At 68.2% G+C, this 229,701-nt stretch carries 218 protein-coding genes and 6 pseudogenes (1 of these 224 only partly in view); 79 read left to right on the plus strand and 145 right to left on the minus strand.

The annotated features are described in order from the left end of the window. The 4 genes from ACH47Z_RS28050 to ACH47Z_RS28065 all read left to right on the plus strand — a co-directional run. Positions 1–2,028, plus strand: a 2,028-nt coding sequence (locus ACH47Z_RS28050) for an ATP-binding protein (protein WP_399078398.1), incomplete at its 5' end; no start/stop codon positions are given. After that, positions 2,025–2,711, plus strand: a complete 687-nt coding sequence (locus ACH47Z_RS28055; RefSeq protein WP_399078400.1) for a response regulator — start codon at positions 2,025–2,027, stop codon at positions 2,709–2,711. The genes ACH47Z_RS28050 and ACH47Z_RS28055, both read left to right, overlap by 4 nt. Before the next feature lie 43 nt (positions 2,712–2,754). Continuing rightward, positions 2,755–3,153: an OB-fold nucleic acid binding domain-containing protein gene (locus ACH47Z_RS28060; RefSeq protein WP_399078402.1), complete on the plus strand. Its 399-nt coding sequence runs from the start codon at positions 2,755–2,757 to the stop codon at positions 3,151–3,153. A gap of 3 nt (positions 3,154–3,156) precedes the next feature. Continuing rightward, positions 3,157–3,906 carry a DUF3159 domain-containing protein gene (locus ACH47Z_RS28065; RefSeq protein WP_399078404.1) on the plus strand — a complete coding sequence of 250 codons (750 nt, stop codon included), beginning with the start codon at positions 3,157–3,159 and terminating at the stop codon, positions 3,904–3,906. A gap of 60 nt (positions 3,907–3,966) precedes the next feature. Here the strand turns inward: ACH47Z_RS28065 and ACH47Z_RS28070 are convergent, their stop codons facing one another. The 3 genes from ACH47Z_RS28070 to ACH47Z_RS28080 all read right to left on the minus strand — a co-directional run bounded on the left by ACH47Z_RS28070 (position 3,967) and on the right by ACH47Z_RS28080 (position 5,642). Continuing rightward, a complete protein-coding gene (locus tag ACH47Z_RS28070; RefSeq protein ID WP_399078406.1) occupies positions 3,967–4,638 on the minus strand; it encodes a potassium channel family protein in 672 nt (223 codons plus the stop codon). Further along, on the minus strand, positions 4,638–5,309 hold the full coding sequence (locus tag ACH47Z_RS28075) for a TrkA family potassium uptake protein (RefSeq protein ID WP_225102029.1): 672 nt from the start codon (positions 5,307–5,309) through the stop codon (positions 4,638–4,640). The genes ACH47Z_RS28070 and ACH47Z_RS28075 overlap by 1 nt, the downstream gene beginning before the upstream one ends. Before the next feature lie 204 nt (positions 5,310–5,513). After that, positions 5,514–5,642 carry a hypothetical protein gene (locus tag ACH47Z_RS28080; RefSeq protein WP_399078408.1) on the minus strand — a complete coding sequence of 43 codons (129 nt, stop codon included), beginning with the start codon at positions 5,640–5,642 and terminating at the stop codon, positions 5,514–5,516. A gap of 172 nt (positions 5,643–5,814) precedes the next feature. Between ACH47Z_RS28080 and ACH47Z_RS28085 the strand changes: the two genes are divergently transcribed. The 8 genes and pseudogenes from ACH47Z_RS28085 (at position 5,815) to ACH47Z_RS28120 (ending at position 17,144) form a co-directional block, all read left to right on the plus strand. Beyond that, complete coding sequence (locus ACH47Z_RS28085; RefSeq protein WP_399078411.1) at positions 5,815–7,884, plus strand: APC family permease; 2,070 nt, start codon at positions 5,815–5,817, stop codon at positions 7,882–7,884. 100 nt (positions 7,885–7,984) lie between these two features. Further along, positions 7,985–9,316 carry a class I SAM-dependent RNA methyltransferase gene (locus ACH47Z_RS28090; RefSeq protein ID WP_399078413.1) on the plus strand — a complete coding sequence of 444 codons (1,332 nt, stop codon included), beginning with the start codon at positions 7,985–7,987 and terminating at the stop codon, positions 9,314–9,316. A 460-nt stretch (positions 9,317–9,776) separates the two neighbouring features. Next, positions 9,777–9,963, plus strand: a pseudogene (locus tag ACH47Z_RS28095) (DUF933 domain-containing protein); the annotation flags it as partial. 92 nt (positions 9,964–10,055) lie between these two features. Continuing rightward, positions 10,056–10,586: pseudogene (locus ACH47Z_RS28100) on the plus strand (DUF5655 domain-containing protein); the annotation flags it as partial. Positions 10,587–11,068: 482 nt separating this feature from the next. Beyond that, a complete protein-coding gene (locus ACH47Z_RS28105) occupies positions 11,069–11,254 on the plus strand; it encodes a hypothetical protein (RefSeq protein ID WP_399078415.1) in 186 nt (61 codons plus the stop codon). Between the two features lie 366 nt (positions 11,255–11,620). Next, complete coding sequence (locus tag ACH47Z_RS28110; RefSeq protein ID WP_399078417.1) at positions 11,621–14,203, plus strand: ATP-binding protein; 2,583 nt, start codon at positions 11,621–11,623, stop codon at positions 14,201–14,203. Positions 14,204–14,790: 587 nt separating this feature from the next. Beyond that, complete coding sequence (locus ACH47Z_RS28115) at positions 14,791–16,233, plus strand: DNA phosphorothioation-associated putative methyltransferase (protein WP_399078419.1); 1,443 nt, start codon at positions 14,791–14,793, stop codon at positions 16,231–16,233. Positions 16,234–16,292: 59 nt separating this feature from the next. Further along, entirely contained in the window at positions 16,293–17,144 is an 852-nt protein-coding gene (locus ACH47Z_RS28120; RefSeq protein WP_399078421.1) for a hypothetical protein, read from the plus strand. A 111-nt stretch (positions 17,145–17,255) separates the two neighbouring features. On the opposite strand, the gene ACH47Z_RS28125 is transcribed toward ACH47Z_RS28120, so the two are convergent. The 5 genes from ACH47Z_RS28125 to ACH47Z_RS28145 form a co-directional block, all read right to left on the minus strand. After that, a complete protein-coding gene (locus ACH47Z_RS28125; RefSeq protein WP_399078819.1) occupies positions 17,256–18,056 on the minus strand; it encodes a phosphoadenosine phosphosulfate reductase in 801 nt (266 codons plus the stop codon). Between the two features lie 230 nt (positions 18,057–18,286). After that, positions 18,287–18,934, minus strand: a complete 648-nt coding sequence (locus tag ACH47Z_RS28130) for a hypothetical protein (protein WP_399078424.1) — start codon at positions 18,932–18,934, stop codon at positions 18,287–18,289. 163 nt (positions 18,935–19,097) lie between these two features. After that, on the minus strand, positions 19,098–20,009 hold the full coding sequence (locus ACH47Z_RS28135; protein ID WP_399078426.1) for a phospholipase D-like domain-containing protein: 912 nt from the start codon (positions 20,007–20,009) through the stop codon (positions 19,098–19,100). Further along, positions 20,006–21,865, minus strand: coding sequence for an ATP-binding protein (locus ACH47Z_RS28140; RefSeq protein WP_399078428.1), 1,860 nt, complete (start codon positions 21,863–21,865; stop codon positions 20,006–20,008). Before ACH47Z_RS28140 ends, ACH47Z_RS28135 begins: the two co-directional genes overlap by 4 nt. Continuing rightward, positions 21,862–23,481 (minus strand): DEAD/DEAH box helicase, encoded by a 1,620-nt coding sequence (locus ACH47Z_RS28145; RefSeq protein WP_399078431.1) that lies wholly within the window; start codon positions 23,479–23,481, stop codon positions 21,862–21,864. The genes ACH47Z_RS28140 and ACH47Z_RS28145 overlap by 4 nt, the downstream gene beginning before the upstream one ends. A 443-nt stretch (positions 23,482–23,924) precedes the next feature. Between ACH47Z_RS28145 and ACH47Z_RS28150 the strand changes: the two genes are divergently transcribed. The 9 genes from ACH47Z_RS28150 (at position 23,925) to ACH47Z_RS28190 (ending at position 37,316) form a co-directional block, all read left to right on the plus strand. Further along, on the plus strand, positions 23,925–25,082 hold the full coding sequence (locus ACH47Z_RS28150; protein WP_399078433.1) for a cysteine desulfurase family protein: 1,158 nt from the start codon (positions 23,925–23,927) through the stop codon (positions 25,080–25,082). Between the two features lie 64 nt (positions 25,083–25,146). Further along, positions 25,147–26,259 carry a DUF4007 family protein gene (locus tag ACH47Z_RS28155; protein WP_398962875.1) on the plus strand — a complete coding sequence of 371 codons (1,113 nt, stop codon included), beginning with the start codon at positions 25,147–25,149 and terminating at the stop codon, positions 26,257–26,259. Then, complete coding sequence (locus tag ACH47Z_RS28160; RefSeq protein ID WP_399078435.1) at positions 26,256–29,837, plus strand: ATP-binding protein; 3,582 nt, start codon at positions 26,256–26,258, stop codon at positions 29,835–29,837. Before ACH47Z_RS28155 ends, ACH47Z_RS28160 begins: the two co-directional genes overlap by 4 nt. Beyond that, positions 29,834–30,670, plus strand: coding sequence for a phosphoadenosine phosphosulfate reductase family protein (locus ACH47Z_RS28165; RefSeq protein ID WP_398962880.1), 837 nt, complete (start codon positions 29,834–29,836; stop codon positions 30,668–30,670). Before ACH47Z_RS28160 ends, ACH47Z_RS28165 begins: the two co-directional genes overlap by 4 nt. 237 nt (positions 30,671–30,907) lie before the next feature. Continuing rightward, complete coding sequence (locus ACH47Z_RS28170) at positions 30,908–31,420, plus strand: hypothetical protein (protein WP_399078437.1); 513 nt, start codon at positions 30,908–30,910, stop codon at positions 31,418–31,420. A 34-nt stretch (positions 31,421–31,454) separates the two neighbouring features. After that, positions 31,455–32,765, plus strand: a complete 1,311-nt coding sequence (locus tag ACH47Z_RS28175; RefSeq protein WP_399078439.1) for a DNA sulfur modification protein DndB — start codon at positions 31,455–31,457, stop codon at positions 32,763–32,765. Between the two features lie 173 nt (positions 32,766–32,938). Beyond that, positions 32,939–35,200 (plus strand): hypothetical protein, encoded by a 2,262-nt coding sequence (locus ACH47Z_RS28180; RefSeq protein WP_399078441.1) that lies wholly within the window; start codon positions 32,939–32,941, stop codon positions 35,198–35,200. 447 nt (positions 35,201–35,647) lie between these two features. Next, positions 35,648–36,532: an endonuclease NucS domain-containing protein gene (locus tag ACH47Z_RS28185; RefSeq protein ID WP_399078444.1), complete on the plus strand. Its 885-nt coding sequence runs from the start codon at positions 35,648–35,650 to the stop codon at positions 36,530–36,532. A gap of 262 nt (positions 36,533–36,794) precedes the next feature. Continuing rightward, positions 36,795–37,316 (plus strand): NUDIX domain-containing protein, encoded by a 522-nt coding sequence (locus ACH47Z_RS28190; protein WP_399078446.1) that lies wholly within the window; start codon positions 36,795–36,797, stop codon positions 37,314–37,316. On the opposite strand, the gene ACH47Z_RS28195 is transcribed toward ACH47Z_RS28190, so the two are convergent. From ACH47Z_RS28195 to ACH47Z_RS28215, 5 genes and pseudogenes are all read right to left on the minus strand, one after another. Next, positions 37,297–37,803: a hypothetical protein gene (locus tag ACH47Z_RS28195; protein ID WP_399078448.1), complete on the minus strand. Its 507-nt coding sequence runs from the start codon at positions 37,801–37,803 to the stop codon at positions 37,297–37,299. The genes ACH47Z_RS28190 and ACH47Z_RS28195 overlap by 20 nt on opposite strands. A gap of 131 nt (positions 37,804–37,934) precedes the next feature. Further along, entirely contained in the window at positions 37,935–39,299 is a 1,365-nt protein-coding gene (locus tag ACH47Z_RS28200; protein WP_399078450.1) for a DUF317 domain-containing protein, read from the minus strand. Positions 39,300–39,362: 63 nt separating this feature from the next. Beyond that, positions 39,363–40,487: a DnaB-like helicase N-terminal domain-containing protein gene (locus ACH47Z_RS28205; protein WP_399078452.1), complete on the minus strand. Its 1,125-nt coding sequence runs from the start codon at positions 40,485–40,487 to the stop codon at positions 39,363–39,365. Further along, a complete protein-coding gene (locus tag ACH47Z_RS28210) occupies positions 40,487–41,758 on the minus strand; it encodes a DNA cytosine methyltransferase (protein ID WP_399078822.1) in 1,272 nt (423 codons plus the stop codon). Before ACH47Z_RS28210 ends, ACH47Z_RS28205 begins: the two co-directional genes overlap by 1 nt. Continuing rightward, positions 41,755–42,102, minus strand: a pseudogene (locus tag ACH47Z_RS28215) (hypothetical protein); the annotation flags it as partial. The gene ACH47Z_RS28210 and the pseudogene ACH47Z_RS28215, both read right to left, overlap by 4 nt. Positions 42,103–42,214: 112 nt before the next feature. Here ACH47Z_RS28215 and ACH47Z_RS28220 point away from each other — a divergent pair. Continuing rightward, positions 42,215–42,742, plus strand: a complete 528-nt coding sequence (locus tag ACH47Z_RS28220) for a GNAT family N-acetyltransferase (protein ID WP_399078455.1) — start codon at positions 42,215–42,217, stop codon at positions 42,740–42,742. Between the two features lie 441 nt (positions 42,743–43,183). Here the strand turns inward: ACH47Z_RS28220 and ACH47Z_RS28225 are convergent, their stop codons facing one another. From ACH47Z_RS28225 to ACH47Z_RS28410, 38 genes are all read right to left on the minus strand, one after another. Further along, positions 43,184–44,059, minus strand: coding sequence for a hypothetical protein (locus ACH47Z_RS28225; protein WP_399078457.1), 876 nt, complete (start codon positions 44,057–44,059; stop codon positions 43,184–43,186). Positions 44,060–44,072: 13 nt separating this feature from the next. Beyond that, a complete protein-coding gene (locus tag ACH47Z_RS28230) occupies positions 44,073–44,738 on the minus strand; it encodes a hypothetical protein (RefSeq protein WP_399078459.1) in 666 nt (221 codons plus the stop codon). Beyond that, complete coding sequence (locus tag ACH47Z_RS28235; protein WP_399078461.1) at positions 44,735–45,421, minus strand: hypothetical protein; 687 nt, start codon at positions 45,419–45,421, stop codon at positions 44,735–44,737. Before ACH47Z_RS28235 ends, ACH47Z_RS28230 begins: the two co-directional genes overlap by 4 nt. Positions 45,422–46,279: 858 nt before the next feature. Beyond that, positions 46,280–46,774: an XF1762 family protein gene (locus ACH47Z_RS28240; RefSeq protein ID WP_399078463.1), complete on the minus strand. Its 495-nt coding sequence runs from the start codon at positions 46,772–46,774 to the stop codon at positions 46,280–46,282. Then, positions 46,771–48,561: a TraM recognition domain-containing protein gene (locus ACH47Z_RS28245; protein ID WP_399078465.1), complete on the minus strand. Its 1,791-nt coding sequence runs from the start codon at positions 48,559–48,561 to the stop codon at positions 46,771–46,773. The genes ACH47Z_RS28240 and ACH47Z_RS28245 overlap by 4 nt, the downstream gene beginning before the upstream one ends. 74 nt (positions 48,562–48,635) lie before the next feature. Next, on the minus strand, positions 48,636–49,397 hold the full coding sequence (locus ACH47Z_RS28250; RefSeq protein ID WP_399078468.1) for a DUF317 domain-containing protein: 762 nt from the start codon (positions 49,395–49,397) through the stop codon (positions 48,636–48,638). Between the two features lie 5 nt (positions 49,398–49,402). Continuing rightward, the gene (locus ACH47Z_RS28255) at positions 49,403–50,005 is read right to left on the minus strand and encodes a hypothetical protein (RefSeq protein ID WP_399078471.1); all 603 of its coding nucleotides are present in this window, start codon (positions 50,003–50,005) and stop codon (positions 49,403–49,405) included. 56 nt (positions 50,006–50,061) lie between these two features. Further along, positions 50,062–50,880, minus strand: a complete 819-nt coding sequence (locus ACH47Z_RS28260; RefSeq protein ID WP_399078473.1) for a DUF317 domain-containing protein — start codon at positions 50,878–50,880, stop codon at positions 50,062–50,064. Then, positions 50,877–51,230, minus strand: a complete 354-nt coding sequence (locus tag ACH47Z_RS28265; protein ID WP_399078475.1) for a hypothetical protein — start codon at positions 51,228–51,230, stop codon at positions 50,877–50,879. The genes ACH47Z_RS28260 and ACH47Z_RS28265 overlap by 4 nt, the downstream gene beginning before the upstream one ends. A gap of 52 nt (positions 51,231–51,282) precedes the next feature. Then, complete coding sequence (locus tag ACH47Z_RS28270) at positions 51,283–52,116, minus strand: DUF317 domain-containing protein (RefSeq protein WP_399078476.1); 834 nt, start codon at positions 52,114–52,116, stop codon at positions 51,283–51,285. Then, complete coding sequence (locus ACH47Z_RS28275; RefSeq protein WP_399078479.1) at positions 52,113–52,922, minus strand: DUF317 domain-containing protein; 810 nt, start codon at positions 52,920–52,922, stop codon at positions 52,113–52,115. Before ACH47Z_RS28275 ends, ACH47Z_RS28270 begins: the two co-directional genes overlap by 4 nt. Next, positions 52,919–53,308: a hypothetical protein gene (locus tag ACH47Z_RS28280; protein WP_399078481.1), complete on the minus strand. Its 390-nt coding sequence runs from the start codon at positions 53,306–53,308 to the stop codon at positions 52,919–52,921. Before ACH47Z_RS28280 ends, ACH47Z_RS28275 begins: the two co-directional genes overlap by 4 nt. 28 nt (positions 53,309–53,336) lie before the next feature. Next, complete coding sequence (locus ACH47Z_RS28285) at positions 53,337–53,975, minus strand: hypothetical protein (RefSeq protein WP_399078483.1); 639 nt, start codon at positions 53,973–53,975, stop codon at positions 53,337–53,339. Positions 53,976–54,000: 25 nt separating this feature from the next. Next, positions 54,001–54,414 (minus strand): hypothetical protein, encoded by a 414-nt coding sequence (locus tag ACH47Z_RS28290; RefSeq protein ID WP_399078485.1) that lies wholly within the window; start codon positions 54,412–54,414, stop codon positions 54,001–54,003. Between the two features lie 30 nt (positions 54,415–54,444). Continuing rightward, positions 54,445–55,113: a hypothetical protein gene (locus tag ACH47Z_RS28295; RefSeq protein WP_399078487.1), complete on the minus strand. Its 669-nt coding sequence runs from the start codon at positions 55,111–55,113 to the stop codon at positions 54,445–54,447. Then, on the minus strand, positions 55,110–55,868 hold the full coding sequence (locus tag ACH47Z_RS28300) for a hypothetical protein (RefSeq protein WP_399078489.1): 759 nt from the start codon (positions 55,866–55,868) through the stop codon (positions 55,110–55,112). Before ACH47Z_RS28300 ends, ACH47Z_RS28295 begins: the two co-directional genes overlap by 4 nt. A gap of 29 nt (positions 55,869–55,897) precedes the next feature. Further along, a complete protein-coding gene (locus ACH47Z_RS28305) occupies positions 55,898–56,611 on the minus strand; it encodes a hypothetical protein (protein WP_399078491.1) in 714 nt (237 codons plus the stop codon). A 22-nt stretch (positions 56,612–56,633) separates the two neighbouring features. Next, entirely contained in the window at positions 56,634–57,542 is a 909-nt protein-coding gene (locus ACH47Z_RS28310; RefSeq protein WP_399078494.1) for a hypothetical protein, read from the minus strand. Then, the gene (locus ACH47Z_RS28315; protein WP_399078496.1) at positions 57,539–57,823 is read right to left on the minus strand and encodes a hypothetical protein; all 285 of its coding nucleotides are present in this window, start codon (positions 57,821–57,823) and stop codon (positions 57,539–57,541) included. The genes ACH47Z_RS28310 and ACH47Z_RS28315 overlap by 4 nt, the downstream gene beginning before the upstream one ends. Beyond that, a complete protein-coding gene (locus tag ACH47Z_RS28320) occupies positions 57,824–58,315 on the minus strand; it encodes a hypothetical protein (protein WP_399078498.1) in 492 nt (163 codons plus the stop codon). It abuts the gene before it with no gap. Then, positions 58,312–58,728: a hypothetical protein gene (locus ACH47Z_RS28325; RefSeq protein ID WP_399078500.1), complete on the minus strand. Its 417-nt coding sequence runs from the start codon at positions 58,726–58,728 to the stop codon at positions 58,312–58,314. The genes ACH47Z_RS28320 and ACH47Z_RS28325 overlap by 4 nt, the downstream gene beginning before the upstream one ends. Positions 58,729–58,834: 106 nt before the next feature. Then, on the minus strand, positions 58,835–59,332 hold the full coding sequence (locus tag ACH47Z_RS28330) for a hypothetical protein (protein ID WP_399078502.1): 498 nt from the start codon (positions 59,330–59,332) through the stop codon (positions 58,835–58,837). A gap of 130 nt (positions 59,333–59,462) precedes the next feature. Next, positions 59,463–59,813 carry a hypothetical protein gene (locus ACH47Z_RS28335; protein WP_399078504.1) on the minus strand — a complete coding sequence of 117 codons (351 nt, stop codon included), beginning with the start codon at positions 59,811–59,813 and terminating at the stop codon, positions 59,463–59,465. Next, positions 59,810–60,211, minus strand: coding sequence for a hypothetical protein (locus tag ACH47Z_RS28340; RefSeq protein ID WP_399078505.1), 402 nt, complete (start codon positions 60,209–60,211; stop codon positions 59,810–59,812). The genes ACH47Z_RS28335 and ACH47Z_RS28340 overlap by 4 nt, the downstream gene beginning before the upstream one ends. Before the next feature lie 68 nt (positions 60,212–60,279). Then, positions 60,280–61,464: a hypothetical protein gene (locus ACH47Z_RS28345; RefSeq protein WP_399078507.1), complete on the minus strand. Its 1,185-nt coding sequence runs from the start codon at positions 61,462–61,464 to the stop codon at positions 60,280–60,282. 52 nt (positions 61,465–61,516) lie between these two features. Next, positions 61,517–62,326, minus strand: coding sequence for a DUF317 domain-containing protein (locus ACH47Z_RS28350; RefSeq protein ID WP_399078509.1), 810 nt, complete (start codon positions 62,324–62,326; stop codon positions 61,517–61,519). Positions 62,327–62,378: 52 nt separating this feature from the next. After that, entirely contained in the window at positions 62,379–63,116 is a 738-nt protein-coding gene (locus ACH47Z_RS28355) for a glycosyltransferase family 2 protein (protein ID WP_399078511.1), read from the minus strand. 80 nt (positions 63,117–63,196) lie between these two features. Further along, positions 63,197–64,222: a hypothetical protein gene (locus ACH47Z_RS28360; protein ID WP_399078513.1), complete on the minus strand. Its 1,026-nt coding sequence runs from the start codon at positions 64,220–64,222 to the stop codon at positions 63,197–63,199. 74 nt (positions 64,223–64,296) lie between these two features. Beyond that, the gene (locus ACH47Z_RS28365) at positions 64,297–64,809 is read right to left on the minus strand and encodes a hypothetical protein (protein ID WP_399078515.1); all 513 of its coding nucleotides are present in this window, start codon (positions 64,807–64,809) and stop codon (positions 64,297–64,299) included. Positions 64,810–64,861: 52 nt separating this feature from the next. Further along, positions 64,862–65,431, minus strand: coding sequence for a hypothetical protein (locus ACH47Z_RS28370; protein ID WP_399078517.1), 570 nt, complete (start codon positions 65,429–65,431; stop codon positions 64,862–64,864). A gap of 298 nt (positions 65,432–65,729) precedes the next feature. Then, positions 65,730–66,185, minus strand: a complete 456-nt coding sequence (locus ACH47Z_RS28375) for a hypothetical protein (protein WP_399078519.1) — start codon at positions 66,183–66,185, stop codon at positions 65,730–65,732. A 53-nt stretch (positions 66,186–66,238) separates the two neighbouring features. After that, complete coding sequence (locus tag ACH47Z_RS28380) at positions 66,239–67,753, minus strand: VirB4 family type IV secretion system protein (protein ID WP_399078521.1); 1,515 nt, start codon at positions 67,751–67,753, stop codon at positions 66,239–66,241. A 139-nt stretch (positions 67,754–67,892) separates the two neighbouring features. Next, positions 67,893–68,354 (minus strand): DUF6238 family protein, encoded by a 462-nt coding sequence (locus ACH47Z_RS28385; RefSeq protein ID WP_399078523.1) that lies wholly within the window; start codon positions 68,352–68,354, stop codon positions 67,893–67,895. 57 nt (positions 68,355–68,411) lie between these two features. Continuing rightward, a complete protein-coding gene (locus ACH47Z_RS28390; protein ID WP_399078525.1) occupies positions 68,412–69,884 on the minus strand; it encodes an SCO6880 family protein in 1,473 nt (490 codons plus the stop codon). An 87-nt stretch (positions 69,885–69,971) separates the two neighbouring features. Then, on the minus strand, positions 69,972–71,336 hold the full coding sequence (locus tag ACH47Z_RS28395) for an ATP-binding protein (protein WP_399078527.1): 1,365 nt from the start codon (positions 71,334–71,336) through the stop codon (positions 69,972–69,974). Positions 71,337–71,371: 35 nt separating this feature from the next. Then, positions 71,372–72,058 (minus strand): hypothetical protein, encoded by a 687-nt coding sequence (locus ACH47Z_RS28400; RefSeq protein WP_399078529.1) that lies wholly within the window; start codon positions 72,056–72,058, stop codon positions 71,372–71,374. Then, complete coding sequence (locus tag ACH47Z_RS28405; RefSeq protein WP_399078824.1) at positions 72,055–72,372, minus strand: DUF6112 family protein; 318 nt, start codon at positions 72,370–72,372, stop codon at positions 72,055–72,057. Before ACH47Z_RS28405 ends, ACH47Z_RS28400 begins: the two co-directional genes overlap by 4 nt. A gap of 134 nt (positions 72,373–72,506) precedes the next feature. After that, positions 72,507–73,640 carry a C40 family peptidase gene (locus tag ACH47Z_RS28410; RefSeq protein WP_399078531.1) on the minus strand — a complete coding sequence of 378 codons (1,134 nt, stop codon included), beginning with the start codon at positions 73,638–73,640 and terminating at the stop codon, positions 72,507–72,509. A gap of 527 nt (positions 73,641–74,167) precedes the next feature. On the opposite strand from ACH47Z_RS28410, the gene ACH47Z_RS28415 reads away from it, so the two are divergent. From ACH47Z_RS28415 to ACH47Z_RS28525, 23 genes are all read left to right on the plus strand, one after another. Then, a complete protein-coding gene (locus tag ACH47Z_RS28415; RefSeq protein ID WP_399078533.1) occupies positions 74,168–74,923 on the plus strand; it encodes a DNA-methyltransferase in 756 nt (251 codons plus the stop codon). A 172-nt stretch (positions 74,924–75,095) separates the two neighbouring features. After that, positions 75,096–75,755, plus strand: coding sequence for a DUF4913 domain-containing protein (locus tag ACH47Z_RS28420; protein WP_399078535.1), 660 nt, complete (start codon positions 75,096–75,098; stop codon positions 75,753–75,755). After that, positions 75,752–76,240, plus strand: a complete 489-nt coding sequence (locus tag ACH47Z_RS28425) for a hypothetical protein (RefSeq protein WP_399078537.1) — start codon at positions 75,752–75,754, stop codon at positions 76,238–76,240. The genes ACH47Z_RS28420 and ACH47Z_RS28425 overlap by 4 nt, the downstream gene beginning before the upstream one ends. Continuing rightward, a complete protein-coding gene (locus ACH47Z_RS28430; protein WP_399078539.1) occupies positions 76,237–76,986 on the plus strand; it encodes a DUF3631 domain-containing protein in 750 nt (249 codons plus the stop codon). The genes ACH47Z_RS28425 and ACH47Z_RS28430 overlap by 4 nt, the downstream gene beginning before the upstream one ends. A 29-nt stretch (positions 76,987–77,015) precedes the next feature. Further along, positions 77,016–77,489, plus strand: a complete 474-nt coding sequence (locus tag ACH47Z_RS28435; RefSeq protein ID WP_399078541.1) for a GNAT family N-acetyltransferase — start codon at positions 77,016–77,018, stop codon at positions 77,487–77,489. Next, positions 77,486–78,169 carry a hypothetical protein gene (locus tag ACH47Z_RS28440; protein WP_399078544.1) on the plus strand — a complete coding sequence of 228 codons (684 nt, stop codon included), beginning with the start codon at positions 77,486–77,488 and terminating at the stop codon, positions 78,167–78,169. Before ACH47Z_RS28435 ends, ACH47Z_RS28440 begins: the two co-directional genes overlap by 4 nt. A gap of 56 nt (positions 78,170–78,225) precedes the next feature. Further along, complete coding sequence (locus ACH47Z_RS28445; protein WP_399078546.1) at positions 78,226–78,948, plus strand: hypothetical protein; 723 nt, start codon at positions 78,226–78,228, stop codon at positions 78,946–78,948. 198 nt (positions 78,949–79,146) lie between these two features. Next, positions 79,147–79,494 (plus strand): SH3 domain-containing protein, encoded by a 348-nt coding sequence (locus ACH47Z_RS28450; protein ID WP_399078548.1) that lies wholly within the window; start codon positions 79,147–79,149, stop codon positions 79,492–79,494. Between the two features lie 109 nt (positions 79,495–79,603). Then, positions 79,604–80,059, plus strand: coding sequence for a hypothetical protein (locus ACH47Z_RS28455; protein ID WP_399078550.1), 456 nt, complete (start codon positions 79,604–79,606; stop codon positions 80,057–80,059). Next, positions 80,056–80,496, plus strand: coding sequence for a hypothetical protein (locus tag ACH47Z_RS28460; RefSeq protein WP_399078552.1), 441 nt, complete (start codon positions 80,056–80,058; stop codon positions 80,494–80,496). Before ACH47Z_RS28455 ends, ACH47Z_RS28460 begins: the two co-directional genes overlap by 4 nt. Positions 80,497–80,508: 12 nt before the next feature. After that, on the plus strand, positions 80,509–80,931 hold the full coding sequence (locus ACH47Z_RS28465; protein ID WP_399078554.1) for a hypothetical protein: 423 nt from the start codon (positions 80,509–80,511) through the stop codon (positions 80,929–80,931). A gap of 30 nt (positions 80,932–80,961) precedes the next feature. Continuing rightward, positions 80,962–81,852: a winged helix-turn-helix transcriptional regulator gene (locus tag ACH47Z_RS28470; protein WP_399078556.1), complete on the plus strand. Its 891-nt coding sequence runs from the start codon at positions 80,962–80,964 to the stop codon at positions 81,850–81,852. Then, positions 81,849–82,358 carry a hypothetical protein gene (locus ACH47Z_RS28475; protein ID WP_399078558.1) on the plus strand — a complete coding sequence of 170 codons (510 nt, stop codon included), beginning with the start codon at positions 81,849–81,851 and terminating at the stop codon, positions 82,356–82,358. Before ACH47Z_RS28470 ends, ACH47Z_RS28475 begins: the two co-directional genes overlap by 4 nt. Continuing rightward, complete coding sequence (locus ACH47Z_RS28480; protein WP_399078560.1) at positions 82,355–83,590, plus strand: MFS transporter; 1,236 nt, start codon at positions 82,355–82,357, stop codon at positions 83,588–83,590. The genes ACH47Z_RS28475 and ACH47Z_RS28480 overlap by 4 nt, the downstream gene beginning before the upstream one ends. A gap of 41 nt (positions 83,591–83,631) precedes the next feature. Further along, positions 83,632–83,970, plus strand: a complete 339-nt coding sequence (locus tag ACH47Z_RS28485; RefSeq protein ID WP_399078562.1) for a hypothetical protein — start codon at positions 83,632–83,634, stop codon at positions 83,968–83,970. A gap of 92 nt (positions 83,971–84,062) precedes the next feature. Then, complete coding sequence (locus tag ACH47Z_RS28490) at positions 84,063–85,289, plus strand: ATP-grasp domain-containing protein (RefSeq protein WP_399078826.1); 1,227 nt, start codon at positions 84,063–84,065, stop codon at positions 85,287–85,289. Beyond that, entirely contained in the window at positions 85,286–86,449 is a 1,164-nt protein-coding gene (locus ACH47Z_RS28495; RefSeq protein ID WP_399078564.1) for an MFS transporter, read from the plus strand. Before ACH47Z_RS28490 ends, ACH47Z_RS28495 begins: the two co-directional genes overlap by 4 nt. Then, positions 86,446–87,081 carry an HAD-IA family hydrolase gene (locus tag ACH47Z_RS28500; RefSeq protein ID WP_399078566.1) on the plus strand — a complete coding sequence of 212 codons (636 nt, stop codon included), beginning with the start codon at positions 86,446–86,448 and terminating at the stop codon, positions 87,079–87,081. The genes ACH47Z_RS28495 and ACH47Z_RS28500 overlap by 4 nt, the downstream gene beginning before the upstream one ends. 29 nt (positions 87,082–87,110) lie before the next feature. Next, complete coding sequence (locus tag ACH47Z_RS28505; RefSeq protein WP_399078568.1) at positions 87,111–87,968, plus strand: DUF317 domain-containing protein; 858 nt, start codon at positions 87,111–87,113, stop codon at positions 87,966–87,968. 17 nt (positions 87,969–87,985) lie between these two features. Beyond that, positions 87,986–88,477, plus strand: a complete 492-nt coding sequence (locus tag ACH47Z_RS28510) for a hypothetical protein (protein ID WP_399078570.1) — start codon at positions 87,986–87,988, stop codon at positions 88,475–88,477. A gap of 34 nt (positions 88,478–88,511) precedes the next feature. Beyond that, positions 88,512–89,318 carry a DUF317 domain-containing protein gene (locus ACH47Z_RS28515; RefSeq protein WP_399078572.1) on the plus strand — a complete coding sequence of 269 codons (807 nt, stop codon included), beginning with the start codon at positions 88,512–88,514 and terminating at the stop codon, positions 89,316–89,318. A 179-nt stretch (positions 89,319–89,497) separates the two neighbouring features. Next, positions 89,498–89,845, plus strand: a complete 348-nt coding sequence (locus ACH47Z_RS28520) for a hypothetical protein (RefSeq protein ID WP_399078574.1) — start codon at positions 89,498–89,500, stop codon at positions 89,843–89,845. A gap of 61 nt (positions 89,846–89,906) precedes the next feature. Next, entirely contained in the window at positions 89,907–90,917 is a 1,011-nt protein-coding gene (locus tag ACH47Z_RS28525) for a collagen binding domain-containing protein (protein WP_399078576.1), read from the plus strand. Between the two features lie 111 nt (positions 90,918–91,028). Here the strand turns inward: ACH47Z_RS28525 and ACH47Z_RS28530 are convergent, their stop codons facing one another. Continuing rightward, entirely contained in the window at positions 91,029–91,238 is a 210-nt protein-coding gene (locus ACH47Z_RS28530) for a hypothetical protein (protein WP_399078578.1), read from the minus strand. An 83-nt stretch (positions 91,239–91,321) separates the two neighbouring features. On the opposite strand from ACH47Z_RS28530, the gene ACH47Z_RS28535 reads away from it, so the two are divergent. Beyond that, entirely contained in the window at positions 91,322–91,756 is a 435-nt protein-coding gene (locus ACH47Z_RS28535; RefSeq protein WP_399078581.1) for a DUF6228 family protein, read from the plus strand. Between the two features lie 24 nt (positions 91,757–91,780). On the opposite strand, the gene ACH47Z_RS28540 is transcribed toward ACH47Z_RS28535, so the two are convergent. After that, positions 91,781–92,533 (minus strand): hypothetical protein, encoded by a 753-nt coding sequence (locus ACH47Z_RS28540; RefSeq protein ID WP_399078584.1) that lies wholly within the window; start codon positions 92,531–92,533, stop codon positions 91,781–91,783. 352 nt (positions 92,534–92,885) lie between these two features. Here ACH47Z_RS28540 and ACH47Z_RS28545 point away from each other — a divergent pair, with 352 nt between their 5' ends. The 3 genes from ACH47Z_RS28545 (at position 92,886) to ACH47Z_RS28555 (ending at position 95,173) form a co-directional block, all read left to right on the plus strand. Continuing rightward, positions 92,886–93,380, plus strand: coding sequence for a glycosyltransferase (locus ACH47Z_RS28545; protein ID WP_399078586.1), 495 nt, complete (start codon positions 92,886–92,888; stop codon positions 93,378–93,380). A 76-nt stretch (positions 93,381–93,456) separates the two neighbouring features. Continuing rightward, positions 93,457–94,500, plus strand: a complete 1,044-nt coding sequence (locus tag ACH47Z_RS28550; protein WP_399078589.1) for a serine hydrolase domain-containing protein — start codon at positions 93,457–93,459, stop codon at positions 94,498–94,500. 397 nt (positions 94,501–94,897) lie between these two features. Further along, entirely contained in the window at positions 94,898–95,173 is a 276-nt protein-coding gene (locus ACH47Z_RS28555; RefSeq protein WP_399078828.1) for an aldehyde-activating protein, read from the plus strand. 67 nt (positions 95,174–95,240) lie between these two features. Here ACH47Z_RS28555 and ACH47Z_RS28560 read toward each other — a convergent pair whose 3' ends face one another. From ACH47Z_RS28560 to ACH47Z_RS28570, 3 genes are read right to left on the minus strand one after another with little or no spacing between them, the layout of a single operon-like run. Continuing rightward, positions 95,241–98,393, minus strand: a complete 3,153-nt coding sequence (locus ACH47Z_RS28560; RefSeq protein WP_399078591.1) for an error-prone DNA polymerase — start codon at positions 98,391–98,393, stop codon at positions 95,241–95,243. Further along, the gene (locus ACH47Z_RS28565) at positions 98,386–99,882 is read right to left on the minus strand and encodes a DNA polymerase Y family protein (protein WP_399078593.1); all 1,497 of its coding nucleotides are present in this window, start codon (positions 99,880–99,882) and stop codon (positions 98,386–98,388) included. Before ACH47Z_RS28565 ends, ACH47Z_RS28560 begins: the two co-directional genes overlap by 8 nt. A gap of 31 nt (positions 99,883–99,913) precedes the next feature. After that, positions 99,914–100,573 carry a hypothetical protein gene (locus ACH47Z_RS28570; protein WP_399078595.1) on the minus strand — a complete coding sequence of 220 codons (660 nt, stop codon included), beginning with the start codon at positions 100,571–100,573 and terminating at the stop codon, positions 99,914–99,916. Between the two features lie 531 nt (positions 100,574–101,104). On the opposite strand from ACH47Z_RS28570, the gene ACH47Z_RS28575 reads away from it, so the two are divergent. After that, on the plus strand, positions 101,105–101,623 hold the full coding sequence (locus ACH47Z_RS28575) for a hypothetical protein (RefSeq protein WP_399078597.1): 519 nt from the start codon (positions 101,105–101,107) through the stop codon (positions 101,621–101,623). 9 nt (positions 101,624–101,632) lie between these two features. After that, entirely contained in the window at positions 101,633–102,364 is a 732-nt protein-coding gene (locus ACH47Z_RS28580; protein ID WP_399078599.1) for a hypothetical protein, read from the plus strand. A gap of 227 nt (positions 102,365–102,591) precedes the next feature. Here the strand turns inward: ACH47Z_RS28580 and ACH47Z_RS28585 are convergent, their stop codons facing one another. Then, positions 102,592–103,452, minus strand: a complete 861-nt coding sequence (locus ACH47Z_RS28585; protein WP_399078601.1) for an abortive infection family protein — start codon at positions 103,450–103,452, stop codon at positions 102,592–102,594. 287 nt (positions 103,453–103,739) lie between these two features. On the opposite strand from ACH47Z_RS28585, the gene ACH47Z_RS28590 reads away from it, so the two are divergent. The 4 genes from ACH47Z_RS28590 to ACH47Z_RS28605 all read left to right on the plus strand — a co-directional run bounded on the left by ACH47Z_RS28590 (position 103,740) and on the right by ACH47Z_RS28605 (position 106,465). After that, positions 103,740–104,111, plus strand: coding sequence for a DUF317 domain-containing protein (locus ACH47Z_RS28590; protein ID WP_399078603.1), 372 nt, complete (start codon positions 103,740–103,742; stop codon positions 104,109–104,111). 104 nt (positions 104,112–104,215) lie between these two features. Continuing rightward, entirely contained in the window at positions 104,216–104,497 is a 282-nt protein-coding gene (locus tag ACH47Z_RS28595) for a hypothetical protein (protein ID WP_399078830.1), read from the plus strand. A gap of 78 nt (positions 104,498–104,575) precedes the next feature. Beyond that, positions 104,576–105,262, plus strand: a complete 687-nt coding sequence (locus tag ACH47Z_RS28600) for a DUF317 domain-containing protein (RefSeq protein ID WP_399078605.1) — start codon at positions 104,576–104,578, stop codon at positions 105,260–105,262. Between the two features lie 129 nt (positions 105,263–105,391). Continuing rightward, positions 105,392–106,465 (plus strand): hypothetical protein, encoded by a 1,074-nt coding sequence (locus ACH47Z_RS28605; RefSeq protein ID WP_399078606.1) that lies wholly within the window; start codon positions 105,392–105,394, stop codon positions 106,463–106,465. A 79-nt stretch (positions 106,466–106,544) separates the two neighbouring features. Here the strand turns inward: ACH47Z_RS28605 and ACH47Z_RS28610 are convergent, their stop codons facing one another. The 10 genes from ACH47Z_RS28610 to ACH47Z_RS28655 form a co-directional block, all read right to left on the minus strand. Next, positions 106,545–107,243 carry a hypothetical protein gene (locus ACH47Z_RS28610; protein WP_399078609.1) on the minus strand — a complete coding sequence of 233 codons (699 nt, stop codon included), beginning with the start codon at positions 107,241–107,243 and terminating at the stop codon, positions 106,545–106,547. A gap of 97 nt (positions 107,244–107,340) precedes the next feature. Next, positions 107,341–107,784, minus strand: coding sequence for a hypothetical protein (locus ACH47Z_RS28615; RefSeq protein ID WP_399078611.1), 444 nt, complete (start codon positions 107,782–107,784; stop codon positions 107,341–107,343). Between the two features lie 82 nt (positions 107,785–107,866). Then, positions 107,867–109,591: a relaxase/mobilization nuclease domain-containing protein gene (locus tag ACH47Z_RS28620; protein WP_399078613.1), complete on the minus strand. Its 1,725-nt coding sequence runs from the start codon at positions 109,589–109,591 to the stop codon at positions 107,867–107,869. After that, positions 109,588–110,250, minus strand: a complete 663-nt coding sequence (locus ACH47Z_RS28625; protein WP_399078615.1) for a plasmid mobilization protein — start codon at positions 110,248–110,250, stop codon at positions 109,588–109,590. Before ACH47Z_RS28625 ends, ACH47Z_RS28620 begins: the two co-directional genes overlap by 4 nt. After that, complete coding sequence (locus tag ACH47Z_RS28630) at positions 110,247–110,414, minus strand: hypothetical protein (protein WP_399078617.1); 168 nt, start codon at positions 110,412–110,414, stop codon at positions 110,247–110,249. The genes ACH47Z_RS28625 and ACH47Z_RS28630 overlap by 4 nt, the downstream gene beginning before the upstream one ends. Positions 110,415–110,573: 159 nt before the next feature. Next, positions 110,574–110,765 carry a hypothetical protein gene (locus tag ACH47Z_RS28635; RefSeq protein ID WP_399078619.1) on the minus strand — a complete coding sequence of 64 codons (192 nt, stop codon included), beginning with the start codon at positions 110,763–110,765 and terminating at the stop codon, positions 110,574–110,576. After that, the gene (locus ACH47Z_RS28640; protein ID WP_399078621.1) at positions 110,762–112,489 is read right to left on the minus strand and encodes a hypothetical protein; all 1,728 of its coding nucleotides are present in this window, start codon (positions 112,487–112,489) and stop codon (positions 110,762–110,764) included. Before ACH47Z_RS28640 ends, ACH47Z_RS28635 begins: the two co-directional genes overlap by 4 nt. A 14-nt stretch (positions 112,490–112,503) precedes the next feature. Continuing rightward, the gene (locus ACH47Z_RS28645) at positions 112,504–113,130 is read right to left on the minus strand and encodes a WhiB family transcriptional regulator (protein WP_399078623.1); all 627 of its coding nucleotides are present in this window, start codon (positions 113,128–113,130) and stop codon (positions 112,504–112,506) included. Positions 113,131–113,276: 146 nt separating this feature from the next. Continuing rightward, entirely contained in the window at positions 113,277–113,966 is a 690-nt protein-coding gene (locus tag ACH47Z_RS28650) for a hypothetical protein (protein WP_399078625.1), read from the minus strand. Positions 113,967–113,971: 5 nt separating this feature from the next. Then, on the minus strand, positions 113,972–114,895 hold the full coding sequence (locus ACH47Z_RS28655) for a helix-turn-helix domain-containing protein (protein ID WP_399078627.1): 924 nt from the start codon (positions 114,893–114,895) through the stop codon (positions 113,972–113,974). Between the two features lie 1,121 nt (positions 114,896–116,016). On the opposite strand from ACH47Z_RS28655, the gene ACH47Z_RS28660 reads away from it, so the two are divergent. Together ACH47Z_RS28660 and ACH47Z_RS28665 are read left to right on the plus strand one after the other, a co-directional pair. Beyond that, positions 116,017–117,417 carry a helix-turn-helix transcriptional regulator gene (locus ACH47Z_RS28660; RefSeq protein ID WP_399078629.1) on the plus strand — a complete coding sequence of 467 codons (1,401 nt, stop codon included), beginning with the start codon at positions 116,017–116,019 and terminating at the stop codon, positions 117,415–117,417. A gap of 77 nt (positions 117,418–117,494) precedes the next feature. Continuing rightward, entirely contained in the window at positions 117,495–117,902 is a 408-nt protein-coding gene (locus ACH47Z_RS28665) for a thioesterase family protein (RefSeq protein ID WP_069782286.1), read from the plus strand. A gap of 66 nt (positions 117,903–117,968) precedes the next feature. Here the strand turns inward: ACH47Z_RS28665 and ACH47Z_RS28670 are convergent, their stop codons facing one another. The 4 genes from ACH47Z_RS28670 to ACH47Z_RS28685 all read right to left on the minus strand — a co-directional run bounded on the left by ACH47Z_RS28670 (position 117,969) and on the right by ACH47Z_RS28685 (position 122,622). Continuing rightward, a complete protein-coding gene (locus ACH47Z_RS28670) occupies positions 117,969–118,661 on the minus strand; it encodes a hypothetical protein (RefSeq protein ID WP_399078631.1) in 693 nt (230 codons plus the stop codon). A gap of 158 nt (positions 118,662–118,819) precedes the next feature. Then, positions 118,820–119,737 (minus strand): hypothetical protein, encoded by a 918-nt coding sequence (locus tag ACH47Z_RS28675; RefSeq protein ID WP_399078633.1) that lies wholly within the window; start codon positions 119,735–119,737, stop codon positions 118,820–118,822. A 161-nt stretch (positions 119,738–119,898) separates the two neighbouring features. After that, positions 119,899–121,920: a hypothetical protein gene (locus tag ACH47Z_RS28680; protein WP_399078635.1), complete on the minus strand. Its 2,022-nt coding sequence runs from the start codon at positions 121,918–121,920 to the stop codon at positions 119,899–119,901. 9 nt (positions 121,921–121,929) lie between these two features. Beyond that, the gene (locus ACH47Z_RS28685; RefSeq protein WP_399078637.1) at positions 121,930–122,622 is read right to left on the minus strand and encodes a hypothetical protein; all 693 of its coding nucleotides are present in this window, start codon (positions 122,620–122,622) and stop codon (positions 121,930–121,932) included. 151 nt (positions 122,623–122,773) lie between these two features. Between ACH47Z_RS28685 and ACH47Z_RS28690 the strand changes: the two genes are divergently transcribed. Further along, a complete protein-coding gene (locus ACH47Z_RS28690) occupies positions 122,774–123,355 on the plus strand; it encodes a hypothetical protein (RefSeq protein ID WP_399078639.1) in 582 nt (193 codons plus the stop codon). A gap of 336 nt (positions 123,356–123,691) precedes the next feature. On the opposite strand, the gene ACH47Z_RS28695 is transcribed toward ACH47Z_RS28690, so the two are convergent. The 17 genes from ACH47Z_RS28695 to ACH47Z_RS28775 all read right to left on the minus strand — a co-directional run bounded on the left by ACH47Z_RS28695 (position 123,692) and on the right by ACH47Z_RS28775 (position 141,435). Continuing rightward, positions 123,692–123,835: a hypothetical protein gene (locus ACH47Z_RS28695; protein ID WP_399078641.1), complete on the minus strand. Its 144-nt coding sequence runs from the start codon at positions 123,833–123,835 to the stop codon at positions 123,692–123,694. Between the two features lie 434 nt (positions 123,836–124,269). After that, positions 124,270–124,758 carry a hypothetical protein gene (locus tag ACH47Z_RS28700; protein WP_399078643.1) on the minus strand — a complete coding sequence of 163 codons (489 nt, stop codon included), beginning with the start codon at positions 124,756–124,758 and terminating at the stop codon, positions 124,270–124,272. Between the two features lie 7 nt (positions 124,759–124,765). Continuing rightward, the gene (locus ACH47Z_RS28705; protein WP_399078833.1) at positions 124,766–126,868 is read right to left on the minus strand and encodes a PrsW family intramembrane metalloprotease; all 2,103 of its coding nucleotides are present in this window, start codon (positions 126,866–126,868) and stop codon (positions 124,766–124,768) included. 634 nt (positions 126,869–127,502) lie between these two features. Continuing rightward, positions 127,503–128,027, minus strand: coding sequence for a hypothetical protein (locus ACH47Z_RS28710; protein WP_399078645.1), 525 nt, complete (start codon positions 128,025–128,027; stop codon positions 127,503–127,505). Positions 128,028–128,220: 193 nt separating this feature from the next. Further along, the gene (locus ACH47Z_RS28715) at positions 128,221–128,967 is read right to left on the minus strand and encodes a 7-carboxy-7-deazaguanine synthase QueE (RefSeq protein ID WP_399078647.1); all 747 of its coding nucleotides are present in this window, start codon (positions 128,965–128,967) and stop codon (positions 128,221–128,223) included. Continuing rightward, positions 128,964–129,788, minus strand: coding sequence for a tetratricopeptide repeat protein (locus ACH47Z_RS28720; protein WP_399078649.1), 825 nt, complete (start codon positions 129,786–129,788; stop codon positions 128,964–128,966). Before ACH47Z_RS28720 ends, ACH47Z_RS28715 begins: the two co-directional genes overlap by 4 nt. A gap of 103 nt (positions 129,789–129,891) precedes the next feature. After that, a complete protein-coding gene (locus tag ACH47Z_RS28725) occupies positions 129,892–130,869 on the minus strand; it encodes an endonuclease/exonuclease/phosphatase family protein (protein WP_399078651.1) in 978 nt (325 codons plus the stop codon). Positions 130,870–131,376: 507 nt separating this feature from the next. Beyond that, positions 131,377–132,297: a hypothetical protein gene (locus ACH47Z_RS28730; RefSeq protein ID WP_399078653.1), complete on the minus strand. Its 921-nt coding sequence runs from the start codon at positions 132,295–132,297 to the stop codon at positions 131,377–131,379. 18 nt (positions 132,298–132,315) lie between these two features. After that, a complete protein-coding gene (locus tag ACH47Z_RS28735) occupies positions 132,316–134,277 on the minus strand; it encodes an ABC transporter ATP-binding protein (RefSeq protein ID WP_399078655.1) in 1,962 nt (653 codons plus the stop codon). 177 nt (positions 134,278–134,454) lie between these two features. Beyond that, positions 134,455–135,507 carry a phosphotransferase enzyme family protein gene (locus ACH47Z_RS28740; RefSeq protein ID WP_399078657.1) on the minus strand — a complete coding sequence of 351 codons (1,053 nt, stop codon included), beginning with the start codon at positions 135,505–135,507 and terminating at the stop codon, positions 134,455–134,457. A 559-nt stretch (positions 135,508–136,066) separates the two neighbouring features. Further along, positions 136,067–137,311 carry a cytochrome P450 gene (locus tag ACH47Z_RS28745; RefSeq protein WP_399078659.1) on the minus strand — a complete coding sequence of 415 codons (1,245 nt, stop codon included), beginning with the start codon at positions 137,309–137,311 and terminating at the stop codon, positions 136,067–136,069. 11 nt (positions 137,312–137,322) lie between these two features. Beyond that, positions 137,323–138,492, minus strand: coding sequence for a cytochrome P450 (locus tag ACH47Z_RS28750; RefSeq protein ID WP_399078661.1), 1,170 nt, complete (start codon positions 138,490–138,492; stop codon positions 137,323–137,325). A gap of 62 nt (positions 138,493–138,554) precedes the next feature. Next, positions 138,555–139,157 (minus strand): GTP-binding protein, encoded by a 603-nt coding sequence (locus ACH47Z_RS28755; RefSeq protein ID WP_399078663.1) that lies wholly within the window; start codon positions 139,155–139,157, stop codon positions 138,555–138,557. Further along, positions 139,135–139,479, minus strand: a complete 345-nt coding sequence (locus ACH47Z_RS28760; protein ID WP_399078665.1) for a DUF742 domain-containing protein — start codon at positions 139,477–139,479, stop codon at positions 139,135–139,137. Before ACH47Z_RS28760 ends, ACH47Z_RS28755 begins: the two co-directional genes overlap by 23 nt. Then, positions 139,476–139,865, minus strand: coding sequence for a roadblock/LC7 domain-containing protein (locus ACH47Z_RS28765; protein ID WP_399078668.1), 390 nt, complete (start codon positions 139,863–139,865; stop codon positions 139,476–139,478). The genes ACH47Z_RS28760 and ACH47Z_RS28765 overlap by 4 nt, the downstream gene beginning before the upstream one ends. 41 nt (positions 139,866–139,906) lie before the next feature. Continuing rightward, positions 139,907–141,157 carry an ATP-binding protein gene (locus ACH47Z_RS28770; protein WP_399078670.1) on the minus strand — a complete coding sequence of 417 codons (1,251 nt, stop codon included), beginning with the start codon at positions 141,155–141,157 and terminating at the stop codon, positions 139,907–139,909. A gap of 83 nt (positions 141,158–141,240) precedes the next feature. Further along, on the minus strand, positions 141,241–141,435 hold the full coding sequence (locus ACH47Z_RS28775; protein WP_399078672.1) for a hypothetical protein: 195 nt from the start codon (positions 141,433–141,435) through the stop codon (positions 141,241–141,243). Positions 141,436–142,280: 845 nt separating this feature from the next. Here ACH47Z_RS28775 and ACH47Z_RS28780 point away from each other — a divergent pair. From ACH47Z_RS28780 to ACH47Z_RS28800, 5 genes are all read left to right on the plus strand, one after another. After that, positions 142,281–143,687 (plus strand): helix-turn-helix domain-containing protein, encoded by a 1,407-nt coding sequence (locus ACH47Z_RS28780; protein WP_399078835.1) that lies wholly within the window; start codon positions 142,281–142,283, stop codon positions 143,685–143,687. Positions 143,688–143,689: 2 nt separating this feature from the next. Next, the gene (locus ACH47Z_RS28785; RefSeq protein WP_399078674.1) at positions 143,690–144,409 is read left to right on the plus strand and encodes an HAD family hydrolase; all 720 of its coding nucleotides are present in this window, start codon (positions 143,690–143,692) and stop codon (positions 144,407–144,409) included. Positions 144,410–144,504: 95 nt separating this feature from the next. Further along, positions 144,505–145,977, plus strand: coding sequence for a helix-turn-helix domain-containing protein (locus ACH47Z_RS28790; RefSeq protein WP_399078676.1), 1,473 nt, complete (start codon positions 144,505–144,507; stop codon positions 145,975–145,977). Beyond that, a complete protein-coding gene (locus ACH47Z_RS28795; RefSeq protein WP_399078679.1) occupies positions 145,974–146,849 on the plus strand; it encodes a phosphotransferase family protein in 876 nt (291 codons plus the stop codon). The genes ACH47Z_RS28790 and ACH47Z_RS28795 overlap by 4 nt, the downstream gene beginning before the upstream one ends. A gap of 216 nt (positions 146,850–147,065) precedes the next feature. Next, positions 147,066–147,566, plus strand: a complete 501-nt coding sequence (locus ACH47Z_RS28800) for an NUDIX domain-containing protein (protein ID WP_399078682.1) — start codon at positions 147,066–147,068, stop codon at positions 147,564–147,566. Positions 147,567–147,621: 55 nt separating this feature from the next. Here the strand turns inward: ACH47Z_RS28800 and ACH47Z_RS28805 are convergent, their stop codons facing one another. The 15 genes from ACH47Z_RS28805 to ACH47Z_RS28875 all read right to left on the minus strand — a co-directional run bounded on the left by ACH47Z_RS28805 (position 147,622) and on the right by ACH47Z_RS28875 (position 163,753). Continuing rightward, positions 147,622–148,173, minus strand: coding sequence for a class IV adenylate cyclase (locus tag ACH47Z_RS28805; protein WP_399078684.1), 552 nt, complete (start codon positions 148,171–148,173; stop codon positions 147,622–147,624). Next, entirely contained in the window at positions 148,163–148,822 is a 660-nt protein-coding gene (locus tag ACH47Z_RS28810) for a class I SAM-dependent methyltransferase (protein ID WP_399078686.1), read from the minus strand. The genes ACH47Z_RS28805 and ACH47Z_RS28810 overlap by 11 nt, the downstream gene beginning before the upstream one ends. A gap of 1 nt (position 148,823) precedes the next feature. Next, positions 148,824–149,735 carry a radical SAM protein gene (locus ACH47Z_RS28815; RefSeq protein WP_399078688.1) on the minus strand — a complete coding sequence of 304 codons (912 nt, stop codon included), beginning with the start codon at positions 149,733–149,735 and terminating at the stop codon, positions 148,824–148,826. A 66-nt stretch (positions 149,736–149,801) separates the two neighbouring features. Then, positions 149,802–150,212 (minus strand): hypothetical protein, encoded by a 411-nt coding sequence (locus ACH47Z_RS28820; RefSeq protein WP_399078690.1) that lies wholly within the window; start codon positions 150,210–150,212, stop codon positions 149,802–149,804. Then, positions 150,202–151,527 carry a diaminopimelate decarboxylase family protein gene (locus ACH47Z_RS28825; protein ID WP_399078692.1) on the minus strand — a complete coding sequence of 442 codons (1,326 nt, stop codon included), beginning with the start codon at positions 151,525–151,527 and terminating at the stop codon, positions 150,202–150,204. The genes ACH47Z_RS28820 and ACH47Z_RS28825 overlap by 11 nt, the downstream gene beginning before the upstream one ends. After that, on the minus strand, positions 151,520–152,074 hold the full coding sequence (locus ACH47Z_RS28830) for a hypothetical protein (RefSeq protein ID WP_399078695.1): 555 nt from the start codon (positions 152,072–152,074) through the stop codon (positions 151,520–151,522). The genes ACH47Z_RS28825 and ACH47Z_RS28830 overlap by 8 nt, the downstream gene beginning before the upstream one ends. A gap of 943 nt (positions 152,075–153,017) precedes the next feature. Continuing rightward, on the minus strand, positions 153,018–154,004 hold the full coding sequence (locus ACH47Z_RS28835) for a phosphotransferase family protein (RefSeq protein ID WP_399078698.1): 987 nt from the start codon (positions 154,002–154,004) through the stop codon (positions 153,018–153,020). Positions 154,005–154,433: 429 nt separating this feature from the next. Beyond that, positions 154,434–157,010: an NAD(P)-dependent oxidoreductase gene (locus tag ACH47Z_RS28840; protein ID WP_399078700.1), complete on the minus strand. Its 2,577-nt coding sequence runs from the start codon at positions 157,008–157,010 to the stop codon at positions 154,434–154,436. Between the two features lie 190 nt (positions 157,011–157,200). Next, entirely contained in the window at positions 157,201–158,259 is a 1,059-nt protein-coding gene (locus ACH47Z_RS28845; protein WP_399078702.1) for a phosphotransferase enzyme family protein, read from the minus strand. A gap of 40 nt (positions 158,260–158,299) precedes the next feature. Further along, complete coding sequence (locus ACH47Z_RS28850) at positions 158,300–159,394, minus strand: glycosyltransferase (protein ID WP_399078704.1); 1,095 nt, start codon at positions 159,392–159,394, stop codon at positions 158,300–158,302. Further along, the gene (locus ACH47Z_RS28855) at positions 159,391–160,203 is read right to left on the minus strand and encodes an AP endonuclease (RefSeq protein WP_399078707.1); all 813 of its coding nucleotides are present in this window, start codon (positions 160,201–160,203) and stop codon (positions 159,391–159,393) included. The genes ACH47Z_RS28850 and ACH47Z_RS28855 overlap by 4 nt, the downstream gene beginning before the upstream one ends. Next, positions 160,200–161,090 carry a hypothetical protein gene (locus ACH47Z_RS28860; RefSeq protein WP_399078709.1) on the minus strand — a complete coding sequence of 297 codons (891 nt, stop codon included), beginning with the start codon at positions 161,088–161,090 and terminating at the stop codon, positions 160,200–160,202. The genes ACH47Z_RS28855 and ACH47Z_RS28860 overlap by 4 nt, the downstream gene beginning before the upstream one ends. Beyond that, entirely contained in the window at positions 161,083–161,781 is a 699-nt protein-coding gene (locus tag ACH47Z_RS28865) for an HAD family hydrolase (protein WP_399078711.1), read from the minus strand. Before ACH47Z_RS28865 ends, ACH47Z_RS28860 begins: the two co-directional genes overlap by 8 nt. Then, complete coding sequence (locus ACH47Z_RS28870) at positions 161,778–162,656, minus strand: hypothetical protein (RefSeq protein WP_399078713.1); 879 nt, start codon at positions 162,654–162,656, stop codon at positions 161,778–161,780. The genes ACH47Z_RS28865 and ACH47Z_RS28870 overlap by 4 nt, the downstream gene beginning before the upstream one ends. Then, complete coding sequence (locus tag ACH47Z_RS28875) at positions 162,653–163,753, minus strand: hypothetical protein (protein ID WP_399078715.1); 1,101 nt, start codon at positions 163,751–163,753, stop codon at positions 162,653–162,655. Before ACH47Z_RS28875 ends, ACH47Z_RS28870 begins: the two co-directional genes overlap by 4 nt. 501 nt (positions 163,754–164,254) lie before the next feature. On the opposite strand from ACH47Z_RS28875, the gene ACH47Z_RS28880 reads away from it, so the two are divergent. Continuing rightward, a complete protein-coding gene (locus tag ACH47Z_RS28880) occupies positions 164,255–165,427 on the plus strand; it encodes a serine hydrolase domain-containing protein (RefSeq protein ID WP_399078837.1) in 1,173 nt (390 codons plus the stop codon). Between the two features lie 144 nt (positions 165,428–165,571). Here ACH47Z_RS28880 and gltX read toward each other — a convergent pair whose 3' ends face one another. The 3 genes from gltX to ACH47Z_RS28895 all read right to left on the minus strand — a co-directional run bounded on the left by gltX (position 165,572) and on the right by ACH47Z_RS28895 (position 169,493). After that, positions 165,572–166,939, minus strand: a complete 1,368-nt coding sequence (gene gltX, locus ACH47Z_RS28885; protein WP_399078716.1) for a glutamate--tRNA ligase — start codon at positions 166,937–166,939, stop codon at positions 165,572–165,574. Positions 166,940–167,130: 191 nt separating this feature from the next. Next, the gene (locus tag ACH47Z_RS28890) at positions 167,131–167,355 is read right to left on the minus strand and encodes a helix-turn-helix domain-containing protein (RefSeq protein ID WP_399078717.1); all 225 of its coding nucleotides are present in this window, start codon (positions 167,353–167,355) and stop codon (positions 167,131–167,133) included. Positions 167,356–168,254: 899 nt separating this feature from the next. Beyond that, positions 168,255–169,493, minus strand: a complete 1,239-nt coding sequence (locus tag ACH47Z_RS28895; protein WP_399078719.1) for a helix-turn-helix domain-containing protein — start codon at positions 169,491–169,493, stop codon at positions 168,255–168,257. Positions 169,494–170,119: 626 nt separating this feature from the next. Here ACH47Z_RS28895 and ACH47Z_RS28900 point away from each other — a divergent pair. Beyond that, a complete protein-coding gene (locus ACH47Z_RS28900; protein ID WP_399078721.1) occupies positions 170,120–170,686 on the plus strand; it encodes a flavoprotein in 567 nt (188 codons plus the stop codon). Between the two features lie 60 nt (positions 170,687–170,746). Here ACH47Z_RS28900 and ACH47Z_RS28905 read toward each other — a convergent pair whose 3' ends face one another. The 4 genes from ACH47Z_RS28905 to aspS all read right to left on the minus strand — a co-directional run bounded on the left by ACH47Z_RS28905 (position 170,747) and on the right by aspS (position 175,236). After that, positions 170,747–171,325 carry an NUDIX pyrophosphatase gene (locus ACH47Z_RS28905; protein WP_399078723.1) on the minus strand — a complete coding sequence of 193 codons (579 nt, stop codon included), beginning with the start codon at positions 171,323–171,325 and terminating at the stop codon, positions 170,747–170,749. An 81-nt stretch (positions 171,326–171,406) separates the two neighbouring features. Beyond that, entirely contained in the window at positions 171,407–172,258 is an 852-nt protein-coding gene (locus ACH47Z_RS28910; protein WP_399078725.1) for a hypothetical protein, read from the minus strand. A gap of 486 nt (positions 172,259–172,744) precedes the next feature. Beyond that, positions 172,745–173,743, minus strand: coding sequence for an asparaginase (locus ACH47Z_RS28915; RefSeq protein WP_399078727.1), 999 nt, complete (start codon positions 173,741–173,743; stop codon positions 172,745–172,747). Between the two features lie 170 nt (positions 173,744–173,913). Continuing rightward, positions 173,914–175,236 carry an aspartate--tRNA(Asn) ligase gene (aspS, locus tag ACH47Z_RS28920; protein WP_399078729.1) on the minus strand — a complete coding sequence of 441 codons (1,323 nt, stop codon included), beginning with the start codon at positions 175,234–175,236 and terminating at the stop codon, positions 173,914–173,916. A 414-nt stretch (positions 175,237–175,650) separates the two neighbouring features. Between aspS and ACH47Z_RS28925 the strand changes: the two genes are divergently transcribed. Further along, entirely contained in the window at positions 175,651–176,634 is a 984-nt protein-coding gene (locus tag ACH47Z_RS28925) for a phosphotransferase (RefSeq protein WP_399078731.1), read from the plus strand. A 45-nt stretch (positions 176,635–176,679) separates the two neighbouring features. Here ACH47Z_RS28925 and serS read toward each other — a convergent pair whose 3' ends face one another. The 4 genes from serS to ACH47Z_RS28945 form a co-directional block, all read right to left on the minus strand. Continuing rightward, positions 176,680–177,966 (minus strand): serine--tRNA ligase, encoded by a 1,287-nt coding sequence (gene serS, locus ACH47Z_RS28930; RefSeq protein ID WP_399078733.1) that lies wholly within the window; start codon positions 177,964–177,966, stop codon positions 176,680–176,682. 509 nt (positions 177,967–178,475) lie between these two features. Continuing rightward, positions 178,476–178,916: a histone-like nucleoid-structuring protein Lsr2 gene (locus tag ACH47Z_RS28935; RefSeq protein ID WP_399078735.1), complete on the minus strand. Its 441-nt coding sequence runs from the start codon at positions 178,914–178,916 to the stop codon at positions 178,476–178,478. Between the two features lie 67 nt (positions 178,917–178,983). Further along, positions 178,984–179,142 (minus strand): hypothetical protein, encoded by a 159-nt coding sequence (locus ACH47Z_RS28940; protein ID WP_159033110.1) that lies wholly within the window; start codon positions 179,140–179,142, stop codon positions 178,984–178,986. A gap of 140 nt (positions 179,143–179,282) precedes the next feature. Then, the gene (locus ACH47Z_RS28945) at positions 179,283–179,717 is read right to left on the minus strand and encodes an NUDIX domain-containing protein (RefSeq protein ID WP_399078737.1); all 435 of its coding nucleotides are present in this window, start codon (positions 179,715–179,717) and stop codon (positions 179,283–179,285) included. An 804-nt stretch (positions 179,718–180,521) separates the two neighbouring features. Here ACH47Z_RS28945 and ACH47Z_RS28950 point away from each other — a divergent pair. Continuing rightward, positions 180,522–180,935: an NUDIX hydrolase gene (locus tag ACH47Z_RS28950; protein ID WP_399078839.1), complete on the plus strand. Its 414-nt coding sequence runs from the start codon at positions 180,522–180,524 to the stop codon at positions 180,933–180,935. 188 nt (positions 180,936–181,123) lie between these two features. On the opposite strand, the pseudogene ACH47Z_RS28955 reads toward ACH47Z_RS28950, so the two are convergent. Next, positions 181,124–181,560, minus strand: a pseudogene (locus tag ACH47Z_RS28955) (dipeptidase); the annotation flags it as partial. Between ACH47Z_RS28955 and ACH47Z_RS28960 the strand changes: the two are divergent. After that, complete coding sequence (locus ACH47Z_RS28960) at positions 181,462–181,713, plus strand: hypothetical protein (protein WP_399078845.1); 252 nt, start codon at positions 181,462–181,464, stop codon at positions 181,711–181,713. The pseudogene ACH47Z_RS28955 and the gene ACH47Z_RS28960 sit on opposite strands and share 99 nt — an antisense overlap. Here the strand turns inward: ACH47Z_RS28960 and ACH47Z_RS28965 are convergent. From ACH47Z_RS28965 to ACH47Z_RS29075, 23 genes are all read right to left on the minus strand, one after another. After that, positions 181,697–182,263 (minus strand): NUDIX hydrolase, encoded by a 567-nt coding sequence (locus ACH47Z_RS28965; protein WP_399078739.1) that lies wholly within the window; start codon positions 182,261–182,263, stop codon positions 181,697–181,699. The two genes, ACH47Z_RS28960 and ACH47Z_RS28965, sit on opposite strands and share 17 nt — an antisense overlap. A gap of 129 nt (positions 182,264–182,392) precedes the next feature. Next, on the minus strand, positions 182,393–183,220 hold the full coding sequence (locus ACH47Z_RS28970; protein ID WP_399078741.1) for an NUDIX domain-containing protein: 828 nt from the start codon (positions 183,218–183,220) through the stop codon (positions 182,393–182,395). A gap of 67 nt (positions 183,221–183,287) precedes the next feature. After that, complete coding sequence (locus ACH47Z_RS28975) at positions 183,288–183,458, minus strand: hypothetical protein (protein ID WP_399078743.1); 171 nt, start codon at positions 183,456–183,458, stop codon at positions 183,288–183,290. Next, a complete protein-coding gene (locus tag ACH47Z_RS28980; RefSeq protein WP_399078745.1) occupies positions 183,455–184,945 on the minus strand; it encodes an NUDIX domain-containing protein in 1,491 nt (496 codons plus the stop codon). Before ACH47Z_RS28980 ends, ACH47Z_RS28975 begins: the two co-directional genes overlap by 4 nt. A gap of 57 nt (positions 184,946–185,002) precedes the next feature. Continuing rightward, entirely contained in the window at positions 185,003–186,142 is a 1,140-nt protein-coding gene (locus tag ACH47Z_RS28985; protein ID WP_399078747.1) for an NUDIX hydrolase, read from the minus strand. After that, positions 186,139–186,510 carry a hypothetical protein gene (locus ACH47Z_RS28990; protein ID WP_399078749.1) on the minus strand — a complete coding sequence of 124 codons (372 nt, stop codon included), beginning with the start codon at positions 186,508–186,510 and terminating at the stop codon, positions 186,139–186,141. Before ACH47Z_RS28990 ends, ACH47Z_RS28985 begins: the two co-directional genes overlap by 4 nt. 68 nt (positions 186,511–186,578) lie before the next feature. Continuing rightward, positions 186,579–188,873, minus strand: a complete 2,295-nt coding sequence (gene fxlM, locus ACH47Z_RS28995) for a methyltransferase, FxLD system (protein ID WP_399078751.1) — start codon at positions 188,871–188,873, stop codon at positions 186,579–186,581. A 30-nt stretch (positions 188,874–188,903) separates the two neighbouring features. Next, positions 188,904–190,343, minus strand: a complete 1,440-nt coding sequence (locus tag ACH47Z_RS29000) for a phosphotransferase (RefSeq protein ID WP_399078753.1) — start codon at positions 190,341–190,343, stop codon at positions 188,904–188,906. Next, the gene (locus ACH47Z_RS29005) at positions 190,340–192,340 is read right to left on the minus strand and encodes an ABC transporter ATP-binding protein (RefSeq protein ID WP_399078755.1); all 2,001 of its coding nucleotides are present in this window, start codon (positions 192,338–192,340) and stop codon (positions 190,340–190,342) included. Before ACH47Z_RS29005 ends, ACH47Z_RS29000 begins: the two co-directional genes overlap by 4 nt. Then, complete coding sequence (locus ACH47Z_RS29010) at positions 192,337–193,611, minus strand: protein-L-isoaspartate O-methyltransferase (RefSeq protein ID WP_399078757.1); 1,275 nt, start codon at positions 193,609–193,611, stop codon at positions 192,337–192,339. Before ACH47Z_RS29010 ends, ACH47Z_RS29005 begins: the two co-directional genes overlap by 4 nt. A 49-nt stretch (positions 193,612–193,660) precedes the next feature. Further along, entirely contained in the window at positions 193,661–194,128 is a 468-nt protein-coding gene (locus ACH47Z_RS29015; protein ID WP_399078759.1) for an NUDIX domain-containing protein, read from the minus strand. 542 nt (positions 194,129–194,670) lie between these two features. Then, entirely contained in the window at positions 194,671–195,660 is a 990-nt protein-coding gene (locus ACH47Z_RS29020; protein ID WP_399078761.1) for a hypothetical protein, read from the minus strand. A 1-nt stretch (position 195,661) separates the two neighbouring features. Next, entirely contained in the window at positions 195,662–196,693 is a 1,032-nt protein-coding gene (locus ACH47Z_RS29025) for a helix-turn-helix transcriptional regulator (protein ID WP_399078764.1), read from the minus strand. Then, the gene (locus ACH47Z_RS29030; protein WP_399078766.1) at positions 196,693–197,436 is read right to left on the minus strand and encodes an SDR family NAD(P)-dependent oxidoreductase; all 744 of its coding nucleotides are present in this window, start codon (positions 197,434–197,436) and stop codon (positions 196,693–196,695) included. The genes ACH47Z_RS29025 and ACH47Z_RS29030 overlap by 1 nt, the downstream gene beginning before the upstream one ends. After that, complete coding sequence (locus ACH47Z_RS29035; protein ID WP_399078768.1) at positions 197,433–197,849, minus strand: hypothetical protein; 417 nt, start codon at positions 197,847–197,849, stop codon at positions 197,433–197,435. Before ACH47Z_RS29035 ends, ACH47Z_RS29030 begins: the two co-directional genes overlap by 4 nt. 21 nt (positions 197,850–197,870) lie before the next feature. Continuing rightward, positions 197,871–198,875: an amino acid--tRNA ligase-related protein gene (locus ACH47Z_RS29040; RefSeq protein ID WP_399078770.1), complete on the minus strand. Its 1,005-nt coding sequence runs from the start codon at positions 198,873–198,875 to the stop codon at positions 197,871–197,873. After that, positions 198,872–199,825 carry an LD-carboxypeptidase gene (locus ACH47Z_RS29045; protein ID WP_399078772.1) on the minus strand — a complete coding sequence of 318 codons (954 nt, stop codon included), beginning with the start codon at positions 199,823–199,825 and terminating at the stop codon, positions 198,872–198,874. The genes ACH47Z_RS29040 and ACH47Z_RS29045 overlap by 4 nt, the downstream gene beginning before the upstream one ends. Before the next feature lie 83 nt (positions 199,826–199,908). Next, positions 199,909–201,315 carry a B12-binding domain-containing radical SAM protein gene (locus tag ACH47Z_RS29050; RefSeq protein ID WP_399078774.1) on the minus strand — a complete coding sequence of 469 codons (1,407 nt, stop codon included), beginning with the start codon at positions 201,313–201,315 and terminating at the stop codon, positions 199,909–199,911. After that, positions 201,312–202,418 (minus strand): radical SAM protein, encoded by a 1,107-nt coding sequence (locus tag ACH47Z_RS29055; RefSeq protein WP_399078777.1) that lies wholly within the window; start codon positions 202,416–202,418, stop codon positions 201,312–201,314. The genes ACH47Z_RS29050 and ACH47Z_RS29055 overlap by 4 nt, the downstream gene beginning before the upstream one ends. Positions 202,419–202,752: 334 nt before the next feature. Continuing rightward, positions 202,753–203,262 carry a DUF6624 domain-containing protein gene (locus tag ACH47Z_RS29060; protein WP_399078779.1) on the minus strand — a complete coding sequence of 170 codons (510 nt, stop codon included), beginning with the start codon at positions 203,260–203,262 and terminating at the stop codon, positions 202,753–202,755. A gap of 182 nt (positions 203,263–203,444) precedes the next feature. After that, positions 203,445–204,056, minus strand: a complete 612-nt coding sequence (locus tag ACH47Z_RS29065; protein ID WP_399078781.1) for a class I SAM-dependent methyltransferase — start codon at positions 204,054–204,056, stop codon at positions 203,445–203,447. After that, a complete protein-coding gene (locus tag ACH47Z_RS29070; RefSeq protein WP_399078783.1) occupies positions 204,053–204,238 on the minus strand; it encodes a hypothetical protein in 186 nt (61 codons plus the stop codon). Before ACH47Z_RS29070 ends, ACH47Z_RS29065 begins: the two co-directional genes overlap by 4 nt. Positions 204,239–204,338: 100 nt before the next feature. Continuing rightward, positions 204,339–204,734 carry an ATP-binding protein gene (locus ACH47Z_RS29075; RefSeq protein ID WP_399078785.1) on the minus strand — a complete coding sequence of 132 codons (396 nt, stop codon included), beginning with the start codon at positions 204,732–204,734 and terminating at the stop codon, positions 204,339–204,341. Between the two features lie 242 nt (positions 204,735–204,976). Here ACH47Z_RS29075 and ACH47Z_RS29080 point away from each other — a divergent pair, with 242 nt between their 5' ends. The 3 genes and pseudogenes from ACH47Z_RS29080 to ACH47Z_RS29090 form a co-directional block, all read left to right on the plus strand. Then, positions 204,977–206,371 (plus strand): helix-turn-helix domain-containing protein, encoded by a 1,395-nt coding sequence (locus ACH47Z_RS29080; protein ID WP_399078787.1) that lies wholly within the window; start codon positions 204,977–204,979, stop codon positions 206,369–206,371. Beyond that, on the plus strand, positions 206,368–207,252 hold the full coding sequence (locus ACH47Z_RS29085; RefSeq protein ID WP_399078789.1) for an aminoglycoside phosphotransferase family protein: 885 nt from the start codon (positions 206,368–206,370) through the stop codon (positions 207,250–207,252). Before ACH47Z_RS29080 ends, ACH47Z_RS29085 begins: the two co-directional genes overlap by 4 nt. Before the next feature lie 271 nt (positions 207,253–207,523). Then, positions 207,524–208,095, plus strand: a pseudogene (locus tag ACH47Z_RS29090) (transcriptional regulator); the annotation flags it as partial. 74 nt (positions 208,096–208,169) lie between these two features. Here the strand turns inward: ACH47Z_RS29090 and cutA are convergent. Together cutA and ACH47Z_RS29100 are read right to left on the minus strand one after the other, a co-directional pair. Continuing rightward, positions 208,170–208,490 (minus strand): divalent-cation tolerance protein CutA, encoded by a 321-nt coding sequence (gene cutA / locus ACH47Z_RS29095; protein ID WP_399078791.1) that lies wholly within the window; start codon positions 208,488–208,490, stop codon positions 208,170–208,172. 251 nt (positions 208,491–208,741) lie between these two features. Then, entirely contained in the window at positions 208,742–209,425 is a 684-nt protein-coding gene (locus tag ACH47Z_RS29100; protein ID WP_399078793.1) for a pentapeptide repeat-containing protein, read from the minus strand. A 902-nt stretch (positions 209,426–210,327) separates the two neighbouring features. On the opposite strand from ACH47Z_RS29100, the gene ACH47Z_RS29105 reads away from it, so the two are divergent. Together ACH47Z_RS29105 and ACH47Z_RS29110 are read left to right on the plus strand one after the other, a co-directional pair. Beyond that, the gene (locus tag ACH47Z_RS29105; protein WP_399078841.1) at positions 210,328–210,540 is read left to right on the plus strand and encodes a helix-turn-helix domain-containing protein; all 213 of its coding nucleotides are present in this window, start codon (positions 210,328–210,330) and stop codon (positions 210,538–210,540) included. Between the two features lie 52 nt (positions 210,541–210,592). Further along, positions 210,593–211,750, plus strand: coding sequence for a tyrosine-type recombinase/integrase (locus tag ACH47Z_RS29110; RefSeq protein ID WP_399078795.1), 1,158 nt, complete (start codon positions 210,593–210,595; stop codon positions 211,748–211,750). Between the two features lie 879 nt (positions 211,751–212,629). Here the strand turns inward: ACH47Z_RS29110 and ACH47Z_RS29115 are convergent. The 5 genes and pseudogenes from ACH47Z_RS29115 to ACH47Z_RS29135 form a co-directional block, all read right to left on the minus strand. Beyond that, positions 212,630–214,600 carry a potassium transporter Kup gene (locus ACH47Z_RS29115; RefSeq protein ID WP_399078797.1) on the minus strand — a complete coding sequence of 657 codons (1,971 nt, stop codon included), beginning with the start codon at positions 214,598–214,600 and terminating at the stop codon, positions 212,630–212,632. A 381-nt stretch (positions 214,601–214,981) separates the two neighbouring features. Next, positions 214,982–215,500, minus strand: a complete 519-nt coding sequence (locus ACH47Z_RS29120) for a hypothetical protein (protein ID WP_399078798.1) — start codon at positions 215,498–215,500, stop codon at positions 214,982–214,984. Positions 215,501–215,614: 114 nt separating this feature from the next. Further along, positions 215,615–217,573, minus strand: coding sequence for an amino acid transporter (locus ACH47Z_RS29125; RefSeq protein ID WP_399078800.1), 1,959 nt, complete (start codon positions 217,571–217,573; stop codon positions 215,615–215,617). A 217-nt stretch (positions 217,574–217,790) separates the two neighbouring features. Further along, positions 217,791–217,949, minus strand: coding sequence for a hypothetical protein (locus ACH47Z_RS29130; protein ID WP_399078802.1), 159 nt, complete (start codon positions 217,947–217,949; stop codon positions 217,791–217,793). A gap of 819 nt (positions 217,950–218,768) precedes the next feature. Next, positions 218,769–219,692: pseudogene (locus ACH47Z_RS29135) on the minus strand (HAD-IC family P-type ATPase); the annotation flags it as partial. A 664-nt stretch (positions 219,693–220,356) separates the two neighbouring features. Here ACH47Z_RS29135 and ACH47Z_RS29140 point away from each other — a divergent pair. From ACH47Z_RS29140 to kdpA, 6 genes are all read left to right on the plus strand, one after another. Further along, on the plus strand, positions 220,357–221,727 hold the full coding sequence (locus ACH47Z_RS29140; RefSeq protein WP_399078804.1) for a hypothetical protein: 1,371 nt from the start codon (positions 220,357–220,359) through the stop codon (positions 221,725–221,727). 184 nt (positions 221,728–221,911) lie between these two features. Next, the gene (locus ACH47Z_RS29145) at positions 221,912–224,410 is read left to right on the plus strand and encodes an ATP-binding protein (protein ID WP_399078806.1); all 2,499 of its coding nucleotides are present in this window, start codon (positions 221,912–221,914) and stop codon (positions 224,408–224,410) included. 5 nt (positions 224,411–224,415) lie between these two features. Next, a complete protein-coding gene (locus ACH47Z_RS29150; RefSeq protein ID WP_399078843.1) occupies positions 224,416–225,213 on the plus strand; it encodes a DUF4118 domain-containing protein in 798 nt (265 codons plus the stop codon). 842 nt (positions 225,214–226,055) lie between these two features. Further along, entirely contained in the window at positions 226,056–227,897 is a 1,842-nt protein-coding gene (locus tag ACH47Z_RS29155) for an APC family permease (protein WP_399078808.1), read from the plus strand. Between the two features lie 258 nt (positions 227,898–228,155). Continuing rightward, positions 228,156–228,245 carry a K(+)-transporting ATPase subunit F gene (gene kdpF, locus ACH47Z_RS29160; RefSeq protein ID WP_067057375.1) on the plus strand — a complete coding sequence of 30 codons (90 nt, stop codon included), beginning with the start codon at positions 228,156–228,158 and terminating at the stop codon, positions 228,243–228,245. Between the two features lie 8 nt (positions 228,246–228,253). Next, positions 228,254–229,701, plus strand: partial view of a potassium-transporting ATPase subunit KdpA gene (gene kdpA, locus ACH47Z_RS29165; RefSeq protein WP_399078810.1) — the 5' portion only. Its footprint extends 217 nt past the window's final position; only the first 1,448 of its 1,665 coding nucleotides appear in the window; the start codon lies at positions 228,254–228,256; its stop codon lies beyond the right edge, outside the window.

Raw genomic sequence — 229,701 nt, forward strand, 5'->3', positions numbered from 1 at the left:
ATCTACCAGCCGGACAAGGTCGACGCGGCCCTGTCCAACTACTTCCGGCCCGGCAACCTCACCGCCCTGCGCGAGCTGGCGCTGCTGTGGGTGGCCGACCGGGTCGACGCGTACCTGAACGCCTACCGCAGCGAGCACCGGGTCTCCAGGATCTGGGGCTCCCGTGAGCGGATCGTGGTCGGGCTGACCGGCGGTCCCGAGGGGCGCACGCTGATCCGGCGCGCCGCCCGGCTCGCCGAGAAGGGTGCCGGCGGCGAGGTGCTCGCCGTGTACATAGCCCGCAGCGACGGGCTGACCGCGGCCTCCCCGAAGGAGCTGGCCCTCCAGCGCACCCTCGTGGAGGACCTCGGCGGCACCTTCCACCACGTGGTCGGCGACGACATACCGGCCGCCCTGCTGGACTTCGCGCGCGGCGTCAACGCCACCCAGATCGTGCTCGGCTCCTCGCGCCGCAAGGCCTGGCAGTACGTGTTCGGGCCCGGCGTCGGCGCCACCGTCGCCCGGGACTCCGGCCCCGACCTCGACGTTCACATCGTCACCCACGACGAGGTCGCCAAGGGCCGCGGTCTGCCCGTGGCCCGGGGCGCCCGGCTCGGGCGGGCCCGGATCATCTGGGGCTGGCTGGCCGGGCTCGGCGGTCCCGCCGTGCTCGCACTGGTGCTCAACGCCGTCGACGTCGGCCTCGCCAACGACATGCTGCTGTTCCTGGGCGTCACGGTCGCGGCGGCCCTGCTCGGCGGCCTGCTGCCCGCGCTGACCTCGGTGGCCTTCGGCTCGCTGCTGCTGAACTACTACTACACACCGCCGCTGCACAGGTGGACCATCGCCGACCCGAAGAACATCGTCGCCATAGTGATCTTCCTGTGCGTCGCGGTGTCGGTGGCCTCCGTCGTGGACCTCGCCGCCCGGCGCACCCACCAGGCGGCCCGGCTGCGCGCCGAGTCGGAGATCCTCTCCTTCCTCGCCGGGAACGTGCTGCGCGGCGAGACCAGCCTGGAGGAGCTGCTGGAGCGGGTCCGGGAGACCTTCGGGATGGAGTCGGCCGCGCTGCTGGAGCGGGCGAGCGACGTCGATCCGTGGACCTGCGCGGGGCGCGCCGGGTTCGGGCGCCCGCTGGAGCGGCCCGAGGACGCCGACGTCGACATGCCGGTCGGCGACCACATGGCGCTCGCGCTGACCGGCAGGGTGTTGCCCGCCGAGGACCGCCGGGTGCTCGCCGCCTTCGCCGCGCAGGCCGCCGTGGCCCTGGACCGCCGGCGCCTGCGGGAGGAGGCCGATCAGGCCCGCGCGCTCGCCGAGGGCAACCGCATCCGCACCGCCCTGCTGGCCGCCGTCAGCCACGATCTGCGCACCCCGCTGGCCGGCATCAAGGCCGCCGTGTCCTCGCTGCGCTCCGACGACGTGGCCTGGTCCGAGGAGGACCGGGCGGAGCTGCTGGAGGGCATCGAGGAGGGCGCCGACCGCCTCGACCACCTGGTCGGGAACCTGCTGGACATGTCCCGCCTGCAGACCGGCACGGTCACCCCGCTCATCCGGGAGATCGACGTGGACGAGGTCGTCCCGATGGCCCTCGGAGGCGTACCCGAGGACAGCGTCGAGCTGGACGTGCCCGAGACCCTGCCCATGGTCGGGGTCGACCCCGGGCTGCTGGAGCGGTCCGTGGCCAACCTGGTGGAGAACGCCGTCAAGTACAGCCCGCGCGGGCAGCGGGTGCTGGTCTCCGCGAGTGCCATAGCCGACCGGGTCGAGGTGCGCGTGGTGGACCGCGGGCCGGGCGTGCCGGACGAGGCGAAGGACCGGATATTCGAACCGTTCCAGCGCTACGGTGACGCCCCGCGCGGCGCCGGGGTCGGCCTCGGTCTCGCCGTCGCCCGGGGCTTCGCGGAGGCCATGGGCGGCACCCTCAACGCCGAGGACACGCCGGGCGGCGGACTCACCATGGTCCTCAGCCTCCGTGCGGCAGGATCGCGTCCCGAATCGCCCGACCTGGGCGGGGACCTCGCAGAACCAGAAAGGCAGACCCTATGACCCGGGTGCTCGTGGTCGACGACGAGCCGCAGATCGTGCGCGCCCTCGTGATCAACCTCAAGGCACGCAAGTACGAGGTCGACGCGGCCGCCGACGGCCGTACCGCCCTCGAACTCGCCGCCTCCCGCCACCCCGACGTCGTCGTGCTCGACCTGGGCCTGCCCGACATGGACGGCGTCGAGGTGATCAAGGGCCTGCGCGGCTGGACCCGCGTGCCGATCCTGGTGCTGTCCGCCCGGCACTCCTCCGACGAGAAGGTCGAGGCGCTGGACGCGGGCGCCGACGACTACGTCACCAAGCCCTTCGGCATGGACGAGCTGCTGGCCCGGCTGCGGGCTTCCGTGCGCCGGGCCGAGCCGGTCGGACCCGGCGACGACGACCTGACGACCGTGGAGACCGAGGGCTTCACCGTCGACCTCGCCGCCAAGAAGGTCAACCGCGCGGGCAAGGACGTACGGCTCACACCCACCGAGTGGCACCTGCTGGAGGTCCTGGTCCGCAACACCGGCCGCCTGGTCAGTCAGAAGCAGCTGCTCCAGGAGGTGTGGGGCCCGTCGTACGGCACCGAGACCAACTACCTGCGCGTGTACATGGCCCAGCTGCGCAGGAAGCTGGAGACGGATCCCTCGCACCCGAAGCACTTCATCACGGAGCCGGGAATGGGATACCGGTTCGAGAAGTGAGCTGGGCTACGGCGGTGTCGGTGTGCCCCGGTACGCTTCAGGTATGAGTGCTGTTCCCCGTTCCGAGAAGCCGGCCGGCCGGTTCCGCCGCATGCTCGACCGGCTTTCCTCGTCGCAGGAGGACCTGGAGTCCGCGGAGCTGCGGGAAGACGCCGAGAACACGGGCTGCACCAGGATCGGCGACTGCCAGGACCGGCAGATCGTCACCGTAACTGGTACCTTGCGCACGGTCACCCTGCGTCCGCGCGCCGGAGTCCCGGCCCTGGAGGCCGAGCTGTTCGACGGCTCCGCGGCGCTGGACGTGGTGTGGCTCGGCAGGCGTTCCATCGTGGGCATAGAACCGGGACGCAAGCTGATCGCATCGGGCCGGATCTCGATGAGCCGGGGCCGCCGGGTGCTGTTCAACCCCAAGTACGAACTGCGACCCCTCGGACGGGAGTAGCCGGTGACGTCCCTCGACAAGCCGACCGAAGAAGCCGGTCAGGCGCGGACCGACGACGCCCGGGCGGTGACCGAGGCCGTGCTGTTCGAGGCGTTCGGCGGGGTCCGCGGCATGGTCGAGACGGTCGTGCCGGGCCTGCTCTTCGTCGCGATCTTCACGGTCAACAAGGACCTGCACCTGTCGGCGATCGCCGCGCTGGCCGTCTCCCTGGTGCTGGTCGTGGTCCGGCTGGCCATGAAGGACACCGTCAAGCACGCTTTCAGCGGCGTCTTCGGGGTGGCCTTCGGTGTCGTCTTCGCGATGTTCACCGGCAACGCCAAGGACTTCTACCTCCCCGGCATGCTCTACACGCTGGGCCTGGCGCTGGCGTACATCGTCACGACCCTCGCGGGCGTGCCCCTGATCGGCCTGATCCTGGGCCCGGTCTTCAAGGAGAACCTCTCCTGGCGCGCCCGTAACCCCGGCCGCAAGAAGGCCTACGCGAAGGCGAGTTGGGCCTGGGGCCTGATCCTGCTCGCCAAGTGCGCGATCCTCTTCCCGCTCTACTGGTGGTCCGACACCACCAAGCTCGGCTGGGTCCTGGTCGCCCTGAAGATCCCGCCGTTCCTGCTGGCGGTCTGGCTCACCTGGGTCTTCCTCGCGAAGGCGCCCGCGCCGATCGACGTGTTCGCGGAGATGGAGGCGGAGGAGAAGGCGGCCGAAGAGGCGAAGGCCGCCGCGGAGTCGGCCGGCCGGCACCGCAGGGAGCCGTAGACAGGCGTCGTACGACGAGGAGGGGCGCCCTTGGCATCAAGGGCGCCCCTCCTCGCGGCCTCAGCCTTCTTCCCGCCGCACCGACAGCAGCTCCTCCAGCTGCTCCTCCCGGGCCTGGGCGGCCACGAAGAGGAGTTCGTCGCCCGGCTCCAGGGAGTCCTCCTTGGACGGGGTCAGCACGCGTGTGCCGCGGATGATCGTGACCAGGGAGGTGTCCTCGGGCCACTGGACGTCGCCGACCTGGGTGCCGGCCAGGGCCGACTCCTCGGGCAGGGTCAGCTCGACGAGGTTGGCGTCGCCGTGGCTGAAGCGGAGCAGCCGGACCAGGTCGCCGACGCTCACCGCCTCCTCGACCAGGGCGGACATCAGGCGCGGGGTGGAGACGGCGACGTCCACGCCCCAGGCCTCGTTGAACAGCCACTCGTTCTTGGGGTTGTTGACACGGGCGACGACGCGCGGGACGCCGTACTCCGTCTTGGCGAGCAGCGAGACCACCAGGTTGACCTTGTCGTCGCCGGTCGCGGCGATGACGACGTTGCAGCGCTGCAGCGCCGCCTCGTCCAGGGACGTGATCTCACAGGCGTCGGCCAGCAGCCACTCCGCCTGCGGCACCCGCTCCACCGAGATGGCGGTCGGGGCCTTGTCGACGAGCAGGACCTCGTGGCCGTTCTCCAGCAGCTCGCCCGCGATCGAGCGGCCGACCGCGCCGGCTCCGGCAATGGCGACCCTCATCAGTGACCGCCCTCCTCTTCCGGGCCCTGGGCGAACGACGCCTCGACCTTGTCCACGTCGTCCGTCCGCATCATCACGTGCACGAGGTCGCCCTCCTGCAGCACCGTCTGGGAGGTCGGCAGGATCGCCTCGCCCAGGCGGGTCAGGAACGCCACGCGGACGCCCGTCTCCTCCTGCAGCTTGCTGATCTTGTGGCCGACCCACTTCGGGGAGGCGTGCACCTCGGCGAGCTGCACCCCGCCGGTGGGGTCGCGCCAGAGCGGCTCGGCGCCCGACGGCAGCAGCCGGCGCAGCATCTGGTCGGCGGTCCAGCGGACCGTCGCCACGGTGGGGATGCCCAGGCGCTGGTAGACCTCGGCACGGCGGGGGTCGTAGATCCGGGCCGCCACGTTCTCCACGCCGAACATCTCACGGGCCACGCGGGCGGAGATGATGTTGGAGTTGTCACCGCTGGAGACGGCGGCGAAGGCGCCGGCCTCCTCGATGCCCGCCTCGCGCAGGGTGTCCTGGTCGAAGCCGACGCCGGTGACCCGGCGGCCACCGAAACCGGGGCCGAGCCGACGGAAGGCGGTGGGGTCCTGGTCGATCACGGCGACCGTGTGGCCCTGTTGCTCCAGGGTCTGGGCGAGAGCGGAACCCACTCTTCCGCAGCCCATGATGACGATGTGCACGACCGTCCTTCCGGTGTCCAAAGTTACTGCTCAGCATCAGGGTCTCAGACCGACGCCCAAAGCTACACAGCGGCGCCACGGCGTGGGCACCCCCGTGCGCAGGTCCGCCATGATCACCGTCCGCGATCACGCGGTGCGCAGACCGATGGTCCCGCGTGCGGGTCGGCGATGGCTCGTGCGGTGGTCGGCGATCACTCGTGCGCGTCAGTGTTCCGCGTCGGCGATCACCGGGCGCGGGCGCCGGCGCGTGATGCTGCGCACGCTGCACAGGGTCAGGATTCCGAGGCCGAGGAGGGCGACCATCGCCCCGATCAGCTCCGCGGTCGCGGGCATGGCACCTCCGAAGTGCGACGACAGTGCGATGACAGACGGGATGTGACATCTAGGCACGGGGAGCGCGCGGACCACGGAATCCGCACTCCCGTGCACCCGTGATTTCACTCGTGAGGCAGATCTCGCACGCCGGGTGGGCGGCTGCCTGTTCGAAGGCCTACGATCCTCTGTCGTGTCCAAACTGACCGACGTGCCCAAACGGATCCTGATCGGGCGCGCACTGCGCAGTGACCGGCTGGGCGAAACGCTCCTGCCGAAGCGCATCGCACTCCCCGTCTTCGCCTCCGACCCGCTCTCCTCCGTCGCCTACGCGCCGGGGGAGGTGTTGCTGGTCCTGTCCATCGCGGGCGTGTCGGCCTACCACTTCAGCCCCTGGATCGCCCTCGCGGTCATCGTGCTGATGTTCACCGTGGTCGCCTCCTACCGCCAGAACGTCCACGCGTACCCGAGCGGCGGCGGCGACTACGAGGTCGCCACCACCAACCTGGGTCCCAAGGCCGGCCTGACCGTCGCCAGCGCCCTGCTCGTCGACTACGTCCTGACCGTCGCCGTCTCCATCGCCTCCGGCATCGAGAACCTCGGCTCCGCGGTCCCGTTCGTGGTCCAGCACAAGGTGCTGTGCGCGATCGCCGTGATCGTGCTGCTGACGCTGATGAACCTGCGTGGCGTGAAGGAGTCGGGCAAGCTCTTCGCCATACCGACGTACGTCTTCGTCGGCGGCGTCTTCGTCATGATCGCGTGGGGTGCCTTCCGGGGTCTGGTCCTCGGCGACGCCATGCGCGCGCCGACGGCCGACTACCACATCAAGGCCGAGCATCAGGGCCTGGCGGGCTTCGCGCTCGTCTTCCTGCTCCTGCGCGCCTTCTCCTCCGGCTGTGCCGCGCTGACCGGCGTGGAGGCCATCTCCAACGGCGTCCCGGCCTTCCGCAAGCCGAAGTCGAAGAACGCGGCGACCACGCTCGCGATGATGGGCCTGCTGGCCGTCACGATGTTCTGCGGCATCATCGCCCTCGCCATGACGACCAAGGTCCACATGGCCGAGAACCCGGCGACCGACCTGCTCCACAACGGCGTCGGCCTCGGCTCCGGCTACGTCCAGAACCCGGTGATCTCCCAGGTCGCCGAGGCGGTCTTCGGCAAGGGCAGCTTCCTGTTCGTCGTCCTCGCGGCGGCCACGGCCCTGGTGCTCTTCCTGGCGGCGAACACGGCGTACAACGGCTTCCCGCTGCTCGGCTCGATCCTCGCCCAGGACCGCTACCTCCCGCGCCAGCTGCACACCCGCGGCGACCGCCTCGCCTTCTCCAACGGCATCGTGCTGCTCGCGGGCGCGGCGGCCCTGCTGACGATCATCTACGGCGCGGACTCCACGCGGCTGATCCAGCTGTACATCGTCGGCGTGTTCGTGTCCTTCACGCTCAGCCAGACCGGCATGGTCCGGCACTGGAACCGCCACCTTGCGGTCGAGAAGGACCAGGCCAAGCGCCGCCACATGATGCGCTCGCGCGCGATCAACGCGTTCGGCGCCTTCTTCACCGGCCTGGTGCTCGTCGTTGTCCTGGTCACCAAGTTCACGCACGGAGCCTGGGTCGCCCTGATGGGCATGTGCATGTTCTACGCGACGATGACCGCGATCCGGAAGCACTACGACCGCGTGGCCGAGGAGATCGCCGCCCCGGAGGGCCCGGCCGACGACAGTGTGCGCCCCTCCCGTGTCCACTCGGTGGTGCTGATCTCGAAGATCCACCGCCCGACGCTGCGCGCCCTGGCCTATGCCGAGCTGATGCGCTCGGACACCCTGGAGGCGCTCACGGTCAACGTCGACGCGGCGGAGACCAGGGCGCTGCGCGAGGAGTGGGAACGGCGCGGCATCGACGTACCGCTGAAGGTCCTGGACTCGCCGTACCGCGAGGTGACCCGTCCGGTGATCGAGTACGTGAAGAGCCTGCGCGCGGAGTCGCCGCGCGACGCGGTGTCGGTGATCATCCCCGAGTACGTGGTCGGCCACTGGTACGAGCATCTGCTGCACAACCAGAGCGCCCTGCGTCTGAAGGGCCGTCTGCTCTTCACGCCCGGCGTGATGGTCACCTCCGTCCCCTACCAGCTGGCGTCCTCCGAGGCGGCCAAGCTGCGCGCCCGCAAGCGGCAGGAGTGGCACGCGCCCGGCGCGGTGCGGCGGGGGCCTGCGGCGGAGCGGGCCAAGGAGCCGTCGGCGAGCAAGGAGCCTTCGGCGGCGAAGGACTGATCCCGGGGTTCGGCCTGTGGTGAGCGGCCGGGCAGCAGCCACGTAGACTGGTGGGCTGTTGTCCGGCCGTTTCCCGTTCTCGATCTGGAGTCACCCCACCATGCAGGCAGAACCGACGAAGTCTCTGGTGGGCGAGGAGTACGAGGTCGAGATCGGCCCCGTCGCCCACGGCGGCCACTGCATCGCCCGTACGGCAGAGGGCCAGGTGCTGTTCGTCCGGCACGCGCTGCCGGGCGAGCGGGTGGTGGCCAAGGTGACCGAGGGCGAGGAGGGAGCCCGCTTCCTGCGCGCGGACGCCGTACGGATCCTGGAGCCCTCCAAGGACCGCGTCGAGGCCCCCTGCCCCTTCGCCGGCCCCGGCCGCTGCGGCGGCTGCGACTGGCAGCACGCCAAGCCGGGTGCCCAGCGCCGGCTCAAGGGCGAGGTGATCGCCGAGCAGCTCAAGCGGCTCGCGGGCCTCACGCCCGAGGAGGCCGGCTGGGACGGCACGGTGATGCCGGCGGAGGGCGACAAGGTGCCGGCGGGCGAGGTCCCGCAGTGGCGCACACGCGTGCAGTACGCGGTGGACCCCTCGACCGGCAGGGCGGGCCTGCGCCGCCACCGCTCGCACGAGGTCGAGGAGATCGACCACTGCATGATCGCGGCGGCCGGGGTGTCCGAGCTGGGCATCGAACGGCGGGACTGGACCGGCATGGAGTCGGTGGAGGCGATCGCGGCGACGGGTTCCCAGGACCGCCAGGTCATCCTGACCCCGCGCCCGGGCGCCCGCCTTCCCCTGGTGGAACTGGACAAGCCGGTCTCGGTCCTCCGGGTGGACGAGAAGTCGGGCGGCGTGCACCGCGTCCACGGCCGCCCCTTCGTCCGTGAACGCGCGGACGGGCGCACCTACCGTGTCGGAAACGGCGGCTTCTGGCAGGTCCACCCGAAGGCGGCGGACACGCTGGTGACGGCGGTCATGCAGGGCCTGCTGCCCCGCAAGGGCGAGACGGCCCTCGACCTCTACTGCGGAGTGGGGTTGTTCGCGGGGGCGTTGGCCGACCGCCTCGGCGAGAACGGCGCGGTCCTCGGCATCGAGTCCGGCAAACGAGCCGTCGAGGACGCCCGCCACAACCTCGCCGACTTCCCCCGCGTCCGCATCGAACAGGGCAAGGTCGAATCGGTCCTCCCGCGCACGGGCATCACCGAGGTCGACCTCATCGTCCTCGACCCGCCCCGGGCCGGCGCGGGCCGCAACACGGTCGCCCACCTGGCATCCCTGGGCGCCCGCCGCATCGCGTACGTCGCCTGCGACCCCGCTGCGCTGGCTCGTGATCTGGCGTACTTCCGGGAGGGCGGGTACCGGGTGCGGACGCTTCGGGCGTTCGATCTCTTTCCGATGACGCATCACGTGGAGTGTGTCGCGATCCTTGAGCCTGCCGGAAAGGGCTCCTGACCTGCTGTTTTAGGTGGTGTGCGTTATGTGCGGTGTGGGCGTTACGGGCGATATCTTGACGCACGTTTGACGCATGCGGCGCATGTTCGACGCACGTTTGACGCACGTTCTGACGAGTGATCAGGTACGGAAAAGCCGCCTGCCGACCCATCCTCGGACGGGTTGGCAGGCGGCTCTCCTCCTTGATCTCGGTGGCGGATTAGTTGCCCGGTGTGCCTCTGTGTGTTGGTCGCGGACGTCGCCAAGGCTGGCGGTCTGCAGACCGTACGGGGTGCCTCTGGTTGGGCGGGTTCCTGCGGTTTCACGGCCGAGCCGTGAGCCCGAGGAGAGTTCGAGCAGAGACCTCCTTCTCGGAGGTGGTCGGCAGTTCTGCGGAGCAGTCGTGTGGCCCGCTCGTGCATCGGAACGGTGTGAAGCGGACCCTTTACGGGTGCAACTTGATCGTCTCCTGTGGCCACGGCCCGAGGTGGCCGGCGTGATCCGCACCGACGTCCAGAAGGGCTCCATTAAGGCCGAGGTCATCTCCTTCGCCAGCCTGGTCGAGGCCGGCTCAGTCGCCGAGGCCGAGCAAGGGGTGAGACCGTATGGAGGGCAAGGGCTACGTCATGCAGGACGCAGACGTAGCGGAGTTCCGCTTCGATGTGTAGCGGGCGAAGTACCACCACGTCGCTGATCTGGCAGATGCGCAGGTCAGAAGGGGCCGATTCTCCGGGGGTGGGCCTCTAGATTTTTGTCCCGGAGCGCGGCGCGACTGATCTGCGTGGCTGGCGACTTCACCCGCTACGACCTCCATGCCGTGCGCGAGCACCGGCGCAGCATCGACCTGGTCCGCTACCGCCTGTACGGTGAAGAACACCTCGGCCTGGAGACCGTGGCCTCTGTCACCGGGCAGCCCGTGGACACTCGGGCCGGAAGCCGCATGGCGGGATCTCCACATGCGCGCGAGGGCGCGGGCGCGATCGAGGAGCTGGCAGAGGCGCTCGACGAGGTCCTGCGTGGCCTGGGCGACGACGTGATCTCCGTGCAGCGCCGGCAGTACCGCGCCCTTCGGCGTCTGCGGAACTTCGCATGCGTGTGCACCCCGCAGCAGGCCAAGGTGCTGGTGTACCTCAAGGCGGATCCCACACAGGTGGAGCTGGTGCCGGGGTTCACCCGTGATGTCAAAGGGCTTGGACACCACGGTACGGGGGACCTGGAGGTCCAGCTGCGTACGGACCGGGATTTGGAGTGGGCCGTAGACCTGTTCCGCCTCGGCTACGCCGCGGCGTAGCCGACTGCAGCCAAGTGGACGGCACGGCGAGTTATTCGGTTGTAAGTGGTGGTCGTGCGCTGTCCTTCCGGAGGGGGTGGTTGAAAGAGGCGGTGGACCATCAATAGTGCGGCGGAGCCCCGGTTTCGCTAACCGGGACTCCACCGCTATATTGCGCGCCTTGACACACCGTGCGTTCGGCGGGCGATTTTGGGTATCGAAGAGGCGGTCCGACTGATGTGGGCAGTGGAGGGCGCTTAGCACGTGTGCGTCGTACCCGGCCACGGACCGCCTCTCGATGGGTCTGCCGAGCTGGAGATCCGGCTGTCGCGGGGCGGTACTGCGCCTCGATTTCGTGCTGCACCACGACCAGAAGGAATCCGCCCCATGACCGACATCGGCCAGCGCAGTGCATGGGCTAGCGTCCGCAACGGTTGAAGAGTTGGTTCTGATCCAACACGCCAAGCCAGGTTGGTATCCGTACTCGTGACGTCGACGGCGGAGTGGAAGCCGAGGATGCCACTGTCGAGGCGGCCCGCCATCGCAAGGTGTTCGAGGATCTCGGCGGCACGGTGGAGTGCGCTGAACTCGTCTGCCTGATCACCGGCGAGCTGGACAGCGCTATCGACATTGCCGTCAATACATGGACAATCCTCTCCTTTTGCAATGGATGGCTCTGTGTGGCGTGAGCGGCGATCTCTGCCGTGCGGTTGGCCTCGTTCTCCCCCGTGGCTACTGGGAGATCCATCGGTAGGCCGCCTCCAGGGCGAAGCGCATAAGTCCGGAGCAGATACCTCGGAGTACCGACTCTGTGTAGTGAGGCCGCCGGTCTCGTAGTTGGGGCGACACCGACTCCTCAGCGCTCAGTTCCTTCCCGACAGACTGTTCCTGCCGATTACGTCGGCTCTGACCGCGATGACCCACTTGGCTCTCCTAGGATCCCGGCGCCGGCTGCTTCGCCCGGCGTGCATGGAGCCATGTGTCCACCTTCCAGGAGGTTTCCAGCGAGCCCTCTCCCCTCCTGCGACAGGCAAGTACCCTGCTCAGGGCACCGGTTGGGTGTCTTCCAGTGGAGCCCAAGACTGGAAGAGATCGAGGAGGGCATGTTGAGCGGCGCTGTCGAGCGGTTCACTACTGAGCTAAAGATCCTGTATGGAGCGGCAGGCGAACCAACGCTGAGTCAACTCGTCCGACTGGGCATGCAGCAACGTCCTCCGATCAAGATTTCGGACTCCACCATCAATACCTGGCTCAACGCAGGGCATATCCCAAGCCCCGGTATCAAGGAGAATTACTTCCGTGTACTCGTCTCTTTTCTGCAAGGGCGAGCGGAAAAGAAAGGCCACCAGCGCCGCTCAGAGGCTGCCTGGCTACACCTGCTGCACTCAGCTCGCGAGGAGAAGTCCGCTCGGAGGGGAGGGCGACCATCGCAGAGCGCCGACGTACCGCAGCTCCAGCTAAAGAGCCCACGTACACCGAATAACCTGCCACCACGCGTAGTTGGCTTTGTCGGTCGCACAAACTACTTGACGCTGCTACTAGATCAGCTTGATCCCCGTAATTCAGAAGACTCCGAACGCGTGACTACGGTGCTCTCAGGTATGGGCGGGGCGGGAAAGACCTCACTTGCGATTGAAGCGGCCTATAAGGCACTAGCGCTTGAGTGGTTCTCCGGAGGGATTCTCTTCCTGGATATGCGCGGGTATAGCAGTAACGATAGCGACTTGACTCCAGAGAGTGCGGCTGCGCAGCTGCTGCGACTGGCTGGCGTACCGGAAGACGACATTCCTCACTCCGACGCATCAGTGCTCGATATGTGGCGATCTCTCACGGACTCGCGGAGTCGACAAGGGCTCCCACTTCTTGTGATCCTCGACAATGTCTACGCAACCAGCCAGATCGCTGCTCTCATCCCCTCTTCCGCGTCGCATCGAGTGCTGATTACCACTCGGCGCCTTCTCGCGTCCATAGCTGGTCGGCAATTGGAGCTGGACCAGCTTGCTGAACCCGAATCTATTGAGCTGATTAACCAGTCGCTGCGTATTGCTCGGCCGCACGATTCCCGAATCACTGATAGTCCACAGGAAACAGCCCAGATCGCCTCGCTCTGCGGAGGACTCCCTCTAGCCCTGCAAATCGTTTCCGCCCTCTTGAAGATTGAGCCCTTCCGCCCGCTGGTCAGTCTAATTGAAGAACTGAGCGAGGCTCGAAGCCTTCTTGATTCCCTGGAACACGATGAGGCTGACTCTCTAGGTAATCCCCTGGCAGTGCGAGCAGCTTTCGCGCTATCCTATCGTCGGCTCACGGAAGCGGAAGCCCGTGCCTTTCGGCTGCTCGCGCTGGCACCCGGACCTGACTTCTCGTTGGAGACGGCTTGCGTCTTGCTGGAATCAAAACGCCCCGAAGCCCGTCGATCGATCCGGAAACTATTGGCCGCGCACCTGCTGCTCAACCAGGACTCAGAGCGCTGGACGATGCACGACCTCATCAGGCTGTATGCTGCGGAGAAATCGGATGAAGCGGTCCATAATCCGGAGGCTTCGGCTGCAGTTCATCGGGTCCTGCTCCACTTTCTTGAAGTAATTGAGGAAGCTGACCAGCAAATTCGCTGGTCGGAAGAAGACCCGGCGACCGAGCGTTTTGCCTCAAGGGGCGAGGCTTGGCAGTGGCTAGATTCCGAGCACCTCGCCCTTGCAGCGGCTGTACCTTATGCCTATAGGGCAGAGGTGGATGCCGTATCTGTCGGAATAGCTGTAAAGTTGAGTACATATTTCGAGAAAAGGCCACACGCCGACTGGGGTGAGGTATTCGACTTTGCGCTCAAGGCCGCCCGTCGACTTGGTAACCCCGGGGTCACTGCAGAGGTTCTTTCCGCCCTCGGTGGGTTGCATAGCGCTGCACATCAGCCAGACAGTGCCTTCGCTTGTCATCGCGAGTCCCTGAGGATCATCGAGGAGGCTGGAGGGCACCCTAGTGAAGCTTCCATCCTCAACTCGGCCGGTACATCGCTGATGGAGTTGGGTAGAATTGACGAAGCCCTGCTGTACTTCAATAGGTCTCTAGTCGAATATCGGCATAACAAAGATCTTCGTGGCGAAGGTATAGTCATCCATAATCTCGCTAGTCTCCTTCGAGAGGTGGGAGATTATGAGTCGGCCCTGTGGTATCTGGAACGAGATCGGCAGATCTGCGTCAGCCTGGGCGACCGGGCCGGGGAAGGGCAAACCCTCAATACTCTCGGATGTACGTTTTTCGATCTCAGGAGATATGAAGAAGCTGCATCGAGTTTTCGACTTTCCTTGCAGATTTCCCGTGAGCTTTGTGATGTCATCCGAGAAGGGGAAACGCTAAAAAATCTTGCGAATGCGTATGCAGATCTGGGGGAGCGTGCAGAGGCGCTCAAGCTTTACCACGAAGCCTTGCATATTCAACGTGCTAGCGGTGACCGATACCGAGAAGGGGAGACGTTGATGAATCTCGGCACCTTTTATGAGGAAACAGGGGAGATTGGTCTCGTCATCAAATGCCTGGACGAGGCAGCTACCATTTTTCAGCAGATCGGCGAGAAGGACGGGTATCGGGCAGCGCGACGCTGGCTACAAGACGCTCGGACTCGCAGTCCTTTCCACCGGAACTGACCGTTCGATCCTTCCTCGGATAGTCCGGGCGCGGATGGCCTACTGCCCCGATCATGTGTGTGCCACTTGCCTACTCGTTGGCGTGGTCGTGTGGAGGCGCCAGCCGCGGGCGCCGCCCTGCTGGCAGACGGTCGCACGGGGGAGGCCCGGGTGACGGAGAGGACATCGTGGCCAGCGTGAGGGTGGCTTCCCACGGCGGTCGCTTGTCCCGAGCCGTAATGCCAGTCAGCCTTCCTCATGCGGAGCGGCTCCGAGTACGCGCCACACGTATTGAACTCCAGCGATCGCTTGCGGGGATGCCATCCGTGGTCGTAAACGGCCACGGTGATCTCGCCGCCGTTGAGCGGCCCACCCTCTAACCAAGGTCATGTCCACGCCGTGAGCAACGGGGGCGCCTGGATGGCCGTCAGGCTGCCGCGAAGCGTGATCCCAACAGGCGAGGATCCGCTGCCTCCAAGACGTTGATCCATGGCGCTCTGTCGTCCGTAGCCAACTGGGACCTGCGGTTGGCCGGGTTACCGGCGCGGTGGTCACGTAAGGTTCGGTGCTGTCGCATGCTGGCCTGTTCGTGGAATCAGGGGACGCCGATGACACAGCAGCTTTGGAGCAGCCAGAGGCATCGGACCGCCATTGGGCGTGTCGGCCTCTCGCTACCGGCCCGCCGTGCAGTCGGCGATCTCCAGGTGGAACCGAACACGATAGTGCTGGACTACGGGTGCGGACGTGGCGGCGATGTACGGGCACTGCAGCACCTCGGTATTGATGCCACAGGATGGGACCCGGTGCATTTCCCGGATGGGCGACGTGAGCCTGCCGAGGTGGTCCTTCTTACCTATGTCCTGAACGTCATTGAGAACCCCGCCGAACGACGAGAGACGCTCCTGCGTGCCTGGGAACTCACCAAGGCCGTGCTCGTGGTGTCCGCCCGGTTGAGGTGGGAGCGCAACCAGATCAAAGGCACGGAGTACGGCGACGGCATCCTCACTCAGCGCCGCACCTTCCAGCACCTCTACGCCGCCGGCGAGCTGCGCGACTACGTCGAGGAAGCAACCGGAGTCCGCTGCGTGTCGGCGGCGCCGGGCATCGTCTATGCCTTCAAGGACGATGCGGCCCGTCTCAGCTACCTCGCCCGTCAGGTCGCCCCTAACGGGGGATGGCTGGCCTCTGAGGACACCGCCTCGGCGATCACCTCGGTCGTCGCCCACCTCGAACAGCGCGGCCGGATGCCTCAGCTTGAGGAAATGCCACAGCCGATCATCAGCCTCCTCGGCCACCTGCGCCCCGCTGAACTGAAGCGCCTTGCCGAGCAGGAAGCCGACCCCGCGAAGGTGGAGCGGAGCGCCGAACACGGAGCCCTCGACACACTGTTGTTCCTCGCGCTGGAGCTGTTCCATGGCCGAGGCCCCGTGAGCAGTCTGCCACTGCCGGTTCAACTGGACATCCGTGCTTTCTTTCCCTCATACGCCGAGGCATGCCAGCGAGCCGATCGGCTGCTGTTCAAGCTGCGCGACGACGCTTACGTCCGTCGCGCGATGAACGGATCGATCGCCGGCAAATTCACCGCGACCGCCCTGTACGTGCACCGCCGGGCACTCCACCGGATCCCGGCCGTGCTACGCCTGTACGAGCAGTGCGCGAGCATCGCTGCCGGCCGCCCTGGCGAGTGGTCCGTCGTCAAGCTCCGCCACCAGGGCCGCGGTGTCAGCTGGCTCGACTACCCCGAGTTCGACACGGATCCCCACCCGCGTATCGCGGCCTCGTACGCCGTCGACCTGAAGACCCTCAAGTCCTCCTTCACCTCGTACGCGGACTCCACTAACCGTCCCCTGCTACACCGTAAGCACGAGTTCCTTGCCGAGGACGATCCCGACGCACCCAAGTACCGGAGGCTCACGGACGCCGAGGTGCGCGCCGGCCTCTACGAGAGTCCACACCGGATCGGCACGGAAGAGGGCTGGGAACGCGAACTCGTACGATGCGGGCGCGAGTTGCGAGGCCACCGGCTCGTACGGCGCACCACCAGCACCTGAGCGTCGCACCGGCTCTCGGCACCGGGGCGATTGTCAGTGCCGTGTGCCACGCTCCACTCATGACCACTACCCGGATGGAGGGCTCCTGCCTGCCCTCATACCGCACGCTGTCAACGCTCGCGCTGTCCGAGCCAGAGGACCACGTCCGTGAACTCGCCGACTGGGTGGAGCATGCCTCCACCGTCACCGGAGTCCCCGGGGCGCAGAACAGCTGGGACACGGCCTACAAGTGGCTGCGCCTTGCCCAGGGCCTGCGCACGGTGACGTTCGACATGTCGTACGACGACGGCGGCATGTGCTCGGCGGGCCTCGACTTCGACGCCGTGTGGACCGAAATGATGGAGGAGTGGCAGCAGCACCAGGTCCGTCTCGGCTACCTGCGCGCGGCACTCGAAGGATTCGTCCGGCTGCTGTACTCGGACACCGTAGAGCCTGGGCTGGCCGTCGAGGCCGCTGAGCAGCAGCTGCACCACCACGTCGGTGCATGGCCGGTGCATGCTCACGCGGTCGCCGACCATCTGCGGACGCATGCGCCGGTCGGTGTATCCGGCGCCGGCACGTCGGTGGCGGCAGCGGTGACTCAGGCGATTGCCCTGCACGAGATCGCCGTCCGGGGCCGTGCGCCTATCCCCGAGCCGGGCAGCGACGCGGACGGGAACGTCTTTCCCACGGGGCACGCCGAGGTCTGCGCGGTCAAGGAAGCCTCCACGGTAATGCTGCTGGGGATGCAGCTGCTGATGGCGGCAGCGGTGAAGGAGGACCGCGTCGCTGTCTTCGACGACAAGTACCTTCTCGACGGTATGTGGATTCCCGACGCCTCAGGCGGCAGCCGCTGGGTGGATGAAGAGATGCCCTACGGCGAGTACCTCGCCGTTCTCCACCTTCACCCCGGCGAACCGCCCGAGCTCTGATTCCGCCACCTGCAGTGCCCGCGGCGGCCACGCCGGCAGCCCAGGAGTGAACGACGGATGGGCCCGAAGCCATGGCTTTGAGCCCACCCGTCGTGGCCTGCTCGGCACGTATCAGGTCATGCACCAGCCGGAGTCGCATGCCCCCTCATCCTCATCGGCGTCACCTTCCCCCGGACTCTCATCGGGGATGGCTTGCGTGAGGGGGATCCCGTACCTCGTGAGATACACGGCATCCCGCCCGAGTGCGGTCCGCCGTCGGTTGATCGTCTCCTCCAGCCGGACCGACTGAGCGAACAACTCGGGTTCGTGCCGACGCTGGTGGCGCCAAGCGTCGACGGTGCGGAAGGGGCAGAAGAAGCAGGAGCTCTTGGGCGGTACCGGCAGGCCGGCCTCGGCGATGATGCGCTCGCAGTCGTCCCGGCGGAGCCCGAGGTCGAGGAGGGGGTATTCGATGACCTCGTGGGCTTCTCTCCGCCGGCGGTTGGCGCGATGGATTTCGTCGAGCGATATGCCGATACCCACCACAGCCGGGTGATCTGTGGTGGCTCCGTTCTCCCGAAGCCACCGTCCGATCACCTTGATCTTGAAGTCGGCCGTGCAGTTCCGTCGACCCGGAGCACCGTTAGCCATGCGCACCGGGATGGGGATCGAGCGGGTGTCCGGCCGGTTCAGACGCTGCATGAGCGTTTCAGTGGCTCCGTCGCGCCGACGCCGCTTGAGCTCGTGCACCTCAATTCCTGCGCGGACGGCGTACGGGACGGCGATCTTGCGTACGTAAGCGAGCGTTGCAGGGTGCTCGCTGTCGTCCCCCACATTGGCGAAGAGGAAGGTGCGAAAGTCGATCTCTCCCCGGGCGGCCAGCACGAGCAGCGCCGTTGACTGAACCCCGCCGCCGTAGGAGACGACCTTCATGGTGCGGCCGCTCGGCCGGTGTTCGGGATCGGAGGAAACGGCTTGAGGCGCGGAATGGGTTGGGTCGGCGTAGTGGGCTCCAGCGGCATGCGGCAAGATCGACATGTGAGAGATAATATGGATGAGGAGCTAGGTGATCAAGTGTTTCTCTCACGGCTGTCGGCGAACGCAGCAGGCAGCCAACTGGGCGCTGGTCCTGTAGGGCTGCGCTGAGTGGGTGGTGAAGTTAGCTAGGGCTGAGGCTTGATGACGACGGAATAGCCCTGAGCCAGAATCGATGTGAGGAACTCGCCGGCGGCAGTGTGGTCGGCGCTGGTGAATGTCCGTGCGGCAGGCACTGGTTCTCGCGTCGGGCGCGCGGCGGGGGCGCTGGTCCTGCGACCGCGAGGTTTCTGGGGAGCGCGCCGACCCTCGCGGAGCAACGTAATCTCGGAGGAGACCGTGGTCCGCTCCCGCTGCCGCGCATCCTCCAGGATGGTCTCCAGGAGCCACAACGGCGAGCCGGAGAGGACCAGGTCGGCCTCGGCGATCTGGTGGCGGTTGCGCCATCGGGAGATCGTCTGCCGGTCACAGGCGAGGATGCGGGCTACCTCCTGGATGCCGAGGATGGTAGGCAGGTGCTGCTTGTCCGTGACCGCGTGGCCATGGGGGATGTCGGCCTTATATGCGGCCAGCCGTTCCTGGGCGATTTGGCGGTCGCCTACTCCACCGAGTCGCAGCACTGTGGCCAACAGCCAGTAAGGATTCCCGGAGGCCAGCAGATCGGGCGTGGGCAACGTCCCATCGGTCCGCCACTTCTGCGATGTCTGCCGCTCGATGCCGAAGAGGGCGGCGATCTCCGCGTGACCGAGCAGATATGGCACGCTTCCCGCCGCCATGCCCTCTACCCTCTCTGTCGTCGCAGTGGCTGCCGAAGGTCTGCCGCATTGCGTCAGCCTGCCCCAAGATATCGCGAGCGTAGGCCCCGTATGTTGGAGCCGCCCTCGGCGCCCGTCAGGCACCGAGGGCGGCTCCCGTCGCCTACCGTGGCGTCTCAAGCCGTCAGATGATCTGCTTCCCCTGCCTGATCTCCCACGGTCCGGTCGGTACGAAGTGGACCTCGTCGAAGTACCGTAGCCACTCGGCGATGGTCTCGACGGTGCGCTGAGCCTGCTCTTCTGTGTAGGCGCCGCTCGTGACTAGCTCGTCCTTCGCGTCATCCAGGCTTAGACGGCCGGCCTCGTTCAGCTCGCGGAGTTCCGGCAGTTCGTGGAGGCGGGCACGGATGGCGACCGCGAACTCCTGCTCGGACAGGCCGGGCGAGATGTCGAGCTCGGCGAGATCACGGAGTACACCGGCGAGGACGTCCTTGCCGATGTTGCGGTGCCGCCCGCAATACACCCGGTACAGACGTTCCGGGCGTCGTGTCTCGGGCAGCCAGCGGGCAGCCCGGGTCTGCTGCCCGGGGATCACGATTCTGGGGGCGTCCTCGTCACCCTGGAGAAGCTCTGCCTGCTCACGTAGTTGCTGCGCTAGCTCGAGCGTTGCTGGCACCGCGCTCTGATCGATTGCGGCGAGCACTCGCCGCACTGCCGGGTGCGCGGTTTCAGTCTCCAGGAGCAGCTCGATGTTGGCCTCTGGGACGAGACCGGTCGCCTTCCCGGTGAGGTTGGCTGAGCCGACCAGGCAGCGGGTGTCGGCGGCGTATAGCTTGGCGTGCAGGTTGTGGCACAGCCGTATGCGGACCCGTCCGTCATCGACGGCAAGTTGCATGATCTCAGGGTCCGAGACGCCGGCGGCAATCTCCGTGACGGACCACCGGGTTACGCAGCTTATGTCGGTGACGCTGGCGGGGATGGCCTCGAGCGCTGCCTGAAACAGGTTCTTCTTGATGAAGGGGGCGACGATGACGACGCGCTGTCTCGCTTTTCGCAGAAGCTGCTCGATCTGCTGCCAGACGTGATCGTCCGTCACTCGTCATCCTCGTCATCAGGTGCGAGGAACTCACGGGCGATACGGCCCCAGTCCTGCCGCATCTGCTTGGCTCGAGCGCGGGGCCTGTCGGGCTGCTCGTCTTCGTAGCGGGCCCACGACAGCAGTAGGAGCTTGAACGCGTTGGCGGCAGCGACGAGCCGTTCGCCGAGCTCTTCCCGGCTGGCATCGTCGAGGTCCTGGTCGAGAACAGCGATGAGGTCGCTGTAGGCCGGGTGGTCCATATTGAGCGAGACCTGCAACACGCCCGGGATGAATTCGACGTTGAAGAACGCGGGCGAGTCGGGGTTTCGGCTGGTGAGGAGCTGGACGTGGCGGTTGTTAGCCTTGGTCTCCGCGATGATGCGCTCGGCGTCGGCTGGGGTGTATTTGTGGACGTTGACGAGGCTTTCCAGCTGCTGCTGTTGGCTCTCTTCCTCGGTCGTCTGCTCCGCAAGCTGGTCGGTGAAGCTCGGCTGGGTCTCCTCTCGCCGGCGCCGCAGGGCGTGCTCGGCCTTCGCCTCGACCTCCTCGTGCCGCTTTCTGTTGGACCTGGTCCCGCGGGTCTGATCGGTCAGGTGGGCGCGTAGGTTGCCGAGCAGCTTCTCGCGGATGTAGTAGACGATCTCGATCAAAGGCAGGCGGCGGTCGCCCTCTTCGCGGAGCTGGTCACGGAATTCTTCGAACGAAAGCCCTGCCGCCTCCTCCCTCCAGTTGAAGCTGGACAGGCTGGAGAAGATCGTGGCGGCCTGCTTGTTGTTCGTTACGCCGAACACCTCGTCGAGTTGAGGCGGGAAGTCGATTTCGACACCCCACCATCGCTCGACTGGGTCGTAGGAGTTGGTCCAGCTTGAGTCGAGGTCGAGCTCGCGATCCGCCCGGATGAGAGAGATTCCCAAGTTCTTGGCGGCGTGCTTACCCCATTCCGTCCTGCCAGGGTCGAGAGTGGGTGAGACCTCCTTGGGCCACTCCTCATTGGAGATGTCGGGGCGCCGAGCAGCGTCGACAGCAAGGGATGCTCGCACCAAGACGGGGTACTCCGCGCCGTCCATGCCCTTGACCATGAACCGCTCGACGCCGATCTCGCCAGCGTTGCCGCCTCCATGGGGGCGGAACATGGGCTTGATGTCGAACGGGGGCGGCGTGGAACTCGGCACCGTGAGATAGAGCGGATCGTTGGGACGTGCGTCGCGCTCCCCCTCGAGCGGGAACCATCCCCGCACGGGCACGAGTCGGATGCGCGTTCCTTTGGTGATCAGACGTCGATAGATCCGGCCGATGAGGCTCTCGGTGTTGGCGAGCGTCGCCTCAGCTCCGCGCCATTGCACGCGCTCGAGCTGCGTCCACTGCACCAGGGTGCCCGTGGGGCCGAGAGCATGCGACAGGCGTTGCCAGTCTTCCGGGACTGGTTCGGCCTTGGGCTCGGGCACCTCTTCGAGGCCGGCGCGCAGTTCCGCGAGATCGAGGTAGGTGTGGAGAGCGTTGTCGGGTCCGTTGATCCACGACCAGACGTCCACGCGATCACACTGGGAGATGCTGGAGTTGGGGAGGCCGACTCCGAAGCGCCCGATGCCTTTGCGGTGTTGTCGCGTCCCGGCGCCGAAGCGCAGGGATTGCCTGAGCGTCTCGGCGTCCATCCCATGGCCGTTGTCAACGACGGCTATCGTCTCCACGCGGTGCCGAGCACGCTCGGAGGGTCGGTCTGTCCCCTCGACGACGAAAAGCTCAACGAGGTTGGCGCCAGCCTCGATGCCGTTGTCGATCAGCTCAGCGATGGCGTGGGCGGTCGATTTGTAGCCGCTGTCCTGTAGAGCCTTGACCGTCAGGTCGGACGTGACGATCGAGTACTTGGATGTCATCGGGCCTTCCATACGTCTTCCCAGTTCGTGAACGCCTCCGCCACGTCTCCGAAACCAGGCAGCTCCGGGTCGACGACGGTGACTACTTCGCAGGTGGGGGTGCCGCCCGCCTTCGGCCCTCGGATGACGCGGCCCACCATCTGGCTGTAGAGCACCAGGGAACGGGTGGGGCGAGCGATGACTGTGGCACTTGCAGCAGGTGCATCGAAGCCGGTTGTGAGCACTCCGAAATTGGACAGGATCATGGGCCGCGTCCCTGGCCCTTTGAATCGGCTGATCACCCGGTCCCGGTGACGGGCAGACGATTCTGCCGTGACTTGGTCCGCGTCCATCCCGAGCATGGACAAAAGCGCTGTGATCAGCCGACTGTGCTCTACGGAAGCAGCGAACAGTAGGACGCGTCGGTGCTGCGCAGTCAAGTCGAGGGCAGTGCGGACGACTTGTAGGTTCCACTGCACGTTCTCGGCGAGCCGATCGATGAACAGGTCCGGTACGTCGAACGACGCTGAGAGATGCCTCCGGTCCTGAGCACTGAGCTTCATGCCAGACTCCGCCGCGACGGTGCGGAAGGTCGGGCGGGCCAGGTAGCCCTGCTCGATGAGCGCGGTGACGGGGTTGTCATACCCTTCAATCTCCAGCATGACCTTCTGACGGGCGAAGAGGTCCGCGAGCCTCTCGTCCTCAGTGATGTCGGCCCAAGTACGACCAGGCGTGGCGGTTAGGCCCAGCAGGCTGGAGTCGCTCCGCAGTGTCAGCGCGTCGAGGACCCTGCGGTAGGTGGGGGCGATCGCTTGATGCGTCTCGTCGAAGACGGTCAGGGTTGTCCGCACGGCCAGGCGGTCTAGGAAGGTTTGATCGGCCTTGGCTGCGGCGCCGGCCTTGTCGAGGCCCAGGATGACGATGCCGTCGGTGATGCCGTCCAGATCGGTCGGGGCGTCGCCCCACATCCGCACGACTGTGACTTCTCTGTTGCCGAGGGCTGCCCAAGCGCGCTCGAATTCCAGCGCTGCCTGCTCGAGCAGCTCTTGGCCTCGGGCCAGCCAGACGACCACCGTCGGTTCGTTATGCCGTAGGTGGTCGCAGACCAGGTCCATGCCAGTGCGGGTCTTGCCGCCTCCGGTGGGCAGGTGGAGCACGGTCCGCCGCTCCCCGGAGTACAGCAGACGGCGCACCTTGCTCGCCGCGGTCCGCTGATACGGGAAGAGGCCGTAGGCCGACTCCACACGCCGGAGCGAGGACACAGGAGCCTCGGGTGCGCGTTCGACCACCAGGCCGAGGAAACCGTGAAAGGTTCTGCGCTGCTCGGGGGACCAGGGTAGGCGCGCTAGAAACGTGGCCGCAGGGGTGCTGCCGGCGCGACCTAGCCGTCCTGCGAGTTCCTCCTGCTTTCCCGGCGGCAGCAGTCGCAGCAGTTGTGCGCGTTCGTCGGGATCAGCTACGAGCCGTTCGACGGAGACTGCGGAGGCGGCCACTGCACGAAGGGCATCGTCGTCCGCCTTGCTACCCTTCAACAGCTCCAGCAGCTCACATACGTGCTCGCCTACCAAGTGCCGCACGTAATCGATCGGGGCCAGGTCGAGGATGGCCCGGAACGCCATACCGGGCGAGTCGATCACGTCGCCCCCTCCCGCATGCCCGGCCGCGAGAGGCCCCCCTGAGCGAAGTGCAACCGTCCTACCCTCCCCTAGATGCCGCCGTGTTCGACTTCTCACCTGCATATGTGGTGCCAGTCGAGTTAACCCTAGACCTCCGTACCGACAACGTGGGCTGCTACGGCTGATTTTGCGTTCAGTCCCGGCCGTGCACGCACGCAACCTCCTGCCAGGCTGCGCAGGCGGCAGGGGTAGATCTAGGATCGAACATATGTTCGCATTTGTTGGGTGGCCCACACCCGTGGCGTGCCAAAGCTTGACTTTGGTCTCCTCCGCCTCCGGGGGCGGCTAGGATCTCAGTGCACTCCTGGCGGAAGAAGAAGCTCCGACGAGCGAGGGCGCCAGGAATGAGCTTAGGTCCGTTGCACGAGGGGGCAGATATGGCGGAGCAGCCCGAAGGGGTCGACATGATCTACCTCGACTACAACGCCACCGCGCCACTGCGCCCGGAGGCGCTCGACGCTACCTTCGCCGCACTCGGGAGTGTCGGCAACGCCTCAAGCATGCATCATGCCGGGCGCGATGCCGCCTCCCGGGTAGATTTGGCGCGCCGTCAACTCGCCGCGCTTCTCAACTGCTCTGCTGGGGAGATCATCTTCACCTCCGGTGCAACGGAGGCCAATAACCTCGCCCTTCGCGCGGCATACGCCCGCGGTGGCGTACTGGTGACCACTGCGGTAGAACACCCGGCCGTGCTCGAGGTGGCCCGAGCGATCACTGACGGAACCCCCGACGCCCTCGTGATCCTGCCGGTGGACGGAGACGGCGTTGTCGACCTGGCGCAGCTGGACGAGGCGCTGGAGGAGACTGGTGAGCGCGGAGCCGCCCTGGTCTCGGTGATGCTCGCGAACAACGAGACCGGAGTCCTCACCGACCTGCAGCCCGTCATCAAGGCCGCGCACGCCGCCGGGGCAGTGGTACACACCGACGCCACACAATACGTGGGCCGGCTGCCGGTCGACCTCGACGAGCTGGACGTCGACCTGCTCTCCTTGTCCGCCCACAAGTTCGGTGGACCGCAGGGCGTAGGTGCCCTGTTCGTTCGCCGCGGCATCTCGTTGCCGTACCACCCCCTCCTGATCGGCGGAGGGCAGGAACGCGGCTGGCGTGCGGGCACGCTCAACGTCGCAGGCATCGTCGGACTCGGGGCAGCCGCCGAAGCCGCCCGCCTTAAGATGCAGGACGAGGCCGCTCGGATCACCGCGCTCCGCGACGTGCTGGAAGCCGACCTGTTGGCCCGGGTGCCTGGCTGCCGGATCAATGGTTCCAACGCGCCTCGGCTTCCAGGTGTGATCAGCGTCACTTTTCCGGGGGTGCCTGCCGACGCCGTGCTGGCTGCAATGCCTGAGGTTGCGGCCTCGGATGGTAGCGCCTGCGCTTCGGGGGCGCCAAGCCCGAGTCATGTCCTGCTCGCCATGGGCCGTAGCCGTGAGGAGGCGGACTCCACCGTCCGGTTCTCACTCGGTTACGCCACCACGTACCGAGACATTGAGCGAGGCATGGAAGCCGTCGTGGATGCAGTTGCGAAGATCCGCTCGGTGATGGCTACCGACGCCGAACCGTAAGCAGCGCTCGGCGCTGACCCCCTGCTCCCCGTGAGCTCCACGAACCTGGAAAGGCCCCCTACACATGTCAGACAGTCGGCTTGCCGAGGCCGTCGACCTCTACTTCAATCGGCATGAGACGTTCGCCCCACGGTTCGGTTGGTTGCACAAGGCATACATGCAGGTCAAGGACGTACCCGGCGTCTTCTACCAAGAGGACGCGCCCGTTCTGCTCGGGGTCGGCAAGAACATGGTCAACGCCATGCGGTACTGGTCGCGGGCGTTCAAACTGACCAAGGAGTATGCACACAGCGATCCCTCGGCCCGCGCACTTCTGACCGCGCCGACGTGGCGGGCGCGCTGGCTGCTCGATGAAGACGGTGCTGACCCTTATCTGGAGGACACCGGGAGCCTGTGGCTGCTGCACTGGTGGCTGCTGTCATCCGAGCCTGAAGCCAAGTGCCAGGTGCCGAGCTGGTACATCATCTTCAACCTCGCCGCGCGTTCCCGCGCGACCGCGGAGGAGATGGAGAGCGTCATCACGCGCTACGTCAACGAGAACTTTGCGGCGAATAAGCGGCCTGCGGCGGAGTCCATCAAACGTGACGTGGACTGCATCATCAAGATGTACGCGCAGGACCTCGAGGCCAACCCTCTGTCTCCGGGTAGCTTCGAAGATCAGCTGATGTCGCCCTTCAAAGAGCTTGGCCTGCTCGAAGGCCGGGGCAAGGGCAAGGACCGCACTTGGCGTTTCACCAGCGGTACCCGTTCGAACCTGCCCGCGGCGGTTCTGATCTATGCCTGCCTGGATTACGCCTCGCGGCTCTCCACGAAGGCTGGCCAGATCTCCCTCGCCCGGCTCGCCAGTGAGCCGGGTTCCCCGGGACGGGCGTTCCGCATGAGGGAACCGGAGCTGACCAAGGCCATCGAAGCACTGGTCGGCAGTCATCCGGATCTTCAGATCGTTGAAGCGCTCGGTCAACGCAGCCTCGCCTATGCCAAGCCACCTCAGGAGTTGGCCTGGGATGTTCTGGACGAGTATTACGGCCGCGTGCGGGAACGCGACGGCTTCCCCACCCCGCAGGAGTGGCTTCGCAAGCACCCGGGGCTCGTCGGTACCGCGCCCAAGAACACACGCAAGACGGCTCCTCGCCAGGTCGAGGAGTTCGAACTGAGCGAGGAGAGCATCGGATCATGACCGAGAACCGAGCCCAGCTCCCGGCCGGCATCGCCTTGGTTGGATCCGAACTGCGGTCCACCAACCTCGAACGCGATGTGCGTGAACCCCACCTCAACGCTCCTTACGTCGGAGCACGCGCCCTTGACGTCCTCGAACGCCTCGCCAACGCAATCGAGAACCCCCGGCGTACTCGTGCGTGGTCGTTCACCGGCCCTTACGGTTCGGGCAAGTCCACCCTGTCGAACCTCATCGACGCCCTCCTCGGACACGACAAGACCCGCCGAGCTGAGGCGGACAAGGCGGTGGCCGCAAGCAACCCGCACACCGCGGCTCGCCTGGGTCAGGTGCGTAACCAGGTTGCGGAGCGCGGGTTCCTCGGCGCGGTCGCCACTGCTAGTCGCGAGCCGCTTGCCGCGACCATCCACCGTGCCCTGCGGACTGCCGCAGAACGCCGGTGGAAGACGCGGCTTCCCAAGGCCATCGACCAAGCATTCGCGGTGTGTGCTGAGAGCGCGGTGCCGACAGCCGAGAGCCTCATGGACGCGGTCGCCGTACTGTGCGATGCCGCCCCGGTGCTGCTGATCATCGACGAGTTCGGCAAGACGCTGGAGTACCTCGCTGCTGCGGGAGATACCGGTGACGCCGACAGCGACGTATTCCTGCTCCAGATGCTCGCGGAGAAGGGCGCCGGTCCTTCGGGCCTGCCGCTGTTCATGCTCACTCTGCAGCACCTGGCCTTTACCGACTACGCTGCTCGCTCTAGCAGCGTGCAAACTCAGGAGTGGGCCAAGGTCCAGGGCCGCTTCGAAGACATCACCTTTGGTCCAAACCTGGGCGACGCCGTCCACCTGATGCGACGACGCCTCGACCTCAGCCAGGTCCCTGAACGAGGCCGCACTCTCATCCAGTCCCAGGCAGAGGCTGCCGCGGAGGCCTGGATGCTGCGCGGACTCAACGCTGTCGTCGACATCTCCCCGCAGATGTTCGCCGACTTGTACCCGCTGCACCCTCTAACCGTCGTCGCCGCACCGCTCATTGCCTCGCAAATCGGACAGCACGACCGCAGTCTCACGGGCTTTCTCGCTAGCGACGAGCCCAACACGGTTCGGCGCTCCTTGGAGGCGCTCGCCTCCGACAAGCCAGAGCGTGCTTCCACCATCCGCCTGCCTCAGCTGTACGACTACTTCTTCGCCTCCGGCCGCACCACCATCCTGGCCTCTTCCAAGGCAAGCCGCGCGCTGGAGATCGACATGCGGCTCAGCGAGGCCCACGGGCTAGCTCCTGAGGACCAGGACGTTCTCAAAGCGATCGGCATCCTCAACCTCATCGACGCTGACGGCCTGCTGCGAGCCACACCCTCTTTGATCCACTTGGCGCTGCAGGACCCAACAGACGCTTCTGACTCCGAGCGTTACACCGCCCTGCAAGACCGTCTCGGCAAGCTCGTCGAGGATGGGTTCGTCGTCCACCGCGAGTACAGCAACGAGTACCGGGTCTGGCAGGGCACCGATGTCGACATCGACGCGCGGGTCAAAGAGAACGCCACCCGGGTCAAGCCGGCCGACGTCGTGGCCTACCTCAGCAAGCACCTCGGTGCCGTGCTTCCCGACGCGGTGGTGGCTGGCAAGCACAGCCAGCAGACTGGCATGCTCCGCTACTTCGTCACCGACGTCAGCCCCAGAGGCGAGAAGATCGACGGACCCGAGGTCGTCAAGGACGCGGCAGACGGTCTCATCGCCTTCCACCTAGGCCCACTCGACACGCTTCCGGCTGTCAACTCGCCCCTGCCCGTGCTGGTCGGCACCACCGAGCATCCGGAGCGGGTCCTGCAGGCCGGCATCGAGCTCGTGGCACTCGAGGAACTCCTCGACGACGACACGATCGACCATGTCGCCTCCCGAGAGATCACCGAACGCGCTGCCGAGATCTCCCAGAGCATCGGAACGATGCTCGACGAGGCGTTCAACCCGCGAAGCTCTCACTCCACCTGGCGCCTGTGGCACGTAGGCACCGAGGCCGGAAACGCTCCTGATGCAATCATCGAGGCCCGCAGCTACTCGAGCCTCGTCTCCCAGGCATGCGAGCGCGTCTACCCCTTCACCCCCCACATCCGCAACGAGATGGCCGGCCGCCATCAGCTCACCAGCAACGGCGCCCGGGCACGCCGCGAGCTGCTCACCGCGATGATCCAGCGCTCCGGCCTCCCCCTTCTCGGATTCGATGAGAAAGGCTACTCGGCAGAACGCGCCATGTACCACGGCGTTGTCGAGTACCTCGGCCTGCATCGCTTTGCTGGTGAAGCCAGCAGCGGAGGCGCGACGGACAGCATTCTCACCCACGGCATCGCGCGGCCGGACCCCGAGAAGAACTCCAGCGTCATGGCCGTCTGGGAGGCTCTCGATGACGCGCTGACCGGTGCCAAGCGGCCCACGCCCATCGTGGACATCTACCACCAGCTCATGGCGCCGCCCTACGGTGTCAAGGCTGGAGTCGTGCCCACCCTCGTGGTCGCCTCCCTGATCCTGCGCGGGGAAGACATCGCCCTGTTCGAGGAGGGGAACTACTGCCCGCGCTTGTCCCCGGAGATCGTTGAACGCCTCAACGTCCCCTACCCCGACCGCTTCACCGTCAAGGCAGTGCCGGTCGGCCGCGGACAGCGCCGGCTTGTGGTCAATGGTCTCGCCAAGGCTCTCAAGGTCGACGTTCCGCGCTCGCGTTCGGCACGCAACCCGCTCCTCCTCGCGGTCACACGCACCGTCCTGGAGCGTGTGATGGTCCTCGACCCTTACACCCGGCAGACGAGGAGACTCAGTGCGCAGGCCCTGGCGATCCGCGGCCTTCTGTCGCGTGCAACCGACCCGGATGACCTGATCTTCACCTCCCTTCCCAAGGCGCTCGGATACCCAGCGATCGGTGCAGACACGCCCAAGGACGAGCAGACCGCTCAGGCGTACGTGGCCGCACTTACCACGGCGCTTGACGACCTATCCGGCGCGGCCGGAGCCCTGCGCCAGGAAGTCGCTGCGACGCTCGGCAAGGAGTTCCGTCTGCCCTCCGATATCCGGGAGCTGAGGGTCGGTCTTACCGAGCGCCTGCGAGGCTTCGCCGAGGCCCCCCTGGAACTCAGCCTGCAAGGCTTCGTTTCCCGGGCCCTCAACGAGAATCTCCCGGACGAGGACTGGCTCGACCCAATCGTCATCCGCCTTGCGAACAAGGCCCTCGGAGACTGGACGGACGCCGATGCCGAGAGCTTCCCCCGCAAGGCCAAGGAGGTGGCCCGCGCCCTCGACCGCGTCGGACACCTCTACGACGTACGTCAGACCCCTGTTGCCGACCAGGAGGCGGCACCCCCGGCGCAGCAGATCGAGACTCGCCTTCTGACACTCACCACTCCGCAGGGCACCGAGGAACGCGCCCTCATCCACGTTCCCAAGCAGTCGCGCCACACAGCCGACGAGCTCGTTGTCAGTGTCATCAGGCAGGCTGAAGAGGCACTTGGTCCCGACGGAGCCCGCATCCTGCTCGCCGCCCTGGCTGAACGCCTTGCAGCGACAGACGGCGATTCCGCGCCCGCTAGGAAGGAAGGAATGCTGTGAGTTCTAGCGACAACTCCGACAGCAACAAGCGCCACGTGCTCGGCCTGTCCGGGGGCAAGGACTCCTCCGCCCTCGCGATCTACATGCGGGATCGCGTCCCGGACATGGAGTACTTCTTCTGTGACACAGGCGCCGAGCTACCCGAGACCTACGAGTACCTGAACCGACTTGAGGCCGCCGTCGGCAAGCCCATCGTGCGCCTCAACGCCAGCCGAGACTTCGATCACTGGCTCGAGGTTTACCAAGGCACCCTTCCCAGCCCCCAGATGCGCTGGTGCACAAAGAACCTCAAGATCAAGCCCTTGGAGGAGTGGGTCGGCGACGACGACGTGATTTCGTACGTCGCCATCCGCGCCGACGAGAACCGCCTCGGCTATGTCAGCACCAAGCCCAACATCACAGCGGTCTTCCCGTTCCGCGAGGATGGCATCGATCGTGCCGGCGTCGATCGCATCCTCGACGAAGCTGGCATCGGCCTGCCTGATTACTACGAGTGGCGCACCCGCTCCGGCTGCTACTTCTGCTTCTTCCAGCGCAAGCACGAATGGGTCGGCCTCCGCGACCGGCACCCCGACCTGTTCGAGAAGGCCATAGCGTACGAGGAGAAGGTCAACTACCGGCACACCGCTATGCAGGACCGGCAGTACACGTGGTCCCAAGGCGAGTCCCTCCACGAACTCATCGCCCGCCGCGAGGAGATTGAAGCCAAGCACCAAGCCGCCCTCGAACGCGCCGCCAAGCGAGTCAAGCCGAACCGCCCGCTGCTGGAGATCCTCGCTGACGCCCACGACGAGGACGACGACGAAGCAGGCTGCGCAGTCTGCCACCTGTAGTACGGGCGGTAAGAACCCAGAAGCCCTTGGTGTGTGACGGGATGTCACACATCAGGGGCTTATTTTCTGTCTGCAGGCGGCACATGTCAGAGGCGCGTGCAAGGATGCCTCTCATGATTCTCAAGCGCAGCGGGACCAGCTTGCGGCATGACGACGCCTGAGCCCCTCATACGCTCCGTCATCCGGCACAGCGTCGAGAGTAGCCCTGCCCTGGAGATCCAGTTAGGGATAGCTCCGATGCTGGATATCCCTGCGCACAAGGTGCTGCAGGACGACCTAAGAGCGGACGCATCGCCATGGGAAGCGCACGTTGCGGCTGAGAGCCTGACAGACGTCCTCCCCGAACAACCCGGCCTGTACATGTTTGTGTGGCGGCCTTCCATCCGGCTCGCCATGGCCGACGATTCCCAGAGCAGCTTCCACCAGGTGCTCTACATCGGGCAGGCCGGCGGATCCGGCCAGGGTGGCAACACGATCCGGAACCGGTTCAAGGATTACCGGAAGCACCTACGCGGCGACCCTGAGGCTCTGTGGACGCAGGAACCGCCCACGGCCAGGGCCGCGAGGTTGACTCACTACCTTGCTCTGCGCCCGCTGGAGTTCTGGTTCGCCACCGTCGAGGACCGCTCCAAGATCAAAAACTTGGAAAGCCGCTTGATCAACCTGTACAACCCCCCGCTCAACAGCCAGAACCGTCCACGGCTGCGCGCGCGGGTCAGCACCATCCCGCGCCCAGCCCTTCGGCCCTGACCCTTGTCCTGTCCAGCCCGATCGAGGTACTCCAATGCCGTCCAAGACCTTCGTCCCTGCCTTCGAAGCCAAGGTGGGCACCTGGACCTACTACTCCTGCCTGATGAGCTACGCCCAGGTGGCCCGAGAGATCAACTTTGCCCACGAACTTGGTGGCAACCGCGATCTCGGCACCATGATCCAGCGCGGGGTTGGCGACCGAACCGGGCAGATCACCGAATACCTGCTCACCAACGAGAACAGGTTCCTCGGAGCCATCATCGTCGCCGTCTGGGGCGGCAACGCCAACTACCTCCCTCTCGAGATGGACTCCGACGCCGAGAACCAGGCCGTGCTTGCCGGTATCGACCGTAACTTCGGCGTCCTCACCTTCGACGGCACGCAGCAGTTCTTCGCGCTCGACGGCCAGCACCGCCTCAAGGCCATCAAGGACGCGGTCAAGCGGAACCCCGAGCTCGGCGCCGAGGACATCAATGTGATCGTCGTGCCGCACTTCGACACGACCGAAGGCCGTCAGCGTACTCGGCGCCTATTCACCAACATCAACCGCAACGCCAAGAGCACAAGCGCACAGGAGAACATCGCCCTCGATGAGGACGACAGTTTTGCCATCCTCACCCGGCGTCTCTTGGACGACCACCCCTTCCTGAGCAAGGACAAGGTCGTCCTCGTCTTCAGCAAGGTCGGCGACGAGGGGAAGATGGTTCTCGCGCAGCGCTCGATCGGCCCGGGAAGCCCCGCCTGGAGCACCATCGGCGTGCTCTACGACATTGTCAAGGAGATCGGCTTCGATCTCCCCTGCACAGCCGACCAGTCGAAGCAGCGTGTGACCGATGAGCTTCTCGATCAGAGCTACATGATCTTGGCCAGCCGGCTCGACGATCTCCTTGATGCCTGCGGGAACCTGCGCCAGCGCTACTTCGCTGCCCAGGCTCCGAAGGACGTCCGCGCTCCGAAGGGGCGGGAGGGCTCAGGGCACCCGCTCATGCGTCCCGCTGTCCAGGCGACCGTCGCCAAGGCCGTCCGACACATCCTTGAGCAGGAGTTGCTCGGGTGGGACGACATCATGAAGCGGCTCGCGAGCCTGGACTGGCGCATGGTGGGGGCGCCGTTCTCCGCCATGTGGATCGATACCCCAGATGGCCGGGCCAACGGCAAGATGGCCAGTGGAAAGGACCACCTGCAGCTCCTGTACAACCTTCTCATTGCCCACCTGGCCCCGCGAACCAAGGTCCAAGTGTCCAGGGCACTTCGGATGTACGCGGACCTCAAGAAAGACAAGTACCCGGTTGCCATGGACGATCTGGTCGCCCTCATTCCCGGCGATGCCGACGTGGCTCAGTAACTGTCCTTCGCGGCCCGCGTGGAGCCCAGCCACCAAGCACATGGGTACGCGGGCATCTGAGGCGTTCGTCGGCAGGACCGCGCGCTGTGGCCTTGGCGTGCGGTCCCCAACTGGCCAAGCCAACTCCTCGTCGGCATAGGCTTTCTCAGCGCCACATCGCCAGGGGGTACTTGATGACCGGTTCGGAAGACCATGTCGCTGTTCCAGCGCAGGACGCGCCCGCTCTGTTCGGCCAGGTTCTGGCCGCCATGCTGCGGCACTACACGAGCGACGTGCCCACCGTCGTTACCGTGGGCAGCGATGAGTCGTTCGGGCCAGTTCTTCCGATTCCTGCCGACTGGCCCATCCAGCATGACAATGCGTGGGTTGCTCTCCCGGCCCGTATCAACGGCCTCCTGTCCGCAGGGCCGGTGCTCCTTCTCCCATCCATTGCGGACTTGTGCGACTCTGCCCGAGTCTCCCAGGGCTCGGCTGACGCTTCTGTCGCTGACCTGTTCGAAGCCGCTGTGGCTGGCATAGAGGCCCATCCCGACCAGGCTCGTTTGCTGATGCTGCTGCCGGCGAAGTACCTCACTTCCAAGACCAGGGGGTGGGCACGCTTCCGCCGCATGCTTGCCCGGCAATGGCAACCCGTTTTCATCCTGTACTCGACAGGAGCGCTACGAAGTGTCCACCGGTCGAGCGAGGTGGCGGCTGTCCTGCTGTGCCCGAACACCACGCAGACCGTGAAGAGCCGATTTTTTCGGGTGCCGAGAAGCGGCGACGAGGGAGCACTCAAGGAAGACCTTGAGACGCTCCTGCGGCTGCCCGAGGGGAGTACCGCATACGGCTATGTCTCACACAGCGCTGCGCCGGCGGATGAGGGATGGCCCTACGTCGGCGATGGCTCGCCATCGCAGTCTGCGGCAGTGCCGGGCACGACTGCACGCCCGCTTTCGCTCCGTGACCTTACGGTTTCCTCGGTCTTTAACATTGTCCGAGGGTTCTCTGGCCGGTCAGGCGACCTCTGCGAGGCCCATGCTCCGAGCGGCGCGCGTCTCTTGCGCGGGCGGGACATTAGGGGGGACGGAACGATTGCCGAGCCGGACCCGGATAGCGACCTGTGGTACTCCGATATCCCGGAGCGCTACCACCTGCGAGCCGGGGACGTGCTGATACGAGATGCCTTCCTGCCCGGCCGGGCCGGGGCAGCCTTGGTGAGAGAGCGGGATCTGCCCGCGGTGGCGGGCAACCACACCATTGCCTTGCGTCCGGTCACCTCCGTCAACCCCGAGCATATGCGCCTCATTCTGGCCTTCTTGCGCTCGTCGGCAGTCGAAAGAGCTTCGCCACGCGTCGTATCTGGCTTGGTGCATCTGCGCAGGCAGGACCTGGAGTCCCTTGCGCTACCGCAGCCGGATGAGGCACTGGCCACCGCTCTGGATGACCTGAACACGGCGGGTCGGCAGCTGAGCGACTGGAGCGCTGAGGCTACGGCCTTGGCCAGGTCCGTCTTCACCGATGCTCGGGATACTGGGCACGCCCGCCAACGGATCATTGAGGCGGGACAGATTCTGCGGCTGCGGGCCGAGACGGCCGTGCAGCTCGACGACTTTGGGCACATCGTCCGCACCCGATTCCCCTACCCCATCGCGTTGCGATGGCGCGAGACCGAAGCAAAGAAGAGTACCGGCGACTTCGGGCCCGCCTACGATGCTGTGCTCGATGCGACCGAGATCCTCTTGTGCTACAGCGCCCTCCTCACCGCGGCCTTCGCCCACGGTGCCGCCCTCGACCTCTCCTCCGTCACCGCCCTCCGTAACAAACTCGCCAACAACCACGGCGGCCCCGGACTCGGCGAATGGACTGAGGTGCTCCAGGAGATCTCCAGCAAGAAGAAGCGCCGCAGCCTGGGCGCGGAGCATCCACTCCACGAACTAGGCGCGGTGCTGGCCGACGAAGAGGTCAAGGCTGCCCGACAGCGGCATTCCGCTCGCCGGAACAATCAGGCACACCTGCGTCGCGCTGACTCGGTCGAACTGCCCAAAGCGCTGGAAGAGTCGTTCAATGATCTTTCCCTACTGCTCAGCCGAACGCGCTTCTTGGCGGACTGGCCACTGATCGAGATCACTTCCGTGACGTGGGACGCGTTCCGCGGCCAAGCCACTCTCGGCTTCAGACGGCTCATGGGCGATCACCCAGTCGTGCCCACGGAGTCGATGCGGCATCCGAGCAGCGCACTTGAGACTGGCAGCCTTTACGTGATTGACCGCAGTCACCAGCTGCACCTTCTCCGTCCCTACCTCACGGGACGGATCTGTCCTATTTGTCGCACGTGGTCGACCTTCCACGCCGACAAAGTGGACAACAAGCTTGTGCTGAAGAGCCTAGAACACGGCCACTGCGTGGCAGATTCCACAGTCACTGAACCGCTACGCCACGTTGGCTTGCTATAGACCGCCCTCTGCCGGGGATGCCGCCGAGCGTTGCTGCGCGTCGGCGTCGGCGAGCATAACCCTGGCCACCTGCGGGAGCTGACCGCCTCCTTGAGTAGCGCAGTGGACGAGGAGACGGTCAGTTCGCTGTTGCGGGGGTATGCCGTCAGGAGCTGCGCGCGCGGGCGCAGGTGACGGAGCGATCAGGCGCGCCGTGCGCAGTCGGTCGAGAGTATCGCGGAGCCCTTATCCGTAGGCGAGGCGATTTGCGGGTTCGGCTGGCGTGGTGCCGACCGGTCCTGGAACGGGGGTTATCGAGTGGCGGCGGGTACCGCTGCGCGTGGTGGTCCGGCCCGGGAGGGCAGCGGCGTGCGGGGCGTGCGCACAGCGGCGGAGGGCGGCTTCGGTCGCGGAAATATCCCCGGACTTTGCGACGTTCCCCTCTGACACCGTGATCGAGGAGGGGGAGTGGTGGGGCTGAAGCTGTTCAACACTGCGGGTGGCGTGAGCGAGGTCGTGCCGCGTCTGGCCGAGGTCGAGGCGGATGTGCAGGACCTCGTCGAGGCGCACATGGAGACGATGCTGGGCGTCAGGTTCCTGGCGAGCGAGTACGTCATCGACTGTGTCGACGGCGGACGGATCGATTCGCTGGGGCTCGACGAGAACGGGGCTCCGGTGATCGTCGAGTACAAGCGCGGCACCGATGCGGGCGTGATCAACCAGGGCCTCTACTACATGGCCTGGCTGACGAATCACAAGGACGCCTTCCGGAACCTGGTCCGCGACCGGCTCGGGGTCACGGCCGCATCCCAGATCCTGTGGAGCGCTCCCCGGTTGATCTGCGTCGCCGGCGACTTCACCCGCTACGACGCGCACGCCGTACGCGAGCACCGTCGCTCGATCGACCTGGTCCGCTACCGCTACTTCGGCAGCGACCTGATCGGCCTTGAGACGGTGGCCTCCGTCACGGGGCACTCGGTCACGACCAGGCGGCTGCGCCGGCGTGCGGCCGGGAAGTCGGTTGCCCGCAGCGGCGGGGCCCTGGTGGAGTTGGCCGAGGCGGTCGACGAGGTGCTGCTCGGTCTCGGGGACGGCGTCACTCGTGTCCAGCGCAAGCAGTACCGCGCCTACCAGCGGCTGTGGAACTTCGCATGCGTCTGCCCGCCGCAGCAGACCAAACTGCTCGTCTACCTCAAGGCCGACCCGAAGACGGTCGATCTGGTTTCCGGCTTCACCCGCGACGTGACGGGGCTCGGCCATCACGGTACAGGTGACCTGGAGCTGCAGCTGCGTACGGAGCGGGACCTGGAGCGCGCCCAGGACCTGTTCCGCCTCAGCTACGCCGCGGCGTAGCGGGCGTTCGACGCTCCTGGGATGGACGGCCCGAGGCGCGGATGAAGTTGTGCTCCTCGTCGTGGTGGTCGCCTTTCGACGTAGCGGTCAGGGGGTGGCGGTGGATCTCCAAGGATGCGGCTGGATCCCCGGTTTCGGAAACCGGGGATCCGCCGTTATATTGCCGCGCGCACATGTCCTGAACAGGCGCACCGCTCCTGGGCGCCGACGCCTTGCAGACGAAGGCGAGAGGGATCGCATGGGGTGGCAGCGGACACGGACGGTGATCTTGCACGAGGGGCCGTTTGTTTCTCTGTGCCGGGATGAGGTGATTCGTCCGGACGGCAGCCCCGGTATGTACGATCATGTGGTTGTCGATGACGGTGTGCGCGTCGTCGCGCTCGACCAGCAGCGGTGTCTGGCCTTGGTGGAGGACGATTTCCATCTGCAGCGGCGCCGCTTGCTGCACCTGCCCGGCGGGGGAACCGAAGGCCAGGATCCCCGTGCCGCTGCGCTGCGGGAGCTGGAAGAGGAGACGGGGGCGGTGGCCGGCGAGTTGCGGCTGCTGGGCGTGATCGACCCGCTGCCTGCGACGACAGCCGCGCGCACGCATCTGTTCCTCGCCACCGGTTTGACCTCGGGGACTGTGAACCGTGACGCCACCGAGGCCGGCATGTCGGTGCAGTGGCGGCCGATTCCTGAGGTGATCAGAGCTGTCCGGGAGGGAGTGATCACCGAGGCGGGCAGTGTGGCGGCCCTTCTGCTGGCCGAGCACGTACTTCAGGCTATGCCGCCGGGTGGGTAAGCGACGTGATGGCGTGTCCCGAGAGCCGGGCCAGCTCTGCCTGGAGGCGGGCGATGCTCTCGGCCGCCCGGCGATGCGCGCGCTCGGCCTCGGAGAACCGCGGCCAGGCACGCACGATCTCGCCGGAAACCCACTGACGGCACATCTCGCTCCGGGGATCGTGGTCGTCGGGAGCAAGGGCGAAGCTACCGTTGCAGTAGGCGGCCCATGACGGCCGTAGCGCCAGCAGGTCGGCCACGGCGGACAGGGCCGTGACGGTCGTCGCGGTCACGGGCAGGTTGGGGCTGATGCCCTTGGCCAGACGCATCAGCGTCGTGTGGACGGCGTCGCTGTCGTACACGGCTTCACCGACCAGCGAGTCCGGATCCTCCCGCGGCGACTGCGCGCCGGTGAGCGCGAAAGGCGCCCGTGCCGCAAGAGCTACCTGGGTAGCCCAGGCCAGTTCACGTTCCTGACGGGTGCTCTTGGACTTCAGCCAGCCGAGCATGGCGTTTCTCCTCATCGACGACACGTACGCCGTATCGCATGTCTACCATGCGTGTCCCCGGGGCCCGATCCCCTACGCGGGAACGGTGCCGGCGGCCTCTCCGCCAGCCTGGCCCCGCTCCGTTGGTCGATTCAGCGCAGGAGTGTTGCGGGAGGTGGCTGGGGCGGCCGGGGCGGGAGAGCTGCGGCGGTTTGCCTGATCCATGCTGGAGTGGGGGAGTTGGTTTGGCGGGTGCCGGTTCCGTGGGCGAGTTCTTCGGTGAGGTCGGCGAGGAGGCCGGCGGGGGTGTAGACGGAGGCGCGGATGGCCCAGGTGGGCTGGTTGATGCTGGGGCCGGACCAGATGGTCCAGGTGTCGGGGTGCTGGTGCGGTGCGTTGGCGGCGTAGGCGTCGAACTGCACGCCCGCGTCGCTGTGCTGGGTCTGCCAGGACATTCGGTATCCGTCCACGGTGGGTGTCCAGGCTGCGTCGGTGAGGGGGCGGGTGGCCTGGGCGACGGTCGTGTCGATCACGGGGGTTCCGAGTGCTGTCTCCCATACGTCTCCGTGGCTGAGGGACGTGAGCAGGGTTTGCAGGATGGGTTCGGGGGTGGCGGGTGTGATGGTCATGTGCCACATGCGCTCGCTGACTGGGCTCTCGTAGGCGGCGATGGTCCACTGCGCGTCGCGGGGGCCGGCACCATGCTCGAAGAGGATGCGCAGGGTCAGCGATTCGTGGGTGGCGACGCTGGTGCCGTCCTCCCACGTGTTGTAGCGCTGCCAGTCACCGTTGTCGGTGAGGAAGCCGTCGAGGGCGGCTTCGTGGTTGCCGGGATCGGCGGCGTAAGCCGGCACGGTCTCCGGCTCTGGGGCAGGTGGTTTGGGCTCGGCAGGCGGTGTGTCGAGTGAGGTGCGGGCTTGGGCGGCTTCGCGTTCGGTGTTGGTCAGCGGTGCGGGGCCGGGCCGCATGGTGTCGCCGTGGAGGCGTTCGAAGGCGGTGAGAGCGTGTGCGGGTGAGTCGAAGGTGTCGGCGATCTGCCGCAGGTGGTTCTCCCCGTGGAGGTAGACGCTCTTGCCGCTGTCGAGGTAGGTGCCGACCGCGACGATGGTGTGGGTGTCCTGGGCGTGGGCGTGGATGAGGAGCCTTCCGCGCCGGATGTCGTCATACAGCTTCTGGGCTTCGTTGGAAACCTCACGGATCTCCTCGCGGGTGCACCAGGTCATCGGGTAGTTGCCCCAGGTCCATTCCTCGTCGATCGCCTCGCGGAGCCGGGCGGTGATCTCCGCGGTGATCCCTTCGGCGGTCAGGGCCTGGGCGGCGTTCTCTGCCCAGTACGGTTCCTCGCGGTCAATGCGGGCCATGACCAGGGTGTGGTCGTCGAGGGCTTCGAAGCCTTGGGCGGTCAGCAGACCGCGGGCCAGGTCGCGCCGGGTGCCGGTGAGGGTGGCGGTCACGGCGCTGGGATGGCTGGGGTTGGTGTCGAAGCGGACGTGTGCGTCGATGGAGGGTGTCGTCACGAAGGGGGTGCTCACTTCTGCCGGCGGTCGGCCATTTCGGTCCGGCCACCGGCGGGTTCGGGGTCAGCGGGAGATACGCGCGGGCGTCGGGGCGGTGGTCTTCGGCGGGCCGGCACGGGGCGCAGCAGCGGCCTTGGCCCGTGCGGGCGTGGCTGCCGGGGCCGGTACGGGTGAGGTGGCGTGGTGCCAGCGGGTTCGTACGGCGGTGAGGTCGGCGAGGGCGCGGCGGCTGCCGACGACAAGCTGATACGGCGTGTTGGCCGGCTCGCCGGTGAACGCGTGGATGAGCAGGCCGGTGTGGTGGGCGGTGGCGAGGACGGAGCGGTTCAGGATGCGCTCACCCCAGTGCTCGGGGGAACCAGCCGCTTGGGAGAGGAAGCCGAGCAGTTCTCGGGGCTCGGGCCCGGCGTCCAGCAGGCCACACTGCCCGGCCTCCCACAGCACCGTGACGGGGTCGACCGGAGCACGGCGCCGGACCAGGCCGGTCACGCACTGCCACAGCCCGGCGTGCAGCGGAAGGGTGAAGTCGGTGCTGCTCAGCCACCGCATCTGTTCGACGTCGCCTGGGTGCGCGGTCGCGGTGGCGAGCAGCAGCCGCTCCTCGTCCGCGGCTTCGGCGTCGTCGAGGGTAGCGGCTGGTGGTAGGGCGGGGGCCCGGGGCAGGGACCCGGAGTGTGGCGGGAATGCGGCGGCGATCTCGTCCACGACTGAGGCCAGGGCGTCGGCTTCGCCGAGGGCGGTGGGTACAGGGTTGGGGAGTGAGGTGTCCCGGGCGGTGTGCGCGAGGTGTGCGGCGGCGGCGCGCAGGCGGCGGCGGGCGTGTTCGGCCTCGACGATCCGTGCGTACGCGGGCGCGTGCTGCGGGCGGGGGCAGACCTGGACGAGGTGGTGGAGGTAGGAGGCGGTCAGTCCGCGGGCCTGCGCGTGGGCGGCGGCGAGCACCTCGTTCAGCCAGGTCGTGTTCTTGGCATGTTCGGCCGGGTCGGGGGCCGGCCGGCAGCGGATCGCGGCGAAGAGGGCCGAGTGCACGGCGGTGGAGAACGCCTCCGGGGCGATCCCGGTCACGCCGGCCATGAGCTGGGGGTCGAGGAGGAGCGCGCCGAGCAGGGCCTGTTCGGCGTAGTACACAGGTGGGTGTGGCGGTCTCGTGTAGAGGTCGTCCTCGTCGGGGTCGGGGGTGCGGGGCATCAGGCTGCCAGGGTGAAGTCGTCGGGGTTGAGGGGGACTTGGAGGTGCGGGGCGAGGAGGCGGGCGGCGAGCAGTGGGGGGACGGCGTTGCCGATCTGGGAGAACTGCTGGCCCTTGTTCCCGGCCCAGGGGTAGTCGGGGGGAAAACTCTGGAGGATGCCGGCCTCGCGGGCGGTGATCCGGATCGGATCCGGCACCACTGAGGACGACGCACCCTGCGGCTCTGCGGTGACGGGTTCGGCGACCCAGGTGCATTCGTTCGCTCGGTGCCCGAAGAACAGCGTCCCGGCCGGCTCATCCGCACGGCGCACGGTGGCGTTGGCCTGGTTGTTGCTCCGCAGGGACCACGCCCAGCGGTGTGCATCGCCGGTGCACGCGGACGCTGCTCGGCTGGCACCCCGGTTCTGCGGGGTGCTATGCCCGGCTGTCTGACCAGGTCCTTCGCTGCGAGGCCGCAGGGCGAGTCGGTCTGGCCTGGGTGTCCAGGTGCCGCGGTCGCGGGCGTCGGACAGCGTCTTCCTTGAGCCGGACGGGAACGGCTCGGGGCCGCCGCCGGGTCCGCCGCCGGCACAGACGGTGGGCACGGGCCGGTCGGTGGCGCCCCAGCCCAGAGCCTGGGCCATGCTGACCCAGCGGGCGCGGCCCGGCCCGAACAGCGACTCCGGCTCGGCGACCTGCGTGTGCGTCGGCGCGGGCGGCTGGGCGGTGCGGACCCGGGAGGCGAGCAGGATCGCCCGCCGCCTCATCTGCGGTACGCCATAATCGGCGGCATTCAGGATGCCGCACCATACCGAGAATCCCCAGGCGCGCAGTACAGCGGCGTACTGTCGCCACAGTGGCAGGACGTCCGGTACTTCCTCCATGGCGATCCACTCGGGTTCGCCGACCGTGTTCAGGGCGTGGAGGTAGCGCATGGGTTCGGCGGCCAGCAGACTGCGCTCGTCCCGGCAGGCGGCCAGCAGCTTGGCGCGGGTGTCCCGCCCGGCTGCGAGGTCCGCCACCGCCTGGTGCACCAGCGGCTGGTCCACCAGGCCGAGCCGTTTGCCAGCCATCGACCACGCCTGACACGGAGGGGACGCGATCAACCCCTGGGTTTTCCCGACCCACGGCCACGTCGGATAACGCGCCACATCGGTCCGGATGGTCAACTGCCCAGCGGCAGCACGCGTCTTGCACGCCCACTCATCCCACTCCAGGCCAATATCCCGTGCCCCGAGCACGCTGAGCGAGTGGCTCCAACCACCCGGCCCCGCGAAGAGATCGAGTATCAACAAGCCAGCCCGAAGTCGTCCTGCCAGACGGTCGGTTCGCTGCCCTGGCAGGCCCAGGGGGAACAGCCGTCCAACACACCCTGCTCCATCTCCTGCGCATCAGGAGTGTCGGTCAACTCGCTCTGGCGGGCAGCCCATTCGGCGGCGGTGACATGGTCGATCGGGGCTTCGCTCAGCGGTACCCTGGATCGGTGCAGGAATGCCTGCCCGAGGAGCCGCTTGCCGCTCGCGTTCGCGCGGGCGTTGCCCTGCCGGATGGCGGCGTCGAATTCCACGACGTCCTGCCACTCGGCAGGACTCGTGTCACGGATATTCCGCCACTGCGCATTTCCGTGGAACGGGCAAGTTATTTGGAATCCGACGTCGTGTCGGGCCTGTGATCCCCCGCTCGGGTGCATCATCGGCGGCTCGGTAGGGTCTGGGCCATGACGATGGTGATGCACTGGGGCCTGACCCGTGGTTGAGCTGCGGGACTTCACGCTCGCTGATGGCCGACTGCTCGCAGCGTGGATCGACGGGCCGGTTGAGCTGATGACGTGGGCCGGGCCTACCTTCGACTGGCCGTTGAACGACAGACAGCTCGCTGAATATGCGGCGGAGTCGGCGACGCCGCGGCGCCACACCTGGATGGCGTGGGATCCGGGCAGTGGCGAGGCAGTGGGCCATGCCTCAGTGCGGGTCGACGCAGCGCTGGCTAGTGGCCGCCTCGGACGCGTCCTCGTGGCGCCGCAAGCCCGGGGCCGGGGGTACGGCGCGGCGATGCTGGAGAGGGTGCTGGCCAGCGCATTCGGAGAGCTCGACTTGGAGCGAATCGACCTGGGCGTGTTCACCCACAACACCAACGCGGTCCGGCTGTATGAGCGGCTGGGTTTCGTGTGCGATCGCGTACTTCCCGACGTAGAGCAGGTCGCGGGCAAGTCCTGGTCGGCGATGCAGATGAGCTTGCAGAGATCCGCTTGGAGTGCCGGCGCCGCCCCCGGGTAGCAGGTGGGTTGGCTCGGAGGCAGCTCGGATCCGGCGTCTTCGCGAGTGCGTGGGGCAAGGGGAGCAGATATCAAGAGGCGCCTCCGGTCTGGCGAGATCGGGTGGGGTTGAGGGTGCCGAGCAGGTTGGTCAGCGGGATGAAGGTGTCCGTCGTGCCGAGCTCGGCGGGGGTCGGCCCGGCAGGGGGCGGGGTGTCTGCGAGGCGGTTCGACGGCGTGAGGGGAGAGGAATCGGGGCCGCCTTGCCCGTCCGGTAGCGGAGCGCGCTGTTTGTGTGGGCGCCGTAGCGCAGTGCCGGTCGCGGGTTGGGGGACGGACGAGGAAATGAGAGGGCTCCGGGAAGGGGACGGCGGATTCCGGGTTCGGCGGGCAGAGGCCGGCGTCCTGGGGCGGACGGTGAGCAGAGCGCCGGAAACAGGCGGGTGGCGGTGCGCCGGAGCGGTTACCGGGTGGCCGATCGACCGGTCGAGGCGGATGGCCCTGCTGCCGGCTGGCTGGCCGCGGTCGGCACCGGACGGGCCGCTGGCGGAAACCTGAGGGTGGAGGGCGGTTCGATGAGTGCGCCGAGGGTGGCGATGCCGCGGGCGGTCAGGCGTACGCGGTCGCGCGGCAGGCCACCGCGGAAGGAGGGCGGTGCGGACGCGGGCTCGCGTGCGATGAGGCCCTTGGCATCCAGACGGCGCAGCTCTTCGACTCCCACGAACTTGTAGCGGAAGTAGACGTGCTGCCGGCCGAGGTCTCTGGCGACGCAGATGTGGCCGCAGGCGACTTCGAGCAGGACACCGCGCTGCTCAAGGTCAAGGTCGTCAACGGGAGCGGCGGCGGTAGTGGCAGGGGATCGCCGGCGCACCTCGCCGGCGACACGCGCGGCGCACTCGACGGCCTCCCGGGGTGCCAGGGCGGTGAGTTCACGGGCCAGCCGCGCGTACTGGCCCATCCCACGCCGGGGGTCGGGGCGCTCGTGTGCTGTGTCGGCCGGGGGCAGCGTCTGCTGGGCCGCGGTGAGGTAGCGGGTGGCGCCGCCGCTGAGGTAGGCGAGCTGCTTGAGCCGTACGACGGCGTCGGTCACCGTGTCGCTGGCGCGCAGGCGCTGGTCCTGGATCGCTTTGATGGCGGCGAGGGTCTCGCGCTCCAGCCGGCGGGCTGAAGCCGCGTAGTCGCTCGGGTCGGGATCTGCGGCTCGGCCGAAGAGCAGGAGATCGACCTTGTCGTTGTGCTGGGTGTAGAGGTCGGCGAGGGCCAGGAGCCGCCCCACGGGGGTCGGCGGCGCGGGCACGTCCACATCGAAGAGCAGGGCGTCGTCGGGCGGTGTTGTCATCAGCGGAGGGTCTTCAAAGGGAGTGAGCGAGGGCGAGCCAGCGGATGCGCTTGGCCCGCTGGCCGGGCGCCGGTGCAGGTGTGGTCCGTCCACTGGCGGCGCGGGGCGCGGTCAGGGTGGACTGGGCGGCCGACAGCGCGCGGGCGGCATCGTCAAGGTGCATGCGGAGGCGGCTGTGGGCGTCGAGCGCGTGGAATTGCCGCTGGATCGTGGCCTGTGTGCCGGGTTTGTTCAGGGTGACGACGGGGGCCAGGGCCTGGGTGTAGTGGGCGGTGGCGCGGCCTAGGTGGGCGGCTGTCTGGCTCAGGGTGTCGGCCAGGTTCTGGAAGGTGCCCTCGAAGTGGTGGAGCGAGAGGCACATCTCGGCTTCGCCGGCCGCGCGGGCGGTGAGGTGACACAGCAGGTCGATGTGCCGCATCACGGTGAACAGGCCAGTGGGGTCAGCGGTGATCGGATGGTCGTGCAGGTCGGCGCGGACAGCGTCGAGTGCCTCCTCCAGCGTCATGTCGTCGAAGTCGGGCGGCTCGTAGGTGCGCAATAGCGGGCTCCGGAGGGGAATCGGTCGGCAGACGGGGGTGATCAGCGGGACGCGGTGGGCCGGGCCACCGGGGCGGTGGCCGCTGGCGGGGCGGCGCTGACCACGGCCGAAGGCGCTGGCCAGGTCAGCGAGGCCGTTCACCGGCGTCGGGTACCCGTTGTCGCGGCAGTGGGCGCCTTGGCCGGTGCCGTCGTCGGCGCGCGGCCGGGTTGCTGGGTGGCCAGGGCCAGTCGTCCGGCGGTGGTGATCGTGACGTCCCGAACGAGCAGGGAGGTCCCCTGCACACGGATCAGCCTGTTCTCGGCGAGTACGTGGAAGGGCTTGGCATGGATGGTGCTGCCGTCACCGGCCTGCACGCTCTCCCGGCCGCCGCGCAGTGACCGGGAGAGGCTGGCGCCGCCCTGGGCGATCTTTTCCAGGGCCGTGTGCTGGGCGGGGGTCAGCTGCGGGAGCGGCGGTCGGTGCTCGGGGTGCTCCGTGAGGTCACGGATGATGCCGGAGGCGGTGTAGAGGCAGGACGTCGCGCACAGGTCGAGATCGTGGGCGGCGTCGGCCAGGGCTTCGGCCAGCCGGGGCGCGGCCTCGGCATGCCGGGCCTTGCGCACCGCAGCGTCGTCGAGCGGCGGACCGCCGGCGAAGTCGGCGCCTTCCAGTGGGTTGTCGGCCACCGCGTTCGCCAGGTCGGCGGCGGCGAGCGAGGCCGTGGCGACGGCGGAGCTGAGTGTTTCCAGGCAGGAGCGGCTGCCGGGTACGGCGGTGTACTGGCTGCCGTCGAGAGCAGCCAGCCGCTGAAGGGTGCGGCCAATCAGTTCGTGGATCTGCACGATCTTCGGGGCGAGTTGTGCAAGCAGTTCGCTGCCTGGCTCGGACTTCAGCTCGGTGACGCTGGTGTGCAGGGCGCCGAAGTCGGCGCCGAGTGTGCGGAGATGGTCGACCTGCGCGAGGAGGTCGACCTGACGGATGGCGATGGTGGGACTCCTTGCAGGCGCAGACCGGGTGAGGGGCCCACAGGGGGGAGGAAGGGAACAGAGGGATGAGGCAAGCGGGGTGCGCGAGAGCGCCGGGAGCCGACCTGTCCGAAGCCGTGCGTGGGCGCACGAGCGAGCGGTCAGCGCCGCGCGGGTGCGGGCGGCCTCGTCGCCGGCCCGGCGGGAGCGTCGCGGCCGATGCGGGTGCCGTACGCGCGGTGGCGATCTCTGGATGCTCTGTGCGCGCGGAGGCGATGAGCTGCTGGTCCTCGTTTCGTGCTGCGGCCGAGGCCAGTCGGCGGGACAGCGCTTGTGCCAGACCCCGGTACGTGGTGGCCGCCTGTCTCATTTCGTCTGCCGCACGGCGGAGTTGGTCACGGCTGGCGGCGGGGGTCGGGTCGGCGTCCTCGTACAGCAGGATCTCGGTGCGGTGGTGGATGGCCAGGTTGCACAGGGTGGCGGCAAGCGAGATCCGGTAGCAGGCACCGGCGAGATGAGCGAGGTTCTCCCGGCCACCCCTCATGAACGCGTACTGGCTGGCGGACAGTTCGTGGAACTGCTGGGTGCACTGCACGGCCAGCTGCTGCACCCGCAGGCTGATGGGCGCGATCTCCCTGACCGGCTTGGCGATGCCGCCTTCCCGGACCTGCTCCACATCCGCGCGCAGGCCCTCCAGCGCGGGTGCCACCTGGCTGAGGAGACGGGTGTGCTCCGTCAGGTCGATGGTTTGCACGCCACCTCCGAACGGGGGCAGGGTGCTTCCCACAGGAAGCGTGCGATGCGGTCGGTGCCGTGGTCGGCGCGGGGCCGGGAGGGGGTGTGCCATCCGGCGCGGGGCGGGCGGCTGGCGATGATGTGCCATCCCGCACCGCGCAGTGACGCACCGCTCTCACCCTCCTGCGTATAGGTGACCAGACGCCGGTATCCGAGAGCCTTCGCGGCCCGCCACGCTGCCCCGTACAACAGGGAGTTGGCGTTGCGGGCGCCGTCGCCGGCGGTACGGGTGACTTCGAGGGTGGTGCCGTCGTCGAGGTGGCGGGCGACCGGCCGGCCCACGATGGCCACGGCACGCAGGGTGCCGTCCTCGTCGGCGGCTCCGACGGCGAAGATCTGTCCGGCGGGCGGTGGGTGGTGGCGGTGCCAGGTGCGGACGAACTCCTTCGCCTCGCGGGAGCGGACCGGCACCAGGTGCAGCCTGTCCCCGCTCATGCGGCCTTCCGGAAGTCGGACTGCAGCGGGGTGTGCTTGGCGACGGCGCGCGCGGTGATGCCCTTGGACGCCCGGTCGGAGGCGGCGGCCAGTTCCCCGGCGCCGGGCTCCGCGTACCAGGGGCGCAGGTCGAGCATGGCGGCGCGCATGCCGGTCGCGAAGCACAGGGCGGTGCCCTTGGGCAGGGCGCGGATCTCGTCGGCGGGCAGGATCCTCTGCTGCCGCATGCTGACAGAGGTGGACCTTCCGGACTCGGAGGTGGAGGTGGACGTCGTCTCGACGTCGTGGTCGCCGATCAGCCGGGAGAGCTTGTCGGCGAAGTCGGGGTCGTCGATGCCGGAGCCGATGACCTTGACGGTGGAGGCTGACCACATGGCGTCCATGCCCGCGTCGCCCCAGACCTTTTGCCCCTGGCGGTAGGACTGCAGGATCGTGATCGGGATGATCCCGCGCGAGCCGAGGTGGGAGTACAGGTCCGGAAGGTCGCTGATCTTGCAGACGTTGGCGGCCTCGTCCAGGATCGCGAGCATCGGCGGGTCGAGTCGCCCTCCGGCGCGTTCGGCCTGGGCGGTCGCGGCCCGCATGACCGAGTCGGCGCACGCGGCGATCAGCGCGGAGGCTCCGCCTCCGCCGTCCTTCGACAGCAGGTACAGCGTGTCGGTGCTGGTGACGAACTGCGACGGGCGGAACTCCTCGATCCCCTCCTGTGGGGTCACCCAGGCGGCGATCTCACTGTTGAGCAGCGCGGCGGCGTACTGACGGGCTGTCTCGTAGATGCCGTCGCGGGTCTCCGGCGGGCCTTCCACGGTACCCTTGAGCTGCGCGGCGACGGCGGTGAAGCCGCGGTCGCGGAGTATGTCGAGCGGGGTCCGGTCGGCAGGGAAGGCCAGCCACTGCATCACGTCGGTGATCGGCCTCTCGGCGAGCGCAGCGGCCAGGAACAACTGGCTCAGGATGTTGGATCCGGCCTTGGACCAGAAGTCCCCCTGCTGGGAGGCGTCGACGCTGGCCGCGAGGAAGTGGCCGGCGAGGCGGCCGGCACCGTCGAGGGTCTTGGCGTCGGCCAGGGGGTTCCACCACATCGCCCGCTCCGCGTGGGCGATCTGCTGCGGGTCCATCGACCAGGTCCGGCCGACCGCCGCCCGCGCGTCGAGCGTCGCCGTGTACGCATCGCCCGCGGCCTTGTTGGACGTGAGCAGGATAGGGCCGGGCGCGTTGAGTATGGAGGGGATCGCCAGCGAGGTGGTCTTGCCGGAGCGCGGCGCCATGATCGCGACGGCCACATCCTCGTACCCCATGCGCACTTCGTGCTTCGTGCCCTGGAGGTTCCCGAGCAGGATGCCGGTGTCGGCCGCGTCGATGTGCTTGGCGTCTTTCAGACTCGGGCGCAGGGAGCGGGCCTTGGCGGTGATGGCCTTGGACATCAGCGGCTCGATGTCCTGCTGCTTGGCCATGCCAGCGACGCGCTTCTTGCGCCCGCTGCTGCCGTTCTGGTGCCGCTTGTAGAGCACGGCGGCGGCGATGCCGATCGCGACCAGCACGGCGCCGGGAAGGATGCGCGCGCCGAGCAGGAGGGACGTTTCGCCCAGGTCCGGCCACAGCTTGTCGGGATGCAGCAGGGCCTGAACGGGCTGGTAGGGGGCAGTGCCGGTGTCGGTGGCCCAGGCGGTGAGATTGCCGCAGAGCCAGGCGAGGTTGGACAGGGGGACGGCGACGGCGATGGCACCGAGAAGGATCTTGAAGGCTATGTCGTAGCCGTCGGTGGACTGGGAGGAAGGGTTCGGCAAGAGGGCGGTTCCTGGGGCGGGTGAGGGCGGTGCGCACGCTCAGGGGCCGGTGAGGGTGACGGCGGCTGCGCGGGTCAGGGCGTGCGTCCGGTACGCGGAACGGACGGAAGCTGCGGGGGCGGCGTACTCGGCTGCCGATGGCGGCCGGTTAGGTGCTTGACGCGGTTCTCCAGCGCGAAGGCGACGGCCTCCACGGGCACGTGCTGCCTGACTGCGCGCCGGTGGCGCACGCCAAGACCGGGCAGGCGGTTCGGATCACGGATGACGGGGGTGTCGTCGGTGAGCGCACGGGTCAGGGCGGCGACCAGATGGGGCGGGGTGGTGCCGTCCAGGCATGCTCCCCACAGCTCCTCGTCGGGGGTGTGGCCGTCGGCGACCGTGATGAACCAGTGGTCGAGGCCGTGCTCGGTGACGTACTCGACACGGACCACGCCATTGGGCGACACGAGGCCGCTCTGGTGGGGTTCGTCGCGCCAACCGGCCTGCCGCAGAGGAGCGGTGGGCGGTGTGGCGGCGTGCAGGGCGCTGGGATCGGTGAGGGCGTCGGTGAAGGCGGCGATGATCTCGACCGGCGTGTGGGCGTCGAAGGTGGCCTTCCACGCTGGCTGGTCGTCAGTGCGGGCGTGGCGGATGGTCCACCACGGCTCGTCCGGGTCGGGGTCGATCCGCAGCGTGGCCTGCTGGTTGGGGCTGGAGAGCAGGACGCGAGGCATCAGCGGATCATGGCCGTAGCTCCATCCGCCGGCTCGGTGGAGGGGGACGGTAACCCAGCCTGGGTCACCGCGGCCGGCGAGATAGACCGGGGAGACGAGCGTCAGCTCGACGGTGTCACTCACGCCCGTCACCGCCGGACCGCGGACGACGATGTGGCGGCGGTTTTGGGCACGGGCGTCGTCGTCACCAGTGTCGGCGCGGATGCCTCCGACTGCTTCTGTGCCAGCGCGTTGACGGCGAAGAGAGCCTGGCCGTGGATCGCCCACTGGTTGAGGTAGGACCAGGCTTCTGCGTAGCTCTCGGCGAGCGGCTCCTCATACGCCATCGTGCCGGGCTTGGCCGCCTCGGGCAGTGCGCGGCGTACGGCGAGCCAGTCGTCGTGGACGGCGTACAGCCGCTGCGTGGCCTCGTGCAGTTCTCGCACCTGCCAGGCGTAGCGCCGGGTCAGGCTGGAGACTGGCAGCTGGGCGAGCTGCTGCTCGGCGACGTGCACCAGCTCGTCGGCGTGGTAGTAGACCCGGCCGAAGGCTCTCAGGGTGTCGGAGTCGCGCTGCTGCTGGCGTCGGCCGTACGCGTCCTCGTCGTAGGGCTGGAACGTCTTGGGGTCGGAGTGCTTATCGGAGTAGGCGTCCCGGGCGGCGAGGATCAGCCTGCTGCGGCGCAGGTAGATGGCGAGTTGGCTCAGATAGAGCCGGTGCGCCGGGCTCGCGGGTTCAAGTGAAGTGGTCAAGAGGGGCCTTTGGGCGTCCGGTTCAGTGCTGATGGAGGTGCGCGGCTGGGCGTGGTTCAGCGGCTCCGTGCCGTCGCAGCAGCCGTCTCGGTGGCAGGCGCCGACGCGGGGCGGGTGCTCGGCGCGGCGCTGCGGCGCGCCTTGCGGACGGCGGCTTTGACGGCTTTGAGGCGCGCGTCGTGAGCGGCGGCCAGCTGCTCGCCGACGGCGCCGCGTTCCACCTGGGTGACCAGGTGGGAGTGCGGGACGTCGTAGTGGCCGCGCGGCACGGGCGCGGGATCGGTGAGGGCGGCGGCGAAGCCGGCGAGCAGGTGACGGGGGGTTCGGTCGTCGAAGTACGCGTGCCACAGCCGCTGGTGGCCGCCGAGACCGGTGGGGAGCGCGACCTCGGCGGTCCAGCTGAAGTAGTCGCAGGTCAGCGTCGCCCGCCGCTCCATGGTGGTGATGCCGTCCGGGTGGCGCGCACTTTCGTTGCCCCGCTCGTCGCGCTCGTGGATCCAGCCTGCGGCTTGCAGCGTCGGCCACACGTCCTGCTCCGCGACCGGTGCCGGCTGCAGGAGGGCGTCGGTGAATCCGGCGATGATCTCGGCGGGCGTGTTGCCGCCGAACGATGCGTGCCAGTGCTTCGACGAGATCCGCCACCAGGAGGTGTACGTGTCCGGGGCGGGCTCGAGTATGAGCGTGTGACGGAAGTCGGGGCTAGACAGAACGACGTGGGGGAAGTCCGGGTCGCCGTAGTTCTTCCACCCGCCGGCCCGCAGCGCCTGGGTGACATGGCGCGGGTCACCGGGCCCGGCGAGGTGACGGGGGGCGGTGTCGAACCAGATCCGGGACCAGGGGTCGTCCGCCTTGCTGGCGATGTAGGGGCGGGTCACGACGTGGTCGGCGAACCTGCGGGCTCGAATGAGTGGCCGTTCAGGCGCTGCATGTCCCAGTGCAGGACATGCCAGTCCGTGGCCTCCTGAGCGGCTTCCCTGAGCCCGGTGATGATCAGGCGGATCTCGTCGGTCTCGGAGCTTGCGGCCTGCTGGGCGACGATACGGGCGGCGCTTCGCAGGACGTCGCCGAGCAGGATGGGGACGCCGGTGTCCTCATCGAGGAGGCTGGCGAGCAGCGGCAGCACGTCGGATACGGGCGGGTCGGTGCGCAGGTAGTCCTTGACCTGGGCCAGGGTGGCGGTTGCCTGCGCGACCTGGTCGTCGTTGGGAACAGAGGGGTGGGGCATCAACGTCCTTGTGTGAAGCGGGAATGAGGGGGAGGTCGCCCTGGGCGGGCGGTCAGCGGCGTTTGCGGTGGCGTGGCGGCCCCTGGGGAGGGGGCGGTGTCGCCGGGGCCTGTTCGAGGGGGCCGTGGCGCTGAGCGTTTTTGAGTCGCTGGAGATGTCGCAGGCGGTGCTGTTCCGGTGTGACGAGGCTCCGGTGGGCGTCGAGGAAGCCGAAGGTGAGGCCCGGCGTCTGGCCCTCGTCGCGGAGCAGCGGCTCGGGATCGGTGAGCGCGGCGACGAATCCGGTCAGTGCGGCGGGCGGGGCGGCTTCGTCGATGGAGGCGTTCCAGATCCACCGATGCCGCCCGTCGGGGAGGGGTATGGAGACCTGGACGGTCCAGCGCCAGATGGGTGTTTCGACGAGTGAGGAGACGCGGGAGAGGTAGGCGGTCTCATCCGGGGATAGTGCGGCCCGCTCGCGGCTGGCCAGCTGCATGGCCCACCCCCGGCTGGCCGCGAGGCGCCACAGATCTGTCTCTTCTGGCCGTGGGGCTGTGCTGTTCAGGGCGTCGGTGAAGCCCGCGATGATCTCCACCGGGGTGTGGCCGCCGAACTGGGCGGACCATGCGCGGTCCTCGGCCGGGTGGATGCGCCACCAGGCGTCGTGCTCATCGAGCTGGGGTTCCAACGTGAGGTGCAGCTGCTGGTCGGGGCTCTCCAGCAGGACGTGCGGATATCCGGGCACCGAATGGTTGCTCCACCCGGAGGCGAGCAGGTACTCGGTTACGTGCCGGGGGTCGCCGCCGCCTGCCAGGTGCCGTGGTGTGACCTCGTCCAGCCATCGGACGTGGTCGAACTGGTGAAGGGTGGGGCCGTTGACGCGGGAGTAGAAGCGTTCGTGGCTCACCGCATCCGTCCCGACTTGGCGTACGGGCGGGCGCCTGGTCCGGGCGTGCGGGTCTTGTTGAAGGCGAAGGCGTTGCCCGCCCAGGTAGCGGCACGGGCCGCGGTGATCCGGGCCTGCTGCCACGCACTGAGCTGGGACGGCAGGACGGACACGGAGGTGGTGCGGATCCGTTGGGAGGGCGGGACGTGGCCGAGGGGGCGCATCACCGGCTGCGGGTCTGCGAGCGCCGTGCTGAACGCCTGCACCAAGTGCATCGGCGTGGTCGGCGTGAACGTCGCCTCCCACACCCGGCCGTGTTCGTTGCGGGCGCCGGCCCACCAGTGGGCTTGGCCGGGGCCGGACTGGTGGAAGCGGACGAAGGCGTCTCCGTCCGGGCTGTGGGCGGTGAAGTGCTGTCCTCGCTCGGTCTCCCAGCCCTGCTGCTGCAGGGGCTCCCACACGTTGGGGGCGTGCGCCTTGCGTTCCTTGAACAGGGCGTCGGTGACACCGGCGACGATTTCGACGGGCGTCTGCCGGCCGAAGGTGGCGTGCCACGCCTCCTGGTGTGCGGTCTGCTTCCCGCTGATCGTCCAGCCGCCGGGCTGGGTGAACGAGTCGTATCCGATGCGCACGGATTTGTCCGGGCTGTCGAAGACGACCGGGCCGCCGCTCTTGGACTTGTCCTTCCATCCGGAGGCGCGCAGGTACTCGGTGATGTGACGCAGGTCACCGCCGCCTGCGAGATGGCGGGGCTCGACGAGGTAGTGCTGCTGGGCCTGCTGACCGCCGGCGGCGCCCCAGCCGGACCACTGCTTGTTCTGTCTCACCGGTGCCGCCTGACGACCATCGCCGAGGCCGCGGGCCGCGCGGCCGGACTGGTGGACGGGGCGGAGGGCATGGTGAGCTGCTTGATCGCACCGGTGTGCCCGTGGAGGTCGACGCCCACGCTGCCCAGTTCGTTGGCGGCGCGGCCGAGGGCCAGCCACACCTCGGGCGGCAGGATGCCGTGCTCGGAGTGGGTCTTCGCGAAACGCGATCCCGTTTCGACGAGCCCGGTGACCTCGCCGAGGATGCCGGTGTCGTAGTCCAGCACGCTGCCGAGGATCTGGGCCGCCTCGTGCGGCGGCGCCAGGGCGAGGAGGCGGCGGAGCTGGCCGAGCTGGCGGGCGATGCTGTCGGCCAGTTGTACAGAGGTGGGGGTCGGGTCGGTCATGGGCCTCCTGAACAGGCCGGGTTGGTTGCTAGTCGTGGTGGTGGATGCGGTAGCTGTCGACGAGGAGGAACATGTCCCGGCTTCGGGCTTCGTCGAGGGCGGCCTCGGGGCGCCCGCCGGCCAGTGGGTTGGTCCGGGTGCGGCTGCCGGTGGTGATGGCGCGCAGGTAGCGGCGGAACAGGGCGGTGGCCAGACGGGGCTTGCGGTCTGCGGTGATGGGCGGCGGTCTGCGGTCGGTGTCGCGGGTGACGGGGACTCCAGGTGAGGGCGGGGCTGGCCCCGTTCGGGGGCCGGCGCGGTGGGTGGTCAGTGCGTACGGCGCGGGCGGGGCAGCCGCCACGGGCGCGGGTGTCGGCGCTCGAGTTTGTGACGCGGCGAGGGCGGCGCGGTAGGCGGTGCCGCCGAAGAGGCCCGCGTCGATGGAGACCTGATAGCCGTGACCGCTCAGCAGCGGCATCGCCCGATCGGCCATGTCCTTCATGGCGATCTCGTCCATCTGGGCGGGGACTTGATGCCAGATCTCGCCCCTGCCGCCGTGGCGCTCCAGGCCGAGGTCGTCGAGCAGGACGAGCAGTTGCTCCGGGGCGCTGGTGCGGGTGTCGATGTAGATGGTGCCGTCGCGGTGGTAGAGCTCGACGTCAACGTCGTACTCGTCCGCCAGGCTCACGAGCGGGCTTCCTTTCGATCGGGGCTCACCGCCCACGCGATTTCGTCGTACTGCCGCGGTCGCGGACAGCGGAGGCGGTCTGGGTGCTCGGCGCGGCTGCGGTGCTGGGCTGGCGGCGCACCGCCTGCGCGGCCTGCTGATAGGCGGCGGCGTCCCAGACGGCGTTGGTGATGTTGACCAGGTATCCGGCAACGAGTAGCGAGGGAACGGCGCTGGTGGCGAGCTGCTTCTTCTCGTTCTCGGTGAGGTGGGCGGGGACCTCGTGCCAGACATAGACGGGGCCGGCCGTCGTCAGGGTCTTGCGTTCGAAGCCGAGGCTGTCGAGCAGGGCCAGGAGCTGTTCGGGTGCACCGGTGGGAGTGTCAGCGTGGACCGTGTCGGTCAGCGGTCTGATGAAGATCTCGACGTCGGTGCCTTCGTCGTCGGCGCGGTTTCCCACGTACGGGGCGCTCCTGTTCAGGGTGTTGGGTCAGCGCCGTCCAACGGCGGGTGCGGGCAGCGGCGAGGGAGCTGTGGACACGGGACTGGGGTGGATCTGTGGCGCGGGGCCTGAGCGGTCGGCGTGGTTGCGGACCTGCTCGGTCTGCCAGGTGAGGACGGACAGGTTGTTGACGATGTCCCCCAGCCGGATCGCCATCTGAGGATCGCGGCCGGTGTCGTGAAGGCGCCGACTCCACGACGCCCAGGTCGCTATCAGCGACTGCGCGAGCCGGGGCAGCAGGCCGTCGTTGGGAGCCGCGATCTCGGTCAGCACCGCCGCCACCTGCCGGTCGTCGGCGGCGTCACCGCCGAGTTGGGTGAGCTGTTCGAGATGGCGGTGGGCGGCTTGCCGGTCGCTTCCCCGGGTGGTGAGGGTGTTGAGCGTGGGGTCGAGGTGGACGCTGTATCCGGCCAGCAGCAGAGCATGGGCTGCGGCGGTGGCACCCTGCCGCTGCTCCTCGACGGGCAGGGTGTGCGGCAGACGGTGGTAGTCGCCGCGTGGACCGGGGGCGGAATGGAAGCCGCCGACGGTCTGCAGGAGGCCGGCCGCGCGTTGGTCGCCCCCGATGGCGACGACCAGCGCGGACTTCGGGTCACGGGTGATGGTGACGTACTTCAGGACGAGGAAGGCCGGCTCGTCCTCGTATGGGCGGGTCACCGGTTCCGGTGCGGGGAGGTGACCGGCGGGCTCGGCGGTGCGACCGCGGTGGTGCCCAGCGCAGGCCGCGCCTTCCGGGTGGGCAGCACGACGCCAATGCCCAGCTCGGACAGGCGGTGGCTGGCGGCTTGCACGGACGCGGCCTGGCGTGCGGAGCTGTCGCCGGACAGGACGAAGGCATCGCTTTCCGCGTCGAAGGCGAAGCCGTAGTCGGTCAGAGCCTGGGCGACGTCGGGGCGGTCGGGCTTGTCGACCACGAGGGCGTCGCCGGACCAGGTCATCACCACGCGTTCCGGCTCGGCGGCCGGTGATGCCGCGAGCCGGGCGGCGTTGTTGCGGACGTGGGCGAGGGCCTTGTCGTAGCGGGGCAGCAGGTCGTAGTGGATGTCCTCGGCGGCGCTGAACGGATCGGCGGCCACTGCGATTCCGTCGGGCTCGCGGACACTACGGAATGCTTCGGCCGGTACGTCGGTGGGTGCCATGGCGGCGATCAGGTATCCCTCGCCGTGCCCCAGCGAGTCCGCGACGAAGAGGTGGGTGCCGTCGTCGCGGGTCAGCACGGCGCAGTGTTCCACGGTGCGCTTGGCCAGGGCGTCGGCGACCTCGTTCATGTCCCATACGCGGTCGGTGAGGGTGTGGTGGACGTTGTTGCCGCCACGGTCCGGGTGGTACGTGCTGGTCCAGGCACCGGGCAGTTCGCCGGCGAGGACAGCGGCGAACGAGCCGAGACCGGTGTCGGGGGTGGGGTCGTGCATGGTCTCCTCGGTGGGGAACGGAGTGGGGGTTAGCGCCGTCGGCTAGCCGGGGCCGCCGCGGCGGGTGCGGCGGCGGGGCTGGTGGTGGCCAGGCGCGGCGGGGACGGTGGACAGGCGCAGACTGCGGAGGCTTCGCGTTCGTCAGGGCTGACTTCGGCAGTGCACGCGCGGCGCAGGGGATGGTCCTGGTGCCGGTCGGCGAGGTCGTTGCGCATGAGGGAAAGGTCGGACCGGATGACGCCGAGCCGGTGTTCGGCGAGGTACTGCAGCCGCTGCGCGGTGTACGGGTCCGGGTCCTGTCCCAGGTCCTGATAGAAGGCGGCAGTCGCGGCGAGGACTTCGCCCAGGGCGATGAGGACTCCGTCGTGGGCGGCGGTCAGTTCGGTCAGTGCGTCGGCAACCTCGTCGCTCGTGGTGGCTTCACGGATTCGTTCGGCGAGGTGCGCGACTTGCGAGCCGAGCGGTAGGTAGTGCGCCTCGCGCGTCTCGGTGTCGAAGGCGCCGTCGGTGTCGACGCGGTAGCTGACGGCGCGCAGCCGGGCCACCGCACGGATGGCGAGACGTTTCTCCTCGGCGGCGTCGAGACCGGTGGGCAGGCGGTGGTAAGTCTCGTGGAGGCGGACGACGGGGACGAAGCCGGTGCGCTGAAGGATGCTGTGGGCTTCCGGATCGCCGCCGCGGGCGAGGACTTCTCCGGAGTGCGCGTCGCGCCCCAGGGTCAGGAAGCGAGCGGCAAGGGCCAAGGGGGGTTCTTTCTGGTGGGGGTCAGCGGGTCAGCCGGGCGCCGGGTGGGAAAGGCGCGGCGGTCGTCCGAGTCGGAAGGGGCGTGGGTCGTGGTGCGGCGGGCAGGGCGGCGGCGGTGGCGTCGAGGTCCTGCTGGATGCCGTGCAAGCGGCGGGCGATTAGCTCCAGTTGGTGTCCGGCGCCGGGGCCGTAGGCGTGAGGGAGCCGGTCGAGTCGGTGGGCCGCGTGCTCGACGAGGCCGCGCACGGTGGCCAGCGGTCCCGTGTTCTCGTCGGCGAGCTGCCGCAGCAGTCCGGCGAGTTGCGTGGTGGCGTCGGCAGCGCCTGATGATGCGCCTTTGGCCGACGAGGCGGAGCGCTGCGCGAACCGGGCACACTGCTCGGGATCCGGGCCGCCGCCCTGGGGAGAGCGCAGGTCCAGCTCGGCCTCGATGCGCCGGCTCTCGGCGGCCAGGAGCGCAGGCAGCCGGTGGTGCTGTGTGGTCCAGGTGTCGTCCGGCCGGATGAGGTTGGCGAGGAGATCGAGACGGCCGGGCTGCGCCTGCACGGCGATCCAGCGGCAGCCGTGGTCGTCCCCGGGGCGCTGGATGCCCGCGATGCGGGCGATGCGGTGGGCGATCTCGGCCCACTCGGGGCCGGTGAGCTCGCGGTCGTCGGGGTGCAGGCGCACGTCCGCGTGCCAGATGGCGCGGCGGTCGCCCTGCTCACTGGCCGCGAAGGGGTGCTGCCAGTTGGGGTCGTCCAGGTGCTCGGCCCACTCGGCGGATGTCCAGGTCTTCTGCTCGTCGTCGAGCGTGTAGTAGTCCAGCCCCGGCCAGTGGGCGACGACCGTGTGCTCGGTCAGCCCTTCGTGGTCGCTGACCGGGCGGCCGAGGGCTTCGGTGAGCGGCTCGTTGGGGCTGATGTCGCGTCGATGGATACGGATGATCATTGTGAGGTGGGCTTCCGGCGCCGATGCGGGAGTTGGGTCAGGTCGTACGCGGCGGTGATCAGGGCGTGCTCGCGCACCAGGTCGGCGTGGACGGCCAGTTCACCGGGCGGCAGGAGTTCCAGGGCGCGCTCGATGGCGGTGTGTGCCTGGTGGAATCGGCCCAGCGCGCGCAGCGCCGACGCCTTGCGGAACTGCGCGATCGGATCGTCCCCGCCGCCGTCCGGCAGCCGGTCCACGAGAGCGAGCAGCGCGTCCGCGCGGCTGGGAAGCAGACCGCCCATCTACACCCCGTGCAGCAGGACGTGCAGCGTCTTGGGGTGATCCGATGCCATGTCCAGGACCCGCTCCATCACGGCCAGACCGTCCGAGCGGGACTGGCCCAGGCGGGAGAAAGCGTACAAGGCCCAGCTGTACGGGTCCGCATTCAGCTCCGGCAGTAGCACCTGGTTCACGAGGGATTCGATGGAGCGGCAGCGGAAGTCGTAGCGCAGCGCGCTCAGGTAGAGGTGCCGGTACGTCCGCCAGATGACCGGGCCGCGTCCGGGGCCGGTGACGTCCTCGGGGGCGAGCAGTACCAGCACACTGTTTCCGGCGGCGCGGGCCCGCCAGGCGACATCGGCACACACCTCGGCCGACTCCTGCCACGTCGCGTCCAGGTCACGCAGGGCCTCGGCCAGGCGCGCCGGCCACTGGGTTCCGGAGATCGTCTCAATGGCGATCGACGCCACGCGGGACAGGTCCGCGTCGCGCTCCGGGCTGGCGGCGCGGGTCACCGCCCGCCTCGGGTGTCGGCGACGTGCACCACCTGATTGAGGTGGTTGACCGAGTACCAGCCACAGTCGACGTCCTCGTCGGCGTCGGCCAGGCGCGGCACGAGGTAAGTGCGCAGTGCCTGCAGGTAGATGAGGCAGTCCGGGCAGCGGCTGGAGAGATGGACGAGGTAGCGCGGGTGCGCGGTGAGGTACGTGCGCTCGCCGCCGGCCGGGTCGTACAGCCGCCAGCCGTCCTCGTCGGTCGGCGTGTGCCACGACGGCGTGACGACCTTGTAGGCGTCGCCCCACAGCTCGCTGCCGGAGGTGCCCTTGAGGATCACGACCTGGTCGCCGGGCCGGAAATGGGCGTGGGTGACGTCCCGTTCGGGGGTGACGATGTCACCAGGAGCATGCGGATGACGGGAAACGGGCACAGCAGGGGGTTCCTTCCACGGGGCGCAGGGAGGCGGTGGGAGGAATAAGGATCCGGACGATCCCCGGTTTCGGTAACCGGGGATCGTCCGGTATAAGCGCCTGACTCTACCGGAACGGATTCTCCGTACCGATGTCGTCGGACGAGGCAGCATCAAGGAGTTCGGGCAGGTCAGAGCCCTCTGCGTCACGCTGGTCGATCCACCACCCGGCGCGGGTGACGGTGCGGATCCTGTCCTCCAGGACGGCCCAGTCGGCCTCGTCCCAGCTGCCCTCGGTCACCAGCGCACTGTACGCGGCGGTCACCAGCTGGTGGCGGGAGCGCTCGCCCCAGGCCAGGGCCCGCTCGGCTCCTTCGAGCGGCGGCATGTCGAACTTCTCGGCCCACTCGGCGGCGGCCTGCTGCTCCTCGGCGCGCTTGGCGGTCAGCCACTCCGCCTTGCCGACGCCGTCCTGGCCGCGGGCAGCCCGCCAGCAGTCGGTGCAGTCGCGTCCTTCCAGCCAGCGGACGAATCCGGCGCGCCGGTCGGCGGGGCGGTTGGAAAGATCATGCGAGATTTCGTGTCCACAGCTGTGGACAATGCTCCACGTCGTTCGGACGGCCATATGCGGTGAATCTCCTTATTGTCAGGGATAGTTCGGTGTGGCAGGTGCTCGGCGCGACCTGCGGGTGGTGCTCCCACCTCGGGCGGTGGCCTTGGCGAGGCGAACCGGGGCGACGTGCGTGGGTGCCGGGTCACCGTCGCGGTCGCTGCGTGGTGCTGGCGGGCGAGGGCTGCGTGGTCATGGCGGTCTTTGTGCGGTGCTGCGCCAGCGGTGCGGACGAGGTCGGCGGGGTAGGGCGCAGGTCGGGATCGAGGTCGACGCTGTATCGGGCGGCGGTGAGCATGTCTGCAGCCCAGGTGGCGTGCTCGTTCTCCCAGGTGCGGCCCAGGTCGAACGGCAACCGGATCCACACGCCGCGCAGCGTGGGATAGGTGTCGAACCCGGCCCGCTTCAGGACGTTCGCGGCGAAGGCATCGACCGGGCCGTCGACTTCGACTTCGCCGCCTTGGCCGCGGGTGATGCGGATCGCCTCGTCGCTCATCGGCTGCGCCCCTTTCCGACGGTCTGCGCATGACCGCCCGCAGGCACGGCGGCGGGCTGCGGCAGAAACTCGGAGAGCTTGGATGCCGGGGCGGTGGGCCGCTGCGGGGAGCGGGTGGCCGCTGCCTGCGCGATGCGGTTGCGGCGTTCCATCAGGCCGTTTCGTACGACCGGTTGCGGCGGACCGGCGCTGCGGGCGGGGTCGAGGGGGAGGTCGGCCTGTACCTCGTAGCCCTGTCGGCGCAGGTCGTGAACGGCCTGGCGGGTGCGGCGGATGCCGTCCTGCTGGGGGTGGGTGAGCCGGTACAGGCCCGGGGTGTCGGGGACGGGCTCGAACTGCTCGCGGACCAGGAACCAGTCGGCGAGGTGCGCGGGGATGTTCGCGGTGGCGGCGGCCACAATGCCGTGGTCGGGATGGGCGCCGAAGCGGAAGTGATCAGACAGAGGCGAATGCTTTCTGTGAGCGGTCAGCGGTGTGCTGCCGCGGCGCGGGGCGAGGGCGGCGGCGCGTGGCGGGCGGTGAGCAGCCGCGGGCTGGGAGCGGACAGAGCCGCTGGCCCGCCCGGCACGGCGGCGCGGACCTGGCGCTCGAACGCTTCGCTGTCGGTGAGCCACGTCTCGATGGCCGGCAGCACGGCGAGGCCGAGCTGCCCGCGGACCTGGCTCCACTCGTGGGCCGGCAGCGTCCGGGGGATCGAGTACAGCTCGTTGCGCAGGTCGTTCCACTCGTTCCAGGCGTCCTGGCTGTTGGCGAGTGCCTCGCGCAGGCGGGTCAGTGCCGCGGAGTCCTGGGGCCAGTGGGTGGCAACGGGACGGCATCGGGTGAGCAGGATCGGCGCGCGTTCGAGAACGTCGTGGAAGGACAGCCAGGCGCGGTCGGTGAAGTCCCGCTCCATTCCGGTGATCAGGCGCGAGTTGCCGAGCGGTACACCGTCGCTATAGCGACCGGAGTCCTTGATCGCCTGGAGGGTCTGGTGTTCTTCCCGGATGCGTTCCAGGGCTCTCAGGACGGTGTTCAGGTCCTGGTTGTGCAGGGCGCGACGGTAGGCGGGCAGGAACGAGTGCGCAATCGCGTGTGCGGCCAGGCCAGGATCGGCGGGCAGCACAATGCTGCGCGGAGTAGTGGGGTCGTCGTGGGGGTCCTCTTGCTCCCGGTCGGTGAGAGCGCCGAGGAGATAGCCGCTGCGGTGGCCGGGGCGCTCGATCAACAGCAGCTCGGTGCCAGCGCCGTTCTTCAGCACGGACGCGAATGGGATGTGGTGGTCTTCGAGAGCGCGGTAGATCTCGCCGGCTTCCCACAGCATGGGCCAGAGATCTTCCTGCCACAGCGGATGGCTGTAGATCTCCAGCTCGGCGCTCCATGTGCCGGGCAGCCGGGCGGCGATCTCGGTGCCGATGTCGCCGAGGTAGGGCCGGGCGCTGGTGGTGATGGTGGCGCCGTATTCGTGGGCGCGGTGCACTAGGGCGCTGGCGGTGGTCCGGGTAGCCCGCGGATCGGTCAGTGGGGTGGTGAATGCGCCGTTGGGCAGGCGGCTGAATCCAGCTTCTTCCAGTGCTTGGTTGGCCTGTGGGTACTTCTCGCCGGATGCGATGGCGACAAGGCCCAGGGAGCGGCTGGTGGTGAGGGTGATCTCGGCGGAGGGGGTGGGCATCAAGGTCCTGGTGGGTCGAGCCTGCGGGCGAGTTCGTCGAGACGGCCGGGGCTCAGCGGGTCTTCGGGGTGCGCTTGGGCTCGGGGCTGCGCGGTGGTTGGGCGTGGGGAGGCTGAGCCGAGGGGCGAGGGGAGGGCGATTGGGCCCTTTGAATGCTCACCAAGGGTGCGACGACTGCGGGGAACGGAAAGGTCGTGGAGCGCAGAGTGGGCCGGGGGTCGAGGGCCTCGGCGACGACCGCGTGCATGAGGAAGGGCGGCGTCTTATCCGTGAACGAGACGTCCCACAGGCGACCGAGTTCTTCCGGGGCGGCCCCCAGATGCCAGGTGATGGACCCGTCTCCCCGGATGGGCGGCGCCGGCGAGTCCACGGGGCGGGCGACTACGGCAGCGTGCCCGTCATGCGAGATGAACCCGGAGAGTCCGAAGTCCTCGAAGTAGGCCCAGGAATCGACGTCGACGTATAGCTCCAGCAGGCTGGGCTCGGTGCCGATGCCGTAGACGACGTGATCCGGGTCGGTGGCCAGTTCGCCTGCCAGGGCGCCGAAGAGCGTGGCGACGAACTCGATCGGCATGTTGCCCGCGATGTCCGTCCGCCAGCGTTCAGGCGCTTCCTCGTCGGCGCGGGCTGAGATCACCAGATGGGGGCCTCGGCCCACGGCTGTCTGGTCATGGCGGATCGTGATGCGTCGGCACGGGCTGGTGACGATCAACGACGACTCGTCGGTGCGCGCGCTCCACGCGGACTCCTCGGCGAAGACGTCCAGGAGCTGATGGTGGTTGGTTGGCAGGCTGGCGGCCAGATAGCGGGGAGAGATGAGGACCTGCTCTCTTGGCCTTTCCTGTGCGGGGTCGTTGGGCATGAGCCTTCCGGTGGGATTGGGGGATCGGGGCGACGAAAGCGGCGTGTCCCCACTACGTGGTGCAGGAGGGGGTATCGCGTAGAGAGAGCAACGCGGCGTGCAGGCTGACGCCGAACCGGTGGGCGAAGACCCGTGCCTTCGCTTCCAGCTGGTCGTAGGAGTCCCGCGCGGTCATCTGCCTGTCGTGCTTGCGGTACCGGTAGACCGGGACGGGTAGCAGGATTCCGGGGGCGAGGCAGGTGACCGCCAGGGCGCAGTAGTCCTCGCCCTGTACGAGCCCGCCCATGGGGGCCGCGCGTACCAGGTCGGTACGGGCGAGGAGGGTGGTGGGGCCGAGCGGGATGGTGTCGGCCGGGTCCTTCCAGTACCTCCACACGTCCCCGGCCTCGTGCCGGCCCGGCGGCGTCGGGCACCGCCACAGGGTCGTGGTCCCGTCTTCGTGTAGGTCTTGGCTGTATCCGGCACACCAGCCCACCCCGGACTCCTCCAGAGTGTGCAGCCGCAGCGCCATGGCCCCATCGGTGAACTCATCGTCGTCGTCAGCCCAGTTGACGTACTTGGTGCGCACTTCGTTGAGCGCCAAGTTGCGGGCGCAGGCCGCGCCGACCGGGCGCGGCAGGGCGAGAACGCGGACGCGCGGGTCGGCGGCGAGCACGGCGGGAAGCCGGGCAGGGTCGGCGCCGTCGAGGGCGACGACGGCCTCCCACGGGACGCTCTGCCGGCACAGACTGGCATGCATGGACACGAGGAACGCCAGCCGCTCCGGGCGGAGTTGGGTGGCGATGACCACGGTGATCTTCGGGTGAGGGTGCGGGGACAGGAGGTTCTCCGGTCGGGCGTCGGTCGGGGACGGTGTGGGGCTGCCCGGGCCTATGCGCGGGTCGCTGGTCCGGAGGCGGCGGGCGGTCCGGAGGCGTCGGTGCGGGCGCAGGTGTAGCCGAGCAGGCGGGCGGGGGCGGCCTTCACGGGAACGGTGGCGGCGTCCGTACAGACGAACGTGTACCGGATGGACGAGCGCGGGATGTCGTGCAGCCAGGCCCGATCGTCTTTGCCGGGGTTGATCTGCAGTCCCGGATTGGCGACCGCATCGGTCTGGGTGTGCATGTGTGCGAAGAGGATCAAGGCGCCGCCGTCGGCGGTCTTGAGCGCGTAGGCGTCCGGGTAGTGGTTGGCCGTGCCGGCGAAGACGCTGGTGCCCTTGTCGCCGTACTGCCGGACCGTCTGGTCGTGGACCTGGATCTGCCGCTTGCTTGCCGTAGTGGGGGCGAAGACCTTGGTGCCGGTGGTGGTGCCTGCGGTGGCGAAGTTGTCGATGACCGCGGCACGCAGGACGTCGGCGCCGGCGGCGAGCTGGTTGGTGCCGTTGGCGGCGACGGCTGTGGCGTAGCCGTCCTGGTCGAGCGCCACGTTCGGCAGGGTCGTGCTGTCGAGGTCGACGACCGACTCCATCTCCCACCGTTTGTCCTTGGGGTGTTCGGCGAAGACGGCGATACGGGAGGGGGCCTTGCTCTTCTGGCTGGACAGCGCGGCGGCAAACCAGTGCTGCTGCCCTGCGGTGAAGCGCGGGATATAGAGCTTGGCGCTGGTGGTGTCGTACGCCCACGGCTTGTACGGCGTGCGCTCGGAGGCGGGCAGGCCCTCGGTCTCCTTGTATTCCGAGACCGACATGGCGTACAGGGCGCCGTCCTCGATGGTGCTGAGCAGGGCGCGGTCGCGGGTGGCGTTGGCCTCATTGTTGATCTCGGAGTAACGGGCGATCTGGGTGAGGGCCTCTTGCTTCGTCAGCGCCGGCCTCGAAGCCGGCATGGGATGCGCGGTGCGGGTGGCCGCGGCCGTGGTGCCGGCATGGGTGCTGCCGGAGGCGTCGCACGCGGACGCGGTGAGCACGACGGCCATGGCCGTGAGCAGGAGGGCGGTGCGGCGGGCGCACGGGTGAAGGGGGATGGGAAGACTCCAGGGAAGAGCGTGGGCTAGCGGGTCCGGGATGCGGTCGTGGTGACTGCCGGCAGAGGGGGCGCGGGTCCGGCGGCCGGGGCCGAGCGAGTGTTGGCGGTGTCACGCAGGTGCTTCGCGGCGCGGGCGAGGTGCCCGCGGCTCTCGCCGAGGCGGTCCACGAGCTGCTGGTGCGCAGCGGCGACAGCCCGGTTGCGGCGCGTGCCGGGGGACTGGTGATTGAGGTCAGCGATGACGCCGATGCAGTGGACGGCACTGCCAAGGGCGGCGAGCGCGGCCCCGGCCGGTTCGGCGGCACGGGCGAGCGCGAGCGTGATGCGCCGCTGGGTGGCTGCGACCTGGGCGGGGTAGCGGGCAGCGGCCCGGTGGCGGAACGCACTCTCCGCCACCAGGTAGCCCACCAGCCGGGCCAGATGACGGACTTCGTCGTCCAGGATCTCGCTCAGCGCCGGATCCGGGCGGATCTGGTCGGGGAGCGGGAGCTGGTCGGAGACGGTGTCGAGCCGGTCGGCCACATCGTGCAGCAGCATCCGTTCATCAGGATCGGACAGCGACAGACTTTGCACGGGAGATGTCCGGGTTCTATCGCCGTGTGGCGGACGGCGGTCCCGCGCAGGGCGGTGCGCCGAGCGTTGCCGCTGCCGGGCGGGTGGCCAGGGCAGCGGGCGCGGGCGGGGCTGCCCGGCGGACGTCGACACCGATGCCCTCAGCCATCAGGCGCTGGACGGCGAGTCGAACGAGGAGGGCACGCTCGGCAGGGCTGTAATAAGTGGAGAGCACGAACGCCGCCTGGTGCGGGTCGTACTGAAAGCGGCAGCCGAACAGCGTCGCACGTATATCCTTGGGCACTGATTCGGACGGTGCCCCTACCGCGCCGTCGGGGTACCAGACGAGCGTGAGGGTCCGGTCCGCCTTCGCTGCGGGTGGGCGGTGCGGTGGCTCGGGCTGGACGCGTGCGTTGTCCTCGACTGCCTCCAGGGCCCGCTGGACGCGGGGCAGAACACGGCGGGTGACCGTGGCGGCGGCACGTACGGGATCACGGGGTACGGAGATGCCGTTCGGCTCGTCCACCCCGCGGAAGTGATGCTCCCGGAACCCGGCAGGCTTGAGCGGCGCCACCAGGAACTGGTGCGGGTAGCGGTGCCGGGCCATGACGTACAGCTGTTGGTCACCGGGGCCGTGGAGGCGTGCAGCGTATTCGAGATCCCAGTCCAGCGGCGCCGACGCTGCCGGGCCGCAGTCCCAGATCTGGTCCGCGAGCGGGAACTGGTCTTCGAAGCTGGGAAAGCTCTCGCGCTCGCTGCGCCAGGTGCCGGGCAGGCGTTCAGCGAGTGCGGAGGCGAAGTCGGACAGGTCGGTTCGGCTGGGCAGCTTGATGCCTCCTTTGAGACGGGTGTGGCCATTGGGAAGTGGGTGGCTGCTGGGGGGGTGCCTGCCTGGGGAGAGGGGGTCAGACGCGGCGCAGGCTGTCGATCTCTCCGCCCCACTTCGGTCCGTCCCAGTTGATGACCAGCGCGGTTCCGTCCGGCCGAAGCATGAGGGTGCCCTGGGCGCGATCCGGGTCCGGTGTCGTGCAGTGCAGGGTCAGCACGGGATGGGCCGTGGTGGTTTGGGTGAGTGTGCCGGGACAGGCGAGGGCGCCGGTGGTGGTGACGGCGGTGTGGAAAATAGTCAGGGAGGTGATGGGGCTGTCGGAGTTGATTGGCTGCCACGTGCCGTCCAGCCCGCTGACCGCGTGCGTACCACTCGGCCGGGGTGTGGAAGTGCGCGGTGCCGTGGGGGCGGCAGCTGTGGTGTGGGTGCTGTCATCCGTGGTGCTGCATCCGGCGAGCAAGCCGGTGGCGGCCAGGAAAGAGACGGCGGGCAGTGCGGCCCGGTGGCGTCGGCGTGGGGCGGTGGTGGGCACGGGAAGGCTCCTGCCGATCGTGGGGTGGTGGAGCGAACTCACTGGGTGTGTTTTCAGTGCATGCGGGCGTCGGTGTCGAAGAGGGCCAGCTCGTGGGGGTGCAGGAGGTGCTGCACGATGAAGCTGCGACCCGCGACCTTCCACAGGCCCCGGCCGCGGTTGAGGTGGGAGATCGCGTCGGCCTCCACCGAGGTCAGGCCCAACAAGGTCGCTGCGGCGTGGAGTTGGTCGGTCTCCTGCCGGTAGATGATGCGGGTGGAGCAGTCGGCGAGCAGACCTTCGGCGAGGGCACGGCCGCGGGATCCGGCGTCGCCGGCAGTGAGCAGGTCGCTGAGCCTGTGGATCACCATGAGGTTGGCGATGCCCAGACCGCGGGAGAGTTTCCACTGGGACTGCATGCGTTGCAGCAGGCCGGGGTGGCGCATCAGCCGCCATGCCTCGTCGTAGACGATCCAGCGCCGGCCGCCGTTCGGGTCGGACAGCGCGGATTCCATCCACGCCGACGCGCAGGTCATGGCGAGGACGAGGGCGGTGTCGTCGCCGGATCCGCCCAGGCGCGAAAGGTCGATGGTCAGCATCGGTGAGTTGGGGTCGAAGGCCACCGTGCTCGGTGCGTCGAACATGCCAGCCAAGTCACCGTGCACCAGGCGACGCATGGCGTGCGCCAGGTCGCGGGAGGCGTCGCCGAGGCGGCCGGACATGATGCCGCCGACCCGGTCCAGTTCGTCGGGGTTGTTGAGGGTGGCAGCGATGTCGCCGAGCAGCGGGGTGCGTCTGGTGGCGGCGGCGCGGGTGACGACGGCGTCCAGGGCAACGTCGAGGCCGGTGTGCTCCATCGGCAGCAGGTCCCGCCCGAGCACGGTGCGGGCCAGCGAGCCGAGCAGCAGCAGCCGGCGCTTGCGAATTTCGCCTGCCCAGTCGGCCTCGGAGACGCTGTTGGGCCTGGGGGCTGCGTCCAGGGGGTTCAGTTTCCCGGGTAGACCAGGCCCGAGTGCGATGGAGGTGCCGCCCAATGCCTGGGCCACGGGCGTCCATTCGCCTTTGGGGTCACAGGGGACATAGACCCGGTAGCCGAAGGCGATTGAGCGCAGTGCGAAGCTCTTGGCGAGGGCGGACTTGCCCTGTCCGATCACCCCGGCCAGCAGGACGTTGGGGTTGGTGAAGCCCTCGATGCGACCGTACAGCGCGAACGGATCGAAACAGAACGAGGCTTCGGCATGGACGTCGCGGCCGATGTAGATGCCCTCGGCGCCCAGCCCGCCTTCGGCGAGGAAGGGGTACGCCCCGGAGGCGGTGGCGGTGGTCATGCGGTGGGCGGGCAGCTTGAGCTTGTTGTTGCGGGAGGACGCGGGGCCGGGGCGGCCGGCTGGCGGAAACAGGGGAGTAGGCATCTCCTGCTCTTCCGCGCCGGTGCTGCCGGTGTGGGCGGCTGCTTCGACACGGGCCTTGGCGGCGGCATCGGCGAGCTGCCGGCGGGCGGCTTTGCGGGAGGCGCGGTCGGTGCCGTGCGGGGTGAACAGGGGGCTGGCGCTGGCGCGGCGGGCTCGGCGTGCGGGCCGGTGGCTCATGGCAAGGCGGCTTTCACGTGTCGGAGGTCTGGACGCGGGCGGGGGTCAGACGACCGGTGTGATGGTGAGGGCGGCGAGGACGACGGCGGTGGAGGTGGAGCGCTTCAGGGCGCGCATTCAGGGCCTTTCGGTGGTGGGGTTACTGACTGCAGGTGGTGGTGTGGCCGGTCAGTGGGGTGTTGAGGTCGCTTGGGGTGGTCTTGCGTCGTACGACGTGGCCGGCGGCGAGGTGGCGCTGGCAGATGGTCAGGACGGGCGGCCTCTCGGGCAGCCGCTCGGGGTGGCATTCCGTGTCTGCGGAGGTGTCGTCTGCCATGGGCAGGAGGTGGAAGGCGTCGTGCACGGCGGCGGCGGACTGGAACAGCCGGGTGTGTGCGGTGGCGAGGTGTCGGCCGGCAGCGGGGTGCGGGGGCCGGGTGGTCTCGGCGAGGTGATCGAGAAGCTGGTGCAGCGCGGTCAGGTGGGCGTGCAGCACGTCGAGGTGGACACGGTCTGTGGGCGGGGCGGTGTGCTGGGCGAGGGTGCGCGTGTGGTGGCGGATACCGGCGCTGGCGGCCCGCAGGTACGGGTACGCGTCGCCGACGGGAATGGCAGAGGTCAAAGGTGAAGGGTTCCTTCCTGCCTCGGTGGCAGGACGTCGGCTGGTGCATGGATGGGGTCACAGGGCCGTGCGGGCGAGCGGGAGGGCGCTGAGCGTGAAGGCGTCGGGCTGCTGGAAGTTCAATCGCCGCAGGTCGACCTGGGCGGTGACGGCGGCGGCTTCGATCTGCGCGCACGCGGCGTCGAGCAACTCGTCGGATTCGGCGGACACGGTCAGCAGGCCGGTCAGCGCGACGTCGGCGTGCCCGGCGATCAGCTGGCGTTCGCGGATCTTGACGTCGGAGTACTCGACCGAGTCGGCCTCGGAGTCGACCTGTCCGCGGCGTGCGCGCTCGTTGGCGTCGGCGATGATCGCTGCCTTCTTGCGCTGCACGTCGCGCATCGCGGACTCGAGCCCTTGGGGCACGTATATGAGGGAGAGGGTGCGGCGGACCCCGGCGGTGAACATCAGGCCGTGCAAGAAGCCCGCCGAGGTTTCGGTGCGGGGCCAGTCCTCGACCCAGTAGGTGGCGTGCCGGGCGGAGTCGGTGGCGAGCCGGTCGTACTCCTCGACCTGGACCACGGGTCCGGCGGCTGCCGCGTCGGCCTCGGCTCGTCCGGACTCCGACCACTGCTGCAGGGCCGAGAGCGCCTTGGGGTCGTAGGCGGTGCGGATGACGGCGGCGATCTCGCGGGCACTGAGCCAGCCAGTCACCATCAGTCCGGCGCTGCGTGCAGCTTGGGCGATGGAGGACGTGGTCTGTTCCATCACGGTGAAAGCAGCAGGAAGTCCGCCGCCGGCCTGGCTGATGAGGCGTTTGGCGGCCTTGAGGTCGAGGGAGATCGCCAGGTATGCCTCGTGCGGGGCGGCGGCCGGGCCGGCGGAGGCGACCAGTTCGCTGTAGACCTGTCCGGCGACCGGAGTCTCGGCGTGGCCTTGCTGGGCCCAGTGGCGGGCGAGGGTGTCGCCGCTGTCGGGGACGGTGCGCTCCAGTACCTGCACGGTGGCGACGTGGCCGGTGCGGGCGATGCCCGCCAGGGCCCTGCCCCACCCGGCCACGTTGTGGTTCTGGGTCGCGGGGTCGAGGAGCGCGAAGGCCCGGCTGGAGACGCGGGCGACGGCGGTCAGGGTCTGGTGGTGCGGGTCGTGTACGGCGGCGGCCTGGTTGGCGGAGTCGCCGGGGGTGACGACGCGCAGCGAGGCGGTCGTGCCGGGCAGGTGCAGGATTCCGTCCTGGCGGGGGCGGGTGATGGGCCGGGCGAGCCACAGGGTCTGCCCGGTGCGGCGCCGCTGCGCGAAGCGCAGGACGATCGGTGCCCAGTCGATCAGTGATCGGCCGTGTCGGCGGACGGTGACCAGGGCGGCGACCGCGGCCCACAGCGGAGTCAGGGCGATGGCGCCGAGCAGCCCGGTGGATACCACCGTGACCAGCAGGAGTGCCAACGCGCAAGAGACCAGTATGAGTTGGGGCAACGAAAGGCCGAGCAGAATGCCGCGTCTCGACCGGTGGGGGAATTTGACGGTGAGCGGTGTGACGGTGAGTTCAGACAAGGGCCGTTCCGATGGTGCGCGGGGCGGTGCCGGGGCGGCACGCGGCGGGTAGTGCGCAGCACGTGCTGCCCCGGAGTCGGGCAGGGGCTACAGGCCAGTGGGCGGGGGCGGCGGTGCCCCGGTCCCGCTGGAGGTGCCGGCCGAGTTCGGTGCCGGCGGGCTGCCCTGCGGCGGGGGCGTGGAGGTGCCGGTGCCGGGCTGCGACATGAAGCCGCCACCACCGGAGGGCGATCCGGCACCGCTGCCCTGTCCGGGAGCGCCGCCGAGTTGGCCGCTGGTGTCGTCGCGCACATGCGTCGGCGGAGGCTGGACCGCGTTCTCCAGTCCTTGCTGGCGGGCGCCGCTGTCCGAGGAGCCCTGGGAGCCGTTGCTGTCTTTGCCGCCGCCGCCTCCGGTGGGGCCTGCGGCGATATCGCCGGGGAAACCACCGCCCGGTACTGTCTCGGGGCCCTGCGCGGCTGCGCCTGCTCCGGCCGCTGCGCCGCCGGTTCCGGCGGTGGCGCCCATGGCCGCGGCCTTCCGGGCAGCGCGCTCGGTGTGCTGCCGGGCGAGCTGGGCTCCGGCGCCACCGGCGCGGTGGAGGGATTCGCCGTCCGAGCCTTCAGCGGCCCAGTGCACGAACTTGAAGGTCGCGTACGGGCACAGCAGGACCAAGATCGTGATCACGATGCCGGACATAACGTCGGCGAGTGCGCCGATGCCGTCCTTGGCCGAGGTCTTGCCCATGGCGGCGATGCCGAGTACGAAGACCACGGTCATCAAGAGCTTGGAGACCACGAGGGTGGCGGTGGCCTCGATCCAGCCCTTGCGCCAGCGCCGGGCAACTTCCCAGCCACCACCGGCGCCGGCGAACACTGCCAGGGTGACCATGACGAGGATGCCGACCTTGCGGACCATCATGACGCACCAGTAGAGGAAGGCGCCGATGGCTGCGCCGATGCCGGTGAACACCGCGACGAGCCAGCCTAGTGCGGCCAGGCCGGGGATCTGGCTCACCTTGACGATGCGGCGGACGGCCGACTCGATGCTCAGGTGGGAGGCTTGGAATAGCCCGTCACTGAGGGCGTCGACCACTTCGATGGCGACGGTGGTCAGGGCGATGGCGCAGAACGCGAACAGGACGCCGGACATGGTGCCGGTGAATGCTTGGGTGAGGGCTTGTCCGTCACGGCGGACGGCGGCGCGGACGAGCTGCGCGCAGAACGTGCCGACCAGGATGATCAGGCCGATCGGCAGCAGCATTTCGTAGTTGTCGCGGAACCACGTCGCGTTCAGGTCGACCCTGGTCGTGGCGTCCACGGCCTTGGCGGCCAGGTCGGCGGCTGCGGCAGCCAGTTCGCCGGCGCTTTTGGCCATCCAGTCGCCGATGGCCTTGCCGGGATCGGATGCGAAGTCGACCGCGTCGCCGACGGCGCACAGCTTGTCCGCGATGGGGTAGTCGCAGAAACCCAAGGGAAGGGGTCCTCCTTACGTGTCGGCGGGGTGGGTCACTGCGTGACGTTGGGGGCGATGGCGGCCAAGGTGCAGTCGTGGCCGGGTCGGCACTGCACGGCCAGGGTCACGGCGCGGTCCTCGGCTCCGCCGCCGCCCTTCTTCCACGTGATGTGCTGCGTGCCGTTGACGGTGACGACGTAGATGTACGCCTGGGTGATCGCGGACGGGTCCTCGGCGAGCGCTTGCTTGAAGGCGCCCGGGTAGTGCCCTTCGGTGACCGTGGCGGTGGCGTGCTGGTCCTGGTCGGCCATCCGCGACCACAGCAGCGGATCCGGTACCTGGCCGGAGACCGAGGCCCAGTCGTCGTACTTCGTCTCCTTGGTCATCCACGCGCGCATGCCCGCGAGCTGCTGGACACGGCTGGTGTCGCGAGTGTCGTAGGACCAGAGCATCCGGGCTGCTGCCTTGGCGTAGGCGACGGGCTCGGCGATCTGCGGGGGCGCGGGCACCGATCCCGCCCCGGCCGACGGCTTCGGCGCGGCTTCGGAAGGCGAGGAGTTGCTGCTGGGCTGGGACGCTGCGGCGTGGTCCGGGCGCTGTTCGCCGCGTCCGGTGAAGTACGCGGCGGTGGCGGCGACGGCGAGCAGCGCGGTGATCACGAGCGCGACGATCGCGATGCGCTTGTTCACCGACCAGGTGACGCCGTACCCGGACAGGGAGGGGAATCGTTTCTGTGTCAATGGACCTGCGACCCCAGGGCCGAGAAGAAGGCGACGATCCCGTTGGCGGCACCGAGGCCGAGCGCAGCGCCGGCGGCCACGACGGCGCCCTTCTTGCCGTTGGCTTCAGCCTGGTGGCCGCCGGTGTGGTGGCCCCATGCCCACACGCCGAGGGAGACGGCCAGGGCGCCGACGACGGCGATGATGCCGAACATGTTGATGGAGGAGACGACGCTCTTCAGCACGCTCAGGCCGGGCAAGCCGCCGCCTTGGGGGCTGATGCCTGGGTCGTAGGCGAGGTAGGCGACAGAGCGGTCTGCGAGGGACAGGGGTATGGGAGGACTCCTTGCATGCGCAGGCCAGATGAGGGCCGGCGGAAGGGGAAAGATGAGAGGGGGGAGATGCGCTCGGGGCGTGAGAAGGCGGCCCGGCGGGGCCGCCCGGAGGCATGTCCGGGCGGGGCGCGGCGTCAGACGACGCGGCGGGCGGCGAGGATGTCCCAGTCCGTGACCGGGGTGATCCGGACCGGCTTGGACGTGCGGGGTGCCTCGATCACGAGGCCCTCGCCCATGTACATGCCGACGTGTTCGGGCCGCGCTGCGGTGCCCCGGCTGAAGATCAGGTCACCGGGTTCCAGGGCCTGCGGCGAGACCGCCTTGCCTTCGTTGACCTGCGTGTACGTGGTGCGGGTGAGGTTGATGCCGGCGTGCTTGTACGCCTGCTGCATCAGGCTGGAACAGTCGCAGCGGCCCATCGGATCGGGTCCTTGCGCGTCGGTGCAGGATCCGCCCCACTGGTACAGGGTGCCGAGCTGGTGCATCGCCCAGTCGATGGCCTCGCGTGCCTTGGGGTTGGCGTCCGCGGGGATCTTGTACCCCTTCGGCACGCTGCCCTCGGGGATGGGCCCCCACGACGTGCCGCCCTTGCCCGGCGTGCAGCCGTCGGTGCCGGTGGTGGCCTTGCTGCCCTTGGAGGTGCCCTTGGCGGGCTTGTCGGCGCCGGCGGTCGGGAACGTTTTGACGATGGCTTTCTGCAGTGCGGTGGCGAGGCCCTCCCACTGTGCGTACGCGTCCGGATAGCCGGATTGCTGGACGGCTTGGGCGGCCTGGGTGACCCGCATCTGCGGCCAGCCGGGGACCTTGAGCAGGTGCTTGTAGAACTGTTCGCTGGCGTAGACCGGGTCACGGATCTGCTGGGCGGTGCCCCACCCTTGCGACGGGCGCTGCTGGAAGAGCCCGAGGGAGTCTCGGTCGCCGGAGCTGAGGTTGCGCAGCCGTGACTCCTGCATCGCGGTCGCGATGGCGATGATCTGACCCTTCGCGGGTACGTCGAGCGACAGGCCGGTGGCGACGATGGTCTGGGCGTTGGGGATTTGCTCGGCGGGCAGGTCCAGGCCCTTGATGTGGACGTTCTTGGCGTCCGCGCCATCGAGGATGTCGGTGACCTGTTTGGTCAGCTTGTCCGTGTCGATGCCGGTCAGGCAGTCGCTGAACGAGGCGGTGGTGGTCGCGGCTTGGCTGGAGGCCGCCATCATCATGGCGGTGCCGGCGAGGAGGAGCGGGGAGAGGACGACGACGCCGATGCCGGCGGCTATGCCCTTCAATCCGGCTCGCCTCCCGGCAGGCGGTCACGGGCCGGCGGACGGGTTGCGGGCAGGGGAAGGTAGAGCGGTGTCAGGGCGGGGTCCTTGGTGAAGTCCCGGCTGCGCATGCGTCGTTGAGGAAAGGGCGCGACGGCCGGGGCGGTGGGTAGAACGGGCAGCCCGGGTGCACGTGCGCGAGTTGCCGCTCGCGCCGGCATAGGGCGTCAGGTCAGGTGTGCCAGGGCATGGGGATACCTCCACGAAGGCAGGGGCGGGGATGTGCCATCGGCGGTGTCCGCCGGGCAGTTCCAAAACAGTAAGGGCGGATCCCCGGTTGCCGAAATCGTTCGTGATCAAGGCTCTGTTTCAGGCTTTTTGGCGGCGATAGCGCTCAACCGGGGATCGTGCCCTACAGTTTTGGCTCCTCCCCTTGCCACCCCGCTTTGCGGACCGCGGAGTCCTCCTGTCCGCATGCGGTCCCGCGGGGGCATCCAGGCGAGCTGGAGCGTCTCCCCCTCATCTCACCCGACCCGAATTGGGGTATCTCTTTGCCTTTTTCCCTGCACCAGGGCGACGCGCTCAGCGTCCTCGCTGAGCTGCCGGACGGCTGCGTCGACTCCGTCATCACCGACCCGCCGTACAACTCCGGCGGACGGACGGCGAAGGAGCGCACCTCCCGGTCCGCGAAGCAGAAGTACACCTCCGCCGACGCCGGGCACGAGCTGCCGGACTTCACCGGCGAGAACATGGACCAGCGCAGCTACGGTTTCTGGCTGACCCAGATCATGACCGAGGCGCACCGGCTCACCAAGGTCGGCGGCACCGCGCTGCTGTTCACCGACTGGCGTCAGCTGCCGATCACCACGGACGCCATCCAGGCCGCCGGCTGGCTGTGGCGTGGCGTGCTCGCCTGGCATAAGCCGCAGGCCAGGCCGCAGAAGGGGCGTTTCACCCAGAACTGTGAGTTCATCGTCTGGGCCAGCAACGGACCGATCGACGCCGCCCGGAACCCGGTCTACCTGCCGGGCCTCTACAGCGCCTCGCAGCCCAGCGGTAAGGCGCGGCAGCACATCACGCAGAAGCCGGTCTCCGTCATGCGTGAGCTGGTGCAAATCGCCCCGCCGGGCGGCACCGTGCTCGACTTCACCTGCGGATCCGGCTCGACCGGGGTTGCGGCCCTGCTGGAGGGCCGCGACTTCATAGGCGTCGAGAAGACCAAGCATTACGCCGAGATCGCTAATGATCGTCTATTGCAGACGATGCAACAGACCCTTTCCCAGGAGGACTTGACCCTCACGGTCTGAGCCCCATACTGCTGCGCGGCGCGGCCTTGCGATGCTTTGTGTGTATGCCCCCGGCCGTGCCGCGCGCAGCGTTATAGCAGTGAAGTCCCGGTTACCGAAACCGGGGTTTCTCCGGATGGTTGTAGTCGCAATCCACTCCCACCGGCTGCGGCTTCAAGGAGGCCCCTTTCCTGTGCCTGAATCCATAAACCCCCCGGAGGACGGGGAGACGGAACCAGTCCGGCTGCCGGACTCCGATCTGCAGAGCATTGAGGCGAGCGTTCGTAAGCTGCTGGACCAATCCGCAGAGCAGGCCCGCCAGCTCGACAGCCTCGCCTCCGCACCCCAGCTTCCGGACTCACCGTTCGGTGCCTTCGGCATGCCCGGCTTCGCGGGCCTGCCCCCGCAGCCTGCCCCGCCCGAGCCCCGCCCGATTCTGGAACTGGAGGGCGAGGAGTACGAGGACGAACTCGACGCGCTCAGTGACTGGGTCGATGACTTCCTCGTCCGGGTCTACGGGGCCGAGGTCACGACCGCCGCGCCGTGGTGCGAGCAGTGGCAGGAACATGCCGACGTCGTCGCCTGGCTCCACGCCTTGTGGCTGGCCTACCAGCAGCACATGGACGCCGAAGCCGGTCTGAGCGGGCTGTTCGTGTGGCACCGGGACTTCCTCACCCACGCCATGGCCACCGTCAGGGCTCCCGGCGGGCCTCTGTCTGCGTGCATGACCGATCCGGCCCGGCCCGCCCACCGCCTGCTGCCCGGCCCGCCTCCCTCGCACCGGACCGCCACCGCTACTGAGGAGCACGAGGATCACGAGGAGAACGGCGAACCCGGCCAGGGCACAGGATGACCGGCCGCGAGGCACGGCCGGCCTTCGGCCTCTCCTTCGATCCCCGCGCCCTGACCGACCTTCTCCAAGCCCCTGGCGACATTCGCGACCTGGCACTCGCCCAGCTCCAGGACGTCGTCAACGCCCGCCTCTTCGGCGCCAAACTCACCCGTGACCTCACCGGGTTCCGCAAGGTTTATGTCGATCACCGCGCCGCGTGGCGCATCGTCTACGCCCAGCGGCCGGCCCCTGCGAACTCCGCGTACACCACCGAGATCCACGTCGTGGCCGTACGCCCGCGCGAGGCGCATGACGTGTACGACACCGCTCGAGCCCGCCTCGGCATCAGCCGGCGCCCTCTGGGTGAGCGCACCCACGCCGCCCGCACCCGCTCTCCGCAGCTGGGCACGCGCCAGGTTCCTCCCAAGCCGGGACCGCCGCCGTACGCGATGCCCGGCCTTCCCCGACCCTCACTGTCCCCGACCCTGAAGGGCCCCGTTCGTTGACGCATTTCCCCTCCCTGATCGACCAGGTCGCCGCCGCTGTACTGGCGCCGGCCCCGGTCTCCGAGAACCCGCACCACCGCGCCATCCTCGATGTGTTCGTCGAGGTCCAGGACCTCGACCGGCAGCTCGCCGACCTGGCCGGGGCTGACCGTCCCGACGGAGTCAGTGCCACCGAGCAGCTCGACAAGCTCACCGACCTGCTGATCGAACGCATGGCGGCCGGAGCCGAGTTGAGCGCCTGGCTGTCCACCTCCTGCTGCTGCGCCGCCGCGTACGAGCCCGAACCGCCGGGCGAGTATGAACCGGTGGAGGACGAGGTCCCCGACTTTGATCCCGACTTCGAGGGCTTCGATGACTTCGAGCCCCTGAAGGACCCGGACGACTTCGACGACTTCGAGCCCTTCGAGGCCCTGGACGACTTCGACGACCTCCACGAGGACGCGTGCGAGGAATTCCTGTCCTGCCCGAGCCGTCCGCAGACGATCGTCCACGCCTGCCTCGATGTCTTCGACGACCATGGCGCCCCGGAGTACGTCAGCACCGCGGATCTGGTCGCGCGCCTGCGCGAGCTGCCCGGCCAGGCCGATACACGATGGCGCTACGCCGACCTCACCCCGCTGCGGCTCTCCCTGCTCCTGCGCTCCTACGGAGTTCAGTCGCGTAAGCCGCGCGCCGCCGATGGCAGCCGCTACCGGGCTTACCGGCGCGCCGACCTGCTGGCCGCTCGCCCTGCCTGCTCCTGCTGACGCACCCCGCCCTCGCACGTACGCGCCTGGTGACGGCGGCGGACTGGGATCTGATCGCCGCCTTCCACGAGCAGTGTTCCGTGGAGAACCTGTTGCGCCGCTGGGGCCGAACCCGCCTCATGCCCCGTGACCTGACACGGCTGCTTGTCCAGTCGCAGTGCCGGATCGGGCTCGATGCAGACGAGCGGCCACTGGCCCTCGTCTGCGCCGGGCCCGTCAGCCGGGAGCCGGGCGTCATCGACCTCGGACTGCAGGTTGTGGACGACCGCCACCGTCAGGGCATCGGTACGGCTCTGGCCCGGCAGGTGGTCCGGCTCGCCCGTACGCGCGGATCGCACACCCTCTCCGTGTTCACGCAGGCGTCCAACACGCCCATGCTCCGGCTCCTCGACCGTCTGGGCCCGACCCGGCACACCCGTGACGGCCCGCACGTCGAGGTCCGCGTCGCCCTGGACGCGCTGGCCCCGGGCACTCTGCCGTGCCCAGAAACACCTCCGCCATGACCTCACCCCCTGCCCCCGCTCGTCAGACGCGCACCGCTCTCGACCACCGGATCGAGATTGCGGTGGGCCGCAGCATCGAGGAGCTGTGGCGCCACCGTGACGACGGATTCCTCGACGCACCGCACGCTGCCTTGGCGGACGCTCACCGCGACCTCGTTCGCGCTGAGCGGGACGTCACCTTCCACCGCGTCCGCCTCGCACGTCTCGCCTCCGGTGAACTGCCCGTGGATCAGCCGCTGTTCGCCCGGATCGACCGCACACTCGACCAACTGGCGGAAGCTGCCGACGTACGTGACGCCCAGCAGGCCAAAGCCGTCGCTGCGCTGGAGCCGATCGAGGCCGCCGCCCCTCGGCCGGTGCCACGGCAGGTGCCGACGAAGGACTTCGCGGCCCTGCTCGCCATTGCTCAGGGCGCCAAGCTGCACGAGAACCTCGTCACCCATCGCCTCGCCGTGGCGACCTTCTCGCGTACCCGCATCTCCTACGCCCAACTGCAGCGCCTGGAGGCGAGCGGCCTCGTGGACCGCGACACCTCTCACCCGGTGCACGCCGGGCAGCCCGTCACCCTCACAGACGCCGGCCGAGCCGTCCTGGCCGCCCCGCGTCGCGCTGGCCCGCCCGGCACCACGCCCTCGCCCGTGATGCCAGTGGCCCCCACTGGCTCCCGTCCCCGGCGCTGAATGAGCCGTCCGTGCCGCGGCCACGGCGCCGAAGGCGCCATCTACCGAAAGCACCGATGCCCACCTACGAACCCGATTTCCGTCTCGACGGATACGAAGCCGTCAACGGCCAGGTCGCCGATCAGTTCCGGCAGCACATCGGCATCGAGCAGGACATGATGACCGTGCTCGCCGAGTACCACAGCGAGGACGCCGAGCACAGCTTCTACGTGATGCACAACCGAGCCGTCACCTGGGGCATCCCCGGAGAGCCGCAAATCGTCGCCCTGCACCTCACACGCGACACGGCGGCGCGCAGCTTCCGCTTCACGCACAAGGCACTGCCTCTGCCGTCCATGGCCCAGTCCTGGCTGATCGCCCGCGGCTGCCCCGAGGAGGAGATCCTCCTGCCCGAGGGCATGGGCACCACTCCCGCGGACCAGGCCACCCGCGCCCTGGAGACGCGCCTGCGCAGCGACGGCGACCACTTCGCATTGCTCACCAGCTACACCCACGACAGCGAGCCGATCGAAACCACCGTGCTGCTGCGCGCCCTCGACGACAAGGCGGCACTGCCCTTCCGGGTCCTGCTCGAAGAGGTCGACACCGACGCGTGGACGCACACCTTGCGCGAAGGTGCCTTCGTCACCTTCGAGGCCGCCACCCAGTGGTGGGAAGCGCACTGGAACGGCGAGGGGGTCTCCCTGCCGACTGCCTCGCCGGCGGCCAGGCACGCCACCGCCCCCCGTATCCCCGCTCTGCCGGCTCGCCCCGCTCCACCACGCGGTCCGAGCCGATGAATTCCCGGTAATCCTCCCGCCTCTCCCTCAGAGGCCCCGGCGAAATGCCGTCTGATGCGGGCGAGGCGGCGCGGAACATAGCACGCAATCCCCGGTTACCGAAACCGGGGATTCTCTGGACTCTTGTTCTCGGCCCGCACGGCATCCGCCTGGGGCTGTCTCCGTATTCCCTCTCCATGCCATGGAGGTCAATTCCGCATGCGCACTGCCCGATTCACCGCCTCCGTCGCCGTTCTCGGCGCGCTGACGCTCCCGTTCATTTCCGCCCCGAGCGCGATGGCCGCATCTTCGAAGGTGTCGGCCTCGGCTTCGGCCAGCCGACCGTGCGACCGGCCCGGACCGTGGGTGATCGGCACGAAGGCCGTGACAATCCGCTCCAAGGCGACCACCAAGTCCACCGCCCGTGGAGTGCTCTACCAGGGCCACAAGTTCACCGTCGACAAGACCCAGGGCAACTGGCACTACATCACGGACAAGACCACCGGCGTAAAGGGCTGGGTGTCCGGCACGTACGTCTACCGCGAGGTCTACATGTGCCTGGACTAGCCGAGCGGCACCCAAATCCCCATTCCAGCAGCGGATTCCCCGTAACCGCCGCCCGTGGTGTGCCAACTCCCATGCAGCACTCCCGCCCCGAAATGAAGGGAGACCCTCTGTGTCCGACGCCAGCGAAGACATGATGGGTGTCATCACCGAGCGAATCGAGGACCGATTCCAGATGCCTCTCGCCGACCTGCGCCGGGCGGTGAAGGCGGCACCACAGGCCAACCCCGAGGCCACCACCATCGTGCATTGGTACGGCCTGCTCGCCGAAACCCAGGACGCACTCGAAGCCGCGGAAGACGCGCTCATCGAGGCCCTCGGCACCCAGCCCGGCGAACTCGACGATCCAGTGGTGGAGTTGGCCCATCAGGTCAACGCCGCTGTTGCCTCCCGCGACGGCCGCGCCATGGTCGTGAACTACCTCCTCGACCCCGACGCTCCCGGTAAGCGCGGTCCGGCCGTCTGGCGCGGCGCATCGCCCGCCGCCCGCCGCGCTCCGGCTCTGCCCACCTCCTCACCCGTGCTGCCCGGTACGCGGGACACCTCGGCGCGCGGGGCAGCACGGTGAGTGTCATCCAGAAGTCCACCAGCCGCGACCCGGCGCTGGAGAAAGCATTCGGCGCCGCCGTCGCCGAGCTGTACGCGCAGGCAGCACACTCCGAGGTCAGCGCCGCACTTCAGCGCGCACTGGAGCTGCGCAGTTTCCTCGCCATCGCCGAGGAACAGGTGGCCCACGTCCGCGATCGCGTCCATGGCGCCACTGCCGCCGACCGGGACATGGGCGACCTGTCCGCCGCCGAGCTGCGGTGGGACGCGGACTGGCTGGAGGCGGCGCTGGCCGGCCGCCAGGGCTACGCCGCCGCCCTCGACGAGCTGCTACGAGCCATGCCCCCGACGGTCCAACTGAGCGCACAGCGCGCCGAGTTGAGCCCAAAGGTCACCGCCACTGCACCGCCCGCCCCGGCAGCATCCCGCGCCGGGGCGGTGCGGACCCGTCGCCCCTGAAAGCCACACCGATTGCCCCAGCCTGACGCCGCCACCCACGCCGTTTCCCAGATCGTCGCCCAGCGCATCGAGGCGCTGTACGGACAGCCGCTCGCCGAACTCGAAGCCCTCGCCGGCAACAGCCCTGACGCCACCCTGCTCGGCGCGCTCACCGGCAGCCACAGCGACCTCGACCTCGCCGAACGCAACATCGCCTTCCAGCTGGAGAGGCTGCGCGAACTCACCGCCCTTGACAGGGAGATCGGCCGCTTTACCGCAGGTCACATCCTCGACTGCGCCCGCCGCATCGCCGAGTCCGTTGCCACCCGCGACGCCTACGCCAAGACCACCAGCGCGGTCCTGGGCGGACTGCGCCGCGCACCGGCCCCCGACACCCAACCGTCGGCTGTGCCCGTGCCCGCCGCCCCGGCAGCCGCCCCCGCCCGCACCCGCTGATCTGCCCGCCCCGCTTGAGGAGCCCCTTCCTTGGCCACCACCGGTCTGCCCCACACCACCCAAGACGACCTCTCAGGCGTCACCAAGACTCTGGATCTGCTCGCCCCGCGCTGGAACGTGTGGGTGCTGATGACCCTCTCCGTGAAGCCGCTGCGCTACGCCGAGATCAAGCCGAGGCTGCCGTGGCTGCACGACGGCCAACTCCATCCCCGGCTGCGCCAGCTGACCAACGCCGGCGTGGTCGAACGCACGGAGTACGCCCCGCGCCACGTCACCTACGGACTCACCAGCCACGGCGCCGACCTGCTGCCCGTCCTGGCCGTGATCGCGTCCTGGGGTGACACCTACCTGGAGAAGCAGCTCGTCACCAACAAGAAGACCGGCGAGAAGGAGCCCGAGCGGATCGCCCCGGCCCAGAACATTGACGACACCCTCGCTCTGATCGGCCCGCGGCACGCCACCCCCATCCTGTGGTCCCTGCAGAGCCGGGGCAGCGCGAGCGCCAAGACACTGACCGCCGAGGCCATGCCCGGCTACGGGCTGACGGCCATCTACAAGCCACTGGACCGCCTGGTCGCCGACGGCCTCGTCACGGCCACCGGCACCGGCGACTTCCAGCTGTCCGCCAGCGGCCAGGCCCTCGCCCCCGTCTTCCAGGCGATCTCCGCGTGGGCTGCCCCGCCCGCCAACCCTGGTGCGCGGCCGGTTCGGGGGCAGGGCCCCGCCCCGTCGCAGAACCGTTCCGGCCCTTGGGCGACCACCCCGACCCGCCTTCCGGCTGTTCCCGTACCCGCCGCACCGTCGGCCGGCCCGGCCCTGGCCACCACGCCCCCGGACGGCCCCGCGTGGAAGCCCGGCGACCTCTTCTCCCACCAGATACCCGCCCGCCCCATCACCCCGGCAGGAGGCCCGCGCCGATGACCGCCTCCCTGCCCACCAGCCTCCTGCAGGAACGCCGCGCGATCCGGACCCTGGCCCTGCCGGGCCTCATCCGCCTGATCACCGAGATCGACGACAACGGCCCCATCAGCCACCGGCGCGGCAGCCTGCAGGGCGCCTTCGGCGACCTCACCCCCGGACAACTGCGCCACGCCATCGACACCGCACGCGACCTCGGCCTGGTCCACGCCGACGAACAGGCCCCCGACCGCTACCAGCTCACCGCCAGCGGCGAGGACCTCGCCGAGGTGTACGACACCGCGGCCCGCTGGGCCCGCATCCATCAATTCCCCAGCTGTGCCAGTGACTTCGTCACCCGCGTCCAGTACACCTTCCAGCTGCAGAGCTCCGAGTCGACGACCCACACGAAGACCGAACCCTCGGCGCCGCAGGAGGCGCTGTCCGAGTGGCTCGAGGCGCACCCGCGCGTCCTGCACCAGGCCGGTGTCCGCTCCTCCCGCGCGGCGGAATCGGGGCTCGCTGCGTGAGATCCCGTGTCGGGCCCCGGCATGCCCGCCGGCCGGTCTCCACCCTGCTGCGCGGCATCTATCTGCCACGCAGCACTGACGCCGTAGCGTTCGCGACCGTCACCTACGGCATCCCGCTGCTGGTGCTGGCCACCACCAACTCCGGGGCCCTGACCGGACTTGCCTTCGCGCTCGAATGGGTCCCACGCCTGGGCGCGTTCGCCTTCGCCGGCGCGCTGGTCGACCGCCACGGCACCACCGCCGTCCTGCGCTACGCCTCCGCCGCGCGAGCCCTGGTCGTCCTGGCCGCCGCGTTCATCCTGCCGACGCAGGCGGCGGGCCTCCGCGCGACGGCCACTGTCATGCTGCTCGCCGCGTCCACCGGGATCCTCACCGAGTGCTCGTACATCGCGGCCGAGACCGCGGGCGGGGTCGCGGGCCGTGAGGCCGGCGACCCCGCCCATCGCGTGCAGTCGGTGCTCCTCGGCATCGACCAGGTCGCCACCCTGTCCGGGCCCGCACTCGCCGGCGTACTGCTGCAGTGGACCGGCGCCGCCGGCTTGCTGACGGTGATCGCCGTCTTCTCGCTGCTCACCAGCGTCCTGGCCCCGCGCCAGTACCAACGGGCCAAGCCCGCACGACAGCCGGTACTTAAGGGACTGCACACCGGCTGGTCGACGCTGCGCGCCCTGCCGGCCCTGGGCTGGCTGGTGACCGGACTGACCGTCTCCAACCTGGCCGTCGGCCTGCTGCAGGCCGCCGCCCCGGTCATCATCGTCAAACAGCTCGGTCACTCCACGGCCGACGTCGGGTTCATCTGGTCGATCGCCGCCGTCGCATCCCTCGCCGCGGTTGCCCTGTGCCGCCGGGCCATTGACCGTTTCGGTCTGTGGCCGGTCGGCGCGCTGTCCGCCACGATCGCCGCCACCGCGTGCCTGGCCGTCTCGTTCGCCGGAACCTACGGCACCTATCTCACTCTGATCGCCGTTCTCATGGCCGGCGAGGGCGGCATGACCGTCGTGCTGCGCACCTTGCGCTCCCGCCTCATCCCCGCGGACGTGTTCGGCGCCACCCTGTCGCTGACCATCTTGCTGCTCCTGCTGCCCTTCCCCCTCGCCGGTGTCCTCGTCGCCACCGTGCCGCCCGCCCAGCTCGGCCACGTCATGACCATCTGCGCCGTGCTACAGGCCCTGGGCCTGTTCACCTCTTTTGCCCAGCTGCGCACCACCGGCTTGCGCACCTCCTTCGCCTGACCGTCCCGGTCACCCTCCTGCTCACCCCGGAGTCCGCTGCCATGCCCACGTCCCATGCCCCTGCCGCCCCGTACGCCCTGCCCATATCCCGGCCTTCGTTGCGAGCGGGTTCGCGCCCGACGCTCACCGACCGGTTCCTGGCCTTCGACGCCGAGCACCCGTACGTCTACCGCATCCTGGAGCGCCTGACGGCCGACCGGCTTGCCGCCGGCGCCACCCGGGTCGGATTGAAGGCGTTGTTCGAGGACGTGCGCTGGCAGCTGCCCGGGGGCGTGCGGGGCCTGAACAACTCCTTCACCGCGCTGTACGCCCGAAAGCTGATCGAGGACCACCCCCACTGGGCGCCCGCCTTCGAGCTGCGTCGCCGCCGCACTCCCTGACCCGGCCGCGTACCTCCACCCTCCTTTCCTTCAACCCATTTGGAGCCTTGTTGTCCTCTCGCCCCGTTCTCCTGGTCGTTGCAGCCGCCGACATGGAGGCGCAGGCATATCGCGGCTACTGCCTGGAAAGCGTCGCCGCCCATTACGACGTCGCATTGATCTCCGGCGCCGAGCCGACCTGGGAAAGCGGGTTCCTCGTCGACTTCGAGGTCGCCGACCCCACCGACCAGGCGGCACTTTCGGCGGCCGGGCGTGCTCTGGCGGAGCGGCATCAGCTGGCGGGCGTCATGACGTGGACGGAGTGGTACCTCGTCCCCGTCGCACGCCTGGCCCGCCAGCTCGGTCTGCCCACCACCGCCCCGGAGGCACTCCAGGGATGCCGCAACAAGCACACCTCCCGCACCCTGTTCGCCCGCCACGGCGTGCCCTCCGCCGCGTCCGTGAGCGTGCGCACCGAGCACGAGGCACGCGACGCCGCCCAGCGCATCGGGTTCCCGGTCGTCCTCAAACCTGCCGCGCATGCCGCGAGTATGGGCGTCATCCGCGTCGATGCCGCCGACCAGTTGCCTTCCGCGTACGCCTTTGCTGCCCAGACCGCCGGCTGCGGCGTGGAGAGCACCCAGGTCCTGGTCGAGGAGTACCTCGACGGACCGGAGGTGAGCGTGGAGTGCGTCACCCACCAGGGGCAGACCACGGTGGTCGCCGTGACCCGCAAGACCGTCGGCATGCCTCCGTTCTTCGAGGAACTGGCCCACCTGGTCGACGCGAACGACCCGCTGCGCTCCACCGTGGCCCCGGCCGCCGCAGCAGCACTCGACGCCCTCGGCGTCACCGACGGTGTCAGCCATGTCGAGATGCGCCTGGTTGACGGACGCCCCCGCCTGGTCGAGGTCAACGCCCGGATTGCCGGCGACATGATCGGCCACCTCGTCCGCCTGGCCACCGGCATCGACCTGGCCCGTGCCGCCGCCGATACCGCTTGCGGCCAGGCTCCCGATCTCACCCCCACCCGCAGCCAGGCCGCGGCGATCCGCCTGATCTACCCCGCCTACTCCGGCACCCTCACCGCCCGCCGGATTGACGCCGACTTTGCCGCCGGTGCCGACTGGCTGGAGCGTGTCCGCTTCCAGCGCCAGGCCGGCGACCAGCTCGTTCTGCCGCCTGAAGGCGACATGTTCAGCGCACGCGTGGGCTTCCTGATCACCACCGGGCCGACCGCTGCCGTCGCCCAGGCGCGCGCCCAGGAGGCGTACCGCAACCTCGACGTCCAGGTTGCCCCCGTTCCCCAGGAAGCGGCCGGCACGGGAAGGACCACATGAGCGGCGCCGTCGCCACCGAGCTGATGCGCAGCCGCCGTCTGCTGACGGGCTACTTCGCCAGCCTCGGCATTGTCATGGCCGTGAGGGGCGCACGCATGCCAGCAGTCCAGAACACCGCCCGTCTCAGCACCGGCGGGCTCGCCCTGGTCCTGCTGGCCGCCGCCCTCGGCATGGTCGCCGGCCTTCAGACCGGAGGGCGCCTCGCCCACCCGGCCCGATTCCCGGTGCTCCTGACCGGCGGCGCCATCGCACTCGCCGTCTGTCTCGCCGCCCTCGCGACCTGCCGCAGCCTGGAATCCCTCCTCGCAATGGCGTTCGCCTTCGGCGCCGCGCACGGAGTCCTGGATGTGGCGGCCAATGCTTCAGCGGTGCGCTGCCAGAACGCACACGGCCGCCCGATTATGGCGGGGCTGCACGCTTCCTACAGCCTCGGTGCTCTGGCGGGCGCGGCGGTGGCCGCGCTCACCGCTCACATCCCCCATACCGTCCTGTTCGTCACCGTCGGCACGGTCGCAGTCGTGGCAGCATGCGCTTCGATACGAGCGACCCGTTGTCTCGCCGCATCCGGACTCGAGCCCGTTCGTACCCCCAGCACGTCGAGCCCGACCACACACGGAAGTGTGTCCCGGCCCCGGTTGTGGCTGCTGGGCGCGCTGGCCGCCGCGACCCTGCTGGGCGAGGGGGCCGCCGCCGACTGGGCCGCCGTCCATGCGCACAGTCTTGGTGCGACGGCCGCGGTCAGCGCGGCGGCGTTCGCCCTCTACAGCGCGGCCATGGCCGGCGGACGACTCGTAGGTGACCGGCTCACCACCCGATACGGTGCTCCCGCCCTCGTACGCGCCGGTGCTGCCCTGGCAGCTCTCGGCCTCGCCGCCGGCCTGGCTGGATCCACCATCGCCTCCGCCCTGGCCGGGTGGGCGGTCTTCGGCCTGGGGCTGTCCGTCACGATCCCCAGCCTGATCACCGCCGCCGGCACCGGAGGACCCCGCGCGGTCGCCGCCGTCTCGGTCACCGGCTACGCCGGCCTGCTCGCCGGCCCCGCTTTCATCGGTGCCCTCGCCACCGTCACCTCTCTGCCTCTCGCACTGCTGTTGCCCGCCCTCCTCGCCGGCGCCGTCGCCGCCCTGTCCCGCAAAGCCCTGGAGAACGCCGCCCCTTGACCCGCACCACCGCTTCCCCGACCCCAGTGGATGCCCTGATCACCGACTACAACGGCGTCCCGGGCAGACAGCCGACCACCGCCATGTGGACCCACCTCGCCAGCCTCGCCGAATGGCCCGACGGGCACCTCGATTCCTTCCAGACCGCCTTCTGGGCCCCACGGCAGGCGTACGACGCAGGAGAACTCAGCGACCTCGCGTACTGGGCGCAGGTCCTGGGCCACCACCCCGGCCCGCGGCTGCTGCGCACCCTGCGCGCCGCCGACACCGCGATGTGGATGCACACCGACGACCACATCCTCGACATCCTGCGCCGCGCCCGCGAGCGGGGGCTGCCCATGACACTGCTCTCCAACGCCCCGCACTGCCTGAGCGACGCGCTCGATGCCACCGACTGGCGGCGCGAGCTGATGACCGAGGCCCTGTACTCGGCCCGCCTCGGCGTGTGCAAGCCCCACCCGGCCGCCTACGAACAGGCCCTGAGGGCCACTGGCATTACCGACCCGGGGCGCATGCTGTTCGTCGACGACCGCGCGGACAACTGCGACGCCGCCTCCCGCCTGGGCCTGCGCACGCTGCACTACACCGGTCGCCCCGCCGACCTCGAAGCAGCACTCCTGCCCGCCGGCTGACCCACTCCGACCTCACCCCTCAGGAACCTGTGCCGCTCCACGACGACACCATCGACGGGGACGTCTACGTCTCCCCGCGCCATCTCGCCCTCACCACCGCGATCGGCGACCCCGGCCTCGACCCGCTGCGCAACCTCGGCTGGGAACTTCACCACGACGACCTAGGAAACGCCTATCTGAACGCGCCGGACGGCAAAATCCGCCTCGGCTACCTCCCCGAAGGCGACGACGACGGCCTGTGGCGTATCAACGCCTACAAGGACCCGTTCGGCCCGCCGATCTGGGGCACATGCTTCAACGACTCCTGTCCGACGGAGTTCGTGACCTCATTCACTACATCCCTCGCCGAGGCATACGAGCAGGGGCCGGACAGCTACCTCGCCAGGCCGGTCTCCGGCAGCAAGGACCACGACCCCTTCCTGGCGATTGCTCCGCTGATCAACCGTGGCTGGCTGATCGACCGCCCCCGCTGGGGCGTCTTCGCCGTCCAGTCACCCGACCAGCTAGCCCACCTGGAGTGGACCACCGGCTCCCTCGACCCGGAAGCCGAGCTGACTACCCGTGACGCCCGCTGGCATCTGTGGGCCGGCACCTCCGTCGAGCGCCCCTACTGGTACGCCACCGCCAGCACCGACACCCCCGTCGCCCTGCTCAGGGCTGTTACCGAGAGTCTTTCCGACCCCGCACCCCTGTTGCGCTGGCGTGATGACACCTACAGCTACGTCGAGCAAAGGGCCCAGCTCATCCCCGTCCTCCCGCCGCGACCGGCGACGCCGACCCCGCTGGACGTTCAGCGGACCGCCTCCCGCCGCCCGGCGCTCACCACCTCCAGCGTCCCGCGCTGGAGCACCACCAGCCGCCCCGCCCTGCCCGGATCGCGCCGCTGATCCCGCCGGAGACCTAAATGTCGCTGCACGCCCGTGAGTTCTTCGTGGAACTCAGGCTCCCTTTCACCGACAGTGCGGTCATCGGCGACGTCTACTACGCCATCCCTGTGCCCGGAGGGCCCCTGCGTCTGCGGATCGACTTCAGCCCCACCATCTACGCCGGCGAGTGCGACGGCCTGCGGATCGCAGCCATCCACCAGGATCGAGGCGAACTCGACGCGACGATCCTGCGGTTCACGGAGTACAAGACGTTCGACCACCGCGACTCGACGCAAGGCCGTAACCCGCACAACTCCGGATACGGCATCTTCAGGGAGTTCCGGGACAGACCCGACTGGGTGCCATGGAACGGCGCCCACACCAATGCACTGCGCGATGCGATCGAGCAGTACACCTGCGTCTGGTTCCCCGGCGCATGGAAGGCGTACTCCCCACGTCGTGCGGCCGGCCGCACGACGCAGAACGCGCCGGCCCGGCCATCCACCCGCGGTCCGAGCCGCACCCACTGATCACCACAGCACCAGCCCATCGCAGGAAGCAACGTTGCCCGACGCATTCGACAGCCTCGAACCCGACCAGACAGTGACGGTCTTACCCCGTCACCTCGCGGGTCGCGGCTCGGCCGACCTCCGTACCATCTGGCCCTTCCCCTTCGACGACGACTGGTCGCTCTACCAGCACGCGGAAGACGGATCGGCCGTCGCAAGCAGCCCCTGCCTGCGCCTACGCACCGGCTACGTGCCCGACCCCGACCGGCCCGGCCACATGCAGTGGATCACTGCCGCACACCACAGCCCATTCGGCCCGGCCACCTGGCAGATCACCTTCGACGCCACCACCCCGGTCGAACTGCTGCGGGACACCCACGCCGAACTCCTCGACCTCTACCTCGAAGGCCGCCACAGCACCCAAGATCCCCTGTTCGACGACCGGACGCCACCGCACGAGGCATACGCCCCGCTGCTTGCCCGCGGCTGGAGCCACATGGTCAAGACCGACGGCACCCAGCACTTCCTCGCCCCGGACATCTTCGGCGGAGTTCAGCACAAGTACGCCGAGCCACGCCTCAACACCCCCGCCGAACCCGCCTGGACAGCCTGGGCAGGCTACGCCGACGACCCCCACTGGCGCGTGCGGTTCTCCCGCGCGACCCCCACCACACTCGTCGCGGCCTTCACCGCCTCCCTGCTCTCCACCGAGCCGGTACAGCGCACGGTCAAGGACGTGCCGCTTCGCACCCGCGACCGTGTCTACGTCGCATCGGCGACCGCAACGCCCCAGCAGAAGACCCCTGCGGCGCCGGTCGCCTCGCCGGCCTCGAAGCCGACCGTCCCGCGCAGAACCCGCTGACCAGCCCCCTCCACGGAGCCGCCATGTCCCCGCCCCCCTGGCCCCTTTCGAGACGACGGCCGCCGTCGCACGCCCCAGCGGCAGATAGACCGCCAGATCCGCCCGCTCCGCCGGGGCCGAACGGCTTCTGGCTCACCGATCCGGCCTTCCGCGACCGGCTGCACAGCGCGACCCTGATCATGCTCGACCTCGTCGAAGACGCCATGAACGACGACATCCCGCTCACCGACACCCTCAACGGCGCCCGCCACCACGCCGAAGACATGCTCGGCGTTCCCAGCGCCTACGGCATCCTCGTCGAAGCCGAGGCCGCAGCGCAGATCGTTCAGGCCGCCGGCCTGGATGCTGGATCCCCCTTCGGCCTCGCCATCGCCCAGGGGCTGGCCGGCATCGAGCAACTTCCCGTCGAGCAGCAACAGAAGCTCGTACGCGCCGCTGCCCGCCGGTACGCGATCACCGCGCCCTCCCGTTCGACGGCCCTTCCAGCCTCAGCACCCCCGCGTCCTGCTGCGGGCCGCTCTCGCTGACGCACCGCCCCACTCACGCACCCTCATGTGTCCCGCCCGTTCCACCTTGGAGAGTCCCTTCTTGCGCATCCGTTCCATTCGCAGCCTTCCGGTCGCTGTCGCAGTCGCCGCCACAGTGACCGGCAGCCTGGCCTGGGCGCCGGCCGCCTCGGCCCAGAGCCCCGATCCCACCCCGTCCTCGTCCACTTCTCCGGCTCCTCGGAACGCGGCCGAGGCGGAGCCCGGAGGCGTGACCATCCTGAAGAAGGACCCCGGAGGCGACGTGCTCGCCGGGGCGTCCTTCACCCTGCTCGACTCCGCGGGCAAGGAGGCCGCCAGCGGCAAGACCAATGCCCAGGGGCAGCTCGCCTTCAAGGACCTCGCGCCGGGGGTCTACCGCCTCAAGGAGGTCTCCAGCGGCAGCACACTGCACGACACGGTCGACGACCAGGACGTGATCGTCACTCCCGGGACCGACACACCGCTGACGATCGTCGACCCCTTCAAGGCCGCCTCGGTCCTACTGAAGGCCAAGGACGACAAGACCGGCAAGCTGCTGGCCGGATCCACGGTCAACATCGGCAGCGGCGACAAGACCATCCTTACCCTGACCACCGGCTCCGACGGCACGGCCAGCGGCAAGCTGCCCATCAACTCCCGTACGGGCACCGACTTCTGGGTCAAGCAGGTGAAGGCACCCGCCGGCTACGAGATCTACAAGCCCTCGAAGGCGTTCAAGGCCAAGCCGGGCGATCCCGTGACCGTGACCGTCTCCAACGCCAAGACCGCCACCACCCCGCCGCCCACGGAAAGGCCGACCGACAAGCCGAGCGACAAGCCCACCCCGGACAAGCCCGGCAAGGACGAGGACGTCCCGACGCCGTCCGCCTCGGGTACTCCGACCTCCGACGAGACCGCATCGAGCAGCGCGGCGCCCGCTCCCGCTGGCTCGCTCGCGCACACCGGCGCTGATGCCACTCCGTGGCTGATCGGGGGTGCGGGAGTCCTGATTGCTGCCGGCGGAGGCGCCCTCTTCGCGGCCCGTCGCCGGCGTGCGGACCATTCCACCGATGACGGCTCCGCCGAGAGCTGATCCACCCGCCTCACGGCACGAAGCCCCCGGAATCATTCGCCATTCGACTCCGGGGGCTTCGTCGTGAGCGCGTGAACGGAGCCGAGCCCATGGTCGGCATTCGAACTCCAGTTATGGCACCCCGATTTGGGCTGATAATTGTCCGCTCCACCGTGCCCGGAAAATCACCCCGATGATCCGCTCCGCCCGCGCCCTGACCTGAGGATCAGGATGCGCCAGCGCCGCGGCGAACAGCACCGTCAGCAAGGCCGGCGGTATCAGCGGCGCGGCTATCTTCCACAGCCCATCGGGGACCAGGTCCCGCGCAAGATCCACAGCCATGGCGGACGATCATGCCTCAAGTGGCCACTGCGGTGCGGGGATAGCAGTTGGTCAGCGACTCTCACGACTTCTAACCTGCTCGAATGATCGAAGATGGCGCAGTGGTACGCGTGGGAGACCCCGGACCGCGACCGGTCCACCTGCTTTTCTCCGAGCCGACGAGACCGTTCGGGGGTGATCCCACACTCGACTTCCTTGTGAAAGCTCGCGGGCAATGGGTGAGCGTCGAGACCCTGGTGCGGACGTGGGACGGCGACGGCATCGACACATTCCTCGCGACGCTGGCCGAGGACTTCCGCGGTTGGAAAGGGGCGCGCACCTGGCGCTCCCTGGAACACGACCTGACAATCTCGGCGGAACACCGCCCCGGCGGCTACGTCCACCTCACGTGGGGCATCCACGACCGGCCTCCGTCCGAGGAGTGGCACTTCGAGACCACCACCGTGCACACGGCCGGCGAGGAGATGCGAAACCTCGCCGCCGAGATCCACACGTTCCTCACGAGCACGGTCGAGTAGCTGGAGCACCACGTGAGACAGCCTCTAAAGCTGGGGCGCATTCTTCCAGTTCTTCGACACCATGGTTCCCGCTGGCGTATTCCTTAGTAGCCCCTCCCAGTTCGCGGCGGCCATGTGGGTGGACCACCGAAACTGTCCCGCGACCGACAACCGGTCTGCCAAGCCGGTTGTCGTGAGGACAGCGAACTGGAGTAGCACGCTGAGGGCGTTCGTGGCGTGGTGTGAATGGATGGAGATCCTGCCAGTCGGAGTCAGCGTCACGATCCCCGCATAGGCGGGGGGCTTCTGAGCCTTGTCCTGGTGAGCGAAGCCGTGACGAACCTTGACCATGGCATCCAGGAACGAGGAGGCGTCGGGTCCCCGGTACGTCGTGGCTCCGACGCGCCAGTTGCTGCCCTTTCCGAGCTCGGCCGGGGCAACGTCCACGGCCCAGTCCCAGTCGGATGTCGGGTCGTATCGGAAGAAGGTCCAGTAGAGCTTGCGCAGGTTGTAGGGACTCGGGGTCTGCACCATCCCTTTCTTGCCGTCGATCTGGTACCAGGGGGCTGGTGGAGTGGCCTGCGGATCGAGTGGCTGAGCGGTCAACGCGAGATCTTCATTGAACGCTTCGAGCGCCCCGACGGCGGCCACCACGACAGCGCGGTTGAGGGAGGAGTGCTGCTTGCCGGGTTGCCCGCCACCAGGCTTCCCCTGCGCGCGGCGGTCCGCGGTCGTCTGCCGGAGCCGCTCTTGGATCACATCATGGATGCGCTGAGCGTCACTCAGGTAGTCGATCATGCGATCCAACGGACCCTGGAGGGGATGAAGCGCCATGTAGTACTTCCGCTCGGTATTGGGGCCCGCACGGTTCACCAAGTGGGCCGTACTGCGGGCTAGTTGATGGAGATGCCACCCCGAAATCTACTTGGCTAAGCACCCGGAGCGATGAAGGTCTATCTCTCCCCGGTGCACGGCACTTCGCGGCAGCTCCAGTCGGCCGTCACTGGTGGTAGTAGCTCGCAAACTCAGGACAGGTGACAACTATGGCGCTCAGGCGGTGACGACCACCGTGCTCAAGCGGACGACGAACCACAGGTCGCTGTAGGACTCCGGTGACAACTATCTCGACCAGTCACAAGACGAGCCTCGTGTGCGATGCGCCGTACGCCCCCTGCCGTGGCGTGATGCGGGCAGGCGCCCTCGGTTCGGAGGGGTTGGTAGGGGAAGATTACGGCGGCGGTCCCAGTTCCATGCCCTGGCCCCGCTGTTGAAACAGTCCGGTGTGACGGCGCGCTACCTCGGCTGGCTGCGGCGCCCGCAGTTGTGGAAGGCGTTCGCCGAGCACGACGTGCTCGTCATGCCGTCCACCACCCTGGAGGCCATGGGCCTGGTCGCCCTGGAAGCCCAAGCCTGCGGACTGCCCGTGCTCTACCAGCCCGTCCCCGGCCTCAGCGAGGCCCTGGCCGCCTCCGGGGTCGCCACCGACTTCACCCACACCGCCGCCCTCGCCCGCGAGATCGACCGCCTGCGGACCGCCCCCGGCCTGCTGCCCGCCCTCCGCCAGGCCGGACACGACAACGCCGCCCGCTACCCCCTCTCGGCGACCGCCCAGGCCCTGTACGACCTCGCCCGCCAGCTCACATGAGTCGCGCCACTGCACGATCCGGCCCACCCTGGTCACTACGCTGACCGGCGGGATGCCCACGGCGAACAGGGAGACCATGACGTACGCGATCGAACGCATCGAAGCCCTGCTGGACGAAGGCGTCCGCGACAAGGTCTACCCCGGCGCCGTGTGGGCCGTCGGCACCGCCTCCGGCATCCACGCCTCCGGCACCGCCGGCGTCCTCGACCCCGACCAGCCGGATGTACGGATGCGGCCGGACACCGTCTTCGACGCCGCCAGCCTCACCAAGATCCTCGCCGTGTGGTCGTCCATCGGCGCCCTGTGGCAGGACCGCGTCCTCGACCTCGACGCCCCGCTCGGCACCTTCTGGAATGAGGTCACCGGGCACCCGCTCGGCGCCGTGACCTCCCGGCAGCTGCTGACCCACACCGCCGGCGTCCCGCTGCGAGCCCAGCTGAAGAACCTGTACGGCACCGACCCGCAGGCCGTTCGCGACGGCGTCCTGCACGAGGTCCTGCACCGGCCGCCGGGCGAGGCCGTGGAGTACACCGACCGCGCCGCCCTCATCCTCGGCTACCTCGCCGAACATCTTTCCGGGACGCCCCTGGACCAGGTCGCGGCCGAGCGAACCTGGCGCCCGCTGGGCATGGACACCACCCGCTTCGGCCCGCTGCCCGCCGGCCTCGCCGCGAAGTGTGCTCCGACCGAGCTCGACCAGGACACCGACACCCATCTCAAGGGCGTCGCCCACGACTTCTCCGCCCGCCTCCTCGGCGGAGTCTGCGGCATCGCCGGCACCTTCACCGTCGCCGACGACCTCGCCGTCTTCCTGCGATACATGCTGGACCCCACGATCGCTTCTCCCAAAGCCGGCTTCGGCAGCGAGTGGACCGCCCACTCCCTGACGATCCAGACCGGCCACCTCCAGCCCGAACGCGGCCTGTTCTGGCACCCGGCCCCCGGCGCCACCACCGCGCAGGACGCCTGGGTCCACTACGGGTTCACCGGCACCGGCATGTGGATCTCCCCTCAGCAGGACCGCTGGGCGATCCTGCTGACCAACAAGATCTACTACACCCGGGACCGCCAGCCCCTGACGGACATCCGCAACAGCTTCCGGGGACTCGCCTTCGTATGACCCGGCGCCCCAGCCGAGTCAGGCGCCGACGCCCGTCTCGACCGTGGCGTGATTCCAATCATCCGCACCCTCAGACACCCCTGAGCAGCAGTTTCGTAGCCCGGCCCTGTGACACCCCTGCAAGCGGCGCACACGGCCGGGGCCACGCCAGAGCCGTCAACAGCGTCCCGGCGATCATCGCAGCGGTGGCACACTGATGGGCTCAACTTGCCCATCACGCTCGGGAGATCACCTGATGAACGCCACCTCAACCGCCGGCGCCCAGCGAACCGAACCAGCCGAGGATCGCACCGGCGGCTGCCTCTGCGGTCGCATCCGCTTCACTGCCCAGGGCCCCGCAGTCTTCCCTCACACCTGTGAATGTGGACATTGCCAAAAACTCGGCGGCACCCCCGTGATGTGGTGGGTGGGCTTCAAGACGATCACCTGGATCGGCGAGGGTGGCGAGCCGACCTGGTACGAGACCTTCCCCGGTGAGGCGAAGCGCGGGTTCTGCCCGACCTGCGGCAGCCGCGTCGCGGCGATCGACAGCGACATCCCGGAGATCGGCATCAACGTCACCGCCCTCGACGACACCAGCGGCGAAGACCTCGTGCCGATCCACGCCTCCTTCCACGACAACGTGCCCTGGATGTCCATCACGCTCGCGCCCGACCCGCAGAGCCGCGCGTGATGCCCGGCGGGCATCACCCTGGTCCCTCCGCGGGCACGAGTGGCGAACGTCGGCTTCCCTCTGATCGTCACCTGAATCGCCCCGGCTGATGGGCCCGAGCGGGGCCCGCCAGTGCGTGCGCGCGGTGCACGATCATGTTGACCGAGCCGTGGTCACGTTCGATGTGCCCCTCCAGCAGCACCGCGGGTGCGCCGAGGACTGCTTCTCGCGTACGTTCCCAGACCGGGGGAGAGAAGACCAGGTTGATCATGCCGGTCTCATCCTCCAGGGCGCCGAACGCCACCCCCTTCGCTGTTGGGGGCCTTTGGATGTACTTGGCCAGTCCGCCGACCCGCACCCGGGTTTGGTCTGCCAGGTCACGAGCCTCGCGTGCGGGCTGCGCCCCGTGCGAGGCCAGCAGGGTACGGAGATGCTGCGCTGGATGGGCGGTGGCGCTGGCGCCAGACGCGTCGAGGTCGGCGCTGGTGGCCTCGGCCGCGGTCATGACCGGCAACTCCGGCGCGGGCACCAGGTCGCCCAACCCCGGAAGGACGTCTTGGGATTCGCCGGTATAGGCGCCGGCCGACCACAGTGCGGTGCGCCGGTCCACGCCGAGTCCATCGAACGCCCCGGCGGTGGCCAGCTGTTCCATCAACCTCGCTGACAGTCGCGTGCGGCGGGCGACATCGGCCACCGAGCGGAAGGGCCTGGTGCCGCGCGCGGTCAGGATCCGATGGGCGATCTCCTCGCTGATCCCGGTTACGGAGGTCAGTCCGCGGCGGATCGCCGGCCGCTGCTCCGGCTGATCGGCGTGAGGCTCGAGCGTGGTGTGCGCGCCGGAGTGCTGAATGTCGACACTGCGGACCTCGATGCCATGGTGCTTGGCGTCCTGGATGAGAGTCTGAGAGTCGTAGAAACCCATCGGGAGATGCGCCATAATCCCCGCAAGCATTGCGTGCGGAAAGTGGTACTTGACCCATGCGCTGGCATAAATGATGCCCGCCATCGACTGGGCGTGAGACTGCGGGAATCCGTAATCCGAAAACGCTTCTATCATGCCCATGATGAGCTCGGAGGCGTCGCGGTCGATCCCCTTGGCGGCCATGCCGCCGAGCAGGCGTCCGCGCAGCTTCGCCACCTTTTGCGGGGAATGTTTGGCGGCCATCGCCTTGCGGAGGCGATCTGCCTCGCCCGGGGTGAAACCCGCACAGTCGATCGCCAGGGCCATGGCCTGCTCTTGCCACAAAGCGACCCCCAGCGTTTTGGAAAGCGCTGGTTCGGCTAGCGGATGCGGATAGGTGACTGGCTCCAGGCCGGCCCGCCGTCGCAAATAGGGATGTTTTGATCCGGCTTGAATCGGGCCCGGTCTGATGATTGAGGCGGCTACCGCGAGATCCTCGAAACAGCGGGGCTGAAGCTGCGGCAATGTTGAGACCTGCGCCCTTGACTCGGCCTGGAAAACGCCTATGGTCTGACCTGCGGCAATCATGGCGTACACGTCCGGGTCGTCCTGCGGAATCGAGGCCATGTCCACGCTGACTCCGTGGTGTTCGGCAATGAGGTCGCACGCTGTGTGCAAGGCGGCCAGCATGCCCAATCCCAGGATGTCAATTTTCAGAAGGTGGGCGGCGGCCACATCATCTTTATCTCCTTGCAGGACAGAGCGGCCCTCTCGGGTGGCCCATTCAACCGGCATGATTTCCCCGATGGGCTGGCGGGTCAGTACCATCCCCCCGACATGGATGCCCAAATGCCTTGGCAGGGTGTGGAGTTGACTTGCGAGGGAACGCACGTCGCCCGGGATATCGGCCTCGGGCCCCGGTGGCTCGTGGTGAATATGGCGGGTCATCTCATTGATACGTGCCATGGGATAGCCGAGTGCACGCGCTGAATCCCGGACGCTGAGGCGGGGTTGGTAGGTGATGAGGTTCGCCACCTGAGCGCAGTGCGACCTACCATATTTGGCATACAGGTACTGGATCACCTCTTCCCGGCGGTCGTTCTCGAAATCGATGTCGATGTCCGGGTCGGTCTTCTCGGCGTGCAGAAACCTTTCAAAGAGCAAGCCGTGTTTGAGTGCGTCGACGGAGGTGATGCCCAGCGCGTAGCAGACCACCGAGGAGGCGGCGCTGCCACGCCCCTGGCACCAGATCCCCTGCTGGGTCGCGTACCGCGTGATGTCCCAGCAGATCAGGAAGTAGCCCTGCATGCCCATGTCGGTGATCACGGACAGTTCGTAGTCGAGCTGTTTCCACGCCGCCCTGGTGGCCGGGTCGGTGCGCGGCCCGTACCGGCGGGCGCAGCCTTCCTCGGCGAGGTGGCGCAGATAGCTCTCGGGGGTGTGCCCGGTGGGCACCTCGAAGTCCGGCAGCTGCGGGCGCAGTTTGCTCAGGTCGATGATGCTGCTGCGGGCGAGGTCGACGGTGGATGCGACGGCCTGCGGGTAGCGGGCCATGAGGATGCGCATCTCCTCGGCAGTGCGCAGATGTGCCGTGGGGGCCGGCGGCAGCTCCCCGACCGCGGAGTCGAGGTTCTCGCGACGGTGCAGCGCCGTCAGTGCCGCCGCCAGCCGCGCGGACCGCGGGGCCGCGTAACGGACTGCGTTCGTGGCCACCACCGGCAGTCGCCATCGCTCGGCCGCCGTGTGCACGGCGGCGTTGCGCGGGCCGTCTTCGGGCAGCCGGTGATCGACGAGTTCGGCGTGCAGGTGGGTGCGGCCGAAGAGGTCGACCAGCCGGTCCATCCGTGTGTGGACGGCGTCGGTGTCGTACGCGGCCTCGCCGATGACGGGGCAGCCGGTGAGGATCGCCCAGTGGCCCTCGTGCGCGGCAGCCGACAGGGCGTCGAGGTCGTAGACCGGGGCGCCCTTGGCGCCGGCCAGTTGGCCGGCGCTGATCGCCGCGGACAGCCGAATGAAGCCCAGAAGGCTGCGGGCGATCACCACGATCGACCCGAGCCCCTGGTCCAGGGTGAGTTCGGCGCCGTAAACGGTGCCGATGCCGTACTCGCTCGCGGACTCCGCCAGACGTCTCGCGCCGTAGAGCCCGTTGGTGTCGGTGATCGCCAGGGCCTCGATACCGAGGCGGACGGCCTCGGCGACCAGCTCTTCGACGTGGTTGGCGCCGAAGAGGAACGAGCCGGCGGAGTGCACGTGCAACTCTGCCCAGCCGCCGCCGACGGGCCTCGGCGTGGCGCGCGTAGCGGGGAATTGCAGGACCTTCCCGCGACGGTCTTCAGCCATAGAGCGCCTCCACCGCCCACTGGCCGTCCTGGATGCGCAGCAGCCAGGCGCGGCCGTCCGCGCAGGCGACCTGCAGACGCGCCAGGCGTCGGGCCTGGGCGGGGATCCACCAGTCCTCCAGCACCGGCCAGGGTCCGGTCCACCCGGTCACCGCCACCGGCGCGGCACCGTCGATGGACAGCCCGGCCGGGGCCTGGGTGAGCAGGGTGCGTCCGCTCACCCCGACCGGGCCACCATCTGCCCCGATCACCTGGGCAGGGCGCGGGGTGGGGTAGACGACGGCCGGGTGCGGGGCCGGCAGCCGGCCCGGCCACGTCCCCTCCATCAACGGGCGCGAGCGCGCATCGCCGTACGGGATGTCCACGATCCGCTCGCCCGGCCCGCGGCCTCCGGCGAGTTCCTGACGCACCACCGCGCGGTGGCCGAGCATCGCCTGCAGCTGCCCCGCAGCGTGCTCCAGTTCCTCCGGCGCGATCCTTGGCCCGAACAACAACGACTGCCGGCCGGTCGCCGCCGACAGTCCCTCCGGGACCAGCCGCAGTGTGGTGATCCCCGCCGCGGCGGCATCGAGCTGCCCGGTCTCGGCCCAGGCGGCGATCTGCCAGCGCACCCGCTCGGCCACCGCCAGCGCGGAGAGCCGACCCTCGTGTCGCCACAGCCGCGACAGGCGCAGCCCGGACGCGAGTCCCACTTCGACCTGCAACCTGGCGCACACCGCACCGGCCCGCGCGAGACGGACGTGAAGCTGCTCGGCGAGCGCCTTGGCGATGAACGCGACCGGTTCAAGGTTGTCCTCGGGCGGCTCGAACGTCTCGGCCACGCTGTAGTCACGATCCGCCCCGGACACGTTGAGTGGCCGGGCCTCCAGGCCGCGGGCGGTGCGCTGGGCTGCGGCGCCGTCGTGTCCGAACCGGGCCAGCACTCGCTCACCCGGCAGCGCCGCGAACATTCCCAACGTGGTGATGCCCAGGCGGGGCAGCAGCTGAGACAGCCGTGGGCGGCCCAGCACCCCCACCGGATACGGGGCCAGAAAGCTGGCGGTCTGCCCGGCCGGCACCAAGTCCCCGACCTGCCCGGCCCGAACCGCCAGCGCAGCGGCGAACACAGTGTCCGCCGCCCCGGTACGTGATGCGACCCCGGCCTCGGTGAGCACCGTGGTGATGTGCTCCACGAGAGCCTGTTCGCCGCCGAAATAGCGGGCAGGTCCGCGAGCGGGCACCGCGACCAGGCCAGGCCGCAGGACTTCCATGTGCGGAGCGACACGCTTCTCCAGCAGACGCACCACCGGCTCGAACGCCCGCACCTCCGCCTCGGGGTCCCGGTCGAGCAGCCTGAGCTGGGGGCAGCGACCGGATGCCTGGCGCACCCGCATCCCACGCTTCACGCCCTGCCGGCGAGCCTCCTTCGAACAGGCCACCACACGCTCCCGCGCGATGATCGCCACGGGCTCGTCGTGATCCGCACCCGCCGCCACCACGGGCCAGTCCATCGTCCAGATCGCTAGTGCACGCACAGCCGGCTCACCCCGCGGTGACGGGCCGCAGCGGCACGACATCCGCGCCGACGGTGGCGGCGGGCCCAGTGATCAACTGCACCGAACCGTCCGGCCCCGGCAGCCACACGTCGGCATGCCGCGGCTGCGTCGCCGCACCCCGACCGGCAACCATCAGACGGACGCGGCGGCCGGCGAGCATACCGAAGCCGTTCCCGAGTCCGTCCCAGCGGGCCTCGGTCACCCGCAGCCGCAGCTGCGCCTCCGGCCAGTCCTGCCAGGTCAGCAGCGTCGTGCCGGATCGCCGCAGGCGGGCCGCGATACGGCGACTGGTACGCAAGGCCACCTGTCCCACGGGGCCGAGCAGGACCACCGGCGCCGCCTCGCACACCGTCGCCAGCACCTCGGGCCACCGCCGTCCCGGCTCGGGTACGGCCAGCCCGCACGCCAGGTCCAAACCAGCATCCGCCGCCGCGAGCCCGCCGAGCTGCGGCAGACCGACCGCTGCCCAGGCGCCGCCGTCGGTGGCGGCCTCCGCGGCCAGCGCGATCAGCAGCGGCAGGTCGCCCCCAGCGCTCACCACCGCGCCGCGGGGCAGCTTCCCGCCCGGGAGCAGGCTGGAGAGCATGCCGGACTCGACTCCGGTCGCCTCCGGAGTCCCTCGCTCACCAGGCGAAACGACGTGCATGAACACATGTTCGATTCCCTGTGCGAGAAATGCAAGCGGACGAATGCCACGCCACACGCACGAGCTGTCGTGACCGGCTGCGGTTGACGCTCCGGCGAAAGGAGCGGCAGTCGTGAACGGCCTCACCCGCAGCGCCGGACTGGCCCCGTCGGACACAGCTATCGCGAAGCGGCGGCGCCCTGGATGACCATCACGCTCGCGCCCGACCCGCAACGCCAAACGTGAGGGTCTGCGGCGAGCCTCCACGCATGACTCACGCGCGGATGGGATTGGCGGATCTGATGACCGACCCTCACGACTGTGACCACCACTCATGCCGACAGGCCGCCGTGATGTGGTTCGAGCCCTGCGCCGGTCCCGATGATGGCCGCCGCTTCTACGCGTGCGATGGTCACGCGGGGCTGTTCGCCCGGAGCGTGGCTATGGCGTCGACCGTAGGCGGAAGGGCCGTCTGAGAGAGACTCGCCGTGCTCCCCGCCTACTGTGGAGGGGCAACGATCTCTTCTGGGAGCACAACGAGTGACAGCGTCTATGGAGCGGCTCTGCGACTGGGTCGTCAATAAAGACAAGGTCTGGGTCCACGGGGACCGGATCACCGACGGCCACGTCGCTCTCGACATGCGCCTCACCCCAGGGCTCGATCCTGGCGAGGTAGCCCGGGATGGACAGTGGGTCCTCCGCAAAGCGCAGCCCTCACGCTGGGTGGCTGAGCAGCACCCAGACCTCTCAGGCGTCATTCCGGACCCGGCCGACGGCTCGGACTGGAGCGAGGTCGCTTGGTCGGCCTGGGTGACCCGTGGCCTGCGTATCGGTGCGCTCCGGGGCGCCGCGGTGGCAGTGGACCACGGATGGCTCTCTCGCCTCGAATCCGGCTACCGGATCGAGGGGGCTCCCGGACACGGGGTCCTGCGGATCGTGACCAAGAAGCCCGAGCCGTCGCTGCTGTCGGGCGGTGCCGCGTACCGAACGGTGGTCGGTGTCGTGATGCCCACCCCGATCGAGGGTTCGGGTGCGGTCCTTGAGGCCATCGTGCAGGACCTGAACGTCTAGGTTTACCGGGTGAGCAAGCGGCCTCAGCTTCCAGGTGATCCCTCCGACCTGTACCTGCGCATCTCCTACGACGACGAACTCTGGGACACCCCGCAGGCCGACACGCTGGAGCGATGGAGCGTGTCCGTCCTACATCGCCGGCGTGTGCACGACGGAGGCCAGGGCCCGGCAGTGTCGAGCAGCTGCGTCACCGCGGAGTGCCCCGCGTGCACGGTCGAGGACGCCACCGTGGGGTCGATGACGTTCTACCGGGTGCACCTCGACGGCGCCCGGAATGCGTTCCGGGCGATGGAAGAGGAATCCGAGGAGCTGTACGAGACCGCCCAGGTGCTCCTCGATCCCGAGACGGGCTTCTTCGCCAGCGAGGTCAGCGAGCTGCTGGAGTACGTCGGCTCCGGACTGCTCGTCATGGACCGGGTGACGCTGGATCCTCCGTGGCGTGGGCACGGACTGGCGGCCGTACTCGGCTGCGAGGTGATCCACCGGCTCATGGCCGGCTGCCGGGCCATCGCCTGCTCACCCGGCATCACCGACCTCAGTAGTCAGCGTCTGACGGACCAGGCCGAATGGGACCGCGTGAACGCCAAGATCGCCCAGGGGTGGCAGAGCCTCGGGTTCCGCCTCTACCGCGACAACGTCTATCTCCTCTCGCCCGCCTCGCAGGACCTGGAGGAGCAGCGCGGCGCACTTCGAGGGCGGCTTGCGGAACTCGGTGCGTCCTGGCGGACTGGGACATCATGACGGGCGTCGCCGCGGCGAGAGACGGGCACCCCCAAGGAAAGCTCCAGCCCCGACGGCGGGTCAAGTTGATGGCACAGCCGGTCCGTCTTACGGCCGGGGCATTTCCTCAGGGTGTAGTCGGCCCGCCGGGACCGGTGGGCGGGAGGTCCAAGTTGGCGAGCTGAAGTCACGCCTGCGGGGCGGCGCGATCTGCTCCACCCCGAAACCTGGCCCTCTTCTCGAAGTGATCAGACCTTGGCCTTGTGCCACGGCGCGGCGGGGTCCGAGAGCGTGTCGAGGATCAGCTCGCACCAGGTCACGGCAGCATTGACCGTCAGGCGGGCGTGACGCACTCCAAGCCCAGACGGTGCGCTCGCCTGACCGTGACCGCTGCCGAAGCCCTGGTTGCGCAGTTCGGCGACGCCGACTGCGATGTTCACCGACCCCGAAAGGATTCTCTTCACGGCCTTGCTGCCGTCGGGCCCATCAGGAGCCGAGCCAGCGTCGAGCTTCAGCGCCTTCTGGACCGTGCTGATCAGGGCTGGAAGCGCGGCGTTCCGGTCGACCTCGATGTTCAGCTCCCCAAGAGCGGTCTTCGCCGTTGCCTCGATGAGCTGCTTGGCCGCGCCGATGGCCCCATGGGGATCGGTGGTCAGGTCCCTCCGAATGCGCTCCAACTCGATCGTGATGCCGGAGGCGTCGCTCAGGGTGCTGAGGTCGCGGACCAGCACTGGGGGGTTGGACCAGGAGATCCTCCCCTCCTTATCGAGAGTGAAGCCGTCCCGCTCCAAGCGGACCCTGATGTCGTCAAGCCACTTCGGAGTTCCCTGATCGTCCGGGTTCCGGTACGCGCGGATGAAGTCCTCGAAGACCAGGAGTACTCGTCGAATCTGGTTCGGATCCGACCAGTCCACGCCCTCCGCATAGAGCATGAATTCAGTCCGCCGCTGGCCTGAGTCCTGGTACTTCAGCTCATCTGGCGGGATGGGCGCGAACCCGTGGTCCTCCCACAGCTCAGCCACAATCCGGACGGTCAGGTCCGTGGCCAGAGAGCGGAAGGCGTTGCGGGTCGCCGGGCTCACCAACTCCCGCCGTGCGGTGACGGTCATGGTCTGAAGATAGGAGCAGACCCTGACACCGTCACTGTCTTTTCCCAAGGTGACGTCTGATCCACGCCGCGCCCGTCTGACCAACCAGTCTCGGGTTGCGGCTGATCGGCCACTGGGTGGCCATTGGTCGTGAGATTCGGCCACGGAATCTGAGATCTCACATTGGGTGTCAAAGGACAGTTCGCCGGTGGCAGACAAGGAAGATCGCCCAAAGGACTGGTGGACGCTGCAACACCATGTCAACCTGAACGACCTTCGGGAAAACCACAGGTCAGAGAGGTGATGTCGTGGCTTTGGATGCGGCCCAACCCGGATTCGCCACCACGGTCGCGGCTCTGCGGCTCCGCTCCTGGAAGCTCGGTGCCGGCCAGGCGATGGAGGTGATCGACCAGTTCTCGGAGGCCGATTTCACTCACATCGTCGACGACCGTGCCGACGTGCACGTTGGCTCGCGCGACGGCCGGTTCTACCTCGGCCACTTCCCGAACGGCCGGCCCGGCGGCGCCGACAAGGACTGGGTGACGGGCGAGGGCTGGGTGATCGCAGTCACCGGCACCGCGAACGCCCCCGGTTACCGAATCGCCTTCGGCACGGACACGCCGGCGGAGATCGTCGCCGATGCTGTGGCCCGGATCCTGTCCACCTCCCGGCCCCTGTGACCGGCACGTCCCCCTCCCTACATACGCGCCGCGTACCCTGCCCCTGCTCGCGCGGCCTCGTCCGCTACCGCTAGGAGAACGCCTTGAACCCGCACTCGCCCGAGATGACCGTCGGCGACATCCTCGACCTGCTGTCCGCCTGCGACCGGGACACACCCGTCCGTCTGGCCATCAACCCCTTCTTCCCCATGGCCCACCGTCTGGGCGGCGTGGAGAAGACGGTGGACGAGCACGGCCAGCCGATGGTCTACATCGCCGAGTCCCCGGAGGCCGAGCAGTTCGGCCCCCTGCCGCCCGCCGTAGCCATCGCTCTGACCTGGCAGGGGCCGGTCGAGGCACCCGCGCGCCGCCGACGCGGCGCGGCCAGGCCGAACAACGGCCAGTGATTCACCCCTGAACTGACGGAGGCGCCTCTGCACCCGCACCACCCCATCGATCCCTCCCGTCCCGCCTCGCCGGACCCGATGTACTGGGTCACCCCTCGCCACCTGGCCGGTGACGACGGTGTCCTCGCCGAGCGGATCGGTGACACCCTGACCGACCTCGGCTGGCGTATGTGGCCGACCTCCCGCAACACCCTGCTCTATGTGAGCCCCGACGGCCTGCGCGGCGCCGAGTGGATCCTCGCCGCTTACCCGTTCGAGCTGGGCGGCCTCCCGGTGGCCTGGCAGCTGTCGGCCCGTCCGCACCATGCCTCGGCCCTGACCGAGTGGAACGCGTACTTCACCGCTGGCGTTCCGCACGAGGCGCTCACCGATTTCCTGCTTGCACTCGACGCCAGCGAGACCCCCGATGCCGGGCTCGAGAACGCCGAGTCGGTACTCACCGCGCTCAGCGCCCGAGGCTGGCTGCGCGACATGGACCGCCCGCGTACGACCGCCACCGACCCGGGCTTCTCCACGAACGTCTCGCTGGAGATGCTGCCGCCGCTCATCCACGACGCCGACCCCCGCGATGATCTACTGGGGTGGCAGGCGTGGGCGGAGCCCGTGCTCGGGGCACCGTACCTGTGGTGCGCGAGCTTCAGCGCGAGCGCCCCGCACGAACTGGTCGCGGCCTTCGCCTCCTCGCTCGCCGCACCCGGCCCGGTACCGCGCCGCACGCTGCCCGAGGGGGCGGAGGACCGTCTCACCGTCGTACGCCGCGGTTGACCGGCTGCTCATAGCCGGTGACCGTGGCGAGGGATCGATGGGGTGATGCCCCCCTTCTCCCAGGCCCGGCACCAGCTCACCTGACGCCACCCTGGAACCAAGATGAAGGCCGTGCCTAGGATCGCCGTCGTGGCAGGCAAAGTAATCGGCAAAGGACCCTTGCGCGGCTACCTCCTGGAGGAGGTGCTGGCCTGGTTGTTGCGGTCCAGCGGCTTCGAAGTCCTCACGGCCGACGACGACAAGGACAAAGAGCCGTGGAAGGTGCTGAAAGCGGACAAGAACGGACTGCTGGTCCGTGGACGCGGGGCATGGCACCAGGTCGATGCGCTCGGACAGTTCCGGTACGTTCCGCCGTTCTCCCTGCCGGTCCGCTTGTTCGTCGAGGCAAAGTACCTGACTACAGCTCCAGTTGGTCTGCCCACCGTACGCAACGGCCACGGTGTGATCCACGACGTGAACGAGGGCGAGACCACCACGCTCACCGCCCCGGGGACCGGCCGGCCACGGACGCGATACCGCTATAGCTACGCGATCTTCTCCACGTCCGGCTTCAGCCCGGAGGCACAGGACTACGCGCTGGCCCACCAGATATCCCTGATCGACCTCTCCGCACCGGACTTCGCCGTACTGCGGAATCTCGTCAAGACCACGGCCGATACCATTCACGCAGTTCTCGAAGACACTCCTGCGGCCGAGCGGCCGAAGGTGCACGAGATACGGACGTATCTTCGCGGGCCGCTGCTGGAAATGGACGCGGGCGACGTGGACCTGCCCGATGCGATTCGCGGCCCACTCGATTACTTGGCTCAGGCTCTGTACAGCCGGTCGCAACTGGGTCTTGTCCTGGCCTTTCCGGCAGCGCCGTTCGTCCTGGGACTGGCCTCGGATGATCTGTACGCCTTCGTGGATTACGCGAGAGGGCACCCCACGCACGCGGTGCGTCTGCGTCGCAGCAATCAGGCAGCGTCACATCCCGTTTGGGAACTGCGCTCCGCAGAGCACCCGGAGGCATACGCGTTGCGGTTCGGTCTGCCGGAGCGGGTGGAAGCCTGGATTGTCCAGCAGGACGAAGGAATGCCCTCGCGAACCCGGTACATCAAGCGCAGCATGCTGTCGACCATGACCCTGTACTGGATGCACGGGGAGCATGCGCAGACCTTCCAACTCCGCTACGAGCCAGGCGAACTCCGTCTCGACGGCTGATTGCCTGATACGACGAAACCCCGGTGTCCGGGCCTGTCGGGAGGACAGGCCCGGACACCGGGGCAGGTGGAGGAGTGGATCAGCGTGTGGTTCGCGCTTTGGCGAGCGCCTTGTCCAGGTGGGCATCCACGAGGCTCGGCGAGCCGGAGACGATCACCAGGATGTTGCCGGTGCGGATCGCCGTCTGCTTGACGACGCTGCGCTGCCCGCCGGCGGAGAAGGTGAGCAGCTGGCTCCACTGCTCGTCGCCGAGGTCCGGCGCGGCCGACTTCTCGGTGCCCATGTCGACGACGGTGGTGCCCGACGTCACCTGGTAGGAGGGGCAGGAGAGCATCGCGTCGAAGACCTTCCCGATGCCCTTGGACAGCTTCGTCGGGCTGTCGCTGTAAAGCTCTTCGCTGACCTCGGAGCTGCTGCTGCCGGTGTAGGTGAAGGACGCCTTCGCCTTGCGGGTGAAGTCAAGGCCAGCACCGGTGGCCGTGTCGCCGCCGAGCTTCTCCAGCGCCGGGCAGCCGATGACGGCGAGGTCGTCGTTGCGACGAGCGGGCTCGGCCTTGCGGGTGTAGCCCTCGCCCAGGTCGCTCTCGTTCAGCAGCCGCTGGTTCAGCTGGGCCGAGGACAGCGGCGCGGATGTCGAGGACGTGCTACCGCCCCGGTGCGCGGGTACGGAGGACGTGGCCGAGGCATCGGCGGGATCGGCGTGGCTGGAGCAGCCGGTCAGGGCGAGGACGGTGCAGACGGCGCCGAGGCCGAGGGCGGTCGTGGTGTAGCGGCGCATACGTGAAACCCCTTTGGTGATGCGAGACGGATGGTCTGACCGGGTCGGCCCTCCGGGTGCCGACGAACGCAGGGGTAGGGGAAGGGGTTTCGCGCTTTCAGTGGCCGAGGTGGCGCAGGCCGTCTTCGAGGGTGGGGTGGAAGTGGTCGACCGGACCGGAGTTGCGGTTGTACCAGGCGGTGTCCAGCCGGGTCTCCTCCGCCTCGTGGCCGGCCTCGCAGCGCAGCCACACCGAGTCGTCGCGCATGTTGAAGACGATCCAGTTCCGGTACGCACCGCAGTGGCACGCGTGGACCGCGCCGTCGATGACGAGCGGCAGGTCCCAGCGCATCATGAAGCCCGAGACGTCCTGTCGGCACGGTGCCCGGAACTCCGGCGGCAGGAAGTCGGGCACCACCGTGGCCGCCGGCGCGGCCGGGGCCGGCGCGGCGACCGGGCCGGGTGCGTCCGGCAGCGGCCATTCGGTGTGCATGGCCAGCACCGCCTGGCCGGCACGTTGGGCTTCACGGAACTCTCGGTCCGCTCGGTTGCGTCGGAACATGCTGTCTCCATCTCTGTCGTCTCGCCTGCACGAGGAGAGTGCCGCAAGTCCCTGACCTGCTGCAACTCTAAGAATGTTGAATTCAGCGGGACTTGGCGGAGCGCTCCTTGCGGTTTGTCGGACGCTGCGCAGCACCGTGGGTAGCGGTGGGTGCGGTGGCCGTGTGCTTGGGCATGGCGGACGCGTCGGCGGGTAGATCGGCCATGCGCCGCAGCCTCCACACGAGTACGTCGCTGATCGAGTCGGCGGTGTCCAGCTCCCGCCGCTCGGCGGCCTTTGCCAGGAGCGCGGCCGGGTCGTGCCCGGCGCTCTCGACGTCGGCGAGCGTGGCGGCCAGGGCGTACCAGCCCTGCTCGGTGAGGACCTGCTCGGCCAGCTCCGGCACCGCCTTGCGTAGGTAGGCGGTCTGCTTGCGCTGCAGGGGCTGGGACAGACGCCGACCGCGCTGGTGCATGATGCCCAGATACATCGGTGCGGCGGCCTGGTAGGCGGCGCGCAGGTGTTCGGCGGCTTGTTGGGCAGCAGCGGCCTGCTGGGCGTGCTCTTTCATTCTGTGCCAGTGGGCGGCGGCGGTGACGAGGAAGAACACCATGTCGATCAGCATGGTGGTGGTGGCGCCGTCCTCTCCACGGCCGAGTGCCGGCCCGCCGTGGACGAGGTCACGGGCGGCCTGCCGCAGACCGCGGGCGTGCCCTCGCCCGGCTCGGACGTGGGAGCGGGTGGCCCGCTCGAATGCGAAGGCGGCGTCTCGCAGTTCGCGCCGGGTGTGCGCGGCCGAGGTCTTGGCGAGCGCGTCGAGGACCTCGCCGGCCCCGGCGAGCTGCGCGGCGATCTGCCCGTCGTCGCCCTGGTCGACGACGAGCACGGCCTGCCAGACCGCCCACGTCGCCTGGCGCCGTGCGGTCGACGGGCTGACCCGGGCAGAGCCGGAGGCGCGGTCGGTGGTGGCGTCGCGGTCGGGTTCGGAGGCGCTGGTGGCCCACCGTTCGCGGATGCGGGGCAGGGAGAGATCGGGCGCGAGGGTGGAGCCCGAGTAGTAGATCGGCTCCTGGTCCTCGTTGCGGTCGTCGGTCAGCGCGACCTTGTAGCCGAGCAGATCGCCGGAGGGCGCGACGCGCTGGCTGACCAGGAGGCCGGCGGCGGCCAGGCGGTCGAAGAACTCCTGCTCGCTGGTGACGCCGGCGGCGGCGCGGCGTACCGTCTCTCGCAGTTCCTCGCGTGGCGTTCGTTCCTTGCCCTGGCGGTTCGCCTTGTGGCGTTCGGCGCTGGTGGGGCGTTTGGCGGCGGTTCCGTCGCCGGTGTTCAACCGCCTTAGTCCGTAGTCGATTTCGATCTTCCTGGCTTCTGCCTGGGAGCGGGCGCCATCCTGGCGGATGCGGGCCTGGCGGCCGTCATGGCGGACGACGGTGGCGATGATGTGGATGTGGTCGTCGGCGTGGCGGACGGCCGCCCAGCGGCAGGCGGCGTCGTCGCCTTCGGGGGCGATGCCGGTGGCGGCGACCATGCGGTGGGCGATGTCCGCCCACTGCTTGTCGGTGAGGATCGGGTCTTCGGGGGCGGCGCGTACGGACAGGTGCCATACGTGTTCGGCGGGCCTGGCGCCTTCGGGCAGGGCCATGACGGGCTGGTCGAGCAGCCGCTGCAGGTCGCGCTCTGTCGCCTTCGGGTCGCGGCCGGGGTCGGGGGCCAGACGGTCCCATGCCGCGACGAGGTGGGGGTCGATGTGCTCCTCGGCGTTGCCGGGGCCGTACAGGTATTTCAGCAGGCCGTAGGTGTCATCGCCCATGTCGTGGACTTTGGGGATCATGCTGCCGGACGCTCGCCGTTCAGGTAGCGCTGGACGAACGCGTCCACATCCAGTGAGATCCGGTCGACACGAGCGAGGACAGCCCTGGCCTGCGGCGCGGGCTCGTCCGAATTCAGGGCTGCCGCAATCTGGTTGAGATTGTTGCCGATCCGGTTCATCGCAGTGCGCAGGTCGAACAGCTCCTTCAGCATCTCGCGTTCGCCGGCGATCTCCGCGGCGGTGAGGTCGAGGTTGTGGGCGGCTTTGAGCGCAGCGCGGGCGAGGTAGTTGGCGATGCTCATGTTGCAGGCGGCGGCGGCACGGACGAGGAGCTGGTACTCGTCGTCGTTCATGCGGCAGCTCGGCTGGTGCATGCGCTTCTTCTCGTCGCGCAGGCGCTCACGCTGCTGGACGTGGGGCTTCGGCGCTATCGCGTGGGCGCAGTCGGTGCTGTGGCAGGAGTGGCTTTCCCCCTCTTCGGGATGCGAGCCGCCCTCGGTCGCATCCTGACGGATCGGCGCCCCCTGGTGCCGATCCGCTCCCGCCACCCCCGGGGCGGGAGACGCAAGAGCATTGCTCCCAACGGGAGCGATGCTCTTGCACCAACTTGCTCCCGGCGAGGTCGAGTTGGTTTCCGGCTCGCCGGGCGCGGGAGAGGGGTTTGTCGTCGGGTTCGTCATCGGGTGTCGTTCCTCGTGGTACGGATGTGGTGCTGGATCTCGGCGGCCAGATCGACCATGGCGGTCGGGCCGTCGAGGACGTGGACGGGGGACTCGGGGTGTAGCTGGACGAGCCACTGGCCGTTGGGGGCCAGTACGGCTGTGTGCAGGAGCTGGTGGTGCACGAGCACCTCCGCCCAGGCGTCGGCCTCGGCGGTCGTCGGCGCGTGCGTACGCGGGGGACGGGCAGGAATGGCGATTCCTCCATCGCGGGGACGGTGGCCCGACCGAGGCCGGGCCACCAGAATGCGGAGGCAGGCGCGTGACCTGCTTCTTTGCCGGTGTCAGCCGCATTCGGGGCAGCGGTCGAGGTGGCGGTTCAAGGCCCGCGCCATGTTCCGCTTCACCGAGAAGGCGTTCTTCGCGCTGGTTTTTGCCGGCGCGGATCCCTGGTGACGCTCGGCATGGCCGCGCAGGAAGCGGATGTCCTGCTCGAAGCCGGACTTGATGGTGGCGAACCGCTGGCAGGTCTTCATCGGGTCGTGCTCCTTGTCGTGGTGGTGCCTGCCTCGGCCCGCAGCAGTTGGAGGAGCCGTGTCAGGTTCTCGTTCCGGCCGCCCGGGAGGTTCAGGGCGCGGAGGATCTCCCGCAGCTGGGGACGGGTGATGGACGCGTTGCCGTCGCGCTCCAGCAGTGCGGGTACGTGGGGACGGACCAGCTCGGCCGTCTCCTCGACGCTCAGCGGCGGCTGGCGCCGAGGAGGCTTGGACTTCCCGGCGCCCGGCCGGCTCCGCTGCGCCTTCGTCTTTGCCTTCGGCTTCCGGCGTACGGGGACGGTGTGGGGACGGTCCCCGTGGGGCTCGGTCCCCGAGTCCGTGTCGGGGTGTTCGCGGTCCCCATTGCCGTTGGGGACGGTGTTGTGGGGACGGTCCCCATTGGGCTCGGTCCCCGTTTCGGAGTCGTGGTTCTCGCCGTCCCCGTTGTCGTTGGGGACGGTGTGGGGACGGTCCCCGTCGGCCTCCGTCCCCGATTCGGTGTCCGAGTGCTCCCCGACTTCGTCGCTGGCCGGGACGGCTGCCGGGGACGGGCTGGTGCCCCGCTGAGCAGCGGCTTCGTGGATGCTGCCGCTCGCACCGTCGTCGCTTTGGTCGGCCCTGGGGACGGTGACGTTGTCCTTGGCAGCGGCCTCTTCGCCCTGGCCGGACAAGCGCGAGTCGGGCTCCTCGACGTGGTCCCCTTCCCCATTGGGGACGGTGTGGGGACGGTCCCCAACGGGCTCGGTCCCCGTCCCCCGTGCGGGCGCGTCCCCGTCCCCGATCAGCGGGGTGGTTCGGGCACCGACTTCGGGGACCGTTCTCGGGGACGGGGACGGGGACGGGGACGGAGTGAGAGGGGACCGGTCCCCACGGTGCCCGTCGTACCCCGACGCGGGCTGAGTCCAAGGGGACGGCAGGACCATGGTGGCGAGGGCGGAGGCGTTCCGACGGGCTGCCAGCTGCTCCAGCAGGGCACGGCGCTGGTCCGGATCGGTGCCGACCCCGGAGCGGGTGAGAGCCTTCTCGAGCCGACGGGTGATCCGGCGCGCACGGAGTCCGGTGCGCGCTTCCTCGGACATCCTGGCCAGCCGGGAGGCGAGGTCCCCTGCCCGCTCCGTGGCGCGATCCTTGGTGATCTGGGCAGCATTGCGGTTCCGTGTAGCGACACCAAGGCGTGAGAGGAGGCGTTCCCGCGCTTCGCGTCCGAGCGTGGCCAGCAGCCCCTGAGAAGTGGCGTCCGGCTTGTGCATCCGCAGCTCGATGCCCATGGCACGGTGCCAGAGCAGGGCCGCCATGACCGGGCCGACGATGGCTCGCACGGTGCCGCCCACCGGCCCGGATTCGGCGTACGCCGGGATGATCTGCACCCCGGTCAGCACCCAGACGAGGGTGCCGGACACGCCGGGCGTGCCGTCGATACGCAGGCTCTGGCGTGCCAGCAGGGCGTTTGCGAACAGCGCCACCTCGGCGATGGAGAAGAAGGCGGCCCGTTGCACTGTGCTGGTCATGCCGAGGTAGTCAGCGGCGAAGAACCAGCTCGTCTCGGCGCTGTACGCCGTGCAGCCGAGCGCGGCGAGGGCCGCGACCCACACCGTGAGGGTCCCGGCGTGCGAGGCGCCTGCTCGGGTCCGGTTGCGCCGGATCGACCATCCGGCCAGTACCAGGGCAAGCACCCCGAGGGCTCCGACCACGTAGCCGGGCTCGACTCCGAAGGGGAGAGACATGGCGATGGGGTGAGTCATGCGGCCTTTCGGAGGGCGGCGATCAGGGAGTGGGTGTGCACCTGGCGGGGCACCTGCACCGGCGAGGCGACGTCTTCGTCCTCGGCGGTCTCGTCGTCGGCCGGCTCGGCCTCGGTCAACTGGTCCCAGTAGCGGTCGCGGTCGGCGACGGCGTGGGCGGCGTTGCGCATCAGATCGCGCGCCCAGTCGAGGTCGAGGCGCAGTGCGTATGCGAGGCGCTCGGGGCTCCAGCCGCGAACGTAGGCGTGCCGGGTGACGGCCTCACGCTCGGCGTCGCTGAGGTGGATGTCGCGCCCCTCGAAGGCGGCCTTCACCCGGGCGTAGTCCAGGCGCTTGTTGACCTTGGCGTGCCAGGGGCGGCGCTCGTCCTCGGTGAGCCCGCCCCACATGCCGTGGCGGATCTCGTTGTCGAGGGCGTAGTCGAAGCACGCCTTCTTCACCGGGCACCGGCCGCAGATCGACTTGGCCTCGTCGATGGCCGCGCGGTCGCGGGCCGCGTGGAAGAACAGCTCGTCGATGTCCTTGGCCGGCATGGTGTGGCACAGGCCGCGGGCCTGCCAGCTGTGGTCGGCGATGCCCCGGATGGTCGGGGTCGGGGTGTCGTTGGTGGTGATGTGGCGCAAGGCAGTCTCCGGAAGTCGCCTCGTGTGGCGCGGGTCGCTCGGCACCGGTGGTGGCTGGGGTGCGGCGGGGCCCTGCTAGGCGGGCTCGGGGTACGGCGGCGGGCCGTACGCAAGGCGGAACGTTTCTGTGGAGAAGCGGGCTGCGGTCAGGCGGCGGGCGCCTGGGCCTGCGCCGCCAGGGCGCGGTCGATGCGGCCGGGGTGTGAGGTGGCGCGCGGTGCGTTGCCCCGGGCCGTGCCGTCGAGGGTGATGCGCCGGCGGCGGCAGGGCTCGCCCTTGTCGGCGTGACACCACTCGCACGGCACGGCGAGGACGTCGGGGCCTCCGGCGGCGATGGCGGCTTCGCGGGCGGCGCGGGCCGGGCGGTAGGGGGCCAGCTCGGCGCGGACGGCGGGTGGGATGTACGAGCCGACGGCGGCCAGCTGGTCCTTCAGGCCCGGCCGGTGTCGCCCGGCGGTGATTCCGCGGTGCGCCGAGGGTGCGGTGTGCCCGGCCGCCACGGCGTCGCGCGCCGCCAGCAGTTCGGCCCGCCAGGCTTCCGGGTTGTCCGGGTCGGCCATCGGGGTCGGGTCGGTGTGCCGGGCCAGGCGCTCGCGGCGGTGCGCGTGCCATTCCCGGGCCACGTCGGCCGGCAGGATCGGGTACGGCGAACTCACGATGCGCTTTCGGGCGATCTCGCGGACGTCCCAGCCCTGACCGGTGGTCATGGGCACGTCGCCGAGCAGCTCGTGCCACATGGCGAGCTGGTCGCGGGCCTCGCCCGCGTCGGTGCGGATGGTACGCGGGTCCAGGCGGCCGACGTAGGTGAGCACGGCAGCAACTTCGCGGCGGTCCAAGGTAGTTACTCCGTTCCAGTCGGTTCGTCGACGGCGGCGAGCAGGGCGGCCATGTGCGCGTCGGCGCGGGTCATGCCGGCCTGCGGCGCGGGGCTGCCGCCGGGCAGGGCATAGAGGTTCGGGCGCTGGGGCGTGGGGGTGTGCTCGCGGGCGATCCAGGACTGCCAGTCGGCAGCCCAGGCCGCGGCGGGGCGAGGGCTCCAGGCGGCTCGGTAGTGGCGCCACTTCGTGTCGGCGGCCTGCAGGCCCTGCTCGCCGAGGCGTGCGAGGTGTCCCTGCTGCTGGGCCCAGGACAGGCTGGCGTCGTCGACCTGCCAGTCCGTGGCGGAGGTGAGGTCGGCAGCACTACTGCTGCTGTACCTACGGTTCACCTTCGGTTCACTACAGTTCTGGGGGTCAGTTTCTGACCCGGAGGGGGGTCGGTTTCTGACCCGGGGAGGGGTCAGAATCTGACGAGGGGGTGCAGATTTTGACCCGGCCAGATCCTGACGACGGGGGCCCGATTCTGACCCTGCCTTGCGCCAGATGCGGTGCTTGCGCAGCCGCTCCTCGTCCAGGTCCTCCAGGGCGGGAGCGGTGTCGGTGTCCGTCAGCGGTTCGACATCCTCCACACGCAGCTCGGGGTCGGCCTTCTGCGAAGCCGCGACCTTCGCGAGCCAGGCCGCAGGGCGCGGCATCCGGTAGACCGTGCTGTGCTGCGGGCCCTCGTAGTCGCTGAGGACTTCCAGCTCGCGGGCGTCCTCCAGTGAGGCCAGTGCGCTGCGCACGGCGTTACGGCTGGCGTTCGTCCGCTCCATCAGCTCGGTGACGGACGCGTAGGCGACGCACTGTGCGTCAGGGATCCGGTCGGCGATCGACAGCAGAACCAGGCGGGCCGTGCCACGACTGGCGCTGCTCTCCCACACCCACTTGCGTGCCTGCCCGCTCATCGGGACACCGCCGTCTTCAGGCGCGTGCCTGTCGAGGGCTGCGGTGCGACGGTGGCCGGCAGGTGGGTCGACGAGCGGTGGGTCGGGTGAGTGAGGGTGGCTGCCGCGCTGGCCGGGGAGACCGGCCTTTTGCGCAGGGCAGGCGGCATGTAAGACTCTCCTCCGTAGTGAAACCCGCAACCGGGATGCCCGTAGGAAAGGTCCGGTGCGGTGAAGGTGGGTTATCTCCGTGCCCTTGCCGGGGCAGGAGTGCCATCAGGCGGCCGGCGTCCGGGAGTTAGCGGCTCCACGGGCGCCGTCGCTATTTTCCGGGGCTATGTAGCCCTGCTGGATCGCGCGTTCTGCATATGGCTCCTCATGTCGTCTGTGGTCGGGCGGGGTGCCCGGCGGGGGACGACGAACATATGCAGGCACTGGCGCAAGATCCAGACCTTGCTAAAGGACTCTCTACAAGTCGCAATGGAGTGCGTCGGCAACTGCGCCTGCGGGTGGAGGCGGCGGGCCGTGACACGGGCAGCAGGCGGATCGCCCCGAGCCTCTCGAAGATGATCTCCACTGCGCCCCCCTTGTGTCGTACGCCATGACGGTTCTGTTGAACCGGCTGGCCAGAGCGATTTAAGTCAAGCCTCGCTGAGGGCGCAACAGTGATCGTTTGTCCGTTATAGGCGCATAGATCACTGCGGTGGAGCCGGGCTCGGTGTGCGCCTATGCCCCGCAAGTCGCCTGTATCGCAAGGGAAATGGGGATCACCGGCAGAGCTGATGTCGCATTAGTTTATCTGGTCTAGACCGGCTGGATCGCGGTGAGACGAAAAGCGGCAACGTTTTGCCGATTTCCCTGCCGGTCGCGCTTATGGATCAAGATTGATGTCCGATTCGGGTGTGAACGCTCCGTGTTGTCGGGTGCACCTTGTCCAATGTTGAACCATGTGCAGTTTGTTCGAAGTTGAACCACCTTCGGGATGCTTTCTGTCGAACTAACCCCCCCTCGAAGAAGATCATTTAAATGTTGCGTATGGTTTCTCCGGGGAGACCACGGGGGGATCCAGTGCATTCGGCGGGCCCCTTTTTGCGTGCCCGGAAGTGCGAGTCTCCTTAGAGGCACGTAAAGGCAGGTTTCTCGTGGTCACAAACGGACAAGACCTCAGTGGTAACGGCGCTGCGGATGAGGAGATCCCGGGGCAAGGCGGCAGCGGGCAGCAGTTGGCCGGCCAGTACATGGGGTTCGCAGCTCTGCTGCGCAGGTGGCGCAAGGCCGCAGGTGTGACCCAGGCAAGAGCGGCCCGAGCCCTGGGCATGGGTGAACGCACGTACCGCAAGATTGAGGGGGGTGCGACGCCGCCCCGCCTGTCTCGTGCGCAATGTGAGTCCCTGGCCACGCTCCTTCGACTGGACCGTGACGAGCGTCACGCGCTCGTGCTGTACAACATCGGCTCAAACCTCGTACCGCCAAGCGGCGCCGGGCAGCCGGAGCTGCAGCAGGCGCTGCGCCTGCTCATCGACCGGCAGATGCCCAGTCCCGCATACCTGTGCGACAAGCACTGGAACATCTTGGCTTTCAACACCGCCATGGCCGAGTGGTGGCCATGGGTAATGCAGCCGGGCGCGAACCTCATCCGCTGGGCACTGACCGCGCCCGAGGCGCGTAACCAGTACCAGGACTGGGACAAACACGCCTCGGCATACGCGAAGATCCTGAAGTTTGCCCAGGCCACCCGTCCGAACGACGCCGAGTTGCGTCGGCTCATCGAGGACGTCAAGCAGGACCCAGATGTGCGGCGCATCTGGGAGACAGAGCACGACATGGGCGAGACGCGCGACGGCCACGTCTTCCGGATGAACGTTCCGACGCTGGGCTGGGAGACCATCGAAGTCGTCAGTCACGTCCTCTACCCGGCCTCGATGCCCGACTGCCGCTTCGTCGTGATCACGTGGGTCGAGGGCAACGAGGACGACGAGCGCGACGCTCTCGGAGGCATCCGCAACGCCTGGGCAGCGGCGAGCGTCGACCAGGAGGGCGTGGCGATAGCGCAGCGGCACGCACACAACCGCGCGGCCGAGGACTCCGCCACCCGCTGGCGCCGGCAAGCGGCGACGCTCGCATCCCGCACGGTCGTTGCCACCGCAGAAGAAGCAGCAGCGCAGGCCGGGACGAACGGCGTACCGATGCCGTCCATCAGCAGAATCCTGGGCCCCAATGCCCAGCTGACGCTCTCGCCCGACAGACGCACCGTGGTGTGGGCAGTGGAAGAGACAGCCGGATGCTGGGCCGTCACCCACGTCTCCCCGGCCACAGTGATCGCCCGTGTACCCAGGGACACTCTGGAGGGCGCCTGCCTCGCCGAGATGTGCCAGCTGGTCCGCGCGGCCTTGCCAGCGGCCCCCTCGGCCGCAACGGCGCGCATTAGTCAGCTCCTCGACGAACGCAACATCGAGCAGCGTGTGCTCCGCGACGTCCTGCACGCGATCCAGCAAAGTGATATCGGAGCGCCAGAGACGCGGGCGGCGGCCCAAGAGTCCTAGACCACAGGCCCGCCGAGAGCCGACCCGTACGCCGGCGGGCCCACTGCACCTAGCCCTTAGCCTAGAAAGACCCTCCCGTGAAGAAGTACACCTATCCTCTCCCGCTGCGCTGGGCCGACGCCGACGCGTACGGGCACGTCAATAACGCGAAGTTCCTCCAGTACATGGAGGAGGCACGCACACGGATGTTCCAGGAGATGCTGCCCGAGGACGAGGCTGGCCGCCGCCAGCACGCATTCGTCGTCGGCCGGTCCATCGTCGACTACCGCGCTCCGCTGCCGTACCGCGAGGAGCCCGTGGACGTGAACGTCTGGGTCGTCGCATGCCGGGGGGCCAGGCTCGAACTCGGCTACGAGATCCGGGACGACGGCCAGCTGTACGCCGAGGCCACGACCACGATGGCCGCATACAACCTGGACACCGGTCGGCCGCGCCGCATTTCAGAAGCCGAGCTGGACTTTCTCGCCCGTTACACCGAGAACTGACAGGCGTTGCCGAGGTGCAGGCGCACCCAATGGCCTTGCCCCATGACGTGATTGACAGGCGTCTGGCTAGCTCATGCCGCATTGCTCGCGCCAGCCGTTCAGGCGAGGGGGGACTGTCGGCCACTTGGTGTGTTCCGGCTCGGACAGGTCGATCCGGAACGTGCGCCATGCCTCGGTGATGTCCAAGTGCATCGGCGGTGGGGGCAGCTCCTCGAGACTGTGCTCACGGTCGGATAGGGCTGCGGCGTTGGCTGTCCACCAGCGGGACCACCCCAGCAGCGCCGACGCGTAGAGCGGCACGGGCTGCGAGTCTTTTGTGGTCGCGGTCATCGTGACAGCGAAACCAGCGGCATCACACGGCTTCTTCGCACCCGGTTCCACGTAGCGGGAGAAGCGGGTACGCAACCCTACGAGGCAGCTGGCCAGGCCCTCGCGCCTTTCGGTTTGGACACTGATCACGGACGCGAACGGGTACTGGCGCATCTTCTCGTCCAGCACCAGCAGCGGCGGTCGGTCATGCGCGAGGGTGACGATCGCGTCGGCGCGCCGGGCGATTTCGTATTGGGCTGGTGAGGTCCTGCGACGCTCGGTCTCCTCGATCTGGTACCGGGGGAACATGCTGGACTGGTGGGCTTCCCACACGGGTGGGTCGATCGCCCACAAATGAAGATCGAGTGTGTCGGGTTCCGGATCGATGTCGTCTGGAGGGTCGGGGATATACCGGGTCAGGTGGACCTGCAGGACCCCGTCCGCTCCCATGATCGGGTGCGTATCCACACGTGCCGCAGCAATCTGTGCGCGTGGGTAGAGAGCATCCACGTGATGTCCTGTCCCTCCGTCTCCGGACCGCCGGCATGCTCAACCACCAGGCGCGGCAAGCCTGTTCCGCACGGCAGGCTGTGCCGCGCGGTTCCCTGCTACTTCTTGCGTCGCTGGGGCTTGTGCCGCTTGGGGCGCTTGGGCTTGTCCTTCTTCGGCTGGATGCCACTGCGCGAGGGCGGGGCGGAGCGTTGAGTCGGAGCTGTGCCTTCCATGGCGGCCAGGGCGCGCTGGAGCACGGTGATGATCTCGCCCTTCAGCGCGCGGACCTGCTCTGGTGTGGTGGCGGAGGCCGGAGTGGTGAGCAGGTGGGTCTTCAGAGCTCCGATGACCTCACGCTCGCCGACGGTCCACTCGCGCGGATCGTAGGGGAAGGGGTAGGAGCCTGCGGGCGGGAAAAGCTGGTCCAGGAATTCTCGGGCTTCTTGATCCGTGATCGAGGTGACCCGTTCTCGCTCCGGGGTGCCGTAGGCGTCCGCAGCGCCTTTGCGGATGATCCCCAACAGGACCTGGCGGGCATCCTGGCGGACAGGGAACGCGTTCGGCTGGGTAGCGAGCCAGGCCGCGGCAGCCGCCACCACCAGCAGGGTTCCCTCGTCGGCAGGCTGTCCTTCGCGGGCCAGGTTCACCGCCTGCGTGCCGCCCGGCACCGTGGTGAGGTGTTCCAGCGCCGACTCCTGGTACTGCTCAGGGGCGTACTCCTTGATGAGGTCACGAGCCCCTGCAGCCAGGGTGGCGTTGTCGACTCCGCCCACGCGATCGTGGACATCCAGCAGGGTGTTGACCGCGTCGAGAACCCGCTTGACGGCGAAGTCGAAACGAGGCAGCGGATACGGCGGACGCCCGGGCTCGTCGTCCCAGCGTGCGATCTTCTCCACTGTGCCGGCGAGTTCGTCCCGGTCACCGTCGACGAAGGCGAGCACGGCCCGGTGGCTGAGCGACTCCATCTGGCCCATGCGCTCAGCCGCGCTCGGGGGCAGGAGCGAGCCAGGATCCATCCTGCTGCCGAAGTCCATCGTCGTCTCCTCAGGTCCGCACAGCCGCGTACCGGTGACGCTATCAACCCTGCCTCGCCGAACGCTCAGCAAGGAATGAGCATGAAGGTCAACGCATCTACGGTTGCGTTGGGATGCCGCCCGGCACCCGGAGGGCACGTATGTGTATGTAGCCTTCGCGGTCACAGACGACGATCCGTGAGGTCGCCGCTCGCGGGTGGCCACGTGGGCACCACGGCCCGGGTAATGGTGCCCAGGGTGGCCCAGTCGCAGAGCACGCCCCCCATGTCGGAAAGGAGGTCGGCCACCCGGTGGATCTCCACTGCCTCCGGGAGCGCTGTCTCACCGGTGGCACTCCGCCGGGCTTTGAGATCGCCGAACTCATCCTCCGACAACTCCAGGCAAACCACGCTGCGTTGAGAGGCGAGAAGATTCGACTCTGGGCGCGGACTCAAACCACGCAGCCGGTCCTCGGCGACCGTGAGGCCGAGTTCGGAGACCAGTTTCAGACTGGGCCGGTCGCGGCCGTCCCCACGACGGTAGAAGGCGATGTCCATGTCCATGCTGGGAAGGCGTACGGGGAACCGCGTGGGGGCTGTGATGAGCGGCTCGGTTCCTAGGCTGTTGGGGTCGCGGAGTACGACAACTTCGCTGTCGGTCCACACGTGGCGCCGTACGAAGATGACGACGCTCAGCACGCTCGTGCGACCGACGACCAGTTCGTTGGTGACCTGGTGATCGGGGTGGCGGATGCGTGCGTTCATCGCCCACCAGGACGCGTACTCGGGGTGGATGGGGTTGCGGCGCGCCCAGCCGATCGAGGCGGCGTCGAGGGTCCGGCCCGCGTCGCGAAGGGCTTCTTGCCAGTAGTGGTATCCGGTGTTGCTCACCACGGAGAGCGGCACCTGCCGTTGACCGCCCCGGCGCTTCCAGCCGCGGTCGAGGCGCTTCAATACGACGGCTGCGGCGTCAGAGGGAGTGTGTGCGAGGGGGACGGAGTGTTGCTCAGCCCACGCGCGTGTAGCCTCGTCCGGCTCGGTCACGTGCAGGGTGAGGTGGTCGCGGGCGTCCTCAAGGTCGATGCCTTCCAGCCTCAGCAGTGGTGAGAGGTCAGTGCCGGGTGCTGGCATCAGGACGATTTCGTCGGTCCACGTGTATGCGTCGTGAAGCCACTGGCTGTGCTGGTCCGACGCTGGCCTGTCGCTGGCCTGGTGCGGGATGAGGACAACGAGGCGGCTGTCCCACGTCTGCCCTGTCTGGCGCCAGCCGGCCTTCAGCGCCGTGATGAGGCCATGCTGCAAGGACGATGCCTCGGGTGCCGCGCCGGCCAGCAGGACGGAGGCGTCCCAGGACATGGGCATCGGCTGTCCCGCGTGGACGATGGCGAAGTGCCTGTCCCAGTCCGGGAGCGGCTCCAGAGCGGCAGGGGGTACGTCCGCGTATTCGTGGCAGTCGTCGAAGCTGATCCGGAACGATGCTGGTGGCTCGGAGCACACGTGTTGCTCGTCATCGGCGGTCCAGGTGACAGAGGTCAGCCGGCCGCTGCGGCCCTGGTGAACGCCGGCGGTGACCAGGACCTCGGTGCCCATGGGCGGTGCACCACTGACCGCTAGGAGCATCCTGTCGACCACCTGTGTGAGGGCCTGCAGGGAGTGTTCGAAGATGGTCTTGCCGGAAGCGGCGTATCTTGCGCTGCCGCCGGAAGCATCGTAGGCGGCAAGCTCGTCCGAGGTCAGGGTGTCCTCGTAGGGGACGCCGTGGGGCGCTTGCAGAGCTGCCCAAAGCCGCCAAATCCGACCTTCCAGCGGGGGACGTCCCGAGAACTCGCCGCGTTCGGCGATAACCGCCTCGATCTCGGGCCTGAGCAGGCTTTCCAGCTTCGGGTCGCCAGTGAACCAGCCGTCCTCGTCAACGAGTTCGCTGAGTCGGCTCCTTCTCAGTTCGGCGCGCCCATCCTGGACGGTAGTCGCGCCCTGATCGAGCGGGCCGGGGAGGAGCGCCGAGAGGTCCTGGTGCAGCTGCTGTGGATCAGATAGCCGGTAGCGCACGGCCCAGTGGGAGATCGCGTCGATCGCGGTGCTGTCGTCAATCGCGACGAGTGCGTAGATCAGCGCGAGGACGTCCCGCTCGTTCCCGTCCAGTCCTCGGAACTGCCGGGCCTGCGCTCGGGCTTGCTCCCAGTGCGGTACGACCCTGTTCGACATACAGGGATCCTAAGGGCAGTCCCGCTGGACACTCGGGCGCACAAAGTCTGCTTCTGCGGTGATCACGACCCCTGGCTGGAACTCATGGATGATCTCGTAGGAAGCGGGCGCGGTCACGGCACGGGCTGTGTCGTCGCGGCCCCAGACAACCCTGAGCACCCGGCCACGGAACCCATCTTGCGATCCGCCCGTGACCTCCACGGCGGACCGGGGAGCGATTCCTCCGCACTGCGCGAGGAGAGACTCATCGGCCGTACTGCGCAGGACGGCTACGGACCTGTGAAAGAAACTCTGCGGGTGCGCGTCGACGTACTCGATCGGTTGGTCGCTGGCGGGCATCCAACGGGGTGAGATATCCGATCCCTGTGCGTTGGCCATGGCCCAGGCTCGCCGCTGCTGTACCGGTTCTGGGGCTGTGCGGTCCTTGGGCCAGTGCTGCACGGTGTCGTACCAGTCCGTATCCGCTGGCGGGGGCTGGGGCGGGCAGTGATCGTTCAGGATCTCGTGCAGGACAGAGGGATCATCGAGCTCGTATCGGATCTTCGCCAGGGGAACCTCGTTGACCGCGACGCTATCCCGCTCGGCGAGCATAGTCAGGATGAGAGCGAGCAATCCGCCAGGCGGCGTATCCGCGCGGAAGTACTTCTCTGCCCGGGAGAGCGCCGCCGACCAGTTCTCCGTCTTTTTCGTCATGTCCGCCACGCGCCTACGCTAGAGGTCGGGCTGTGGTCGCGGAAGCCGATCATCGTCAATCGTTCGGGGGGCTCGGCCTCGTCCGCGTGAGCGTCCCTCTCCTGGCGTCGGGTGCAGTGAGGTGGAGGTGCCCGGTGACCTTCCTGTCTAGGCTGGCGCCATGACGAAGGCCGCCGACGAGCAGCAGCTCGGTGCGATCGCGCGATCGCTCAACCGCTACGAATGGGACCCCACGCTTGAGGAAATCGCCGTCGGTGATGCTTTCCTCCGGGAGCGGCAGAAGGACGAGGAGGCAAGCCAGTCCTTTCCCCGAGGTCCGCAGGAGTGGGACAGGCTGCGTACCGAGGGGATCGTGAGTCTCGGTGCGAAGGTCGCCAGGATCGAAGGAGAGTTGTTGCCGCAGTGGCGGCAGCGGCTGTCGAGTGGCTCGCCCATGATCGATCTTGTCGAGATCTACGTCCGCAGTGCGCAGCCCATCGTGCGTCACGCGGATGACATCCTCACGGCCTGGCAAGGAGCCGTACTACGGAAGCCCACCGGGGATGAGATCGCGGACGAGGCGCGGCGACTGGACGTCTCGATCGAGGAAGCAGAGTCGATCTGGCGTTTCGAAGAGGCCCGCCACTGGGAGTCACAACCGCCGCGAAGCGCCCTGTGGGACGAACTGCTTCCGACGTGGGCATACCTGGGGTCTGTGTGCTCGGTGGTTGCAGCCGCAGTGACCGGAGACGTCGAGTATTGATGCAGTCGCTGTAGCTGTCCAAGCCGAGACGGGCACGGGAACCGCGCCGGGTCTGACGGAGGCTCCGGCCTGAGGGGATCGAGTCGTGACACGTCCGTTCCCCCTACCCATCTGAGCTTCGCGAGCGCGCGGGTGCGCAAGGTCGCGGAGAACCGTCCGAACCATCCGACCGAGTGGGCTGATGAAGGAAGCTTCGGTCAAGCTGGGCATGGGTGTGGCGGAGACGGTGCGGACGTGGGTCCGCAAGGTTGGCGCGAGCACCCGCCGACGGCGGCGCAGGCGGCGGTGTCGGCCGTGGTGCAGTTGGGGAGGTGATGCCGCTGACGGGCAGGGGCTCTACCGGCCCCGCGCAAGCCGCTCCAGGAAGTAGCGCACCACGACCGTCGTGACCAAGGTGATGACCAGCATGGTCCAGCTCCAGGGGCCGCCGAACTCCCCGGCCGCCAACCTGTAGGCGTACCCGGCGATAATCCCAGCCACCGCGGCCAGCGCCATGCGGTGCCAGCGCCGCAAGTGCGATGTCCTACTCGCAGTCCCCTCATTTGGCATACGCCGACCGTACCCTGACCGCGCCTGGTACCTCTCGCGTACTTAGATGATCGATCTCGCCTCCAGACCGCGGTCACGAACTTCCCCGTCTGACCACCGGACTTACCGGGCATCCATTGCTTGGTGGCCGTGTGTGGCAGCAGGCCAGCGGTGGGAACGGTCATGGTCGTGGGTTCTTGAGTTTCTCACCAACGCTGGTGAGTAGACAGACGTTCGGTGCGCGCGGCACCTTGGCTGGCCGTGGTGACTCGCGTGTCATCGAGGCCGCGCTGGCCACCCGGCCCGAGGAGCGTACCGACTCGTGGGTGCCCAAGCCGCTGTTCGTCGAGGCCGTCGCTCCGTTTACCTTGGCACCCCCGTCAGGGTCAAGCACGGTCGCGTCTGGTCAATGCATCGTAGGCACCGAAGGCGGGAACCGGCTCCCAGTTACTGGCGACGTCAATGCCGTGACGGCTTTCCTTGGATTCCTCGCCATCGACCTCTACGGTGCGCCGGATGATGCCATCGGTAGTGAACTCGAAGGTTTCCATGCGCTCTGCGTCTGCGTATCCGCCTCGCTCCTGCGAATCGCCGTAGTCGTATGAGGTTGCTGTCTCCAGGAAGAGAGAGTCGTCGATGAGGGTGAACGTGTAGTCGAGAGAGTCGCGGCCGTGCTCATCCATGAAAATGACTGAGGTGTACCCGGTTTCCAGGCGCATTTCCACGCGCAGCGTCGCGGCGGAGTGCTCATCGGCGGAGGCGACGGCGGTGTACAACTGGCCCGAGGCGTGTCTGGCGTGAGCCTGCTCGGCCGTCATCGGGTTCATAGGTGTCTCGGTGAGGTTGTTCCACTGCTCGCAGTAGGTCCAGATCATGGCTGATTCAGCCCGTGCCCTTCGGTAGCCGGTAGACGAAGCCCTGTACGTCCCGGATTATCACGCCGTTGTCCGCCGCTTCCCTGAGGGCCCATTTTGGCACAGGCTCGGACTGGACCGGGACTTCCAGATAGTATTTACCCTTCAGGGGTTTGCCGATCAACTGCGGATATTCTCTGCGCGCCTTTGGCGTGTCCGGGATCTTTGTTCCCGCCTTATATTTCTGATTGATCTCGCGCAGATAGTTCCTGAACGTGTCCGGCTTGATCTTCCATATCTGTGTCTGCTTGCGCGATACGATCTCCTTCCCGGGCCGGTATGAGTCCAGGACTTTCCCGTTTTCGAGATAGATTTCATTTGCCGGGTAGCGCGGCCAGTTGTCCTCGTTGAACTGTCGACCCTCGTTCCACTTATCGCGCAGCCACTGCGGGACTTTGCTGCGCTTCCCGCTGCTCGACTCGCTGCCACCGGTTCCTCCTGCCCCAACTGCCATCAGCACGAAACCGGCGGTACCGAGTACGCCAGCGTTGAGGGCGGCTTCGGCTGTGAAGACGCCGGCAACCCCACCGCCAGCGAGCGCGAGACCTCCGGGAGGGAACAGGGCGAGCAGGGAGAGCAGAAGGAGGGCGAATCCGAGGTAGACCAGGAACGTGTTCAGCGCATCGAGGAGATGGAACGTGTGGAGCGCCCGGCCGGCGGGGCCTGCGGCGCCGAACCCCCGCCACAGCAGGAGCGCGCCGGCGGCAGCCGCCCCCAGCGCGGTTGAGAGACGGAAGCGGTGCACCGCCAACAGTTCCCCCATCGGCTGGAGCGATGTGGTCCGCCAGGTTCGCAACAGAGAGAGGATCTGGTAGGCGATCCAGGCCAGGGCGGCGATGCCGAAGCCCATGAGGATCTTCGGCCCTGAGCCGGTGCTGAAGAACTTCTGAAGGCCAGCAGTGGAGGTGAACGAGCCGACACCCAAGAACAGGACCGAGGGGAGCGCAAGTACGCACGGGATGAGCAGCAGCCATCGCTGTCGAGAACGACGGGCCGTGCGGATCGCCTTCAACATGTCCCGGACGTCCAACCTCCGCCAGGTATGTTGGTTGTCGGACGCGTTCATCCGGGCAGTGATCCCGGCGACCACGTGACGCAGTTCCTCGGCGGCGCCGAACGGCGCCGACGCAGCCGCATACAGCAAGGAGCGCCGCAGCCTGACATAGCGCAGTGCGATCAGCAGGCTCCCCGGCAGACGCCAGGCCGCGTAACGCAGCAGAGATCCCGCACTGTCGCCGTCGGCGCGTTCAGAAGCAAGAAGCACGCCCGGCACGGTGCGCTTCCCGCGGTGGATCTGCCGCAGGTCGACGATCGTGGCGACGGCCAGGCACACCAGTGGCGCCGCCCACGCCTTCGAGTCCAGGGTTTCAAGCCAGGGCCTGGCGTGGCCGGCGGGCCTCTGGGCTACGTAGTTGTTCACCGTGTGATAGGCGATAGCGGCTGTGATCGGAAGAACCGAGAACAAGCGCGTCCAACGTCGCCCGCGCCACAGCACCCCAACCCCGAAGCCGGCCATAGCCGTCCACACCAAGTGCGAGAAGGTCTGCGTGCCGGGCGGCCCAATCATGTCCACCTGGCTGAACGGCGCCGGCAGCCAGGCCGTGAACACCTGCCCCGGGCCAGGCACATAGGGCGGGGAGAGGCTGTCGGGGATGATCCAGCCCCCACCACGGACTAACGCCCGGCCCGCGTCCAGGCCGTACCGCAGTACCGCCTCCAACAGCCCGAACCCGTCCCCCAGAGCCGCGCCCAACACCACGAAGTCGGTCAGGCCCCACTGGCGGCGAAGCTTCGGACTCAACCCGACCAGCAGCAGCGGGGAGACCTTGATCAATTCCTCCACCCACGGGGCCACCGTGTAGCTGGTGGTGTTCACCACCGTCGCCAGCGACTGCCCAGACTGGTCCGAGTAGAGACGGGTGTAGGCGAGTTCCACCAACGCTGTCGCCACGCCGCACCCGTACACGCCCACCGCGAGCGCTAGCAGCACGGTCGATAAGCGCACCGAACGCGTCGGCCAGGAAACGGCGAACAATTGCAGCACACCCCAGACGGCCGCCACCGCCATCATCAACGTCACACCAGGCCCCCCGATGCACCGGAACAACAATCGATTCGCGATAGTAAATGTGATGCTATGCAGTCAACTGCCCGTGCAGCAAGTGACTTGTGAGTCGTCGAGAGGCGGAAGCAAACCGCCGCCCTGCCCGACCGGCGAGGTGGCGATCAGGCTTGCCCACACGATCACCCCTGGGCCTTCCGCTCGCACCTCCTCCTGTGCGGCTACGAAGAAGACCGCTACGTTCCGCAGGGCGGACAGGCCGAGCCCGAACTCGGCGTCAGCCACGCAAGCGGCACGATGAACGATGCCGCTGGCCGTCTACCACGATGTCACCGATGGCCACGAGCCGGATCGGACGCTCACTTTGATGCTGTGTGAGGCCGACAGCACCAGCCAGTGGGACTACCTGGACGCCGAAACTGGCGAGCACGCCGACCGCGGTTCGGCCGGCGATGTCCCGGAACACCAGGATCCCCAAGGTGATGGTGGCCGCCCGACGGGCACGTTCGTCGCCGAGTTCCTCCTCCGTGACTCGGCAGCGACGACGCCTGGGCTGATCTTCGCCCCGGACTGTTGCGCGCATCGGTTCGGACCAAGGTGCTGCGGTGCCCTCGGCCGATGCCGGGGCAGGCAGCAGGTGAGGCTAGCGGATTCCGCCGAGCGGCACGTCGAGGATCCGATCAAACACGATTTCGCGCCGATTGTGCCACTGGGCGACCAAGCTGATCTTGTCCACGGGCATCGGGACAGGGTCGACCGCGTGGTCACTGAGCCACACCTTCATCGGGAGTCGCTCGACGTCATCCACACCGTACGCAAGGCTCGCGTGCGGGTAGTGGGCTGCGGGCAGGGCCGTGTGCCGACCACCAGTGGCCGTCGTCGTGGCGTCGGCGGTCAGCTTCCAGAGCGGGCGGGACGCAACTCCCGGCCGTCCCGCGCACTCGATGGCGACACTGCCCACAGCAGGCCGGTCCAGAGTGAGTGCCAAGTGAGCGATCCCGGCGCAGCCCTCCCGAACCCGGTCGATCATGTCCGCGACTTGTTGCTCGGACATCTCCTCCACGGGCGGCCCGTGCAAGATAGTGACGTGGAAGTTCTCCGGCCGTACCGGGGCAAGGCCCGGTCGGTGGGTCAGCTCCCGGTAGGGCTCGAAGAGCGTCTCCTCCACCCACTCGGGCGAGGCAAGCAGATGCCAGTGGTAGTCCCGGCGCCCCTCAGGCCATCGGTGGATGACCGTGGAGAAGAAGTCCCTCACGATGAGCTCTCTCTTCCTGCGTGCACGTGTGGTGGTGGTTCGACTCGCGATGTCTTGCCAGGGAACGCGTCTGAGCCGTGGACGGCAACTGCGGCCACCCGAGCGATCACCGGCGCTGCGCGATCATGTGCAAACGAGTGCTGACGTTGTAGCCGTATGCCGCCGCGCCGGCCACGATGACCGGCTGGCGGTTCAGCAGTGTGACGGTGTCGGACGCCTCCGGCATGACCCAGATCCACGAAGGTTCCAGCGCGTGTTCCGCCGCGAAGTCGGCCACTTCGACGATCTGCGCCTGGTTGGCGACGACGAACTTGAATGCGGCCCGGCCTGCCGCTGCGAGGTGCGCGAACGCGGCGATCACATCGGGCTTGATCTGTCGCTTGTGAGGATCACTGCCGCCCATGGCCGTCAGCTTCGGCGACACGCTGTAGTGCCGCACGAAGGAGGCGCCCTGTGGTAGAGGCGCGATGGTGCCGTTCGTCTCCACGTGCGCCTCGATGTCCCGCTGGTTCAGCAACTCAAGCATGGTGGTGAACGCTGGCGTGGACCGCCAGAGCAGAGGCTCACCGCTCGAGATCACTACCATCCGAAGCCGCCGAGGCAACTGGTTCACTACAACCTCGACCGCCGTGTCCGGGCAGGTGGTGGCCAGGTCGTAGCGCGATCTGTCCCACGTCTGGGCCGTGTCGCACGGAGGACAGTGCAGGTTGCACAGCCCCAAGCGGATGAAGCCACAGGCACGTCCCGTGTACGGGCCTTCGCCCTGGACCACGTCCCAGAAGACCTCATTGACCGGTAGATGCGTCTCCCGATTCCGATCAACAGCCAGCGGTGGCAAAGCAGGGCGAGTCACTGCTCCTCCTGTCCGGAGGAGGTCTGGGCGACGACCTCGCGCAGTCCCGCCGTCCAACGGTGCGCGTCACCCAGGACCCGCTGAGCGATCGGAAGCGTCTTCGTAGCCAGCGATGCTGCTTCCGATACCTTGCCCGCCGCAACCAGAATGCCGGCCAGGTCGTGGGCGATGGCAACGGCGTGGGGATGCTCTGGTCCCAGAAGCGCGATACGCCCGTGATACACCTGCGTCGCCCGGGCTTCTGCGCCGGCCAGGTCGCCGATGTTCTGAAGGCACCCGGCCAGCAGATTCCCGGCCGAGAAAGTGAGCCGATGCTCTGTGCCGAGAGAGCGTTCCAGATCCGTGTAGACGCTAGTGGCCAACTGTGCGGCCTCCACCCGTCGTTCCTGGTGGAGTCTGATCCAAGCCACGGTCATGCGAGCCATCAGCACCCCATCGTGCGACTGCAGACCCTTGGCTTCCCCAAGCCTGATGGCCTCCTGGGCGATTGCTTCAGCTTCCTCCCAGCGTCCCTGCTCTGCGATGGCGTCAGCTAGCCGGGCGCGAGTCCTGATCGTGTCCGGGTGATCGGTGCCGAGTATGCGTTCTCGCCCCTCCAGCGTGCGACGGTGGTACATCTCTGCTTCCGCGAAGCGTCCCAGGCCGTAGAGGGAGAGCCCGAGCATGAGGCGAGTCTGCCAGGGGGTGTCGTGGTCGAGGCCGAACTCGCCGTCGACGTGTGGAAGAACCGCCAGGTACAGACTCATGGCCTTGGTGAAGTCGCCTTGGTGGAAAACTGATTCAGCCTGGCGGAGGCCGTCGTTCAAGGTTTGTGCGGCCATTTCTAGAGCCCTTTCGTGATCCCTGATGAGTGGGGTGTGTGCTGCTTTGTCGGGCTGAATGGAGCTAATGGGGCATGAGCACGAGGCGCAGGGGCCCGGCCGTCTAGCGGTAGGTCCGGAGGTTGGTCGTGTCGATCTTGGACGGGGCGAACTCGCACACCACGGGCAGGTGGTCGGATGCCTTTTCGGCAGCCGGGCTCTTGTGAGTCCGGTAGCTGACGAGCGCCGGGGCGACGGGGCGTGTGGCGAGGACGAGGTCGATGCGGCGCGGGCCCCACGGGTCGGGGTCGCCGCGGCCGTCCTCCCAGTGCCCGACGGTCGGGTGCCACTTCACACCCAGATGTGCCGCCGCGTCGACCATGAAGCCGCGCCGTAGCAGAGCCTCACTCTGTCGCCGGTCCGCCAGCTGCTCGCCGCCGATGGTGCCGGGCAATAGCTGGTACTCGAGGTCGTCGTGGTCCTGCGTGAGGTACGGCTCCTTGTCGTAGTACTGCGGTTCACCGCCGTCCGGCCCGGTGATCTTGGCGGCGGACAGGGCGTTGAAGTCGCCTAGGGCGAAGCCGGGCTTGGCGCCGCCGGTGGTTCGGAAGGCCGACTTCAGGCGGAGCGCCTCGTTCGCGCGCCAATCGCCGCGGAAGGGATCACCGTGGTACGAAGCGACCGTAATCGGCTCGGCCGCGCCGACGTCGAACTGGGCCGTGGTGAAGCCGTGCCAGAAGTCTGGGGCGCCGTAGGGCCGGAACCGGCCCGGCACCGGGGTCACTGCCTCCGGGTTCCACAGCAGGGCCGTGTACCAGCCGCGGTTCGCGTTGTTGGCCATCGCGGTGGGTCCGGGGGACTTGTCGGCGCGCACCGTGGTGGCGCTCAGACCGCACTCGGCGGCGAGCTGCTGGATGATCGTGGACGCCTCCGTCGCCCATGCGGACGGCGCCGCCTTTTCGTCGACGATGACTTCCTGCAGCGCCAGGATGTCCGGCTCGATCTCCTTGATCGCGGTCACCCGGGCCTGCCAGGACGGGGTGTCGATGGCACTGCGGGAGAGTTTGTAGGCGTTGAGGTTGGCAAGACGTATCGTCCGCACGAAGTTCCCTCCGTTGTTCGCTGTTGGTTATGGCTGCTGTCTGCTGGGTCTGGACGAGCTGGCGGCGCGGGCGGGGCGTGCCGGGGCGAACGGCGCGCTCATGTGCGCGTGGCGCGGAGTTCGGTGCCCCGGCCCCCGGTCGCGTGGGGGGATGCCCCACCGTTCGTGCGCCCAGCGGGCAGCGAGTTCGGCCTGCTGGTAGCCGTTCTCGCCCCAGCCCAGGAGCGCGGCTGCCTGGTCGGGAGTGCGAGTAGCCGGGCGAAGGTGCGGCCGGTGGCCGGATCCATCCCGGCGGGACCGATCTCTGTGACAGGGGCCGTCAGGCGGAGATGTGCCCACGGCCCGATGCCTCCCGGCAGCGCGGGGAGCCGGTTGCCGGGATCAACGACGAGGATCACGCGGATATCATCCTTATATGAGAAGTAGATAGCTTTGGGAAGCTTTGTGTGCCTCGGCGAAGACGCCGTGTCGTTGTCGGCCTGCTGCAAGTCATCAGTGCACTTCGGGTCACTCTCCCTGGACGTCAACAGGGGCTGTCGAGGCGTTGTCGAGCGCCATCTCGGCCTGGTCAGCGGCTACGCGGAGAGCTGCCGCTGCTGCTGCGATCGACTCGCGGTCGTGCAAATGGATTGCGTGAAGCAAGTCCTCGCCGGCGGCCAGCACGGACATGTGCCCGAGAACGAGTACCTCGGACTTCGAGAGCGCCCGACAGTAGCCCTTGAAGAACCAGCGACGCAGGTGCGGCTGGTGGGCCCACAACAGTGCCGGCCGCGCGAGGTCGATGACGGCAGCCATGATCTGAGACCGGCCGAACCCCGTGATGGCCAGGGCCTGAGACTGGCTCTGCCATTCCCAGGACGCGGGGCCGAATGCGCCATGGCAAAATCCGGCCGGCAGTTCCCGAAGGTGCTCCAGCACTATGGATGCGGATTCCTCAACGGCACCGGCGTGTGTCAGGGCCCTTACCGCACCGACCTGACCGACCATGGCACGGATGCGTTGCACGTAGGCCACGCTGGCCCGCCTCGCCTGCACGCAGGTGTTCTCCGAGCGGCCGGCACTGTCATGCAGGACCCGCAGCAGGTGACCTGCGTCCTCATGAACTCGGGGCAGCCACTGGAGTTTTGCGTTGTCGACGCGCCATCCCCTGGGCTGCACGGTCAGTAGGCTCCTGAGCCGGGGTTCGCCGGCGAGCAGGTGAGGGCTGTGGCCGGGGCCGAGGTGACGGATCGCATGTCGGTGCGCGTAGATCTCGCGGCGGAAGTCGTTGTCCGTACGCGTGATGCGAAGGTCGACGAGGCCCTGCGGCGAGGACATGCGCCACGTACGGGCCCCACTGAGGTCGGTCGGCAGTTGCCAGGCGGCGTGCCGCCCCACATGGCCTCTGGCCCAATCCGCGGCCTCAGCCGGTATGCCGGTCGGTGTCATTCCACACTTCCAAAGAGGTCAGAACAGGGTGTGCTGGTTGGGAGCCACGGCGTGCTCCGGAGACGTAGGAGCAGGGATCTGTCCTGTCCGCTCGTTTTGCAGGTCCCACAATTCACGGAACAGGCCGTCGTGTTCCGCCATGAGTTCAGGGAAGGTGCCGTCCTGGACGACGCGGCCCTTGTTGAGAACCACGATGCGGTCGGCGATCGCCACATTGGTGAGGCGATGCGTGACGAGGACGACCGCGCGGTCCGCTGCGTGCCGGCGCAGGCCGGAGAAGATGCGATGCTCGGCTCTCGGGTCGAGCGCGGCCGTCGGCTCGTCCAGTACGAGCAGGCCGGCTGGCCGGTGGAAAGCTCGCGCGATCGCAACGCGTTGCCACTGCCCACCCGACAGTTCCTGCCCGCCCCACCATTCCTTGGCGAGTAGCGTGTTCAGACCGCTGCGGAGACCGTCAATGACCTCGTCGGCGCCTGCCGCCCGAGCAGCGTCGAGGACACGCTCGTCTCCATCCTTCGTAGGCTGGCCCAGGTTGATGTTCTCCCGGGCCGAGAGCGGCCAGCACGCGAAGCTCTGCGGCACGACAGCGACCAGTGACCAGGCAGCGTGAGCGTTCATGCTCCGGGTATCGATGCCGTCCCAAGCGATCAATCCGCGATCGGGAAGGTACAGCGCCGACAGGAGTTTGCTCAGGGTGGTCTTGCCAGACCCGTTCTCGCCCACGAGTGCCAGGACTTCCCCACGCCGGACTTCCAGGGAAACACCGTCGAGGGCAGGCTGGTCGGCGCTCGGGTATCGGAAAGTGACGTTCTCGGCGCGCACGACCGTGGGCCCAGTGGGGATCTCGGTGCCACGGTTGATGCGGTGGCCACCGGCTTCGTCGATGAAGTCGGCCCAGTCATCCAGATACATTCCAGTACGGAACAGTTGGGCGCCGTAGCCGATGATCCCGTCGAGGCTGGTGCTGACCCGGCTCAGAGCGAGGAAGGCCGTGCCCAGGGCGGCCACGGAGATATGGCCGGTGACCACGAGCAGTCCGAGGGCGGCCCAGACCACGGCGCTGGCGAAGCCGCCTGTAGCGCCGCCGAGCAGCGCGATCTTGGCGCTGCGCAGCGTGGCCTCGTCGGTGGTCTTGTCGATCTCCTTGCCGGTTGCGCGGTATCTGCTCATCAAGAAGCCGGCCATGGTGCTGGACCGGATCTGGTCGGCGGTCTGCTTGTCGACGAGGTACCAGCGCAGCATCGCCAGCAGTCGGCGGTCCTTTGCCGTGGTGCGCGAGGCGATATACGTGACGCGTGCCCCGCGCACGCTCGCCAGGCCCTTGGGCAGGGCGGCGAGGATGAGGAGTGGCAGCAGGATTGGATGAACAGCTGTCAGGGCGCAGAAGGACGCGATCAGTGAAGCGGTTGCTCCGAGGATGTACTGACACTGCGTGAGCAGATCGCGAGAGACCTCGACGCCCCGGTCGGCGGCATCCCAGCGATCGTTGTATCCCGGGTTGTCGTATGCGGCCAGTTCCGCATGTGTCGCTGCGTCCAGCAGTTTCAGTTCGGCTTCGCGGGAGATCCTGGGAGCCAGCCGTGCTGAGAGCGCGGTGGTCGCGGTGCCCAGCAGGGCGCGCAGCCCGATGGCGCCGACCACCACAGCCAGGGAGGGGGCCGCGGCCAGAAGCTGTGCCGTAGACAGGCGCCCGGATGCGATCACAGGCTTGATCACGGCGGTAGTGGCAAGCAGCCCGAAGGCTTCCAGTACCCCGGATGCCACCTCACAGACAAGCAAGGCGATCACGGAGTTGCGATCCACCTGCCAGCCGAGTCCCAAGGCCCGCCGCATCAGTTGCGGCATGCGGTGGGCCATGGCACGCGTCGTGATCGCGTTGGCCGCCTCGAGGCGACGGTCCTCTTGACCGAAGAACTTCAGTTGTTCATCCGGCTGCGCTGTCTTTGTTGCAGACAGGATGTCTTTCTTCGACTGCGCCATCAGCGCCTTACCTCCTGCACCGTGGTGTTCTGGGGCATGGGCATGGCGTGCACGCCGGCGGCTGCGGGCGATTGGCGTGGACCGATCACTGCGTGATCCAAGACGTCTCCCTGAGGGTGGGGAAGGGGCGGGCGACTTTCGACGTACACGCGGACGCGGCTGAGGCGAGCGAGTTCGTCACGAGTCGCTTCCGCCTGCTGAGAGGCTGGAAAGAGCGTCTTCGAGCTCGTCGAGGTGGTTCAGTAGCAGGCGGATCGTGGTCTGTCGCTCCCGCCAGTGCTGCGTCAGATCAGCTTCGGCGGCCGGCGGGAGCTCATATTCGGCGGTCGTGGCGCCGTAGAAGCTGAACAGCATGTACAGCAGTGCAATCCGTGCGCAGGAACGTACCTCCCCCACGGGGAGGCTCGGGTTCTCGGCGAGATACGCGCTGGCCATTGCCAGCGCGCAGGCGATCCACTCCGGACTGTTGGCGACAGTGCGGGGGTCGAAAGCGGCCCTGCCCAGTTCCCAGGCCGGCGTGGCGCGTGCGCCACGAAAGTCGATGACGCCGGTGACGGCATCGGCGAGGACGATCAGGTTGGTTCGGGAGAGGTCCGCGTGCAGGGCCTGTTCCACCAGCTTGCCCGGCAGCCGCCCCCGCAACCGGTGCACATGCTGGTGCAGATCCTCCCGCCGCTGGTCGAGGTCCAGCCGAAGTTGGTCAAGATGATCGTGTCCCTGCCCGAGAGCCGTGGCCAGCACGCTGCCGCACCTCGCCGCGGCGTCTTCGACGCTGCCCGTCCTCCAGCGAGAATGTTGCACCTTCTGTGGCATCGGGTACGCGGCGAGCGCCCGGTGCATGCGCCCCATCACCGCGCCGATGTCTTCAGCCAGGGCAACTGTCATCGCCGTACCGGTCACCCGCCCGGGCACCTCGTCGGTCACTGCCCAGGCACAGCCCTCAGCGATCGTGACGAGATCACCGTCTACGTCCGGCCATACGCGTGGTACCGGGATCCTGGCGGCGCGGCAGAATTCCGACATGTCCCAGGTGCTCCGCGCCGCAGCCACATTCGCGGTGGGCCGGTACTCCTTGACGTACAGCGGCCGTCCGTCCTCGGTCAGGACCCACCGGTTGGTCGTATCGGTGCCCATGTGCACCGGCTCGACCACGCCGACAAAGATCCCGTACCTGTCCTCCAGCACATCAACCATCAGGGCCGCGCCGGCGTCGGGGTCGTTCACGTCCATGACTCGTCCTTGGAATGTGCAGGGCGACGTGCGGTCGCGGTTCCGGAGAAAGCGTTCATGCCCGCCACCCACTCCACGCGCGGCTGCGACTCTCCAGGCGCAGGTTCTCCAGCATGGTGCGCGACGTGGTGTCCGAGGCAACGAGTTCCGGCGCCCGGCCCCACTTGAGAGAGGCCGCCGTCCACCCCCGGTAGGCGTAGACCTCCCTGGCGTGCAGATTCGGACTCACGTGTTGCTTGGCGAACCACCTGCCACCGCCGGGCGCCTGGATCTCCCAGACCGGCGGGCGGATGCTGCCCGGCCTAGGGTGGTCAGCCGCCACGGTGTAGGTGTCGGTCACTGACCCCACCAAACGGTGGAGTGCGTCAGGCATATCGGTCACCTCGATGCCCTTTCGCTCGCCGAGCCGCTCAACCCGGCCTAACTCAATGTGGTCATTTGGATGCCGTGAGTGCCCATCGGTGGTTATGTAGCTTGCCAGGGACCACTGACAACGGGCGCTGAGCTGGGCGTATGGCACCAGCTCAGCGAAGTACCGGCTGAGCAGTACCAGCCCGGATCAGCTCGGCAGGCGCGGGGGTTCCAGATGGACGGGCAGCGTCCGGTGCCCGTTGATCAGGAGGCTCCCCAGGGGTTCGAGGCCGTCGACGGGCACGGCGAGCGCCATGTCCGGGAATCGGTCGAAGAGCGCGGGGAGGACGACTCGCGCCTCGGCACGGGCCAGGGGTGCTCCGAGGCAGAAGTGCGCGCCGTGACCGAAGGAGAGATGCTGCTTGTCCTTCCGCAGGACATCGAACTTCCCTGCGGTTGCGCCGTGCAGGTTGGGGTGGCGGCCTGCTGCTCCGTAGGAGGCCAGAATCGCCTCACCCTGGCGGATCGTGATCCTGCCCGGGAGGTAGATGTCCTCCACGGCGTAGCGCAGAGGCAGGTGCACTGCGGGTGAGGCGTAGCGGAGGGTCTCCTCGACCACGTCGTCCCACGACGCGTTCTCGGCGCGGACGTGGGCCAACTGGTCGGGGTGAGTGAGGAGCGCGGTGACGGCCTGGTCGAGAAGATTGACGGTCGTCTCGTAGCCGGCAGAGATGACCAGCAGCAGGGTGTCGAGGAGTTCCTTCTCGGTGAGGACGGAACCATCACCCTCGTCGTCACGAGCGTTGATGAGCGCCGACGTCAGGTCCTCGCCGGGCTCGGACCGCTTCGCCGCGACGAGTTCGGTGAGGATGCCGTACAACGCGATGTTGTTGGCGTCGGCCTCGTCCTTGACCAGCGTGGTGTCGAAGACTCCTTCGACCACGGTGCGGAACTTGGGCCAGACCTCCTCGGGCAGGCCCATGAGGTCGCCGATGACCTGGATGGGCAAGGGGAAGGCCAGCGCCTCGCGCAGCTCAATGGCCTCGCCGGGCTTGGTCTTGGCCATCTGGTCGATGAGGCGGGTGGTGATCTGTTCGATGCGCGGCACCATCTCGGTCGTGCGTCGCGGCGTGAACGCCTTGCTGACGAGGCGCCGCAGCCGCCGATGGTCGTCGCCGTAGGCGGTGAACATATTGGTCACCCCGACCCACAGGGCCAGCGGCCACGTCTCGGTGACCTCGCCGTTGATGAATGCAGGCCAGTGCTTGCTGGCGTCCTTGGACACCCGCGGATCGTTGAGGAGGCTTTTGAGGATGTAGGGGTCGCTGACCGCCCAGGCGGTCACTCCGAGGATGTCCACGAGCGTGGCGGGGCCGGCTGCGTGGAGGGCGGCTTCTTCTGACGGGCGAGCCCGTCCTGTGGGGTCGAGGACGAGCGGTGCAGGGTGATCCACAGCGGTTCTCCTCAGGTGAGAGCGAGGGGCGGGGTCGGGGCGAATTGGACGGGCAGAGCAGTCAGCGCACGATGGAAGGGGCCGGGGCGATAGGCGAGCTGCTCGACCGGGATGGCCAACTCCATCTCGGGTAGGGCATCGAGGATCTGCTCGATGGCCACCTGCGCGGTCAGGTATGCGAGCGGCTGGGCGGGGCAGGCGTGAGGGCCGGCGCTCCATGTCAGGTGCGATCGATTGCCTGCGGGGTAGTTGGAGGCAATGGCGGGATCGTTGTTGCAGGCGGCCATGCTGATCACGACCGGCTGATGGGCCGGAAGGACGACGCCGTCCACCTCGACCGGGAACGGTGGGTAGGACAGGCAGTAGTTCGAGGCCGGTGGGTCGACGAAGAGCAGTTCGTCGAGGGCGTCGCGGACGCTGAGGCTCCCTCGCAGGATGTCGGCGGAGTACCGGGCGTCACTGAGAATCAGCCGCAGGGTATTGGCGATCAGGTTCGACAGGGGCTCGATGCCAGCGCCGTAGAGAGTGACCAGCTGGTGCGTCAATTCGGTGCTGTCGAGCCGGGCTTGGTGCATCAGCAGGCCGGTGGTGATGTCCGTGCCGGGGTGGCGGCGTTTCAGGCCGATGAGCTCGGTGAGCGCCTCGGCGAGCATGATGTTGCCTTCCTCAGCGTTCACCCCTTCGAAGACGGCGGCCATGCCGACGGCAACACGCTGGCCGATCTCAGGCGGGCATCCCAGGATCGCGTTGAGAACCTGGAAGACCAGGGGGTGCGCGTACTGCGTAAGCAGGTCAGCTCGGCCAGCGACGCAGATCTGGTTGATCAGGGGTAGGGCAAGCTGCTGCACCGTGGTGTGCAGGGTGTGCTGGCGGACACGGCCGAGGGCATCGACGTTCGCCGTCCGGTACCGGGCGTGGGTTGTTCCCACACTGCGTAGCGCGTTAGGCCGGTGCTCCACCATCGGCAGAAGCGGGCAGTGGGCGGGTACGGTCTGCTGCCAAACGCGGGGGTCGGCCGGGAAACGCTCGGGGTCGTGGAGGATGCGGACCGCGGTGTGGTAGCCGATCACGAGGGTCGCAGGCACGTCCGGGTCGAGGTAGACCGGGGCCAGCGATCCGTACCACTCGCGCATCTGCGCGTAGGCGGCGTACGGATCGGCCGCGAATTCGGGCGTGTACATCGGGAAGCGGTACTGCTCGGCATGGGCCGGGTACCCCGGAGGGGGCGACGAGGGCAACGCATTCACGAGAGGTGCTCCAGGCGGCGGAATCGGTGGAGGTATTCGACAAGGGCAATCAGCGCGCGGATCGAGGACGACTCGTCGCGCGCGTCGCAGGCCGTGAGCACGACGTCGTCCTCAAGGGCAAGGGCTTGCCGGATCTCGGCCAGGGAGTAACGAGGGGCACCGTCGAACTCGTTGACGGCTACCGCGAAGGGGAGGCCACGTTCCTCGAACAGGCCCAGAACCTCGTCGGAGTCCTCCAGCCGGCGGGTGTCGACCAGGATCAGGGCGCCCAGTGCCCCGCGGAAGAGGTGCTCCCAAAAGGGCGTGAACCGGTTCTGGCCGGGGGTGCCGAAGATGTACAACGCCAACTGCTGGCTGAGAGTGCGCCGGCCGAAGTCGAAGGCCACCGTCGTCTCGGTCTTGCCAGGCAGACCCTTGAGGTCGTCGATGCCGACGCTTGCCTGCGTGATCGGCTCTTCGGTACGCAACGGCGTGATCTCCGAGACGCTGCCGACCAGTGTCGTCTTGCCCGCCCCGAAGTGACCGGCGACAAGGATCTTCGCCGACCGAGTCACCGTGGTGGGCAGGTAGACGTACTCAGACGAGAGCACGGAGTCCATCGAGTACTTCCTTCAGAATGTCGATGCTCGGGGCGTCGTCGGCCGGTGCAGGAGTGGCCAGGTGACCGGTGTCGAGAAGGCCGGAGACCACGATGAGCGCCACGGTCGGAGGTAGGTCCAGGAGCGAGGCGATCTCGGCTACCGACAGAGGGCCGCTGCACAGGCGCATCACCCGGACGGCCTCATTGTCGAGGCCCTGCAGCGGTCGGTCCGCGGCGCGCACCAGGGACGTCAACTCCAGATCGTCGCGGGACGGAGTTGAGCGTCCTCTGGTTCTGACATAGGCCCGGATCATGTCCGGGTCGCGCCGCAGCCCGCTCATGGCCGGGCGCTTCCTTCACCGCTCTGCTGCCGCGGCGGGCTGACCAGTTCGTTGCCGAGGCGTCCAGCGACTTCGTTCATTCGGTGCGTGACGACCCCAGCGTCTGCGGAAGCGGTGGTGACGACCGCCAGCAGGGTGTTCATGCCGGCCGTCTTGACGAAGATGAATCCGTCATCGAACTCGCCCACCACCTGGCGCAGACCGTTGTTCTTCCCGCCACAGAACGGGGCCAAGGCCGCGCCGATCGAGTGGAAGCCGCTGGCTGAGGCGGCAACGGTGTCCGCATCGTCGCGATCCACCGACTCTGAATGGGCCATGAGCAGGCCGTCCGCGGCCAGCAGGACGACGTAACGGGCCTCCGGCATGTCCGCGAGGTCATTGAGCATCCAGCCGAGCCTGTTGTTGGCTCCGTTCGCCTGCGTTGTCATTAGTCTGACGACCTCGCTTCCTGTGTCTGCGCAGCCGACGCCCGACTGCTTCTGCTGCTCTGCTGCCAGGCGCCGAAGACGTCGGCCCGAGCCGGCGCTGTGCTCGTACGCCCCACTGGCGTGGGCTGCTGCCCGCCCGCGGCACGGCGGCGTCGGATCTGCAGCCCGTTCTCCGTCACCGCAGGCTGGGCGCTTGCTGGGACGGCAGCGGGCTGGGCCGTTTGCGGCTCGGTCGGGACCTGGGTGAGCAAGACCTCGGGAATGAACACCGAGGCGCGCATGCCGCCGTAGCGATTCGGTCCCGACAAGGCGACGTCGATGCCGTACCGGCGCGCAAGGAGAGCGATCACCGGGAACCCGACCTTCGGGTAGGCCTCCATGGCCAGGATGTCGACCTGGTGGCGGCCTTCCAACATCTGCCGCGCCCGCTCCAACTCCTCATCGCTCATGCGTTTGCCGGCGTCGTCGATGAGGAGCGTCACCCCATGATGGCCGGGCTGGGTGCTCACCTCGACGTACGTTTGTGGCGGCGAATAGCGTGCGGCGTTGTCCAGCAGGTGACTCAGGATGAGTCTGACCGGTCCGACCATGCGGCTGATGACTGCTTGGTCGCCGGTGTACGGCTGAACGCGCGCGTAGTCGCGGATGGCGCCCTGGGCCGCGCCAACAACATCAGTCAGTGTGCTCGCCGGCCACCTCTGCCCCAGCAGCCCCCCGGCCAGCACGACGTACGACTGTGCCTGGTGGAGCATCTGCTGCACACCGTGATCGATCCTGGTCAGTGTCGCAAAGACGGCATCGCCGTGGTGCCGACGGAGGCCCTGCGCGATCTCGCTGCTCACGTCGATGCCCACGCTCACCATGGCCGTGGCGAAAGACTTCACGGCGACGCGAGTCGCGTCCCGGGCCTCGTCTTCAACTTGGCGTCTCGTCGCGAGTGCGGTCTCGGTCTGCACTCGGTGAAGATCGGCCACGTACAGTTTGGCCAGCACCCGCAGGTCGGCCAGGAAGTCGGAGTCGGCCAGACGATCAGGAACGTCGAACTCCGCCGCTGTGGCCTGCTGCGCCTGCAGGGTGGACGCAAGAGAGTTCAGGCCGCGGGAGACGATGTTGTGCAGTGCCTGATCCCGTGCTGCGACCTCCTCTTGCCAGCGGGCGGCTCGGGCTCGGCAATGCACGGCCAGTCCGACGACGGCGGCGAACACAGCGGCCCAGACCAAGGACACCGCGACGGCTATCTCGTGTCTCATCAGTTCTCTCACTGGGATCGAAGGAGCGGCGAAGCAGAGTGGGAGCAGCGGGCAAGCGTGGGCGCTCACCGACGGGGGACCGACTAGACCTTGATCGAGCTGATCATCTGGGCGAGGCTCGCTACGAACTTCGAGACCGTCGGAGCAAGCGAGGAACTGGCGAGGTAGAAGCCGAACAGCGTGCAGACGACGGCATGCCCGGCCTTCAACCCGCCCTTCTTGACGAGCAAGAACGTGATGATCCCCAGAAGGACAACCGCCGAGACGCTAACTGCCACGCCGCTCTCCGACGCTGCGGACGCCGGCGGACCGCGTCAGGGACAGCCAATGCAGGAGGGCAGGAGCGTCCGTGCACGCATACCCGGCGTCGGGTGGGAACAGCCAAACTCCCGAGCAACGCGAATAGGTCATCCCCGGGCCGTCGGGCGTGCATTCCCACACACCTGCACGACACACTGTCTGGGGTGCGTGCCAACGGTATGCCGTGTCTGATTCGACCGGGATGTGAATCCGGGCGTGTGAGATGCAGCAGAGAACCGGGCCAACCGGCCATCCCCCCTTGCGGACGGCCTCTACCGCACGAAGTCCAACACCGAGCCCTGTCTGTACCACGTCGACGACGCCCAGCTGCGGCAGTGGACGCGGCGCGAGTTGGATCCCCCACGGGAGTTCGGCCTGAGCGGGAGACGGCTGCCTCACCCACGGTAAGAGGGGCTGGGATTGCGGCTGATTCCAGCCATGTGGCGACACAACGGAAGCGGCCGGCCGCTGAGGAGTGCAAGGATCAAAGGCAGCGTCAACTCGGCCTTGAGTGACAATCACCGGGTTCTCCTGTACGTCCAAACGCATCGACTGAGCCGCTTGACCAAGTAACTTCAGTCACAAGGACGTTGGCTGGACCCCAAGACTGTTCACTGAATGACGATTACGCACATTCCCACGGTGATATCACTCTGGTGATCCCGGGCCCAGAAAAGACTGGCGCACCGCACGCACTCGCTTACGGGAGGCAAGAGTGCTTCAGCAGACGCAGCGACGCTGCGATCGATGCGGCTGCACCCTGAGCCAGTACAACACGGATTCGCTGTGTGCCACCTGCGCACGGTCACAACCGACCTGGGAAGTGCATACCCCAACCGTCCCGGAGCACGTCTGGCTCGACCCAGACGTCCGTAGCGCGCTCGCGAGCTTGGACTTCGGTCGGGCCAGCCGCCTCATCCGACTTCGCGGTGGCCTCCGCCAAGAAGACATGGCCCAGATCACCGGCCTGAGTCAGGCGTTTCTGTCCATGCTGGAGAAAGGCAGCCGCCGCCTCACCAACATCGACAAGATCATCGAGTTCCTGTCAGGCCTCGGTGTGCCCGCTCAGCTCGTCGCCCTGCCGCTTCCACACGCACCTGGGCCGACCGTCCAGGAGCCGGCAGTCCAGTTCGTCGGCGACGCTGATCCGAGCCTGCCCTGGACCGCGGCTCGTATGGTGGCAGCACTGGATACCGCGGTAGGAGGCAGCGCGATGGACCGTCGACGATTCCTCACTGCAAGCGGCGTCGCGCTCACTGCGTTCGTCAACGCCTGGGACACGGCCGAGGCTGAGCCTCTCGGAAGGGCGGCAGAGGGAAGCCGCCTCGCCAACGACTTGCTCGACGGATTGCAACGCACCACCGACAGCCTGCGGACCATGGATGCGAGCGACGGCAGCGGCACCCTCACGGCCCTCGGCGACCGCCACCTCCAGTTCCTGAAGTATCTGGCGGAGGAAACGTCGTACGACGAGGCGACAGGCCGCCAGCTGGCCGCGATCATCGCCGATACCGCTACACAGGTCGGCTGGTTCGTCTTCGACTCCGGCGACCGGGACCGCCCGCTCAGCTACCTCTTCGCCGCGCTCCGGGCAGCGAAAGCCTCCCAGGACATACGCCTCGGTGCCGGCGCCCTCTCCTACATTGCGATCCACGCGTACTCCACCGGCGCTCCGCACCACGCCGTGACAGCAGCACAGCGCGCCCGGGACAAGATCAGGAAGCTCGGCATGCCGGCACTGGAGGCAATGCTCCTGACCCGGCAGGCGCGAGGGCACGCCAAGCTCGGCGAGCGTCAGGCGGCCCTGGCCGCGCTCGGCCGAGCTGCTGATCTCTGCGCCCAGGGCCGCTCCGAACACGATCCGCACTGGCTGTACTGGATCAACGAGGGCGAGATCCACGGGCAGACAGGCAGCTGCTTCCTCGACCTCGGGGACCCGAGCAGCGCCGTCGCCAGCTTCACCAAGGCCCGGAAGGCACTCAACCCGGCAGACCATCGAACCCGGGGCCTGTTCCTGTCACGGGCCGCAACCGCCCACATCGAGGAAGGTGACGTCGAAGCCGGGTGCGCTGCGGCGCACGAGGCACTTGACCTCGCATCGAAACTCCAGTCGGCACGGCTCGACAACCACATCGTGAGCATGATCGATCAGCTCGGCTCCGTTGGACACAGCCCGTACGCTCAGGACGTACTGGAACGGCGTGCCGCCATGCTGGCAACAGGGAGCTGACCTTGACCGACGCATCGCAGATACTCGTGCTGTGGGACATCGACCGCACTCTCTTGTATGTCGGTGACATCGACCGCCAGGTCTACCGAGAGACCTTCGCCGAAATCGTCGGCCGGCCCGCGGAACATCTCCCGGCCCGTGGCACTGGCGTCACCATGCCCCTCGCGATCCGATCGCTCCTCACCGACAACGGCGTCCCCGAACCGCAGGTCCCTCACCTGCTCCCGCGCATGGTGGAACTCCTGCCGCAGCGGCTGGCCGCACACACAGAGGACCTCCGTCACCACGGCGTCCTCCTTCCTGGTGCCGTTGCCGCTCTCAGAAGCGTGCATGCACAACCGGGATACGTGTCGACCGTTGTCACGGGAAACCTCAAGCCCAACGCCCTCCTGAAATTGCAGGCATTCGACCTCACCGGACTCCTGGACACAGAGATCGGCGGCTACTCCTCCGACAACGACCACCGTCCAGCTCTCGTCGCTGTGGCGCAGAACCGCGCTCAGGCCAAGCACGGTGCAGCCTTCACCCGCGCCAACACCGTCATCATCGGCGACTCCCTCGAAGACGTCCGTACCGGTCTCGAAGGCGGAGCACCTGTGATCGGAGTTGCCTCCGGAAAGACCTCCGCTGCCGAGTTGTCCTCCGCTGGAGCCGATCTCGTACTCGAAAGCCTGGAAGACGTCCCCAAGCTCATGGAGGCCATCAGCACAGTGGCCCGCTGACCGCCCCGGAAGCGCCTGCTCGTATAACAACCGTGATACCGGCACCCCGGCGTCCGCACGTACGCTGCCATTCGCATACGAGAAACGGGGGTCCGATGTCGAAGAACCCTCGGACATGCGCTGACTGCGGATGCCGACTGAGCCAGTACAACCTGGACGAGCGGTGTGCGGCTTGCGCCCGGGACAGGAGACTCGAAGTTCTCCCCGGCCCCCGCATCCCAGCCGGTGTCTTGGCGGACGTCCAGGTCCAGACTGCTATCGCAAACCGGGACTTCGGCCGTGTGAGTCGTCTCATCCGGGCAGAGGCCGGAATCCGGCAGGACGAGATGGCGTCCATGACCGGACTCAGCCAGAGCTTTCTGTCGATGCTTGAGGCCGGCAGACGACGCTTAACCAACCTCGACAAGGCCGCCCGCTTCCTCAAGGGCATCGGGGTGCCAGACAATCTACTGACCCCGACGCTTCGCGAACACCGGCCACATCCCCTACCCGCCCCTGCACAAAATGGACCGGAAAGCATCGAGAACGGTGACGTGGCGAGCGCCACCACGGACCTGAACCACCTCGCGGCCCAGGCAGCCGCGCATTCCCTTCACTTCGCCGACGACATCACGATGAGTAACGTCAGCGACGTCGAACTCGAAGGGCTTGAGGCCACGCTGACTCAGATCGCCAGCGACTACGTCCACGCCCCGCTGCACCAGATCTTCGTCGACCTCGTCACAACACGAGATTGCCTCTTCTCGCTGCTGAACGGCCGCCAGCCACTCGCCCAGACCCGGGAGCTGCTGCTCCTCGCCGGCACGAGTTGTCTGCTCCTCGCACACGCGTCGCAGAACCTCGGCGACGAAGGCGCCGCCGTCGCTCAACTGCAATCGGCCTGGACTTTCGCGGAACAGTCCGACCACAACGACCTGCGGGCGTGGGTGAAGGGCACAGCCGCCCTCATCGCGGAGTGGTCATCGCGACGGCAGACCGCGCTCGACTACACGCGACAGGCTATCCACCTTGCCTCCGGTGGAGAGACGCGCATCCGGGTCGCAGCAATCGAGGCCCGTGCAGCAGCGCGCATAGGCGACCGACATACGGCCATGGCCGCCCTTGAGGAACTCAAACGCGCCCGAGAGCAGGATGCGGCCAGCGATGCGCTCACCCGGTTCGGAGGCCTGCTCACGTTCCCCGAAGCGAAACAGCACTACTACATCGGCGGAACCTTCGCACTCCTCGGGGAGTACCGGCCTGCCGAACAGCACGCTCTGACCGCCATCGAACTGTACGAGAACGGACCGCAGGAGCACAGGTCGTACGGGGACGAGGCATTGGCACGTCTCGACGTCGTGACAGCGCGAATCGCTGCCGGTGAACTGGAAGGGGCCGAAGAGCAACTCCGGCCCCTCCTGGACCTCCCGCCAGACCGGCGGATCAGGCAACTCGGCGACGCCATGCAAACAGTGGCTAGGCTGCTGGAGGAACCCAGGCTCGCTCGCAGCCCCCTCGCACGAGAACTTGCGGACGCGACCCGCGGCTACCAGGCGCTCGACACCCGAACGAAAGTCATAGTTCCATGACCATGACGGTCTCTCCCGAGTCTGCCGCCCGTCAGGCCTGCCGGGCGTCAGGCCTGGCAGACCGATCCCTCACCCAACTTCACCAGCACGCCACATCCGTGTTTCTACTCCTTGACGCAGGCCTCGTCGTGCGGGTCAGCCCGGCCACTCAGCTGCAGCGGCTCGAGACCGCCGTGACCCTGACTCGCTGGCTTGTCGCGAACGGCTTCCCCGCGACCGAGCCAGCGGATCTTCCACAGCCTGTGGCATACGAACCGTACGTGGTGACGTTCTGGCGCCACTATCCGCAACCGGAGGGCGGACTGCCGTCGGCAGGCCGATTGGGTGGCCTACTACGGGCCTTCCACTCCCTGCCTGCGCCACCGATCACTCTTCCGCAGTTTCAGCCCCTCTCGTCATTCAAGGACGCAGTGGAGTCGAGTGTCGGTCTGGAGCCGACTCAGCGTGAATGGCTGGCTGTACGGCGGGAGGAGCTCCTGGACGCGTACGAAGAGCTAGATTTCCCACTGGGGCACGGGCACATCCATGGTGACGCCTACCCCGGCAACACTCTGTGGGATCAATGCAGCGTAAAACTCGGCGATTGGGACGAAGCGGCATTCGGGCCTCGCGAGATCGACCTGGCTAACACCTTCCAAGGGGTGCGTTTCGGGCGCACTGCGGAAGAACTTGATGAATTCAGCAATCAGTACGGATACGACATCAGTCGGTGGCCTGGACTCCGCGTCCTTTGTGAAATTCGAGACCTCCATACTCTCGGCTCCTATATTCGACGCGCAGACCGCGGAGATTCCGCTGCGAGGCGGCAGCTGTCGCATCGCATAGAGACGCTCAGGAACCGTGAGGTTCAAGCTCAATGGAACGTTGCCTGACGCATTGGGTGCCAGGCGCGTGACTCCGCGTTTCGCGCCCACGCCATCTGCGGAGCAGCGGGTTCCTCGTGAGCCTGTTCCGCTTCCCAAGTGAGCTCCGCGGTGACGATCCGGTGCATGAGCGTGTGGGAAATCGGGCGATTTGGCCACCTGGACTGCTGAAGGCAGGGCAGGCTGTGGCCTGGTCAGGTCTCTCTCGTCCTCAAGGAACACGTCATGACTTACAGCGCGCCCGTTGCTTCAGCAGGGGTCACCTACACCGATGGCTGCTATCGATCGGTGATCGGTGTCCATTTGATCTTGCAGCGCGAAGGCAGGGTCCTGCTCGGGCTCAGGGCGGGTACGGGCTGGCGGGATGGGCACTACCACGTGCCTGCCGGCCATCTTGAAGCCGGCGAGACTGCCACGGCCGCCGCGGTGCGTGAGGCGGAAGAGGAACTTGGCTTGAGCCTGCGGGAGCAGGATCTGGAACTGGTGCACACCGTCCACCACTGGACGGCGGACGACGATCCGCGCCTCCAGTTGTTCTTCTTGGTGCACTTCTGGGATGGGGAACCGGTCAATGCAGAGCCGCACAAATGTGCACATCTCGGCTGGTATCCCCTCGGGGATCTACCTGAACCCATGGTCGACTTCACTGCCGCCGCCCTGAAGGCGATTCCCCAGGGGATCACCTTCTCCTGCGTCGGCTGGCCCGAATCACCCAGTGACGCCTAGTTCGGTCGGCGCCGGGCGGGGCGGACCCTTGAGTGGTTGCCCCGCCCGAGATCGTTTAGGCGGTGAAGACGAGTTCAGACTCGGCGAGGATGTCCCGGCCGAGGACTGCCAGGTAGACCTCGTCGACACTGCCGTAAGAGGCCTGGGCGATGTCGAGGCCCAGGGCTGTGGCAGCCTCGCGTACCGCGTTCTCGTCCGGCCCTTCGACCTCAAGGAAGGTGGGAAGGTCGGGCCAGGTGTCGATGTCGAAAGTGACGCCATTGAGCTTCCACTCTTCGCGGTAGTTCTCCTGGTAGCGCAGAGCCGTGAATCCCATTGCCTCCAGTAGCGTCTTCGTCGCGTCGAATTCGCCGACCTCCACCTCGGCTTCCAGGGTCGTGTCGATTGCCGCGACTTCCGACGTGACCTGCTTGTAGGTAAGGAACGTCTTCGCACCCTGCTGCCGCAAGCGCAGCCAACCGCCGCGGGCCTCGATGTCGTCGTTCTTGAAAACGATCCGCCGCATGAGGGTGCGGGGCATGGTGCACGTGGCGGAACGCGATGTCAGATGCTCAGTGATCTTCGTGACATCGACTTCGAGGAACCGCGCTTCGAATTCAGTCTTCATCGTTCTCTTCCTGCTGGTGGGTCGCGATGATCAGGCCCATGCGGTGGACATGTTGGTGCAGTTGCTCGACGTGGGGTGCTTCGAGGAACGGCGGCGTATACGTCTCCCAGTCGATCGTCCAGCCGGGGAAGTGGTGCCGCATTCCTCCTTCCTCCGGATAGTGCTCCAAGGTCAGGTGGCGTGGCTCGACGGGCATCATGTACTCGGCACCGAACACGCCGCCGTGTGGCCGGCACAGGCTCTTCATTGTGGCGACGAACTCGCCCAGGGGCCGGCGATGGTTGATGCTGTAGTGCCACGAGCAGCTAGTCCAGACGGCATCCGACGGTTCCAACTCGGCTGTCAGGTCGAGGATATCGGCCTCGACGATCTCGACAAGGTTCGAGAAGCCCTCTTCAGCCAGCCGCTTCCTCAGGCCAGACATGGTGGACTCCACGCCCCCGGGCAGGACGACTGGGCCGCCGTTGAGCGCAGTCGTGTTGCGCTCTATGGCAACGACGCGGATCCCGCGTCGGACCAAGGGCAGCACGAACTTGCCGTCAGAGGCGCCCACGACGCACACCGATTTGGCCCCGCGCTCCTTGATCAGACTGAGGAACAGCGGGAAGAACGTTCGGGTCTCTTGCCAGAGACTGCGCGTGATCGCCATCTCAACTCACCCTCGCCGTCTCGTACACCACGTCCGGGATCCCGGCAGCGAACTCGTCATCAGACCGTGGCTCATACCTGATCACCTGCTCGGCCTTGTCCCAGCGGAAGGCGTTCACGTCTCGGCCGACCGCCTTGCAGGACACGGTCAGAGCGCCGCGCGGGTCTGATTCGATACGGTCAAGCCACCCGCCGGCCACCAGGTTGGAGCACTGCTCGCCCGCAGGCTCAGGGGACAGATCTGAGTCGTAGATGACTTGGATCCCCAGGCAGGCTTCCCTGATCTGCTGGTGAAGGTCGGCGTACCGGTCGATGTCGACGACTTCGAGGTCCGGGTGCTTGGCCGCGTTGCCCACGAGCCGCAGTGCGTGGAGCTTCAGCTCCGTCACCCCATGCTCTTCGAGCATCCTCGCGAGCGGCGCCACGTCGTCCAGAGTGCTGTCCGTCACGGTCATGGTGGCGCCAGTGGTCAGTCCGAGGCCGACGGCAAGGTCGATCATCTCGATGGCGCCCTCGAAGCTGCCACGCTGTCGGATCAGGTCGTGGTGGAGCATGAGGCCGTCGAGGGATACGCGGAACTTGTCTATCGAGGGGGCGATCGCCTCGATCCTCGACCGGAAGCCGCGGTGTCCGTTCGTGCAGATCTCGACGTCAAGCCCGATCTGCTTGGCGTACGCACTCACCTCCGCGATGTGCGGGTACAGCAGGGGCTCCCCGCCCAGAAGCGTCACGGCATCGAGCCGGTACACCTCGCGGAAGTGGTCCAGGATGCTGCGGGCCTCGTCGAGTTCGAACTGGTCCGGCTCTTTGAGTAGCTCCCCGTGGAAGCAGTGCTTGCACGTGTAGTTGCAGCGGTAGAGAAGCTGCAGGTAGAGCATCCGAACGCGGGTGATCCCTGCGACCTGGTCGAGCATGGTCCTCAGCTCCTTGATGAGGGGGGACGGCGCAGCGCCCCACAGCCAACTGCGGGCGACTGCGGGCTATGGCCAGGGAAGAAGTTCGTTGGGAGTCGCGGTGGCGAGACCTCCATCCGGGGTGCGCGCCACGATGACCTGCACGACTCCGTGATCGCGCAGCAGCTCCCGGCAGCCGCCACACGGCGACCAGACTCGGAAAGTACCGTTGCCGCGTACGACAGAGACCGCTGCGACGAGGCTTACTGCGCCTGCGGTCACTGCCATGCCGATCGCTACGGCTTCGGCGCACACGGAGCAGTGGCTGCAGTTGTGCGACCGGACATGCAACGCGGTGAAGACGCGTCCATCATCAGCGAGCACTGCGGCCGCCACGATCGCCCGCTCGGGATCGGTGCACTGCAAGAGCGACTCGCACGAGTCCACCAATCCGAGAAGCTCGCGCGGCGATGCCGGGAAGGTGGTTTCAGCGCCCATGGTCGATCTCAGCATCCGACGGCGTTGCATTGGTCAGCCCATGACTGGGCGGCTGCCACAGCAACTGGCCGCCCTCGCTGTACACCGGCGGGCGGGGCCACGCGTTGGCCACCCAGTCACCGAGGGAGTAGGCCCCAACCGCATCGAAACAGACCATGTCGCCGGCCTGCAGCGGGGCGGGTGTGGTGACCTCGCCGAAGGTGTCACTGCGGTGGCACAGCGGTCCAACGAGCTGTATGGCCTCGGCGGGCCCTTCATCTGCGGTAGCGAAGACGATGGGGCGGGTCTCGTTACCCCGCCAGCAGTGCAGCCCATTCGTGCCGAGATCCAGTACTGCGTGCCGTCGGTCTCCGTCACGCCGTACTGCAATCACCTTGGCGACCGCGACCATCGATGGCTCTGCGAGGAACCGACCCGGCTCGAAGATCAGCTTCGTCACGCCGAGGTCGGCCAAGCGGGCAGCATGCCGATGAAAGACGGCTGCGATCCCTTCAAGGTCCGGCGCCTTCTGCTGGCTCTTCGGGGTCGGGAGCCCCATGAGCATCAGAAGATCGAACAGTGGCCCAGTGCGCTGCTTCGTCACCCATCCAGACGCGATGCCGCCCCCGAGATCCAGAGTCGCAACCGGGACGCCGGAATTCTTCAGCCGCTCAACAAGATCGCCGAGCCTGCGTAGGGCGACGTCGTAACGCGACGCCGACACCAGCTGGCTGCCGAAGTGCAGGTGAAGGGCCTCCAGCCGGACCGGTTCGCTGCTGGCGAGCTTGCGGCATGCATCCAGGACCGCGGTCCCGTCGATGGCCCAGCCGAACTTCGTCACACCGCGGTTCCAATGTTCGGAGGGATCACGGCCGAGCTCCCCGGAAACCTCGGGAATCGTCACCCGTACCCCTACGGACAACGGCTGAGAGTCGGTGGTGCGCCGCGAGACGACGTCGATCTCTGTGTCGGTCTCCATGTTGACCAGCCGCGGTGTCGAGGTGGGGTCGTCGACGATTTCTTGTAGAAGCCCATCGGCGCACTTCCCGATACCGTTCACGACGATGCGCCCAGCCTGGTGCAGCTGACGTGCAGACCTCCATTCCGCGGGGGAGGTCACCTCCGCACCGATGCCGGCGTCGGCCAACTCGCCGCACAGCGCAGGTAGGTAGTTGGTCTTGTACGAGTAGTACACCTCAGCTGGGATCGGCAGGCTGGCCGTGAAGCTGTGAAACCGGTCGAGCGCGGCCGACAGGCGGGTCGGTGAGAACACGTAGAACGGAGTGGGATGCTGGTGGCCCAAGCCGAAGGCGTGCTCGTGCAGCGAACTAGCCACGGATTGCCTCCCTTTGGGTGGCCAGTTGGGCAAGCCTCTCTGCGACTTGGGCGGCATTCAGCCTCGTGGTGTCAAAGGGTTGAAGGCCGAGCGCCTCGTATGTGCGGCGCGTAACTTCGACGTTGGACTCCTCGCGGCGGGACCAGTAGCTCAATCCGTGTTGCCGCTCTCGCTCAGCGAGCCGCTCCTGCCGAACGGGTTCGTCGACGGTCAGGAGGACGGTCATGTCTGGCGCGAGGGCGTGATCCCAGTTGATCTCCGGGAGCTGAGAGGCCCCCAAGGCCGCGTGCGTGGCGAGAGTTCGATAGAAGTAGCTCTCAACTACCACGTCTTGGCCGCTGCGGACGTGCTCGCGGACCGTCTCGGACACCGCGTAGTTCGTCATCATCCAGAAATGCAGCCGCGGCATGACGAGGCGAGTCCTGTCGACGCCCTTGCGTACGGTCTCGAATTCCGGGAGGAGGGTCGGGATGAGGGTCGCATCGAGTCGTTCCGCCAGGAGCGGTGACACAGTGCTCTTGCCGACCGCGCTTAGGCCTTCGAGCACGATGAAGCGACCATGTGCTTGGCCGCTCCCGTGAGAGCGTGCTCTCTGCTCGCGTGGTGAAGATGGGACTCGTGTCGGCTCCGGCACCTGCCGTGCTCCCCTCGCATTGTGCAACTCGGTGATCGTGCTCGTTTCCCTCAGGCCTCCGGAAGAAAGTGCCTGTGCCGGGAGTTGCAGCTCGGTGCGAGGTGTGCATTTCGGGCAACCGAACCGTCCTGAGTGCCCGTCAAGCGTGTTGGCTGAGGGCGCCAGCCGCATATTTCGGCAGTAATATCACTGGAGTGATGTCGGGGTTCCAGCCAGCTTCTACGCATGGTGGACGTGCGGTGCGAGGCCCGTGCTTCGAGCGAGTGGGAAGCACCCTGCGCTGACGTAGGCCCTGGTGCCTCCGCGGCGCGTTCGAACGCGCCGCGATGACGGCCGCATCACCGAGTCCGAGGCGCAGGCTCTGACCGAGAGCGCCCGCCGGCTGCCCTACACGCATCGGACTCGCACCGCTCTGGGCCGTCTCATGGCCGAGGACGGAGTCGGCGACGTCTACGCGAGGGCCGACATCTGGAGATGCGGCACCCCGCACGACCTCAAGCGGGAGGACGCCGAGACCGCCTGCGCGTCCTGGCCAAAGGGCAGTGCACCACCGCAGAGGCGACGGTGACGGGGTGGGCGGAGGGGCCGTGGCAGACCGGCTTCGTTCGCTACTGGAGCGCCGCCTTCGCCCCCGTAACCGACAGTGGTCTTCCGTTTCTGCCGCTGCTCCAGCAGCAGCTCTACGACCCCACATTCCCCCGGCGCTGGCGCAACCACGTCCTGTCCCCCCTCCTCGCCGCCGACGGCCAATACGCCGTTGATGAAAGGGACGTTGAGGATTTCGCGGCTCGCAGCGGCTTGGCGCTGGCCGACCTCACAGGCGAGCAGCTCCTTCTCGAAGGAGGTGAGCGAGCGTTCAGCCAATGGCGGCGAGGAGCGTCGCGATCACCTCGTAGCTGTTCCTGACGCCTTCCTTGTTGCCGAGACGGTGGCGCTCCAGGCGGATGGCGCCGAGGTGCCGGGCTTCGTAGATCTTCGAGCGCCAGGTCGCGGCGTCGGACTGGTCCAGGGGGCCGTAGGTCTCCCAGAACGACGTCCGCTCATCGGCCTTGGCCGTGGCCATGCGGATGGTCCAGTCAGCTGCCGGATCGCCCCAGAGCGTGCGATCGAAGTCGATCACTCCGCTGAGTGTGGGCGCTGGGGCCGACGTGTCCAGAAGACAGTTGATTGTCCAGAAATCCCCCGACAGGAGGCGGGGTTCGGTGATCTCGTCGAAGGTTGCCCGGTGCTGGTCGACCAGGTCTGCGACCTTGCGCAGGTCAGTAGCGTCCAGTCCGGCGGCGTCGAGGTCGGCTGCGATGTCGGTGAAGGAGGCGGTCAGCGCCTCGCTCCAGGCGGTGTGGCCAGGGCTGGAGACGGGGCCGAAGTGCGGGCCGCGTACCGCGTGCACGGTGCGGGCGACCTCACCGAGCTGCCGGAAGAAGTCCGGCCAGGTAGAACGCGGATAGGCCCCGAGCCGCTCGGCGGCCGGATCGCCGTCCAATAGCGTTTGGACCATGACGTCCCGCCGAATGACCTCGTGGGTGAAGTCGGCGGCGATGAGCCGGGGCATCAGCGAGGCGATGGGCGCGAGGTAGGGAAGGGTCGCGAACTCGTTGCGCATCAGGGCGTGTTCGCTGCGGAACTGCTTGTGGGGCGGTGGTGCGACGCGGAGGATGACCGGCCGGTCCTCCCAGTTGACGTACACGCGCAGGGTGGTGTTGTACATCCCGCCGCCGAGCTCGACGGCAGCGGTGACCTGGGTGCCGCTGCCGAAGGTGCGGCGGCAGATCGCCGCGATCTCGTCCGGTGTCACCGGTTGCTGGAAGGCGTCGGGCGAGCGCGGGATCGGCTGGTACTCCATGAATGGATGCTCCGTAAGCGGGAGGGCCTGCCGCAGCACCGTATCGGGGCCAGCCGGTGTTCATCGGCGTCTGCGGGGCCGTGGCCGCGGGGTGCGCGGGGCGGGCAACCGCGACACCTGCTGTGCGGGGGCGTCGTGCCGCTGTGGTCCGGCGGCGCCGTCGATGAGCTGACCGCACTCGGCAAGCGTGTGTCGTCCAGCAGGGCGCAGTCCGGTCCTGGCTCATTAACATGCCCTTGGGCTCGACAACGCCGCTTCCGACTACTCTCATGCCTAGTGAACCCCGCTGCCCGCCATCGACGTTACGGCGCTGACCCGTGATCCACATGGCCTATCCCGCGATCTTTGGACGTGGCGTGGCTGTTCACATGATGTGTCAGTTCTCTTCTGTGACTTTTGGCGACGGCCTTGCACCGTCGCCCCCTTTCGCTACGCGGAGGTCTGTTCGGCCAGGCCAGTTGGCTGCTGAGCTCGGAGTAGTTCGGCGAGTGCTGCGATCCTGCGGAGCGGGCCCAGGTCCGGTTCGGGGACGGAGCAGGTCCCCATGAGGGTGGTGGTCGCGTTGCGGATGGCGGTGTGCAGGGGTGAGTCGTGGACCACTTCGTCGTGCAGCATCAGGCCGTCGCGCTCAGCGGTGACGCGGTGGTGGTTGCGCTCGAGTTGCCAGCCGCCGGTGGCGGTGACGGGGTCGAGGTGCACGGTGAACTGTGTGCGGCCGGCATGCACGGTGACGCGACGGTGGCGGTCGTCGGCCGGACGGAGTCCCTGGCGCCAGGGCCCCGTCCCGCTTGTGGCGGTACGCGGGGTGCTGCCCAGGACGACGGTTGGGGTGGCGATGCTGGAGGTCAGCTCGATGCGTAGGCGTGTGGCGCCGTAGGTGAGGTTGGTCCGTTCGGTGAGCGCAGAGACGAAGAGCCGGGGGTCGTAGGTGGCCCACAACTCGGCGTGTTGGGGCTGCTGGGCGAGGTAGGCAGCGGCTGCTTCCGCGGGCAGGATACGGCGCAGTACGGCGAGCATGTGGAGCCACTCGTAGCCGAGGACGCCGTAGGAGCGGTCGACGAAGCGGCCTTGGGCGACATCGCCGGTGCGGTCCTTAGTAAAGGTCACGGCGACGTAGTCGGGCTCTGTGCCCGGTTCGAGACGAGCCATCAGATTGGTAAGGACGTCGAGGGCCCGGGCATGCTGGTACTGGTCAGTGACCACGAAGCGGGCGTTGTTGTGGCTGGCGAGCAGGGCGGTGAACGCGTCGATTTCGTGGCCCTGGCAGGCGGGTTTCTCCAGCAGGATGCGGGCTTCGGGCTCCTTTGCCAGGATCGTGCGCAGCACGGGCAGATGGTCGGCGGTGGGGCAGCACACAGACCACAGGCCGATGGTGGAGCGCACGGCGGCGGGCATCTCCTCGAGCCCGTTCGGGAAGCCCCGGTACGCCTTGGGAAGGTCCTGGTGCTTGGGGTCGACGATGGTCAGGCTGGCTCCGTGTTCAGCCAGGATCTGGGCGTGGAGGCGGCCGGCGGCGCCGTAGCCGACGACGCACGCCGACATCCCTGCCAGGGAGGCCGTGGTCGCACTCTGCCGTGTTACGGCACGCGGTGATGGTTGCTGTTCGGTGGCGAGGTATGTGTCGTAGTAGGCCGAGTAAAGGCCGGAGTTGAGGATGATGTCGTCGACGAGGTCGGTGTGGATGCCGGGCGTGAGGTTGTCGGCGCGCCGGCACAGGGCGTCGGCGGCGATGAGGGTGCCGGCCCGGTAGGCGTCGTAGCCCTGGTTGGGGATAGCGTCTGCCTCGAAGAGGTTCATGGAGCGGCCGTCGCCGAGGAGGGTGACTTGGCCCCCTCCAGATAGGCGGTAGCGGCGACCGATGCCGGGGATTTCGGTGGCGGGCAGGCCGCGGTCAGGGTCGGCGAGGACGCTGAAGTCGCGGGTGGCGAAGGGGGCAAGGTACGCGCCGTCGGGAAGCAGTTGCAGGTCGTCGACGGTGAGCGCGTCATCTCCGGTCGTGCCCACGATGAGGAATGGGTGTACTGCGCGCAGGGCGTCGGCGGTGGTGCGGTAGGTGGCGTGGCCGGCCTCGGCGGCGGCGATCAAGGCGAGCGGGTCAGGGTCGACGACATGTATCTGGCAGCCTTGGTGGCGGAGGGCCTGGGCGAGCCGAGAGCCGAGGGTGCCGTAACCAATCACAACAGCAGGGCGGCCGGTGACCTTGATGGCAGGCAGCAGCGCACGCAGCCGACGCAGGCAGGAGTCGGCGATCTCGGGATAGCCCAGGCGGGTCTTGAGCTGGGAGCGGGCGAGGTTCAGGACAGGTATGCCGAGTTCTCCAGTTGCGGTGATCCGTTTGAGGCCGGAAACGGTCAGTTCGAGGGCGGCGTCGATTCGGCGGGGCGCGTCAGCGCGGCCGTAGCCCTGGGCGAGCAGGCCGCCGTCGTCGATGACCAGGACCTTGCGTCCGGCCTCGTGCGCAGCGTCGATGAACGCGTCGACCTGGTGAAGCGCAGCGGCAAGTTCGGTGGCGTGGGTGTCGGGGGCGTTGATGGCGGTGTTGTCCAGCAGGCCGCTGGCGCACCCGAGGTCGAGGAGAGTGGCGTGGACACGGTCGCGGTTATGTGTGCGGTCACCCTTGGCCAGGGCATAGATCCACTGGGTCGGGACGCCCGCATGCTGGAGGGCGAGCAGGAAGCCGAGGGTGTTCTCCACGTAGTGGTCGCGGAAGATGACCGCCCAGTCGGCGAGCACACTCGTGGTGGGGGTGAACTGGGCCAGTAGCGGCATGGTCGCCGTGATCTGATCCAGTTCGTCTGGGTGGAAGCGCCGCAGCGCCGTCCGAAGCCAGCCGGTGAGGTCGGCGGCAGCGTCGGCGACCTGTTCCTTGTGGTCGAGGAGGATCTCCAGGTGGGTCGCCGGTATGGCGTGGCTGAGAGTGTCCGGCTGCAGTGGGGTGTAGGGGTGCCAGCGCAGCGCGAGCTGCGGGGTGGAGTTCTCCGGTTCCGCATCGGTGGCTGTCAGCAACAGGCTCGCCTCTCCGGACGGGACAGCTCGAAGCTGGTGGCGGGCGGCGATTTTGGCTACGCCTGCCGTGAGGGTGTCCGGGTCGATGGGTCCGCGTAACACGGTCCAGGCGGTGGGTGTGTCGGCCTGGTATAGGGAGTGCTCGAGTGTGGGCACTGGATCATCCCTTTCTGGGGCGGGCGGCAGGGTGTCAGCGGTTCGGGGTGGAGATGAGTTCGGCCATGAGCTGGTCGGTGTCGGCCAGGTGGTTGAGGAGGACGGTGACGGTGCGGTGGCGCAGCAGCCAGAATTCATCGAGGTCGTCCTGGAACAGGCCGGGCTTGAGGTAGTGCTGCTTGACGCCGTAGAGACTGCCGAGGAGCTGCACCAGGGCGACGCGGGCGCAGGCGGTGATGTCGATGTCGGCGACTGCCGGGTTGGCCGCCCGGTAGGCAGCGATGAACGTGCGAGCGGTCTGCATCCAGTCGGTGCCGCTGGTGACGGTGTTCGGGTAGAACGCCATGCGGCCGAGGTCGTAGGAGATCAGGAACGGCTTCGGGGGGCGGAAGTCCAGGACGGCGGTGAGCGTGTCGCCTTCGAAGAGGAGATTGACGGGGCTGTAGTCGCTGTGCAGGACTTGGGTGGTGAGGTCGGAGGGGAGCTCGGCGATCAGTTTTGGCAGGCTCTCCAGCATCGCCCGCCGCTCGCGCAGGGTCTGTTCGGCCAATGCGTCGAAGTCGTCGGCGGTGCCACTGTGGGTGCGCTCGGCGATGATGCCTAGGAGCTGGTCGATGGTGGCTTCCAGGCCGGCCGGATCGATGCGCAACCAGGCGTCGGCTTCCGGGGAGGGGGCGGCGCTTTCGGGCAGCGGGGCGAACAGGGCATGGATGCAACCTAGGGCCTCCCCTGCCTGGGCGCACTGCTCTGTGTTCAGGACGGTGATCACGCGGCCAGGCATCCACTGCCATACCGACATCGCGTGAGGGGTGCTGCCGTCGATGAGCTGCGCGTGGCAGTTGGCCACGATGGGGGCGGCAGGGATGGTGTGGCGGCGGGCGAGTTCGGACAGACCGATGGCTCGCTCCTCGGCGGCAAGATCGGTACCGGGCGGGTAGTGCTTGACGAATACCTCGCGGTCGTCGCAGATGGCCCGGTAGTTGACGGTGCCCTGTCCGATGGGCAGTTGAACCATGCTGCGGACCGCCAGGCCGTAGCGGTCGGCGAGGACAGCAGCGATGGCGTCGGCAGGCGAGAGGGACGGCGTGGGCACTGGGGACTCCTTGCAGGTGCATGGCGCAATGGCCAGTTCGTCACGGGCGGGGCGGACTTACAGGGTTGTGCAGGCCCTGAGCGAGGCGCGCGTAGGTAACGCCGATGGCGCGCCACCGTGTGGCGGGATCGAGTGGGCTGCGCGGTGCGGGGACGGTCGCGGCATGTTCGGCTGTGGCCAAGGCCTGGCCAGGCCCGGCTTCCGGGTCGTACAGCCGGGCGGATCGGCCTGCGGTCATTTCCCGGATGGCCGGCAGGTCGGGGGCGATGACGGGAGTGCCGCAGGCGAGCGCAGTGCCGACCGAGCTGGGATGGAGCATCTGGGCGAAGAAGTCCCACGGCCCATCAACCCTGTACGGGCACAACGCGGTGCCGGCTGCCCGGTACAGCACGTGGGCATGCCGCGGCGGCACGCGCTGCAGGTACAAGTGGACGCGCCCGCCACTAGCGGCGGCCTGGCGGGTGAGTACATCTGTGAGGCTGGGTTCGCGGCTGGGGCCAGCGAGGAACAGATGGGCTCGGCTGGTCGCATGGCTGAAGGCATCCACGGTGGCGGGCAGGTCCTTGTAGGCGGTGACATTGCCGAGCACGAGCACCGCGAACGGCACTGCGGCCATATGCCTGGCCAGGGCTTCGACCGGCACGGGAGCAGGCCCCGGGGCGGGGGTGGGCGCCGCCCATCCCGCCACGGTAACGGGCGCGCGGGTCAGGGTGCCCAGGTGCGCGGCGTCTGCGTGGGTGTGGGTTACGACAGCGTCGGCCAGGGCAAGCACGCCGTTGGCCGCATACCGGTCTTCCGCGCCGGCTTTCTGGCCGTCGATCGGCAGCAGGTTGTGCACCGTCCACACGATCTTCCAGCTGGCCGCGCGCAGGGCCTCCAGTCGCTTGAGCATGGCCTCGGCGGCCATCTGGGTCCGCTGCCCATCTGGCTCCTGGTACAGCCGCTTGAGGCGGTGCAGGTTGACCACCCCGGGTGGACCGGGGCGTTCGGCGAGCACGTCGAGGCCGGCGGCGAACTCCAACTGCAGAGCGGGCGGGGCATGCCGCTCCAGTTCCGCGAAGTATGGGCTGGGCCATGCTGGATAGTTGCTGATCACTACCCACGGCGCGAGCCCCGCCGTGGTGCGCGCCGTCATGAACTCGCCTCCATATGCGCGGCGTTCCGCCACTTCCACCACGCAGCGTGCTCGTGGTACCGGGCCAGGGCGGCGGCCCGGGTGCGGTCGACGCCAGTCCACTCCACCGCGACCTCGATGGGCTGCCCGGCCGCGATGCGGCGGATTGCGTGATCTGCCACGACGGCATGGCCCGGGTCGGTCAGCCCGGGGCCGGGATCGGACAGGTGCAGCACCTCGATCCACGGCACGAGCCGTTTCAGCCGTTCGGCCGCACGGTCGTCTCCCGGATCTGCGAGGGCCTGGGCGAACTGCGCGGAGTCGGCGAGCAGCCGCAGGCGCGGCTGCTGCTGAAGAAGGCACACCAGCGCCGCATGAGGGCGTGAGGCCAGCCACTGCGGGGCATGGAGCTCGATCAGTAGCGGCACCGCCAGCACGTGACCATCGAGCGGCCCGCTGCCGTCCCCGGCGAGGGTCGTGTGGAGAGGGTGCCGGGCCAGCAGGCGCAGCCACCCAGCGCCCAAGGCGCGAGCGGCGTCGGCCAGGCGGCATACCTCTTCGCGCGCCTGGCGGCGTACCGCCGGATCGGCGCTGAGCAGGTCGGCCAGATCGGTGTCGGCGGTGACGCCGGTGACCGGGACCGTGCACGCGCTCGCCTCACGCCAGCGGGCCAGAGTCGTCGCATCCTGCGCCGCGAGGTCGCAGCCCCGCCTACCGCCGCGCAGGTGTATGAACGGAATGCGGTGACGTGCTGCCCAGGACAGCAGGGCGGGGACCTCCAGTCCCCGCACGGAGATGCTGTACAGCCCCACCGGGGCGGGGGCGATCACGCGGCCCACTCGAACAGCACGACGGGCTCGGCCGGGCGACCCGGCTGGTCGAGCAGCTCGAAGATCCGGGGTGCGAGATGGCCGGGCACTCGTCGGCACCACGACGCGATGAGCTCCGGATCCAGGTGTTCGGTGAGCCAGGATACGGCGTCGGTGTAGGTCTGTTGGTAGGCGCCGACGGGGGCTGGGGCCAGCTCGTGCATACCGATGATGGTCCAGCCGCCACGGTGCGCCGCCAGCGCGGGAAGGGCACCGTTCTCGTCCGGAGTCCCGAGGATCCCAAGGGTGCCGCCCGCCGCGACCAGGCCGGCCGCCCGGCCGGGCTGGCCGGTGGCGTCGAAGACCAGGGTGGCACTGGCGGGCTCCACCTCGGTCACGCACGTCACTCCGGGCGCCCGACCGATCGGCGCGTACCGGCGCGCGGTGAGGACCCGTATCCGCTCCGCGCCGTGGCGGCGCAGCGCCAGCACACAGCCCAGGGCAACGGGACCGGACCCCACCACGACCGCATCCTGCACGATGGTGGGCGCGGGCAGACGGTTAAGGCCTACGGCGGCCATCAGCTGAAAGCGGCCCACGGCCGCCACGGGCAGGGAGGTCCTGTGGGGGACGGCGAGCGCGCCGATCGTACTCGGGGCGAAGGCGGCGCCGTGCGGTGCCGGGGCGAGCACCCAGCCCCCGGGGGCCTCACCCAGGGACATATACCCGGCATCTCGGGCCAGCCCGTGCACGGTGGCAGCCATCTGCCGTCGCTCCGTGCCCGGGCTGAGCACACTGAGCCGCCCGGCCAGCATGCCCTCGGGCACCGCACCGGCGGCTTGCAGATGTGCCGCCCCAGTGGCGAAGCGCACCCGCGCGCCGCCGTAGGAAATGATGGACTCAGTCATCAAGCGCCTCCAGGTAGGCGGGCAGCTCGGTGAAGTGCCCGATGACACCGACCGGCGCGGGCAGGCCCTCGGGGCGGGGCCCGGAGGCGATCAGGACAGCCCGCATGCCGTGCTCATACGGTCCGATCGCGTCCTTGGCTGGGGTGTCCCCAACGAACACGATCTCCTCGGCCGGGCAGCCGGCCCTCTCAATGACCGTGTCGTAGAAGCGGGGATGGGGTTTGCGGAATCCAAGGACACTGGAGAGCACCAGCGCATCGAAGCAGTCCTCGATACCGGCCGCGCGCAGGGTGCGCCGCCGTACGCTCTCGGGCCGCTGCGTGTTGCACGACAACACGCACACCAGTCCGCTCGCATGAAGCCGGCGCAGCGTCTCGGCGGATCGGGCGTCGACGAAGGCATCGGGCACCGCAGTGAACACCGCCTCGGTGGCTGCCTGTGGATCCGGGATCACCGCCGCGCACGCGTGGGCGGCACGCGCCAGTTGCTCGGCGAAGGGACTCTGGATATCACTGGCGCGGTCCTCCTGCCGGACATCGCGGGCAGCGTCCTCGAACGCGGCCGCAAAGCCCTCGGGGACCGAGGTGTTCTCCAGATCCTTGAGCGCCTGGGAGACCGTGGCCCCGTCGGGACTCGGCCCGGGCCGGGCCAGGGTGCCACCGAAGTCCACCGCCAGCGCACGTACCGTCACCACGTTGCTCCTTTCACCGAACCGGATGTGAATTCCTCGATGCACGAGGCGATGCGCTGCGGGGTACCGCGCACCGCATGGAGCGGCAGCCGGGCCGCCAAGGCCTGAACGAGGGCGATACGTCGCCGGGCTGCCGCCGCATCCTCCACCAGGCGCAGCACCATGGGGGAGGTCTCCAGGATCCGGTCCAGCAAGTGCGTACTGGCACGCAGCCACGCCGTGGCCGCGGTGTGGGTGTCCTCCGTGTACAGACCAACTCGCGCGGAGGGATCACCGTCGACGGCGACGAGGACAGCCGCCAGCACCCGCCCACCCGCCGGGTCCGTTGCGTCGTTCCAGCGGCTGCGCAGATCGATCCGGTCCGCATCTGACGGATCGAGGCGCAGTTGGGGAAACCACCGGGCCACCGCACTGGATCGGGCCATGAAAGCGCTCGTCCCGCCGCGTACCGCGGGCGCCGGGTGGACATCGAGCAAGGCGACGTCGCCGGCTGCGGGCCGCCAACCGCGTTCGGCCAATGCGATCGCCACCAGGGTCTTGCCTGCCCCATGCCCGCCCAGGAGAACCACTGTGCCGTCCTCGTCGGGACGACACAGGACGACAGCGTGCGCGCAGAGCGTGTCGCTGCCGAGGTGCAGCAGGTGCAGGTGGGCGTTGATCAGCCGACGGGCGTCGCCCGGGCTCACCCCGTTCTCCAAGGCCAAGTCCGCATGGTCGCCCGTGTCGAGGAGCGTGAGTTCACCCGACCTAGCCCCCGGAATGTGCGGGGCAAGACGCGGCCACGACGCGGCGAACCCATCGTCTGCCGCCAGCCGCAGTATGCGGCCCCCGCTGCGCAGAGCGAACACCTGCGGTTCCCGGTCGCGGTGCATCACGTTCCCACCGCCACACCGGGTACAAGACCAATCAGTGCGTCCCAGACCGGCGCAGTCGGCACCATCGTCGGGTCACCCACGCGCAGCAGCGCACCAGGCACCTCGGACAGCTCACGCGCCACGTCGTCGGCATCCGCGGACCCACTCGTGCGCGGTCCGCCCGTCAGCCCCAGCAGATCGCTGGTGAATAGGCGTTGGGCCGGCACGTCCAGCGCCTCCGCAGCGGCGGAGGCGAGGGCGTCCCGATCCAGGGGTATGGCGCGCACGGCCGGAGCCTGAGGAGCGTCAGTCCGGGCGATGATGACCACCATGCCCAGCGGCAGGGGCGGCGAGTAGGTGACGCCGAGGGCGCTGCGGTGTTCGGCTGGGGTCAGTCGCAGACGGCGCCGCACCTGCCCGTCCACCACTCCGTCGAGCAGCGTCCCCACCGCGCGGGTAACCGGTAGATCGACAGGGAGGCAGACACGGGTCGGCCACCCCACTACGGTGCCGTCGGGGCCCAGCAGAACCAGGTCATCCGCGAGAAAAGCGGCACCCAACTCCGTGCAGGCCCGGTGGGCGAGTGTGGACTTGCCACCGCGCTGACCGGCCAGGAACAGCAGCGCCCGGCCGTCGATGGCGACAGCGGATGCGTGAAGCATGCGCCAGCCTGCCTGAAGCAGGCGGGAGGCGAAGAACACCTTCGCTAGCCAGTCGCACCAGCGGACAGCGCGAGTGTCCCCGGTTGGCAGGACGAGCTGCGTCCTGCGCGCGCACGCGTCCACCTCGATGACGGCCGTAGCCCAGTCCGGGCGGTAACGGGCGCTCACTCGCAGGCGCGCGCCCTGGTTGTCCAGCACAGTCAACCGCGGACCGCCCCGCGGCAAGACTAGCTCCGGCCGGTCGGCTGCCGTCTCTTCGCTGCCTCCCGGACGGGGGTCTTCATCAATCCACACTGACCAGTCAGGCTCTACCGCGAGGTTCATCACCGCGCACGCCGGCGCCAGCACCGATGTCACACTCTCAAGTAACGTCCCGCACGAGGCGCTCACGTGCAGTCGGTAGCTCGCCAGCCGCAACTCGGCCTCGGCCCGCGTGGATTGATCCTGAGCTGCCATGCTGCTCCCCTCCTCGCCCGTCCCTTCTGTTTCGCCTCGGTATCGGCACGCCCCTCCTCTCCGGTCTTCGCAGGGCTTGGTGGTCTCTGCCGAGGGCGAGCGACACGACGCCGCCGCCACAAACGGCGACGTTGGACTCAGCAACAGGCAGCGGTCGCGTACACCGTGAGGGTGCTTGGTAGGGAACCGACCGGTCCCTAACCTGCTACGAATGTCGAGGCTTCGCACATCACGTTGGTGATATCGCCGGGGTGATCCAGAGATGGAAAGAACCGTTCCACGGCGCGCTCGTGTGCGTCTTGGTCATTGAATGGGGACACCGGCCCGCCTCAACGGGGGCACGCTGCTTGGTGACTTGCGCATGCCATGCTGCTCGCCGGGCCCAACTTCCTCGAGTTCGGCATTCGGAACATGGGGCCGGTGAGTTCCACTGGAGTCCTTGTGCGCGGGAGTGAACCCGCCCTCCTCGCTGCAGGCAGACAGCATGCCAGGATGGACGGCATGACGACGGTCGAAGGTGAGGTAGCGGCCGGGTTCGAACCGGTGTGGGAGGCGTTCGCGGCGAACTTCAACCGGCACGCGGACATCGGCGCGGCGCTCTGCGTGTACCACGATGGTCGGCCGGTAGTGGACCTGTGGGGTGGGCTCGCGGACCCCAACGCTAGTGGTCCATGGGTTCGGGACACGCTGCAACTGGTCTACTCAGCGACTAAAGGTGCGACCGCGACCGCGGTGCACCTGCTGGCCCAGCGTGGCGAGTTGGACGTCGACGCGCCGGTGGCCAAGTACTGGCCAGAGTTCGCCTCGAACGGCAAGGCGGACATCCCGCTGCGCTGGCTGCTGTCCCACAGGGCCGGCCTGGTTGCACTTGATCAACCTGTTCCGTTGGCCGAGGCGTTGAAGTGGGAGCCGATGGTGACCGCGCTGGCCGCTCAGCGACCTCAGTGGACTCCAGGCACTGCGCACAGATATCACGGTCGGACCTGGGGCTGGCTCGTGGGCGAGGTGATCCGTCGAGTGTCCGGCCGCACGCCGGGTCGCTTTTTCGCTGACGAGATCGCCGCCCCTCTGGGGCTGGACTTCTTCATCGGATTGCCGGCGAGTGAATGCGCCCGGGTCAGCCGGATGGTGTACAAGCGACCCGAGGTTGACTTCACCACGCTGCCTCCGGAGTCGATCCCCCCGGAACTCCGTGACTTGGTTGCGGCCTGGTGCGACCCGAACTCGCTGTCCAATCGGGCGTTCGCCGTCACCAATCCGCCCGAGATCGACTTCAACTCGCCAGAGGTCCAAGCTGCCGAGCTCCCGGCCTCCAACGGCATCGGTACCGCCCGCGGACTCGCGCGCATGTACGCCGCGCTGATTGGCGAGGTCGACGGTATTCGACTGTTCACGCCGGAAACTCTCGGATCCGCGACCAAGGAACAGGCGAGCGGGGCGGACCAGGTGATGGTGGTCCCGAGCCGGTTCAGTTCCGGATTCATGCTGCCCACCGAGACCACCCCGATGACCGGACCGAACTCCTTCGGCCACACCGGTCGAGGCGGCTCGCTCGGCTTCGCCGACCCGAAGCACGGCATCGCCTTCGGCTACGTGATGAACCACATCATTGGCGGCCCTGACGATATGCGTGCGGCGTCGCTGGCCGAAGCAGTGCGACAGTCACTGAAGTAGTGAGGCAAGCGCCCTGGGCCAAGGCCGTCCAAGCCCGGGAGCACGACGGTCCACGAGACGCGGGCCTGCTTCGGCACGAAGTGCTTCCGTGACGCCTGGCCCCGTCTCCTCACACAGGCGACGGGAACCGTGATCAACAAATAATCAGTCGACGAGCTTCGCCAGAGCCGCGTCGATCCGGGTCAGCGTACGGTCCTTGCCGAGAACCTCCAGAGACTCGAAGAGGGGCAGGCCGACCGTGCGGCCCGTGACCGCGACGCGCACTGGGGCCTGGGCCTTCCCCAGCTTCAGGCCGTGCTCCTCGCCGGCGGCCAGGACCGCCTCTTTGAGAGACTCGGGGCTGGTCCAGTCCGCCGACTCCAGATTGGCGCGGGCCGTAGTCAGGAGAGCCACCGGGGCTCCCTTCATCGCCTTGTCCCACGACGCCTCGTCCTCCACCGGCTCCTTCAGGAACAGGAAGTCGACGTTGGCCGTGATGTCCGACAGGACGGCCACGCGAGTCTGGGCATGAGGGGCGATCGCCTCCCACGCGACCTGGTCGAAGTCCTCGGGCGTCCAGCTGGCGTACGGGGCGCGCAGCCACGGCTCGCAGGCCTCGACGAACCTCTCCAGCGGCAGGGCGCGGATGTATTCGCCGTTGAAGGCGGTCAGCTTCTTGATGTCGAAGAAGGCCGGCGAGGTGTTTACGTCCTCGACGCGGAACGTCTCCTCCAGTTCCTCGTACGGGCGGAGCTCGACGTCGTCCCTGGGGCCCCACCCGAGCAGCATCAGGTAGTTGGTCATCGCCTCCGACAGGTAGCCCTCGGCGAGGTAGTCCTCAAGAGCGACCTTGTCCCGGCGCTTGGACAGCTTCTGCCGCTTCTCGTTCACGATCACCGGCAGATGCGCCCACACCGGCGGCTTCGCGCCGAGCGCCTCCCACAGCAGTTGCTGCTTGGGCGTGTTCGACAGGTGCTCGTCGCCACGGATGACCAGGGTGATGCCCTCATCGAGGTCGTCGACCACGTTGGCGATCAGGAAGACAGGGGAGCCGTCGCCACGGGCGATGACGAAGTCCTCGATCGCCGAGTTCGGAAAGGACGGCTCACCCCGGATCAGGTCCACGACGACCGTCTCACCTTCGGTGGGCGTGCGGAACCGCAGTGCCCGGCTCTCCACGTACTCCAGCCCCCGGTCCCGGCAGAACCCGTCGTAGCCGAGGTGCTGCGAACCGGTCCGCTCCTGGAGTTGCTCACGGGTGCAGTCGCAGTAGTACGCGCGGCCCTGCGTATAGAGCTGGTGGGCGGCTTCCCGGTGCCGGTCGGCGTTCTGTGACTGGAAGTACGGACCCTCGAAGGCAGGGTCGTCTTTGGAGATCCCGATGGACGCGAGCGCGTTGACGATGCCGTCGATCCACTCGGGCTTGTTGCGGGTCGCGTCGGTGTCCTCGATACGCAGGACGAACTGGCCCCCTGACTGTCGTGCGACGGCCCAGTTGTAGAGAGCCGACCGGGCCCCGCCAACATGGAACATTCCAGTTGGAGACGGGGCGAAACGCACGCGTGGGGAGGCATCAGGCATGCAGGCAGCCTACCGATTCCCAACGGACGGTCGGGGCACTGCGGGGGTCACATCAATCAGCTCCACCGAAGTTCTTGCGACGCCTCGCACGGATGTGGCAATAGGCGAATCCACTGCCGGCAAGGGGGAATGGGACAGTGAGCTCATCCAGGTAAGCCATGAGAGTTGCCGGGACCCACCGTTCGGTTTGGCATTCGAAGCATGGGTCCGGTGATCTCTACTGGGGCATCAAGGCCGGCGAGTAACTCGACAATCTTGTCGATGTTCGTCAGCCTTCTCGTGCCTGATTCCAGCATGGATAAGAAGGCCTGGCTTAGCCCGGTGAGTTCAGCGATGTCGCTCTGGCGCAGATCGCTGGCAATGCGCACGAGGTGACACACTCTGCCGAAGTCGCGTGCGAACAGTGCCTGCTGGACGTCGGCCCGCAACCACACCCCGGCTGGCACTCTGGGAGGTGGCTGGCTCCGCCGATGTGCCGTTCGTAAGCAAGTACTGCAGTATGGCTCGTTGTTGTAGCGACTCAGCACGCAGCGGCAGAACAAGCACCGACGTTCGTGCCGCGCTTGATCTGCCTCTGGAGTTCGATCAGGCGCGGGAGCATGCCCCCAAGTTCCGGGGGCGCCTGTCTCGGTGTCCATGCCTACGGATGTCAGATCGGCCATAGTGTCAACAGAGGGCGTCATTGGCACAGACCACAGGACGAGATGGGGCACGGGCGATCACGTCGCTGCTCCCTCCGCTGGTCCTTGTCGTTCCCTGCGCGCCATGCTCAGCGCCCGGCGTAGAGCGTCTGGTGAGGTAAGGGATCGTGGTCCCCGGGGCAAGACATGCCAGTGCAGGCCTGGAGGCTCCAAGGTGCTGGCAGGCGGAACGACGACGTGGCACGTCCGCCCAAGCGAGACAGTTCCGGGCTCCTCCCAGTGCTCCGCAGTACCCACGGGAACCATGAAGTACAGCCGAGGCTCGGGGCCCTCGTGGTCCAGGATCACGGGGCCAACCGGCTCTTCGTCATCGTCGAGGATCTCGATCGCTCGCCGGCCCACCGTCTCCACGGCACGCACGACATCCCACCACACGCCAGCTGAGCACAGTTCGATCTCTTCACCGGTGGGCATCCAGCGAGGCGGCAGCCCGCGAACTGCTGGAAGGGCGTCGGACATGGAATGGTCTCCTCACCACTGTGTGTGAGGAGACCATTCCACTCTGCGAGTTTCGTGTGCGGACAGATTGTCCGTAGGGTTTCTTCGCCAGGCCTCTTGACGAGGGCTCAGGTTGTGCTAAGGCCTGTCCAACTCCCGAATGCGGAAAGCTCATTGGACGGGTGGGAGTCCATCCTGAGTAGCGCGGCAGTCGTCTCGCGGGCCGAGGGGTGGAAGCGCGTGTGGTTCGGCGCCACCTTCCGCGCCCTCTTGAGATCGGCAAATGCGCCGGCTCGGTCGCCCATGGCGAGTTTCGCCGACGCCACGTCGATGAAGTGGTGACTGGACCGCTCGCCCACGGTCGTAGTGGGTGGCGTCCATTCGCCACCTGAGACGGGAGACCACTCGGCGAGACGGGCCAGCGCTTGCTCGGTGTCGCCCATGTCGATCAAGGTGTGCACCTCGTGGATGCGGATGTTCGTCGGGCCGAACGACATCTCATACGCCAACGAGTCACGGCTGCCCGCCATGCGAGCCACCTGCTCCGCTTCGCGTAGGTATACGTCTGCACGATCCGAGTTGTTCTCGCGGGCCTCAAGCACTGCTAGCTTCAGCAGCAGGGCACCATCGACGGCGAGTGCATCGTTGGAGAAGGAGCGTTCAGGCTGCAGCCGCTCTAGTTCGCTCCTTAGAGCGATGAGCTTGCGGCGTGCAGACGAGTAGGCGCCCTGGCGAAGCATCGCACCCGCGACCAGGTAGCCAGCCGTGAATTGCATCAGGGGGTCCTCGGAGCGGTCCGCTGCCCAGCGAACCCGCTCAAGCGCCGTGTTCGACAGGTCGTGGTGACCCATCTTGTGGGCCAGCGAGTTCACGGCACGGTAGGCGCGGGCCAGGTGCCAGAAAGCCTTGGCCTGATGAGTGTCGCGGCCACCGAGGGCTACATGCGTCAGTTCGGTGATGATCGGCGGCAGCAAGGGGCCCATCGGGGCATAGCGTGCATCACGGCGCAGCGCCGTCACCTGGTCGACTTCTGATGCGAGTACGGGCAGCGTACGAGGAGCGATGTCCAAGTCGTCGGGGCTGTCGTAGCAAAGCATGATGCGGCGCAACTCGGGGATGACAGCATGGACGCGGTCTTCCGCCTCCGGCTCGCCGTAGTACGGCTGCCCGGTCAGAACCTCGGGCCCAAAGTGCAACGCCTTGGCGAGCGACAACACCAGTGATGGTGACGCCTTCCGCGCGCCGGACTCAAGCTTCTGTATGTAGCTTGCGGATACGGCGACCTTCTGTGCCAATTGAGCGGTCGACAGGTTCCGTGTCCTGCGTGCCACACGGAGACGGTCTCCCAGCGTCAGGTTTTCACTCATCGGTGGACCTATCCCTTCGCGATGGAGCACTCGGATCAGGGTACGGAAAACACCCCCGCCTACGACTCCGGCCGCCGAGTGTTAACCGGCCTGGTGGCCATGTGACGACGGGTAGAAGCCTCCGGGTGAAGGTCCGGGTCCCCGCTGCTACCTCTTCGGGGCGGAACAAATGCGAACAATGAGCCCTAAATGATCCGCGCCTTGAGATGCGTCGGCGTGCGAGAGTCAAGGGGTGGCGGTGAATCACCTACGGACAAATTGTCCGCAGCAATCTGCTGCGATTCGTCGCGATCAATGGTTCATCACGGTATGTAGTCGTATGTGTCGCTTGCGTGTCACCTGAGCATACGGTCGGAGAGCCGGGGCCGTGAATCAGGCGAAGATACTTCTGAACAGCAGTGGCATGGTTGAGCCCTGCGGCCCGCGGTCTCTGCCTCGGAGATCGCGTCGCGAGTCCTTCAGGTGACTGTGGGAGCCCAAACGCACCTCGCCTCAACTCGTGCGGAACAATCCACGTGTGCGCGAGACCCTTCGCGACCTGAGGAAGCAGGCCCCGGGCACGGGCGGCAGCCACTCGTCCGAGTTGCTGGCCATGGCCCAGCGATGTAGGCGGTGTAGTGAGTTCGATGCAGGGCAAGGTGCTGGGCGTTGTCGGATCCAGCGCTGGCGGGATTGAGGAACTGCGTACAGGGCTCGTGATCCCGGCGCTCGAACACGGCTGGAGGGTTGCGGTCACCCTCACGCCGACCGCAGGCCACTGGCTCCGCACGAACGGGGAGACGGCGAAACTCGAAGGGTTGACCGGCCTTCCCGTACGGTCCGAATCACGCCTGCCGGGTGACTCCCGGCCGCATCCGCCTGTGGACTGCTGCGTCGTGGCTCCGGCAAGTGCCAACACCGTCGCCAAGCTCGCCCTGGGGATCTCAGACAACCAAGCGTTGACACAGGTCAACGAAGCCATCGGAACACGAGACCTCCCGGTAGTCGTCTGGCCCCGGGTGAACGCCGCGCATGCTCGCCACCCTGCGTGGAAAGGGCACATCAAAGCTCTTCACGATTCAGGGGTGCGGTTGATCTACGGAGACGAGGTATGGCCGCTCGCCGAGCCGCGGGCTGGGATGCCAGGGCGCCCGTGCCCATGGGGAGCCGTACTAGACGAGGCCATCTTGGCGACCAGGAGCCCTTCATCCTGACTGGCTCCAGTCTGAGGGCAACACCGGCTAACGGAGGGACCGCCCCGTCAGCTACCGCGATCACTCGACCGGCTGAGGCAGGTCGTCGGCTAGCAGACGCTCGTGAAGTTCGCCGAGAGCCGTGCGGTTGCTGTCGAACCGCACTATTTCGACGGCCTCCTCCCAGCCCAACCACTGGACATCGGTGTGCTCCTGGGAGACCTTGATCTCCACATCGGTCAGGTCGATGGCGAACGAGTGCTCCGGCACGACGTACGTCCCAGCAGGCCAACTGCCGCGATCCGCGAAGAACCGCGCCGGGATGCTGGCTGTGGTCTGCAGCGGGTACAGCGGGACGGGACGGGCGAGACCGAGTTCCTCACGGGCCTCACGTACGGCAGCCTGTTGCGGCGTCTCGCCGACTTCGCCACCCCCGGCCACGGCCTGCCACACGTTCATGTCCTCGCGACGCAGCACAGCGTATTCGACTTGGTCGCAAACTCGGCGAAAGGGGACGACAAGAACTTGAAACGGCACCCGGGGCATTGTGGGTCCTTGAGTAGTTATGTGGGGTAAGATGCGCATTCGGTCGAGTTGATTCTGCTTGTTGCGCAGCTGGCCGTCCTGACGATCCGGTGCGGCCTGGTTGTCGGCGTTCATTGGCTCGATCAACGTGTTGCTGTTCGGGGTGGACGAACAGGCAGCACTCCAGTACCGCGATCTCCTCCGTGGCAGGGCGAATCATCCGCCTGCGTTAAGCTCTGCCGCGATGCGTTCCGTCTCGGTCCGGGCGAGCTCCACACGGGGATCGCCCGGATAGGCATGGGGGCCGAGGATCTTCGTGCAATAGAACAGCGACATGAGCTTGCCATCCCGGCATTGCAGATCCTGGCCGCGCTCACGCTGTATGCGTTCAGCCAATTCGGGGAAGGCGAGCGAGTTCCCCCACAGCCATGCGGCATCCAAGCCCCGCGGGGCCATCCCCCAGTCCTCCCAGTCGAACAAGCAGAACTTGGGCGCGGTCACGTTCGCCCAATTCAGGTCGGCGTGCGCCGGCGTCCACTCCCTGATCGCCGTGTCCGCGACATCCGGGAACGCCTCGGTGATCGCATGGGTGACCCCCGCCTGCGTGATCGCGACGGTGTCCGGTGTGGCCACACGCGTCGTCTGCTGGGCAGCGAGGGCATCCAGCGAGAGGTTCAGTGCCTCCCACCACTCATCGGACAACGTCAACACCGCATCCGCGCCCACCGGCTCTCCCGGAAGCAGTTCGGTTTCGTCAGCACGCCACATCGCCCCGCCCGCCGTGTCGCTCCACGACACAGCCTGTAGCCACGCCGGCTTAGCGACACCGTCCAGGACCGCGGCGCACTCTGTTCCGTTCCAGCTCTGCCCCCTGGCCTTTTGCAGCGGGCGCCGTTCGATCCGCACCCACGTGTTCCGGTCGGTACGTCCACCAACCGTCCGGCGCTTCCGTACCACCGTCTCCGGATCCACACGCACGCCGAGTGCGCGCTCGACGCGTTTGAGGACCTCGTCAACCGGTTCAACGCGCAAGTCGACAGAGACGATCGTGGGCGATGAGGCGGTCATACGACTCCTTGAGCTGAGGTATCGCGACGCTAGCAAGAACCGATCCCTACGCAGGGTCAAGCCCCGCACGGATCACACCGTCTCGTGAAGAAGGTATCCAGCAGATCCCGGCAGCGATATCACGCACGTGATGTGCGAAGCGCCCTACGTCGATGCAGAGTTGAGAAAACAAAGGTGCCGCAGAGGGAAAGACAACACCTCGCGACCTACGAGCGCGGCGCGCGACCGGCCCTCGTTGCGGCCGCCCGATGAGCCGCCCTGTCCTTCGGCTCCCCCCGTAGCGGGAGGGCAGGGCATCATCACGGCACCTGCTGCAGCGAACCGGGACTTGGCCTACTCGGTATGGAGTCACCCATCCGATCAGTGGTGATCACCTGAATGGCCGCCAACCGAACCGCTGGACCTCTTGCGTCTCGGTGCTCCTGTACCTCGGGAATGGCACCGTTGGCACGTCTCTGGGGTCCCCTCGGACGGGAGGTGCGCAGGTCAGTGCGCGAAGAGAGAGAACTTCTCCGTGATCGTCTCGCGGTCCGCGTCTTGTGCCAGCAGCGCATGGAGTAGGAGGCGTGCTTGGTAGGGGCCAAGATTGCCAGCCGGGATCAGCCCACGGCTGATCAGATCCTTCTCGGACCCAGGAAAGCCGTACGTCCTGGTCAAGACAGGGCCATTCCCGATGCGCGACGAGAGAACCACGGGGATGCCCGCGGCGAGCCGCTCGAGGCTCTCGACGAGTCGCTGAGGAACGTGACCTACACCGAAGGCAGCGACGACGAGCCCGTCACATCGGCCGTCCCATGCCGCGAGCAGTTCCCCATCGTCGCCGAGACTGACCGTGTACAAACCCACGCGGACCTCACGGCTTCGCGACTGCGCCAAGGGGCCATAGCGGTGGGGCAGCGCAGCGGTCAGCTGTACGCCGTCCTCGGCGATCCGGCCGATGGGCGCTGCGCAGGGTGACGTGAAGGCAGCGGGGCTGGTGGTATGGGACTTGCGGACGTGACGTGCCGCGTGAATCTCGTCGTTCAAGACGACCAGGGCACCGGCGCCACGCAGCCGCGGGTCGGCTGCGGCGAGGACAGCCGCGTACAGGTTGGCGGGTCCGTCGGGACTGGCCATGGTGGGATTGCGCATGGCGCCGGTGACGATGATCGGCTGCTCGTGGCCGTGATGAAGATCAAGGAAGAACGCGGTCTCCTCGATGGTGTCGGTGCCCTGTGTGATCACCACACCGTCGACGTCGCCGCCAGCGAGGGTCTTGTCGACCGCCACGCCAAGTTCGGTGAGGTCGTCGAAGGTCAGCGAGGCACCGGGCACACGGCGGAAGTCGTGCAGGCGCAACTCGAGTCCGTGGCCATCCAGGCCGGGCACGGCCGCGAGGAGGTCGTGGGCGGAGAGGGCCGGCACGACCCCGCCGGCCGCAGTATCAGTGGTCATGGCGATGGTGCCGCCGAGAGAGTAGACAGCAACCGTTGTCGTCGCGCCCATCCTCGCCCTCCAGCTTCTGATCAATCTCAGCCTGGATGAATCTCGTCCCTCGGAGATCGCTCGATGCAGGCTATCGGGTAACCCTTGAGGACGTCAGCCTCAGCCTGAACTGCGGTGGAGCGGCAGACCGTCGGTCGCGTCATCGTGATCGCGAGCTGGTCTTTGCGCCGCTACGGAGTCAGCCGGTTCGGGCCACGGAACAGGAACGTGGCCTCGCGGATCGAGTCAAGCCCGAGCAACACCATCAGGATCCGGCCTAGCCCCATCCCGAGGCCTCCGTGGGGCGGGCAGCCGTACCGGAAGACGTTGAGGTAGTCCTGCATCGGTTCGGGCCTCAGCCCCTTCGCCGCAGCCTGCTTCACGAGCACGTCGTAGCGGTGCTCACGCTGCGCGCCGGTCGTAACCTCCAGCCCCTGCCACAGCAGGTCGAAGCTGAGTGTCACAGCCGGGTTGTCCGCCGGCCGCATGTGGTAGAAGGGCCGGACACTCGTCGGGTAGTGGGTGACGAACACCCATTCATGGCCGGTGTGCTCGCTGAGATGCGCGCCGATAGCGCGCTCGCCCTCGGGGTCCAGGTCCTCCTTCACACCCTGCGGGTCCCAGCCCTTCGCCCGCAGCAGCTCCTGAGCCTCCGCCATTGTGATCCGTGGGAACGGCACCGTCGGCACCGTCACCTCAACGCCGAGCGCATCCCGGATTGCCTCCCCATGCGCGTCGGCGACTCGGGAGATGGCGTGCGCGAGCATCCGCTCCTCGAACGCCATGACGTCCTCGACCCCGTCGATCCACGCCAACTCCACGTCCACGCCCGTGAACTCGGTGGCGTGCCGCGAGGTGAACGACGGCTCGGCGCGGAACACCGGACCGATCTCGAAGACGCGGTCGATGCCGGCCGCGATCGCCATCTGCTTGAAGAACTGCGGCGACTGCGCCAGGTAGGCGGAGCGGCCGAAGTAGCCGAGCTCGAACACCTCCGCGCCCGACTCCGAGGCTGTGCCCATCAGCTTCGGCGTGTGCATCTCCGTGCAGCCCTGCCCGTAGGCGTACTCGCGCATTCCCTGCTCCAGCGTTGTCTGCACGGCGAACAGCAACTGCGCGGCCGGGCGGCGCCGGACGTCCAGGAACCTCCAGTCCAAGCGGTGTTCCAGGCCAGTCTGTTCGCCGATCGGCAGCGGCGTCTCGGCCCGGTTCAGGATCTCGACTCGCTCGGGGATGATCTCCAGGCTATGGAGCTTGACGATCGAGTTCTCGGCGACACGACCGGTGATCCGCACCGCGGACTCCGGCGTGAGCTGCTGCAGGGCGGCCTCGACGTCGTCGCCTGCGCCGCCGCGCCGATGGGTGACCTGCACCATGCCCGTGTGGTCACGTACGACCACGAACTGCACCTTACTCAGCAGTCGCAGAGTATGAGCCCAGCCCGCCACGGAAACGGTCCGGCCCACGTACTCACGCAGCTCGGACACCAGTACACGATCGGTCGTGTGGATCATCGCAGCCCTCCAGGGCATCATGGTGATCCCTTGGGGGCGCGGGCGAGAAGGGGACTCGCGGTTCCACCACGCCTTCACTGCCGCCCCACAGCGGCAGCCTCGTTCGTGGCCGGTAACGAGGCCAGCCGGCGGGGCATTGGGCCATGGGCCGTTTCTCCCCGCACTCGGGAGGGTCTTCGCCCTGAGGCGCGAGGCTGCCTTCCCAACTGCCGGCAGCTCTCTCGGCTCGCGTGATCCCGGGCTACTCGTCTCCGTCATCGCGTTGCCACGGACGATAGCGAGCCAGCACACCGAGAGACAGCGAATTTCTCTTCGGAGGCCCAGCCCTACGAGGCTCGGCCGGCGCATGGACGCAAACGGGTCCACGCGACAACTCCGTGGCGCCGGGGAACGCAATTCCCCCATCCTGACGGCATGCCCACCATCATCACCCCCCGCCTCCGGTACGACGCCACAGCGGTACGCCCACAGTGGGAGGACCTCCCGCACGACGTTCGCCGACTCATCGCACAACGCCTCGGGGGAGGGGTGCAGGCCGGGCCCAGCGCAGGGAGCGGATTCACCAGCGGCTTCGCCGCCGTACTCCGTGGGACGTCCGGACCTCAGTTCATCAAAGTGGTCAACAGCCTGGACAACCCTGTGGTCGCCGACTGCTACAGGCGGGAAGCCGTGATCAACCAGGCGCTCCCCACACAGATTCCGGCACCACACCTGCAATGGATGGAGGAGCACGACGGATGGGTCGTCCTCGGCATCGAGGCTGTCGACGGCGGCCGCTTGCCCACCACGCCATGGAAACCCGACGAGCTCACGGCCACCCTCGACACTTACACGGTCATTGCAGAGGCCCTCTCCACCCCACCCGAATCACTTCATCACGTTGGCCTCAAGCCAGTAGGGGACGACGGCGACTTCGCCGACTGGCGCAACCTCGCCCGTGGCGCCACGCCCACGGACGTCCTCCCTTCCTGGATGCCACTCGATCTACTGGAAGTGCTGGCCAGTCTGGAAAGCCGCTGGCGGGAAGCCGTCGCAGGCAATGCCGTCCTTCACCACGACCTGCGTCAGGACAACGTGCTGATCGACGCATCCGGCACGGCGTGGATCTGCGACTGGAACTGGCCCTGCCTAGGGGCAAGCTGGTTCGACCTCGTCCTGCTCCTGGCCACCGCCTACGCCGACGGCCACGATGCCACCACCCTGTTCACCCAGCACCCCACCGCCGCCGGAGTCGCCGACGAGCAACTCGATGCGGCGCTGGCCGCCCTCTCGGGGTTCTTCCTCACCTCCGGCGGACAGCCCCCAGCAGACTGGTCACCGCACATTCGCCAGCACCAGACGTGGTGTGGCGAGGTCACACTGCGATGGCTGGCCGACCGGCGTGGCTGGACATTCTGAGCTGAGGGACACACATTCAGTGCACGACGGTCGACCCGCTCTGCGTCAGACCGACACCGGTGCTGCAAGGACACCGCTCGGGACCCACTTCCGCAGGACGTCCGGGACCGCCACGGTGCCGTCGGCCTGCTGGTGCTGCTCCAGGAGCGCGGGCACCAGGCGGCTGGTCGCCAGTCCCGAGGCGTTCAGCGTGTGCAGGTACGCCGACCTGCCCTGCCGGGGCCGGAAGCGGATGTTGCCACGCCTCGCCTGGTAGTCGCGGGCATTCGACACCGAGCTGACCTCAACGTACGAGCCGACGCTCGGCAGCCACACCTCGACGTCGTAGGTCTTGGCCATCGCTGCGCTGGTGTCCCCTGCCGCAAGCCGCGTGATCCGGTAGTGCAGACCCAGTTCGTTTACCAACTCCTCAGCCTTGCCGAGGAGGTCCTCGTGCGCGGCGTCGGAGGCGTCGGGGTGGGTGAACTGGAACAGCTCGACCTTGTTGAACTGGTGCCCTCGCAGGGTCCCCCGCTCCGCCGTGCGATAGCCGCCGGCCTCCTTGCGGTAGCACGGCGTATAGGCGACGTACCGCTTCGGTAGCTCGGCCTCGGGCAGCGTCTCGTCCCGGTGGAGGTTGACCAGGGCGGTCTCCGCGGTCGGCAGCAAGAACCGCTCCGGGCCTTGCTCGCCCTCCTCCAGAGCGAAGACCTCGTCGGCGAACTTCGGGAATTGGCCGGCCGCATACCCGGCCGCGAACGTCAGCACGTGGGGCGGTAGCACGAACTCGTAGCCGTCCTGCACATGGGCTTCGACGAAGTAGTTCAGCAGCGCCCACTCGAGGAGCGCACCGTTACCCCGGTAGAGCCAGAAGCCGCTGCCGCCGAGCTTCGTACCCCGCTCGTAGTCGACCAGACCGAGGCGCCGGGCGAGCTCAACGTGATCCTTGGGCCTGAACCCGAACTCAGGGCGTCGCCCGACTTCGCGGACGACCTCGTTGTTCTCCTTGCCTCCGGCCGGCACGTCCGCGTCGGGCAGGTTCGGCAGCGGATCGAGGAAGGCCTGCCGGGCCTGTTCCAGTTCAGCGCACCGCGTCTCGGCGGCGGTCAGTTGCTCGCTGACGGCTGTCGCCTCCGGATGCAGGTCCGCCGCGCCCTCACCAGCCCGTTGCCGCTTCGCGATGTCGCCGGAGATCCTCTTGCGGTCCCCGCGCAGGCGTTCTACCTCGGTGCGCACCGCCCGGTAGTCGTCGTCCAAGCGCAGGAACGCGTCGAGGTCGACGTGGACCGCCCGCTTGGCCAGCGCCTCCTGGACGTACTCCGGGTTCTGGCGAATCAGGGTGACATCGATCATTCTGCCGGTGCTCCATTCGATCAGCCGTCGTGACGTGATCCCTTGGGAGCGCGGGCGAGAAAGGGCATCTCGCGGTGCCACCGCGCCTTCGCCACCACCATGTGGTGGCCTCATTCGCGACCTGGTCACGGGGGTCAACCGGCGGGGCATTGGGCCGTCCATGAGGCCGTTCCTCCCCGCACTCGGGAGTGGATTCACCCTGGGGCGCGAGGCTGCCTTCCCAGCTGCGGGCAGCTCTCTCGGCTCGCGTGATCCCGGGCTACTCGTCTCCGTCATCGCGTTGATGGAGAGGCTAGGACGTGAGCCTCGGCATCGGTACCGAATATCACCGAGAGCCGTGTATCCATACGCTGTGGATACACGCCTCTACCTCGACATCGGGCGCTCCCCCGACGGGAGAGCCCTTGCCTGTTGCCTTCTGTGACCGTTGACGAAGCGCAGTCGATCCGCAGCATCCTCCAGGGTAGAGCCACCCCGCACTGACGGCGTGCCCACCATCGTCAGGGAGATCACTCCGACGGAGCACAGCCCGGTTGCCTCTGATGTGGGTGCCCGGACAAGGGCGAAGCCAGGTAACCGAGACTCGGCCCCTGGCCCTGCGCGACCCGATCAATCAACCTTGCCCTGAACCCCAGGAACTGCTCTCGAACAGAGCGTGAGATCCGTCCACGTGCAGGCACAGCGATCTTGCGATCCTTTGCCCGCCTCCGGATCTCTGCGGGATCCGGTTCGGCATCGCTGAACGTGGCAGCGGGAACCCACTTCCGGGTGGCCGCCAGCGCCTTGCGAGACCTCACCCTCCTGCCGGAAGACGTCCGGCGAGCAGCCTTCACGAAGGGGGAGAGCGTGGATTCGAGGTTCTCATATGAAGCCGCGCTGAGGCCTATTTCGTAGGAGACGCCGTCGACTCGAGTGCCTGCGCCAGCAGGTCGCACGTTGTGCTTCTGCATCGGGTAGCCGAACCAGGTGTCGGCCGTTGTGCAGTTGGGCAGGTGACGCCGCTGGCGGGCAGGGGTTCTACCGGCCCTGCGCAAACCGCTCCAGGAAGGAGCGCACCACCACCGTTGTGGCCAAGGTGATGATCAGCATGGTCCAGCTCCAGGGGCCACCGAACTCCCCGGCCGCCAGCCTGTAGGCGTACCCGGCGATAATGCCCGCCACCGCGGCCAGCGCCATGCGGTGCCAGCGCCGCAAGTGCGATGTCCTACTCGCAGTCCCCTCTTTTGCCATACGCCGACCGTACCCTGACCGCAACTGGTACCTCTCCCGTGCCTAGATGCTCGATCCAGCGCCCGCGCCCTCCGCCGGTATGGGGATCAGTCGTACAGGCGTCCCAGCAGGGCGCCCTGGCCGGACTGCAGGATGTGGGCGGCCTCCAGCGGGATCCAGAAGCATTCGAAGTGCGTGGGCTCCTGCTCCCCGTCGTGGTCCTCCTGGCTCATCCACCGCTCCGGGGTGGGCTCGGTCAGTTCCAGGTGGAAGACGTGCCGGTGCTGGAGTTCGAACCGGTACGGGCTGATGTCGTACTCGGTCTCGCCGAGCTTGCACACGATCTTGAAGTCCTTCAGGCCGGTCTCCTCGCGGGCCTCGCGCAGCGCAGCCGCCTCCGGTGTCTCGCTCTCATGGATGCTGCCGGCCGGGACCTGGATGCCGACCTCCTCGTAGCTGTAGCCGGTGTGCCGGAAGACCAGCAGCTTTCCGTCGCGCACGACGTAGCAGAGCACCTTGTCCTTGGTGGCCTTCTCGGGCACGGGAACACCCCTCTTCATTCGTTGGAACCGGTTGAGTACCCGGCGGTGCCCGAGGTGAGGAAGCACGGCGTGCACCCCGTCGAGGTGGGCGCCCGATGCTGGGTAAACGACCTTGAGTCTAGGTCGTGTGGCCAGGCGGCATGACGGCCCGAAAATGGTCGAACTGGCTTGCGAAGTAAGGGAGATGGGCGGAAGCTGGATCCGGCGGCAGGAGCAGGCCCCGCCGCCCTCCGTGTCGTCGGCGGGCTCCTTCGTATTGAGAAGCGCGTCCGCGGTGTCGGCGGCGGTCACCTTCGGCGTCGCTGCCATCTTCGGCTCGCTCATCGTGGACCTCCTCCTCCCGGCTTCTCGGCCCCATTCCGGCAGCGGGGATCTGTCGGGCGTACAGCTCAACTATTCGACTAAGTACAGGAGTTGTACGTAATGCCGGTGTAGTGCCGCGCCACGCGCAGTACCCTTCTCGTCACGCAGGATGATGGGATGGCTCCCGTGGACGACCCGATCCGCCACTCGCTCGCCCACGCCCGGATCGAGCGCGGATGGACCCAGACCGAACTCGCCCGCCAGGTAAGGCGTGCCGCGCTACGGCGCGCTCTTCGGTCCGGCGTGGACCGGGCGCGGGCGTGGGTCTGGGAGATCAACCGGGCCACCCCCGATGACGACTCCCAGATGTTCCTCGCCGATGTGTTCGAGATCGACCAGGGTCTCGTTGCCGCCCTCGGCTGGCCCAACAGGCTGCCCGGCCGCGGCAGCTTCCGCCGACACGATCTACCCGCCGATCCCGGCAGTGCTGGAGGCAAATGCATGACCGAGCAGACGGCAGCAGAACGACCCGGCATCGCGGCAGCGATTGTGGTCGACGACGGCAGCGTGCTCATGGTCCGTCGTCGGGTCGCGGAAGGCCAGCTGTCCTGGCAGTTCCCGGCCGGTGAGATTGAAGCAGCCGAGACTCCTGAGCAAGCAGCCGTGCGTGAGACCCTCGAAGAAGTCGGCATGAAGGTGACCGTGGTCAAGGTCCTCGGCGAACGGGTGCACCCCAAGACGGGCCGGAATATGTCGTATGTCGCCTGTGCCGTTGAGTCTGGAACTGCGTATGTTGCCGACGATGAAGAGCTTGCTGAGATTGCGTGGGTCCGGCCAGCCCAGATTCCCGAGTACGTGCCCTACGGTCTCTTCGCTCCGGTGCAGGCTTATCTCGACGCCGCTCTGAGTAGGTAACCCTCCGCGGTCGACGAGGTCCGTGCCCGCGCCAGGGATCACCGCCGCCCGATCGTCCGCGATCGCGGCGTAAGAGCATCGAGTGCATGGGCATGATGGTCGGCCCGCGCTTCCAGGACCGTGGTCTTGGCACCCAGATGCGCACGGTCGCCCTCCACTGCAGCCGTAGGCGATCTTCGCGCAGGTCTCACGGATCTGGCGGTCGTGGCGCGCGTCGATGCCGCTGCTTCGGTGTAGCAGGCGCCGTCGCTTTCCTCGGGGGAGGCGTTCATCCTCGTCTGCATGTCCACCTCCTGGCCGTCCCGAGCGGCGAGGGTCAGGTCGACGGCCGCGCCGGCGCTGTGCGGCGCGATCTCGAGTGGGGAGACGCAGCGGCTTGCGGCCTCGTGGACGCGGCTGTCGCTCCAGTTCGGGTTTCCGCGACGCAACTCGGTCGCGTACTCCTCGAAGTACGCCCGCTGGAGCGCGGGGGCCGGTCCCCCTCGACGATGAGCAGGCGAAGCCCGGTGGGGAGCAGTAGCTGAGCGTGTTCCATGCGCTCTACGAGCCCCTGCCGCAGGTGCGCGAAGTGGCCGTCGGCGTCCTGCTTGCGTTCATCGACGAGAAACAGGCCGGACGCTTGGATGTCGGTGAGTTCCTCGCCGCAGTCCTGGACAGGGATGGCGGCGACCCGGGTGTCGGACATCAGCACGATCTTCAACTACGTCTCCTTCGACAGGAAAAGCCGAGATGGCGCGACAGGTGTACGTCGGTGCCGACGGTCACGCCAGGCCGTTGACCGGCATGGCAGCTGGTCCGGATGCGAAACGCGTGAAGTGCGCTGGCGAGTGGTCGATGGCCAGGTCGGGCCGCCATGCGGTGAGGATCTGGGCGCTGCACACGAACAGGCCGTCGGGGAGTTGATCGAGAGGATGCCACGCCCAGTTGCCGACGCTCTCGTCCGGCTGCGTCGCCGGCTGCCCCTGCCGGGCGTGGACGAGCGCGCCGACGGTGACCCGCAGGACACCTTCGACGTGGTCGACGAGCGTGCCCAGGAGCCCGACGTCGCTGGTCCGAGCGATCAGACCGGTCTCCTCGCCGAGTTCGCGAATCGCCGCGTCCTCGAAAGACTCCCCGGCCTCCACACTCCCGCCGGGTAGTTCGAGGGTGCCACGGCGGTGCCGGCCCAGCAGAATGCCCTGCTCGCTCAACAGGATCGCTCCGACGCCGATGGCTGCATGCGCTGCCGGCGCTCTGGTGCTGGCGCTCTCGTCGGGGTGCGGTAGCAGGTCGATAGCCTCGACACGGAAGCCGTACTCGGTGAGCAGGTCTCCTTGTACGAACTCCACGCCGTCAACGTCCGTGTGCGCGGAGAGACCGCGTTCGTGCTGGGTCGGGGACAACTCGATGCCGGTGACGTGGGCTCCGTGAGCTTGGGCGAGATGGACGGCGTGCCTCCTGGGTGGGTGCGCTGGGGATCAGGTGTGCGTGATGAGGTAGGCGGGGCCTTCGCCGCGCCGCGCTCGTTCGATGGCGTCGAGGCGGGCGAAGGCGCGCGGTGCCATCAGCTCCTGCCATGTGGCGAGGTCGTGGACGGCCCACATGTCGTGCTCGTCGGGATCGAGTCGGATCCGGCCGAGCTGGTTGGCGGTCAGTCGACCTCCGTCGAAGATGAGCCCTACCTTGTTCAGCGGCAGGCGTGGCCCGGCGTGCAGGAAGTGCGTCAGGAGGAGCTTCGGCGTGTCCTGTGCGAGCTCGAGGCTGGTCTCTTCGACTGCTTCGCGGCGGGCGGTCTGCAGCGGGTCCTCGCCTGGGGCGTCCAGGTTGCCGCCCGGGAACTGCCAGAGGCGCGAGCCGTAGACCGAGCGCAGCTGGACCGGCCGGTCGTGCTCGTCGCGGATGTACAGGCAGCCGTACACCGTGTGGTGGGGGACGGTCTGTGCATACTGCGCGGGCGTCATCGGCATGGGGCGGCCGGGCCGAGCAGGGCGGTGGTCGAATGCGAAGGCGAGGACACCAAGTGCTTCCTTGGTCGGCGGGTAGATGCTGCGGAGGTTGGCGAGCAGTTCTCCGTGCGGTCCGTCGGGGTCGATGCACGCGGGGTCCTCCGAGCTGAGCAGGTCCTCGAAGGAGGGGTACGGGGTGATCCGGTGCACGATGATGTCGAGTTCCCGGCCGGTGTCGCGATCGTGGAAGACGATCGTGTCGCCGGCTGCGACTGCGCGCTTCTGCGGGGTGGCCACCCTCACTTCGATCGTCTTGCGGCCTGCTTCCACTTGGTGGTAGTACCGCGGGAGCAGGTGCATGTGGTGCTCTTGCGGTTCGTCTCCGGTCGCCGGACTCGGGACGGCTGGGATCCCCTGTTGGGTGTCTTCAGGCACGCGTGCCTCCGATGGATGCGGTGGGGTCCGTTGCGGTCTGTGGCCCGTGGAGGCTGAACCGGCATTGCTCCGTGCAGGTGGCGACGCGCCCCACGGCCTGCTCGGCGAGCTGCCGCACTTCCTCGGGCGCGAGGTCCGGGTGCTTGGAGGCGACAGTGCTCATGCCCACCCCGTTTCGGAGTAGAGGCGGCCGGCGCGGATGCCCTCGATGGCAACTCGGGTGTAGGGGACGAGGTCGTCGGGGAGTGCGGCCGGGTCCCAAAATTTCCACTGGGTGCACTTGTCCGGCTCGCGGAGTTCGGGCTCGCCGGTCCAGGTCCGGGCGCGGAAGAAGAGGCCCATGCGGGGTCGGTCCCCGGCGCGGTCGATGTGGTGGACGACGTGGACGAGTTCGATGTCCTGCGGCTGGATCTGCAGGCCGGCCTCCTCCCGTGCCTCTCTGATCAGGCACGTGATGGCGCTCTCCTGCTCGCAGTGGCCGGCCAGAACGTGCCAGGTGGACGGCGCGAACGCGGAGTCGCGGTGGCGGAGCCCGAGCAGCACCGTTCCGTCGGGCCGCTCCAGGTAGAGGTGGACGCCGATGACGTTGAGGACCGTGCCGTGCGGGGAGGCCGGGTGGCGCTCCTCGTCGGAGGCTGCCCCGGTCTTCGCCGCGGTGCTGGATGCGCTGGCCGTGCGGCTGGCCGCGTGACGCCGTACGAGGTCGCTGGTGGTGTCTGCGATGCGTAGCCGGTGGAGGTCGTCGGGGGCGAACCAGGCCAGCATCACCCCTTCCGTCAGGCGGAGTTCGCGGGGATCGCCATTCCAGCGGCCGGCGTAGATGGCGATGGGCACGGTCCCGCCGGTTGCGTCGGTTGCTTCCTCGATGCCGAACGGGGTCAGGTCGGCGATGTCGAGGCCGGCTTCCTCGTCCAGTTCCCGCCGCACGGTGTGTTCCAGGGTGGCGTCCTGGGGCTCTCGGCCGCCGCCCAGCAGTGACCACATGCCCGGCTCCCAGATCTGGCCGGGGAAGTAGTCGCGCAGGTGGAGCAGGTACTCGCCGCGGTCGTTGTAGATCAGGGCGGAGGCGTTGGCTGTCTCCGGTTCGGCTTCGGGCGTGAGCTTGAGCAGCTTCTCGCGCAGGGAGGGCGAGTACACCCTGTCCACGGGCCGCCATTCGATGCCGCCGACCTCCTCCACCTGCAGCACGACCGGCATGTCCGTCGCCGTGCGCAGACGAAAGAGGAATCGGAGGTCGAAGTGCTGGTGGCCCGGTTCCCCCTTGCCTGGACGGGCGTCGATGTCGTGGATGTCGATGTCGAACGGCACGGCCTCGTGGCCGGGCCACGGTGTCACGGCCTGGGGAGGGATGCCGGTCTCCTCGTGCAGCTCCCGAAGAGCCGCATCGGCCAGGGAGCCGTCTTCGGGCTCGGTGTGTCCGCCGGGAGGGAGGACCTTCCCGCTCGCGAGGTGCAGCACGTGCAGGACGCGGCCGAGCGGATCGACGACGATGGCGCCGCAGGTGACGTGGCCGGAGAAGGTGGAGCGACTGGCGATGTTGGCGGGCCGGTCGAGGGCGTCGAGGAGACCGCCGAGTTGCCTGCGCTCGTCAGGGTGGCGAGCGAGGTAGGTCTCGACGGTGGTGCGGATGTGGTCGTGCGACAGCGGCATAGGGCTACCTCAGAAGGACGCAGGGCGGATCGAGTCGAGGCGGGATGGTCGTCCGTGTCAGCTCAGCCGCATCCCCTCCGCAGGGACTTCCTCGATGGCCGCGGGGCGAGCGGTGGCAAGGCCCCACCGCTCGCGGGCCGTCTCCGCGGCGAGTAGGGCTTGCCGCGCTCCTGGCGGGCCCCATCCCAGAAGGGCGGCTGCCTGGGCGGGGGTGGCGAGCAGACGTGCGAAGGGGCGTCCGGTGGCGGGGTCGACGGCCGCCCGTCCGATGGCGGTGACCCGGGCGGCCAGGCGGAGTCGGGCGTTGGGCCCCACTGAGCCGTAGACCTCGCCGGTGTCGTCCAGCACCCAGCCCAGTCGCACCGGATCGGTGAGGGTGAGCTGGGCCTCCTCGGCGGCTTCGCGGTGGAGAGTGTCCTCGGGCGTCGTATCGGTCTTCTCCACGGTGCCGCCGGGCAGCATCGGCAGCGCGCCTCGGGGGCCGGGGTCGGCCACGAGGACGACCCGGCCGTCGGGGACGAAGCACCACGCCCAGGCTTGCTGCACGGGGAGCCGCTCGGGGACGGGGCCGCGGTTGAGGGGGCTGTCCCACAGGGGCCGGTAGCGGACGTGGACGTCATGGCGGTCCAGCGCCGGGACGTCGAGGATGTGTCGGCCGTCGGCGAGGTGTGCGGTGGCGGTGTTCCCGAGCCGGGCACGGTAGGCGGCGAGCATGATCTGCCCGTCCACGGGCCTCAGCCGCTGCACTGCGTCCCGGGTTTCGAGGAAGGCGAACTCGGACAGTTCCTCGCGCGGCAGGCGGATCGCCTCCACCTGGTCGGGGGTGAGGGTTCCCCCATCGAAGACGAACCGGACTTCCCCGGGGAAATGCGTGCCGGGCTGGGTGTCGGGGTGGTGCGGGGAGAGGGAGTGGACGGCGAGCACGTCCGACAGGGGCAGGTTCGCCAGGCCCAGTTCCTCGGTGATCTCGCGTCGGCAGGTGACGTGCGGGTGTTCGCCGGGTTCGACGCCTCCTCCGGGCAGCAGCCACCGGTCGTCCGCGCGGTAGGTGGGGTGAACGAGCAGGACGCGGCCGATCTGGTCAGTGACGAGCGCGGCGGCGCCGACCCACACCGCGTGCCGGGAGGCGGCGTGCTGCCCTGCGGACCGGGCGGCACGCGGTGCAACATGATCCGAACGTGAGATGGGAGAGGTCATTGGCTCTGCCTTCCTCGAGGGTGGGCGGGCGTGTGTTCGGCGCGGGCTGGGGCGCGGATCTGTTCCTCGGACCAGTTCGGATTGCCTGCTCGCAGTTCTCCCGCGTATTTCTCGAAGTACGACCGCTGGAGCTGGGGTGGCCGGTATCCCTCGGCGAACAGCAGCCGGAGTCCGGCAGGAAGCTGCGACTGGGCATGAAGGGGGCGTTCCAGGACGCCCTGACGTAGGTGCGCGAAGTGTGCGGTCGGCTCGGACTTGAGGTCGTCGACCAGCAGGTCTCGATAGGCCCGGACATCGACGAGTGGTTCGTCGCACTCCTTGGCAGGGATGGCGGCCACGCGTGGGTCGGACATCAGGATGAGGTTCAAACGGATCTCCTTGACGGACGGGGGTTCGCGATGCCGCCACAGGCTCGTACGTGGGGAAGGCTTCGGCATTAACGGCTTGTGCGGTGCGGGCGCGTCCAGTCGAAGTCGAGGCGTGCGTGCCGCTTCACGAGGGTGCGGGCGCCCGTCTCTTCGGTGCCGCCGCCGAGGCGGGAACGGACCGTCAAGCGGGGAGCGTCGCGGATGTGGTGGTCGCGGTCCCAGACGATGACCTGCTGCGTCATCTCCTCAGCGAGTTGCTCGGCGGCCGGTCCGTAGGCGTGAATGCACCACTCCCATGCGGCAGGGCCGGTCTGCTGGAGCAGCAGGCGGGCGAGGGAGCCGTCTCGGACCACGGCTGCCGCATCCCAGCCCTTGGAGCGCTCGACGATCCCGGTGTCGAGTTCCGGGTCGACGGCCAGGCGGCAGAAGCCGTTCATCGTGGTGGCGAGCCACAGCATGAGCTTGTCGAACGGGGTGTTGCCGGGAATCGTGATGCCGGTCCGGCGTTCGAGCCGAGGCGCCTGCAGGGCCCGGGTGAGCTGCTCGGCGTCCGCCGTTCCGCCCTCTGGGAACCGCACGCGGATTTCCCCGCCACGCAGGGACACGACATCATCCGCCGGCGCTCCGGCGCCTTGCATGGGGACGAACCCACACACCGTGTACGAGCGGCTGACCAGCTGGTCGCCGTGCTTCTCGAAGGCGACGGCCCAGCTGTATCCGTGGATTGTCAGCGGGACCACGAGGCGCCCGCCCTCGACGAGCGGGGTGATCCAGGCCGGCGGGATGTCGGAGGCTTGGACGGTCACGATGATTGCGTCGAGAGAGCCTTCGTCGGTGAAGTCGGGAGCACCGTGCTCGCCGTCACCCAGTACGACGCGCACCCGGTCGTACCCGGCGGCGGGCAGGAACCGTGCCGTGCGCTCGACGATGAACGGGTCGATGTCCATGGTGACGATCAGCCCTCCGGGGCCGACGACCTCCTGCATGTAGCCGGCGTTGGGGCCGTTGGAACCGATCTCCAGCGCGGTCTGGCCAGGGCCGAGGGCAGCCTCGCGGAGCATGACGGCCTGCAGCCAGGGTGCCGAGACCGTACTGGTGGCCCGGCCGTCGCGGTCTCTTTTGGTGGTGATGATCGCGTCCTCTGCGGCGTACACGGTCTCCAGCGGCACCCCGGGGAGGAAGAGGTGTCGACGCACCCGTCGAAAGGCAGCCTCGACGGAGGCGTCGGCGATGTAGCCCTGGTCGATGAGCCTGTCGGTCATCGCCTCGCGCAACCGGTGGCTCTCGCGCGCCCTCTCGGGGTCCTCTGACGGCCTGGGCTGGAGGGAGAGGTTACGGTGCACGGGCGGCAGATCCTTGAGGAGACCGGGCCAGACGCAGTCCAGCACATGCGCGGACGGCGTGAACAGCGTGCCCGTGAGAGCGGGCAGGTCGGCGGGCCAGTGCCACTCCCAGCGGTGGAACAGCTCGGGTTCGAGCACTGCGGGGGTTCCGTGGTGGGCGGTGACGCGGACGGCGGCGGTCAGGCGGGGGACGTTGTAGGTGGTGTCCATCAGGACGGCGAGGACCTGGGCGTCTTCCGTCGAGGCTTCCAGTCCGGTCTCCTCGGCCAGCTCGCGGACGGCTGCCTGTTCGAAGGATTCGCCTGGGTCGGGCTTGCCGCCGGGAAGTTCCCAGACGCCGCGCGTCGATCGGCCGAGCAGCACGCGGCCCTGTTCGTCGGTGACTACGACACCGGCGCCGATGAGGCCCTGTGGGGCGGGACGTTGCTTGTCGGCGAAGGCCACCGGCCCGGTGATCGGATGGCGCAGCACCAGCACGGCCAGCCCGTCGGCGTCGAATCGATCGGCCGTGGTCCATCCGGCGGCGGCCAGGGTGAGTTCGTCCTCGTCCAGGGCGATGTCGCGCCGGTCTTCGGGGACGGCGTTGGCGAGCGGCGTGATGATGCAGATGGTGCCGTCGGGGCGCAGATGCTCGCGCAGACGGGTGAGGAGCCACGTGCGGTTTTGGACGAAGGCGTAGCTCAGGCGGAAGGTGATCAGATCGTACGCAGCATGCGGCAGGGCGGCGAGGGAGTCGTGCTCGATGTCGTGGTGCAGGAAGCGCACGTCGGCTCCGTCGGGAGCCTGCGCGGCGGCGAGTTCGACGGCCGACTCCGCGTAGTCGACGGCATCGACCGAGTAGCCCATCTGGGCAAGGTGGAGGGCGAGTTCGCCCAGACCACAGCCCACGTCCAGGGCGACGGCGGGGCCCTGCGGGCGCAAGGCGGAATCCAGTACGGCACATTCGGCGTCGGTCAGGGCCCGGAAACTCTCGCCGCGGGCGTAGTGGTCGTGCCATTCGTCTTGCTGCGTGTATCCCACCGAGGCTGCTCCTTACGGTCGAGAGGGTGGTCAGGCGCTCTGGGTGCGATGGAGGCGGCGCAGGGTCTGCCGGCCGCGTTCGACGACCTCGGGGTCGTCGTGGGTGAGGCCGTAGGCGATCCCGCTGAGGGCGTCGAGGGCCGCCTCGCACTCCTTGTGCTCGGCTTCGAGCGGGGTCAGGGGCCTGCCGTACCCGGTGAAGAAGGCAGCGCGCAGGTCTTCGCGGCCGTCCCAGAGGTCGGCCAGGCGTACGAAGTCGTGGCCCCGCTGCCGTGGCTCGGCCCGCTCAAAGTCGAAGACGCCGACCAGGCCGGTGTCGGTGAGCAAGGCGTTGCGCAGCTGCAAGTCGCCCAGGGTAGGGACACGCTCGCCGGGCGGCAGGCTGTCGTACCGCGCGGCCAGCCGGCGTACCAGGTCCTCGTCTGCGGAGGACAGCAGCGGCCGGGCTGCCTGAAGGTGACGGTCCACCTTCTGGGTGCGGGAGACCGGCGGTTGCTCGGCCGGGTGGCCAGGGGAGCTGTCGTGGAAGGTGCGCGCGATCTCACCGAGCTGCTGGTGCACACGGCGCTCGTCGGTGGATGCCAGGGTGAGGCCGTGGAGGTTATGGCCGGGCAGTTGGGTCAGGACGACCGCCAGGAGCCGGTCATTCGAGGCGACCAGGCGCGGGGCGCGCTCGCCGAGAGCGGGCACCCACTCCCGGTATGCGAACACCTCACGCGAGTAGAACTTCTCGCTCGGGTGCTGCTTGAGGTACCAGGTGCCGCCCGACCTTCCGGTCAGCTTCCAGACCCGGCTGGTGGTACGGCTCCATGAAGCGTTCTCGATTGCCGCGAGCGGGCCGACGGCCTGCTTGGCGAACCTCCAGAGTTCCTGCGAAGGACTTGACAGATCACGGGAGTTGGTCTCGGACAGCAATTGCAGCCGGTTCGGGCCGTCCGCGGTGTAGGCGACCGGATCGTCGGGCTGCTGGAAATGGATGGCGAAGTGTCGTCCGGCGCGCAGGGCCTCCAGCCCGGCGCGGGGGTAGGCGACCATGTCCGGCGGGAGGCGGTCGAGGGGGTACCAGGCCATCTCGCTGCACAGATGGGGTTCGCGGATGTGCGGCTCACCCGTCCAGGAGCGGACGACGCCGAAGACACCCACGCGGGCAGAGCCTTTGGGACTGCGGTGATGGACGACTGCGGCGATCTGGACATCGCCGGGGATGATGGCGACGCCGATTTCCTCGGCGGCCTCCCGGACGAGGGCCTCGACGACGTCCTCGTGGTCACCGTCGATGTGGCCTGAGGGCATGTGCCACAGACCGGTGGCGTAGACGTCACCGGCCCGGCCCGTGAGCAGGACTTCCCATTCGGTTCTGCCGGGGCGTAGGAGGACCGCGTGTACGTCGATGGGTGCGGCGAAGCGTTCGCTGGCCGCCGGCGGCGGCGCTGCGGGCTGCTGTGCAGGTGTGGGAGCGGAAGCGCTCATGCTGGCTCCGAGGCGGGCGTGGTGAGGTCGGGTGCTGTGGTCTGGTCCGGGACGGTCTGGTTGAAGGCGTGGGACTGGAGCAGGTAGGCGTCGCGGAAGGCTCCCGTGCCGGTGTGGGGGTCCATGAGCTGGTCGAAGGAACCGTGCTCGACGACGCGGCCGTGGTCGAGGACGACGATGGTGTCGGCGTGCCGGACGCTGTGCAGGCGGTGGGTGACCAGGACGATGGTTTGCCCTTGGCCGGCCAGGGCGCGGATCTGGTCGAACACGCGCTGCTCGGCGGCCGGGTCGAGGGCGCTGGTGGGTTCGTCCACCACGAGTACCTGGCCTGAGCGGAACCGCCCGCGGGCGATGCCGATCTTCTGCCACTGTCCGCCGGAGATGTTCTGCCCGCCTTTGTAGCCGCGCTGCAGGAGCGTGCCGAGCCCGTGGGGCAGCTCGTCGATGACCGTGTCGGCGCCCGAGTAGGTGGCTGCCTCCATGATCGGCTCGTCGTCGAACGGGCGGCGAGGGCGGCCGATGCCGATGTTCACCCGTGCGGTGAAGGGCCACCGATAGAAGTCCTGGTTCACGGCGGCGACGCGGTCGAAGATCTGTGCGCGGTCGGCGCGGACCGCATCCACGTTGTCCCACCAGATGTGTCCCTCGTCGGGCGCGTAGAGCCCGCACAGCAGCTTGACGAGGGTCGACTTGCCGGAACCGTTGCTGCCCACCAGTGCGATCGTCTTGCCCGCAGGCAGTACCAGGTCCACTTCGGACAGCGCCGGATTCTCCTTGCCCGGGTAGGTGAAGGTCACCTTCTCGAAGCGGATCTCCTTTACGTGTTCGGGGAGGTCCTGGCCACCGTCTGGGATGGCGCGGCGGCCGGCCTCTGTGCACAGCCGCTCGAAGTCGCCGACGAACAAGCTCTCCTGGTGGACGTCGGAGATCTGCAGGACGCATCGGCGCAGGGCGGCGGAGCCGGAGCGGATGGCCAGCACCGCGGTCCCGGCGACGGAGAGCTGCATTGACCCGGTCCACAGCAGCACACCGAGCATTCCGTATGTGGCGGCGGTGGCGGCGCCGGTCGCGGCGGAGGACAGCAGACCGGTCCGGGCATCGAGCCGGGCCAGCCGGGACTGCTCCCGCTCGCTGGTGTCGGCCATGCCTCGGAAGTGCTCCAGCAGGAACGGGCCCATCGCATACAGGCGGATCTCGGCGGCGGCCTCCTGGCTGATCAACAGCCGGGTCAGCAGCTGCGCAGCGCGGGCGTGCTGAACGAACTGGTGGAAACTGACGTACCGGCGGCGAGCCTTGGCCATCGCACCCCACGCGCTGGGCAGCGTCATCGCGGCCAGCAGCGGAAGCAAGGCCCAGTGCAGCACGGTGAGAACCCCGGCTGCGGCGATCAACGAGATCAGCGCGTTGACCACGCTGGTGGTGTACTTCACCATCCGGCGGGCCGACTCCGCGCCCCAAGAAGCTGAGTCCAGCAGCCGATGGAATTCGTCGTCCTCGACCGCTTTCAACTCAACCCGCGAGACCAGCGTCAGGTACCGCTCCGTGGCCACCCGCTGGACTTTGGGCTCCAGGGCCCCCGTCGCGGCGGTCGACGCCGCCGCACACAGTGCCCCGACAACTCCCATCACCGATACGGCCATCAAGACGGGAAGCGCATGGGTGATCCGCTCCGTGATCGTCCCCGCACCCAGTAGATGGCTCAGCACCGAATTGACGGCCACCAGGCCGACCGCCTGGGTGACTCCCGAGCCGATCTCGGCCACGGCCACCGTGCGCAGCGCCCGCCGGTCCGCCCAATGCGCCAGCCGCACCGACGTAGCCACCAAACGGGGAAGCTGCCGGGCCATCGACCACAAGGACAACCCCAGCCACGCCCCATGGTGGGCGTTCCAGCCCACGTCGTACTCCAGCTGACCGCCGAACAGCAGCATCTCCGATGCTGACACCGCTTCCTCGGCCTTATCCGCATCGGGTCGCGGAGCTTTCCCTTCGCTCATGACCGCTCCCGTGCCGGGGCGGGAATGCCGGGTGCGGCCGGGTCGGACAGCGCCCACTCCAAAGGCCCTGGTCCGGTGGCGGATGTGACGTGCTGGGTTCCGTCGGCGGCGATCTCCAGGCGGTAGGAGGTCGGCTCGCCGGCCGCCACCCAGCGCGCGTGCACCTCCTCGACTTCCGCCCAGACGGGCCGTTCGCCGACGGACTCGGCCATCCAGCCGCCGTCTGCCGCAGGGCGCACGACGACCCACGAGTCCTCGTCGGGGGCGACGAGCGTCAGGTGCTCGGCCTGGTAGTCCCGCACCAGCCCAGGGGCGAGATGATCGAGGGCGAGCCACAGGCCGTATGCGCTCTTGTCCGGTGGCGCCAACGATGTATTGCGGCGTGAGCCGGGCTCGGCGGCGATCCGCTCGCGGTGGGCAAGCGCGGTCAGCCATTCCAGCCCGTGTGCGGGGCGATGACCGCTGCGCACCCCGCGCAACGTGGCCTTCACACGCCCCCGCGCGGTCTTCTCTACCACGGCACGTCCCGGCCAGCTCGGCGACCGGGTCGTGATAGTCGTCAACAGTCGGCCGCCGTTCGCCAGTTGATCCAGCCAGTGCGGCGGGACGGCCTCGACCGCGAAGCCGGACAGCACCCGGTCGTACGGACCGAAGGAAGGTGCTCCGGCATATCCGTCTCCGGTGACGGCGCGAGGGCGGAAGCCGAGCGGGGCCAGGCGCTCCAGGACCGCTTCCACCAGATGCGGGTCGCGGTCCACGAGCGTCACCCGCTCCGGTCCGCAGATCAGGCACGCCGCCGCCCCTGTGACCCCCGGGCCGCTGCCCAAGTCAAGGAAGGACTGACCCCTCTGTGGCTGGAGTTCGCCGAGGAACGCGGCGGTCATCGACATCACGCTGGACAGTGACGTGATGCGCCCGCCGGTCACCACTCCCCGCCGCTGCCCGTCCAGGCGTTCACCATCGTGCTGGACCCGGACGCTGTCGCCGCTGTAGAGAACCTTGATCCACTCTTCGCGGTCCTCGGGATGCGCCCCGTCCAGCAGCTTCCACACTCCCGGCTCGACACCATCGGGTACCTGGCGTACGTACGCACGCGGGATCAGTACGTCCAGACGCAGGGCGAGCAGCGCCTCGCGCACGACAGGGGCCAGGGGCTGGTCGGCTTCCAGCCGGGTGACCATCTCCTGGCGTGCCTGCCTGGCCCGGGGGTCCTCCTCGGGCAGGGGAGGAGGTGGCGCGGTGTGGGGAGCGGCAGGGGTGATGTGGTGCATGCGGGCCTCCAACGAGCTGGGCGAATCGGCGGGTAGGGGTGTGGTGCGGTCAGGACTCCTTCGGCTCCTCGCCGGCGGCGGGCATGCGGATATTGGCGCGGGGGCTCCCTGCGACGAAGTGCTCCAGCAGGGCAGCGGTGAAGGGGTGAGCGTCGAGGGGAGGCTCACCCGGTTCGGCCCACACCAGCTCGGTGTGCCTGTCCGGCTCGGCGTTGAACGGCTCACCGCTCCAGGTCTGGGTGGTGAACAACAAGGCGAGCCGGCGCTCCCCATCGGGAGAGATCAGATGCGCGGTACAGCACAGCCACAGATCCTCCGGCTCGACGTGCACCCCGACTTCCTCACGGACCTCGCGGCACGCCCCGTCCTCGAACCACTCGTCGCGGTCGAGATGGCCGCCGACGATGGTGAGTTGCCCCGCGTACCGGGGCTCGGCTCGGCGGAGCAATAGCACGCGGCCGTCCTGTCGGTGTAGGAGGACAAGTACGTCGACGATGCTCTTGTAGCGGTCAGTCACGTGAGGCCCCTTGCAGGGGGCGATGTGGGGGCTCTCCGCCGCGTGCTGGGGCTCCGGCGCGCTAGGTCCGGGAGGCCGGGGGCAGCCGCTCTGTTCGAAGTTCCGCGGAACGTCGGTGCGTCGCATGCCGGGATGCATTGCGCCTCCTCGTTGACGTGAAGCTCGGACAGGTGCTCGGACTAACGGCCCCGGAAGGAACGCGTTCGGGGGTGGTGCGGGCGAATTCTTCGAGCGAATGTGCTGATTCGTTGTCTCGGGCTAGAGGTGACTGGAAGCGGCGCCTGTTCGACCACGTTGGTGGGCGTCCGAGCGTGAACCGAACACGATCCGGTGATTGCGCGGCCCTTTGTGCGGCATGCCGCACGAAGGGCTTCTGAGCCCGGCCGGCGGCATGCCTCCGCGTCCATCAGGTGCCGCACGGCTGGGATGGAGCGGCCCGGTGCATGCACGAGGGGAGTGCCGGGGCATGGCCGGGGTAGGCCGCAGCACCAGGTGGCCACGGCCCGTGAAGCGCGAACGGGTCTTTGTGTGGGGGTGCCGGCTTACGCAGAAGCCTCCTGCTCCAGGGAGGCGTTCCAGCGGGCGAGGGCGTGTTGGTCTGGTGCGAGCAATGGAGCGACGGGCCGGCTGAGGTAGCTGTGCTCGACGAGGTAAAGGCCCGCGGTGCCGGCATAGCCGGGGAACAGCTCGTTGAGGCGGGCCATCACGGCCTCCGGTTCGGCGTCGTCGGCATCGAGGAGGCAGTGGGCGAGGATCTTGCGGTTCCACACGTCGATACCGAAGACGGCCGGATCGCGCGAGGCGTGGGAGGCGATCACCGCGGCGGTGTAGGGCCCGACACCCTTGATTTCCTGGACGGCCTCCATGAGGTTTCCGGCGGCCTGGAGGTCCTCTGTGCTGTGGTCGCGGAAGTAGGCCGCGTAGTGCGGCAGGCTCTTGGCCCGAAAGCCCAGCCGGTCCCGTTCCTTCAGCGTCTCCGGCGTGACGTGGGTGATCTCGCCGGGGGTGAACCAGGCCCGCAGCGTGATCCCGTCGAAACGGACGAGACGGCCGTAGTGGACCAGCAGGTTACGGGTCATCTGGGTGGTACGGGCGATCGTGACGTTCTGCAGCAGCAAGGCGATCACGGCGATCTCGAAGTGGTCCTCGGGGCACGACTGCCGCATCCCGCCCAAGTCTGTGAGCGCCTGGCGCATCGCGGGCACACGTGCCGCCAGTTCCGTGAACGCGGCCTGGTCTTCGTCCAGGCCGTATGAGGCGACCAGCCGGCGAGCGAGCCGCTGACGGTGGTCGGGCTTGAAGTCCGCGTCGGTGTAGACGTCGGCGATGACCGTGCGGTCCTCGGCGCGTAGCCGGACACCGATGACGAGGTCGTCGATGCGGAAGGTGCGCCAGCTGTTGTCCTGGGTGTGGGCTTCGAGGCCGGTGGTGTAGTGGCTTGGCTTCCAGAAGGTGTGCAGGGCGTTGAACGGGCCGTCGCCGGTGACGGGGAGTTCGAGGGTGTCGGTGTGGTCGAGGGTGCGGGGGGTCACGTCATGCTCCTGGGTGGCGGCCGTGGGTCGATCGGAGGCGGGAGTCGTCGTGGGGTGGGCCATCGGGCGGGGCGGAGCCGCCGGTCGTAGCGTCGTCGTAGAGAGCGAGGGCGCGGCGCAGATGCTGGATGAGGGCCGCTCGCAGATCGGCGGGCTCGACGACTTCGACGTGGGGCCCGTAACTGGTGACTAGCGGAATGAGCCATTCCCAGCGGTCGACGAACAGCACGATCGACAAGAATCCGTCGTCGTGTTCGCACACTCGCGAGGTGGACTTCAGGCTCAGGCGTAGCAGCTCGTCCCGAGCGCCAGGGGCCACTCGGAGGGTCACGCGGATATCGCCCTTGCCGTAGTCCTCCATGGTCTGGGCCCACCAGTCTCGGACGGAGAAGTCTTCGGGATAGGCGAAGGTGAGGTCGGTGGGGTGGAGCCGGTCGACCAGGTTGAGCCGGAAGCGGGTGGGGTCGCCCGTGGTGCGGGCGGCCACCATGTGCCACTCGCCTGCTTTCCAGACAGCCCCGTACGGCTTGAGCAGGGCTGTTTCCTGATAGCCGTCCTTGGTGCGCCAGGTGGTCTCAAGCGCCGTCGCGGTGAGCATGGCGGTGCGCAGAACTGGCAGGTGGCCGGAGCCTTCGTCGCGCCAGTACCAGTCGGCGGTGTCGAAGTGGATGCGCTGGGCCAGGCGCCGGATGACGTCCTGGACCGTGTCGCTGACGCCCGCCATACGGGCCCGGTCCTCTGCTTCAGCGTCCGGGTTGGGAGAGTCGAGGAAGCCGAGGACGTAGAGCCGTAGGGCGTGGTCGGAGTCGATGGTGAGCGGGTCAAGGGCGGTGTCGGCGGCCAGCCGGTAGCCGCCGGTTTTGCCGGGGGTGGCTTGAACGGGGATGCCGGCGGCGGTGAGTGCGGCCATATCGCGGTACACGGTGCGTTCGGTGACGCCGAAGCGGGCCGCGATCTCCGGCGCGGGCACGTTGGTCCGGCTGCGGAGCAGGTGCACGATGTTCAGCTGTCGGGCCCGTGCGGCGTCGACCATCAGCGCACTGCTCCCAGGGGGTAGATCTGGCCCGTGGTGTATGACCAGTGCGCGGCGGTGGCCAGCTCGATGCAGGCGCCGGCGACCTCGTCCAGCGTCAGGGGCCGGCCCCAGGGCAACTGGGCGAAATAGCTGTCGGGGTCGGTGACGCCCTTGAGTGCCATGACGTGGTGAGCAAGGGGCGAATCGATGAGCGAGGGCGCGAGCAGGTTGACCCGGACGCCGTGCTGCTCCTCCTCTTTGGCCACCGTGACGACGAGCGCTTCGAGAGCGGCCTTTGCCGCGGTGTAGGGGCCGTTGTTCGCGCGACCGGCCTGCCCGGCGTCTGACCCGACCGCGAGGACGGACGTGCCGTCGGACCGAGCCCGGTGGGCGACGGCGTGCCAGGTGCGGACGAAGCTGAGGGCGTTGGCCTCGTGGACGCTCTGGAACTCGCTGATCGGGGTCTGGGCCACTGGCCGCTTGGTGGAGGGTGCCCCGACGCAGGCGAAGACCGCGTGCAGCCGACCGGACTGTGTGTCGACGGCTTGCCGCAGCGCCTCGGTTGAGGCGTCGGCGGCGGCGTCGAAGTGCACCCAGGTGCTGTCCCCGTCTTGCCTGGCGGGCCCGGGGGCACGGGTGTTGTAGGTGGCGACGACCCGCCAGCCTGCCTCGCTGAGACGGTTGTGGATCGCGGCGCCCAGCGCCCCGCTGGCGCCTGTGATGACAGCCAGCGAGGCACTGGTGGACGGGGGCAGGGTCACCGGGTTCCGGCCTCCGGCTGGGAGGGTGCGTCGGGATGGTCCGTGTCCCACATCTCAGCGAACCGCATCTGCTGGTCGGGGATGTCGAAGAGCGCTCCGATGCTGCGGGCGTGGCCGATCGCGTCGTTGTCGCCGCGGGGGATGTCGACCACCGTGTGCGGGAAGGCGACCAGCATGCGCTCCTCGTCCAGCAGGTGCGCGTAGTACAGCCGCGACTTCAGCGCGGTGGCCAGCTCCAGTGCGAGTGCCGCGGCCCGCTCGGTCGGCACCGTCAGCTCGATGATCTCGATCGGGGTGTGCTCGTCCAGCAGATGCGGGTAGCGGCGGTCCTCCATGCCGGAGAACGCTGCGGGGAGCGAGCCGGTGGCAAGGCTTTCGGTGATCACCACGGCGCGCAAGGTTGGGCTGGCCACGTTGGACAGGTTCCTCTCGGTCTAGTGGTAGGGGAAGGTGAGGGTTTCGAACACGGTCCGGCCAGTGCACAGCGCGAGCAGTCGCTCGATGCCGAGGCCGAAGGTGAAGGTGTCGGCGGGGTCGCAGTCGATGTCGGCGAAGAAGTCGACGGGCCCTTCGTCGGCCGGAACGCCGTGCAGCTGGGTACGCAGGGAGATGTTGTTCTCCACCATTGGCCGGTAGTCGTCGGCCGTGCGGAGTTTCACGCCGCCGTCGCAGATCTCGGTCCCGGCAGCTATCAGGGAGAACCGCTGTGCCCGGCCGGAGGAGTCCACGCGGGAGTTGTGCCGCAACTCGTAGGGGAACCCGTACAGGATGACGGGGGCGGTGACGGCTTCCTCGACGGCGTGCTTGACGAAGTCCTCCATGACCGCCCAGTCGGATTCGCCTGTCGCCAGGCCGTGGCCGGCCAGCCAGTTCCGCGCCGCCGTGACGAGGGCAGGGCCGACCGGAGCTTCCGGCAGGTTCAGTGCCTCGGCGATCGCGTCGTCGACTGTGCGGGTGGTGATCGCGGAGAAGTCGATGCCGCCGGGGGTCTGCAGCGTGGCGAACGCTGTCTGGACGGCGTGCTGGACCAGCTCGGTGACCAGCTTGATGCCGTCGGACAGAGTGATGTCCCGGGCGGCGGTCTGCAGCATGGTGAACTCGATCGCGTGGCTGTCGTCAGCTCGTTCGGCCCGGATCGCCTTGCCGAGGTCGTAGATGCGGTCGACGCTGATGACCAGGCGCCGCAGGTGTTCCTCCGCTGAGTGTTTGAGGTGGTAGCTCTCCCCAGTGAACGGGTGGCGGGTGGAGAACTGCGGAATCGGCGCGCTCTCCCTCGCCGCGCACAGCACCGGTGTGGCTGCTTCGGTGTAGCCGGCCTCGTGCAGCCAGGCCCGCACGGCGCGCAGCAGATCCGCCTTGGTCAGCAGCAGGTTCCGCTCTTCGGGGTGCTGCTTGAGCAGCGTGCCGTACAGGCGCCGTTCCTGCTTCGGGATGGTCATCCCTGCTCGCCTCCCCGGGTTGTCCACGGGGAGGTGATGGTCAGGGCGTGCTCGGCGTCGCTGTCGAGGAGTACCTCGGCGCCGATCGGCAGGGTGTTCTTGAGCGGGGTGTGGCCGAACGGCAGACCGAAGGCGACAGGGAAGGTGTACTCGGCGCACAGGTCCATGACCATCTCGTGGGCCCCCAGTCCGCCGGAGGGCTCGCAGTTCACCAGCTCGCCGACGACCATGCCGGCGATCTGGTCGAGGACGCCCCGGTCGCGGAAGTGGGTGAGGGTCTGGTCCAGCAGCTCGACCGGCTTGAACGCGTCCTCCCACGCCAGGACAGCGCCGTTCCAGTTCGGCTCCCATACCGTGCCCAGCAGGCAGCGCAGTGAGGACAGACAGCCGGCGACCAGGTGCCCCTGGGCGGAGCCGGCGCGGGCCCAGGCGAGCGGCGCGTCGATCCGCGCGGCCCCGCCGTCCCCGGCGAGGACCGCGGCGAAGTGGTCGCCCGTGGCGGCGGGGGCGTCGTCGGAGCCCCAATCCCACAGCACGGCGGGGCCGTGGAAGGTTGGCATGCCGGTGCGGGCGGTGATCGCGTTCAGCAGCAGGCTCGGGTCGCTCACGCCCACGATCGGCTTGGGGTGCGCGGCGATCAGCCCGTAATCCAGGCCGCGCAGCAGCCGGTTGGCGTTTTTACCTCCGCCCGCGCACACCACCGCGTCGATGGCGGGGTCAGAGATGAAGGCATGAAGATCGTCCACGAGCTGCGCTTCGCTGCCGGCACGGTAGCCGTCGCGGGTCGCGGCGTGGGGCGCGATGACGGGTTCGTAGCCTCGGCCGCGCAGGCGCTCCACGCCGCGGTCGAAGATCTCCGGATGCGTGGCGGGCTCGGGCGCGGACACGGTGACGATGCCGATGCGTCCGCCCTTGGCGAGGGGTGTGGGCAGAAGTCGGGCGGTGCTCAACGGGTTCTCTCCTTAACTGTGGGACCGGACAACCCGCGCACGATCGGTGGTGGGCCGGGCGCATGGGGTGACCGTAGGGGGTGTCAGCGGGCGGGTGCCAGCCGCATACGGGTCTCCTGCCTGGCCCGGGCGGCGGTCGCCTCGCTGGTCCAGGGGGTCAGGGAGGTGTAGTAGTCGAACGTGGACCAGTCCTCCAGGGAAGCAGGAGCGGTGAACCCGTGCTGAAGGGCCTGCTCCCACAGCGGTGTGCCCGGATAGGGGGCGAACAGGTGCACACGCGTCTCGGGTTCGGGGTCCAGCTGCCGCAGCTCGCCCATCAGGGAGTAGGTGTCCTCCATCTCCGCCTCGGTCTCGTCGGGGAACCCGACGATGAACGTGTAGGAGCCGAGGATGCCGTGCGCGGCGATGTCGCCGGCCACATCGAGGATCTGCGCGCGGCTGATTTCCTTGTGCACCACCTCGTTCAGGACCCGGTCGTTGCCGGACTCCACGCCCATAAGCAGCCGGGAGCAGCCACTCTCGGCGATCCGCTCCAGCAGCGGGAGCTTCGCCCGGCGCGCCTTGAGGATGTCGTTGGGGTTGATGCTTGCCGCCCACCGCAGCTCCAGGCCGCGATCGATCAGGCCGTCGCAGAACCCGATCGCCCGCCTCAAATTCACGAACCAGTCGGCATCGTAAAATTTGACGCCGTTGATGCCGTAGGCGGCCTGCAGAGCGGCGATGTCGTCGAGGAGGTCCTGGGCGGCCATCGCACTGTATTTACGCTGGTAGGTCAGTTCGAAGCAGAACCGGCACCTGTACACGCACCCCTTGCTGGACACGTAGTTCAGCGTTCGGGAGGCCACCGTCGGGTCGTCACGGATGTACTTGGCGACGTCCAGCAGTGACCACGGGTAGGCGCCAAGATTCCCCGTCCGCGGCGGGTTGACCGTCCCGCACACCACGCACCCGCCGTCGTCAATGCGCAGGCCCGGGACCAGGCGACGCGGGGTGCGGCCGAGGAGCGCCTTCACGTACTCGACCATGGAGTTCTCGCCGGGCCCCTGGAGGACGGCGTCGACCAGCGGATGCGCCGCGGTCTGCTCGGGCTGCACATTCACGTGCGGACCGCCGAAGACGACCGGGGGAGAGAACGGGTGTTGCTTGGCTGCGCGCACCATGTCCAGGGCGTGGCCGATCTGGCCACCTCCGGTCATGATGCTCACCCCGATGCACACGGTGCGCCCAAGGTGCTCGTCCAGGAGGCGCTCCCATGCCGCCGCATCCTGCTGGTTGCCGTCGAACAGCACCACGTCGACCAGGCCACTGGCCATCAGCGGCTTGGCGAGCGTGAGCAGCGAGAAGGGCATCCAGTGGTAGACGTAGTCCTTCTCATGGTCGATCTTCGGGTAGGCGAGGATGACGGTGGGCCGGCCGGTTGTCTCCTGCCGGGGAGCAGGGATGGCCGGGGACTGGGTCAGGCCGCCTGGCAGCCCCAAGTAGACGCTCATCGGCCGGCCTCGACCAGATGCTGGGGGGTGGCGTCGCCGGGACGGAAGTAGGAGGCGGCATACATCTCGAAAGCCGCCTCCAGTTGCGCGGCCAGGCCGTCACTGTCGCCCTTCTCCAGCAGCGGGGCGAGGTCGACGGTGACGTCCTCGCGCAGCAGGCAGAACTGCAGTCGGGCATCGGCGGTCAGCCGCAGGGCCATCAGCGCGTCGTGGCAGGGGAACAGGGGACAGCCCCGGCAGACCGATCCGTACCAGGCGCCGGCGTTGGAGTCCTTGATCACGACCTTGGTGCCCGAGGGCATCGTGAAGACGGTCATAGGGTGCCCGAGGCCGCCCTGCTGGAGGACCTCCTCGTCGATGGCCCGCACCCGCAGATCGCCAGCCAGCTCCTCCAGGGGCACGTACAGGTCCGGCAGTCGGAGCTGTCGCTTGATCTCCAGACGCCGGGCGAAGCTCTCGCTGGACTCGTTGAGGTCCTTGATGATGTCGAGCAGCTTCACACTGTGGACGCCGGCGTCCTCACAGAACTCGATCAGGGCCTCGACCTCGGGGGTGTTGATACCGGACATCACCACCACGTTCACCTTCACCGGGACGCCGGTGGCGGCACACGCCTTGATCGCAGCGAGCACTTCGGCGTGGTCGTCGACGCCGCAGATCTCCCTGTGGAGTTGCGCGTCCAGGGTGTCCAGGGAGACGTTGAAGAGGGTCACCCCCGCCTCGGCTAGGGCCGGTGCGAGTTCGCCGATCCGCGGGTGCCGGGAGATGACCTCGACCTCGCGCATGCCAGCCTCCTGCCGCAGACGCCGCACGGTGTCGACGAGCGGGTCGTACAAGGCCGGGTCTCCACCAGTCAGCTTGATGGCATCAACGCCTTGGCCTTTCGCGGCGGAGGCTACGGCGACCAAGTGGTCGGGGGCCAGATCGGTTCCCGACTCGGTGGCTACCGCCTCGCCCGAAGGACGGCAGTAGTAGCAGCTCCTCTTGCAACGGGAGTTCACGGTCACCCGTAACTGCGGTTTGCGCATGTCATCCATCCCTCGGACATCGCTGACATTCACGTGCACAGCCTTCCGGCCCCTCTCTCTGGTCAGCAAGAACATGGAGAAGACGCGATGTCAGGGTTTGCTCGGCGTGAACCCCAAACCCTGACAGGAGTGTTATGAAGATTGGTTGTTGCATGGCTAGGCTCGGACGCGTGGACGCTGTGGTGCGGCCGTCCTCGGCGGCGAGGCTTGGCCGAATGGTCGACGGCTGAAACCTGTGTGTCGTATGAGGCTTCCCAGCGCTGATCAGCCCATGGAGACGACGGGCCGTCATCCGCTACCGAGACTGCTCTTGCTGTCGAGGATCGACAAAAGCCCCTTCCAGGGATGGAACGGGCGGGCACCCGCGTGTCAGGTCCAGGCACCCCCCGGGGCTGGTGGTCAGTTCCACTCACGCATGCGCGCGGAGCTGTCGGTCATACACGTCCTGCGGCTCCAGACCGAGCGCGCTCCGCCGTTCGTCCAAGCGCTCCGGGTCCTCGACCAGGTACGGCCCTACAACGTTGCCGGCACCGTCCTGTTCGTACTGCGTGCCGTACACCTGCGCCCGTCCGTCGGCGACCCGGACCCGGTCGGTGAGAAGGGCGAAGTGCCGGGCCGGCACATCACCGGCGAGCGCCGCGTGTGTCAGCAGTTCCAGTGCGCGGCGCTGGAACTGGGTGTCATGGTCGGCGTGCTGCGCGATCAGCCACGCGGCATCGGCGCCTTCCTCACCGACGAGGTCCACGCCCGGCCAGCCGTGTGCCGAGACGACGGCCTTCAGCCATGGCGTGTTGTCGACGTCGATGGCCCGCACCGCCGCGGAGTCCTCGGGGAGCCGTGACTCCAGCATGCGATGCCTGGCCGTCTGGTCTCGCTCCTGGCGCTCCTTCAACTCACGTGCCAGGTCTGGCCTTTTCACTGCTCGTTACTCCTCGGAAGGGACAGGCGGGCCGCGCCGTTCAGGTGTGGCGTGCGCTCGCTACCGTCGGTTTGGTCAGTGGTCAGGGGCCGGCAGGGGGTGGGAGGGTTCCCCGTGCCAGCCGGTCAGCCCCGCTTCCTGGCTGGAGTGACGCCCTATCGGCAGCCAGGAAGCGGGAGTCTTCAGCTGGGACCGCGCAGCACGATTCCGATCAGGCTGCCGCTGCCGTCCAGTCCGTAGGTCGTCATGAACTGCCAGCCACGACACACCGCTTGGATCTGCGGCTCGGTCAGGCCACGGCGCGGGGCAGTCGGAGGCATCAGCTCTGCGCGGTGCGTCGTGATCTGCAGCAGGCCCGAGCGGGTCAGCCAGCGTCGCGCGTCGGAGAGGAAACGGGACTGGTCCAGGAACTCCAGACTGTGTCGGCACACCACGATGTCGACGGAGCCCGGCGCCAGCATGCCCGGGATCGCATCGGCGTTGAAGTCGTGGCGGGCGTACGTCACCAAGTCCCCGTGGTCCTGGTGGCTAGCCCGCGCGTGCTCGATGGCCACGCTGCTGAAGTCGAAGGCCGTCACGGTCAGGCCCCAGGCGGCCATGTGTGCGGCCATATGGCCCTGGCCGCAGCCGATGTCGACGACGCGCTGCCCGGACTTCACGGTCGTGTAGTTCCGGAACATTTGACGCTCGAACGGCGTCGGATCCGGTGCCCGGTATCCCGTGGAGTACATCCTGTCCCAGTACTCCGGCGTCTGCCACTCATGCACCACGCTCAGGGTGCTCACCGTGTTCATGCGGCCGACTCCGGGCCTCGGACCCTGGCCTGACCCTCCCACGGCGTGGCCAGCCTCCTCGGGTCGCTGGCCAGGGCCTCACCGGACGGGACGCCGAACAGGGTCATGCCCGCCGTGGGCGGGGCCTTGCCCTCTACTACGCGAAAGGCAGCGCCGGGCTCGCGCGGCGGCAGGTGGGTCATCGTGCATCCTCTCAGTGATGGGCATACAACAGCAGGGCCTGATTTCCGACGGCGAGGGTGGCGACGAACAAGACCTGGGTGGTGGTGCTGTGGCGCCGTCTCAAGCAGTAGGTACGTCGCTGGGCATCAACAGGGTGAGCCAGACATCCTTGCCGCCACTGGGGGGCTGAGAGATGCCGAACTTGTCCGCGATGGCCCTGACGAGTTGGAGGCCGCGACCGTTCTCGTCGTCATCGCCGGCGCGTCGCTGGAGCGGCAGCGCCGAGTCGGAGTCGTGCACGCACAGCGCCACCCCGTCGGGAATGCGCGTGACGGTGACACGGGCAGATCGGCGTCCCTCGCTGTCCGGCCGAGTGTGGTCCAGGACGTTGGTCATCAACTCGGAGATGGCAAGGGCGCCTATATCGATCAGGTTTTCCAGGCCCCACAAGCGCAGGTGCGCGCTGACTATGGTCCGCGCGATGCGTACCGACAGCGGCGTCACGTCGTAGTCCATCTCCAGCTTGCCCGAGGTGGCGCGCGTCGTTCCGCGCACACCTGTTGGAGCTGTGGGGGGAGCAAGGAGACTGGCCATTCCAGGTCCACTTCGTTCTGGCCAAACCTCATGCGAGAGGTCCGACTGCGGTGTGTACTGGTGCGTGATCGGTCAGCAACTATTGAGTCAGGCCGAAGCCCAAACGTGCAGATCGAGAAGCGGAAACCTAGGCTTTCCGTTTCAGGAGCCAGGGGACCCTCGTCATGCCACGACCTGAGAAGCAGCTGAACCCCGACGCCTCACCCCGTGACTGGTTCGGTTCAGAGGTCCGGTACTGGCGCAAGATCCGGGGACACTCAGCCTCCTCGTTAGGGCCGTTGGTGCAGGCCAGCCCGTCCCTCATCGAGAAGATCGAGAAGGGACAAGCCTCCTGTCGGCGAGACCTCGCGGAGAGCCTTGACAAGGTGTTGGCGACCGGCGGCGTGCTCACGCGCGCCTGGGGCATGGTGTACGGGGAAGCGGAAAAACGCCGCGGTGAAACGGAAAAGAGAACTGGTCGAGCGGTGGAGGGAACCGTTCAGGCACACCAAGGCCGCATCCTGGGCAGAGATACGTCGTCGCCGCCTGGGAGCCCTGAGCCTGTGGACCGTCGCGCTTTCTTGGCCAGCAGCAGTCTGGCCGCTATCGCCCCAATAGACCTCGCCACGCTCGTCGCCCGCTCCGCCCCACCGGCGCTGCCGAAGCGCATTCGCGGCAAGGACATCTCAGAGGTCCTGGCCGTAGCGGAGGACATCTACGCCCGGGACAACGCCCACGGAGGCGGAGGGTTGGTCGGGGCGCTCGCCACCCGTGCCATGCAGTGGGCGGTCGGCCTGCTCACGGTGCCCTGCGCTGAGCCGCTGGGAGCCCCTCTACATGCCGCCGTCGCACGTCTCGGCATTGTCGTCGGAGCGAGCCACTTTGACACCTACGCCCACGACGATGCCCGCGTCGCCTTCAAGATCGCCGCTGACTGCGCAGAGGAGGCCAACGACTGGCTCCTACGCGCCAAGGTGTACTCCCTCTTGGCGCGGCAGGCAGTCTGGATCGGAGACCCGGACACCGGACTGACCTACGCGGAAAAGGGACTGGTCCGATCCGATCGGCTCACTCCGACCATCCAAGCGATGCTGCACACTGCACGAGCCCGCGCGTTCGGGAAGATGGGCGACATCGGCGGTGCAATGGCCGCCGTTGGCGCCGCCGACGACGCCTTCGCCAAGTCCAACCCGCAGGACGATCCGCCGTGGATGTCCTACTACAACGAGGCCCAACACCACGGCGACACGGGGCACGCGCTCTACGACTTGGTCCTGCTAAAGGATCAGGATCCCGGGCAGGCCAGTCGCCGCTTTGAGATCGCCATCGCCGGCCACGACGACTCCTACCCACGGTCGCGCGCCCTCTCCGGAACCAAGCTGGCCAGTTTGCTGATGGCGAAGGGCGACCCACACCAGGCCACTGCCATCGGCCACCAGGCCATCAGCGATGCCGGCCGCCTTACCTCCCGACGTGCGGCCGACGATCTCAAGGAACTCAGCCGGATTGCTGCCCGGCACCGCCGCATCCCCGAGGTGGCGTACCTCCGCGAGCGCATCGGCGCTACCTTGCAGACATGACGATCTCGGCTGCTCCTTCCTCCGCGGTCCTAGACGAAGCCTGCTCGAGGGCAGGCTTCGACGCGTCTGTCGCCGAGCCGATCCGCCTCGCGGAAAACGAGATATGGCGCCTTCCAGGCCAACGCGTGATCGTCCGAATCGCCCGGCCTGGCCAGTTGACGACGACCGTCCGTGAAGTGCGGGTGGCTCGCTGGCTCGCCGAGAACGCGGTGCCGGCCGTCCGCCTGGCCGACGTCGATCAGCCGATCGAGGCTGACGGTCGGCCAGTGACCTTCTGGCAGGAACTCCCTCCCCACGAGCACGGCAGCCACACCGACGTTGCGCACCTTCTTCGGCGCCTCCACGCTCTGCCCACTCCCACCTTCGAACTCGGGCACCTGGACCCTTTCGTCCGCGTCAACGAGCGCCTGCAGGCAGCAAGCACCTTGTCCAGCACCGACCGGCAGTGGCTGGAGCGACTTCATCAGGAACTGGCAGCAGCATGGGCCGAGCGCCCAGTCGGGCGTCCGGACTGCGCCGTGCACGGCGACGCATGGCCAGGCAACTTGATCCGCACTGCCGAGGGCCCACTGATGATCGACCTGGAACGCTTTTCATTGGGCCCGCCGGAATGGGACCTGGTGTCAACCGCTGTCCGTGCGCGTACGACGGGCGCGGTCAGTGCCGCGCAGTACGACGAGTTCTGTGCCGCATACGGCTACGACGTAACAGACTGGTCCGGTTACTCAATTCTGGCTGGCGCTCGCGAACTCCGTATGGTGACGTATGCCGCCCAGCACGCCGCCAGCAACCCCGAATGGAAGGGTCAGGCGCAGTACCGCGTTGACTGCCTGCGCGGTCGGCAAGGACCACGGCCGTGGAACTGGAAAGGGATCATGTAGTGGACTGACTCGCGCCAGGCCCCGACCTGCTGTTCCGCTACGGCACGCCGCAGTTTGATGCTGTCCTTGAGGGGCTCCTGGGGCGGGTACCTGAACGTATCACGACGTCCGCACCTGGCTATTGTGCGGCCGCACTCGCGGCGCGCGTATACCCGGGCCTCGTCAGCGCATCCGACGCCTAGCCCGATGTCGGGCGTTGGGTACTCCTTGCGCAGGTCCTCGCGAGCCGGTCGGCGATGAACGCGTACCAGACCCGGGCGCTCGTCAAGGACAGTGCGCGGCGACCGCCGGGCATCCTCCCCTCCGAGCCTTGCTCCTGACATACGCCAGCTACGGCGCCTCCACGCCGAAGGCGAGGTTGGAGCTCCTTTCCCAAGCTGCCAGCGTCGTACGGGGCTACAGCAATGCCACTGCTGCCGCCCGGGTCCTCGGCAGGCAGGCGGAAGAGGCTGCGGCGGCCGGCGACGAGACGGGAGCGCTCCGAGCGTTGGAGCGAGCGAGCAGGCGTGGGTTGGGTTCGTGACCCCGTACCGCATGGACTCGTTGGCCCTCTCCGTATACGGCCAGTTGAAGCGTCCCGAACTCACGCTCACAGCTGACACTGCAGTCGACCGCCTCGGAGAGGAACTACCGGGAGGGGGCGTCGTGGTTCTGGGTGATCTGGCTTCGGCCCTACTGTGTGGAGGCGACGTCGACCAAGGCGTCTACGTGTCACGTCAATTCGCTGCGGCGGCACAGGCCAAGCCCAACACGATGGGCAAGGAGCGGGCGGCGACTATCGCAGCATCACTTCCCGACAGTGAGCAGGAACTCGCACTTCATCTGCTGCAGTTCGCATCCTGAGCCCCCTCGCGAGGTACGCGGACAAACCCAAGGACGAGAACGCCGTCGTACTCCCTGTCCGTCGCTTCTCTGTCCTATGCCGTCTCGTCGACAACCCAGGACAGGTACGCCTCCGACCCACCGGTCACGGGTAGCGTGATCCACTGGGGGACGTCGTACGGATGCTTCTCGTGCACCCATGCCTCCAGCGCCGGGAGCCGGTCCGTCGTAGTCATGTACGAGATCCGCCACTCCTGCGCTGCCTCGACCTTGCCTTTCCACCAGTAGAAGGCGGTGATTGGCGCATCGATGTGAACGCCCGCCGCCAGCTTGCTCTCGACCGCGCCCCGGGCCAGCGCCTTCGCCTGGTCTTCGTCATCGCTTGTGGTCTGCGCAATCACGACATCACTGGCCATGCAGCTACCTCTCCCACTCGGTGTAAGTCGACCCTACCCAGCCGGTTGGTGTTGAGCTGCCGGGGCGGGGGCGTTCGGCCTCGCAGGCGGTGACGGGTTCCCAGTCGCCGGTGGGAAGGACGGCGCCGTCGTCGTAGCCGGGTTCGCCATGGATTTGCCGAACTGGAGCTGTGTCGCACCTGCTGCGTATGTTGTCGGCCGTTTCGAATGCGAGCTGTGGCCCATTGCCGGCCTCCCGAGGGCGGGTATGGCTACTTGTCGTCGAGGTCTTCGCCATAGGTAACGTCCAGCTCCGCAGCGAGTGCCTCGGCCAGCTGTAGCGTCTGGGCCCGGTCGATGACCACCTGCCTGAGCGAGGCGATGCCGCGGAGCTGTGCGAGGTCGTTGCCACGCAGATCCATGCCGCGGTACGTGCCGCCGTTGAACTCGGCGAGCCGTAGATCGCAGTCGTCGAACGCTGCCGTATGCAGGTCGGCAGTGTCGAACGTGGTCTCGCGCAGGGAGCACTGGGAGAAGATCACCGGACCGGTGGCCCGGAGGCGGAAGGTGCTGTAGTCGAGCTTGCAGTTCTCGAACAGCACGTCGTCGAGGGTGTTGTCCTCCAGGGTGGCGCCCATCAGTTTGCAGTCCCGGAAGACGACGCGGGTGATCTTGCTGTCAGACCAGTGTAGGGAGGACAGGTCGCAGCCGGTGAATTCCACCGAGTCGACGCGGAGCTTCTCGAACCGGGCGCGCTGGATCTTGAGCGCGGAGATGCGTCCATCGATCAGGTGCGTGTCGGCCAGGTCGAGGGCACGCAGGGCTGCGTCGCCGTAGTGGAACTCGGCGACTCGGCCACGACCATCTTCGAGTGACGTCACGTTGGACAGATACAGGCCGGGCTCGTCCAGCGAGGGCAGAGTGACGCTCGTGCGGCGGATCGTACGGGTTGCCATCGTGATGCCTTCCAACGGGGTGGGCCTGTGCGGGGCCGACGGTGCCCCGGGGCAGGAGAGCCGCCGGCGGTGGTCACTTGGAGCCGGCAGTCCCGCACGAGCCCTTCTCATAGCTCGCCGCCACCGTCGAATCCTGAACGCCCCCGGCCGGACGGTGTCAAGCGAGACTGCCCCGAACGCACCTTCGCCGCCCGGCATTCGCCCACGGCAGACGAGAAGGAGCCCCAAGGGACTGGAACCTCCCCCGGAACCATGTCAACGTACAACGTCCCCGAACACACCAGGTCAGCGAAGGGGCGCGGGCTCCTGGGGCGGACGGCTTGTCGGCTGGCCGCTTCGACGGCCCACGGCCTGCGCGACTCGGGCTCGCAGCTAAACCCCTGTCCCTTGGAGGTCCACCTGTCTCGAACCTTCCGATCCGCCCGCTTCACTGCCCCTGTCCTGCTGGCGCTCGGCGCCACGAACCCATGGACCGCGCAGCAGACACAGGACTACGGATCCCTGTCCACGGCGCTGTGTCTCTGCGTGTGCGCGGCCGGGCTGTTTGGTGAGGAGCGCCTCAGCTCTTCACGTTGCCAGAGCGGTTGGCATCTCACAGCGGGCTGTAGTCCAAAACCTTGACCGCCTTACCACCGACCACCTGCTGGTGCTCGTCACCGATGAGGAGACCCCTGCGCTTCGGTCCTACCGGCTGGCTTCCTGACGCGCGCCGAACCGGAGAGCGAAGGCCCCTGCCCTTGTCGTGCAGAGCGATACATAGCAGACGATCCCCGGTTACCGAAACCGGGGATTCTCCGGACAGTTGATTGCGTCCTCACCGGCTGCTTGGCGGTGGCTTCGGTGCGGACGTGATTCCGTCCCTGCCCGCCATGCTGGCGGCGATAGTCCGGAGGTCGTCACGCATGTGCGAAAAACTGTATTCCGTGCCGAGCGTCGCTGAAATACTCGATGTCAGTCGACGGTCCGTTTACCGATACATCGAGGCCGGTGAGCTTAGGGTTGTTGATATGCGCACCGGACTCGAAAGGTCCCGTGTCCGGATTCCCGGACGCGACGTCGAGGCCCTGATCAAGCGTCGTATGACGCTATCGAAAGCCGCCCGGTCTGCTGTCTAGCGATCGGGTCCGTATTTGTTTCCGCCGCTCCTGTAACCGAGGGAAAGGTGCAATGCCCTACCTGCGTAAGCTGCCGTCTGGTAAATGGCAGGCTACGGTCCGAAATCGTGCCGGTGATCGAATTACGGACACTTTTCCTCTAAAGGCGCAGGCGCGCGCCTGGGGAGTGAAACTCGAAGAGCAGCTTGCTCGCAGCACGGTTCGAGATCCGCGCGCCGGGAGGATCAAATTCCATGAGTGGCACGACCGGTGGTGGGAGGCGCGTGTCGTCGAACCGCAGACCTTGAGGGGAGACGCTTCCACGATCCGCACGCACATCATGCCCCACTGGGCTGACTGGGAATTGCGCGAGATGGCGCGTATGGACGTGCAGGCTTGGGTTCGCAAGCTAGTCGTTGACGGCAAGGGTGCTTCAGCAATTCGTCGATCCTATAACCTGCTTTCCAGGATGATGCGTGATGCGGTTGACGACGATCTGATTGCGCTCACTCCGTGTCGGCGCATTGAACTTCCTCCGGAGGCCGTCAAGCCCCCTCAGTGGTTCACGCAGGCGCAGGCGCAGGCGGTTCTCGATAAGCTGTCGCCGCCGTGGCAGGCAATGGCTCTATTGGGGTTCTATACGGGCCTGCGATGGGGCGAGCTCTCGGGTCTACACGGACATCGCATCGACTGGATACGCTCGCGCCTCTTCGTTGTTGAGGTCAATACAAAATCGGGAATAAAGGAGTATCCCAAGAGTTCCAAGAGTCGGCGCGAAGTGCCAATTCCGGACCATGTGCTTGAGGCGTTGTCCAGGCATATGCGTGGTCGTGATCCTGGCGGGGTGGTCTTTACCACTGTTACCAAGGGGCGCGCCGGGCGGTTGCTTATCGACGGGAACTGGCGCCGACAGACGTGGTGGCCTGCCGTCGATGAGGCGAAGTACGTTGACCAGGACGGGAAACCGCGGCCGGTCCCGCACTATCCGCCCCACACAATGCGGCATACGTGCGCGTCGTGGCTGGTGCAGCAGGGCGTTTCCTTGTACGAGGTCCAACACCTCCTCGGCCATGAGAGCTACCACACGACTCAGCGGTATGCCCATCTGGCTCCGGACTCTCACCAGGCCGTCTTGGATGCATGGACCCGTCTGGAATCTAAGTTGATCGTCCCGACCCCCAAGGGGGTTGAAGGCGGTGGTCCGACGTCGGCCTTGGCACTAGTGAAGTGAACGTCACTGAGCTGTTGGCGGTGACTGTCCAAGTCCCGCACGAGCCCGGTCTGGCTGGGGTGCATTCGACCCGAGCGTGAGTGGTGGTCGATCACCCCGCGCAGTGGCCGGCTGTTTGCTCTTCTCCCTATGCCCGTGATTCCTGTATCTCTTCCATGCCCCCTGATCTGGCGCCTGCCGGTCGGGGGGCTTCTGGCATTGGTGCACCTTCATACCGCGGCGCTTCGACGGAGGGGCGCAGTACCTCGCACAGTCTCAGCGGCACAGCCTGCGGCCGCGTAGCCTGTGGTCAGGGCATCGATCGCGACCATCGCGCGTCTGACGCACAGCTGTGGCGATGACGCACGTATGACGCACGAGCCCCTCTGAGGGGTCTGCCTTTCGCCCTCAAAACCGCCTCTGACCTGCATGTTTCTTGGGGCGGGCCAAACTGCACATCTTCCCGATGACGCATCACGTGGAGTGCGTGGCGATTCTGGAGCCCGCGGCAAAGGGGCTCTGACCTGCGGTTCCGGTCAGTGACGGGGAGGCGGGCGCATGGTGCCCCCGGTCTTCGCAGGGTCCGCGCAAGGCAGCCCTGACGCTCATGTGACGCTCACTCTGATGGAGCGTCAGCTTGTGTATGAGGCCGGGGTGCGGTTCGTGTGCGTCGAGTCGTACGGAGTGCGGCAACGGGCACCCATAGGCAACGGGCACCCATTTCAAGAGGCGACCCGGGGCATGCTTGCCGGGGCTCGCCTTCACCGTCTACTGCCTCGCTCGGTGGGTATGCCGTCGTCCGCGCGGCAGAAGCGGGCAGCGACGAAACCGGACCCGAAGAACCTGGTGCGTAGTGCACCTCAGGCCCGCTCCGCCGGGCGATCAGCGGCCGGAGCGCGTCTACACCTCGATGTGTGAGCCCATAATGACCGTGCGGCCGCGGGGAAGGCCGAAGTACTCGGCGGCGTCGGCGGTGATGTAGGAGGTGGCGATGAACAGCCGCTTGCGCCAGGGCGCCATGGTCGGTGACGTGCCGCGCCGAAGATCGATCTTCGACAGGAAGTAGGACGCCTGGTCGAGGTGCAACGGTCCTTCGGTCTGGGCCGGGGTGAGCATGGCCAGGGTGCTGGGTACGTCCGGTGTCTCCATGTAGCCGAACCGGGCGGTGACGTGGATGATCCCGTCGTCGGCGTAGCCGAGGTCGTCGACGACGATCCGCTGGTCGGCCGGGACGCGGGGCACGGGCTCTGTCTCGAGCGAGAGGATCACGACCTGGTCGTGGCGCACGTGGTTGTGCTCGACGTTGGCCCGCATGGCCAAGGGAGCAGTCTGCTTGCCCCGGTTGAGGAACACGGCCGTGCCCGGGATCCGGAGCGTCGCCACCTTCTCTGAGCGGAGGTCTTCGATGAACTCGGGGAGCGGTCCCTCGAGTTGTGCCCGTTCGGCGGTGACGATCTCGCGGCCGCGTTGCCAGGTCGTCATGACGGTGAACGCGGTGATGCCGATCAGCAGCGGCAGCCACGCGCCGTGGACGAGCTTGGTCATGTTGGCCGCCACGAACAGCAGGTCCACGAAGAGCAATACGGTGGCGCCGGTGGCGACCAGCCACCTGGGCGTGCCCCATTTCGCGCGGGCGACGTAGAAGAACAGCAGGGTGGAGATGGTGATGGTGCCGGTGACCGCCATGCCGAACGCGAAGGCCAGGGCCGCGGAGCTGCGGAAGGCGAAGACCAGGGTGAGCACCGAGACCATCAGCAGCCAGTTGATCCAGGGCACGTAGATCTGGCCGATGGTGGATTCGGAGGTGTGCGCGATCCGCAGCCTCGGCAGGTAGCCGAGTTGGGCGGCCTGGGAAGTGACCGAGTACGCGCCGGTGATCACGGCCTGCGAGGCGATCACCGTGGCCGCCGTGGCCAGCACGACCATTGGCAGGCGTCCCCAGCCGGGCGTGAGCAGGAAGAACGGACTGCTGATGTTGTGCGGACCGGCGAGGATCAGCGCGCCCTGCCCGAAATAGCTCAGGATGCAGGCGGGGAAGACGAGGAACAGCCAGGCCCGGGTGATCGCCCGGCGGCCGAAGTGCCCCATGTCGGCATACAGCGCCTCGGCGCCGGTGACCGCCAGCACGACCGCGGCCAGGGCGAAGAAGGCGGTGCCGAAATGGCCGAACAGGAAGCCCAGGGCGTACGTCGGTGACAGTGCCTTGAGGATGGCCGGGTGGTCGGCGATGCCGGCGACACCGCAGGCGCCGATGGCGACGAACCAGGCGATCATGACCGGTCCGAACACCCGGCCCACCGCCGCGGTTCCCCTGCGCTGCACCAGGAACAGCAGCACGATGATCACCGCGGTGATGGGCACGACCGCGCTCTCCAGCGACGGCTGGACGACCTTGAGTCCTTCGACCGCGGACAGGACCGAGATCGCCGGCGTGATCATGCTGTCGCCGAAGAACAGGGACGCGCCGAAGATGCCCAGCGCGGTCAGTACGGCGGCGGTCCGTCCGGCCGGCCGCGAGGTCCATCGCCGTACGAGGGTGATCAGCGCCATGATGCCGCCCTCGCCGTCGTTGTCGGCGCGCATCGCCAGCAGCACATAGGTCACCAGCACGATGATCACGACCGACCAGAACACCAGGGACACCACCCCGTACACGTTCTGCGTGGTGACCGGAACCGGGTGCGGGTCGCCCGGGTTGAACACGGTCTGGAGGGTGTAGATCGGGCTGGTCCCGATGTCACCGAAGACCACCCCCAGGGCGCCGATCACCAGTGCGAGACGTGCCGTGTCGTGAGCGCTCGCGCGACGAGCCTCCGGCGCCTGCGATGGGAACCCGTCGTCCGGTGCGGCACCCTGTCGGTGGTCGGCCATCCGGTCCTCCTCCTTGCGGGCCGCTGTGCGGAAGGCCCGGCGCGTCGGACAATACCGATCATCAGCGCGAATACCGGTAGGTGGGGCCGGGTCGCTTCGACTCAAGGGTGTCTGCGTGCTGTGGACCTCCACGGCGCCTCGAGGTCTTGGGGCCGGCCGACGCCCCTGCCTCGTCCCGATCCGCCTGATGCTCCTGGGTCCGACCGGTGCCGTGCCCTTCCGTTCGCAATAACCGGGAGTCTCCACCGGCACGGTCTTGCTACCCCTCGCCACGGGTATGACGCCCCACGGTCTGCGCCACTCGTACCGCACCCACATGGAGCACTTCGGCACCCAGAAGGTTATGGCGGTGGTATGACCGGGCCGTGCTCGCGCCTGAGGTCAGGAAAGTCCCGACGCGCGGAGCACCGCCTGCACCGTCTCCTCGTCGATGTCGTGGCCGAGCTGTTCGAGGACCTCCGCTCCCTGGCGCAGCGTGCCACGCGCCAGCGAGCGGTGGACGCCTGTGTCGAGTTCGTGCCACAGCAGGGGGTTGGCGGTGAGGATGCGTGGGTCGAGTTCCAGGCGGTGGCCGTAGACGTCACGTAGGACAAGGTGTGAGGAGGGGCCGTCGTACTGACGTACGGCTGCCAGTGCGTCCGTGCGGATCATGTGCCGACGCCAAGGTGTGCGGACCGCGAGCCAGCCGGGACCCGCGCTCACCCGGTGGGGAAGGAGGACGGTGCCCACGGCGGACGAGAGGGCTGTCCAGAGCAGGGCGCGCAGGGGGGTCAGGCTTCCAGCGTCCCAGTCGACGAGGAGGCTCAGGGCGCAGAACAGCAGAGCGCAGCTCAGCGCGAGCCGGGCGCTGCCACGCCAGTGGCGGTCGCCGGCCGAGCCTGGCGGTCCGCTCCGTCGCATGACGCCGACGCTAGGCGGCCGTGCGGGGTGCGACGACCGCTGCTTACGCGCTCCTAGCGCCGAACGGGTGAATCCTGACGGATTCCTAACGCGGACGGCGGACGGGTCCGGTTCTCAGCCGGTGTGTACGCGAGGGCGTCGGGCGCGGTTCGGTTCCGCCTCGCGCAGGACCTCTCGGGTGACCGGGGCGACCTCGCCCTGGCCGAAGAGGAAGAAGCGCAGGAAGTTGGCGAAGGGACCGCCCTCGGTCCATTCGAAGTAGATGTGCGGGGTGCAGCCCGTCATGTCCCGGGCGTGCAGGAGAAGGGCCGCGAGGGCGTTGGAGATGGAGGCGGACTCCAGGGTGAGCACGCGGTAGCGGTTGTGCAGGACCTCGCCGCGTACGGTCAGTCCGGCCTCGAACTCGGAGGGGTCGGTGACGGTGACCTCGACGAAGACGAAGTCCTCCTGCTCGGGCAGGTCGTTGTCGGCGCGGATCTGCTCGATCTTGTCACGGTACTGGGCCTTGTCGCGGTGCCCGGGCTCGTTGGCGATGAATCGCATCTTCCGGCTGGCCATGTCCCGGACGAACCGTTCCGCCATCGGGTCGAGCGTCACACTGGTCACGCGCAGTTCGAAGGCACGGGCCAGGCGGGACAGCAGCGAGACCAGGATGATGCCGGCGATGAAACAGGCACCGATCTTCACGCCGTCCGGGCGTTCGATGACGTTCATGACGGTCGTGTAGAGGAACACCGCCGAGATCACGCCGAACCCGATGGTCCACTTGCGCTGCCCGGCCTTGTGCGCGGCGATGGTCACCGCGATCGCGGCCGAGCTGATCAGTACCAGCACGCCGGTGGCGTATGCGCCGCCCTGCGCGTCGACGTTGGCGTCGAAGAGCCAGGTGACCAGGAAGGCGATGAGCGTGAAGACGATGACCATCGGGCGCACGGCGCGGGCCCAGTGCGGGGCCATGCCGTAGCGGGGCAGATAGCGGGGCATCAGGTTGAGTAGACCGGCCATGGCGGAGGCGCCGGCGAACCACAGGATGGCGATCGTCGAGACGTCGTAGACCGTGCCGAAGGCGCCGCCGAGGTACTCGTGCGCGAGGTAGGCGAGCGCGCGGCCGTTGGCCGGGCCACCCGTTTTGAACTCGTTCTCCGGAATGAGCAGCGTGGTGATGAAGCTGGTGGTGATCAGAAACGCGCTCATGATGACCGCGGCCGTGGTGAGCAGCTTCTTGGTGTCGCGGATCCGGCCGGTCGGCTTCTCCTCGGTGTCGTCCGGGTCGCCCTGGACGTGGGGCATGACGGCGACGCCGGTCTCGAAGCCGGACAGGCCGAGCGCCAGTTTGGGGAAGACGATCAGCGCCAAGCCGATCATGACGAAGATGTTGCCGTGCTGCGCGGTCAGCGCGCTGGACCAGTCGGTGATCACATGTCCGGCGGTGATCACGTGATAGAGGCCGACGATCACCACGACGACGTTGAGGGCCAGGTAGATGCCGACCAGCGCCGTCGCGACGCCGATCGCCTCCAGGAAGCCCTTGAGGAACACCGCGCCCAACAGCGCCACCAGTATCAGGGTGATCAGCATCTGCTGGCCGTGCAGTGCGCTCGTCAGATGCGGGTTCTCCACCAGGTGGGTGGAGGCGTCGGCGGCCGAGAGGGTGATGGTGATCAGGAAGTCGGTGGCGGCGAAGCCCAGCAGCGTGAGCACGAAGAGCTTGCCCTGCCAGAAGGACAGCAGCCGCTCCAGCATGGCGATCGAACCCTCGCCGTGCGGGCTCTCCTCGGCGACGCGGCGGTACACCGGAAGCGCGCCGGCCAGGGTGACGATGACAAGGACGATGGTGGCGATCGGCCCCAGCAGCCCCGCCGCGAGCGCCGCGATGCCCGGCTGGTAGCCGAGGGTCGAGAAGTAGTCGACACCCGTCAGGCACATCACCCGCCACCAGCGTTGCCCCTGGTGCGGGGGTTCGGGTTCGGCGTGGGGCTCCGGGTGGCCGCCGTTCTTGCCCATGTCGGACAGGCCCTCCAGCATCCACGTCCGCAGGCGGCTGGTACTGGGAGGGTGTTCGGTGGTGGCCATCGACGCGCTCTCCTGATGTGGGGCTCAGCGTGGGGTTTCGGCCATCACACGGACGGCCGCACCAGCGTAAGCGGAGAGTGACAGCTGAGCCCACGGATCATCTCGCCGGAGGGCGTCAATCTTCCGTTAAGACCAGGGGGGTGAACGCTGCCCGCACATCAAGGTCTGAGGCTTCCCCTTGCCCGGAGAGCGACTGCGCCCTACCGGGGAGGGCGCGTCAGGTGCCGAGGTTGCGCCGGCTCCCCACCGGGCTGCCGACGGCGTAGTGGACGTCTTCGCGGACCAGCCGGAAACCGGCGTGCCAGGCCATGCGGCCGGGGGCGGTGTGGACGGCCACGTCCTCGTAGCGGGTGCCGCGGAAGTAGGTGCAGGCCACCGCCTGGATGCGTCCCGTACGGCCTACTGCGGCCTACTGCGGCCCACGCGTGCCCCGAGGCGGCGAGACCGCGCGGTCCGCCCCAGCTGGCCGAGAGCCAGGACGCGTCCGGGCCGAGGACGCGCACGGCGTCGACGTCCGTCGGTTCCAGGCGCCGGACGTCACCGCGCGCGGGATACCGGCGGGCTGTGGTGCGGCTTGAAGCGTCCAGATCATGCGCTCCCACGGGGTGAGCCGGTCGAAGGCGGTTCCGAGGGCGGGCAGGAAGCGGGCCGGAGCCTGCACCCGGTTGCCGGCGAGCGGGGCGAGGAGGTCCGGCGTCAGCTCCTGAGGAGTGCCCCGCAGCACGGCGTGGCCCGCGCACGTGACGGCGACCGCGCTCGGCTGCACCGGCCGGTCGCCCCACCGCGCCCGATGCCCGTGGCCAGCACGTGTTCGCCGATCGTGGCGACGCCGGGTGAGCCGGTCGGAAACCAGCGGGCGAGCGCCCTTGGGTCCGGCGGCGATATCTGGATCATCAATGCCTCGCAGGTAAGGGATGGTACGGGGACCGGGTGGGCGACCAAGGGGTCACTGCCCCCGGTCACCCCCCTCGCTGGTGGCTCGTTCAGCTCTGGCCGGCCTTGTGGCCGTGGTTGGCCTTCTTCGTGCGGCGGGTCTTCTTCTTGCGGGCGCGCTTGGACATGGACAATTCCCTCTACGCTGAGCGTTCTCCAGGCGGCGCGGCGGACCAGCAGGTCAGCCAGCTTGTTGAGGCGCTTGATCGTGCGGCCCTCGGTGGCGGCCGGGGCCGGTTCGACGCGCTCGTCGCGGTCGTGACAGCGGGACGAAGGCGGCGGCCTCACGATTGCCGAGGGTGATGGTGCCGGTCTTGTCGAGCAGCAGGGTGTTCACGTCACCCGCCGCCTCCACCGCGCGGCCGGACATGGCCAGCACGTTGCGCTGCACCAGCCGGTCCATGCCGGCGATGCCGATCGCGGACAGCAGGGCGCCGATCGTCGTCGGGATGAGCGTGACCAGCAGCGCGACCAGCACGGCTGTGGACTGGGCGGCGCCCGCGTACTCGCCCCTCGGCTGCAGGGCGACCACCACCAGCAGAAAGATGATCGTGAGCGAGGCCAGCAGGATGTTCAGAGCTATCTGGTTCGGGGCCTTTTGCCGGGAGGCGCCTTCCACGAGCGCGATCATCCGGTCCAGGAAGCTGTGCCCGGGGCGTGCGCTGACTCGTACGACGATCCGGTCGGACAGCACCGTCGTACCGCCCGTGACCCCGCTGCGGTCTCCGCCGGCCTCCCGGATCACGGGAGCCGACTCGCCGGTGACGGCGGATTCGTCCACTGCCGCGACACCGTCGATGACATCGCCGTCCGCCGGGATCATCTCGCCCGCCTCGACCAGCACGACGTCCAGCGGTTTCAGATCGGCGGCGGCGACGGCCTCGGCCAGGTTGGCAAAGACGACTGTCAGCCAGAGCCAGAGACTGATGACCCAGGTGAAGACGGCCGGATGCAGTAACGCCGACAGCGTGGTGAGGACAGCGCCGACGGAGACGACGAAGAGTACGGGGTTCTTCACCAGGACGCGCGGGTGCCGTTTGCGCAGCGCCTCGGGGAAGGAACGGACGAGCTGGGCGGGCTCGAACAGCCCGCTCGGGGCGCGCCGCCTCGGCCTTCGCTCCGGTCCGGTCCGGGCTCCGCGCGCGGGGCGTGACGGTGGGGCCTTCTCGGGGGCAGCGGGAAGCATGGACACCTTCGTGTCTCGACGGATGACAGGGACGGAGGCGTGACGGGGACGTGGCCACGGGACCGTGCGGCGCCGGGGCCCCGGCGCCGCACGGCGGCGCACGGACGCCGGCACGGGACGACGTAAGACGTCGTGCGCGGGTGCCTGCCCCTCGGACACGCACCGGACCGCCTTCGCGCCGCTTCGGAGCGGGGACTCCTTCAGCCGTGGGGGCCGCTGACGTCCGCGGCCCCCTCGGCGGCCGACAGCGAATCTAGCCCCGTTCCCCTTCATGACCGCCCTGTTCGGCGGGGAATTTGCGGCACTCGTACGGCCCGTGCGGCGGCGCCGTCAAAGTGCCGTCAAACAAAGCCGAGAAACCATCAGGGACCCGTCAACGTCAGCCACCAGTGGCCGAATCCCGTCGCAGACTGATCACCAACGGGGGACGGGCGACCGTCCGTGGCGTGACGTTGGAGGGACCGTGACTCTCACGGCCGGATCAGCGCAGGGTCCTCGGACCGAGCAAGGAGCACCGCCACGGAGAGAGGTGGTCGCCCAGCCAGGGGGCAGCCCCGGACCGGGCCGGCGAGGGGGTTCGCGGACGGCAGGACCGGGTCCGGGGCTGCGCCTGTGGCGGCGGACCGGGGCCGCGCCGGCTCTGCGTCGCCGCTACTGGGCCACCGTGCCCGCACGGCTGCGCCTTCTGCGTGCGGCCACGGTCCTGCTCACCGCCGGTCTCGTCATACTCCTGCTGGTGGCCGGGCTCGCCGCCCTCGGCACCTGGAGCAGCGTGGCCGATCGCGACGCGCCCCGCACGACCAGCGCCGCCGACCTCGACCTGGCCCTGAACGACATGGACGCCCAGGCCGCCAACACCCTGCTGTCGAACGGCGATGCTGGTAAGGGGCGCCTGCAGACGCCCTATACAAAGGCCGTCGGTTTCTACGGCGATGCCCGGCGCCAGATCGGCCATGATCTGCGTACCCTCGCCGTCGCCGCGCAGGGCAGCCCGGCCGACGAGAAGACCGTGGAGTCGCTGACCGACGACTTCGCCGAATACCAGGAGCTGATCGGCCGGGCCCTGGAGAACGAGGGCCACCACGGCGGCAAACCGGCCGCCCTCGCCGACTACCGGCGCGCCACGGACCTGCTGCGCACCCAACTCCTGCCAGCCGCCGGCAATTTGGTGTCTTCCAACGATGCAGCCTTCGAAGCCGAGTACTCCTCGGCGGGCACCACCCTCTCCGCGCAGCTCGCCGCCGTGCTCGCCCTGGGTGTCCTGCTGCTGGCCGTGCTCGGCGTCCTGCAGTGGTACCTCGCGCGCAGCTTCCGGCGCATCCTCAACCCCGGTGTGCTGGCCGCCACCATCTGCACCCTGTTCGCGGTGGCACTCGGCTCCAAGGTGCTGTCCGCCTCCGCCGATCACCTGCGCGTGGCCAGGCACGATGCCTTCGACTCCGTCGTCGCCCTCTCCCGCGCCCGCGCCATCGCCTACGACGCCAACGCCGACGAGAGCCGCTACCTGCTCGACCCGCAGCGCCGCATCCAGTACGAGGACTCGTTCCTCGCCAAGTCCCAAGCGCTGTACGGTCTGAAGCGCGCCACGCTGTCGACGTACGACGACGAACTGGCCGCCACCTGGCGGGCGTACCGGGCCGACCACCACGACCTGCGCTTCACCGGCGAGTTCCGCCGCGAGCTGGACAACATCACCTTCCCAGGTGAGCGGGCCGCCGCTGAGAAGACGGTGGACACCTACGCCGTCTACCAGCGCGACGACCGAAGGATCCGCGCGCTGCTCGCGGCCGGCAAGGAGCGCGAGGCGGTCGAGTTCTGCATGGACTGGGCGCCGGGCACGTCCAACGCCCACTTCGGCGCGTGGATGGCCGCCCTGGACCGGGTGGTGGGCATCAACCGGGCCCACTTCACGTCCTCCGTCGACGGGGGCCGCTCAGCGCTGAACGGCCTGCTGCCCTGGGCGGGCGGCCTCCTGGGCGCGGCGATGCTCCTGGCCGTGCTGGGGCTGCGGCCACGGCTGGCCGAGTTCCGCTGAGCTGCCATAGGCAGCTGCCCTCACCCCATCGGGCCAGGGCACGTCAAGGCGGTGTCAAGGTCCCCGGCACCGCCGCCAAGAAGTCGCTAACACTCACGCCGAACGCTCCGTGAAGCGGCTTTCTTGGAGGAGGAACTTTCCCGAGAAGGGGAGTTGGATCAGTGAGCGGAGCGCGTCGACGGCGATGAGTGACGTACGGTCCGGACGACTGAAGGTCTACCTCGGGGCGGCCCCGGGGGTCGGCAAGACGTACCGGATGCTCGACGAGGGGCGGCGCCGCGCCGCCCGCGGCGCGGACGTGGTGGTGGGCTTCGTGGAGTGCCACGGGCGCCCGCACACGCAGGCAATGGTCGACGGCCTGGAGGTCGTCTCCCGGACCCGGTGCACCTATCGCGGCGGGGGCTTCGAGGAGATGGACCTGGCCGCGGTCCTCGGCCGCCGCCCGCAGGTGGCGATCGTGGACGAGTTCGCCCACAGCAACGTCCCCGGCGACGGACGCAACGCCAAGCGCTGGCAGGACATCGAGGCATTGCTCGACGCCGGCATCGACGTGATCACCGCGGTGAACATCCAGCATCTGGAGTCCCTCAACGACGTGGTCGAGAAGATCACCGGGGTGCCGCAGCACGAGACCGTGCCCGACGAGGTGGTCCGGCGGGCGTGGCAGATCGAGCTGGTGGACATGCCTCCCGAGGGCCTGCGCCGCCGTATGGCACACGGCAACATCTACGCCCCCGAGAAGATCGACGCCGCGCTCGCCAACTACTTCCGGCCCGGCAACCTCACCGCCCTGCGGCAGCTCGCGCTGCTGTGGGTGGCCGACCGGGTGGACGAGGCCCTGCAGGAGTACCGCTCGCAGCACGGCATCGGCGGGGTGTGGGAGACCCGGGAGCGGGTCGTCGTCGCCCTGACCGGTGGCCCGGAGGGGGACACCCTGGTCCGGCGGGCTGCCCGCATCGCCGACCGGTCGGCGGGCGGCGACCTGCTCGCCGTGCACGTGGCCCGCAGCGACGGCTTGGCCGGTGGGGTTTCGGCGGCCTCGCTGGCCCGGCAGCGCCGGCTCGTGGAGGACCTGGGCGGCAGTTACCACTCCGTGGTCGGCGACGACGTGGCTACCACCCTGGTGGAGTTCGCCCGGGCCGAGAACGCCACCCAGCTGGTGCTGGGCACCAGCAGGCGGGGACGGCTGGCGCGGTTCCTGACCGGGCCCGGCACGGGGGAGACAGTTACCGAGCTGTCCGGGGACATCGACGTGCACCGGGTCACCCACGAGCGGGCCGGGCGCGGCACCCTGCTGCCGTTCCGCCGTCGTACGCTGTCGACGGCCCGGCTGATCGCGGGCCCGGTGGCCGGACTGGTGCTGCCGGTCCTCCTCACCACGGTCCTGGCCCAATTGCGGGGCACGCTGAACCTGACCAGTGAGGCCCTGCTGTTCCTGCTGGCCGTGGTGGGCGTGGCCTGCATAGGCGGGGTCGCTTCCGCGGTGATCGCGTCGGTGACGGCGTCCCTGCTGCTCAACTACTGGTTCATCCCGCCCATCGGCGCCTTCACGCTGGACGATCCGAACGCATTGCTGGCCCTGGCGGTGTTCGCGGTCGTCGCGGCCACTGTCGCCGCGGTCGTCGACCGCTCGCTGCGCCTGGGCCGCCGTTCCGCCCGGGCGACCGCCGAGGCTGAGACCATGTCGTCCCTGGCCGGCAGTATCGTGCGCGGGGAAGCGACCATTCCGGCCCTGCTGGAGCGGACCCGCGAGACCTTCGGCATGGAGTCGGCGGACCTGGTGGACGAGCCACCGGACGCGACGGCCGGGGTGACGGCCGTAGCGGCGGGCCCCGGTGCCTATCTCGTGCTGCGCGGCCGTACTCTCTCCTCCTCCGAGCGGCGGGTGCTGGCCGCGTTCGCTGCGCACGTGGGCTCCGCGGTGGAGCGGGCACGGCTCGCTGAGGCGGCAGCTGAGGTGGAGCCGGTCAAGGCTGCCGACCGGCTGCGTACGGCCCTGCTGCGGGCCGTCGGCCACGACCTGCGCACCCCGCTCGCCGCCGGCTGGGCCGCGGTCACCTCCCTGCGCAGCCGGGACGTCGAGTTCTCCCTGGAAGACCGTGAGGAACTTCTGGCCACCGCCGACGAGTCCATGGCCAAGCTCAACCGGCTGGTGGAGAACCTTCTCGACCTCAGCCGGCTGGAGGCCGGCGCCCTTACGCTGAACCTGCGAGAGACCTCCTTGGAGGAGGTGCTGCCGATGGCACTGGCGGACGTGTCGGAGGTCGAGGTGGCGGACGTGGAGTACATCCCGGCGGTGCTGGCCGACCCGCCGCTGCTGGAGCGGGTGATCGCCAACCTGGTCGGCAACGCCGCCCGCCACAGCCCGCCCGGGAACCGGGTGCTGGTCACCGCGAGTGCCCTGGCGGGCCGGGTGGAGTTGCGGGTGGTGGACCGGGGGCCGGGGCTTCCGCCCGAGGGCCGGGAACGGCTCTTCGAGCCCTTCCAGCGACTCGGCGACACCGACAACACCACAGGACTCGGCCTTGGGCTGGCCCTCGCGCGGGGACTGACCGAGGCGATGAACGGCACCCTGAACCCCGAGGACACCCCCGGCGGCGGACTGACCATGGTCGTTTCGCTGCCGTTCGCGGCACGCACGGCGGGTGCCGAACCGACCGAGCAGAGCGTAGGAGGTGCGTGATGAGCATGGTGCACGGCACCTGGAAGCTGCACCGCACGCGAGGAAGCCAGTCTGCGCGGCCCTTGCCGCTGCGGGACCGGCTCGCCCTGACGGCTGGCCTGGCCGCCCCGTTCCTCGTGGCCCTGGCGCTCGTCCCGTTCCGTACGAGCCTCACGCACACGAACGCTGCCCTTGTCCTCGTCGTCGTGGTCGTCGCCGTGGCTGCCCTGGGCAGCCGTACGGCGGGTGCGGTCGCGGCACTGTCGGCGGCGGCCTGGTTCGACTTCTTCCTCACCCGGCCGTACGAGACCTTCGGCATCACCGCCTCGGCGGATATCGAAACGGCAGTGCTGTTGCTTGTCGTCGGCGTGATCGTCGCCCAGCTCGCGGCCTGGGCCCGTCGGCTGGAGGTCATGACGGTGACCGACGCGGACCACCTCGCGCGGATCCATCGGACGGCCGACCTCGTGCAGTCCGCCAACTCGGCGGACATCGTGGTCGACCACGTCCGAGGCGAGCTGACCGGCCTGCTCGGACTGCGCGCCTGCCGCTTCGAGTACGGCGCGCTCCTGGGCCGCCCGCCGCGCCTGGAGAAGGACGGCGGCGTGACGGTGGGCCGCCGCACCTGGAACCCGGACACCGACGGGTGGCCGGAGGGCGAGATCGAGCTGCGCGCGTACGGCAACGGCCACTACCTCGGCCGCTTCATGCTCACCCCCGGCCCGGGACCGGTGCCCCCGCTCCAGGCCCGGCTGGTCGCCGTCACCCTGGCCGACCAGACGGGTGCCGCACTGGACACGGCGGGACCAGTACGCGGGGGATGAGGCCGGGCATCGCGGTAACAGTACGGAGGCGATGAAGCCGGGCGCGCCGGATTCCCTGACCCATGACGGGCGTACAACCGCATCCGGCAAACCGCAGGGACTGAGTCGTTCTGGTCCAGGCCGGACGCCTTGAACACGGCCCGTGCCGTCTCGCGGTCCATGCGGATCGAAAGGCGGCGCAGCGCGGTCTGGCCGCACAGCAGCAGTCCGTCGTCCGCCGCCATCCGCGCGCCCTCGTTCAGGCGGAACCACAGGTGCGGGTTGCGGACGAGGACCTCGGGATCGATCTCCACACGGCCGCCCAGGGCGTCCCGCAGCAGTAGCCGCGGCGAGATGCCGTCCAGGCAGCGGACCGCCACCAGCAGGTCCGTCCGCACCCGTCGCTCGCACACCAGCCGGCGCGAGGCCAGCCAGTTCCCGCCGGCGGACACCCGGGCTGGATACAGCACGACGCAGAGCAGCCCCGCGAGCGCGACCCACAGGGCGGCGCGCCACAGGGCGATGCGGCCGGACCCCCGGTCGGTCAGGAACGGCAGGGTGAGCAGCGCGCCGGCGCAGCGGACGGCGCTCCACAACTCCCGCGTCCATTCCAGGTCGGTCGCCGCCTCACCTGACTCATCGGGGCGTCCCATGGAGCAGACGGTAACGACCTGCGGAATCGGAACCGCGGACCTTGATACGGCTCTGACGCCGGACAGCCGTCAAGATCGCGTCAAGCTCGGGCGGTTGGGCGCGAAGATGCCGCAAGGAACGGTCGGCCGCGGCGGGAAACGGCCGGAACCTGGGTGCACCCGCGTGCTTGGACCTTCGCGCGCGGCCGAACGAAGAAGGAGCACGCGCCCATGTCCGTTGTGACCACCGAGCAGCCGGATGCCGTCCCCGCCGGCGAGGAACCGCCCGACACCGAGGAACGGCACCGCCTGACCGCGGTCACGGGGCTCGCCGCACTGTCGCTGGACGCGATGGCGTCGGTGGCCTACGGGCCGGAGGCCATCGTCCTCGTGCTGGCCGCCGCGGGCGCCCACGGCCTCGGCTTCACGATGCCGGTGACCTTGGCCATCGCGGCCCTGCTCGCGGTGCTGGTGGCCTCCTACCGGCAGGTGATCGCCGCCTTCCCGGACGGCGGCGGCTCGTACGCCGTGGCGAAGACGCACCTGGGCGCGCGGACCAGCCTGGTGGCCGCCGCCTCGCTGGTGCTGGACTACGTACTCAACGTGGCGGTCGCCGTCACGGCAGGCGTGGCGGCCCTCACCTCCGCCTTCCCCTCCCTGTACAGCGACCGGCTGTGGCTGTGCCTGGCGGTGCTCGCGCTGATCACCGGCGTCAATCTGCGCGGGATCGTGGAGTCGGCGAAGGCGTTCATCGTGCCGACGGTCGTGTTCGTCGGCTCGATCTTCGTGCTGATCGGCGTCGGCCTGTTCCGCTCCCACCCCGTGAGCACGGTGACCGCGGCCGGGCACGCCTCGGTCCTCGCGGACAACGCCTCCACGGTGGGGGCGCTGCTTCTGCTGAAGGCATTTGCGTCCGGTTGCGCGGCGCTGACCGGCGTGGAGGCCATCGCCAACGCGGTCCCCTCGTTCCGGGTCCCTCGCGTGAAGCGCGCTCAGCGTGCGGAGGTCGCCCTGGGCACCGTCCTGGGCCTGATGCTGATCGGCCTGTCGGTGCTGATCGGCCGCTTCCATCTGCAGCCGGTCGAGGGTGTCACGGTCCTGGCCCAGCTCGCGGACGCCTCGCTCGGCCACAACTGGGCGTTCTACGTCATCCAGTTCGCGACGATGCTGCTGCTGGCACTCTCCGCGAACACCTCCTTCGGCGGGCTGCCGGTGCTGCTGAAGCTGCTCGCCCGTGACAACTACGCACCGCACGTGTTCGCGTTGAAGGCCGACCGCCAGGTGCACCGGCACGGTGTCCTCGCGCTGGCCGTCGTCTCCGCCGCGCTGTTGGTGTTCTCCGGCGGCGACACCAACACCCTGGTGCCGATGTTCGCCATCGGGGTCTTCGTCGGCTTCACGATCGCCCAGGTGGGCATGGTCCGGCACTGGCGGATCGAAAAGGGCCCCGGCTGGCGTGGGAAGGCGCTGCTGAACGGCTTCGGGGCCGTGCTCACGGGTGTCGCGACCGTTGTCGTCACCGCGAGTAAATTCATGGACGGCGCCTGGCTGATAGTCATCACTCTGCCGGTGCTGGTGGCCGCCTTCGAGATCGTGCACCGCGCCTACCGCAGGATCGGCGAGCGGCTCGGCCTCGGCCGTGTCCCGGAGGTCCCGCACCGCCAGCGGTCGCTGGTGATCGTCCCGGTGTCCACGCTGTCCCGGCTGACCTCGGAGGCGCTGACCGCGGCTGCCTCCCTCGGGGACGAGGTCCGCGCGGTGACCGTGTGCTACCCCGACCCCGAGGACCGGTCGCAGCTGCACATCTTGGAGCGTTCCTGGGCCGAGTGGGACCCCGGGGTCGAGCTGGTACGGCTGGCCTGTGCGCGGCGCAGCCTCGGTCGGCCCATCGCCGCCTACGTGCGCGAGGTCACCGCCGCAGAACCGTCCACACGGGTCACCGTGCTGATCCCGGAGGCCGAGCCCGAGCGGCTGTGGCAGCGGCTGCTGCAGAACCAGCGGGGCGCCGTCGTCGCGCACGCCGTGCGCCGGGAGACGGACGCCGTGATCTGTCGACTGCGCTTCCGGCTGTGAGCCAGGTCACCGACTGTCACAGCCGCCTACTGACCGGTACGAGTCAGGAGTCGTAAGGGCCCCGTCAAAGGTTCTGGGTCCGCCGTAAGAGGGCCGTCAACGGGCGACCAGAACCGGCCAGAGAGGCGCTTTCCTCGTACACGTCCGTTTCAACCGAACCTCACTCCAGGAGTTCGCGATGGCCGATCTGGCCTTCGTCGTCACCGTGCTCGCGGGTTTCGCGCTGGTGGCCCTTGTCGCCAAGGGGGTGACGAAGCTGTGACCGTCGAGAACATTGTCGGCCTGGTCGTGGCCGTCGCCCTGCTGGGCTATCTCGTCCTCGCCCTGATCTTCCCGGAGAGGTTCTGAGAACAGACATGGGTCCCGTACTTGCAGGCGTGCTCCAACTGCTCGCCCTGATAGGCGCGCTGGCGCTCGTCTACGTCCCCGTCGGCAACTACATGGCCAGGGTCTACTCCTCCAGCAGGCATCTGCGGGTGGAGAAGTGGATCTACAAGGGCATCGGTGCCGATCCCGACGCCGAGATGACCTGGCCCGCGTATCTGCGCGGTGTGCTGGCCTTCTCGGCCGTCAGCGTGCTGTTCCTGTACCTGCTGCAGCGGCTGCAGGGCGTCCTGCCGGGTTCGCTGCACTTCTCCTCCGTCAACCCGGCGCAGTCGTTCAACACGGCGGTGTCGTTCGTGACGAACACGAACTGGCAGTCGTACTCCGGCGAGCAGACCATGGGGCACGTCGTGCAGACCGCCGGTCTGGCCGTGCAGAACTTCGTCTCGGCGGCCGTCGGCATGGCCGTCGCGGTCGCGCTGGTGCGCGGTTTCGCGCGCTCGCGCACCGGTGAGCTGGGCAACTTCTGGTCCGACCTGGTGCGCGGCACGTTGCGCATTCTGGTGCCGATGTCGGTCGTCGCCGCGGTGATCCTCGTCGCCTGCGGTGCCATCCAGAACTTCTCCGGCATCCACGAGGTCGGCCAGTTCATGGGCGGCTCGCAGCAGTGGAACGGTGGCGCGGTCGCCTCTCAGGAGGCCATCAAGGAGATCGGCACCAACGGCGGCGGCTACTTCAACGCCAACTCCGCCCACCCCTTCGAGAACCCGACTCCGTTCACCAACCTCCTCGAGATCTTCCTGCTCCTGGTGATCCCGTTCGCCCTCACCCGCACGTTCGGTGTGATGGTCGGCAACGTGAAGCAGGGGTACGCCATCCTTGCCACGATGTTCACCATCTGGCTGGGCTTCACCGCGCTGATGATGTGGACCGAGTTCGCCCACCACGGCCCGGCGCTGCAGGCCGCGGGCGGCGCGATGGAGGGCAAGGAGACCCGGTTCGGTGTCGGCGCGTCCTCGATCTTCGCGGTGTCGACCACGCTGACCTCGACCGGTGCGGTGAACTCCTTCCACTCCTCCTTCACCGGTCTGGGCGGCGGCATCACCATGCTGAGCATGATGCTGGGCGAGATCGCGCCCGGTGGTACCGGCTCCGGCCTGTACGGCATGCTGATCATGGCGGTCATCGCGGTGTTCATCGCCGGTCTCATGGTCGGCCGTACGCCCGAGTACCTGGGCAAGAAGATCGGCGGCCGCGAGATGAAGCTCGCCGCCTGCTACATCCTCATCACCCCCGCCCTGGTGCTGGTGTTCACGGCCGCCTCGATGGCACTGCCGACCCCGCCGCACTCGATGCTCAACTCCGGCGCGCACGGGTTCTCCGAGGTCCTGTACGCCTTCACCTCGGCGTCGAACAACAACGGCTCGGCCTTCGCGGGCCTGAACGCGAACACCGACTGGTACAACACCATGACCGGACT

The sequence above is a fragment of the Streptomyces sp. NPDC020192 genome (assembly GCF_044388685.1).
In the GTDB taxonomy this organism is placed as follows: domain Bacteria; phylum Actinomycetota; class Actinomycetes; order Streptomycetales; family Streptomycetaceae; genus Streptomyces.

Coding starts and splice junctions, on each gene's coding strand:
- ACH47Z_RS28055 (WP_399078400.1), top strand. CDS start 2,025: ATGACCCGGGTGCTCGTGGTCGACGACGAGCCGCAGATCGTGCGCGCC.
- ACH47Z_RS28060 (WP_399078402.1), top strand. CDS start 2,755: ATGAGTGCTGTTCCCCGTTCCGAGAAGCCGGCCGGCCGGTTCCGCCGC.
- ACH47Z_RS28070 (WP_399078406.1), bottom strand. CDS start 4,638: ATGAGGGTCGCCATTGCCGGAGCCGGCGCGGTCGGCCGCTCGATCGCG.
- ACH47Z_RS28080 (WP_399078408.1), bottom strand. CDS start 5,642: ATGCCCGCGACCGCGGAGCTGATCGGGGCGATGGTCGCCCTCCTCGGC.
- ACH47Z_RS28090 (WP_399078413.1), top strand. CDS start 7,985: ATGCAGGCAGAACCGACGAAGTCTCTGGTGGGCGAGGAGTACGAGGTC.
- ACH47Z_RS28115 (WP_399078419.1), top strand. CDS start 14,791: ATGACACAGCAGCTTTGGAGCAGCCAGAGGCATCGGACCGCCATTGGG.
- ACH47Z_RS28120 (WP_399078421.1), top strand. CDS start 16,293: ATGACCACTACCCGGATGGAGGGCTCCTGCCTGCCCTCATACCGCACG.
- ACH47Z_RS28125 (WP_399078819.1), bottom strand. CDS start 18,056: ATGAAGGTCGTCTCCTACGGCGGCGGGGTTCAGTCAACGGCGCTGCTC.
- ACH47Z_RS28130 (WP_399078424.1), bottom strand. CDS start 18,934: ATGGCGGCGGGAAGCGTGCCATATCTGCTCGGTCACGCGGAGATCGCC.
- ACH47Z_RS28140 (WP_399078428.1), bottom strand. CDS start 21,865: ATGACATCCAAGTACTCGATCGTCACGTCCGACCTGACGGTCAAGGCT.
- ACH47Z_RS28150 (WP_399078433.1), top strand. CDS start 23,925: ATGATCTACCTCGACTACAACGCCACCGCGCCACTGCGCCCGGAGGCG.
- ACH47Z_RS28155 (WP_398962875.1), top strand. CDS start 25,147: ATGTCAGACAGTCGGCTTGCCGAGGCCGTCGACCTCTACTTCAATCGG.
- ACH47Z_RS28160 (WP_399078435.1), top strand. CDS start 26,256: ATGACCGAGAACCGAGCCCAGCTCCCGGCCGGCATCGCCTTGGTTGGA.
- ACH47Z_RS28170 (WP_399078437.1), top strand. CDS start 30,908: ATGCTGGATATCCCTGCGCACAAGGTGCTGCAGGACGACCTAAGAGCG.
- ACH47Z_RS28175 (WP_399078439.1), top strand. CDS start 31,455: ATGCCGTCCAAGACCTTCGTCCCTGCCTTCGAAGCCAAGGTGGGCACC.
- ACH47Z_RS28180 (WP_399078441.1), top strand. CDS start 32,939: ATGACCGGTTCGGAAGACCATGTCGCTGTTCCAGCGCAGGACGCGCCC.
- ACH47Z_RS28195 (WP_399078448.1), bottom strand. CDS start 37,803: ATGCTCGGCTGGCTGAAGTCCAAGAGCACCCGTCAGGAACGTGAACTG.
- ACH47Z_RS28205 (WP_399078452.1), bottom strand. CDS start 40,487: ATGCCCCGCACCCCCGACCCCGACGAGGACGACCTCTACACGAGACCG.
- ACH47Z_RS28225 (WP_399078457.1), bottom strand. CDS start 44,059: ATGACAACACCGCCCGACGACGCCCTGCTCTTCGATGTGGACGTGCCC.
- ACH47Z_RS28240 (WP_399078463.1), bottom strand. CDS start 46,774: ATGAGCGGGGACAGGCTGCACCTGGTGCCGGTCCGCTCCCGCGAGGCG.
- ACH47Z_RS28265 (WP_399078475.1), bottom strand. CDS start 51,230: ATGCCCCACCCCTCTGTTCCCAACGACGACCAGGTCGCGCAGGCAACC.
- ACH47Z_RS28280 (WP_399078481.1), bottom strand. CDS start 53,308: ATGACCGACCCGACCCCCACCTCTGTACAACTGGCCGACAGCATCGCC.
- ACH47Z_RS28300 (WP_399078489.1), bottom strand. CDS start 55,868: ATGCACGACCCCACCCCCGACACCGGTCTCGGCTCGTTCGCCGCTGTC.
- ACH47Z_RS28310 (WP_399078494.1), bottom strand. CDS start 57,542: ATGATCATCCGTATCCATCGACGCGACATCAGCCCCAACGAGCCGCTC.
- ACH47Z_RS28315 (WP_399078496.1), bottom strand. CDS start 57,823: ATGGGCGGTCTGCTTCCCAGCCGCGCGGACGCGCTGCTCGCTCTCGTG.
- ACH47Z_RS28330 (WP_399078502.1), bottom strand. CDS start 59,332: ATGGCCGTCCGAACGACGTGGAGCATTGTCCACAGCTGTGGACACGAA.
- ACH47Z_RS28335 (WP_399078504.1), bottom strand. CDS start 59,813: ATGAGCGACGAGGCGATCCGCATCACCCGCGGCCAAGGCGGCGAAGTC.
- ACH47Z_RS28345 (WP_399078507.1), bottom strand. CDS start 61,464: ATGCCCACCCCCTCCGCCGAGATCACCCTCACCACCAGCCGCTCCCTG.
- ACH47Z_RS28350 (WP_399078509.1), bottom strand. CDS start 62,326: ATGCCCAACGACCCCGCACAGGAAAGGCCAAGAGAGCAGGTCCTCATC.
- ACH47Z_RS28360 (WP_399078513.1), bottom strand. CDS start 64,222: ATGGCCGTCGTGCTCACCGCGTCCGCGTGCGACGCCTCCGGCAGCACC.
- ACH47Z_RS28365 (WP_399078515.1), bottom strand. CDS start 64,809: ATGCTGCTGCACGATGTGGCCGACCGGCTCGACACCGTCTCCGACCAG.
- ACH47Z_RS28370 (WP_399078517.1), bottom strand. CDS start 65,431: ATGGCCCGGCACCGCTACCCGCACCAGTTCCTGGTGGCGCCGCTCAAG.
- ACH47Z_RS28380 (WP_399078521.1), bottom strand. CDS start 67,753: ATGAGCCACCGGCCCGCACGCCGAGCCCGCCGCGCCAGCGCCAGCCCC.
- ACH47Z_RS28425 (WP_399078537.1), top strand. CDS start 75,752: ATGACCGGCCGCGAGGCACGGCCGGCCTTCGGCCTCTCCTTCGATCCC.
- ACH47Z_RS28440 (WP_399078544.1), top strand. CDS start 77,486: ATGACCTCACCCCCTGCCCCCGCTCGTCAGACGCGCACCGCTCTCGAC.
- ACH47Z_RS28445 (WP_399078546.1), top strand. CDS start 78,226: ATGCCCACCTACGAACCCGATTTCCGTCTCGACGGATACGAAGCCGTC.
- ACH47Z_RS28450 (WP_399078548.1), top strand. CDS start 79,147: ATGCGCACTGCCCGATTCACCGCCTCCGTCGCCGTTCTCGGCGCGCTG.
- ACH47Z_RS28475 (WP_399078558.1), top strand. CDS start 81,849: ATGACCGCCTCCCTGCCCACCAGCCTCCTGCAGGAACGCCGCGCGATC.
- ACH47Z_RS28485 (WP_399078562.1), top strand. CDS start 83,632: ATGCCCACGTCCCATGCCCCTGCCGCCCCGTACGCCCTGCCCATATCC.
- ACH47Z_RS28490 (WP_399078826.1), top strand. CDS start 84,063: ATGGAGGCGCAGGCATATCGCGGCTACTGCCTGGAAAGCGTCGCCGCC.
- ACH47Z_RS28495 (WP_399078564.1), top strand. CDS start 85,286: ATGAGCGGCGCCGTCGCCACCGAGCTGATGCGCAGCCGCCGTCTGCTG.
- ACH47Z_RS28510 (WP_399078570.1), top strand. CDS start 87,986: ATGTCGCTGCACGCCCGTGAGTTCTTCGTGGAACTCAGGCTCCCTTTC.
- ACH47Z_RS28520 (WP_399078574.1), top strand. CDS start 89,498: ATGCTCGACCTCGTCGAAGACGCCATGAACGACGACATCCCGCTCACC.
- ACH47Z_RS28530 (WP_399078578.1), bottom strand. CDS start 91,238: ATGGCTGTGGATCTTGCGCGGGACCTGGTCCCCGATGGGCTGTGGAAG.
- ACH47Z_RS28535 (WP_399078581.1), top strand. CDS start 91,322: ATGATCGAAGATGGCGCAGTGGTACGCGTGGGAGACCCCGGACCGCGA.
- ACH47Z_RS28540 (WP_399078584.1), bottom strand. CDS start 92,533: ATGATCGACTACCTGAGTGACGCTCAGCGCATCCATGATGTGATCCAA.
- ACH47Z_RS28550 (WP_399078589.1), top strand. CDS start 93,457: ATGACGTACGCGATCGAACGCATCGAAGCCCTGCTGGACGAAGGCGTC.
- ACH47Z_RS28555 (WP_399078828.1), top strand. CDS start 94,898: ATGTGGTGGGTGGGCTTCAAGACGATCACCTGGATCGGCGAGGGTGGC.
- ACH47Z_RS28560 (WP_399078591.1), bottom strand. CDS start 98,393: ATGGCTGAAGACCGTCGCGGGAAGGTCCTGCAATTCCCCGCTACGCGC.
- ACH47Z_RS28565 (WP_399078593.1), bottom strand. CDS start 99,882: ATGGACTGGCCCGTGGTGGCGGCGGGTGCGGATCACGACGAGCCCGTG.
- ACH47Z_RS28570 (WP_399078595.1), bottom strand. CDS start 100,573: ATGCACGTCGTTTCGCCTGGTGAGCGAGGGACTCCGGAGGCGACCGGA.
- ACH47Z_RS28575 (WP_399078597.1), top strand. CDS start 101,105: ATGGAGCGGCTCTGCGACTGGGTCGTCAATAAAGACAAGGTCTGGGTC.
- ACH47Z_RS28585 (WP_399078601.1), bottom strand. CDS start 103,452: ATGACCGTCACCGCACGGCGGGAGTTGGTGAGCCCGGCGACCCGCAAC.
- ACH47Z_RS28595 (WP_399078830.1), top strand. CDS start 104,216: ATGACCGTCGGCGACATCCTCGACCTGCTGTCCGCCTGCGACCGGGAC.
- ACH47Z_RS28600 (WP_399078605.1), top strand. CDS start 104,576: ATGTACTGGGTCACCCCTCGCCACCTGGCCGGTGACGACGGTGTCCTC.
- ACH47Z_RS28610 (WP_399078609.1), bottom strand. CDS start 107,243: ATGCGCCGCTACACCACGACCGCCCTCGGCCTCGGCGCCGTCTGCACC.
- ACH47Z_RS28615 (WP_399078611.1), bottom strand. CDS start 107,784: ATGTTCCGACGCAACCGAGCGGACCGAGAGTTCCGTGAAGCCCAACGT.
- ACH47Z_RS28620 (WP_399078613.1), bottom strand. CDS start 109,591: ATGATCCCCAAAGTCCACGACATGGGCGATGACACCTACGGCCTGCTG.
- ACH47Z_RS28625 (WP_399078615.1), bottom strand. CDS start 110,250: ATGACGAACCCGACGACAAACCCCTCTCCCGCGCCCGGCGAGCCGGAA.
- ACH47Z_RS28635 (WP_399078619.1), bottom strand. CDS start 110,765: ATGAAGACCTGCCAGCGGTTCGCCACCATCAAGTCCGGCTTCGAGCAG.
- ACH47Z_RS28640 (WP_399078621.1), bottom strand. CDS start 112,489: ATGTCTCTCCCCTTCGGAGTCGAGCCCGGCTACGTGGTCGGAGCCCTC.
- ACH47Z_RS28655 (WP_399078627.1), bottom strand. CDS start 114,895: ATGAGCGGGCAGGCACGCAAGTGGGTGTGGGAGAGCAGCGCCAGTCGT.
- ACH47Z_RS28670 (WP_399078631.1), bottom strand. CDS start 118,661: ATGGGAGCGGACGGGGTCCTGCAGGTCCACCTGACCCGGTATATCCCC.
- ACH47Z_RS28675 (WP_399078633.1), bottom strand. CDS start 119,737: ATGGACTTCGGCAGCAGGATGGATCCTGGCTCGCTCCTGCCCCCGAGC.
- ACH47Z_RS28680 (WP_399078635.1), bottom strand. CDS start 121,920: ATGTCGAACAGGGTCGTACCGCACTGGGAGCAAGCCCGAGCGCAGGCC.
- ACH47Z_RS28690 (WP_399078639.1), top strand. CDS start 122,774: ATGACGAAGGCCGCCGACGAGCAGCAGCTCGGTGCGATCGCGCGATCG.
- ACH47Z_RS28700 (WP_399078643.1), bottom strand. CDS start 124,758: ATGATCTGGACCTACTGCGAGCAGTGGAACAACCTCACCGAGACACCT.
- ACH47Z_RS28705 (WP_399078833.1), bottom strand. CDS start 126,868: ATGATGGCGGTGGCGGCCGTCTGGGGTGTGCTGCAATTGTTCGCCGTT.
- ACH47Z_RS28720 (WP_399078649.1), bottom strand. CDS start 129,788: ATGGCCGCACAAACCTTGAACGACGGCCTCCGCCAGGCTGAATCAGTT.
- ACH47Z_RS28730 (WP_399078653.1), bottom strand. CDS start 132,297: ATGACACCGACCGGCATACCGGCTGAGGCCGCGGATTGGGCCAGAGGC.
- ACH47Z_RS28735 (WP_399078655.1), bottom strand. CDS start 134,277: ATGGCGCAGTCGAAGAAAGACATCCTGTCTGCAACAAAGACAGCGCAG.
- ACH47Z_RS28740 (WP_399078657.1), bottom strand. CDS start 135,507: ATGGACGTGAACGACCCCGACGCCGGCGCGGCCCTGATGGTTGATGTG.
- ACH47Z_RS28750 (WP_399078661.1), bottom strand. CDS start 138,492: ATGTACACGCCCGAATTCGCGGCCGATCCGTACGCCGCCTACGCGCAG.
- ACH47Z_RS28755 (WP_399078663.1), bottom strand. CDS start 139,157: ATGGACTCCGTGCTCTCGTCTGAGTACGTCTACCTGCCCACCACGGTG.
- ACH47Z_RS28760 (WP_399078665.1), bottom strand. CDS start 139,479: ATGAGCGGGCTGCGGCGCGACCCGGACATGATCCGGGCCTATGTCAGA.
- ACH47Z_RS28765 (WP_399078668.1), bottom strand. CDS start 139,865: ATGCTCAATGACCTCGCGGACATGCCGGAGGCCCGTTACGTCGTCCTG.
- ACH47Z_RS28770 (WP_399078670.1), bottom strand. CDS start 141,157: ATGAGACACGAGATAGCCGTCGCGGTGTCCTTGGTCTGGGCCGCTGTG.
- ACH47Z_RS28790 (WP_399078676.1), top strand. CDS start 144,505: ATGTCGAAGAACCCTCGGACATGCGCTGACTGCGGATGCCGACTGAGC.
- ACH47Z_RS28795 (WP_399078679.1), top strand. CDS start 145,974: ATGACCATGACGGTCTCTCCCGAGTCTGCCGCCCGTCAGGCCTGCCGG.
- ACH47Z_RS28800 (WP_399078682.1), top strand. CDS start 147,066: ATGACTTACAGCGCGCCCGTTGCTTCAGCAGGGGTCACCTACACCGAT.
- ACH47Z_RS28805 (WP_399078684.1), bottom strand. CDS start 148,173: ATGAAGACTGAATTCGAAGCGCGGTTCCTCGAAGTCGATGTCACGAAG.
- ACH47Z_RS28810 (WP_399078686.1), bottom strand. CDS start 148,822: ATGGCGATCACGCGCAGTCTCTGGCAAGAGACCCGAACGTTCTTCCCG.
- ACH47Z_RS28815 (WP_399078688.1), bottom strand. CDS start 149,735: ATGCTCGACCAGGTCGCAGGGATCACCCGCGTTCGGATGCTCTACCTG.
- ACH47Z_RS28820 (WP_399078690.1), bottom strand. CDS start 150,212: ATGGGCGCTGAAACCACCTTCCCGGCATCGCCGCGCGAGCTTCTCGGA.
- ACH47Z_RS28835 (WP_399078698.1), bottom strand. CDS start 154,004: ATGGAGTACCAGCCGATCCCGCGCTCGCCCGACGCCTTCCAGCAACCG.
- ACH47Z_RS28850 (WP_399078704.1), bottom strand. CDS start 159,394: ATGACGGCGCGCACCACGGCGGGGCTCGCGCCGTGGGTAGTGATCAGC.
- ACH47Z_RS28860 (WP_399078709.1), bottom strand. CDS start 161,090: ATGACTGAGTCCATCATTTCCTACGGCGGCGCGCGGGTGCGCTTCGCC.
- ACH47Z_RS28875 (WP_399078715.1), bottom strand. CDS start 163,753: ATGGCAGCTCAGGATCAATCCACGCGGGCCGAGGCCGAGTTGCGGCTG.
- ACH47Z_RS28880 (WP_399078837.1), top strand. CDS start 164,255: ATGACGACGGTCGAAGGTGAGGTAGCGGCCGGGTTCGAACCGGTGTGG.
- gltX (WP_399078716.1), bottom strand. CDS start 166,939: ATGTTCCATGTTGGCGGGGCCCGGTCGGCTCTCTACAACTGGGCCGTC.
- ACH47Z_RS28895 (WP_399078719.1), bottom strand. CDS start 169,493: ATGAGTGAAAACCTGACGCTGGGAGACCGTCTCCGTGTGGCACGCAGG.
- ACH47Z_RS28900 (WP_399078721.1), top strand. CDS start 170,120: ATGCAGGGCAAGGTGCTGGGCGTTGTCGGATCCAGCGCTGGCGGGATT.
- ACH47Z_RS28905 (WP_399078723.1), bottom strand. CDS start 171,325: ATGAACGCCGACAACCAGGCCGCACCGGATCGTCAGGACGGCCAGCTG.
- ACH47Z_RS28910 (WP_399078725.1), bottom strand. CDS start 172,258: ATGACCGCCTCATCGCCCACGATCGTCTCTGTCGACTTGCGCGTTGAA.
- ACH47Z_RS28915 (WP_399078727.1), bottom strand. CDS start 173,743: ATGGGCGCGACGACAACGGTTGCTGTCTACTCTCTCGGCGGCACCATC.
- aspS (WP_399078729.1), bottom strand. CDS start 175,236: ATGATCCACACGACCGATCGTGTACTGGTGTCCGAGCTGCGTGAGTAC.
- ACH47Z_RS28925 (WP_399078731.1), top strand. CDS start 175,651: ATGCCCACCATCATCACCCCCCGCCTCCGGTACGACGCCACAGCGGTA.
- serS (WP_399078733.1), bottom strand. CDS start 177,966: ATGATCGATGTCACCCTGATTCGCCAGAACCCGGAGTACGTCCAGGAG.
- ACH47Z_RS28935 (WP_399078735.1), bottom strand. CDS start 178,916: ATGCAGAAGCACAACGTGCGACCTGCTGGCGCAGGCACTCGAGTCGAC.
- ACH47Z_RS28940 (WP_159033110.1), bottom strand. CDS start 179,142: ATGGCGCTGGCCGCGGTGGCGGGCATTATCGCCGGGTACGCCTACAGG.
- ACH47Z_RS28950 (WP_399078839.1), top strand. CDS start 180,522: ATGACCGAGCAGACGGCAGCAGAACGACCCGGCATCGCGGCAGCGATT.
- ACH47Z_RS28970 (WP_399078741.1), bottom strand. CDS start 183,220: ATGCACCTGCTCCCGCGGTACTACCACCAAGTGGAAGCAGGCCGCAAG.
- ACH47Z_RS28975 (WP_399078743.1), bottom strand. CDS start 183,458: ATGAGCACTGTCGCCTCCAAGCACCCGGACCTCGCGCCCGAGGAAGTG.
- ACH47Z_RS28980 (WP_399078745.1), bottom strand. CDS start 184,945: ATGCCGCTGTCGCACGACCACATCCGCACCACCGTCGAGACCTACCTC.
- ACH47Z_RS28985 (WP_399078747.1), bottom strand. CDS start 186,142: ATGACCTCTCCCATCTCACGTTCGGATCATGTTGCACCGCGTGCCGCC.
- ACH47Z_RS29000 (WP_399078753.1), bottom strand. CDS start 190,343: ATGAGCGCTTCCGCTCCCACACCTGCACAGCAGCCCGCAGCGCCGCCG.
- ACH47Z_RS29005 (WP_399078755.1), bottom strand. CDS start 192,340: ATGAGCGAAGGGAAAGCTCCGCGACCCGATGCGGATAAGGCCGAGGAA.
- ACH47Z_RS29010 (WP_399078757.1), bottom strand. CDS start 193,611: ATGCACCACATCACCCCTGCCGCTCCCCACACCGCGCCACCTCCTCCC.
- ACH47Z_RS29025 (WP_399078764.1), bottom strand. CDS start 196,693: ATGGTCGACGCCGCACGGGCCCGACAGCTGAACATCGTGCACCTGCTC.
- ACH47Z_RS29040 (WP_399078770.1), bottom strand. CDS start 198,875: ATGACCATCCCGAAGCAGGAACGGCGCCTGTACGGCACGCTGCTCAAG.
- ACH47Z_RS29050 (WP_399078774.1), bottom strand. CDS start 201,315: ATGAGCGTCTACTTGGGGCTGCCAGGCGGCCTGACCCAGTCCCCGGCC.
- ACH47Z_RS29055 (WP_399078777.1), bottom strand. CDS start 202,418: ATGTTCTTGCTGACCAGAGAGAGGGGCCGGAAGGCTGTGCACGTGAAT.
- ACH47Z_RS29065 (WP_399078781.1), bottom strand. CDS start 204,056: ATGAACACGGTGAGCACCCTGAGCGTGGTGCATGAGTGGCAGACGCCG.
- ACH47Z_RS29070 (WP_399078783.1), bottom strand. CDS start 204,238: ATGACCCACCTGCCGCCGCGCGAGCCCGGCGCTGCCTTTCGCGTAGTA.
- ACH47Z_RS29075 (WP_399078785.1), bottom strand. CDS start 204,734: ATGGACTACGACGTGACGCCGCTGTCGGTACGCATCGCGCGGACCATA.
- ACH47Z_RS29080 (WP_399078787.1), top strand. CDS start 204,977: ATGCCACGACCTGAGAAGCAGCTGAACCCCGACGCCTCACCCCGTGAC.
- ACH47Z_RS29085 (WP_399078789.1), top strand. CDS start 206,368: ATGACGATCTCGGCTGCTCCTTCCTCCGCGGTCCTAGACGAAGCCTGC.
- cutA (WP_399078791.1), bottom strand. CDS start 208,490: ATGGCCAGTGATGTCGTGATTGCGCAGACCACAAGCGATGACGAAGAC.
- ACH47Z_RS29100 (WP_399078793.1), bottom strand. CDS start 209,425: ATGGCAACCCGTACGATCCGCCGCACGAGCGTCACTCTGCCCTCGCTG.
- ACH47Z_RS29105 (WP_399078841.1), top strand. CDS start 210,328: ATGTGCGAAAAACTGTATTCCGTGCCGAGCGTCGCTGAAATACTCGAT.
- ACH47Z_RS29110 (WP_399078795.1), top strand. CDS start 210,593: ATGCCCTACCTGCGTAAGCTGCCGTCTGGTAAATGGCAGGCTACGGTC.
- ACH47Z_RS29115 (WP_399078797.1), bottom strand. CDS start 214,600: ATGGCCGACCACCGACAGGGTGCCGCACCGGACGACGGGTTCCCATCG.
- ACH47Z_RS29120 (WP_399078798.1), bottom strand. CDS start 215,500: ATGCGACGGAGCGGACCGCCAGGCTCGGCCGGCGACCGCCACTGGCGT.
- ACH47Z_RS29125 (WP_399078800.1), bottom strand. CDS start 217,573: ATGGCCACCACCGAACACCCTCCCAGTACCAGCCGCCTGCGGACGTGG.
- ACH47Z_RS29145 (WP_399078806.1), top strand. CDS start 221,912: ATGAGTGACGTACGGTCCGGACGACTGAAGGTCTACCTCGGGGCGGCC.
- ACH47Z_RS29150 (WP_399078843.1), top strand. CDS start 224,416: ATGGTGCACGGCACCTGGAAGCTGCACCGCACGCGAGGAAGCCAGTCT.
- ACH47Z_RS29155 (WP_399078808.1), top strand. CDS start 226,056: ATGTCCGTTGTGACCACCGAGCAGCCGGATGCCGTCCCCGCCGGCGAG.